Origin of the sequence: Bradyrhizobium sp. MOS002, assembly GCF_003020115.1 — a bacterium.
Taxonomy (GTDB): Bacteria; Pseudomonadota; Alphaproteobacteria; order Rhizobiales; family Xanthobacteraceae; genus Bradyrhizobium.
On record NZ_PYFX01000010.1, the window covers coordinates 1 to 195,832 of the forward strand.

185 protein-coding genes and 1 tRNA gene are annotated in these 195,832 nt (G+C 64.7%); 87 read left to right on the forward strand and 99 right to left on the reverse strand.

What is annotated here, in order from left to right; genetic code table 11:
- Positions 1–162: 162 nt before the first annotated feature.
- The 4 genes from C7G41_RS25230 to C7G41_RS37020 all read left to right on the forward strand — a co-directional run bounded on the left by C7G41_RS25230 (position 163) and on the right by C7G41_RS37020 (position 3,235).
- On the forward strand, positions 163–795 hold the full coding sequence (locus C7G41_RS25230) for a response regulator transcription factor (protein WP_106945058.1): 633 nt from the start codon (positions 163–165) through the stop codon (positions 793–795).
- A gap of 332 nt (positions 796–1,127) precedes the next feature.
- Complete coding sequence (locus tag C7G41_RS25235) at positions 1,128–1,358, forward strand: hypothetical protein (protein WP_106945059.1); 231 nt, start codon at positions 1,128–1,130, stop codon at positions 1,356–1,358.
- A gap of 266 nt (positions 1,359–1,624) precedes the next feature.
- Complete coding sequence (locus C7G41_RS25240; RefSeq protein ID WP_106945060.1) at positions 1,625–1,993, forward strand: response regulator transcription factor; 369 nt, start codon at positions 1,625–1,627, stop codon at positions 1,991–1,993.
- A 1,044-nt stretch (positions 1,994–3,037) separates the two neighbouring features.
- Complete coding sequence (locus C7G41_RS37020; RefSeq protein ID WP_146159799.1) at positions 3,038–3,235, forward strand: hypothetical protein; 198 nt, start codon at positions 3,038–3,040, stop codon at positions 3,233–3,235.
- A 788-nt stretch (positions 3,236–4,023) separates the two neighbouring features.
- Here the strand turns inward: C7G41_RS37020 and C7G41_RS25255 are convergent.
- Entirely contained in the window at positions 4,024–4,983 is a 960-nt protein-coding gene (locus tag C7G41_RS25255; protein WP_106945061.1) for an N-carbamoyl-D-amino-acid hydrolase, read from the reverse strand.
- Positions 4,984–5,169: 186 nt separating this feature from the next.
- Complete coding sequence (locus C7G41_RS25260; protein WP_106945062.1) at positions 5,170–5,625, reverse strand: hypothetical protein; 456 nt, start codon at positions 5,623–5,625, stop codon at positions 5,170–5,172.
- A gap of 266 nt (positions 5,626–5,891) precedes the next feature.
- Here C7G41_RS25260 and C7G41_RS25265 point away from each other — a divergent pair, with 266 nt between their 5' ends.
- From C7G41_RS25265 to C7G41_RS25275, 3 genes are all read left to right on the forward strand, one after another.
- Positions 5,892–6,071, forward strand: coding sequence for a hypothetical protein (locus tag C7G41_RS25265; protein WP_373681153.1), 180 nt, complete (start codon positions 5,892–5,894; stop codon positions 6,069–6,071).
- Positions 6,072–6,229: 158 nt separating this feature from the next.
- A complete protein-coding gene (locus C7G41_RS25270) occupies positions 6,230–6,454 on the forward strand; it encodes a hypothetical protein (protein ID WP_027568652.1) in 225 nt (74 codons plus the stop codon).
- 221 nt (positions 6,455–6,675) lie between these two features.
- Complete coding sequence (locus tag C7G41_RS25275; RefSeq protein WP_106945064.1) at positions 6,676–7,002, forward strand: hypothetical protein; 327 nt, start codon at positions 6,676–6,678, stop codon at positions 7,000–7,002.
- Between the two features lie 33 nt (positions 7,003–7,035).
- Here C7G41_RS25275 and C7G41_RS25280 read toward each other — a convergent pair whose 3' ends face one another.
- Both C7G41_RS25280 and C7G41_RS25285 read right to left on the reverse strand, forming a co-directional pair.
- Positions 7,036–8,010: a tripartite tricarboxylate transporter substrate binding protein gene (locus C7G41_RS25280; RefSeq protein WP_106945065.1), complete on the reverse strand. Its 975-nt coding sequence runs from the start codon at positions 8,008–8,010 to the stop codon at positions 7,036–7,038.
- A 417-nt stretch (positions 8,011–8,427) separates the two neighbouring features.
- A tRNA-Pro gene (locus C7G41_RS25285) sits at positions 8,428–8,504 on the reverse strand.
- Positions 8,505–8,572: 68 nt separating this feature from the next.
- Here C7G41_RS25285 and C7G41_RS25290 point away from each other — a divergent pair.
- The 6 genes from C7G41_RS25290 to C7G41_RS25315 all read left to right on the forward strand — a co-directional run bounded on the left by C7G41_RS25290 (position 8,573) and on the right by C7G41_RS25315 (position 14,516).
- On the forward strand, positions 8,573–9,562 hold the full coding sequence (locus C7G41_RS25290; RefSeq protein ID WP_158268030.1) for an L-threonylcarbamoyladenylate synthase: 990 nt from the start codon (positions 8,573–8,575) through the stop codon (positions 9,560–9,562).
- An 80-nt stretch (positions 9,563–9,642) separates the two neighbouring features.
- Complete coding sequence (locus tag C7G41_RS25295) at positions 9,643–11,070, forward strand: FAD-binding oxidoreductase (protein WP_106945067.1); 1,428 nt, start codon at positions 9,643–9,645, stop codon at positions 11,068–11,070.
- A complete protein-coding gene (locus C7G41_RS25300; protein WP_106945068.1) occupies positions 11,067–11,510 on the forward strand; it encodes a GNAT family acetyltransferase in 444 nt (147 codons plus the stop codon). The genes C7G41_RS25295 and C7G41_RS25300 overlap by 4 nt, the downstream gene beginning before the upstream one ends.
- Positions 11,511–11,519: 9 nt before the next feature.
- Entirely contained in the window at positions 11,520–12,101 is a 582-nt protein-coding gene (locus C7G41_RS25305; protein WP_106945069.1) for a GDP-mannose pyrophosphatase, read from the forward strand.
- Positions 12,102–12,358: 257 nt separating this feature from the next.
- The gene (locus tag C7G41_RS25310; protein WP_106945070.1) at positions 12,359–13,288 is read left to right on the forward strand and encodes a glycine/sarcosine/betaine reductase selenoprotein B family protein; all 930 of its coding nucleotides are present in this window, start codon (positions 12,359–12,361) and stop codon (positions 13,286–13,288) included.
- 34 nt (positions 13,289–13,322) lie between these two features.
- On the forward strand, positions 13,323–14,516 hold the full coding sequence (locus C7G41_RS25315; protein WP_106945071.1) for a CaiB/BaiF CoA-transferase family protein: 1,194 nt from the start codon (positions 13,323–13,325) through the stop codon (positions 14,514–14,516).
- A 170-nt stretch (positions 14,517–14,686) separates the two neighbouring features.
- Here C7G41_RS25315 and C7G41_RS25320 read toward each other — a convergent pair whose 3' ends face one another.
- On the reverse strand, positions 14,687–15,442 hold the full coding sequence (locus C7G41_RS25320; protein WP_106945072.1) for an SOS response-associated peptidase: 756 nt from the start codon (positions 15,440–15,442) through the stop codon (positions 14,687–14,689).
- A gap of 63 nt (positions 15,443–15,505) precedes the next feature.
- On the opposite strand from C7G41_RS25320, the gene C7G41_RS25325 reads away from it, so the two are divergent.
- The 4 genes from C7G41_RS25325 to C7G41_RS25340 all read left to right on the forward strand — a co-directional run bounded on the left by C7G41_RS25325 (position 15,506) and on the right by C7G41_RS25340 (position 17,440).
- Positions 15,506–16,006, forward strand: coding sequence for a hypothetical protein (locus tag C7G41_RS25325; RefSeq protein ID WP_106945073.1), 501 nt, complete (start codon positions 15,506–15,508; stop codon positions 16,004–16,006).
- Between the two features lie 18 nt (positions 16,007–16,024).
- Complete coding sequence (locus tag C7G41_RS25330) at positions 16,025–16,459, forward strand: NUDIX hydrolase (protein WP_106945074.1); 435 nt, start codon at positions 16,025–16,027, stop codon at positions 16,457–16,459.
- Between the two features lie 49 nt (positions 16,460–16,508).
- Positions 16,509–16,886 (forward strand): TIGR02301 family protein, encoded by a 378-nt coding sequence (locus C7G41_RS25335; RefSeq protein ID WP_106945075.1) that lies wholly within the window; start codon positions 16,509–16,511, stop codon positions 16,884–16,886.
- 287 nt (positions 16,887–17,173) lie between these two features.
- Entirely contained in the window at positions 17,174–17,440 is a 267-nt protein-coding gene (locus C7G41_RS25340; protein ID WP_007594892.1) for a hypothetical protein, read from the forward strand.
- 238 nt (positions 17,441–17,678) lie between these two features.
- On the opposite strand, the gene C7G41_RS25345 is transcribed toward C7G41_RS25340, so the two are convergent.
- The 5 genes from C7G41_RS25345 to C7G41_RS25365 form a co-directional block, all read right to left on the reverse strand.
- Positions 17,679–17,996, reverse strand: coding sequence for a cupredoxin domain-containing protein (locus C7G41_RS25345; RefSeq protein WP_106945222.1), 318 nt, complete (start codon positions 17,994–17,996; stop codon positions 17,679–17,681).
- A gap of 10 nt (positions 17,997–18,006) precedes the next feature.
- Entirely contained in the window at positions 18,007–18,540 is a 534-nt protein-coding gene (locus C7G41_RS25350; protein WP_106945076.1) for a DUF4142 domain-containing protein, read from the reverse strand.
- A gap of 91 nt (positions 18,541–18,631) precedes the next feature.
- Complete coding sequence (locus C7G41_RS25355; protein WP_106945077.1) at positions 18,632–19,336, reverse strand: RNA polymerase sigma factor; 705 nt, start codon at positions 19,334–19,336, stop codon at positions 18,632–18,634.
- A 67-nt stretch (positions 19,337–19,403) separates the two neighbouring features.
- Positions 19,404–20,267, reverse strand: a complete 864-nt coding sequence (locus C7G41_RS25360; RefSeq protein WP_106945078.1) for a sulfurtransferase — start codon at positions 20,265–20,267, stop codon at positions 19,404–19,406.
- A gap of 203 nt (positions 20,268–20,470) precedes the next feature.
- The gene (locus C7G41_RS25365; RefSeq protein WP_106945079.1) at positions 20,471–21,805 is read right to left on the reverse strand and encodes a dihydroorotase; all 1,335 of its coding nucleotides are present in this window, start codon (positions 21,803–21,805) and stop codon (positions 20,471–20,473) included.
- A 101-nt stretch (positions 21,806–21,906) separates the two neighbouring features.
- Here C7G41_RS25365 and C7G41_RS25370 point away from each other — a divergent pair, with 101 nt between their 5' ends.
- The 6 genes from C7G41_RS25370 (at position 21,907) to C7G41_RS25400 (ending at position 28,602) form a co-directional block, all read left to right on the forward strand.
- Entirely contained in the window at positions 21,907–22,788 is an 882-nt protein-coding gene (locus C7G41_RS25370) for a folate-binding protein YgfZ (RefSeq protein WP_106945080.1), read from the forward strand.
- A complete protein-coding gene (locus tag C7G41_RS25375; protein ID WP_106945081.1) occupies positions 22,785–23,411 on the forward strand; it encodes a DNA-3-methyladenine glycosylase I in 627 nt (208 codons plus the stop codon). The genes C7G41_RS25370 and C7G41_RS25375 overlap by 4 nt, the downstream gene beginning before the upstream one ends.
- Positions 23,408–24,022, forward strand: coding sequence for a YfbR-like 5'-deoxynucleotidase (locus tag C7G41_RS25380; protein ID WP_106945082.1), 615 nt, complete (start codon positions 23,408–23,410; stop codon positions 24,020–24,022). The genes C7G41_RS25375 and C7G41_RS25380 overlap by 4 nt, the downstream gene beginning before the upstream one ends.
- 138 nt (positions 24,023–24,160) lie before the next feature.
- The gene (locus tag C7G41_RS25385) at positions 24,161–24,667 is read left to right on the forward strand and encodes a tyrosine phosphatase family protein (RefSeq protein WP_106945083.1); all 507 of its coding nucleotides are present in this window, start codon (positions 24,161–24,163) and stop codon (positions 24,665–24,667) included.
- 220 nt (positions 24,668–24,887) lie between these two features.
- Positions 24,888–25,856: an NAD regulator gene (locus C7G41_RS25395; protein ID WP_106945085.1), complete on the forward strand. Its 969-nt coding sequence runs from the start codon at positions 24,888–24,890 to the stop codon at positions 25,854–25,856.
- Between the two features lie 49 nt (positions 25,857–25,905).
- Positions 25,906–28,602, forward strand: coding sequence for a DUF2339 domain-containing protein (locus C7G41_RS25400; protein WP_106945086.1), 2,697 nt, complete (start codon positions 25,906–25,908; stop codon positions 28,600–28,602).
- A 3-nt stretch (positions 28,603–28,605) separates the two neighbouring features.
- Here C7G41_RS25400 and C7G41_RS25405 read toward each other — a convergent pair whose 3' ends face one another.
- From C7G41_RS25405 to C7G41_RS25440, 8 genes are all read right to left on the reverse strand, one after another.
- Positions 28,606–30,294 carry a methyl-accepting chemotaxis protein gene (locus C7G41_RS25405; RefSeq protein ID WP_199198599.1) on the reverse strand — a complete coding sequence of 563 codons (1,689 nt, stop codon included), beginning with the start codon at positions 30,292–30,294 and terminating at the stop codon, positions 28,606–28,608.
- A 285-nt stretch (positions 30,295–30,579) separates the two neighbouring features.
- Positions 30,580–32,550 (reverse strand): methyl-accepting chemotaxis protein, encoded by a 1,971-nt coding sequence (locus C7G41_RS25410; protein WP_106945088.1) that lies wholly within the window; start codon positions 32,548–32,550, stop codon positions 30,580–30,582.
- 190 nt (positions 32,551–32,740) lie between these two features.
- Complete coding sequence (locus C7G41_RS25415; RefSeq protein WP_199198600.1) at positions 32,741–34,483, reverse strand: methyl-accepting chemotaxis protein; 1,743 nt, start codon at positions 34,481–34,483, stop codon at positions 32,741–32,743.
- A 288-nt stretch (positions 34,484–34,771) separates the two neighbouring features.
- Positions 34,772–36,505, reverse strand: a complete 1,734-nt coding sequence (locus C7G41_RS25420; protein WP_199198601.1) for a methyl-accepting chemotaxis protein — start codon at positions 36,503–36,505, stop codon at positions 34,772–34,774.
- Positions 36,506–36,712: 207 nt separating this feature from the next.
- Entirely contained in the window at positions 36,713–36,964 is a 252-nt protein-coding gene (locus C7G41_RS25425; RefSeq protein ID WP_106945091.1) for a hypothetical protein, read from the reverse strand.
- A 164-nt stretch (positions 36,965–37,128) separates the two neighbouring features.
- The gene (locus tag C7G41_RS25430) at positions 37,129–37,731 is read right to left on the reverse strand and encodes a hypothetical protein (protein WP_106945092.1); all 603 of its coding nucleotides are present in this window, start codon (positions 37,729–37,731) and stop codon (positions 37,129–37,131) included.
- 112 nt (positions 37,732–37,843) lie between these two features.
- The gene (locus C7G41_RS25435; protein ID WP_106945093.1) at positions 37,844–38,830 is read right to left on the reverse strand and encodes an MDR family oxidoreductase; all 987 of its coding nucleotides are present in this window, start codon (positions 38,828–38,830) and stop codon (positions 37,844–37,846) included.
- A 40-nt stretch (positions 38,831–38,870) separates the two neighbouring features.
- On the reverse strand, positions 38,871–40,124 hold the full coding sequence (locus tag C7G41_RS25440) for an MFS transporter (RefSeq protein WP_106945094.1): 1,254 nt from the start codon (positions 40,122–40,124) through the stop codon (positions 38,871–38,873).
- A gap of 326 nt (positions 40,125–40,450) precedes the next feature.
- Here C7G41_RS25440 and nadA point away from each other — a divergent pair, with 326 nt between their 5' ends.
- Genes nadA through nadC form a run of 3 tightly spaced genes read left to right on the forward strand, consistent with a single transcriptional unit; the run spans position 40,451 to position 44,061 of the window.
- Positions 40,451–41,557: a quinolinate synthase NadA gene (gene nadA, locus C7G41_RS25445; RefSeq protein WP_106945095.1), complete on the forward strand. Its 1,107-nt coding sequence runs from the start codon at positions 40,451–40,453 to the stop codon at positions 41,555–41,557.
- A 9-nt stretch (positions 41,558–41,566) separates the two neighbouring features.
- Positions 41,567–43,171, forward strand: a complete 1,605-nt coding sequence (locus C7G41_RS25450) for an L-aspartate oxidase (protein WP_106945096.1) — start codon at positions 41,567–41,569, stop codon at positions 43,169–43,171.
- Positions 43,172–43,182: 11 nt separating this feature from the next.
- The gene (nadC, locus tag C7G41_RS25455; RefSeq protein WP_106945097.1) at positions 43,183–44,061 is read left to right on the forward strand and encodes a carboxylating nicotinate-nucleotide diphosphorylase; all 879 of its coding nucleotides are present in this window, start codon (positions 43,183–43,185) and stop codon (positions 44,059–44,061) included.
- 161 nt (positions 44,062–44,222) lie between these two features.
- Here the strand turns inward: nadC and C7G41_RS25460 are convergent, their stop codons facing one another.
- The 3 genes from C7G41_RS25460 to C7G41_RS25470 all read right to left on the reverse strand — a co-directional run bounded on the left by C7G41_RS25460 (position 44,223) and on the right by C7G41_RS25470 (position 49,393).
- Positions 44,223–45,677 (reverse strand): cell wall hydrolase, encoded by a 1,455-nt coding sequence (locus tag C7G41_RS25460; RefSeq protein ID WP_199198602.1) that lies wholly within the window; start codon positions 45,675–45,677, stop codon positions 44,223–44,225.
- A gap of 494 nt (positions 45,678–46,171) precedes the next feature.
- A complete protein-coding gene (gene ppdK / locus C7G41_RS25465; protein ID WP_199198603.1) occupies positions 46,172–49,141 on the reverse strand; it encodes a pyruvate, phosphate dikinase in 2,970 nt (989 codons plus the stop codon).
- Positions 49,142–49,237: 96 nt separating this feature from the next.
- Positions 49,238–49,393: a DUF3096 domain-containing protein gene (locus C7G41_RS25470; protein WP_007594951.1), complete on the reverse strand. Its 156-nt coding sequence runs from the start codon at positions 49,391–49,393 to the stop codon at positions 49,238–49,240.
- Between the two features lie 222 nt (positions 49,394–49,615).
- On the opposite strand from C7G41_RS25470, the gene C7G41_RS25475 reads away from it, so the two are divergent.
- A complete protein-coding gene (locus C7G41_RS25475; RefSeq protein ID WP_106945223.1) occupies positions 49,616–49,969 on the forward strand; it encodes a DUF1236 domain-containing protein in 354 nt (117 codons plus the stop codon).
- 258 nt (positions 49,970–50,227) lie between these two features.
- On the opposite strand, the gene glyS is transcribed toward C7G41_RS25475, so the two are convergent.
- The 6 genes from glyS to C7G41_RS25505 form a co-directional block, all read right to left on the reverse strand.
- On the reverse strand, positions 50,228–52,327 hold the full coding sequence (glyS, locus tag C7G41_RS25480; protein ID WP_106945100.1) for a glycine--tRNA ligase subunit beta: 2,100 nt from the start codon (positions 52,325–52,327) through the stop codon (positions 50,228–50,230).
- A complete protein-coding gene (locus tag C7G41_RS25485) occupies positions 52,327–53,262 on the reverse strand; it encodes a glycine--tRNA ligase subunit alpha (protein WP_106945101.1) in 936 nt (311 codons plus the stop codon). The genes glyS and C7G41_RS25485 overlap by 1 nt, the downstream gene beginning before the upstream one ends.
- 211 nt (positions 53,263–53,473) lie before the next feature.
- Entirely contained in the window at positions 53,474–53,665 is a 192-nt protein-coding gene (locus tag C7G41_RS25490; protein ID WP_007607173.1) for a hypothetical protein, read from the reverse strand.
- Between the two features lie 116 nt (positions 53,666–53,781).
- Positions 53,782–54,690, reverse strand: a complete 909-nt coding sequence (locus C7G41_RS25495; RefSeq protein ID WP_106945102.1) for a S49 family peptidase — start codon at positions 54,688–54,690, stop codon at positions 53,782–53,784.
- Between the two features lie 211 nt (positions 54,691–54,901).
- A complete protein-coding gene (locus C7G41_RS25500) occupies positions 54,902–55,672 on the reverse strand; it encodes a tRNA1(Val) (adenine(37)-N6)-methyltransferase (protein WP_106945103.1) in 771 nt (256 codons plus the stop codon).
- Entirely contained in the window at positions 55,665–55,892 is a 228-nt protein-coding gene (locus tag C7G41_RS25505) for a DUF2007 domain-containing protein (protein WP_007594964.1), read from the reverse strand. Before C7G41_RS25505 ends, C7G41_RS25500 begins: the two co-directional genes overlap by 8 nt.
- A gap of 132 nt (positions 55,893–56,024) precedes the next feature.
- Between C7G41_RS25505 and C7G41_RS25510 the strand changes: the two genes are divergently transcribed.
- The 5 genes from C7G41_RS25510 (at position 56,025) to C7G41_RS25535 (ending at position 60,807) form a co-directional block, all read left to right on the forward strand.
- Positions 56,025–57,032: a polyprenyl synthetase family protein gene (locus tag C7G41_RS25510; RefSeq protein WP_007594965.1), complete on the forward strand. Its 1,008-nt coding sequence runs from the start codon at positions 56,025–56,027 to the stop codon at positions 57,030–57,032.
- Positions 57,033–57,457: 425 nt separating this feature from the next.
- The gene (locus tag C7G41_RS25520; RefSeq protein ID WP_106945105.1) at positions 57,458–57,973 is read left to right on the forward strand and encodes a helix-turn-helix domain-containing protein; all 516 of its coding nucleotides are present in this window, start codon (positions 57,458–57,460) and stop codon (positions 57,971–57,973) included.
- Between the two features lies 1 nt (position 57,974).
- Positions 57,975–59,231 carry a beta-ketoacyl-ACP synthase II gene (gene fabF / locus C7G41_RS25525; protein WP_106945106.1) on the forward strand — a complete coding sequence of 419 codons (1,257 nt, stop codon included), beginning with the start codon at positions 57,975–57,977 and terminating at the stop codon, positions 59,229–59,231.
- A gap of 60 nt (positions 59,232–59,291) precedes the next feature.
- Positions 59,292–59,924, forward strand: a complete 633-nt coding sequence (locus C7G41_RS25530; protein ID WP_106945107.1) for a LysE family translocator — start codon at positions 59,292–59,294, stop codon at positions 59,922–59,924.
- A gap of 7 nt (positions 59,925–59,931) precedes the next feature.
- A complete protein-coding gene (locus C7G41_RS25535; protein WP_106945108.1) occupies positions 59,932–60,807 on the forward strand; it encodes an alpha/beta fold hydrolase in 876 nt (291 codons plus the stop codon).
- Positions 60,808–60,908: 101 nt separating this feature from the next.
- On the opposite strand, the gene C7G41_RS25540 is transcribed toward C7G41_RS25535, so the two are convergent.
- From C7G41_RS25540 to C7G41_RS25550, 3 genes are all read right to left on the reverse strand, one after another.
- Positions 60,909–61,793, reverse strand: coding sequence for a 4-(cytidine 5'-diphospho)-2-C-methyl-D-erythritol kinase (locus C7G41_RS25540; protein WP_199198604.1), 885 nt, complete (start codon positions 61,791–61,793; stop codon positions 60,909–60,911).
- Between the two features lie 86 nt (positions 61,794–61,879).
- A complete protein-coding gene (locus C7G41_RS25545) occupies positions 61,880–63,682 on the reverse strand; it encodes a tetratricopeptide repeat protein (protein WP_106945110.1) in 1,803 nt (600 codons plus the stop codon).
- 336 nt (positions 63,683–64,018) lie between these two features.
- Complete coding sequence (locus tag C7G41_RS25550; protein WP_106945111.1) at positions 64,019–65,680, reverse strand: electron transfer flavoprotein-ubiquinone oxidoreductase; 1,662 nt, start codon at positions 65,678–65,680, stop codon at positions 64,019–64,021.
- A 136-nt stretch (positions 65,681–65,816) separates the two neighbouring features.
- On the opposite strand from C7G41_RS25550, the gene C7G41_RS25555 reads away from it, so the two are divergent.
- Positions 65,817–66,626, forward strand: a complete 810-nt coding sequence (locus C7G41_RS25555) for a uracil-DNA glycosylase family protein (protein WP_106945112.1) — start codon at positions 65,817–65,819, stop codon at positions 66,624–66,626.
- A gap of 124 nt (positions 66,627–66,750) precedes the next feature.
- On the opposite strand, the gene C7G41_RS25560 is transcribed toward C7G41_RS25555, so the two are convergent.
- From C7G41_RS25560 to C7G41_RS25575, 4 genes are all read right to left on the reverse strand, one after another.
- The gene (locus C7G41_RS25560; protein WP_106945113.1) at positions 66,751–68,259 is read right to left on the reverse strand and encodes a glycosyltransferase family 39 protein; all 1,509 of its coding nucleotides are present in this window, start codon (positions 68,257–68,259) and stop codon (positions 66,751–66,753) included.
- Positions 68,260–68,357: 98 nt separating this feature from the next.
- Positions 68,358–69,215 (reverse strand): ribonuclease HII, encoded by an 858-nt coding sequence (locus C7G41_RS25565; protein ID WP_106945224.1) that lies wholly within the window; start codon positions 69,213–69,215, stop codon positions 68,358–68,360.
- A gap of 77 nt (positions 69,216–69,292) precedes the next feature.
- Positions 69,293–69,748, reverse strand: coding sequence for a VOC family protein (locus C7G41_RS25570; RefSeq protein WP_106945114.1), 456 nt, complete (start codon positions 69,746–69,748; stop codon positions 69,293–69,295).
- 23 nt (positions 69,749–69,771) lie between these two features.
- Entirely contained in the window at positions 69,772–70,947 is a 1,176-nt protein-coding gene (locus C7G41_RS25575) for a PA0069 family radical SAM protein (RefSeq protein WP_106945115.1), read from the reverse strand.
- A gap of 210 nt (positions 70,948–71,157) precedes the next feature.
- On the opposite strand from C7G41_RS25575, the gene C7G41_RS25580 reads away from it, so the two are divergent.
- Together C7G41_RS25580 and C7G41_RS25585 are read left to right on the forward strand one after the other, a co-directional pair.
- On the forward strand, positions 71,158–73,569 hold the full coding sequence (locus C7G41_RS25580) for a phosphoketolase (RefSeq protein ID WP_199198605.1): 2,412 nt from the start codon (positions 71,158–71,160) through the stop codon (positions 73,567–73,569).
- An 8-nt stretch (positions 73,570–73,577) separates the two neighbouring features.
- Positions 73,578–74,768: an acetate/propionate family kinase gene (locus tag C7G41_RS25585; protein ID WP_106945117.1), complete on the forward strand. Its 1,191-nt coding sequence runs from the start codon at positions 73,578–73,580 to the stop codon at positions 74,766–74,768.
- Positions 74,769–74,778: 10 nt separating this feature from the next.
- On the opposite strand, the gene C7G41_RS25590 is transcribed toward C7G41_RS25585, so the two are convergent.
- Positions 74,779–75,618, reverse strand: coding sequence for an RMD1 family protein (locus C7G41_RS25590; RefSeq protein ID WP_106945118.1), 840 nt, complete (start codon positions 75,616–75,618; stop codon positions 74,779–74,781).
- A 332-nt stretch (positions 75,619–75,950) separates the two neighbouring features.
- Between C7G41_RS25590 and C7G41_RS25595 the strand changes: the two genes are divergently transcribed.
- Positions 75,951–76,526: a glycosyl transferase gene (locus C7G41_RS25595; protein WP_106945119.1), complete on the forward strand. Its 576-nt coding sequence runs from the start codon at positions 75,951–75,953 to the stop codon at positions 76,524–76,526.
- 63 nt (positions 76,527–76,589) lie between these two features.
- On the forward strand, positions 76,590–77,516 hold the full coding sequence (locus C7G41_RS25600) for a helix-turn-helix domain-containing GNAT family N-acetyltransferase (protein WP_106945120.1): 927 nt from the start codon (positions 76,590–76,592) through the stop codon (positions 77,514–77,516).
- A gap of 268 nt (positions 77,517–77,784) precedes the next feature.
- On the opposite strand, the gene moaB is transcribed toward C7G41_RS25600, so the two are convergent.
- On the reverse strand, positions 77,785–78,348 hold the full coding sequence (gene moaB, locus C7G41_RS25605; RefSeq protein ID WP_106945121.1) for a molybdenum cofactor biosynthesis protein B: 564 nt from the start codon (positions 78,346–78,348) through the stop codon (positions 77,785–77,787).
- A 138-nt stretch (positions 78,349–78,486) separates the two neighbouring features.
- Complete coding sequence (locus C7G41_RS25610) at positions 78,487–79,419, reverse strand: neutral zinc metallopeptidase (protein ID WP_106945122.1); 933 nt, start codon at positions 79,417–79,419, stop codon at positions 78,487–78,489.
- 405 nt (positions 79,420–79,824) lie between these two features.
- Between C7G41_RS25610 and C7G41_RS25615 the strand changes: the two genes are divergently transcribed.
- The 3 genes from C7G41_RS25615 (at position 79,825) to C7G41_RS25625 (ending at position 82,216) form a co-directional block, all read left to right on the forward strand.
- The gene (locus tag C7G41_RS25615) at positions 79,825–80,955 is read left to right on the forward strand and encodes a site-specific DNA-methyltransferase (RefSeq protein WP_106945123.1); all 1,131 of its coding nucleotides are present in this window, start codon (positions 79,825–79,827) and stop codon (positions 80,953–80,955) included.
- A gap of 120 nt (positions 80,956–81,075) precedes the next feature.
- Positions 81,076–81,402 carry a hypothetical protein gene (locus C7G41_RS25620; protein WP_106945124.1) on the forward strand — a complete coding sequence of 109 codons (327 nt, stop codon included), beginning with the start codon at positions 81,076–81,078 and terminating at the stop codon, positions 81,400–81,402.
- Between the two features lie 127 nt (positions 81,403–81,529).
- Positions 81,530–82,216 carry a glutathione S-transferase family protein gene (locus C7G41_RS25625; RefSeq protein WP_106945125.1) on the forward strand — a complete coding sequence of 229 codons (687 nt, stop codon included), beginning with the start codon at positions 81,530–81,532 and terminating at the stop codon, positions 82,214–82,216.
- 57 nt (positions 82,217–82,273) lie between these two features.
- On the opposite strand, the gene C7G41_RS25630 is transcribed toward C7G41_RS25625, so the two are convergent.
- The 4 genes from C7G41_RS25630 to C7G41_RS25645 all read right to left on the reverse strand — a co-directional run bounded on the left by C7G41_RS25630 (position 82,274) and on the right by C7G41_RS25645 (position 88,308).
- A complete protein-coding gene (locus C7G41_RS25630; protein WP_106945126.1) occupies positions 82,274–84,283 on the reverse strand; it encodes a methyl-accepting chemotaxis protein in 2,010 nt (669 codons plus the stop codon).
- 274 nt (positions 84,284–84,557) lie between these two features.
- On the reverse strand, positions 84,558–87,101 hold the full coding sequence (locus tag C7G41_RS25635; protein ID WP_106945127.1) for an HWE histidine kinase domain-containing protein: 2,544 nt from the start codon (positions 87,099–87,101) through the stop codon (positions 84,558–84,560).
- Entirely contained in the window at positions 87,098–87,685 is a 588-nt protein-coding gene (locus tag C7G41_RS25640) for a biliverdin-producing heme oxygenase (protein ID WP_106945128.1), read from the reverse strand. Before C7G41_RS25640 ends, C7G41_RS25635 begins: the two co-directional genes overlap by 4 nt.
- Positions 87,686–87,879: 194 nt before the next feature.
- Complete coding sequence (locus C7G41_RS25645) at positions 87,880–88,308, reverse strand: nuclear transport factor 2 family protein (protein ID WP_106945129.1); 429 nt, start codon at positions 88,306–88,308, stop codon at positions 87,880–87,882.
- Positions 88,309–88,398: 90 nt separating this feature from the next.
- On the opposite strand from C7G41_RS25645, the gene C7G41_RS25650 reads away from it, so the two are divergent.
- Positions 88,399–89,319: a LysR family transcriptional regulator gene (locus C7G41_RS25650; RefSeq protein WP_106945130.1), complete on the forward strand. Its 921-nt coding sequence runs from the start codon at positions 88,399–88,401 to the stop codon at positions 89,317–89,319.
- Positions 89,320–89,518: 199 nt separating this feature from the next.
- On the opposite strand, the gene C7G41_RS25655 is transcribed toward C7G41_RS25650, so the two are convergent.
- Entirely contained in the window at positions 89,519–90,139 is a 621-nt protein-coding gene (locus tag C7G41_RS25655; protein ID WP_106945225.1) for a glutathione S-transferase family protein, read from the reverse strand.
- Between the two features lie 140 nt (positions 90,140–90,279).
- Here C7G41_RS25655 and C7G41_RS25660 point away from each other — a divergent pair, with 140 nt between their 5' ends.
- Entirely contained in the window at positions 90,280–91,557 is a 1,278-nt protein-coding gene (locus C7G41_RS25660; protein ID WP_106945131.1) for a flavin-dependent oxidoreductase, read from the forward strand.
- Positions 91,558–91,763: 206 nt separating this feature from the next.
- On the opposite strand, the gene C7G41_RS25665 is transcribed toward C7G41_RS25660, so the two are convergent.
- Positions 91,764–92,186: a PaaI family thioesterase gene (locus C7G41_RS25665; RefSeq protein ID WP_106945132.1), complete on the reverse strand. Its 423-nt coding sequence runs from the start codon at positions 92,184–92,186 to the stop codon at positions 91,764–91,766.
- A 67-nt stretch (positions 92,187–92,253) separates the two neighbouring features.
- Positions 92,254–93,354 (reverse strand): A/G-specific adenine glycosylase, encoded by a 1,101-nt coding sequence (mutY, locus tag C7G41_RS25670; RefSeq protein WP_199198606.1) that lies wholly within the window; start codon positions 93,352–93,354, stop codon positions 92,254–92,256.
- Between the two features lie 122 nt (positions 93,355–93,476).
- Between mutY and C7G41_RS25675 the strand changes: the two genes are divergently transcribed.
- The 9 genes from C7G41_RS25675 to C7G41_RS25715 all read left to right on the forward strand — a co-directional run bounded on the left by C7G41_RS25675 (position 93,477) and on the right by C7G41_RS25715 (position 103,626).
- Positions 93,477–93,971, forward strand: a complete 495-nt coding sequence (locus C7G41_RS25675; RefSeq protein WP_106945134.1) for a DUF721 domain-containing protein — start codon at positions 93,477–93,479, stop codon at positions 93,969–93,971.
- A gap of 127 nt (positions 93,972–94,098) precedes the next feature.
- A complete protein-coding gene (locus C7G41_RS25680) occupies positions 94,099–94,773 on the forward strand; it encodes a DsbA family protein (protein ID WP_199198613.1) in 675 nt (224 codons plus the stop codon).
- Between the two features lie 217 nt (positions 94,774–94,990).
- On the forward strand, positions 94,991–98,455 hold the full coding sequence (gene smc, locus C7G41_RS25685; RefSeq protein WP_106945136.1) for a chromosome segregation protein SMC: 3,465 nt from the start codon (positions 94,991–94,993) through the stop codon (positions 98,453–98,455).
- Between the two features lie 112 nt (positions 98,456–98,567).
- Positions 98,568–99,545, forward strand: a complete 978-nt coding sequence (locus tag C7G41_RS25690) for a small ribosomal subunit Rsm22 family protein (RefSeq protein WP_199198607.1) — start codon at positions 98,568–98,570, stop codon at positions 99,543–99,545.
- Positions 99,546–99,682: 137 nt separating this feature from the next.
- Positions 99,683–100,243 (forward strand): LemA family protein, encoded by a 561-nt coding sequence (locus tag C7G41_RS25695; RefSeq protein WP_106945138.1) that lies wholly within the window; start codon positions 99,683–99,685, stop codon positions 100,241–100,243.
- Positions 100,244–100,275: 32 nt separating this feature from the next.
- Complete coding sequence (locus C7G41_RS25700) at positions 100,276–101,517, forward strand: M48 family metallopeptidase (RefSeq protein ID WP_106945139.1); 1,242 nt, start codon at positions 100,276–100,278, stop codon at positions 101,515–101,517.
- 205 nt (positions 101,518–101,722) lie between these two features.
- Complete coding sequence (locus tag C7G41_RS25705; protein ID WP_106945140.1) at positions 101,723–102,478, forward strand: hypothetical protein; 756 nt, start codon at positions 101,723–101,725, stop codon at positions 102,476–102,478.
- Between the two features lie 60 nt (positions 102,479–102,538).
- Positions 102,539–103,207 (forward strand): hypothetical protein, encoded by a 669-nt coding sequence (locus C7G41_RS25710; RefSeq protein ID WP_106945141.1) that lies wholly within the window; start codon positions 102,539–102,541, stop codon positions 103,205–103,207.
- A gap of 86 nt (positions 103,208–103,293) precedes the next feature.
- On the forward strand, positions 103,294–103,626 hold the full coding sequence (locus tag C7G41_RS25715; RefSeq protein WP_106945142.1) for a GIY-YIG nuclease family protein: 333 nt from the start codon (positions 103,294–103,296) through the stop codon (positions 103,624–103,626).
- Between the two features lie 19 nt (positions 103,627–103,645).
- Here C7G41_RS25715 and C7G41_RS25720 read toward each other — a convergent pair whose 3' ends face one another.
- From C7G41_RS25720 to petA, 6 genes are all read right to left on the reverse strand, one after another.
- Positions 103,646–104,185: an adenine phosphoribosyltransferase gene (locus C7G41_RS25720; RefSeq protein ID WP_007595035.1), complete on the reverse strand. Its 540-nt coding sequence runs from the start codon at positions 104,183–104,185 to the stop codon at positions 103,646–103,648.
- Between the two features lie 8 nt (positions 104,186–104,193).
- On the reverse strand, positions 104,194–106,359 hold the full coding sequence (locus C7G41_RS25725) for an anthranilate synthase component I (RefSeq protein WP_106945143.1): 2,166 nt from the start codon (positions 106,357–106,359) through the stop codon (positions 104,194–104,196).
- Positions 106,360–106,633: 274 nt separating this feature from the next.
- Complete coding sequence (locus C7G41_RS25730) at positions 106,634–107,098, reverse strand: GNAT family N-acetyltransferase (RefSeq protein WP_158268031.1); 465 nt, start codon at positions 107,096–107,098, stop codon at positions 106,634–106,636.
- Position 107,099: 1 nt separating this feature from the next.
- On the reverse strand, positions 107,100–107,774 hold the full coding sequence (locus tag C7G41_RS25735; protein ID WP_106945145.1) for a dienelactone hydrolase family protein: 675 nt from the start codon (positions 107,772–107,774) through the stop codon (positions 107,100–107,102).
- A gap of 138 nt (positions 107,775–107,912) precedes the next feature.
- Positions 107,913–109,985, reverse strand: a complete 2,073-nt coding sequence (gene fbcH / locus C7G41_RS25740) for a cytochrome b/c1 (protein WP_106945146.1) — start codon at positions 109,983–109,985, stop codon at positions 107,913–107,915.
- Positions 109,986–110,047: 62 nt separating this feature from the next.
- A complete protein-coding gene (gene petA / locus C7G41_RS25745) occupies positions 110,048–110,578 on the reverse strand; it encodes a ubiquinol-cytochrome c reductase iron-sulfur subunit (protein ID WP_106945147.1) in 531 nt (176 codons plus the stop codon).
- 278 nt (positions 110,579–110,856) lie between these two features.
- Between petA and C7G41_RS25750 the strand changes: the two genes are divergently transcribed.
- The 6 genes from C7G41_RS25750 (at position 110,857) to C7G41_RS25775 (ending at position 114,579) form a co-directional block, all read left to right on the forward strand.
- A complete protein-coding gene (locus C7G41_RS25750) occupies positions 110,857–111,315 on the forward strand; it encodes a tRNA (cytidine(34)-2'-O)-methyltransferase (protein WP_106945148.1) in 459 nt (152 codons plus the stop codon).
- A gap of 18 nt (positions 111,316–111,333) precedes the next feature.
- The gene (gene queE, locus C7G41_RS25755; protein WP_106945149.1) at positions 111,334–111,966 is read left to right on the forward strand and encodes a 7-carboxy-7-deazaguanine synthase; all 633 of its coding nucleotides are present in this window, start codon (positions 111,334–111,336) and stop codon (positions 111,964–111,966) included.
- A 17-nt stretch (positions 111,967–111,983) separates the two neighbouring features.
- Positions 111,984–112,349: a 6-carboxytetrahydropterin synthase gene (locus C7G41_RS25760; RefSeq protein ID WP_106945150.1), complete on the forward strand. Its 366-nt coding sequence runs from the start codon at positions 111,984–111,986 to the stop codon at positions 112,347–112,349.
- A 28-nt stretch (positions 112,350–112,377) separates the two neighbouring features.
- On the forward strand, positions 112,378–113,265 hold the full coding sequence (hemF, locus tag C7G41_RS25765; protein WP_199198614.1) for an oxygen-dependent coproporphyrinogen oxidase: 888 nt from the start codon (positions 112,378–112,380) through the stop codon (positions 113,263–113,265).
- Positions 113,262–114,008 (forward strand): HAD family hydrolase, encoded by a 747-nt coding sequence (locus C7G41_RS25770; RefSeq protein WP_106945226.1) that lies wholly within the window; start codon positions 113,262–113,264, stop codon positions 114,006–114,008. Before hemF ends, C7G41_RS25770 begins: the two co-directional genes overlap by 4 nt.
- Positions 114,009–114,378: 370 nt before the next feature.
- The gene (locus C7G41_RS25775) at positions 114,379–114,579 is read left to right on the forward strand and encodes a YodC family protein (protein ID WP_106945151.1); all 201 of its coding nucleotides are present in this window, start codon (positions 114,379–114,381) and stop codon (positions 114,577–114,579) included.
- 113 nt (positions 114,580–114,692) lie between these two features.
- Here C7G41_RS25775 and C7G41_RS25780 read toward each other — a convergent pair whose 3' ends face one another.
- Positions 114,693–115,766, reverse strand: coding sequence for a TauD/TfdA family dioxygenase (locus tag C7G41_RS25780; RefSeq protein WP_106945152.1), 1,074 nt, complete (start codon positions 115,764–115,766; stop codon positions 114,693–114,695).
- A 227-nt stretch (positions 115,767–115,993) separates the two neighbouring features.
- Positions 115,994–116,959: an ABC transporter substrate-binding protein gene (locus C7G41_RS25785; protein ID WP_106945153.1), complete on the reverse strand. Its 966-nt coding sequence runs from the start codon at positions 116,957–116,959 to the stop codon at positions 115,994–115,996.
- Between the two features lie 398 nt (positions 116,960–117,357).
- Between C7G41_RS25785 and C7G41_RS25790 the strand changes: the two genes are divergently transcribed.
- On the forward strand, positions 117,358–117,573 hold the full coding sequence (locus tag C7G41_RS25790) for a hypothetical protein (RefSeq protein WP_106945154.1): 216 nt from the start codon (positions 117,358–117,360) through the stop codon (positions 117,571–117,573).
- 101 nt (positions 117,574–117,674) lie between these two features.
- On the opposite strand, the gene C7G41_RS25795 is transcribed toward C7G41_RS25790, so the two are convergent.
- Positions 117,675–120,989 carry a LuxR C-terminal-related transcriptional regulator gene (locus tag C7G41_RS25795; RefSeq protein ID WP_106945155.1) on the reverse strand — a complete coding sequence of 1,105 codons (3,315 nt, stop codon included), beginning with the start codon at positions 120,987–120,989 and terminating at the stop codon, positions 117,675–117,677.
- A gap of 129 nt (positions 120,990–121,118) precedes the next feature.
- Between C7G41_RS25795 and C7G41_RS25800 the strand changes: the two genes are divergently transcribed.
- On the forward strand, positions 121,119–121,448 hold the full coding sequence (locus C7G41_RS25800) for a nuclear transport factor 2 family protein (protein WP_106945156.1): 330 nt from the start codon (positions 121,119–121,121) through the stop codon (positions 121,446–121,448).
- Between the two features lie 35 nt (positions 121,449–121,483).
- Here the strand turns inward: C7G41_RS25800 and C7G41_RS25805 are convergent, their stop codons facing one another.
- From C7G41_RS25805 to C7G41_RS25825, 5 genes are read right to left on the reverse strand one after another with little or no spacing between them, the layout of a single operon-like run.
- Positions 121,484–122,251, reverse strand: coding sequence for a sulfite exporter TauE/SafE family protein (locus tag C7G41_RS25805; RefSeq protein WP_106945157.1), 768 nt, complete (start codon positions 122,249–122,251; stop codon positions 121,484–121,486).
- Positions 122,248–123,504, reverse strand: a complete 1,257-nt coding sequence (locus C7G41_RS25810) for a CCA tRNA nucleotidyltransferase (protein ID WP_106945158.1) — start codon at positions 123,502–123,504, stop codon at positions 122,248–122,250. Before C7G41_RS25810 ends, C7G41_RS25805 begins: the two co-directional genes overlap by 4 nt.
- A gap of 8 nt (positions 123,505–123,512) precedes the next feature.
- A complete protein-coding gene (locus tag C7G41_RS25815; RefSeq protein WP_106945159.1) occupies positions 123,513–123,776 on the reverse strand; it encodes a DUF6111 family protein in 264 nt (87 codons plus the stop codon).
- Positions 123,773–124,444, reverse strand: coding sequence for a CoA pyrophosphatase (locus C7G41_RS25820; RefSeq protein ID WP_106945160.1), 672 nt, complete (start codon positions 124,442–124,444; stop codon positions 123,773–123,775). Before C7G41_RS25820 ends, C7G41_RS25815 begins: the two co-directional genes overlap by 4 nt.
- Positions 124,441–125,052 carry a DUF1285 domain-containing protein gene (locus C7G41_RS25825; RefSeq protein WP_106945161.1) on the reverse strand — a complete coding sequence of 204 codons (612 nt, stop codon included), beginning with the start codon at positions 125,050–125,052 and terminating at the stop codon, positions 124,441–124,443. The genes C7G41_RS25820 and C7G41_RS25825 overlap by 4 nt, the downstream gene beginning before the upstream one ends.
- Before the next feature lie 276 nt (positions 125,053–125,328).
- Here C7G41_RS25825 and C7G41_RS25830 point away from each other — a divergent pair, with 276 nt between their 5' ends.
- The 7 genes from C7G41_RS25830 to C7G41_RS25860 all read left to right on the forward strand — a co-directional run bounded on the left by C7G41_RS25830 (position 125,329) and on the right by C7G41_RS25860 (position 136,584).
- Positions 125,329–126,327 (forward strand): MoxR family ATPase, encoded by a 999-nt coding sequence (locus tag C7G41_RS25830; protein WP_027516392.1) that lies wholly within the window; start codon positions 125,329–125,331, stop codon positions 126,325–126,327.
- Positions 126,327–127,271 carry a DUF58 domain-containing protein gene (locus C7G41_RS25835; RefSeq protein ID WP_106945162.1) on the forward strand — a complete coding sequence of 315 codons (945 nt, stop codon included), beginning with the start codon at positions 126,327–126,329 and terminating at the stop codon, positions 127,269–127,271. The genes C7G41_RS25830 and C7G41_RS25835 overlap by 1 nt, the downstream gene beginning before the upstream one ends.
- Positions 127,268–130,081, forward strand: coding sequence for a DUF4159 domain-containing protein (locus tag C7G41_RS25840; protein WP_106945163.1), 2,814 nt, complete (start codon positions 127,268–127,270; stop codon positions 130,079–130,081). The genes C7G41_RS25835 and C7G41_RS25840 overlap by 4 nt, the downstream gene beginning before the upstream one ends.
- Positions 130,082–130,088: 7 nt before the next feature.
- A complete protein-coding gene (locus C7G41_RS25845; RefSeq protein WP_106945164.1) occupies positions 130,089–132,152 on the forward strand; it encodes a hypothetical protein in 2,064 nt (687 codons plus the stop codon).
- Between the two features lie 307 nt (positions 132,153–132,459).
- On the forward strand, positions 132,460–133,506 hold the full coding sequence (locus tag C7G41_RS25850; RefSeq protein ID WP_106945165.1) for an alpha/beta fold hydrolase: 1,047 nt from the start codon (positions 132,460–132,462) through the stop codon (positions 133,504–133,506).
- Between the two features lie 158 nt (positions 133,507–133,664).
- Positions 133,665–134,069 (forward strand): DUF2946 domain-containing protein, encoded by a 405-nt coding sequence (locus C7G41_RS25855; protein ID WP_106945166.1) that lies wholly within the window; start codon positions 133,665–133,667, stop codon positions 134,067–134,069.
- 148 nt (positions 134,070–134,217) lie between these two features.
- On the forward strand, positions 134,218–136,584 hold the full coding sequence (locus C7G41_RS25860; protein ID WP_106945167.1) for a TonB-dependent receptor: 2,367 nt from the start codon (positions 134,218–134,220) through the stop codon (positions 136,582–136,584).
- A gap of 225 nt (positions 136,585–136,809) precedes the next feature.
- On the opposite strand, the gene C7G41_RS25865 is transcribed toward C7G41_RS25860, so the two are convergent.
- The 5 genes from C7G41_RS25865 to C7G41_RS25885 form a co-directional block, all read right to left on the reverse strand.
- On the reverse strand, positions 136,810–137,979 hold the full coding sequence (locus C7G41_RS25865; protein WP_245446687.1) for a hypothetical protein: 1,170 nt from the start codon (positions 137,977–137,979) through the stop codon (positions 136,810–136,812).
- A 33-nt stretch (positions 137,980–138,012) separates the two neighbouring features.
- Positions 138,013–138,729: a methyltransferase domain-containing protein gene (locus tag C7G41_RS25870; protein WP_106945169.1), complete on the reverse strand. Its 717-nt coding sequence runs from the start codon at positions 138,727–138,729 to the stop codon at positions 138,013–138,015.
- Between the two features lie 37 nt (positions 138,730–138,766).
- Positions 138,767–139,282 carry a GNAT family N-acetyltransferase gene (locus tag C7G41_RS25875; RefSeq protein WP_106945170.1) on the reverse strand — a complete coding sequence of 172 codons (516 nt, stop codon included), beginning with the start codon at positions 139,280–139,282 and terminating at the stop codon, positions 138,767–138,769.
- Between the two features lie 67 nt (positions 139,283–139,349).
- The gene (locus C7G41_RS25880; RefSeq protein WP_106945171.1) at positions 139,350–140,297 is read right to left on the reverse strand and encodes a glycosyltransferase family 2 protein; all 948 of its coding nucleotides are present in this window, start codon (positions 140,295–140,297) and stop codon (positions 139,350–139,352) included.
- Between the two features lie 62 nt (positions 140,298–140,359).
- The gene (locus tag C7G41_RS25885) at positions 140,360–140,851 is read right to left on the reverse strand and encodes an NUDIX domain-containing protein (RefSeq protein ID WP_106945172.1); all 492 of its coding nucleotides are present in this window, start codon (positions 140,849–140,851) and stop codon (positions 140,360–140,362) included.
- A gap of 80 nt (positions 140,852–140,931) precedes the next feature.
- Here C7G41_RS25885 and C7G41_RS25890 point away from each other — a divergent pair, with 80 nt between their 5' ends.
- Positions 140,932–141,813, forward strand: coding sequence for a metallophosphoesterase (locus tag C7G41_RS25890; RefSeq protein WP_106945173.1), 882 nt, complete (start codon positions 140,932–140,934; stop codon positions 141,811–141,813).
- A gap of 100 nt (positions 141,814–141,913) precedes the next feature.
- On the opposite strand, the gene C7G41_RS25895 is transcribed toward C7G41_RS25890, so the two are convergent.
- The 3 genes from C7G41_RS25895 to C7G41_RS25905 form a co-directional block, all read right to left on the reverse strand.
- Positions 141,914–142,468, reverse strand: a complete 555-nt coding sequence (locus tag C7G41_RS25895) for a hypothetical protein (RefSeq protein ID WP_199198608.1) — start codon at positions 142,466–142,468, stop codon at positions 141,914–141,916.
- A gap of 198 nt (positions 142,469–142,666) precedes the next feature.
- Positions 142,667–142,873, reverse strand: coding sequence for a hypothetical protein (locus C7G41_RS25900; protein ID WP_007595122.1), 207 nt, complete (start codon positions 142,871–142,873; stop codon positions 142,667–142,669).
- 30 nt (positions 142,874–142,903) lie between these two features.
- Positions 142,904–144,535: an isocitrate lyase gene (locus tag C7G41_RS25905; protein ID WP_106945228.1), complete on the reverse strand. Its 1,632-nt coding sequence runs from the start codon at positions 144,533–144,535 to the stop codon at positions 142,904–142,906.
- A gap of 227 nt (positions 144,536–144,762) precedes the next feature.
- Between C7G41_RS25905 and C7G41_RS25910 the strand changes: the two genes are divergently transcribed.
- A complete protein-coding gene (locus C7G41_RS25910) occupies positions 144,763–146,208 on the forward strand; it encodes a short-chain fatty acyl-CoA regulator family protein (protein WP_106945175.1) in 1,446 nt (481 codons plus the stop codon).
- A 203-nt stretch (positions 146,209–146,411) separates the two neighbouring features.
- Here C7G41_RS25910 and C7G41_RS25915 read toward each other — a convergent pair whose 3' ends face one another.
- Complete coding sequence (locus C7G41_RS25915) at positions 146,412–146,705, reverse strand: antibiotic biosynthesis monooxygenase (protein WP_106945176.1); 294 nt, start codon at positions 146,703–146,705, stop codon at positions 146,412–146,414.
- Positions 146,706–146,933: 228 nt separating this feature from the next.
- On the opposite strand from C7G41_RS25915, the gene C7G41_RS25920 reads away from it, so the two are divergent.
- Together C7G41_RS25920 and C7G41_RS25925 are read left to right on the forward strand one after the other, a co-directional pair.
- Positions 146,934–147,740, forward strand: coding sequence for a hypothetical protein (locus tag C7G41_RS25920; RefSeq protein WP_106945177.1), 807 nt, complete (start codon positions 146,934–146,936; stop codon positions 147,738–147,740).
- Positions 147,741–147,904: 164 nt separating this feature from the next.
- Entirely contained in the window at positions 147,905–148,252 is a 348-nt protein-coding gene (locus C7G41_RS25925) for a hypothetical protein (protein WP_106945178.1), read from the forward strand.
- 163 nt (positions 148,253–148,415) lie between these two features.
- Here the strand turns inward: C7G41_RS25925 and C7G41_RS25930 are convergent, their stop codons facing one another.
- Both C7G41_RS25930 and htpX read right to left on the reverse strand, forming a co-directional pair.
- Positions 148,416–149,057, reverse strand: coding sequence for a tetratricopeptide repeat protein (locus tag C7G41_RS25930; RefSeq protein WP_199198609.1), 642 nt, complete (start codon positions 149,055–149,057; stop codon positions 148,416–148,418).
- Positions 149,058–149,191: 134 nt separating this feature from the next.
- Positions 149,192–150,124 (reverse strand): zinc metalloprotease HtpX, encoded by a 933-nt coding sequence (htpX, locus tag C7G41_RS25935; RefSeq protein ID WP_106945180.1) that lies wholly within the window; start codon positions 150,122–150,124, stop codon positions 149,192–149,194.
- Between the two features lie 153 nt (positions 150,125–150,277).
- On the opposite strand from htpX, the gene C7G41_RS25940 reads away from it, so the two are divergent.
- The 5 genes from C7G41_RS25940 (at position 150,278) to C7G41_RS25960 (ending at position 154,145) form a co-directional block, all read left to right on the forward strand.
- Positions 150,278–150,508: a hypothetical protein gene (locus tag C7G41_RS25940; protein ID WP_106945181.1), complete on the forward strand. Its 231-nt coding sequence runs from the start codon at positions 150,278–150,280 to the stop codon at positions 150,506–150,508.
- A 4-nt stretch (positions 150,509–150,512) separates the two neighbouring features.
- A complete protein-coding gene (locus tag C7G41_RS25945; RefSeq protein WP_106945182.1) occupies positions 150,513–150,740 on the forward strand; it encodes a hypothetical protein in 228 nt (75 codons plus the stop codon).
- 68 nt (positions 150,741–150,808) lie between these two features.
- Complete coding sequence (locus C7G41_RS25950) at positions 150,809–152,092, forward strand: lytic murein transglycosylase (RefSeq protein ID WP_106945183.1); 1,284 nt, start codon at positions 150,809–150,811, stop codon at positions 152,090–152,092.
- Positions 152,093–152,357: 265 nt separating this feature from the next.
- Positions 152,358–152,861, forward strand: coding sequence for a DUF1993 family protein (locus C7G41_RS25955; protein WP_106945184.1), 504 nt, complete (start codon positions 152,358–152,360; stop codon positions 152,859–152,861).
- Between the two features lie 183 nt (positions 152,862–153,044).
- Positions 153,045–154,145, forward strand: coding sequence for an alkene reductase (locus C7G41_RS25960; protein WP_106945185.1), 1,101 nt, complete (start codon positions 153,045–153,047; stop codon positions 154,143–154,145).
- Positions 154,146–154,346: 201 nt separating this feature from the next.
- Here C7G41_RS25960 and C7G41_RS25965 read toward each other — a convergent pair whose 3' ends face one another.
- From C7G41_RS25965 to glpD, 7 genes are all read right to left on the reverse strand, one after another.
- Positions 154,347–156,089, reverse strand: coding sequence for an ABC transporter substrate-binding protein (locus C7G41_RS25965; protein ID WP_199198615.1), 1,743 nt, complete (start codon positions 156,087–156,089; stop codon positions 154,347–154,349).
- Positions 156,090–156,216: 127 nt separating this feature from the next.
- The gene (locus C7G41_RS25970) at positions 156,217–156,546 is read right to left on the reverse strand and encodes a DUF2160 domain-containing protein (protein ID WP_106945187.1); all 330 of its coding nucleotides are present in this window, start codon (positions 156,544–156,546) and stop codon (positions 156,217–156,219) included.
- A gap of 10 nt (positions 156,547–156,556) precedes the next feature.
- Positions 156,557–157,363, reverse strand: a complete 807-nt coding sequence (locus C7G41_RS25975) for a carbohydrate ABC transporter permease (protein WP_018454979.1) — start codon at positions 157,361–157,363, stop codon at positions 156,557–156,559.
- Complete coding sequence (locus tag C7G41_RS25980; protein ID WP_106945188.1) at positions 157,363–158,265, reverse strand: carbohydrate ABC transporter permease; 903 nt, start codon at positions 158,263–158,265, stop codon at positions 157,363–157,365. Before C7G41_RS25980 ends, C7G41_RS25975 begins: the two co-directional genes overlap by 1 nt.
- Positions 158,265–159,350, reverse strand: coding sequence for an ABC transporter ATP-binding protein (locus C7G41_RS25985; RefSeq protein ID WP_106945189.1), 1,086 nt, complete (start codon positions 159,348–159,350; stop codon positions 158,265–158,267). Before C7G41_RS25985 ends, C7G41_RS25980 begins: the two co-directional genes overlap by 1 nt.
- A gap of 12 nt (positions 159,351–159,362) precedes the next feature.
- The gene (locus C7G41_RS25990; protein ID WP_106945190.1) at positions 159,363–160,502 is read right to left on the reverse strand and encodes an ABC transporter ATP-binding protein; all 1,140 of its coding nucleotides are present in this window, start codon (positions 160,500–160,502) and stop codon (positions 159,363–159,365) included.
- Positions 160,499–162,049: a glycerol-3-phosphate dehydrogenase gene (gene glpD / locus C7G41_RS25995; protein WP_106945191.1), complete on the reverse strand. Its 1,551-nt coding sequence runs from the start codon at positions 162,047–162,049 to the stop codon at positions 160,499–160,501. The genes C7G41_RS25990 and glpD overlap by 4 nt, the downstream gene beginning before the upstream one ends.
- Positions 162,050–162,277: 228 nt before the next feature.
- Between glpD and C7G41_RS26000 the strand changes: the two genes are divergently transcribed.
- A complete protein-coding gene (locus tag C7G41_RS26000) occupies positions 162,278–162,559 on the forward strand; it encodes a type II toxin-antitoxin system Phd/YefM family antitoxin (RefSeq protein ID WP_106945192.1) in 282 nt (93 codons plus the stop codon).
- Positions 162,556–162,981 (forward strand): type II toxin-antitoxin system VapC family toxin, encoded by a 426-nt coding sequence (locus C7G41_RS26005; protein ID WP_106945193.1) that lies wholly within the window; start codon positions 162,556–162,558, stop codon positions 162,979–162,981. The genes C7G41_RS26000 and C7G41_RS26005 overlap by 4 nt, the downstream gene beginning before the upstream one ends.
- 4 nt (positions 162,982–162,985) lie before the next feature.
- Here C7G41_RS26005 and C7G41_RS26010 read toward each other — a convergent pair whose 3' ends face one another.
- Complete coding sequence (locus tag C7G41_RS26010) at positions 162,986–163,831, reverse strand: DeoR/GlpR family DNA-binding transcription regulator (RefSeq protein WP_106945194.1); 846 nt, start codon at positions 163,829–163,831, stop codon at positions 162,986–162,988.
- A 91-nt stretch (positions 163,832–163,922) separates the two neighbouring features.
- Positions 163,923–164,609, reverse strand: a complete 687-nt coding sequence (locus tag C7G41_RS26015; RefSeq protein ID WP_106945195.1) for an HAD family phosphatase — start codon at positions 164,607–164,609, stop codon at positions 163,923–163,925.
- 154 nt (positions 164,610–164,763) lie between these two features.
- On the opposite strand from C7G41_RS26015, the gene C7G41_RS26020 reads away from it, so the two are divergent.
- A complete protein-coding gene (locus tag C7G41_RS26020; protein ID WP_106945229.1) occupies positions 164,764–165,231 on the forward strand; it encodes a nuclear transport factor 2 family protein in 468 nt (155 codons plus the stop codon).
- Positions 165,232–165,331: 100 nt separating this feature from the next.
- On the opposite strand, the gene C7G41_RS26025 is transcribed toward C7G41_RS26020, so the two are convergent.
- The 9 genes from C7G41_RS26025 to C7G41_RS26065 all read right to left on the reverse strand — a co-directional run bounded on the left by C7G41_RS26025 (position 165,332) and on the right by C7G41_RS26065 (position 177,875).
- Entirely contained in the window at positions 165,332–165,523 is a 192-nt protein-coding gene (locus C7G41_RS26025) for a hypothetical protein (protein WP_027516359.1), read from the reverse strand.
- A 217-nt stretch (positions 165,524–165,740) separates the two neighbouring features.
- Complete coding sequence (locus tag C7G41_RS26030) at positions 165,741–166,151, reverse strand: acyl-CoA thioesterase (protein WP_106945196.1); 411 nt, start codon at positions 166,149–166,151, stop codon at positions 165,741–165,743.
- A gap of 36 nt (positions 166,152–166,187) precedes the next feature.
- Complete coding sequence (locus C7G41_RS26035; protein ID WP_199198610.1) at positions 166,188–168,284, reverse strand: 3-hydroxyacyl-CoA dehydrogenase NAD-binding domain-containing protein; 2,097 nt, start codon at positions 168,282–168,284, stop codon at positions 166,188–166,190.
- Positions 168,285–168,286: 2 nt separating this feature from the next.
- Positions 168,287–169,570, reverse strand: coding sequence for an acetyl-CoA C-acetyltransferase (locus C7G41_RS26040; RefSeq protein WP_106945198.1), 1,284 nt, complete (start codon positions 169,568–169,570; stop codon positions 168,287–168,289).
- Entirely contained in the window at positions 169,570–171,837 is a 2,268-nt protein-coding gene (locus C7G41_RS26045; RefSeq protein ID WP_199198611.1) for an acyl-CoA dehydrogenase, read from the reverse strand. Before C7G41_RS26045 ends, C7G41_RS26040 begins: the two co-directional genes overlap by 1 nt.
- Positions 171,838–172,016: 179 nt before the next feature.
- Positions 172,017–172,640: a flavin reductase family protein gene (locus tag C7G41_RS26050; protein WP_027516354.1), complete on the reverse strand. Its 624-nt coding sequence runs from the start codon at positions 172,638–172,640 to the stop codon at positions 172,017–172,019.
- Between the two features lie 176 nt (positions 172,641–172,816).
- Positions 172,817–173,416: a TetR/AcrR family transcriptional regulator gene (locus C7G41_RS26055; protein ID WP_106945200.1), complete on the reverse strand. Its 600-nt coding sequence runs from the start codon at positions 173,414–173,416 to the stop codon at positions 172,817–172,819.
- A gap of 35 nt (positions 173,417–173,451) precedes the next feature.
- On the reverse strand, positions 173,452–176,589 hold the full coding sequence (locus C7G41_RS26060; RefSeq protein WP_106945201.1) for an efflux RND transporter permease subunit: 3,138 nt from the start codon (positions 176,587–176,589) through the stop codon (positions 173,452–173,454).
- A 179-nt stretch (positions 176,590–176,768) separates the two neighbouring features.
- Positions 176,769–177,875, reverse strand: a complete 1,107-nt coding sequence (locus C7G41_RS26065) for an efflux RND transporter periplasmic adaptor subunit (protein WP_106945202.1) — start codon at positions 177,873–177,875, stop codon at positions 176,769–176,771.
- Between the two features lie 171 nt (positions 177,876–178,046).
- On the opposite strand from C7G41_RS26065, the gene C7G41_RS26070 reads away from it, so the two are divergent.
- The gene (locus C7G41_RS26070; protein WP_106945203.1) at positions 178,047–178,277 is read left to right on the forward strand and encodes an antitoxin MazE family protein; all 231 of its coding nucleotides are present in this window, start codon (positions 178,047–178,049) and stop codon (positions 178,275–178,277) included.
- 151 nt (positions 178,278–178,428) lie between these two features.
- Complete coding sequence (locus C7G41_RS26075; RefSeq protein WP_106945230.1) at positions 178,429–178,782, forward strand: type II toxin-antitoxin system PemK/MazF family toxin; 354 nt, start codon at positions 178,429–178,431, stop codon at positions 178,780–178,782.
- A gap of 70 nt (positions 178,783–178,852) precedes the next feature.
- On the opposite strand, the gene C7G41_RS26080 is transcribed toward C7G41_RS26075, so the two are convergent.
- The 4 genes from C7G41_RS26080 to C7G41_RS26095 all read right to left on the reverse strand — a co-directional run bounded on the left by C7G41_RS26080 (position 178,853) and on the right by C7G41_RS26095 (position 182,230).
- On the reverse strand, positions 178,853–180,184 hold the full coding sequence (locus C7G41_RS26080) for an MFS transporter (protein WP_106945204.1): 1,332 nt from the start codon (positions 180,182–180,184) through the stop codon (positions 178,853–178,855).
- Positions 180,185–180,330: 146 nt separating this feature from the next.
- The gene (locus C7G41_RS26085; RefSeq protein ID WP_106945205.1) at positions 180,331–181,494 is read right to left on the reverse strand and encodes a winged helix-turn-helix domain-containing protein; all 1,164 of its coding nucleotides are present in this window, start codon (positions 181,492–181,494) and stop codon (positions 180,331–180,333) included.
- Between the two features lie 115 nt (positions 181,495–181,609).
- On the reverse strand, positions 181,610–181,864 hold the full coding sequence (locus C7G41_RS26090; protein ID WP_106945206.1) for a hypothetical protein: 255 nt from the start codon (positions 181,862–181,864) through the stop codon (positions 181,610–181,612).
- Between the two features lie 120 nt (positions 181,865–181,984).
- The gene (locus C7G41_RS26095; RefSeq protein WP_106945207.1) at positions 181,985–182,230 is read right to left on the reverse strand and encodes a hypothetical protein; all 246 of its coding nucleotides are present in this window, start codon (positions 182,228–182,230) and stop codon (positions 181,985–181,987) included.
- 506 nt (positions 182,231–182,736) lie between these two features.
- Here C7G41_RS26095 and C7G41_RS26100 point away from each other — a divergent pair.
- Entirely contained in the window at positions 182,737–183,378 is a 642-nt protein-coding gene (locus tag C7G41_RS26100) for an OmpA family protein (protein WP_106945208.1), read from the forward strand.
- Between the two features lie 57 nt (positions 183,379–183,435).
- Here the strand turns inward: C7G41_RS26100 and C7G41_RS26105 are convergent, their stop codons facing one another.
- Positions 183,436–184,866 (reverse strand): phospholipid carrier-dependent glycosyltransferase, encoded by a 1,431-nt coding sequence (locus C7G41_RS26105; protein ID WP_106945209.1) that lies wholly within the window; start codon positions 184,864–184,866, stop codon positions 183,436–183,438.
- 51 nt (positions 184,867–184,917) lie between these two features.
- On the opposite strand from C7G41_RS26105, the gene C7G41_RS26110 reads away from it, so the two are divergent.
- Together C7G41_RS26110 and C7G41_RS26115 are read left to right on the forward strand one after the other, a co-directional pair.
- On the forward strand, positions 184,918–185,619 hold the full coding sequence (locus C7G41_RS26110; RefSeq protein ID WP_106945210.1) for a FecR domain-containing protein: 702 nt from the start codon (positions 184,918–184,920) through the stop codon (positions 185,617–185,619).
- Between the two features lie 2 nt (positions 185,620–185,621).
- Entirely contained in the window at positions 185,622–186,776 is a 1,155-nt protein-coding gene (locus C7G41_RS26115) for a hypothetical protein (RefSeq protein ID WP_199198612.1), read from the forward strand.
- A gap of 142 nt (positions 186,777–186,918) precedes the next feature.
- Here the strand turns inward: C7G41_RS26115 and C7G41_RS26120 are convergent, their stop codons facing one another.
- The 3 genes from C7G41_RS26120 to C7G41_RS26130 all read right to left on the reverse strand — a co-directional run bounded on the left by C7G41_RS26120 (position 186,919) and on the right by C7G41_RS26130 (position 188,524).
- Positions 186,919–187,407: a VOC family protein gene (locus tag C7G41_RS26120; protein ID WP_106945212.1), complete on the reverse strand. Its 489-nt coding sequence runs from the start codon at positions 187,405–187,407 to the stop codon at positions 186,919–186,921.
- Positions 187,408–187,449: 42 nt separating this feature from the next.
- Positions 187,450–187,878 (reverse strand): VOC family protein, encoded by a 429-nt coding sequence (locus C7G41_RS26125; RefSeq protein WP_106945213.1) that lies wholly within the window; start codon positions 187,876–187,878, stop codon positions 187,450–187,452.
- A 133-nt stretch (positions 187,879–188,011) separates the two neighbouring features.
- Positions 188,012–188,524, reverse strand: a complete 513-nt coding sequence (locus tag C7G41_RS26130; RefSeq protein WP_007606929.1) for a cupin domain-containing protein — start codon at positions 188,522–188,524, stop codon at positions 188,012–188,014.
- A 126-nt stretch (positions 188,525–188,650) separates the two neighbouring features.
- Here C7G41_RS26130 and C7G41_RS26135 point away from each other — a divergent pair, with 126 nt between their 5' ends.
- Entirely contained in the window at positions 188,651–188,869 is a 219-nt protein-coding gene (locus C7G41_RS26135) for a CsbD family protein (protein ID WP_106945214.1), read from the forward strand.
- A 74-nt stretch (positions 188,870–188,943) separates the two neighbouring features.
- Here C7G41_RS26135 and C7G41_RS26140 read toward each other — a convergent pair whose 3' ends face one another.
- Both C7G41_RS26140 and ggt read right to left on the reverse strand, forming a co-directional pair.
- On the reverse strand, positions 188,944–189,408 hold the full coding sequence (locus C7G41_RS26140) for an FKBP-type peptidyl-prolyl cis-trans isomerase (RefSeq protein ID WP_106945215.1): 465 nt from the start codon (positions 189,406–189,408) through the stop codon (positions 188,944–188,946).
- Between the two features lie 86 nt (positions 189,409–189,494).
- Positions 189,495–191,081: a gamma-glutamyltransferase gene (gene ggt / locus C7G41_RS26145; RefSeq protein ID WP_106945216.1), complete on the reverse strand. Its 1,587-nt coding sequence runs from the start codon at positions 191,079–191,081 to the stop codon at positions 189,495–189,497.
- Between the two features lie 184 nt (positions 191,082–191,265).
- On the opposite strand from ggt, the gene C7G41_RS26150 reads away from it, so the two are divergent.
- Positions 191,266–192,033, forward strand: coding sequence for a rhodanese-related sulfurtransferase (locus tag C7G41_RS26150; RefSeq protein ID WP_106945217.1), 768 nt, complete (start codon positions 191,266–191,268; stop codon positions 192,031–192,033).
- The gene (locus C7G41_RS26155) at positions 192,034–192,240 is read left to right on the forward strand and encodes a SlyX family protein (protein WP_106945218.1); all 207 of its coding nucleotides are present in this window, start codon (positions 192,034–192,036) and stop codon (positions 192,238–192,240) included.
- 6 nt (positions 192,241–192,246) lie between these two features.
- Here the strand turns inward: C7G41_RS26155 and C7G41_RS26160 are convergent, their stop codons facing one another.
- Complete coding sequence (locus C7G41_RS26160) at positions 192,247–194,151, reverse strand: diguanylate cyclase (protein ID WP_106945219.1); 1,905 nt, start codon at positions 194,149–194,151, stop codon at positions 192,247–192,249.
- Between the two features lie 171 nt (positions 194,152–194,322).
- A complete protein-coding gene (locus C7G41_RS26165; RefSeq protein WP_106945220.1) occupies positions 194,323–194,538 on the reverse strand; it encodes a hypothetical protein in 216 nt (71 codons plus the stop codon).
- Positions 194,539–194,648: 110 nt separating this feature from the next.
- On the opposite strand from C7G41_RS26165, the gene hemE reads away from it, so the two are divergent.
- Complete coding sequence (gene hemE / locus C7G41_RS26170) at positions 194,649–195,683, forward strand: uroporphyrinogen decarboxylase (protein ID WP_106945221.1); 1,035 nt, start codon at positions 194,649–194,651, stop codon at positions 195,681–195,683.
- The last annotated feature ends 149 nt before the right edge of the window (positions 195,684–195,832 follow it).

The window sequence follows — 195,832 nt, forward strand, 5'->3', positions numbered from 1 at the left end:
GTCATCGTCACCACGACAGGCGACGGGACGCGGTAGCGCGGCAGCGGTGGCACAAACTGCATGTCGTCTTCGAACGGACAGATCAGCCATGCCCCCAAAGAGGAAAAAAAGATAATCAACTACTCTGAATTTCCCGGTACCCTCTTTCCAACGGAGGGACCGGTGCAGGGGCTCGTGCATATTGTTGACGACGATCTATCCTTTCTGACGGCGATGGAGCGTCATTTGAAGCACGCCGGTTACCAGGTCGCAGCCTATTCGTCGGCGCAGGAGCTGCTCGACCGACTACCGAGCGACGGCATTCCGGGTTGTATTCTTCTCGACGTGCAAATGCCCGATCTGGACGGCTCGGCCTTGCAAAGAAAATTGGTCGAACTCGGCTCGGCATTGCCGATCATATTTCTCTCCGGCCATACCGACATTCCTCTCACCGTGCGGGCCATAAAGGCGGGTGCTCGGGATTTCTTGAGCAAGCCGGCAAGCTCCGAAGACCTTCTTCGCGCAATCGCAGGAGCGTTGGCACACCATCAATCGACGTTAGACCTGCAAAACAAAATAAGTGCGGCCCGTGCTCGTCTCGCTACATTGACGCCGCGCGAGCGACAGGTCTTCAACTTTATCGTTCGTGGCAAAATCAACAAGCAGATCGCTCACGCGCTTGGAACAACGGAGCGCACGATCAAAGCTCACCGTCACGGTGTGATGGAAAAAATGCAGGTCCGGTCGTTAGCCGAGCTGGTGTCTCTTGCCGAGAGGATCGGAGCTCTTTCCCCAGCCACGGAACAGACCCTCTAAGCTGGAGCGATTATCACAGTTAAACGCCACGGCTCGGCACAGTCTGATAGCGCTTATGCACCCAGAGCGACCAAAGGGCGCGGCGTTCAAAGCAGGCAAGTCATTAGTGATGACGATCCCGGAATTCTGAGGGCAGAAGCGGAGCACGACGGAACCCTTCCATGAACCCCGCTCGCGAGATTGCGGCTCTGTCCGCGCGGGAGGTTGATGTAGATCAATGGGCGTCCTTGCTTTGATGGAACCTCTTGCGTCCGTAGCGATAGCACCGAACTCAACTGAACTTGGGTCTCAACGCTGTACTCTGAGTGCAATCGTCCAACTGAGCGCTGGAAATGAACTGGTTTCGTATCTTGTTCGGCATTGCAATCGCGTTGTTTGGCCAAGATGCCTTCGCCAAGCAACGTCTAACCGACCCCATCAAGATCGCACGAGAATGCAAAAGCGACATCGAGCTTTTGTGCAAAGGACTTCGCCCCGGTGGCCAGCGCATTATTAATTGCCTCAAGGAGAAGGCGACTGAATTGTCGCCCGCGTGCTGGGGGGCGTTCAGATCAACGGAATAGCTGAGAATATATTTGGACGCCGGGCCTCTGATGGCGACTGGCGGAGCTTGTCTCAGTTCCTGACCGGGCGGGTGTCTCAGGTTGCGCATCCAACAGCAAACATGCGGCCTCATCACCTCCAGCAGCTCTACAAGGGCCTTCAGTACAATGGTAAACTAGGCGCTCCGGGAGTACCCATTCGCTCCGCCGGGTCATTTTGGCCATTTGGTAGTTCTCCACTCGTAGCGACAAGCGTCCGTTGACACCTCTGGCAAACGGAAAACTTCTTGTGCAAAAAGAATGTCGTCCTTGTCGTCGATGACGACGCCGCAATGCTGAGAAGTGTAGCTCGACTCCTGCGACAGTTTGGCTACGCCAGCGTGCTGTTTCCGTCTGCGGAGGCTTTTGCAAACTGCAGCGAGTTTGACAGCGCGCTTTGCGTCGTTCTCGACATCAATCTGCGCGATGGATCAGGCATCGACTTGAGGCACCGCCTCAAGGTGGCTGGGAACAGTGTGCCAGTCATCTACATGACCGGGAACGATAGCCCTTCGGTTCGCGAGGCCGCCCTTCGATCCGGCTGTCTCGCCTATCTCACCAAGCCATTCTCGTCGCGCGAACTGATCGAGCCGCTCAAGAAAGCGTCGGGAAGGTAATGCTAAGTGCCCGAGTTCCGGGCCCTTGCACTCTGCACTTTGGGACAATGCACCACAGGACAACTTTCGCTAAGTTGATTTCTGAGTTTGGATTGTCAGGTACCAGCCCCCCAATCAATACAGGTACACAGCCCCCCGTGGCCCCAGTTTCCCCAAGGACTGGGGCCACACCCTTCACGGTCTCGGCGCTCGTTTTTGTTCAGCGGCGAGCGTGAAAAAAAGTCGTCACCGCTTCCTCCCCGTGGCGGCTTTCCTTTTGTCCGGCGCGAATAGGCAGGGGCGGCATTACAGCGTGAAACACACTTGGTACGTCACTTTTGAAGTGCCCCCGGATGGCACGCTGTCAAGACGGCGACATCCGCGCCTAACCAAGATGTTTTCAACCAAAGCGGAGGCGCAGGATTTTGCGCGAACCAAATATTACGACGGGCTGATCGTCACTGCGGGGACCATCATCCCGCACCTGCCGAGAGTGTCGATCCCATCGACCGAGATACCAGCATGGCTTGAACGATCCGGCCAAGTTGATCCAAATCAATAAGCAGGCCGCCGACGGCCCTGAGATTAGTCAGACGGGGCGGCAACCGGGAGCCTGAGAATGAGTGACCCTTCGGAGCGGAAACAGGTATGTCGTCGCAACGCACTAACCTTCCTTGGATACGCAGGGATGTTTGGGCTTGTGGCTTCGTCCTCGATTTTTGCGGCCTCAGAGGCTGTGGCACAAACCACCGCGCCAGCCGCCGCGCCTGCGACGCCGCCAGCGGACGCGCCGAAGTCAGGCACAGAACGCCGTCAGGAACGGCGTAGCGGGCGAACCGAGCGGCGGCAGGAGCGCCGCACCGGACGCGCGGATCGGCGGCAAGAGCGACGCACAGGCCGCGACGAGCGACGGGATGCGCGCGACGGCACCACAAGCACCCCAACCACCACCGAGCCGAAAAAGTAGTCCCGTTTATCGGTCCAACTTCGGCAACCGGGCCGCCTCAGCGCAGGCCCGGGAAAACCGTAGAGCGGGCCGCCAGCGCAGGGCCAAGCGGGATAACCATGTCCGAGTTGCGGCAAGCTAGATTCAAAACCACATCCGTTTGGGCCGACCAATCCATGCTGGATATCCAATTAAACAGCGGCCTACATGACGATTGGCGCATCGTGACAGTTGTTTTCCAACCTGATTTCACAGACGCGCTGGCAAACAATCATCGCGCCTCATACGTCACGATTTGGGAGCGCAAAGATGCCTAGAGCCGCGCCGAGGGGCGGCTCGCGCCAGCACGTCCATTAGGCCAGCGCCGCGATCCGACGGCCATCCAAGCGCAGCCGACCGGGTCCGCGCGGACGCAGCCCCCAAACTCTTTCTTAAGCGGCAGCATGTCAAACTAGGGCCTAATAGGGCCCGGCGGGTTTCCGCCAGCAGCGGTCGCGGACGCCGCCACCAACTAACCCCTTTCATTAAAAAGGGTTTTGTATTTTTCCTCACGGCACGAAATCGCTGGACGACGGGACCACACGGTTTTGCCGTACGCACGGCCCGCCATTCCGCCGCAGTTTTTCCAGCCCTGTCGACGGAGCCGGAAACTTACAGACGAGACGAAGCCTAGCAGCGCCGCTCGTCGGCACGAAGCCTTGGGCTCACGGAGAGCAATCCGCCCTGCCCTTGGCCTCTCGTACCCGAACGCTGCCGCGTCCACCGCAAGCCCGGCTCGCGAACGTGACGACCACAAGATCGCCCCTCAAGGATGAGCCGGGATGGAGCGACACATACGCCGTTTCCGAATTTCGGTAAAGTGGAATATTTTTGCAATGGCCGATTGACAGCCTCGCAGGTGTTTTGCCCGTCGGGCAGTGAGGCGCTCGGCATCAAGTCACGAGCTCGACCGTCGTCCCGGCGAAGGCCGGGACCCATACCGCGAGGTCCATCGATCTGATCGGTATTTATCCCAACCAGCCTTCGCCAAACCTCTCCCTGTGGTAATGGGTCCCGGCCTTCGCCGGGACGACAGCGGTGGGTGTGGCCGACAGAGAAAGAAACATCACCCCTTCTTTCGCACCGGCGTTCCGTCGGCCATGAGGGTCACGCCCTTCCGTTCGACAATCATCCCGTAGGCCTGCGGCTGACGGTGAACATCGAAATTGAACGTGGTGCGCTTGTAGGAGTTGCAGAGATCGAGATCGCAGCGGGCCAGCGCGATCTCGTCACCCTTGGTGGTGCATCGCGCGATGATCTCGCCGGAGGGCGCGATGATGCAGCTTCCGCCGATGTGGTCGACGCCCTCCTCGACACCAGCCTTGGCGACGCCGACCACGAAGGTGCCGTTCTGGTAGGCGCCGGCCTGCATCACCAGATGATTGTGGAACAGCGAGAGATCGTCATGCTCGGGCGCGGGCGGATTGTGCACCGGCGTGTTGTAGCCGATCATCACCATCTCGACGCCCTGCAGCCCCATGACCCGGTAGGTCTCGCTCCAGCGGCGATCGTTGCAGATCGCCATCCCCATCACGCCGCCAAAGGCCTCGGTCACGCCAAAACCATCGCCGGGCTCGAAATAGCGTTTTTCCAGATGCTGGAATTCGCGCCAGAGCTCGTGCTCCGCATGGCCGGGCAAATGGACCTTGCGATATCTCGCGACAATCTCGCCGCTCTTCTCGACCAGGATGGAGGTGTTGTAGCGCCTGACAATTCCGGCCTCGACCGTCAGCTCGGCATAGCCAAGGTAAAATCCGATGCCGATCTCGCGCGCGAGATCGAACAGGCCTCTCGTCTCCGGCCCCGGCATCTCGCGCTCGAAGAAGCTGTCGATCTCCGCCTGATCCTCGAAATACCAGCGCGGAAAGAATGTGGTCAGCGCGAGCTCGGGATAGACGATCAGGTCGCAGCCGTTGGCGTGCGCCTGGCGCATCAAGGCCATCAGGCGCGCCACGACCGCGGTTCTGGTCTCGGTCCGCGCCACTGGACCAAGCTGGCCGGCCGCGATCGTCACAAATCTCGCCACGAATTTTTCCCTCGTCCGCTTCCCGTCAGGTCGCGGCAGAGACTATCGCGCGAAGCGTCGCACGCACAGCCTCGCTGTCCGGCACCGTGCCCAACCGAGAGGCAGTCCGACCGTCACCTGGGAAGCCGACGATGAATTGCGATTGACCGCATCCACCTCGCGCGAAACACCCTCACAGGGCGCCACTCACCATTCTGCGGCGACGGGCTCGTTGAAGAACTGACCGCGCGCCGCCATGCGCGACGGCTGGCGGCGACGATGCCGCTCCGCGACGCGCTTGTTCGGAGCGGCCTTGGCTTGCCTGGGCTCCACGGCCTTGGACTCCGAAGCCTTGGAGTCCGAAGCCTTGAGCTCCGCGGCAGGCTGCGCCGCCATCGCATATGCCTGGCGCGTACCTTCCGGCGCGGCCGGCGCCGCCGCGTCTGACGCTGACGCCACGGTTTTGGTCAACGGAATCTGTCGCACGTTGGTGTCGAAGACGATCTTCTCCGGCCATGTCTGCGCAGAGTGAATTCGGGCGATCGAGAGGTCCGGCCCGGTTTCGGCGGCCGCGCTCACGGGGCCGGCCAGGTAGTAATCGGCAAGGCACAGGAGGGCGAGCAGAGCGCCGCCGGTGAAGAAGAAATAACGGATGAGCGGCATGGGTCCCTCGATCGCCTCGTTATCGAGGTCCCTGCTGCAACGGGAAAGAGTGGCAATCGTTCCGGCGTTATATCGCAGCAAATCGGGCAGAGGAACTCGCTGAGCCGGCGCACTGGCATTCCGCTTGCTGCACGGGAGTCAAACCCCTCAGACCCGCAGTGGGTCTGTCTCACCGTGAGGCGATCATGCACCCGACGTCCCGTTTCGAAGCGACCATGCCGACACAGCTCCACGCATTGATCTCCGATCTGCGCTGGCGGATGCAAATGATCGACGCCGACATTCTGGAGGAAGAACGGAAGGCTGGAATCTCCGATCCCCAGAACCTCGCCTACCCCATGCTCGCGCAGAACCTGCGGGCCCGGCGTGACAATATCCGGGTGAGCATCGCGATTCTCGAAAGCCGGCTTGAAAAGCGATCGACCGAGTGGCCGCGCGCGGCCTGATGCGGTGATGACGGTAGCCCCGTCCCCTCTGGTTAACGTGAAGGAACTCCCGTTGCCGATCTGCAACGGTTCCCGTCCGTCTGAAGCCGGACAAGAGAAACTCCCATTGCGGCCACGAACCCCTCTCACAACCCCGTGAGACGAGCAGGGGAACGACGATGCGTGCGCAAAGAGTCTGGGTGGTGAATGGGGCCGCCAGCGTCGAACAGTTGCAAACCAGATTGGACGATCTGAACAAGCGGCTCGGTCAACTCGAGACCCAGCACCCCGAGAGCTGGAAAGTCGAAGAGCTCAGATCGAGCGCGCTCAACCTGTCGCGCGAGATCGACGACATCCGCTGCGCCGAGGCGACAGCCGCGCTGAGCGAGCTGCTGCGGAAATAGCCGGCGTTCGCGAATCGCCCGTCGCGGATGGAACCAACGCCGTCTCCCCGCCATTGCCATGCCGAGCATGGAGCAAAATCATGACCAGGCACCTGACGCGGGCCGATCTCCTGCGCGGCGTGGCCGGCGCGGTATCCACGCTGGTCCTGTGCGCGACGATGGCATTCACCATCGCGCGCCACTTTGCGCTGTAGAGCATTTGGCGCTGTGAGGTATTTGCGATGACGTCCGACCCCGAGGAATCCGTGAGGCTGCAAGGCTACGGCGAGATGACCCTGCGTACGGCCGTCACGACGATGATGCTGCTCGCGCCGCGCGAGCGCGCGGACGCCGCCATCTTCCGCGTCCGCGACGGCGTGCGGCTTGCCTCAAGCGAGATTGCCGAACTCGCCTCCGAATGGGGCATCAAGCCGGCGCCGGAGATCAGGTCGCCGAAACTCGTCCCGGAGCAGCATTGGACACACGTCGTGCGTGGCATGGTGCGTGAGGCACCGCTGCCCGCGCTGATGATTGCGTTCATGATCGGTGTGCTGGTGGCGCGGCGGTAGTCCCGCGACAACCGCCGGCTACAGCAGGGTTGATTACTTCTGCTCGTTCGCGCGCATGTCTTCAGCATAGGGACGCAACGCCTCGGACATGTCGTCGAGGCGTTTCTGCCACTCAGCGCCAGTCAGGAAGGCGATCACCGGCTCGTCGCCGGGCGAATTCGTCAAGTACTCGGGATTGCGAAGGCCTTCGGCAATCCCCGCTTCCAGCTTCTTGACGATGTCGTCCGGAACGCCCTTCGGGACCGCGAAGCCGCGTTCTGCCGTCGTCGTGACCGGAAAGCCCACTTCCCCCGCCGTCGGAACTTCGGGCAGCGATGGAAAGCGCTTCTTCGACAGGATCGCGATGACGCGAAGTGGTCCCTTGTTGGTGCCATGCAATTCGGGAATCTCGCTGAGAGTGACCATCCCGACTTCCAGATGCCCGCCCAACAGATCGGTCCGTTGCGCGGCCGTTCCTCTGTAAGAGATTTCGTTGGGCTCGACCTTCGCGGCTGCTGCCAGCATGCGAATGGCCAAATGACCGTTCGTGCCGGCACCGTTGTGACCAAACGTCACCGAGCCCGGCTTGCTGCGAAGTGCGGCAATGACATCCGGCAGATTCTTGAATCTGCTGTCCGCGGGAACCACAATCACGTTGGGATCTTCAACGATCCGTGCGACCAGCCGGATTTCATCCGTGGTGTATTGGGTTTTGCGCGTCATCGGCAGAAAGTTGTAACCCGGCACGTTGACGACGCCGATCGAATAGGCGTCGGGCGCGGCGCGCGCGATCGAGGCAAACGCGATCTCGCCACCGGCGCCAGGCTTGTTCAGGACAACAAACTTCGCCTTGCCGCCGAGCGCGCGCTCGACGAAGGGCAGAAGTTTGCGAGCCATGACATCGGTACCGCCGCCGGGCGCAAAGCCGACGACGACTTCGATCGGCTTGTCTTCCGGCCACGCGGCCGATGCCGATCCGCAAGCAGCGAAGCCAAAAGCTGCAACGAGCGCGACGATTTTCTTGTTCATGATTTCCTGCCCTGTTTTTTGTTATTGGCCGATCGCGACGCTCGAGCGTGCGATCGACTGCAGGTTCATCTAACCGTCGGTCTGACCGGATGGCAACCGATCGTCCCGAGCGCGAGCGTTTGATGAGCTCCGGCGGTTTTCGTGGCAATTGCGGAAGCGTCAGAGGAGGCCCCGTAGCAGCCCTTGCCTGGCGGCGCCTTTGATTGGCTCGCTCGCGGCGAGACGGTAATTCTCGGACCTACCGTACAACGCCGGATCAGGGATGCCGGCGAAAAGAAAGCCATGCCGCTGCGGCACACGCCTCTGCCCGGCCAAATCGGCCGTGGACCCGCCACCAAAATCGTTGCAATAAGGCGCTTCCGAGGCCCCGGCGGCCCGTCCGCCGAGCCTCTAGGAAAACGTCGACTTTTGGAAGAATGGTCGGAGTGGCAGGATTCGAACCTGCGACCCCTGCGTCCCGAACGCAGTGCTCTACCGGGCTGAGCCACACTCCGACAAGAGGCCGGCTTATAGCGTCGGGTTTGGCGCACCGCAAGCGGCCGAGCTGAGGAATCTTATCCCTGTGAAAACGGGTCTTGAAACGCTGATTTTACCGGCCGGCGCGGCCGGCGCGGAAGCTGCCGCCCGGACATTGGCCGCCGGCGGGCTGGTCGCGTTCCCGACCGAGACGGTCTACGGGCTCGGCGCGGACGCCGGAAATGCCAGCGCGATCGCCCATCTTTACGCCGCCAAGGGGCGGCCGGCCTTCAATCCGCTGATCGCCCACGTTGCCGACCTTGCGGCCGCGCGCAGGATCGGACGATTCGACGCCTGCGCCTTGAGTCTTGCGGAGGCGTTCTGGCCGGGGCCGCTGACGCTGGTGGTGCCGAAGACGGAAAACTGCCCGGTGGCCGAGCTTGCCACCGCGGGCCTCGACACGGTCGCGATCCGCATTCCGGCCCATCCGGTGGCGCAGGCGATCCTGCGCGCCTTTGGCGGGGCGGTGGTGGCGCCGTCCGCCAACCTCTCCGGCCACGTCTCGCCGACGCTGGCGGCCCATGTCGAGAGCGACCTTGCGGGCCGGATCGACCTGATCGTCGACGGCGGGCCTGTTACGGTCGGCGTCGAATCGACGATCGTCGGCTGCTTTGCGGCGCCGATGCTGCTGCGGCCCGGCGGGCTGTCTCGCGAGCGGATCGAGGCCGTGCTCGGCGCAGCGCTGGCGCGACTGCCCGCGGAGGCCGACAGCGACGACAGCCAGCCGCTCGCCCCGGGCATGCTGGCCTCGCATTACGCACCGCGCGCCCATGTGCGGCTCAATGCGCAGGATGTCGCGCCGGGCGAAGCGCTGCTGGCGTTCGGCCCCGCGCGCCTGCCCGGCCTGGAGGCCGCCGCCGCCGTCATGAATTTGTCGCCCACCGGTGATCTCGATGAAGCCGCCGCCAATCTGTTCGGCTATCTTCGCGCCCTCGATGACAGGGGGCCTCGGGCGATCGCGGTGATGGCGATCCCCGAACAGGATCTGGGCGAAGCGATCAACGACCGGCTGCGCCGGGCGGCTGTCGCGAGATAGCGCATGATCCGGAAACGTGTGTCGCGGTTTTCCGACAAAATCATGCGCAAAGAGTAAGAAGCTTGAGAAGAGACGAGACCATGAACGTCAATCAATCCACCACCGCTCCGCTTGCACCCGAGCTGATCGAACAATTCCGCAAGATCGTCGGCGAGAAGCATGCGATCACCGATGCGGCCGACATCGAGGCCTATGTCACCGAGGAGCGCAATCTGTTCCACGGCCGCTCGGCGCTGGTGCTGCGCCCGGGCTCGACCGCGGAAGTCGCCGCGATCTGCAAGCTCGCTTCCGAGCACAGAATCGCGCTGGTGCCGCAGGGCGGCAATACCGGGCTCGTCGGCGGCCAGACGCCGCACAATGGCGAGGTGGTGGTGTCGCTGCGGCGCCTGGACAAGATTCGCGAGGTCGACACTGCCTCCAACACCATGACCTGCGAGGCCGGCGTGGTGCTGCAGATCGCGCAACAGAAGGCCGCGGACGCGGACCGGCTGTTTCCACTCTCGCTCGGCGCGGAAGGGAGCTGCACCATCGGCGGCAATCTCTCGACCAATGCCGGCGGCACCGCCGCGCTCGCCTATGGCGTCGCGCGCGAGATGGCGCTGGGGCTGGAAGTGGTGCTGGCCGACGGGCGCGTGCTCGGCGTGCTGTCGAAGCTGAAGAAGGACAACACCGGCTACAATCTGCACAACCTCTTCATCGGCGCCGAAGGCACGCTCGGCATCATCACCGCGGCGACGCTAAAACTGTTTCCGAAGCCGCGGTCGATCGAGACCGCCTTTGTCGGGCTGAAGTCGCCGGACGCCGCATTGAAACTGCTGGCGATCGCGCAAAGCGAGGCCGCCAATGCGCTGACGAGCTTCGAGCTGCTCTCGGAGATGGCGGTCGATTTCTCGATCCGCCATGGCATCGACGTGCGCGATCCGCTCGCGCAAAAGCATGCCTGGTACGTGCTGATGGAATTGTCTTCACCGGGCGACGATGCCCGCACGCCGCTGGAAACCATCCTCGGCCGCGCCATGGAGGACGCGATTGTCGACGACGCGGTGATCGCGGCCAATCTCACCCAGCGCGCCGGCTTCTGGAAGCTGCGCGACGAGATGTCGTCGGCGCAGAAGCCGGAGGGCGGCTCGATCAAGCACGATATCTCCGTGCCCGTCGCCACCGTGCCCGCCTTCATCGCCGAGGCCAACGCCGCCGTGGTGAAGCTGATCCCCGGGGCGCGGCCGGTGCCGTTCGGCCATCTCGGCGACGGCAATCTGCACTACAATGTCAGCCAGCCCATCGGCGCCAACACCGCGGATTATCTGGCTCGCTGGCACGAGATGAACGCGGTGGTGTTCGCGATCGTGCTGCGCATGGGCGGCTCGATCTCGGCCGAGCACGGCATCGGCGTGCTCAAGCGCGACGAGCTGCCCGACGTGAAGGACAAGACCGCAATCGAGCTGATGCGACAGCTCAAGGCGATGCTCGATCCGCTTGGCATCATGAACCCGGGCAAAGTGCTGTGAGCGCTCTCACGATCGAGGCGATCACCGAGGCGGATATCGAGCCCGTGGTCGCGCTGTGGCAGCGCTGCGGCCTGACCCGGCCGTGGAACGATCCGCATGCCGACATCGCCCTGGCGCGGCGGCGCGACAATTCCACCATCCTGCTCGGCCGCGACGGCGGCACCATCGTCGCAACTGTCATGGTCGGCCATGACGGCCATCGCGGCTGGGTCTATTACGTCGCCGTCGATCCTGATGGCCGCAAGCGCGGCCATGGCCGGGTGATCATGGCCGCCGCCGAGGACTGGCTGCGCCAGGCTGGTATCGCGAAGCTCCAGCTGCTCGTCCGCCGCGAGAACGCGCAGGCCAATGCGTTCTATCAGTCGCTGGGTTTCGAGGAATCGACCTCGGTGATGTTCCAGAAGTGGCTCGACGGCCGCGACACAACGCCAAGCAATTGAGATCGAGCCATGACCATTTCCGACCGCGTCCGCATCAAGGACGTCCGCGTACTCTCGAACAACTGGACCACCCTCAAGAACACCACGTTCGAGTACCGGCGCGCCAATGGCGAATGGCAAACGCAGCACCGCGAGACCTATGAGCGCGACAATGCAGCCGCCGTGCTGCCGTATCATCTGGCACGCCGTACGGTGATCCTGGTGAAACAATTCCGCCTGCCGGCCTTCATCCGCGGCTACGATGATCTCCTGATCGAGGCGGCCGCCGGCGTACTGGACGACGCCTCGCCCGAGGTGCGCATCCGCGCCGAAGCGGAGGAAGAAACCGGCTACCGCCTGCACCACGTCCACAAGGTGTTCGAGGCGTTCATGAGCCCCGGCGCCATCACCGAGAAGCTGCATTTCTTCATCGCCGAATACGAGCCGGAGATGCGAGTCAGCGACGGCGGCGGCCTCGAGCACGAAGGCGAGGACATCGAGGTGCTGGAGCTCGGCATTGACGAGGCTCTGGCAATGATCGCGGACGGCCGCATCATCGACGCCAAGGCGATCATGCTGTTGCAGCATGTGGCGCTGCATGTATTTCGATAGGCTTTCTTCTTCACCTCGCCCTGCTTGCGAGGAGAGGTCGATCGCGAAGCGATCGGGTGAGGGGGAGCTTCCGCGAGTCCAACTCTCACCATCCTCGTGGAGACTCCCCCTCTCCCCGCAAGCGGGGCGAGGGAGCGCACCTGCTACGCGGCGAGCCATCGCGGTAAGCAATTCTGACCTGCGTCGCCCTTGCCCCCGTTGAGCAACACCAAAACTATCTCTAGTCTGTCGCCAACAAGAACCAGGAGACGCGCCCCATGTCCGCTTCGCGCGACGACGAATTCGGCTTTGCGCCCGACTATGACGCCCCCATCCCCTATATGCAGCGCACGCGGGACTATTACACCGCGATCGGCTACACCACGGCGTATCGCTGGGCCCACTACACCGAGGCGCCGTTCCAGCCGCTGAAGAAGCCGCTGTCGCAATCGCGCGTCACGATCATCACGACGGCCGCGCCGTACGATCCTGATAAGGGCGACCAGGGGCCGGGCGCGGCGTATAATGGCGGCGCCAAATTCTACCAGGTCTATGACGGCGACACGACGAAGCCGCATGACCTTCGCATCTCGCATATCGGCTACGACCGCAAGCACACCACGGCCACCGACAACGGCAGCTGGTTTCCGCTGCCGCAGCTCTTGAAGGCGAGCGCCGCCGGGCGCATCGGCGAAGTGGCGCCGCGCTTCTTCGGCGCGCCAACCAATCGCAGCCATCGCGTCACCCTCGACACCGACGCGCCGGAAATCCTGGCGCGGGCCGTCGCGGACAAGGTCGATGTCGCCGTGCTGGTGCCGAACTGCCCGGTCTGCCACCAGACCACGGCGCTGGTGGCGCGTCATCTCGAGGCGAACGGCATTCCGACCGTGATCATGGGCTGCGCCAAGGACATCATCGAGCACGCCGCCGTGCCGCGATTCCTGTTCTCGGACTTCCCGCTCGGCAATTCCGCCGGCAAGCCGCATGACGTCGCGTCACAGGCGCAGACGCTGGAGCTGGCGCTCAGACTGCTGGAGACCGCGAGCGGGCCGCAGACCACGATGCAGTCTCCGCTGCGCTGGAGCGAGGACGCCTCCTGGAAGCTCGACTACAACAACGTCGCGCAGCTCTCGCCTGAAGAGCTGGCGCGCCGCCGTGCCGAATTCGACAAGCAGAAGGAGATCGCGCGCGGCAACCGCGCCGCCTGACGTCTCCGACAACCAGGACAAAAGGGAGAGCGACGTGACGCGACCGTTCGAGGGCGTGAAGATCCTGGACTTCACGCAAGTGCTGGCCGGCCCCTATGCGAGCTACCAGTTCGCGCTGCTGGGCGCCGACGTCATCAAGGTCGAGCGGCGCGAGGGCGAGGACATGCGCCGCACGCCGCTCAGCCGCGAATGGGCGGAGCGCGGGCTCGCACCGGCGTTCCAGGCCATCAACGGCAACAAGCGCAGCCTGACGCTCGACCTGCAAAAGCCCGATGCGATCGCGATCGTGAAGAAGCTCGCGAGCCAGGTCGACGTGGTCATGGAGAATTTCCGCCCCGGCGTGATGGACAAGCTCGGCATCGGCTATGAGGCGCTGTCTGCGATCAATCCAAAGCTGATCTACTGCGCGGTATCAGGCTTCGGCCAGACCGGTCCGGATCGGCTGCGCCCCGGCTATGACGGCAAGATGCAGGCGCTGTCCGGCATCATGGCGATCACGGGTCATCCGGAGACCGGCCCCACGCGCGCGGGCTTTGCGGTGTGCGACGTGCTGTCGGGCGCGACAGCTGCGTTCGGCGTGTCGAGCGCGCTGTACCAGCGCGATCGCACCGGCAAGGGCCAGCTCATCGACGTCTCCATGCTGGAGGCGACGATGGCGTTTCTGTCGGGGCAGATCGCGGATTGGTCGGTCGCCGGCCATCGCCAGCAGCTGTCGGGCAATCAGGCCGTCAGCCGCAGGACCACGGCGAATTTGTTCAAGTGCGGCGACGGCCACATCCTGCTCGCCGTCAACAACGAGAAGCAGTATCGCGCGCTGATGTCTGCGCTCGGCCGCGAGGACACGCTCAGCGACCCGCGCTTTGCCGACTGGTTCGCCCGCAACGAGAACGAGCCCGCGCTGCGCGCCATCATCGAAGAGGCGCTCGCGGCAAGGCCGGCGCGCGAATGGGAGACCATTCTGGAAGACGCCGGCGCGCCCTGCGCCAGCATCTGGAAGGTCGAGGAAGTGATCGACCATCCCCAGATCAAGGCGCGTGGTGCGATCCAGGAGCTGGATACGCCCTACGGCCGCCTGCGCTTTGCCGGCAGCGGATTCAAGCTCGCGCATGGCGGCGGCAGGCTCGACCGGATGGCGCCGGAGCTGGGGGCGGATACGGATGCGGTACTGGGCGAGCTGGGGTTTGACGCAGCGGAGATCGCAGCGTTGCGGGCGCGGGAGATCGTGTAGAGCTGCCGCCTAAAACTCCACCGTCGTCCCGGCGAACGCCGGGACCCATAACCACAAATTTGAGTTTGGCGAAGATTGCCCACCACCATCGCGCACCAAACTTCTTCCTGGGGGTATGGGTCCCGGCGTTCGCCGGGACGACAGTAGTGTGTTTTGTAGCGCCAGCTTGGCTAGAACAACGACCCCTGCCCGTCATCTGACGACGCAGCAAACTTCCGCGCCGCCTTCTTGGGCTTCGGCGCCTCCGCCTCCATCTCCTCCGCGCTGATCGGAAGGAGCAACTGGTCGTCGTCATTGACGACGCGGTTGACGCGGGTGGAGACCGGGTGCCAGGCGAATTCGCCGATGCGCGGGGCGGTCATCAGCGGCAAGACGGCATCGACGTCATCGCTGCGGCTGTCGAGCCAGCGCTCGAAATCACGCGGGCTGATGGTGACGGGCACGCGATCATGCAGCGTGGCAAGATCCTCGCTCGCGGCCGCCGTGACGATCGCGACCGTGTCGAGCTCCTCGCCGTTCGGCCCAACCCAGGTCTCGAACAATGCGGCAAAGCCGAGCGGCGCGCCGTCGGCGCGATGGATGAAGAAAGGCTGCTTGCGGCCATCCTCCGTCTTCCATTCGTAATAGCCGTCGGCCGGAATCAGGCCGCGGCGCCGGCGAATCGCGCGTTTGAAGGCCGGCTTCTCCAGCACCGTCTCGGAACGCGCATTGATCAGGAGCGTAAACCCGCGGGGATCCTTGACCCAGCCCGGCAACAGGCCCCAGCGCATCAGGCGAAAATGGCGCGCGCCGTTCTCGGCCAGCACGACCGGAATCGGTTGTGTCGGGGCCACATTGAACCGGGGCGGGAAATTCGGCTGCTCGATGTAGCCGAACAGTTGCCGCAAAGCCGCGGGGGCCGAAGTTATGACGAAGCGTCCACACATCCTTGAGGGCCTATATAGGGTCCGTTCAGGTCCTTTTAACCCCGAACGTTAACACTGCGGCAGATGAGCTCAACGGTCTCCCAGCCGGCGCGAATGCATGGACAGACGGAGCCCGAGGCCTCGGCCTGGGCCGAGCGGTTGCGCGTGGCCAACATCAACCCGCGGACCGGGCTTGCCACCGACTATCTCAACCATTTCAATGAAGCCGTGATGCTGCTGGAAATGGTCCCGGACATGCCGGAATGCGCGGAAGATTTTCTGACCTGGTCGCCGCTGTCCTATGCCGAGCATTTCACCGCCTCGAATTTCAAGGCCCGGGATCTGGCGATCGAGGCCTATGAAAAGGCCGACCCGAACGTGCGCGCCCAGTTCGACCACCTCGCCGACACCATGACCTCGATCCTGACGGCGGTCGGCTCGGCCATGCGCGAGGTCGAGAAGGACACCACCCGCGTTCGCCTCGCCGAGCAGGCCGCCCTCTGGGTCAAGCCGCTGATCGCGGCCTGCGGCGGCATCATCAATGGCGGCGCGGAAGCCGACGTCGACACCATCATGGCGAACTGAGCCCGAGCAGGTGAAGTCATGGCTGCGATCGTTCAGCCCATCCGTCCCCAGATCGCGGTCAGTGCCGCGATTTTTCGTGACGGCAAGGTGCTTCTGACCCGTCGCGCGCGCTCGCCGGCAAAGGGGTTCTATTCGCTGCCGGGCGGCCGGGTCGAGTTCGGCGAATCGCTGCACCAGGCGCTGGCGCGCGAGATCGACGAGGAGACCGGGCTCGATATCGAAATCATCGGCCTCGCGGGCTGGCGCGAAGTGCTGCCGGCCGCGGCCGGCGCCGGCCACTATTTGATCATGTCCTTTGCCGCCCGCTGGGTGGCCCGGGAGCCGGTTCTCAACGACGAGCTCGACGACTACCGCTGGATCGCCCCGGAGGCCCTGGCGGGCCTTGGCGACCTCAAGCTGACCGGCGGGCTGGAAGAGGTCATCCAGTCCGCCCACCGGCTGATCGGCCCCTGACGGCCCCCCGCCTTGCGTCCACCGCCCCGAGGAGGCATACACCCCGCCGATGTCGACGCGATTTCTGGCCATTTTTGCTCTGATTCTCGCCTGCGCCTCGGTGCCCACGAGGGCTCAGGACGGGGCAGCGCCGTTTGACGGCGATTTGCAGCGGCTGGCGGAGATCCTCGGCGGGCTGCACTACCTGCGCGGCATCTGCGGGTCCAACGAGGGCAACAAATGGCGCAGCGAGATGCAGGCGCTGATCGATGCCGAAACCCCCGCCGGCGAACGCCGCACCCGCATGATCGCCGGCTTCAACCGCGGCTATAACGGTTTCCAGCAGACCTACCGGAGCTGCACGCCGGCCGCGACGGTGGCGATCCGCCGCTACATCGAGGAAGGCTCGAAGATCTCGCGCGATCTCACCGCGCGTTACGCGAACTGATCCACCCCCAATCACATCCAGACTTGTAAATTCCTCATCCTCAGGAGCGCGGAACGCGCGTCTCGAAGGATGAAAGGCCCGGCTGCAGCAGCGGGGCCTCTATGGTTCGAGACGCGTGCTTCGCACGCTCCTCACCATGAGGGTTGGGGCATCGGGGAACCCTGTCATCGACTTTGTACACAGCCGTTAACCGTTCCTAAAGATGTGGCCTAGCGGGCGTTAACCCGCGTGCTACACCTCTCGCACAGCGCATCGCCGTGGATCGCGCCCCAGCCCTGACGAGTTTCATGAGCCATCCAGTGTCCTACGCCCCCGCACGCGCGCCGCTGCCCGATCATGAGCAGAAACAGGCCGCACTGAGCTATCTCAACGAGGCCTGGGCCGAAGCGCGCCATGATGGCGTCGACGGCGACTGCCTGGCGCAGGCGAGCCTGTTCGCGGCCCTTGCCGAGCTCGTCGGCACCTATGGCGAGGACGCGGTGGCGAAGTTCGTCGAAGGCTTTCCCGGCCGCATCCGCAACGGCGAATTCTCGGTCGACATCTCCAGACAGTAAGTCTTTCTCCAGGCAGCAAGCCTTGCCGAAAATGACCCCGCCACGCGGGCGGGGCCAGTCTACGGATGAATGACTTGACGACGAAGTCCTGACGACGAAGTCTTGACGACGAAGTCTTGGCCAAGACGTCGCGAAGTCTGCCGTGTTTATCGCACGGAAGCGATCTCACCCGGATAAGATTAGTCTTGGGATCGCCGGGAGTTGTTCCCGCTGCCGTCGGGAATGCGCCCCCAGCCCGTTACGGCTCGATCCTGAGCGTCGCTTTCATGTTGGGATGAAAGCGGCAGTAATAATCCACCGTGCCTGCCTTCTTCAGAACCAACGTCCCCGATTTTTTCGCCGGCAGGTTCACGTCGAAATCGCCGTTCCTGGCCGTCGCGGTGTGGGCGAAAACGTCCTTGTTGATCCATTCGATGGTGTCGCCGACCTTCGCCGAAGCGTCTTTCGGCGATATTTCGAGATTCTCCATCGTGATCTCTATGGTCGCAGCGTGCGCCGGGACGGCCAACGCCACGAGCAGGACCGCTGTCGCGATCGCGGACAATCGTCCCGGCATCATCGCCTCCCTATTTCAGCTCCGCCGCGACATGCTCGGCGTGCTGCTGATGCCCCTGGAAGATTTTCAGGCCGGTCTGCAGCAGGCTCTTCAGTTCGGCATTGCTGGCGGACGGGATGAGCTGGGTCTCCAGCGCGCCGTTGACCGTTTTGTGGTAGGCGACCTCGTTTGCGACATAGGCCTTGTCGAAGGCCGCACCGCTCAGCTTGTCCAGTTCGGCGAGCTTCTCGCTCGCCTGCTCCGACAGCGCCTTGCTGGTATCATTGTCTTCAGGCGTGACGTTCAGCTTCTTGACCAGCGCGAGCGCCTGCTTGTTGACGGCCTCGTGGTCGCGCAGCATGTCCTCGGCAAACGCCTTCACGTCCTTGTTCCTGGCCTTTTTCTGCGCCTGCTTGGCTGCGTTGATGTCGATCACGCCCGCCGTGTAGGCGATGTGGGCGATCTGCGGATCGGTCGGCTTGTCGGCTGCTCTGGCACCTTGCAGCAGCGCGGGGCTCGACAACAAAATTGCAGCGGCGATCGCCGCGCTCCAACGAACGAACATGGTTTGACACTCCTGTGGTGCCGGACGTTTTGCCGGCGCGTTGCTTCACAGGCGTTGGATGGGATTCTCGCGCGAACGTTCCCGAAAAACTTCAGCCGCCGATGCCGAGCCGCTTCAGCACTGACACGGTCAGCCGCTCGCAGCGCCATCCGGCGAACGGGAATGCATCCATCACCACCGGACCGATCTCCTTCTCGACGTTCTCGCGCAGCATGGCACGCGCACGGTGCAGTCGCGTCTTCACGGTCTCGGGCTTGACGCCGAGCAGCTCGGCGGTCTCCTCGATGTTCATGCCCTCCATGACGCGTGCGACGAAGACCATCCGGAAGACATCCGGCAATTCATCGATGGCGCGCTCGACGACGCGCTGGATTTCACGTTGAGCCATGGTCCTTTCCGGATCGCCTGCGGGAGAAGCGGGAAATTTGATGATCTGCGCCTCGAGCATCGCTTCGGGCACCGAGTCCAGCTCGACATGCGGCCTGGCGCTTCGCGCCCGGCCGAGCGCCTCGTTGATGGCGATGCGCGACAGCCAGGTCGACAGTCCGGACTCGCCGCGGAAGCCGTCGAGATGGGTGAAGGCGCGGACATAGGTTTCCTGAACGACATCTTCGGCTTCGCTGTCGCTGCGCAGAATTCCGCGCGCCAGACGATAGAGCCTGCGGTTGTTGGCCTGCATGATCTCGCGCAGCGCGGCCTCATCACGGCCCCGCGCCCGATCGACCAGTTCGGCCTCCAATGTCCGTATTTCCGAGGTTTTGGCGCCGGCGGATAGGCCGGCTGCGGTCCGTGGCATGGCGGTCACCTGCTCGATTGGCTTCTTTCCCGGACATTGGATGCAGAGCGGCGATAAAGGTTCCGGACTAATCCGTCTCGATCGGGAGCGCCTGATCTCTCGCCCACTCGCCCATCGAGGCGTCATAGAGCGTCAGCTTGTCGTAACCGAGCTGCGTCAGCAGCAGCAGGTCGATCGTCGCCGAGATGCCGCCGCCGCAATAGCAGATCACGTTCTTGTCGCGGGTGACGCCTGCCGCGTCGAATTTGGCTTCGGCATCGGCGAGCGTCGTCAGCGTCTTGTCGGCATTGACGAGCGTTGCCGCTGATACGTTGACGCTGCCGGGAACGCGGCCGGGCCGCCCGTAGCGGCTCGGCTCGAGGCCGCGATGAAATTGTGAACCGAGCGCGTTGACGATAACAGTCGTGGGATCGCCGAGCCGTGCCTTCACCGCATTCTTGTCGACGAAGAAGCCTGCGCGCGGTGTGGCCTTGAAGGTCGTAGCTGGATAGCCCTTCGGTCCTCCTGATACGATCGGCCGTCCCTCTTCCTTCCATTTGTCGAGCCCGCCGTCGAGCACCTGCGCGTCGACGCCGAGCGAGCGCAGCATCCACCAGAACCGCGTCGACCACATCATGGTGCCGATGCTGTAGAGCACGACGGACCTGGATGCATCGAGGCCGTGGCGGCCGAACGCAGCCTCCAGCTGGGCCACATCAGGCATCATGAAGAATTGCTGCGCGGAGGCGTCGGAGAACTCGCCTTGCAGGTCGAGAAAATCGGCGCCCGGGATGTGGCCCGCCTCGAACGTCTTGTCGCCGGGCACGGCACGATAGGGCACGTCGCTGCCTGGCGGCACCGGCTCGTTGTAGGTCGTGCAGTCGTAGAGGCGCAGGTTGGGATCGCCGAGGAGGCTTGCGAGTTGCTCGGTGGTGATGAGGGGTCGGGTCATTGGCGCGCCTCACATGCTTCCTCAATGTCGTCCCGGCGAAGGCCGGGACCCATACCGCGTGATCTATCGGTGAACGTAGGTATCCGTACCGAGAGAAGGACTAACAACCACCAGTCTTCGCCAAACTTCTGCCTGTGGGTATGGGTCCCGGCCTTCGCCGGGACGACACCGCAGATGTGGCGCCCTTGTGCCCCTTCCAGGCCCTACTGCTTCAACGTCTCCAGAAACCGCACCGGCTCGCCTTGCGAGGCCGTTACGAGTTCGCCCTGCCACATCACGCGGCGGCCGCGGATGAAGGTACCGACGGGCCAGCCGGTGACGCGGACGCCGTCATAGGGGGTCCAGCCGGCCTTGGACGCGACCCATTTGTTGGTGATGGTCTCGCTACGCTTGAGATCGACGACGGTGAAGTCGGCGTCGTAACCAGCCGCGATGCGGCCCTTGCAGGCCATGTTGTAGAGGCGCGCGGGGCCGGCGCTGGTGAGGTCGACGAACCTTGCCAGCGACAGGCGGCCGGCATTGACGTGATCGAGCATCAGCGGCACCAGCGTCTGCACCCCGGTCATGCCGGAGGGCGAGGCCGGATAGGTCTTCTGCTTCTCTTCCAGCGTATGCGGGGCATGATCGGAGCCGAGCACGTCGATGATGCCCTGCTCGATGCCGCGCCAGATCCCGGCGCGGTGACCCGCCCCGCGCACCGGCGGGTTCATCTGCGCCAGCGTGCCGAGCCGTTCGTAGCATTCGGGCGCGACCAGCGTGAGATGATGCGGCGTCGCCTCGCAGGACGCGACGTCCTTGTGGTCGCGCAGGAATTCGATCTCTTCCTTGGTCGAGATATGCAGCACGTGGATGCGCTTGCCGGTCTCGTGCGCGAGCTTGACCAGACGCTGCGTCGCCATCAGCGCCGCGGTCTCGTCGCGCCACACCGGATGCGAGCGCGTGTCGCCCTCGATGCGTAGCGATTTGCGGTCGTTGAGGCGGTATTCGTCCTCGGCATGGAACGCGGCGCGGCGGCGGATCACCTGGAAGATGCGGCGCAGGCTTTCGTCATCCTCCACCAAGAGCGCGCCGGTCGAGGAGCCGATAAACACTTTGACGCCGGCGCAACCGGGCGCACGCTCCAGCACCGGCAGGTCCTGCACGTTCTCGCGGGTGCCGCCGATGAAGAAGGCGAAGTCGCAATGCATGCGGTGATGAGCGCGCTTCACCTTGTCGGTGAAGGTGGCCTCGGTCACGGTCAATGGCGAGGTGTTCGGCATCTCGAACACGGCGGTGACGCCGCCCATTACGGCGCTGCGCGAGCCGGTCTCGAGATCTTCCTTCTGCTCCAGCCCGGGCTCGCGGAAATGCACCTGCGTATCCATCACGCCGGGCAGGATGTGCAGGCCTTTGCAGTCGATCACCTCCGCGGCGGAAGCCTGCGACAGCGCGCCGATCTCGGCAATGCGGCCGTTGACGACGCCGATATCGCGGGCCCCCTCGCCGTCCTGGTTGACGACAGTGCCGCCCTTGAGGATCACGTCGAAACGCTGGGTCATGGCTGAAGGCCTCTCTCGTCCCCAAGCGCAGGGCTTGAGGTCTTGTCGTTTTTGCCTTGCGGGCTTACGTTCCGGAGCAACATGTCGCAAGAGATTTTCGCATGAAATCAGCGTTTCTTCCGGACCGGGGCGTGATCAAGGTCGCGGGCGAGGATGCGCGCAACTTCCTCAATGGCCTCGTCACGACCGACGTCGACAAGCTGAAGCCGGGCCTGGGCCGATTCGGCGCGCTGCTGACGCCGCAGGGCAAGATCATCGTGGATTTCCTGATCACGGAAGCATCCGCCGGCCATGGTGGCGGGTTCCTGATCGATTGCCCGAAGCCGCTTGCCGACGGCCTCGCCACCAAGCTGAAATTCTACAAGCTGCGCGCCAAGGTCACGGTGGAAAACCTGTCCGACGATCACGGCGTGCTCGCGGCCTGGGACGGCGAGCCTGCGGCCCAGCCCGACCTCGCCTTCGCCGATCCGCGCCATGAGGACCTCGGCTACCGCATCCTGATCCCCGAAGATCTCAAACAGAAGCTGTCCGCTCTGATCGGCGCCGAACTGGTCGACGCCGCCGCCTACGAGGCCCACCGCATCGCGCTCGGCGTCCCGCGCGGCGGGCTCGATTTCATGTACAGCGATGCGTTCCCGCACGAGACCAACATGGACCGCCTTTCCGGCGTCGATTTCGACAAGGGCTGCTATGTCGGCCAGGAGGTCGTCTCGCGCATGCAGCATCGCGGCACCGCGCGCACCCGCAGCGTCAAGGTGCTGCTCGAGGATCTCTCGCCTGAGCTAGGTGTCAGCATTCTTGCCGGCGACAAGCCGGTCGGCACGATGGGCTCGTCGGCGCAGGGCAAGGGTATCGCGCTGGTGCGCATCGACCGCGTCGCCGATGCGCTCGATGCGGGACAGGCTCTGACTGCCGGTGGCCTCGCTGTGAGACTAGCGGAACCGGACGTTGTCCGCATTCCAGCCAAGCAGCCCATCGCATGAGCCGTGCCCCTCGCCTGCATCCCGACGGAAAGACGCGTTGCCCCTGGCCCGGCGAAGATCCGCTCTACGTCGCCTATCACGACACGGAATGGGGCGTGCCGGAATATGACGACCGCGCGCTCTACGAGAAGCTGATCCTCGACGGTTTTCAGGCCGGCCTGTCCTGGATCACGATCCTGCGCAAGCGCGACAATTTTCGCAAAGCCTTCGACGATTTCCAGCCGGAAAAGATCGCGCGCTACAACGAGAAGAAAGTTCACGCGCTGATGAACGATGCCGGCATCGTGCGCAACAAGGCCAAGATCGACGGCGCGATAGCAAGCGCAAAATCCTATCTCGACATCATGGAGAAAGGCCCCGGCTTCTCGAAATTGCTGTGGGACTTCATGGACGGAAGGCCCAAGGTCAATCAGTTCAAGACCACCGCGAGCGTGCCGGCCTCGACGCCGCTCTCCATGCAGATCTCCAAGGAGCTGGCCTCGCGCGGCTTCAAGTTCGTCGGCCCGACCATCGTCTATGCCTTCATGGAGGCGACCGGTATGGTCAACGATCATCTCGTCGACTGCCATTGTCACGCGAGCTGCGGCAAGTCGCAGCGCAAGCCGCGCCTCACGTCCAAATGACGGCCAGGAAGTCGTCACGCGACGTGGCCTCCCGCGCCTGGCAGCGCATGCTGTCGGGCCGGCGGCTCGATCTGCTCGATCCCTCCCCGCTTGACATCGAGATCGCCGACGTCGCGCACGGGCTGGCGCGTGTCGCCCGCTGGAACGGCCAGACCATCGGCGCACACATCTTCTCGGTCGCGCAGCATACGCTGCTGGTCGAAACCGTGATGCGGCACGAGAACCCGCGCGTGGATCAGCGCATGCGGCTTGCCGCGCTGCTGCATGACGCGCCCGAATATGTGATCGGCGACATGATTTCACCGTTCAAGGCGGTGCTCGACGGTCATTACAAGGCGGTCGAGAAACGCCTGCTCGGCGCCATCCACATCCGCTTTGGCCTGCCGCCGGTGCTGCCGGAGGAGATCACGCTGGCGATCAAGGCGGCCGATCGCGGCGCGGCCTATCTGGAGGCGACCGTGCTTGCCGGCTTCAGCGAAAGCGAGGCCAGGCGCCTGTTCGGCCGCGATCCAGGCCTGTCCGACAGCGTCCGGCGCGACTATCTCACCCCCTGGACAGCGGCCCGGGCCGAGAAGCAGTTTCTGGAGCGGTTTGGCGCCGTGTTTGCGTGAACATCGTGATGGGTCGGGGCGCGGCCAATCCCACCGTCGTCCCGGCCTAGTGCGCAATTGCGCACGGGGGGCCGGGACGACAATGTGGATGCTTTGCCCACTCGACGGTCGCGGTTATAATCAACAAAAAGGTCCGCCATGATCCACGTCTGCTCCCTCGCCGCCCTTCCCGAAACCGTCCGCCTCACCAGGGCCAGCCACGTGCTGACCGTGATGGCCAATGTCGAACAGGTTGCGCGGCCGGTGTCGGTGCTGCCGGCCAACCATCTCAAGGTGTCGATGGACGACATCACCGAGGAGATGGACGGCTTCGTCGCACCGTCGGAAACGCATATCGAGCAGGTGCTGAACTTCGTGCGCGGTTGGGACCGCGGCGCGCCGCTGGTGGTGCATTGCTATGCCGGCATCAGCCGCTCCACGGCGAGCGCCTTTGCCGCCGTGTGCGCACTCAACCCGGATCGCGACGAGACCGAGATCGCAAGGAAGATCCGGGCGGCTTCCCCGATCGCCTCGCCGAACCGCCGCATCGTCGGCCTTGCCGACCGTGCGCTGGGGCGCAACGGCCGCATGCTGCGCGCACTCGACGAGATGGGCCCGGGCGCAATGATGGTCGAAGGCCGCCCCTTCGTGATCGAGCTCGAATGATCGTTGCGCACCAGATTGCAGGTGTGCTCCCTCTCCCGCTTGCGGGAGAGGGGTGGAGAGAGGGTATCTCCGCATCGGGACAGTCCCCTAGAGGAGAAAACCCTCACCCGGCGCTGCGCGCCGACCTCTCCCGCAAGCGGGAGAGGTTACAGCGAGCCCGCGGCGAGACCGGCTCAATCAATTGGCATACCTATCTCATCACTCACGCGATCGCCGTCGCATGAGCGACAAGCTGCTGACGCCGATCGAAATCGGCCTGACTGCCGCGATCGTCGCGATCGAGAATCATGAGCCGCTGATCCTCACCGCGCGCGACAGTGACGGACTGGCCGGCCTGCCGTTCGGCCCGTTCGATGCGCCGAGCCATCGCACTTTCGAGATCGGCCTGCGGGCCTGGGTCGAGGAACAGACGGGCCTGCGGCTCGGCTATGTCGAACAGCTCTACACGTTCGGCGATCGCGGCCGGCATGCCGAGGCCGGCGATACCGGCGCGCACATGGTGTCGATCGGCTATCTCGCACTGACGCGCGCCATCGGCGGCGAACTGGCAGTCACGAGTGCGAGCTTCGCGCCGTGGTACCGCTTCCTGCCCTGGGAAGACTGGCGTGAGGGGCCGCCCGCGATCATCGCGCGCGACATCATCCCGGCATTGACCGAGTGGGCCGAAGAGGAGACGCCGGAGACGACGCGCGCATTGCCGCGCAAGGATCGCGTGCGGTTCTATTTCGGTCTGGACGGCGCGTCCTGGGATGAGGAGCGCGTGCTCGACCGCTACGAGCTCCTGTACGAGGCCGGGCTGGTCGAGGAAGCGCGGCGCGACGGCCGTCCTGCGGCATTAGCGCGCAAGGCGCTGTCGGCGCTCGGCACATCCATGCGCTTCGACCACCGCCGGATTCTTGCGACAGCGATCGCGCGACTGCGTGCAAAATTGAAGTATCGTCCTGTGGTCTTTGAACTTTTGCCCGCCGAGTTCACACTTACCGAATTGCAGTATACGGTGGAGGCGATCTCCGGCCGACACCTGCACAAACAAAATTTCCGCCGCCTGGTCGAAATGGAAGCCCTGGTCGAACCGACCGGGGTGATGTCGACACAGACGGGCGGACGTCCGGCGGCGCTCTACCGCTTCCGTCGCGACGTGCTCCAGGAGCGGCCCGCGCCGGGCTTGCGCGTACGCTCCCGGCGCTAACCCGAGATATGCGTGATCGGCCCCTGCACGCCGATTGCCTGGAGGCTTTATGTTCGACGGCCCGTTTGACTTCTTCGCGCTGATCATTGCGATCATCGCTTTCATCATCGCGATCAAGGCCTCCAGCCAGGCGGCTGAGCTGCGACGACGGCTGAGCTCGCTCGAAGAGACGTTCCACGCGCAACGGCCCGTGCAGCCGCCGCTGATTCCCGCAGATGTTTGGGCTGACGCGCCCGCGACAACTTCCGCAGCGCCGCCGCCGCTTGTGCCCGAAGCCGAGGCGTCGCCCCCGCTCGTCACCCAAGACGTTTCACCGCCCCCGCTCGCGGCGAGCACCGAGGCCGACGCGCCGCCGCCGCTGCCCGCACCCGCGCCCGGCTTCGAGGAACGGCTCGGCACGCGCTGGGTGGTGTGGATCGGCGGCCTTACGCTCGCGCTCGGCGGCTTCTTCATGGTGCGCTATTCGATCGAGGCCGGCCTCGTCGGCCCCGGCGTGCGCGTGTTCCTTGGCGGCGTGTTCGCGCTGGCGCTGCTTGGCGCCGGCGAATGGTCACGGCGCAAGGAGAGCATCTCCAACATCGCCGCGCTGCCGATCGCCAACATTCCCGCGATCCTCACCGCGGCCGGCACGGCGGTGGCGTTTGCGACCATCTACGCGGCTTACGCGCTCTATGGCTTCCTCGTTCCCGCGACCGCCTTCGTGCTGCTCGGCCTCGTCGCGCTCGGCACGCTGGCCGCGGCGCTCCTGCACGGGCCCGCGCTCGCGGGCCTCGGCGTGGTCGGCGCCTTCGTGACGCCGATCCTCGTCTCCAGCGACAAGCCGGATTATTGGGCGCTCTACATCTATCTCGCCATCGTCACCGCCGCGAGCTTCGGCCTTGCCCGCATCCGGCTGTGGCGCTGGCTTGCGGTCACCACGATCGCCTTCGCCGTGCTCTGGATCTTTCCGGGCCTCGATGCCGGCGACTTGCAGGTCGCGCCGCACGCCTTCCATGTGATCGCAGGCTTCGTTCTTGCCGCTCTTCTCGTCGTCTGCGGCTTCATGTTCGGCCCGACGATCGAGGACGGCGAGATCGAGCCGGTCTCGTCTGGCTCGCTCGGCGCCTATCTGTTCGGCGCCATGCTGATCGTGCTGTCGAGCGCACATGCGGACCTGGCGCTGATCCCCTTCACGCTGCTGGTCGGCGCGACGCTGCTTGTCGCCTGGCGCGCGCCGGCGGCCACCGGCGCGCTCGGCGCGGCCGCCGCCACCGTCTTCGTCGTGTTCGCCGAATGGGCGGTGCGCGCCAATCCCGACATGCTGGTGCTGCCGGGCGGCCCCATCGCCGGCATCGCACCGACGGCGATCGACAGCGCGGTGACGCTGCATCTGGTGATGGCGGCGATGTTCGCCGCCGGCTTCGGCATCGCGGGCTTCCTCGCGCAGGGCCGTTCGAACTCGGCGATCATTCCGGTAGTGTGGTCGGTCGCGGGTGTCGCGACGCCGATCGCGATCCTGGTCGCGCTCTATGCACGCATCGCGCATCTCGACCGCTCGATTCCGTTCGCCATTCTCGCGGTGCTGCTCGCCACCGCCTTTGGCGCTGCCACCGAAGCCCTTGCGCGCCGCGAGACCCGGCCGGGCGCCATGATCTCCACGGCCTTGTTCGCGACCGGTACGCTCGGTGCGCTGGCGCTGGCGCTGACCTTTGCGCTGGAGAAGGGCTGGCTCACGATCGCACTGGCGCTGATGTCGCTCGGCACCGCCTGGATCTCGATGCAGCGGCCGATCCCATTCCTGCGCTGGCTGGCCGCGATCTTCGCAGGCCTCGTCACCGCACGTATCGGCTATGATCCGCGCATCGTCGGCGACGCCGTCGGCACCACGCCGATCTTCAACTGGCTGTTGTGGGGCTACGGCCTGCCGGCGGCATCGTTCTGGGCGGCGAGCCTGTTCCTGCGCCGCCGCGCCGACGACGCCCCGCTGCGCATGGTCGAGAGCGCCGCGATCCTGTTCACCGCGCTGCTCGCCTTCATGGAGATCCGCCATTTTGCGACCGGCGGCAACATGACGGACGCACCGTCTCTGCTCGAATGCGCGCTGCAAGTCTGCGTCACGCTCGCCCTGGCGATCGGCCTGGAGCGCCTGCGGCTGCGCAGCCGCAGCGTCGTGCACAATGTCGGCGCGGTCGTGCTCACGGTGATCGGCGGGCTTGTCAGCGTGTTCGGCCTCTTGATCCTGGAGAACCCGCTGCTGTGGCGCACCGATGTCGGCGGCGCCGTGTTCAACCTGCTGCTGCTCGGCTACGCGCTGCCGGCCGTGCTGATGCTGCTGCTGTCCTATGCCGTGGCCGGCGAACGCAGCAAAGCCTACGCCAACACGATCGCGGGCGGCGCGCTCTTGTTCGCGCTGACCTATGTCACGCTGGAGATCCGCCGCTTCTATCACGGTCCGATCCTCTCCAGCGGGGCGACGACGGGCGCCGAGCAATACACCTATTCGATCGGTTGGCTCGGCTTCGGCGTGGTGCTGCTCGGCGTCGGCATTCTCGTCAATTCCGAGCGGGCGCGGCTGGCGTCGGCCGCCGTGATCGCGTTGACGATCCTGAAGGCCTTCGTCATCGACATGTCGACGCTGACGGGCGTCTACCGCGCGCTGTCCTTCATGTGCCTCGGCATCGTGCTGGTCGCGATCGGCTGGCTCTACCAGCGTATCCTGTTCCGGCGGCAGGTCGCACCGCCGCCGGCTCCGCAGACGAGCATTTGAGGCTCAGGCCGCGCGAACCGATTCCAGGAATTGCGCGACCTCGACCTTGAGACGTGTGCTGTCGGTCGCAAGCGATTTCGCCGCCGACAGCACCTCGGTCGAAGCCTCGCCGGTCTCGATCGCACCGCGCTGCACGTCGGTGATGTTCGACGAGACCTCCTGCGTGCCGACCGAGGCCTGCTGCACGTTACGCGAGATTTCCTGCGTGGCCGCGCCCTGCTCCTCGACGGCGGCGGCGATGGCCGCAGCCACCTCGGACAGCCGCTCGATGGTGCCACCGATTTCCTGGATGGCACTGACCGATTCCTGCGTCGCCGCCTGGATGCCCGCGACCTGCGCCCCGATCTCACCGGTCGCTTTCGCAGTCTGTTCGGCCAGGGCCTTGACCTCGGAGGCGACGACCGCGAAGCCGCGGCCCGCTTCGCCGGCACGCGCGGCTTCGATGGTCGCGTTCAGCGCCAGCAGATTGGTCTGGCCCGCGATGGTGTTGATGAGCTCGACGACGTCGCCGATGCGGGACGCCGCCTGCGACAGCGCATTGACGCGGTCGTTGGTCCGCGTCGCCTGCTCGACGGCCTCCGCGGCCATTCGCGCCGAGTCCTGCACGCGGCGGCTGATCTCGGTGATGGAGGACGACAGCTCCTCCGAAGCGGATGCCACCGCCTGGACGTTGGTCGAGGCTTCCTCGGAGGCGGCTGCGACGACGGTCGCGAGTTCCTGTCCGCGCTGCGCGGTGTTGGTCAGCGTCGAGGCGGAGGCCTCGAGCTCGGTCGAGGCCGAGGACACGGTCCCGACGACCTCGCCGATCATGGCTTCGAATTTGCGGGTGATGGCATCGACGCGGCGGCCGCGTTCGATCTTGGCTTCGGCGTCGCGCGCAGCCTCCTCGTCGGCGGCCTTCTTGGCGATCAGCGCCTCCTTGAAGATCTGCAGCGCATCTGCCATCGAGCCGATCTCGGTTTTCTCGCCGCGATGCGGCACCTCAGCCGAAAGGTCGCCCTCGCCGAGCGACTGCATCGGGCGGATGATTGAGGCAATGCCACGGGAAACGTCGCGCACGAGATAATAGGCGGCGCCGATCGCGATCACGACCGAGAGCACGATGATGCCGACCAGCACGCGGAAGATCATGGCGTAGCTGTCGGCGGCCTGCTTCGTCTCAAGCTCGGCGCCCCGATTGTTGAGCTCGATGCCCCTCTGGAGCAGGGGATCGGCGGCCTGGGCCATTTTCGCGACCTTGGTCTGCAGCAGCTCGTTGGCATCGGCCGGGAAACGTCCGACGCCCTTGCGCGACAACGCCATCACGTCCTGCACGCCATTCAGATACTCGGCCCACGCCGTGCTCCATTGCGCGTAGAGCGAGCGCTCCTCGGCGCTGGTGATCAGCGGCTCATAGACCTTGCGCGTCTGGTCGATACGCGCCCGCAGCGAGGCGAGGCGCTTCTCGGCGGCGTCCTTGCCCTCGACGGTATCCTGCATCAGATGCAGGCGCAGCGCGACGCGGAGCTCGTTGATGTCGGCGCGAAGCGAGCCGAGCGCGCGCACGCTGGGCAGCCAGCTCTCCGCGATCTCGACCGTATGGGAATTGATGTTCTGCATGGTGCCGATCGCCGTCACGCCGACACCGGCAAGCGAAAGAACGAGGACCGACAGCACGGCCAGAAGCTTGAAGACGATGGACAATTTCGACATCACGACAAATCCCGATGTTACCTGGCAACGCGCAAATCACCTGCGCCGCAAATCGCCATGACGATGGCGAGACGGAGGTCAATTCAACAATGCTGGCTGGTTCTTATCCCGTGAGATTGCGCCCATAGTTGCAAACAGGCGTTAACGCCAACCTACGTAAAACTACGGGACAACCCCGGCCGTCCTTATTTTCTCTGCAACCGTCTGTTGCAACTGCCCAGCCACCTCATGCTGCGACGCGAACGTGCCCGCTTGCGCTGCAACATGCGAGCGAGGCGGCGGCTGTCACGCCGCCCGCACCGACTCCAGGAAGCGCGCGACCTCGCTCTTCAGCCTGTTGCTCTCCTGCGAAAGCGATTGCGCTGCCGAATGCACCTGCGCCGAGGCAGCCCCGGTTTCGCCTGCGCCGCGCTGGACGTCGCCGATATTCGCGGAGACTTCGGATGTGCCTTGCGCAGCGTGCTGGATGTTGCGGGAGATCTCCTGCGTGGCGGCGCCCTGCTCCTCGACCGCGGCGGCAATGGCGGACGATATCTCCGACATCCGCGCGATGGTGTCGCCGATCTCCTTGATCGCACCGACTGAGTCTTGCGTCGCGGTCTGGATCGCACCGATGTGCTGGCTGATCTCGCCGGTGGCTTTCGCGGTCTGCTCGGCAAGCGCCTTCACTTCCGTCGCGACCACGGCAAAGCCCTTGCCGGCCTCGCCCGCCCGTGCCGCCTCGATCGTCGCGTTGAGCGCCAGCAGATTGGTCTGGCTCGCGATGGTGTTGATCAGCTCGACCACGTCGCCAATGCGGGAAGCGGCCTTGGTCAGCTCGGCGACGCGCCCATTGGTGCGCTCGGCCTGCTGGACTGCGACATCGGCGACGCGCGCCGATTCCTGCACCTGACGACTGATCTCCGAGATCGAGGAGGTCATTTCCTCGCTCGCCGAAGACACCGACTGCACGTTCGCGGAGGCCTCTTCGGACGCGGCCGCCACGACGGTGGCAAGCCCGTTGCCGCGCTCGGCGGCCTGCGTCAGCGTGTTCGAAGATGCCTCGAGCTCGGTTGCCGCCGACGACACAGTCTCGATGATCTCGCCGACCGCGCCTTCGAAATTATCGGCGAGCCGGTGCATGTCGACCTTGCGCTGCTGGCGCCCGCGCGCCTCAGCTTCGATCTGCTCGGTGCGCAGCCGCTCGGCCTCCGCCATGTTGGTCCTGAACACCTCGACGGCACCGGCCATCTCGCCGATCTCGTCCCTGCGCCCGATGCCGGGAACGGAAATCGAAAGCTCGCCGCGCGCAAGCCGCGTCATCGCACCGACCATGCCGGCAAGCGCCTTTGAGATCGAACGCCCCAGAAGGAAGCCGACCGCGGCGAGCACGACGACGGCAATGGCGAAGGCGACCATCATCCACATGCGAACGGCATCGCGGGTAGCAGCTTCCGCAACGTCGGCCTGCTTGTACAGGCCTTCGACTGTATTGCGCACCTCGACCATACCCGGCTCGAGTTCGCGGAAGGTCTTCATCATGCTGGCGTCAAGGGCTGCACTCTGCTGTGCAGTCTCGGCCCACGCTGCGAACTCGGACTGGTATTTCTGCAGCTTGGCCGTGATGTCGTTCATCACCGCTGCAGGGACTGCGACGACCTCTATCGCCTTGGAGAATTCGCCTGCGGCCTTCTTCATCTCGGCAATGTATTTTGGGTCGCGCCGCAGCATGAAGTCCTTCTCGTGCCGGCGCATCATCAGCATCCAGCTCGTGGTCCTGGGATCGTCGATCTCCTTAAGCTTGGCTTCGATGTCGTGCACCGCTGCGCGGAGTGAGCCGGACAGGCCCAGCGCCTCGTTCAGGCCGAGCCGGGTCTCCGCGGCCACCAATTTGCCGAAGTCCGACGCGTATCGCTTGAAGCCCTCCTGGGCCTGCTTCATCCGATCGGACAGCGCGCCCATGCCGCCGGCCGCCATCAGCCGCTCGACTTCGTCGAAATCGCGATTGATTGGGCCGATCAGCTCGGCATGCGCCTTGGCGTAGCTTTCGTTGCGGCGCTGCTGAAAGTTCTTCTCGTTGCGGCGGGCCTCCAGCATCTCGATCGAGAGCTGCTTGTCGAGGTCGGCGATCGCACGAGCGCGGTTGGCGACAGCGCGGGAGGCGTCCTGAGAGAGGCTGCCGATCTGGTAGATCGCGCCGAATGCGACGAGACCGACGAGACCGAAAAGCCCGATCGCCATGACCTTGTGAGTGAGACGGATGGAAAGGCCGCTCATGAGTGTGCTCCAATACGTCGATACGCAATACGGGAGGGCGACTCAGCGCCCGGAATATTGCGGGGATCATGACTGCATCGGTTTTCCGGAAGGTTAACCCTGCGCGGTCTTCGTCGCGGCGCCGCAATATGCGCGCGCGCAAACGCCGCGCTTCTACGCGCAGCGGTTGCAGTTCTCTCAAGAAATGCCGTCAGGCGGCGCGCACGGTGACGAGGAACTTGCCGACCTCGAGCTTGAGGCGGTTGCTGTCGCCGGACAGCGACTGCGCGGCCGCTAGCACCTGCGACGATGCTGAGCCGGTTTCGCCCGCGCCGCGCTGCACGTCGGTGATGTTGGCCGAGACCTGATGGGTGCCTTCGGCCGCTTGCTGCACGTTGCGGGAAATCTCCTGCGTCGCCGCGCCCTGCTCCTCCACGGCCGCCGCGATCGTGGACGATATCTCGGACAGCTTTTCAATGGTGTTGCTGATGGCGCTGATGGCAGTGACCGAGTCCTGCGTCGCCGCCTGGATGCCGGAAATCTGCTGGCCGATTTCGCCGGTCGCCTTCGCGGTCTGCTCGGCCAGCGCCTTGACCTCGGAAGCCACGACGGCAAAGCCGCGCCCGGCCTCGCCGGCGCGCGCTGCCTCGATGGTGGCGTTGAGCGCCAGCAGATTGGTCTGGCCGGCGATGGTGTTGATCAACTCGACCACATCGCCAATGCGAGCCGCCGCCTTGGACAATTCGCCGACACGGTCGGTCGTGGTGCGGGCCTGGGTTACCGCCTCGCTTGCCACACGCGCGGATTCCTGCACCTGCCGGCTAATCTCGGTGATCGAGGACGACAGCTCTTCGGTCGCGGAGGCCACCGACTGCACGTTGGTCGAGGCTTCCTCCGAGGCTGCTGCAACCACGGTCGTGAGCCGTTGCGTGCGCTCGGCGGTCGAGGTCAGCGTCGTGGCCGACGCTTCGAGCTCGGTCGAGGCCGACGACACCGTGCCGACGATCTCGCCGACGGCGCCTTCGAAACTGTCGGCAAGCATGCGCATATCGGCCTTGCGCTGCTCGGCCGCCACCTGGTCCTGCCGCATCTTGGCTTCCGCCTCCTCGCGCGCCTTCTGCTCCGACACGACCTTGAACTTCTCGACAGCACCGGCAACACCGCCGACCTCGTCCTTGCGGCCGAGGCCCGGCAGCACCACGGTGAAGTCGCCGCCGGCGAGCTTCTCCATCGCGGCAGTCAGGGCGCGCATCGGACGGGCAATGCTGAAGATCGAGAAGACGCAGGCGCCGATCAGGACGAGCGCGACCAGCACGCCTGCGATCAATGACGTCCGCGCAACGGACGCAGCCTCCGCTTCCGCCGCCGTCCGCGCCTCCGCACTCCTATGCTTGGCGAAGTTCGTGATTTCGTCGGCGAGCTCCGATATTTCCGCGTTAATCGGCGCCAGCGTCTCCTTGCGGATGCGGTCGATCTCAGCGGTCAGCTTTGCCAATTGCGTCGCCGCTTCGCCGTCCTTCTTCGCCTCGAGCGCGAGCTCCTGTTTGCGGATCGCCTCGATCTGCTGCTCGCCCTTCTGGAAATTGCCGATCAACACGGTCAGGCGGTCGATCCGCTTGCGGTTCTCAGGCGATTGCGAGAGCCTTGCCATTTCACCGGAGAACTTCAGGGCCGACGTCTGCCGGTCATTGAAAAAGCTAGCGGCCTTCTGCATCTCGGTCGGTGAGCTCGACGTCAGGATGTCGCGAATGCCGATTTGCATCCCTCGCACCGACGACTTCGCTTCCGCGGCGTTTAATGCAATCGCCTGCTGTCCCGATGCGCCATCGCCGAGCTTCTGGACTTCGGCGCCTCCGCTGATCTGGAGGAAGATCATCAGCGCGACGAGCGCGAGGGTCAGCGCCGAGGTGACGGCGAGCTTGGTGCCAATTCGCAGGTTCTGAATGAACATCATCGAAAATATCCCCGGGATACGCATTGTCGCGACGAAGCGCGTGAACAGCGTCGGAGACTAATCTGCGAGCTTTCCATTAACGTTAAGTACGAGGCGACGCCCCTTAGTAGAAATACTGGATATGTCGTGCAAATCGCCCGGTTATCGCAACCATGCCGCGCAATCGGAACACGCCTCGCGAATTTGCGGAGTCACGTGCGCCAACGTCGATCCCCTTGCGCGGGCGCTTCATCGCTTCGCAGACCAAACCGATCTCGGGTTCGGTTGCGACGACGCGCAAGGCCGCGGTCAGGCCGCGCGCACGGTGTCGAGGAACTTGCCGACCTCGAGCTTGAGGCGGTTGCTGTCGCCGGACAGCGACTGCGCCGCCGCGAGCACCTGCGAGGAGGCCGAGCCGGTCTCGCCCGCGCCGCGCTGCACGTCGGTGATGTTGGACGAGACCTGATGGGTGCCTTCGGCCGCCTGCTGCACGTTGCGCGAGATCTCCTGCGTCGCAGCGCCCTGCTCCTCCACGGCCGCAGCGATCGTGGACGATATCTCGGACAGCTTTTCAATGGTGTTGCTGATGGCGCTGATGGCGGTGACCGAGTCCTGCGTCGCCGCCTGGATGCCGGAAATCTGCTGGCCGATTTCGCCGGTCGCTTTCGCGGTCTGCTCGGCCAGCGCCTTGACCTCGGAAGCCACGACGGCAAAGCCGCGCCCGGCCTCGCCGGCGCGCGCTGCCTCGATGGTGGCGTTGAGCGCCAGCAGGTTGGTCTGGCCGGCGATGGTATTGATCAACTCGACCACGTCGCCAATGCGAGCCGCCGCCTTGGACAATTCGCCGACACGGTCGGTCGTGGTGCGGGCCTGGGTTACCGCCTCGCTTGCCACACGCGCGGATTCCTGCACCTGCCGGCTGATCTCGGTGATCGAGGACGACAGCTCTTCGGTCGCGGAGGCCACCGACTGCACGTTGGTCGAGGCCTCCTCCGAGGCCGCGGCAACCACTATCGTCAGTTCCTGTGCCCGCTCCGCGGTCGAGGTCAGCGTCGAGGCCGAAGCCTCGAGCTCTGTCGCGGCCGAGGAGACGGTATCGACGATCTCGCCGACGGCGGCTTCGAAGCCGTTTGCGAGCTTGTGCATCTCCGCCTTGCGTTGCGCGGCTGCGGCCTGGTCCTGCCTGATCTTGGCTTCCGCTTCCTCGCGCGCCTTCTGCTCCGACACGATCTTGAATTTCTCGACGGCCGCGGCGACGCCGCCAACCTCGTCCTTGCGGCCGAGCCCGGGTAGCACCACGGAGAAATCGCCGCCGGCAAGCTTGTCCATGGCCATGGTGAGCGCGCGGATAGGCCGCGCGATCGTCAGAAAGGACATCAGCCACGAACCGATGAGGACGAGCACTGCGCACACGCCGACCATCATGCCGAGACGCTCGCTCGCGGCCATCTCCTGGGTCGCGGCGGCGATTTCTTCCTCGCCTTTGTGCTTGGCGACATCGGCAATCTCGCTGGTCAAATTGTCCAGCTGCGTAGCGAGCGGCAGCGTCACCTCACGGACATGGCGCGCGCCTTCCTCGGACATCTTGGCGGCGCGGACGGGATCTGTGGCCGCCACCGCAATGGCCTCGCCGCGAACGGAGGCGTTCTGCTGCGCGCCCTTCAGGTAATCCGCGGACGTAGACTTGAGCTTCTCCATCCGCGCGCGATTTTCCGGCGAGTGCGTCAATCTGAGCATAGCATCGACGACGCCGTCCAAGGCTTTCGACCGCTCAAGCAGGATCTCGCTCGCCTTTTGCAAGTCACCCTGATTGTTGGCGAGACGCATGTCCCGTACCGCGAGCTGCATGCCGCGTATCCCAAGCTTCGCTTCGGTGGCCTCGCGCGCCAATTCCTGCTGCGCAAGCGCGGCTTGGTTGGAATGACGCACGTTGTTGTTGCCGATGACCTGACTCCCGATCATGGCGCCGACGAGAACAACGCCGAACACCGAAGCGAGCGCCAGCTTGGTACCGATTTGCAGATTCTGGATGAGTCTCGACATGAGGGCGTTTCCCGGACTGCGCGGCCGAGTCATTGTCGGCCGCCCTCGGCGTTGATCGCCCTTGCCTAAAAACTGAGCTTCAGGTGTGGTGATCCGGTTAACGACCGCCCCCGGATAAATACCGGACTCGCCGGAAAACCCCTTGAAAGACGGCACGTGCCGCGCGCTTAACGGGTTAACCACACGCGGCGGTAGGATGCCCGATTTCTAGCCAGTGCGATCACGGGGCTGCTGAGTCTCGCCGACGAGGCTGATCCGAAACACCGGCTCCTTGTTCTCGTCGAGCAGCTCCATGCGCCATTCGGCGTTCGGCTTCAGGCTGCGCGAGATGCCGCCGAGCAAATTGGCGCACACCTCGGTCATCTCGGTCCAGGCCGCAGCGCGATCCTCAAACTCATATGGCTGGTCGGCAGCACCGGAATAGCGGCCCGTGCTGATACGGAAGAAGTACAGCGACATCGTTGAACCCTTTTTACGGGCCGCGCCCCCCAGCCGTACGCAAACTGGGGCGCGGCCAACTACCAACGGATGAAAGCCGCCGCCCGTATGACTACGGCGCGGCGGCTTCGTGTTTGAAGGCAGTTCTCAACGACAAAGTGCGCGGACTGTCCTGCGCGGCCAACTCACTGGGTCGAGCGGCGCAGCTCCAGCGGTGCGTCGTCCCTGGCGGGCTCCGATTTGGCTTCCGGCTTCATCACCGGCTCGAGCCGGCTGCTCTCGACGCGCGGGGTCTCGACGCGCGCGGCGACTTCGGTGTTGGCTGCGCCGACCGAACCCGTGTGTTCCGAGGTGCGCTGCGTGCGCGGCCGCGCGACGGCCCGCGCCATCAGCATCTGGTTGCCGCCCTGGTGATGGAAGTCGCAATAGGCGAAGCCCATCCCCGACACCGAGCCGCGGAAACTGCGATCGTCGGTCTTTTCAAGGTTGAAACAGGGCTCGAACGGAATGCCCTTGATCGAGGCGCAGACGTTCTGGCCGCGGATCTGAAGCGTGTTGCCGGGCAGGCGGAGATGTTTCACTGGACCTGCGCCCGAGAACTGCACGGCGCCGGCGGCGCCGAGGTCGTCCATAATGCGGCCGGCGCCCCGGGTGCCGTCAAAACAGGTGAAAGCAAACACCTTCCCGGCGACGAAGCGGCGCGCCTCGTCGGCGTTCATGCTTCCAGCAATGGCCGGTGCAAACGTCGCTACCGCCGTGACCGCCCCCAACACAATACGCGCAAGCATGCTCTACTCCGAACCAACCCCGCAGCGGGCTATGCCTTATCTCTTTACCCGCTGCTTACCATACTAACCAAGGCGACATTGAAGCAGCATGGTTGGTAAAGTCTGAACGCCGTTAGACAATTTTTACCACCGTGCGACCGCGGACCTGGCCGGCCAGGATTTTCGCGCTCCACTCCGGAACTTCGGAAAGCGGAATTTCGTGAGTGATTTCAGCTAGTTTTGTCCGATCCAGATCGGTCGCCAGGCGTTGCCAGGCGGCTTTCCGAGGCTCGATCGGGCACATCACCGAATCGATGCCGAGAAGGCACACCCCGCGCAAAATAAAGGGTGCGACGGAAGACGGCAGGTCCATGCCGGCAGCCAACCCGCAGGCCGCGATCGCCCCGCCATACTTCGTCATCGACAGCAGATTTGCGAGCGTGGTCGAGCCGACGCTGTCGACGCCACCTGCCCAGCGCTCCCTGGCAATGGGCTTGGCGGCGCCCGACAATTCGTTGCGGTCGATCACCTCGGTCGCGCCGATCTCTTTCAGATAGTCCGCTTCGGACGCACGGCCGGTGGACGCGATGACGTGATAGCCGAGCTTCGAGAGCACGGCGGTCGCAACCGAGCCGACGCCGCCCGCCGCGCCCGTCACCACGACCGGACCGCCCTTCGGCGACACTCCGTGCTTCTCCAGCGCCAGGACGGACAGCATCGCGGTGAAGCCGGCGGTGCCGATCGCCATGGCGTCGCGCGCCGACAGGCCTTGCGGAAGAGCGACCAGCCAGTCGCCTTTCACCCGCGCCTTCTCGGCATAGGCGCCGAGATGGGTTTCGCCCATGCCCCAGCCGGTGCAGGCGACCTTGTCGCCCGCCTTCCATTGCGGATGCGAGGACTGCTCGACCGTGCCAGCGAAATCGATGCCGGCAATCATCGGGAAGCGGCGCACCACCGGGGCCTTGCCGGTAAGCGCGAGGCCGTCCTTATAGTTTAACGTCGACCATTCCACGCGGACGGTGACGTCGCCTTCCATCAGCTCGGCTTCGTCGAACTGCGTGAGCTGCGCGGTGGTGCCCTTGTCCGCCTTGTCGATCCGGATCGCCTTGAACGTGGCCACAGCAAAACTCCCTGACTTGTTTCAGGGGATGTTTAGCCGATCAGGCAGGCTGCGCAACCGCCCGCTGGACCGGTTTCTCCACGATCGGAAGATTGATCAGCGCGGAGAGAACGCCGAACAGGATCGAGAGCCACCAGATCGGCGTGTAGGAACCGAACCGCTCGAACACGATGCCGCCGAGCCAGACGCCGAGGAAGCCGCCGACCTGATGGCTGACGAAGGCGAAGCCATAGAGGGTGGCAAACCAGCGCGTGCCGAACATGATCGCGACCAGCGCCGAGGTCGGCGGCACGGTCGACAGCCAGGTCAGGCCGGAGACCGCGCCGAACGCAATCGCGGAGACCGGCGTGATCGGGAACGAGATGAAGGCAAGCGTCGCAAGCGCGCGGGTGAAATAGATGGTCGAGAGGATATAGCGCTTGGGCAGGCTGTTCTGGAGATAGCCGACGCTCAGCGATCCCATGATGTTGAACAGGCCGATCGACGCAATCACCCAGCCACCGATTTGCGTGGAGATGCCGTTATCGACCAGGAAGGCCGGCAGATGCACTGTGATGAAGGCGAGCTGGAAGCCGCAGGTGAAGAAGCCGAGAACAAGCAGCACGTAGGAGCGATGGCCGAAGGCTTCCGCGAGCGCTTTGGTGAAGGTCTGCTGGTCCGCGGGCGCCGCGTTCGCCGTGCTTGCGACCGGCGGCGTCGAGAGCGCCAGCGCCAGCGGGATGATCAGCAGCATCAGGAAACCGAACACGGTGAGCGCCTGCTGCCAGCCGAAATTGTCGATCAGGGCCACACCGATTGGTGCGAACAGGAACTGCCCGAACGATCCCGCCGCAGTGCCGGCGCCGAGTGCAAGGCCGCGCTTCTCTGCAGGCAAGAGCTTGGTGAAGGCCGACAGCACCAGATTGAACGAGCAGCCGGCGAGACCGAAGCCGACCATGACGCCAGCGCCGATGTTCAGCGACAACGGCGTCGAGGAATAGCGCATCAGGAGCAGGCCGCCGGCATAGAGCAGAGCGCCGACGCACATCACCCGGAACAGGCCGAAGCGATCCGCGACCGCGCCGGCGACGGGCTGGCCCAGTCCCCACAGCAAATTCTGAAAGGCGATCGCGAGGCCGAACACGTCGCGGCCCCAGGCATATTCATGGCTCATCGGCTGCACGAAGAAGCCCAGCGCCGAGCGTGGGCCGAACCCGAGCATCCCGATCGCGCAGCCGCAGAGAATGATGATCGCCGGCGTGCGCCAGGAGGAGGAACGGGAGACCGAACCGAGCTCGCCCATCTGTGTCGACATGCTGTTCCTCGTGCGTCGTCGCGGATTCGCAAATGGCAGCCGCGAGCCCGCTCGTTTAATGCATCTGCATGAAAACCCCAAGTCAAAAACGATTGCATTCCGCGAAGAGCTGGCGCGGGAGCATTGCATTTCCTCGCGGCCTCAGCCGACGCGCCGAGGGCCGGACTTGACGGAAATGTGTGGGGCGAGATCTAGCGGCCCGACGCGTAGCGTGTTATGTTTGATTTACCCAAGTTGAGCATATTTGATGCTCCACCGGCCCTTGGCCGGATTTCTCAGGCCACAGATATACTCAATTTGAGTATATCACACGCGCGGAGGCTTCGATGCCGCTAACGGGAATTTACGGCCCCGACGACTTTGGCAACCGGCCCCAAGGCCAGCTCATCACCCCGGTCCGGGCCGAGCAGGCGCGAACCGGACCTCCGCTGCCGATGCCTTCGCTGGAATGGACGCCGGAGGTCGAGCGAGCCACCGCACCGCTTTACGAACGCGTGAAACATGTGATCCCGCCGATCGAATGGCCGCTGATGGCCCCGACGATCAAGGCGATCAACGACCTGAAGCAGGTGCGGGGCGCGGTGATCCTCGCGCACAATTACCAGGCGCCGGAGATCTTCCACTGCGTCGCCGACATCGGCGGCGATTCGCTCCAGCTCGCCGTCGAAGCCACCAAGGTGAAGGCCGACATCATCGTCCAGTGCGGCGTGCACTTCATGGCGGAGACGTCAAAACTGCTCAATCCGGACAAGACGGTTCTGATCCCGGACTCGCGCGCCGGCTGCTCGCTTGCCGCCAGCATCACCGGCGCCGACGTCCGCTTGCTCCGCGACAGATTTCCCGGCGTGCCTGTCGTTGCCTATGTCAACACTTCCGCGGAGGTGAAGGCCGAGGTCGACATCTGCTGCACCTCGTCGAACGCGGTGCAAGTGGTCGAAAGCCTCGGCGCGCCAAGCGTGATCTTCCTGCCCGACCGCTATCTCGCCACTTACGTGGCCTCGAAGACCGACGTGAAGATCATCGCCTGGAAGGGCGCCTGCGAGGTGCACGAGCGCTTCACCGGCGCCGAGCTGCGCAGCTACCGCGAGGCCGATCCCTCCGTGCAGATCATCGCCCATCCCGAATGCCCACCGGACGTGCTGGCCGAGGCCGACTTCACAGGCTCAACCGCGCACATGATCAACTGGGTGCGCGAGCGGCGGCCGCGACGGCTGGTGATGATCACGGAATGCTCGATGGCCGACAATGTTCGCGCCGAGCTGCCCGATGTGGAGATGCTGCGCCCCTGCAACATCTGCCCGCACATGAAGCGCATCACGCTCGCCAACATTCTGGAGAGCCTGCTGACGCTTCGTGAAGAGGTGACGATCGATCCCGCACTTGCGGAACGCGCAAGGCGCTCGGTCGAGCGGATGATCAATTTGAAGAATTGAGAGCGGAACATGCAAGATAACATCCACAACCTCACCCGCAGCGCCGACGATGTCGTCATCGTCGGCGGCGGCCTTGCCGGACTCTTTTGCGCGCTGAAGCTTGCACCGCGGCCGGTGACGCTGATCTCGGCTGCGCCGCTCGGACAGGGCGCGTCGTCCGCATGGGCGCAAGGCGGCATCGCCGCGGCAATGGCTGAAGGCGATACGCCGGAAGCGCACGCCGCGGATACGGTTGCCGTTGGCGGTGGCATCGTCGACCAAGCTGTCGCATTGGGAATCGCGCGCGAGGCCGCGCCGCGGATTCACGATCTGCTCACCTATGGCGTGCCGTTCGACCGCGACCTCGAAGGCAGGCTCGCAGTCGGGCGCGAAGCCGCACACTCGGCACGGCGCATCGTGCATGTGCGCGGCGATGGCGCGGGCGCCGCCATCATCGCGGCGCTGGGCGACGCCGTGCGGCGCACGCCGTCGATCCGACTGATCGAAGGTTTCGTCGCCGAAGCGCTGCTGACCGAGGACGGCGCCGTCAGTGGTCTTCAATTGCGCGAAGCCGGGAATTTCGCCGCACGGCCGGTCCTGCTCGCCGCGCGGACGGTGGTGCTGGCCACGGGCGGCATCGGCCATCTCTACGCCCTCACCACCAATCCGCGCGAGGCGGGCGGATCCGGCCTTGCGATCGCAGCACGCGCGGGCGCGGTGATCGCGGATCCCGAGTTCGTGCAATTTCACCCGACCGCCATCATGGTCGGCCGCGATCCGGCGCCGCTCGCCACGGAAGCCTTGCGCGGCGAAGGCGCCACGCTGATCAACGGCCGTGGCGAGCGTTTCATGGCGGCGCGCCATCCGCTCGCCGAGCTCGCACCGCGCGACATCGTGGCCCGCGGCGTGTTCGCAGAGATCGCGGCCGGGCGCGGCGCCTTCCTCGACGCGCGGCAGGCGCTGGGTGCGCGGTTCGCCGACAGATTCCCGACCGTTCACGCAAGCTGCATCGCCGCCGGCATCGACCCCGCCACGCAGGCCATCCCGATCGCACCGGCGGCGCACTATCACATGGGCGGCATCGCGGTGGACGATCGCGGCCGCAGTTCGATCGACGGGCTCTGGGCCGGCGGCGAAGTGTCGTCCACCGGCGCGCATGGCGCGAACCGACTTGCGTCGAATTCGCTGCTGGAGGCCGTGGTCTACGCCGCGCGCATCGCCGACGACATCGCCGGCCGCGCGATTCCCCCGCCCGCCCGCCTTTCGGACGTGGTGACGCCGCGCAGCGGCACGCCGGATGCTGCGGCCGTGAAGCGGCTGCGGACGGTGATGAGCGCGCAGGTCGGTGTGATCCGCGATGGTGACGAGCTTGCGGAAGCGGTCCGCAGCTTCGCCGCGATCGAGCGCGAGGCCACGAGCATCGCGGTCCGCAACATGGCAACGGCAGCCCTGCTCGTGGCGGCCTCGGCCTGGAACCGGCGCGAGAGCCGCGGCGCGCATTTCCGCTCCGACCATCCCGCGGACGTTCCCGCCCTCGCGCAACGCACGATGACGACGTTCGCAGCAGTGCGCGAGATCGCAGACGGCCTGACCAAACGCCCGACACCGCGCACCGCGCAACCCATGATCGCCTGACGGAGTCTGCCATGATCGCCCCGATCTCTCTGCTCTATCCCGACGCCTTCCTCTCCCCCCTCGCGATCGAGGAGGCCGTGCTGCGCGCGCTCGATGAGGATCTCGGCCGCGCCGGGGACGTCACCTCGCTTGCGACGATCCCCGAGGCAACGAAGGCGCAAGCGATCCTGGTCGCACGGCAATCCGGCGTGATCGCCGGCTTGCCGCTGGCGCTCGCCACCTTGCAAAGGCTTTCGCCCGACATCGAGGTACGCCCACATGTTCGCGACGCCGCGCGTGTCGCCCGCGGGCAGCAGGTGCTGACGATTGCGGGGCCGGCACGCGCCATTCTCACGGCGGAGCGGACCGCGCTGAATTTCGTCGGCCGCCTGTCGGGCGTCGCGACGCTCACGGCGGACTATGTTGCGCGCACCGAAGGCACCAGGATGCGGATCTGCTGCACGCGAAAAACCACGCCAGGGCTGCGCGCGTTGGAGAAATACGCGGTACGCTGCGGCGGCGGCTTCAATCACCGCTTCGGACTCGACGACGCGATCCTGATCAAGGACAACCACATCGCGGTCGCCGGCGGCATCCGCCCCGTGCTGGAGCGCGCCCGCGCCCATGCGGGCCATCTCGTCAAGATCGAGATCGAGGTCGACACGCCGGCGCAGTTGCGCGAGGTGCTCGACACCGGCCTTGCCGACGCCGTGCTGCTCGACAACATGGACATTGCGACGCTGCGCGAAGCCGTTGGGCTCAACGAGGGACGCCTCGAACTGGAAGCATCTGGCGGTGTCACCCTGGACTCGATCGCAGCCATCGCGGCGACCGGCGTCGACTACGCCTCAGCCGGCGCGCTGACCCATTCGGCGCCGAATTTCGACTGCGCGCTGGATATCGAGGCGTGAGGTGGGCTTCTCCCTCGCCCCGCTTGCGGGGAGAGGGTTGGGGTGAGGGGGAGCCTCCACAGGAAAGGTGAGAGTTGGACTCGTGGAGAGTCCTCCTCACCCAGATTGCATCTTCGATGCAATCTGACCTCTCCCCGCAAGCGGGGCGAGGTGAAGGACGCCTACCGCCGCTCGCTTACACCCATCTCGGCGGAACTCTTGGCTTCCTGGGTGAGCTCGGCGGAGAGCGCGGCGGTCTGCGCTGGCGTCCCCCAGCTCGGCTCCTCGCTGCCGTCGCCCCAGGCGCGTGGGCGATAGAAGGTGTGGACGCCGGTCTTGTACATCTTCTTCATCTCGGCGACCCAGGACGGGCGAACCCAGTAGGCGTGGTAGTGCGTGGACTTGCCGACCTCGGGTAGCCAGATCTGGCCGTCGAGCATGGCCTTCGAAATCTTTTTCGCACGCTCCCACATCTCGGGCTCGCGGATCACGTCGGCATTGTTGTCGCAGGCGAAGGTGAACTGGCAGGCGAGATGGCGGTGCTTGTTCTGATAGACGGCGCCGCACACCGTGTCCGGATATTTGCCGGAGAACACCCGGTTCATTACCACCTGCGCCACTGCCATCTGGCCGCGCACGGCCTCGCCGCGGGACTCGAAATAGACGGCCTCCGCGAGGCATTTTTCGGACTTCACGCGCGACTTGTCGTCGAGTGCGAGCCGCTCCGCCGGCGATCTGGCGCGCTGGTTGTCGACGTTGACCTCACCCTTCGGCGCGACGCTCTCGCCGCTCTCGATATCCTTCGCAATATCCTCCGACGGCGGCGACAGCGAGGCCGTCACCTTCATGTCGGGGTCGGGCATCACGATCAGCGGCTCCGCACCGGGTTGCCAGCTCTCGATGCTTTCGACGTTGCCGCCGAGCGAGGAACTGCCGAAGAACAGGTTCGAGGTCTTGACGCGGAACGAATCGCGCGGCGGCGCAGCCGGAATGGTGGCCTGCTTCAGCGCTTCAAGCGGCTGGAGCGCGAGCGAGCGCGCAGCGTCGCTGGCTTGTGGCGCATGGGTGTATTGCGGCAGCGGCGGCGCGCGTAGCGCCTCCGCGAGCTCAGGATCGAGCGCGGCGGCGGACTCCGGCGACATCGCCGGTGGCAGCGCGACGGTCTTGGCGCCGAACACCGAGCTGTTCGACGTTGCGGGATCTTCCTGCGTCGGCGCTGCCGTCGGCGCGCCCGCTTCGGGAGCCTGCGTCGGTGTGACCGTTGCGAGCCGATCACCCTTCATGGAGCGATCGACCTTGGGAAAATCGGCGGCCTGGTAGCGCGGCGGCGCCTGAAGCGCCGGATTGCGGCTGATCGCGCCGGTGACGTCGCGTCCGTCGAGGCTCGCGAGGCGGACCATCGCGCTCTGCGGAGCCGAAGTGCCGATCGGCCGGGAGAAACTGTAGGTGGCGAGCTGTATGGAGGACGCAGCAGAGAACACCTGCTTCTGCCAACGCTCCGCGACGCCGGGTTGGCGCGCCAGCAGCGAGGCAATGTCCTGATAGCCGGTCTCTCTCGGCATCAATGCGAAGATGCAGAGACCGATGCCGAAGGACGCGAACCGCGCGCCCTTCGGATGGGTACGCAACAAAAACATCGATACGCTCACGCTACGCTTACGCTAGAAAGATCGAGCCGCAGTACATCCGTGCAATTCGATCTTTATCGTGAGTATCTAATTTAGGTTGCCGGGGCGTTAATCGGCGTTGCGCATCCGGCACACGCAAGCGATCGCAGGTGTTTTCACGGGGTGATGATGCGCATTGGTAAATGCGCCCTCACGCGACGGGGTAAACAATTGGTCAACGCGAATGGTGAAGGAACTCTTGCGCGCAAGTGCCATTACGGGACGCGCGGTTCCGTTGCTTACGCGGAGTGAGAGTCAACACCACCGGTGTCATGCCCCGCGCAGGCGGGGCATCCAGTACGCCGCGGCATCTCGATTCATCACCAAAGCCTCGGCGTACTGGATCGCCCGCCTTCGCGGGCGATGACAGCCAGATTGTGGTGAACGATCGCGACAACATCGTAACGCAAAAAAAAGAGGCGGGGTTTGGCCCCGCCTCTCCGCATTCAGCATTTCAAATCGGCTTACGCCTGGCTCGCGACCGCCTTGCCGAGCGCGGCCTGGGCCGCAGCCAGGCGCGCGATCGGCACACGATAGGGCGAGCACGACACGTAATCGAGCCCGATCGCGTGGCAGAAGGCGACGGAGGCGGGATCGCCGCCGTGCTCGCCGCAGATGCCGACCTTAAGCGAGGGGCGCGTCTTGCGGCCGCGTGCGACGCCGATCTTGACGAGCTCGCCGACGCCTTCCTGGTCGAGCGCGACGAAGGGATCGATCGGCAGGATGCCCTTGGACACGTAGGTGCCGAGGAAGCTCGCGGCATCGTCACGGCTGATTCCGTACGTCGTCTGCGTGAGGTCGTTGGTACCGAACGAGAAGAACTCGGCGCTCTCCGCGATCTCGGCCGCGAGCAGGCAGGCGCGCGGCAGCTCGATCATGGTGCCGACCTGATAGGTCAGCTTGGTGTTGGTGTCGCGCATCACCGCCTTCGCGGTGGAATCGATGCGCGCCTTGACGAGGTCGAGCTCCATCTTGGTGGCGATCAGCGGCACCATCACTTCGAGGCCGACGGCCTTGCCGGTGCGCTTCTCGGCCTCGACCGCCGCCTCGAAGATCGCACGCGCCTGCATCTCGGCGATCTCCGGATAGGCGATCGCGATACGGCAGCCGCGGAAGCCGAGCATCGGATTGAACTCCGACAGCTCGCGCGCGCGGTCGGCCAGGCGCCGCGGGTCGGTGTTCATGGCGCGCGCCACTTCCTCGACCTCGGCATGGGTGTGCGGCAGGAACTCGTGCAGCGGCGGATCAAGCAAACGGATCGTGACGGGCAGGCCCTTCATGATCTCGAACAGCTCGACGAAGTCGGCGCGCTGCATCGGCAGCAGTTTTGCCAGCGCGGCGCGGCGCGACTGCTCGTCCTCGGAGAGGATCATCTCGCGCACCGTGCGGATGCGCGTCTCCTCGAAGAACATGTGCTCGGTACGGCAGAGGCCGATGCCTTCCGCGCCGAACTTGATCGCGGTGTGCGCGTCCTCCGGCGTGTCCGCGTTAACGCGCACGCCGATCTTGCGGACCTGGTCGGCCCACTTCATCAGCGTGCCGAACTCGCCGGACAGCTCGGGCTCGATCATCGGCATGCGGCCGGCGAGCACCTGGCCGAGCGAGCCATCGATGGTGATGACGTCGCCGGTCTTGAAGGTGCGCGAGCCGATGCTCATGGTGCCGCGGCCGTAATCGACGCGGATGGTGCCGCAGCCGGAGACACAAGGCTTGCCCATGCCGCGCGCGACCACCGCAGCATGCGAGGTCATGCCGCCACGGGTGGTCAAGATGCCTTCGGCGGCATGCATGCCGTGGATGTCTTCGGGGCTGGTCTCGATCCGGACCAGAATCACCTTGCGACCGTCGGCCTGAAGCTTGGCCGCTTCGTCCGAGGAGAACACGATCTCGCCGGAGGCCGCACCCGGCGAAGCCGGCAGGCCGGTCGCGATCACGTCGCGCTTGGCGTTGGGATCGATGGTCGGATGCAACAGCTGGTCGAGCGAAGCGGGATCGATCCGCGTCACCGCTTCCTTCTTGGTGATCAGGCCTTCATTGGCGAGCTCGACCGCGATGCGCAGCGCCGCTTTCGCGGTACGCTTGCCGCCGCGGGTCTGGAGCATCCAGAGCTTGCCCTGCTCGACCGTGAATTCCATGTCCTGCATGTCGCGGTAGTGCTTCTCGAGCAGCGTGTAGATCCGCGTCAGCTCCTTGAAGGCTTCCGGCATCGCCGATTCCATCGACGCCTTGTCGGAGCCCGAGTCCTTCCGCGCTTCCTCGGTGATGTCCTGCGGCGTGCGGATGCCCGCCACCACGTCCTCGCCTTGCGCGTTGATCAGGAACTCGCCGTAGAGCTTGCTCTCGCCGGTCGAGGGGTTGCGCGTGAAGGCAACGCCGGTCGCCGAGGTCTCGCCCATGTTGCCGAACACCATGGCCTGCACGTTGACCGCGGTGCCCCAGGATTCCGGAATGTCGTGCAGCCTGCGGTAGGTCACCGCGCGGGCATTCATCCAGGATGAAAACACCGCTCCAATCGCGCCCCAGAGCTGGTCGTGCGGGTCCTGCGGAAAATCCTTACCGGTTTCGCGCGCGACCGCGTCCTTGTACTTGCCGACCAGATCGACCCAGTCGTCGGCAGTGAGATCGGTGTCGAGCGTGTAGCCCTGGCTGTCCTTGAAGCTGTCGAGGATTTCCTCGAAATGATGATGTTCGAATCCGAGCACCACGTCCGAATACATGGTGATGAAGCGGCGATAGCTGTCATAGGCGAAGCGACGATCGCCCGACAGTTCCGACAGCGCTTCCACGGTCTCGTCGTTGAGGCCGAGATTGAGCACGGTGTCCATCATGCCCGGCATCGAGGCGCGGCCGCCGGAACGCACTGAGACGAGCAGCGGGTTCCTGGAATCGCCGAAGATCTTGCCGGTCAACTTGCCGACATGGTCGAGCGCCTTCTCAACCTGCGACTTCAATTCCTTCGGGTAGGACTTGTCGTGCGCGTAGAAATAGGTGCAGACCGAGGTCGGGATGGTGAAGCCCGGAGGCACCGGCAGGCCGAGATTGGCCATCTCGGCGAGGTTGGCGCCCTTGCCGCCGAGCAGATCGCGCATCTCCGCTTTGCCCTCGGCCTTGCCGTCCCCGAACGTGAACACCCACTTGCCGGCCTTGGCCGCAACAGACGCAGCCTTGGTGGAGGCAGCCTTGGCTGGCGCAGCCTTGCTCGGTACCGGCTTCGCGACAACCTTGGCGGCGACCTTCGGCGCAACCGGCTTCGTCGGTGCCTTTGCAACAGCCTTGGCAACAGCCTTGGCAACCGGCTTCACAACGCCCTTGGCCACCGGCTTCGGGGCGCGCTTGGCAAGTGCCTTGCGGGCCGCCGGCGCGGCTTTCGCCTTGGCGGAGGACTTTGATTTCGCTGGCATTTTCGCTGGAGTTTTCGAGGCGGCTTTGGCCATAGCTTGCACACAACCTGCGAGAGGAATGGGTAATTGCGCGCCTTACACCACTTTGGGCAGGTCCGCGCAAGTCGAAGAGTTCCGTAGAATGAAGGCCTAGAGATGGAGCCACTTCAACAATCCGAGCCCGATCGCACCATTTATGATGAGAAAAATCGCGACGATCAGGTTCAGGAGGCGCGGCATGATCAGGATGAGCACACCCGCAAGCAGAGACAGGATCGGCGAGATATGGGCGACGGTGATGTGCATGAATTTTCTTTCCGTGGGGTGGGGGCGAATCGCGGCCGGATCATAGCGGACTGGGTTCCGCGGGTAGAGACGCACTGAGGACGCGCGAGTTCCCGGCTTCGCGAAAACTGCCCGAAAATGCCGCGAATGCGGCAGGCGTTTTCCGGAACATCGCGAAGACGCATGCATTGGCAACCGGTCGCGCCATTGGCGCTTCCCGAAACCTTCTCGAAGGAGTTGCCCATGCGGAACAGGATTCTTGCTCTTGCAGCCCTCGCGGTCGCGATCGGCTCGCCCCTTGCGGCGCAGGCGCAAAGCGGCGTCACAGTGGGACGCGCGCCCGTCGTCGTCGACAGCGGTCCGACCATTGCGGTCGAGCAGCGGCCGGCTTTCCGCGACTATGTCGTCGAACAACGTGTGCCGGCTTTCCGCATCCCGGATCGCGTGGTGGTCGGTGCTACCTTACCTGAAAGCGGCGTCACCTATTATGACGTGCCGCAGCGTTTCGGCGCCACCACCTATCGCTACACCGTCGTGAACGGCGAAACCGTGCTGGTCGAGCCGCGCTCGCGGCGCATCGTCGAGGTGATGGACTAGCGCTTTCACGGGATCAACTAGGTGTCCGGCGCGTCACATCAATCAGGCTGACGCGAGCAGTAGAGTCGGACATCAGGCCCCGCCCGGTCCTCCCCCCGCCGGGCGGGGCATTTTTGTGCTTCGTGTATGGGTGCTCTCGTGTCCCGGGCAAGCGAAGCGCAGACCCGAGACCCAGAAGCCGCGAGCACGCGGCAGCATGGGCCCCGGCTCTGCAGCGCACCGCCAAGAAGCGCTGCGCTGCGTCCGGGGCACGAGAGTCTAGTCCTGGATCTTCGAGAAATCCGCCACCGCACGCGTGGCGCTGCGGATCTCGTTGAGCAGCTTCAGGCGGTTCTCGCGCACCTTCGCATCGTCGTCGTTGACGCGCACCTTCTCGAAGAACGCATCGACTGGCGGGCGCAGCTTTGCCATCGCGCTCATCGCAGCCGCAAAGTCTTCCTTGGCGACGGCGGCGCTTGCTTCCGCCTGCACTTCGCCGATCGCCTTGGCCAGCGCCTTCTCCTCGGCGAGGCCATAGAGCGCAGCATCCGGCGCGCCGTCGAAGCTGCGCTTGTCCTTCTTCTCCTCGATGCCGAGGATGTTGCTCGCGCGCTTGATGCCGGCGAGCAAATTCTTGCCGTCGTCGGTCTCGAGGAATTTGCCGAGCGCCTCGACGCGGCGAACAATCATCAGCAGATCGTCCTGGCCGCCGAGCGCGAACACGGCGTCGACGAGATCATGCCGCGCGCCCTGCTCGCGGAGTTGAACCTTCAGGCGATCAGCGAAGAAAGCAAGCAGGTCGCTCGGAAGCTTCTCGGCATCGGCAGGCTTCAAGGACAAGCCGGCGAGCGCGGACGCCGCCACCTTCATGAGCGACAGACGCAGGGCGTTCTCGGCAATCAGCCTGATCACACCCAGCGCCGCGCGGCGCAGCGCATATGGGTCCTTGCTTCCGGTCGGCTTCTCGTCGATGGCCCAGAAGCCGACGAGCGTATCGAGCTTGTCCGCGAGCGCGACCGCGACGCTGACCGGATCGGTCGGCACGCGATCAGCAGGCCCCTGCGGCTTGTAATGCTCCTCGCAAGCCGCCGCGACGGAAGCGTCCTCGCCCTGCGCCAGCGCGTAATATTTGCCCATCAGGCCCTGCACCTCGGGGAATTCGCCGACGACTTCGGTCAGCAAATCAGCCTTCGCAAGATGCGCGGCGCGCGTCGCCTTGGCGACATCGGCACCGACCAGCGGCGCGATCTCGGCGGCGAGGCGCTCGATGCGCTTGATGCGCGCGGCCTGGGTGCCGAGCTTCTCGTGGAACACGATCTGCTCGAACTTCGGCAGACGATCCTCCAGCTTCGTCTTCAGGTCCGTCTCGTAAAAGAACTTAGCATCCGACAGGCGCGGACGGATCACGCGCTCGTTGCCGGCGACGATGGTCTTGCCGCCGTCCGGTGCCTCAATGTTGGCGGTGAGCACGAACTTGTTGGTCAGCTTGCCGGTCTTGGAATCCCTGACGACGAAGCACTTCTGGTTGTTGCGGATGGTGGCGCGGATCACCTCTTCCGGGATCGCGAGATACGCTTCCTCGAACGATCCCATCATGACGACCGGCCATTCGACCAGACCGGACACCTCGTCCAGCAGCGCCTGGTCCTCGACCAGTTCGAACCCTTGCGCGAACGTCAGCTCCTTGGCGTCGGCGAAGATGATGTCCTTGCGCGCCTGCGGATCGAGAATGACCTTGGCGGCCTTCAGCTTGGCCTCGTAGTCCTCGAAGCGGCGCACGGAAATCGCAGCTGGTGCCATGAAGCGGTGGCCGTAGGTCGTCTGGCCGGTCTCGATGCCGTCCACCGAGAATTTCACGATATCGGGCTCTTCGGTCTCGGGCCCGAACGTCGCGGTGATCGCGTGCAGCGGACGCACCCAGCTCAGCGATCCCGGTTTTCCGGAGCGCGCACCCCAGCGCATCGATTTCGGCCAGGGGAAAGTCCGGATGATCACGGGAAGAATTTCCGCGAGCACGTCGATCGCATCGCGGCCGGGCTTCTCGATCAGCGCGATGTAGAAGTCGCCCTTCGGGTCGCGCTGGATCTTGGCCTCGTCGAGCGAAGCCAGACCTGTCGCTTTCAGGAACCCCTGCACGGCCGCATCGGGCGCGCCCATTTTCGGGCCGCGGCGTTCGGTCTTCAGGTCAGGCTGGCGCGCCGGGATGCCGTGCACGGTCAGCGCAAGGCGGCGCGGCGTCGCGAACGCCTTGGCACCTTCGTAGACGAGACCTTCGGCGACGAGCTTGTCGGTGACCATGCGGCGCAGGTCCTCCGCCGCCTTGGCCTGCATCCGCGCGGGGATTTCTTCGGAGAACAATTCCAGCAAAAGATCGGGCATCAGGCCGCTCCGCCCGCTTCAGTATGGATCCAGGCCTCGCCGCAAGCTTTTGCCAGTTCGCGCACACGAAGAATGTAGCTCTGCCGCTCCGTCACCGAGATCACGCCGCGCGCGTCGAGCAGGTTGAACACGTGGCTCGCCTTGATGCACTGGTCATAGGCCGGCAGTGACATCAGATGCGCCTCGCGCTTGCCATCTTTCCAGCCTGCCTCGAGGTATTTCCGGCACGCGGCTTCCGCCATCTTGAATTGCTCGAACAGCATCGCGGTGTCGGCAACTTCGAAATTGTGCTTCGAATATTCCCGCTCGGCCTGCAGGAAGACGTCGCCATAGGTGACCTTGGCGTCACCGTCGCGGCCGTTGAAGTTGAGGTCGTAGACGCGATCGACGCCCTGCACGTACATCGCGAGCCGCTCGAGCCCGTAGGTAAGCTCGCCCGCGACCGGCGCGCATTCGACACCCGCGACCTGCTGGAAATAGGTGAACTGGCTGACTTCCATGCCGTCGCACCAGCACTCCCAGCCGAGGCCCCAGGCGCCCAGAGTCGGGCTCTCCCAATCGTCTTCGACGAAGCGAATGTCGTGCACGGCGGAATCGATGCCGATCGCGGCCAGCGACTTCAGGTACAGCTCCTGAAGGTTCGACGGCGACGGCTTCATGATCACCTGGAACTGGTAGTAGTGCTGCATCCGGTTCGGATTCTCGCCGTAGCGGCCATCCTTGGGCCGCCGCGAGGGCTGCACATAGGCCGCGTTCCAGGGCTTTGGCCCGAGCGCGCGCAGCGTGGTCGCCGGATGGAAGGTGCCCGCACCCATCTCCATGTCGTAGGGCTGCAGGATCACGCAGCCCTGCTCGGCCCAGAACCGCTGGAGCGCGAGGATAAAGCCCTGGAACGAGCGTTCAGGGCGCATATGGGCGGGCAAGGAGGCGTCCATCGTCAGATCGGGCTCTCGCGGGGGGTTGAATCGCGCGGGACCGTATCGACGGCAGGGGTGGGAATCAAGGTGAAGGGGGTGGAAGGGCCGTCATTCCGGGGCGATGCGCAGCATCGAACCCGGAATCTCGAGATTCTCAGGTGCGCAACTGCGCACCCTGGTTCGCCCTTCGGGCGCCCCGGAATGACGGCGTGTTGAAGAAGGGCAGCAGCTAACCCGGCCGATAGGCCCCGGTCACGGGATCCTGTTTCAGCGTCTGGACGGCCCCCCTATGGGCGGCCTCGGCGACGCGCGAGAGGCGCATCTCCTCCAGCTCCTGGTTGATCCTGACAGCGGTCTTGTAGGCCCAGCGGACCACGGCAAGCCCGCCCAGGACGCCCGCGAATGCGACGAACGGCGGCATCGGTCGATCCTTGTCTAGTGCTCAGCCCCCACGCGCATTCTTGCGCAGACCGGGCCGCGCCGCAATTGGCTCGGCTTCAAGTCTGCTTGGGACCAAATAGCGCGGCAGGGCTCGACCTAGAACCCGAATTTCGCCCAGATCGCCCGCGTCTCGACTGCCGAGATCAGATCGTCCGGCAGGCCGGCCATTGATTCCATGGCCGAAAGCTGCCCCGCGCCGGGCGATTTCCGGCCCAAAAGGCTGGAGAGCAGACCGGTCGGCTGAGCAATCACGGGGGTGAGAACCTTCTCGCCAAAGCGGGCACGAAGAGTTGAGCGGAGATCGCCGATGCTGTCGGCGAGCCCGAGCGCGATCGAACTCTCGCCGGCCCAGTATTCGCCCGTGAACAGGGTGTCGTCGGAGCCCTTCAACCGCGCGCCGCGGCTCTCCTTCACCAGCGCGATGAAGATCTGGTGGATCTCGCGCTGAAGCGCCTTCAGCTTGGCGACGTCCTCGGGGTTTTCAGGGAGAAACGGGTCGAGCATCGCCTTGTGCGCGCCGGCGGTGTAGAGGCGCCGCTCGATGCCGAGCCGCTTGATCGCCTCCTGGAAACCAAAGCTGCCGCCGACCACGCCGATCGAGCCGAGGATCGAGGACGGATCGCAAATGATCTCGTCGCCGGCACAGGCGATCATGTAGCCGCCGGAGGCCGCGACGTCCTCGACGAACACCAGCACCGGCAGCTTCTTCTCCGCCGCGAGTTGCTTGATGCGCAGGTAGATCTGGCGTGACTGCACCGGCGAGCCGCCGGGCGAGTTGATCACCAGCGCCACCGCCTTGGCGTTGCGCATCGAAAACGCCCGCTCCAGCACCCGCGAAACGGTCGCGAGCGTCATCCCCGGGCGCAGCGGCGTCACCGCGCCGATCACACCGGATAGCCGCACCACCGGCACCACGGCCGTGCCGGGACGGAAGCGCGCCGGCAGATATTGCATGAGCTTGTCGGCCAGGCCGGAACTCTCACGATCGTTCAATTGTTCGGCCATGCCGTTACCTCTGATTAACCATTTCTTATCACGCGACTGTCATTGGAAGGACCCGGAACGTGTTTTGCAGAAACCCCGTTGAGAGGCTGCAATGGGCCAGCGGAGAACACCATGAAAATCTATCTGCTGATGCTGCTGATCGGTGCGCTGTTCATGGCGATCCGCCTGACGACTCCGCAAGAGCAGCAGTCGGAATCGCTTCCGCAATAGCTCAGCACGGTTCCACCAGCGGCAACACCGCCCTTCCCTCCAGAATATCCCTCACATCGTTGTTCGGCACGCCTGGGCCATCGTTGAGCATGAGGCCCGGCATCAGCCGCGTCGGAGCCCGGCCGCTTTTGACCGCGCGCACCAACACGCGGATCGCGGGCCGCCCCGCTTCGCCGTGAACCGGCAGGATCGCAAGACTCCCGAAGCCGCGTGACACCGCTGCCAAAACTTCGGCTATCCCATCTGCGCGCCAGATCAGGGTCAGCGCGCCATCTGATCGGAGGATGCGCCGCGCCGCATGCGCCCACGCATTCAGCGTCTCCTCGGTCGCCACATGCGCGATCTGGCGCGCCTGATCGGGCGAGCCGCGATGGCGAGCGGGATCGTTGAAGGGCGGGTTCATCAGCACCACGTCGACGCTGTCCGGCGCGAGCCCGCTGGCCGCGAAGGCCTGTGCGTCCGCGGTGACGTCGAGCACGATCGTCTCGGCAGCAATCGCATTCGCTGCCGCATTGGCGCGCGCAAGCTCCGCCAGCTCGGGATCGATCTCGACCAGGCCAAGCCTGATCCCGGCAACGCGCCGAGCCAACGCAAGCCCGGCCGTGCCGATGCCGGCGCCGAGGTCGACGACGCGGTCGCCCGCCCTCGCCTCCGTAGCCGCCGCGAGCAGAATGGCGTCGTGCCCGGCGCGATGGCCGGACCGCTTCTGCTTCAGCCGCAATTGCCCGCCGAGAAAGGCGTCCTCGGTGAGGTCTGCCAGGGCTTCACTCATCGCCGCGCAGTTCGTGGCTGAGGCCGGCCTCGGTCAGGAGCTGCCGGGCCTCGAGGGCGTCATCCTCATGGACCAGGATCCGCCGCGGCAAAATGCCGAGCGAGCCCTCAATGATGCTCATATTCTGGTCCAGCACCAGATGATGGATGTTGGCGCCGTCGAGCAGCGCGCCGATCGCCGACACCAGCACCATATCGTTGGTCCGAACCAGTTCTCGCAAAACACAGGCCTCCTGCCTGACGGGGATTAAGCGCCAAATGTCAATGGTTCCACGGCCCTTGCCGCATCCCCGTCCAGTTTCTATTGTCTTTCCATCAGAATAGCCCTTCCGGGGCAAATATTGGAGACCGGCGTGGCCGTCATCGTACCTTTCGAAACTCCCGGCGCGTCGATCGAAGAGCTGGTTGCCCTTGTCGCCGGTGACATGGAGCGCGTCAACGCCACGATCCTGTCGCGGACCGGTTCGGACGTGACCATGATCCCGGAAGTCGCCAACCATTTGATTTCCTCCGGGGGCAAGCGCCTGCGGCCGATGCTGACGCTGGCCATGGCCAACCTCGCCGGCTACACCGGCGACGGCCATATCAAGCTCGCGGCAAGCGTCGAGTTCATGCATACCGCCACCCTGCTCCATGACGACGTCGTCGACGAGAGCGAGATGCGCCGCGGCAAGCTGTCGGCGCGCATGCTCTGGGGCAATGAGGCGAGCGTGCTGGTCGGCGACTTCCTGCTCGGCCAGGCCTTCCGCATGATGGTCGAGGTCGGCTCGCTCCGTGCGCTCGACATTCTCTCCGCGGCCGCCGCCACCATCGCCGAGGGCGAGGTGATGCAGCTTGCCGCCGCCAAGAACACCGCGACCACCGAGGACGAATATCTCGCCGTGATCCGCGGCAAGACGGCCGAGCTGTTCGCGGCCGCATGCGAGGTCGGGCCCGTGATCGCCAACCGCCCGAAGGCTGAGCAGACCGCCTGCCGCTCGGTCGGCATGAATCTCGGCATCGCCTTCCAGCTCGTCGACGACGTGCTGGATTACGGCGGCAAGAGCGCCAAGCTCGGCAAGAACACCGGCGACGATTTCCGCGAGGGCAAGATCACCCTGCCCGTCGTGCTCGCCTTCCGCCGCGGCAACGACACCGAGCGCGCCTTCTGGATCCGCGCGCTCGAGCGCGGCGAGATCGGCGACACGGACCTCGACCATGCCATCGGGTTGATGAACAAGCATCGTGCGCTCGAAGACACGCGCAGCCGCGCCCAGCACTACGGCGCCATGGCGGTGGATGCGCTGGCGCTGTTCCCGTCCTCGCCGATGAAGAGCGCGCTGGAGCAGGTCGTGGCGTTCTGCCTGGCACGGTCGCATTAGGTCTCGCGCTACGGCACCCTGGTCTCGGTGTCGTCCCGGCGCAGGCCGGGACCCATACCGCGTGATCTGTCGGTCTTCGCGCGGTGTTCATACCGCGCAGCATCTTCACCACCAGTGTTCGCCAAACTACTCCCTGTGGTTATGGGTCCCGGCCTGCGCCGGGACGACGGTGGGGAAGCAGTATGCGCACCGCATCAACGTCGTCATTGCGAGCGCAGCGAAGCAATCCAGAATCCCTCCGCGGTGACAGTCTGGATTGCTTCGCTGCGCTCGCAATGACGGAGCAAGATGCGCGAGTGCGGTCCTCCAACGCACATTTAGGCGTAGTCACGATTCTCGCCATCGTGTGGCACGGCGCTGCCCACCTCGTGAAGTCGCTCGCCACGTCACTTGCATTTTGCAAGCCACTCTCCTAGCTTCCCCTGATGCAGCCCAAATCCCCCTCCATCCTGGAATGTCCGGTCGGCCGCGCCGTGGAGACGGTCGGCGAATGGTGGAGCATCTTGATCCTGCGGGATGCGTTCCAGGGCGCAACGAAGTTCGACGAATTTTCGCAAAGCCTCGGGATCGCGCCGAACATCCTGTCGCGGCGGTTGGCCCATCTCACCGAAAGCGGCATGTTCGTTCGCCGCCGCTATCACGAACGCCCACCACGCTACGAATATGTACTGACGGACAAGGCCCGGGACTTTTTCCCCGTGGTCGCGACCCTGCTCGCCTGGGGCAACAAGCATCTCGCACCGAAGGGCGAAGCCATCCTGCTCGCGAACCGGCACGATCGTCGTCCGTTCAATCCGGTCGTGGTCGATGCCGCCGACATGCAACCGATCACGCTCACCAATGCGGTCATCATCGCCGGTCCCCGCGCCAGCCGTGTCATGCGCAAACGGCTGACCTCGCTCAAAGCCATGAACCCGGCCGTCGCGCCGGCTGGAGACTGACATGCGTCGTATCGTCGTGACGGGAATGGGCGCGGTGTCGCCGCTTGGCTGTGGTGTCGAACTGTCGTGGCGCCGGCTTCTGGCCGGTCAAAGCGGGCTGCGCCCGCTGCCGGAATGGTCGCAGGCGCTGCCCGCGCGCATTGCCGGCCTCGTGCCCGACAAGGTCGATGACGCGGACGGCGGCTTCGATCCTGCGCAAGCCGCTGCGCCGAAAGACCAGCGCAAGATGGACCGCTTCATCCTGTTCGCGCTGCTCGCCACCGCAGAAGCGGTTGCGCAGGCGGGCTGGACGCCGCAGGACGCGGCGGCTTTGGAGAGGACTGCGACGATCATCGCCTCCGGCGTCGGCGGCTTTCCGGCGATGGCGGAGGCGGTGCGCATCACCGAGCAGCGCGGCCCGCGCCGGCTGTCGCCGTTCACGATCCCCTCCTTCCTCGCCAATCTCGCCGCCGGCCACGTCTCGATCAAATACGGCTACAAGGGAGCGCTGGGCACACCGGTCACGGCGTGCGCCGCCGGCGTTCAGGCAATCGGCGATGCCGCGCGCATGATCCGCGCGGGCGAGGCTGATGTCGCGATCTGCGGCGGTACCGAAGCCTGCATCGACATCGTCAGCCTCGGCGGCTTTGCTGCGGCCCGCGCACTGTCGAGCGGGTTCAATGACGCGCGCGCCTCGCGCCCGTTCGATCGCGACCGCGACGGTTTTGTCATGGGCGAAGGCGCCGGCATCCTGGTGATCGAGGAGCTGGAGCATGCATTGGCGCGCGGCGCGACGCCGATCGCGGAGATCGTCGGATACGGCACGACCGCGGACGCCTATCATATGACATCGGGCCCGCCTGACGGCGACGGCGCCCGGCGCGCGATGGAGATCGCGCTCCGGCAGGCGCAGCTTGCACCCGCGGATTTACAGCACCTGAACGCGCATGCGACGTCGACGCCGGCGGGCGACGAGAGCGAGCTTGGCGCGATTGCCGCGCTGTTCGGCCGTCACCGCGGCATCGCCGTGAGCGCGACCAAATCGGCCACCGGCCATCTGCTCGGCGCCGCCGGTGGCCTGGAAGCGGTCTTCACCGTGCTCGCCCTGCGCGACCAAGTTGCGCCACCGACGCTCAATCTCGAGAACCCTGATCCGGGCGCGGAGGGCATCGACATCGTCGCCGGCGCTGCCCGGCCGATGTCGATGCTCAACGCCATCTCCAACGGGTTCGGGTTCGGCGGCGTAAATGCCAGCGTGATCTTCCGCCGGATGGGCTAAGCGACGGGCCATGCAAACGACGGGCCTTGCAAACGCGGCAAGCATCGCTACCAAAGCAGGATGATCAACACGGATTTCTGGCTGTTCCTGGCCGCCGCTTGTCTCATCGCCGCCGTTCCAGGCCCCGGCATTTTCTACGTCGCGGCACGGACCTTGTCGGAAGGGCGCGCCAGCGGTTTTGCATCGACCGCGGGCACCGCGCTCGGCGGGCTGGTTCATGTGGTCGCGGGCAGCCTCGGCATCTCCGCGATCCTCCTCGCCAGCGCCGAGCTGTTTGCCGCCGTGAAATTCGTCGGCGCACTCTATCTGGTCTGGCTCGGCATCAGCACGTTTCGCAGCGCCAGCCGCGCGCCGTCATTCGACAGCGAGCCCGTCGGCGACAAGCGCGCCTTTCGCGACGGCGTGCTGGTCGAGGCGCTGAACCCGAAGACTGCCGCTTTCTTCCTCGCCTTCATTCCGCAGTTCCTTGACCCGGCCGGATCGAACCCGACGCTGCAGTTCATCATGCTGGGTGCGATCTCGGTGACGCTGAACACGCTGGCCGATATCGTGGTCGTGCTGATGGCCTCCGCGACACGCACGCAGTTGATCGGAAGGCCGCAGCTGATGCGACGTCTCACCCAGGGCTCCGGCGTCTTCATCGCAGGACTCGGCCTGTCGCTCGCGCTGGCGCGGCGGCCCGTGAATGGATAGCTCCACCATGCTCGCCCCGCAAAGCCGCACTTACGAGTCTCACGGCCTGCGGCTGCACTATGCCGACTGGGGCAACGACGGCGCGCCCGTCGCAATCCTGGTCCATGGCGGGCGCGATCATTGCCGAAGCTGGGACGTCATCGCCCGGTCGTTGCAGCCGCATTTTCACGTGCTCGCACCCGACCTGCGCGGTCACGGTGATTCCGACTGGACCAAAGGCGGCAGCTACGCGCTGACGGAGTATGTGTACGATCTCGCCCAGCTCGTCCGTGCCATCGCGGCGCCTCAGGTGACTCTCATCGGCCATTCCATGGGCGGCATGGTCAGCCTGATCTTTACAGGGTCATTTCCCGAACAGGTCTCAAAGCTGGTCGTGCTCGACGGCGTGACGATGTTGCCGGATGCACCAAAACCGCCGGTGCATGAGCGGATCGGCAAATGGGTCGGCCAGCTGGACAAGCTGCACGACCGCGCGCCGCGCCGCTATTCGACCCTCGAAGACGCGGCGGCGCAGATGGTCCTTCACAACAAGCGGCTGTCCCGCGACCTCGCGCTGCATCTCGCCACCCACGGCGCGCGGCAGAACGAGGACGGCACCTATAGCTGGAAGTTCGATCCCTACCAGCGCGCCTCTGCGCCGCACCGGCTCTGGCCGGACGATCACATCGCGCTGTGGTCGCGCATAACCTGTCCGACGCTGCTCTTGAATGCCGGCGAAAGCTTTCTGGCTGGCGCGAGAGCCGCGGGCCTGGAGCGCTACTTTCCGCAGGCGCGCGTCGAGACCATCGCCGGGGCCGGACACTGGCTGCAGCATGACAAGCCGCAGGAGGTGTTGGGTGAGATCCGGAAGTTTCTCGGGCTGGCGGAGGAAAGCGGCGGCTAGCTCCGCAATATCCGCGTCATTGCGAGCGCAGCGAAGCAATCCAGACTGTCACCGTGGAGAGATACTGGATTGCTTCGCTGCGCTCGCAATGACGAACAGATCTAGCTCAACGTCCCCGCGTGCACCCACCAGCCGGAATGATCCCTGCGGACCTTCTCGGCGGCGGCATGCGCCTCGGCAGACGCGCCATAGATCGCAAAACACGTCGCACCCGAGCCGGACATGCGGGCGAGCTTGACCCCGGCGGAGCCACGCAAGGCGTCCAACACGTCGCCAATCACCGGCTCGATGCGCATCGCGGGGGCTTCGAGATCGTTGGCGACGGTCTCGAGAGTATTGACCCAATCGGCAATGGAGGCGCCCTCGTCCGGCCAGGCCGGGGCGTTGAGGACGGAGGTGGCGCCGACCAGGAGTTCGCCGTTGCGCAGGCCCAGCGCCTGGAACACATCCTTGGTCGCGACCGGCACGCGCGGATTGACCATCACGCAGGGCATGCTCGGCAGCATCAAGGGCAGCAGCTGCTCGCCGACACCGGTCATGTCGCAGGCGCGCGAGAACAGACACACCGGCACGTCGGCGCCGGTCGCAAGCGCAACCTTCTGCAGCCGCGGGTCGTCGAGCGACAGATCGTTGAGACGGACCAGCAACCGCAGCGCCGCCGCGGCGTCGGCCGAGCCGCCGCCAATGCCGGCCGCGACCGGGAGCACCTTGTCGAGCGCGAAGGCGCCCAGCTTCAGGTTGGGCACGGCTTCGGCCAGGAGCTTGGCCGCCTTGACCACGAGATTGTCGGCCATATCGCCGCAGGCCGCCGCAAGCGGCCCCGTCGTGGTGAGCTTCAGCTCATCGCCGGGCTCGAGCGTGAGCCGGTCGGCGCAATCGGCAAAGGCGACCACGCTTTCGAGATCATGATAGCCGTCGGCACGACGGCCGACCACGCGAAGGCTCAGATTGACCTTCGCGCGCCCTTCTTCAATCAACGCCGGCATTGACGACACGCCCCCAGAACTTAGTTCTTCATACGCATGATCTTGCCGGAAAACCGCTACACACTTTTCCGGATCATGCGCTCAACTCAGCCGCCCTTGCCGTCGTCCTTCTTCTTCTCCTTCTCCGCCTGCGCAGCCGAGGAGTTCGAATTGTCGTCGGTCATTCCGTTTGCGATCTTGGCTTCGATCTTCGGAAGCTCATCCGGCTCGGGCTTGAGATCGCGGGCGTGGGCCCACTGGAACTTGGCTTCCAACGTGCGGCCGACACGCCAATAGGCGTCGCCAAGGTGATCGTTGATGGTGGGATCCTCGGGCTTGAGGTCGATGGCGCGCTCGAGGTTCTTCACCGCGTCCTCGTAATTGCCGATGCGGTAATAGGCCCAGCCGAGGGAGTCGACGATATAGCCGTCGTCCGGGCGCTGCTCGACCGCCCGCTTGATCATCTTCATGCCTTCGTCGAGATTGATGCCCTGGTCGATCCAGGAATAGCCGAGATAGTTGAGGACGTGCGGCTGGTCGGGCTGCAGCTCGAGCGCCTTCTTCATGTCGGCTTCGGCCTTGCTCCACTGCTTGGAGCGCTCCTCGCAGATGCCGCGATAATAATACCAGACGCTGTTGGCCTTGTCGTTGCCGGCCGGCAGCACGTCGACGCCTTGCGAGTAGGTCGCGCCGCATTCGCCGAACTTCTTGCGGCCGCGCTCGATGTTACCGAGCGCCATGATGGCTTCGAGATCCTTGGAATCCTCAGTGGTGACGCCCTTGAGGATCTTGATCGCCTCGTCGGTGCGGTCTGCGGAATCCAGATCGATGGCGAGCTGGATCTGCGCGTTGCGCTTGAGGGGCGACGACGCCGGCACCCGCTCATAGACCTTGATCGCCATCTGCGGCCGCTTCACCGATTCATAGAGATCGGCGAGCGAGAGCAGCGCCAGGGGATGGGTGGGCTGGAGGTAGAGCGAGAGCTGGAGATAGACCAGCGCCAGATCCTCGCCGCCGCGGCGGGTCAGCGTGGCGCCGATGCCGTAGAGCGCTTCGGCGGCGCCGGCTTGCGCGCTATCGACCAGCGGCAGCATCTTCTTGCCGGCCTTGGTGTCGCGCAGCCCTTCCGCGATCAGCGGATGGCGGGCGAGCTTCTTGTCGAAAGCCTGGTAGACCGTGGTCGCGGCGGCCGAGTCCTTGTTGCGCGACAGCCAGCGCGCATAGGCCTCGGTGACCCGCAGCATGGAATCGTCGAGCTTGTAGGCGCGCTCGAAGCGGGTGCCCGCGTCCTTCTCCTTGCCGGCGAGCTCGAGGATCATGCCGGCGTGGAGATCCTTGAACAGCGGATACCATTCCGGACCGGCCAGCTTGTCGATGGTGGCGACGCCGCCCTTGGCATCGCCCGCGCCATAGGCGGCCCAGCCCGACAGCAGCGTGGCGACGAGATCGGTGATCGGACCGCGGATCGACTGGTTGATGTTGGTCTGCGCAGTCGCGTACTTCTTGAACTTGAGATCGTGCACGCCGACGACGAGGCGCGCAACGCGGTTGGTCTTGTCAATGGTCAGGATGCGCTCGGCGAGCTTGACGGCTTCGTCGATGTCACCGTCGGCAACCGAGGAGATGAAGGCGCGGTCGAGCAGCTCGTTGTTCTTGGGGTCGGTGCGCAGGGCCGAGCGATAGAACGCTGCGGCGGAGGCAGCGTCGCGCTCGACGCTGGCGTGGCGGGCGGCGAGATAGCTGCCGGAGGTGGTCAGCGCCTTCAGATCGTTTCGGGTCGGAAACTGGGCCGCCGTGTCGGACGGATGGTCCGGGGTCTGCGCCAGGACCGCGCCGGGGACCGTCGCCATCGCTGTGCCCATGAGGGCAATGGCGGCAACAGTCCAACGGTTGAAACGATTTGAAAGCATCGGGGCTCGCCTTGAGTTGGTAGTGCCTGGGTTTGCAGAAGGCCGTATCGCATGCGAACGCGGCCGGTGGCATGGGGACCCGGAACCGTCGGGCCGACAATGCCGCTTTTGGCGCTTCACCGCAAGGATTCGGGCCGGGCGATCCCCTCCGCACGGCCCAAATCGGCCAAGTGACCGGTCAAGAGCGCCCCAAGACGCCGCTAGTATGGCCTTATCGTGACCATGGGCCGCGACCGCGGCCGGGTTCTCACGCGAACGTGCGTCACACGGCCAAGGTCACGCAATATTGGTCGCATGGGGTCTTGGCCACGTGAATCGTGGCTTGCTGACGCCCGCCTACATCGCCTCGTAGTTTGGACCGCCGCCGCCCTCAGGGGGAACCCAGGTAATGTTGCCGTTGGGGTCCTTCACGTCGCAGGTTTTGCAGTGGACGCAGTTCTGGGCGTTGATCTGGAAGCGCGGGCCCGAACCTTCCTCGATCCACTCATAGACGCCGGCCGGGCAATAACGATTCGAGGGACCGGCAAACACGTCGTGCTCGGAGGTCTTCTGGAGGTTCATGTCCGTGACCTTGAGATGGACCGGCTGGTCCTCCTCATGATTGGTATTGGACAGGAACACCGACGAGAGCTTGTCGAAGGAAATCTTGCCGTCCGGCTTCGGGTAGGTCCTCGGCGCGTGGGTCTTGGCCGGATCGAGCGTCGCGCGATCGGGCTTCGCGTGCGACTGGGTGCCAAACAGCGAACCGCCGAACAGCGTGTTGCACCACATGTCGAAGCCGCCGAGCGCAACGCCGAGCACGGTGCCGAACTTCGACCACAGCGGCTTGACGTTGCGGACCAGGAACAAATCCTTGCCGACCGAGGAGGAGCGCCAGGCATTCTCGTAGTCGACGATCTCGTCATTGGCGCGATCGGCGGCAATGGCGGACGCGACGTGCTCGGCGGCGAGCATGCCCGTGCCCATCGCATTGTGCACGCCCTTGATGCGGGGAACGTTGACGAAGCCGGCCGCGCAGCCGATCAGCGCGCCGCCGGGGAAGCTGAGTTTCGGCACCGACTGATAACCGCCCTCGGTGATGGCGCGCGCGCCATAAGCGAGCCGCTTGGCACCTTCGAAGGTGGAGCGGATCGACGGGTGGGTCTTGAAACGCTGGAACTCGTCGAACGGCGACAGATACGGATCGTCGTAGTTGAGATGCACGACGAAGCCTACGGCAACGAGGTTGTCGTCGTAGTGATAGAGGAACGAGCCACCCCCGGTCTTCAGATCGAGCGGCCAGCCGAACGAATGCTGGATCATGCCCTTCTGGTGCTTGGCGGGATCGATCTGCCAGACTTCCTTGAGCCCGATGCCGAACTTCGCCGGCTCGCTGTTGGTATCCAGCGCGAATTTCGCGATGAGCTGCTTGGTCAGGCTGCCGCGCGCGCCTTCCGCGAACAGCGTGTACTTGCCGAGCAATTCCATGCCCCGGGTAAAGGAGTCCTTCGGCTTGCCGTCGCGGCCGACGCCCATGTCGCCGGTGGCGATGCCCTTCACCGCGCCCTGCTCGTCATAGAGCACCTCGGCGGCGGCAAAGCCCGGATAGATTTCGACGCCGAGCGCCTCAGCCTTGCGCGCCAGCCAACGGCACACATTGCCGAGCGAGCCGATATAGCAGTGATGGTTGTCCATCAGCGGCGGCATCATGAAGTTCGGCAGCTTGATCGCGCCGCCCGCCGTCATCCAGTAGAAGCGGTCGTCCTTCACCTGCGTCTTCAGCGGGCAGTCGGAATCCTCGCGCCAGTCGGGAACGAGCTTGTCGAGCCCGGCCGGGTCGATCACGGCGCCGGAGAGAATATGCGCACCGACCTCGGAGCCCTTCTCCACCACGACGACATTGAGATCGGCATTGATCTGCTTCAGCCGGATCGCCGCAGCCAGGCCCGAGGGGCCGGCGCCGACGATGACGACGTCGAATTCCATGGATTCGCGCGGGGGAAGTTCTTCGGTGCTCATCTGATCTCAGCCCTTGAGACGGTCCTTGGTCGATTGCGCCCTCTTGTTTCCGATTTTTCCGGGTAGGACAACCTCGGAAATGCGTTTCGCCTGGGTGCAAGGCGCCCCAAACTGATATAAAAGTCTGACTTTCCAAATGATCCCCGAACCCGCACCCACCGTCCGAGAGCTTCTCGCCTTCTATCTGGAGGCTGGAGTCGATTGCGCGCTCGCGGAGGAACCGGTCGACCGCCTGGCGGAATTGGATGCTCCACCTGCGGCCCCGCGCGCCCCACCTCCTGTCGAGGCGCCACGGCCGGCCGCCGCACCGGCGGTGTTGCGCGGCGAGGCCGCACCCGCGCCCGACATCGCGATCGCCTCGGCGCGCGAGGCCGCACGCACCGCGCCGACCTTGGAGGCGCTGCGTGAGTTGATGCAGAGCTTTGACGGCTGCGCGCTGAAGCACACGGCGACACGGTTGGTCTTCGCCGACGGTAATCCGCAGGCGCGCATCATGTTCGTCGGCGAGGCACCGGGCCGCGACGAGGACATCGAGGGGCTGCCCTTCGTCGGGCGCAGCGGCAAGCTGCTCGACTTGATGATAGGAGCCATAGGCCTCAACCGCACCACCGCCTACATCGCCAACGTGATTCCCTGGCGGCCGCCCGGCAACCGCACGCCGACGCCGCAGGAGACGCAAATCTGCCTGCCGTTCATCCAGCGCCAGATCGAGCTGGTGAACCCGGATGTGCTGGTGACGCTCGGCAATCCTTCGACGCAGACGCTGCTGTCGACCCGCGAAGGCATCATGCGCACCCGCGGCCGCTGGTTCGACTACGAGACGGGCGCGCGCACCATCCACGCGCTGCCGACCTTCCATCCCGCCTATCTGTTGCGCTCGCCGTCCTACAAGCGGCTGGCCTGGCAGGATCTGCGCGCGATCGCGAAGGTGCTGGCGGGCGCGTGAAGGGCCGTATGACCTCTCCCCGTCATTGCGAGCGCAGCGAAGCAATCCAGAATCTTTCCGCGGAGAGATTCTGGATTGCTTCGTCGCAAGGGCTCCTCGCAATGACGACGGAAAGAGCGAGCGACTAGGTCCCCTTCGGCCGCACGACGGCCCAGCCGATCCGCAGGAGTTGCTGGCGTCCGGTCACCAGCCATTCGAAGGCGCGCGGGACTTCCGGGACGATGCCGGGAAAGCGCGCGAGGATGTCCGGCGGCGGGGTGCCGGCGGTATCGGAGGCGCGCCAGACCACGACGCCGCCGGTTTCGCTGAATTTGGCTTGATTGATCCAAGGCGTCCGCGCGGGCTCGGCATCGATGAAGAGATGCGGCCGGCCGGAATGCAGCGTGATCAAGCTCGCAAGCTGGGTCTCGCCGGCGACCGCGCGCAGGCGATGATTGGTGCGGCGGGAAAAGCTCTCGTCGAAGAAGTCCGAAATCGCGCGCGCCGGCATCGAGGTCGCGATCTCGTTGGCACCGGTCCACGGCAGGAGCAGGACAGCGAGCACGACGCCGATTGCGGGCGCGATCACGGCGGCCGCCCAGACCATCCGCAGCATCCTCGCGCGGCGCATCGCGATGAGATCGCCGGCCCCCACGACCACGGCAAGCCCGGACAAGACCAGGACGACGCCGGCGCCGCCGACGACGGCGGCGAGGCCCAGCAGGCCGGAGATCAGCACCGCGCCGAGCGCCGGCGCCAGCGCGAAGAAATAGACGAAATTGCGCGCGAGCGGCTCGACCGGCGGGCGGTAGATGATCGGCGCCTCTTCGCTCTTGGGAACGAACAGGCCGGTGTTGAGGACCGTCAGCGCCGGGATCGCCGCCGCACCGAGCAGGAGCCCCCCGAGCAGCCAGGCCGCGTGCAGCGCGCGGGCATTGAGCTCGGCGACCTGCGGCAAGGCCGGCAGGACGAGCGCCTCGGCGCGCATCAGCCAGACGGCATAGGGCAATGCCAGCACGGCAACGACCACCAGCGCAAACAGCGGGTCGAGTGCGCGCAACGTGCGGCGGCCGCCCGCGGTTGCGAGCGCGAAGACGACGATCAGCAGCAGCAGGAAGATCGCGGCCGGCGTCGTCAGCAACAAGAGGCCCGCTTCGATCGACCAGGCGAACCAGGCATTGCCGCGGCGCTGTCCGATGATCTGCCAGGAATGCAGCAGCAGCAGCGCCCAGAGCGGCCGCGCCAGCACCAGGGGGCCGAAGTCGAGTGCGGGCGAGGAGAAGGCCAGCAGCGTCATGGTCAGCAGCACGGCCAGCACCGCCTGCTGAGGGCCGACCACCGCGCGGGACAGATGATAGAGCGTGATGAAGGTCGCGATCCCGCAGAGCTCGGCCAGGACGTAGACGCCGAAGACGTGGCCCCCGGCGGCGCGATAGGCGATGTCGGCGAGCCAGACCGGCAAGGGCGGGCCCAAATCGGTGCCGACCTGGTATTCGCGGCCGAAGGCCAGCAGGGTCGCGAGGCTGCCGGGCGGGCTGCGATAAAACACCAGCGCCACGAACAGCCACATCGCGGCCTGGAGCAGCACGACGATCCAGACGATCAGCCGCGGCCGCGCGCGAATGAGCTCGATGACCAGAGAGGTAAACCGCATGCAACGTCCGAAAGATGCAGCCAACCCGTCAAGCCGGCCCTATTCGCTGACGAGTGTTTTGATAGAGGGCGTGACGCGTCGTGGCAACCGAGTCTCGTCTACAGATTTGCCGGCGCGTCGACTTCCAGGCTCGTGTCCACCTGCAGCCCGATCTCGGTCACCGCAAACAGATCCTGCGCCGGCTCGACCGTCCAGGGCATGTGCTTGGCGCGCGCGGCGGCGACGGGGGCAAAGAAGCTGCGGTGGTGGACGGTGGGGCCGAGGCGGTTGAGCGCATGGAGGTGCTCGGGAACGGCGTAGCCCTTGTGCTGCTCGAAACCGTAGCCCGGACAGTCCTGAGCGAGCGCGCACATCAGGCGGTCCCGCGTCACCTTGGCGATGATCGAGGCCGCTGCGATCGACAGGACGATGCCGTCGCCGCCGATCACGGCCTCGCAATCGCATGCCGTGTCGAGCCGGTCGCGGCCGTCGACGAAGACGTGCCGGGGCTGCTCGGGCAGCGCCACCACGGCGCGCTTCAGCGCCCACAGCGAGGCGCGCAGGATGTTGTCGCGGTCGATGCGGGCGCGCGAGGCGACGGCCACCGAGACCTGGGCGGTCGCGCAGATCTTGTCGAACAGCCTTTCGCGCTCCTCGGCCGTCAGGCGCTTGGAATCGTCGATGCCGCGCGGGATGCGGTCGGGATCGAGAATCACCGCCGCCGCCACCACCGGACCGGCCAGCGGCCCGCGGCCGGCCTCGTCGCAGCCCGCCACCGGCCAGACGCCGCGCTTGATCAGCGCGCGCTCGCGGCGAAAGCTTGGTGCGACGATGATGGCGCCCTTGGCGCCAGCCAGCGCCTTGGCGATTTTTTTGGGCGCAGCCTTCTCGTTCTTAGGCGCAGCCTTCTTGTTCTCAGGCACAGCCTTCTTGGGCGCGCCTTTGGCCGGCTTCTTGGCGGATTGATCCCGAATCATGGCCGGGATCGTGCGCAAGCGGCATGGTCTGCGCAACCGGGAACCTCGGACAATTCCCGTTATTCAAGTCAGCCGCCCTATTCCGCCAGATGCACCCGTCGGTCCTCGCCAACTTCGATGCCGGGCGCGACCACGACTTCCCAGGGATGGCCGTCAGGATCGGCGAAATAGCCGGAATAGCCGCCGTAGTCGGTCTCATGCGCGGCTTTCAGCAGCGCGGCTCCCTTGCCGACGGCGAACGCCAGCACCGCATCCACCTCCTCACGCGCGCGGCAGTTCCATGCGAGCGTCATGCCGCGGAACGTCGATGGCCTCGGATGATCGGGCAATTTGGCGTCGACCGCCAGCTGATCCCAGGGGAACAGCGCGAGCACCGGACCGCCGGTGTCATAGAACGCAACGGCCTCGCCGGTCCCCTTGAGCCGGCGCGAGAAACCGAGCGCGTCGTAAAAGGCAATGCTGGCGCGGATGTCGTTCACGCCCAGCGTGATAACGGTGAGCCGCGGTATTGGAGCTGGCAGTTCCTGACTCATACGACGCCTCTCCCACTTCGTCCTCAGAACAGGCTGAGCTGATCACCGTTCCGCTTCGGCTTGGCAAAATGATCCGTCGTCAGTTTGGAGCGCCGCTTGTTCAGCCCGAGCCTGTCGCAGGCGATCTCGAAGCGGCGGCCGATGGTCCAGGCCATCGGGCCGGTGCCCTTCATGCGCTCGCCCCATTTCGCGTCGTAGTCTCGTCCGCCGCGCATATCGCGGATCAGCGTGAAGACGTGGCGATAGCGGTCCGGATAGTTCGCCATCAGCCATTCGCGAAAGAGATCGCGCACCTCGAGCGGCAATCGCAGCAGCACGTAGGAGGCTTCCTTGACGCCGGCATGGGCGGCGGCATCCAGGATACGCTCGATCTCGGAATCGTTCAGCGCGGGGATGACGGGCGCGACCATGACGGTGGTCGGAATGCCGGCCTCGGAAAGCTGCTTCAGCGCCTCCAGCCGCTTCGGCGGCGTGGACGCCCGCGGCTCCATGGTGCGCGCCAGCTTCGGATCGAGCGAGGTCACGGAGATCCCGACCTTGGCGAGGTTGCGCTTGGCCATGCGCGCGAGAATGTCGATGTCGCGGGTCACCAGCGCCGATTTGGTGACGATCCCGACGGGATGGCCGGCGCGCTCCAGCACCTCCAGAATGCCGCGCATGATTTTGCGCTCGCGCTCGATCGGCTGATAGGGATCGGTGTTGGTGCCGATCGCGATCATCCGCGGCTCGTAGCCGGGCGCAGCAAGCTCCTTCTCGAGCAGCGCCGGCGCCTCGGGCTTCACGAACAGCTTGGACTCGAAGTCGAGCCCCGGCGACAGGCCGAGATAGGCATGCGTCGGCCGCGCGAAGCAATAGACGCAGCCGTGCTCGCAGCCGCGGTAGGGATTGATCGAGCGATCGAAGCCGATGTCGGGAGATTCGTTGCGGGTGATCACCTTGCGCGAGGTGTCGATCCCGACCGTGGTCTTGAACGGAGGCAGTTCTTCGAGGCTCTGCCAGCCATCATCGAATGCGACGCGCGCCTCGGCCTCGAAACGGCCGCTGGCGTTGGTTTGCGCCCCCCGCCCCCGCCTGCGCGCGCGGTCGATGGCGACGCCCAGCTCGGGAAAGTCGACGGGGAAATCAGAAGGCGCACCCGCCGGCTCGGAGGGCGCCGTGACCGGCGGGTGCTTGAGGGCACGAGAGGATGCTCGACTCATGAAGCCAAGATAGCAGGCAAACGGAACAAATCAAGAACAAGAAACAAAAACTGAAAAACAAACCCATGCACAGGAGCTGCCCAAACTTCGGGCGAGCGCCTTTGACCTCGCGCAACACGTCCGTCGCAGCGATTTCGTTTGATGCCGGCCAGGGATCAATCGTCCCAGCACGATGTTGGTGACGATCGCTGTGTGAAGGTCGGCAAGAACATGACAAATCAAAGACAGTCGCCTGCGGCGAGCAGCGACCTCGGCCTCGTTGATCGCTATTGGCGCGCTGCGAACTATCTCTCCGTCGGGCAGATCTACCTGCTCGACAACCCGCTGCTGCGCGAGCCCTTAAGGCCCAAGCACATCAAGCCGCGTTTGCTCGGCCATTGGGGCACGACGCCCGGCTTGAATTTCATTTATGCCCATCTCAACCGCGTCATCCGCGCGCTGGACCTGAGCGTGATCTATGTCTGCGGTCCCGGCCACGGCGGCCCCGGCATGGTCGCCAACACCTATCTCGAAGGCAGCTACAGCGAGATCTATCCCGATATCGCCCGCAATACCGACGGGTTGCGCAAGCTGTTCAGGCAGTTCTCCTTCCCCGGCGGCATCCCGAGTCACGCGGCACCTGAAACGCCGGGCTCTATCCATGAAGGCGGCGAACTCGGTTACGCGCTGGTGCATGCCTATGGCGCGGCATTCGACAATCCCGACCTGATCGTCGCCTGTGTCGTCGGCGACGGCGAGGCCGAGACCGGCCCGCTCGCGGCGTCCTGGCACTCCAACAAGTTCCTCAATCCCGCGCATGACGGCGCGGTGCTGCCGATCCTGCATCTCAACGGTTACAAGATTGCCAATCCGACCGTGCTGGGGCGGATGCGCGACGACGAGATACGCGATCTCTTCCGCGGGCTCGGGCACGAGCCGCTGTTCGTCGAGGGCAACGATCCCAAATTGATGCACCAAGCCATGGCGGACGCGCTCGACATCGCGCTCGCCAGCATCCGGTCGATCCAGCAGCACGCCCGCGACGGCCGCAAGAGCGTCGAACGCCCGCGCTGGCCGATGATCGTGCTGCGCAGCCCGAAGGGCTGGACCGGCCCCAAGGAAGTCGACGGCAAGAAGGTCGAGGGTTTTTGGCGGGCGCATCAGGTGCCCGTCGCGAACTGCCGCGAGAATCCGGCGCATCTGAAGATTCTCGAAGACTGGATGCGTAGCTACGAGCCGGAAAAGCTGTTCGACGCGAACGGCGCGCTCATTGCCGAGCTCCAGGCGCTCGCGCCCGAAGGCAATCGCCGCATGGGCGCCAATCCGCACACCAATGGCGGCCTTCTGAAGAAGGAGCTGAACCTGCCGGACTTCCGCAGTTTTGCAATCGAGGTGCCGCAGCCCGGCGCCGTGACGGGAGAAGCAACCCGCGAGCTCGGAAAATTCCTGCGCGACGCCATCCGCCTCAACGCCGAGGCGCGCAATTTCCGCATCATGGGCCCGGACGAGACCGCGTCAAACAGGCTCGATGCGGTGTTCGAGGCCACTGAACGCGTCTGGATGGAGCCGATCGAATCCTACGACGTGCATCTCGCCCAGGACGGACGCGTGATGGAAGTCCTGAGCGAGCATCTCTGCCAGGGCTGGTTAGAGGGCTACCTGCTCACGGGACGCCATGGCTTCTTTTCCTGCTACGAGGCGTTCATCCACATCGTGGATTCCATGTTCAACCAGCACGCCAAATGGCTGAAGGTGACGCGGCATCTGCCGTGGCGGCGCCCCATCGCCTCGCTCAACTATCTGCTGACCTCGCATGTCTGGCGTCAGGACCACAACGGCTTCAGCCATCAGGATCCCGGTTTCGTCGATCTCGTCGCCAACAAGAAGGCCGACATCGTCCGCATCTACTTCCCGCCGGACGCCAACACGCTGCTGTGGATCGCCGATCATTGCCTGCGCACCTATAACCGCATCAACGTCATCGTCGCCGGCAAGCAGCCGGCGCCGCAATGGCTGTCGATGCAGGAGGCGGCCACGCACTGCGATGCCGGCATCGGCATCTGGAGCTGGGCCGGCACGGAAGACGCGAATGGCGAGCCCGATGTCGTGATGGCCTGCGCCGGCGACGTGCCGACACTGGAAACGCTCGCCGCCGTCGACCTGCTGCGCAAGGCGTTGCCCGAGCTGAAGATCCGCGTCGTCAACGTCGTCGACCTCATGACGCTGCAGCCCAGGGAGCAGCACCCGCACGGCTTGTCCGATCGCGACTTCGACGGCCTGTTCACGCGCGACAAGCCGGTGATCTTCGCCTATCACGGCTATCCCCATCTGATCCACAGGCTGACCTATAACCGCACCAACCACGCCGGCATGCATGTGCGCGGCTTTGCCGAGGAAGGCACCACGACGACACCGTTCGACATGGTCGTGCTCAACGAGCTCGACCGCTATCACCTCGCGATCGAGGTGATCGAGCGCGTGCCGGGGCTCGCGACCAAGGCGGCGCAGGTGAAGCAGCAATTCCGCGACAAGCTGATCGAGCATTCGCGCTACATACGCGAGCATGGCGAGGACATGCCGGAAATCCAGGAATGGGTCTGGCAGAACAGCGCCGGCGGCAACACGGCAGAGGCAGGCGATTGACGGCAGCCATGTCGAACACGGTACTCGTTCTGAACTCGGGATCGTCGAGCATCAAATTCGGCCTGTTCGATATCTCGGCAGCCGAGCCCACCCTGCTCTGCAAGGGCCTGCTCGACGAGCACGATGCGAAGCCACGACTCGTCGTGAAGAGCCCCGCGGGCGAAGACCTGTTCGAGAAACGGAGAGAAGCATCGGATACGGACAGCGATCATCTGTTCGCTGACGTGCTCGGCTTCATCGAGGATCGTTTCGGCGGCCATCGCTTGCGCGCTGTCGGCCATCGCGTCGTCCATGGCGGTCCGGACTATTCCGCTCCGGTCGAGCTGACGGACGATGTCATCGCAAAGCTGGAGGCGTTGACGCCGCTGGCACCGCTGCACCAGCCGCGGTGCCTGGCGCCGGTCCGCGCCATCAGAGCGATCAGGCCCGACCTGACGCAGATCGCCTGCTTCGACACCGCCTTTCACCACGGCATTGCGCCGCCCGCCAGCCGCTTCGCCATTCCGAGACGCTATGAAGAGCGCGGCGTCCGGCGCTACGGATTTCACGGCCTCTCGTTCGAATATGTCGCGGAACGGCTCGCCCGAATCGCGCCGCAGCTCGTCGCGAAGCGCACCGTGATCGCGCATCTCGGCAACGGCGCGAGCCTGTGCGGCTTGCGCGACGGCCGCAGCATGGACACCACGATGGGACTGACGCCGCTCGACGGGCTGGTGATGGGCACGCGCTGCGGCAGGATCGACCCGGGCGTGCTGCTCTATTTGCAACAGCACGAGAAGATGTCGGTCGAAGATGTCCAGCACCTGCTCTATCACGAGTCAGGCCTCCTGGGCGTCTCCTCCATTTCTTCGGACATGCGCACGCTGCTTGCGAGCAGCGAAGCTGCGGCACGGGAGGCGGTCGAGCTCTTCACCTTCCGCGCCGCGCAGGAGGTGGCGGCGATGGCGACAACGCTTGCCGGGCTGGATTGCCTGGTCTTCACCGGCGGCATCGGCGAGCATGCCAAGGAAATCCGCAGCGCGATCGGTGAGCGTCTCGAATGGCTCGGTGTGCGCATCGATGCCGCTGCGAATGATGCGGCGCGCGAGCGCATCAACGGTGGCGATAGCGCAGTCGATGTCTTCGTCATTCCAACGAATGAGGAACTGATGATCGCACAGCATTGTGCGGCGGTGCTGCGACCAGGCAATCGCATTTGAACGAGCACAATCAGTGCGTCCCCGACCAAATCTGGAAACAGCCGATCGCGACCTCGATCACGATCAGCACCACGACCGCGATTTCGAGGCGGAGCGAGCGCTGGGTATCGATGATGTCGGTGAGCGCGTTGGCGGTCGCGGACACGGCGGTGAGCTTGCGCTCGAGCGTGTCGAGGCGCTCCTTCAGTTCGTACTCATCTTCAAGGCGGGCATAGAGCCGGTCGAGCTCGGGTTTTTCCCAGAGCACGTCGGGTTTCTCGGCCACCGCAACACGGCCGGCGACGCGCTGCTGGACGAGAAGCGCATTGCCGATCAATTGCAAGATGCCCTTGCGCCGGGGCGGCGTGCGGCCCTGCTCGGCGAGCTTGCGCGCGAACGGCTCGATCACGTCGAAGACCGCGGCGACGCGGCGCTCGTCACGCGCGAGCGAAGTGCTCTTGGCAAGCGCGTCCGCGATCAGCAGCAGCCGGTCGTCGGAGAATTTGGCGAGGCAGATCGGGCCACCCGGCAGGATCGCCTCGGCGCTTTCGTCCTTGCAGAGCTGCGCATGGGCGATCTCCTCCTCGTAGGGGCTGAATTCGCCGATCACACGGGGCTTCAGGCTGTCGATCAGCACTTTCTCCTCCGAAGGGAGGAGACCGATCAGCACCACAACGCCGTAGCGGAAGATGACCGCAAGGCCGGCATGGACGCGGAAGGCGGCCGGCGTCGAGGAGACGGTCGTCCCCATCTCGATGCCGGAGGGATTGATGCGTTCACCCAGCATCACGGCGCGGATCCGCAAGGTCGGCGCGCCGTCAGGCCTGGGAGATGTTGTCGGCGAGTTAACAGCAAGTTGATCGGCGTTCATGCGAAGCCCTCGTCAGCAGCGTGATTGGAAGTTTTTCCCGTCCCCGCGCTCGTCCGCTATCGCATCCTCTTCTTGCAGGATTGCGAACGGCCGGCGCGTCGCGCAATATCGCGGCTGGACCTCCGGATTAATACGGTCAGAACAGGCTGGCGCCGACACATTCGGCAATATCGCCACCCCGCACGGGACATATTTGGATGCGACGGCTGCAGCGGTTTACCATCGTACACCGAAGCGCGGCCGGAAAGTTGCACTCGGCAGCGCCACATGTTTTATGACGCCGTCATAATGAGCTACGCTTCTCCCGAAGTGTGGACACTGAAGCTTCAATCATGCTGAGCGTCATCATTCCAACCGAAGGCGTCGAGCAGACCGCGGTCGCAACTCTGGCCGCGCTGGTACCCGGTGCCGCCGCAGGCATCATCCGGGAAGTGCTCCTGGTCGATGGCATCCGCAATGGCGTCATCGAGCGGGTTGCCGACGTCGCGGGCTGCCGTTTCATCGGTTTCGAAGGATCCACGCAAGGCGCCGCGCTTGCCGCCGGCGCACTCCAGGCCCGTTCGTCCTGGCTGATGTTCCTCCCTGCGGGCGCCGTGCTGGAGACCGGCTGGATCGAGGAAACCACCCAGTTCATCCAGTCCGTCTCGACCAGCGGCCGGGATCGTGCGGCCGTCTTCCGCTATGCGCGCTCGCCCTACACCGATGCCGGCTTCCGCGATATTCTCTGGGCCCTGATGCGCAAGCTCGTCGGTCCCTTCGGCGATCAGGGACTTTTGATCGCGCGTGATCACTACGACCGCATCGGCGGCTACCCGCCCCAAGCCCGCCGCTCGGAGGCTCGGCTGCTCCGGCGGCTCGGCCGCTCGTCCCGGATCATGCTGCGCAGCCGGATCGTCATGGTCGGCTGAGGCACCTCAATACTTGCCAAAGTCAAATAATTATTTGACAATGGCAAGCATCGAGGTGACCCCATGTCGTTCAACTGTACCGACGACCACATCGCAGCAGTTCGCGCCTTCAACCGCTTCTACACCCGCAAGCTTGGCGTGCTCGACCAGCACCTGGGAAAGAGCCCGTTCTCGCTCAGCGAGGCCCGCGTGCTCTATGAGCTCGCACAACGGGACGACCTTGCCGCAAAGGAGATCGGCAACGAGCTTGGCCTCGACCCCGGCTATCTCAGCCGAATCGTGCAAAGCTTCGACGAAAAGGGCCTGATCGCTCGCAGGCCCCTGCCCGCGGATCGCAGGCAATACCAGCTCAGCCTCACCGCCAAGGGACGCCAAGCTTTTGCCAAGCTGAACCTGGGTTCGCAAAATGAGATCGCCGCAATGCTGGCTCAGCTTTCGACGAGCGATGCAACGCGGCTCACGCAGGCTATGGCGACAATCGAGGCCGTGCTGGAGCGTCGAAGCCAGCCCGCGGCTTTCATGCTGCGCAGCCATCGCGTCGGCGACATGGGCTGGGTCATCTCCCGACAGGCCGCCGCCTATGCGGCCGACTACAACTGGGATATCAGCTACGAGGCCCTGGTCGCCGAGATCTGCGCACAGTTCATCAAGGACTATGACGCCGCGCGCGAGCACTGCTGGATTGCGGAAGTGGATGGCGAGCCGGTCGGCTCGATCTTTCTGGTCAAGGCCACGGAAGAGATTGCCAAGCTGCGCCTTTTGCAGGTGGAGAAGAAAGCACGGGGCCTAGGTGTCGGCCGCGCGCTGGTCGAGCAATGCATCCAGGGCGCACGCGAGAGAGGCTACAGCAGGATGACGCTGTGGACGCAAAGCGTCCTGGTCGCCGCGCGTGGCATCTACCAAAGTGCAGGCTTCAAGCTGGTGAAGGAAGAGAAGCACCACAGCTTCGGGCAAAGTTTGGTTGGCGAGACCTGGGAGCGAGATCTGTAAGACTCTCGCAACGAGCGAGATGCGCATGAATGCGCCCTCGCCCCTTGTGGGAGGGGGCAGCGAGGCTGGTAAAGGCGACCTGATTTGGGTGAGAGGTATGTCTCCGCGAGCGTTCGTGCCTGCGGCGAAAACCCCTCATCCGGCGCTATAGCCGAAGCTTTGCTTCGGCGTTCTTTAAGAACGGCGGCCGAAGGCCGCCTATCCCACCTTCCCCCGCATCCGCCTTCGCTAAAGCTTCGGCGGACATGAGGGGAGAAGGAATGTCCAACTAAACCGTCGCGCCCTGCGCCTTCGGCCGGCGCAGGTGCTCGTCCAGGCGCGGCATGATCTCGACGAAATTGCAGGGACGCGTGCGGTAGTCGAGCTGGGCTTTGAGGATGCCATCCCAGCCGTCGCGGCAAGCCCCGGGCGAACCCGGGAGGCAGAAAATGTAGGTTGCGCCCGCGACGCCGGCCGTGGCGCGGCTCTGGATCGTCGACGTACCGATCTTGGCGTGGCTCAGCATGTGGAATGCGATCGAGAAACCGTCCATGCGCTTCTCGAACAGGGGCTCGACCGCCTCCGGCGTGATGTCGCGCCCGGTGAAGCCGGTGCCGCCGGTGGTGATGACGACGTCCACGCCTGCGTCCGCAATCCAGCGGCGGATGACGGCGCGGATGGCCTCGACGTCGTCGGTGACGATCTCCCGCGCGGCGAGATGATGGCCAGCAGCGGTGAGACGGTCGGCCAGGGTCTGGCCAGACTTATCATCCGCGAGCGCGCGCGTGTCGGACACGGTGAGCACCGCGATGTTGAGCGGGACGAACTGTTTGGTTTCGTCGATGGAGGTCATTGCAACGCACCTTCTTTCCCCGCCCACTGACGTCATCCTGAGGTGCGCGCTCTTGCGCGCCTCGAGGGATGGGCCACGGGCTCGCCATCCTTCGAGGCTCGCCAATTGGCGAGCACCTCAGGATGACGGATAGAGCCCCTACTGTCCGCCGCCAAACGTGTTGCAGGCCTGGACGGTGCCCTGCTGGTAGCCGGTCATAAACCACTGTTTGCGTTGCGCCGCCGAGCCGTGGGTGAAGGAATCGGGCACGACGCGGCCCGTGGACTGGCGCTGCAGCGTGTCGTCGCCGATCGCGCTCGCCGTGGTGAGTGCGGCGTCGATGTCGCCCGGCTCCAGGAAGTTCGGCCGCTTCTTCGCCTCGCGATTGACCCAGACACCGGACAGGCAGTCGGCCTGCAATTCGACCTTCACCTGGAGCGCGTTCGACTCAGCCTTGCTGCCGGCCTGCTGCTGCAGGCGCGTCACGCGCGGAATGATGCCCAGCAGGTTCTGGATGTGATGGCCGGCCTCATGGGCGATGATGTAGGCGGTGGTGAAGTTACAGGCGGACTTGCCGGAGCAGCCGCGAAAACGCGTCTCGACCTCGCGGAAGAAACCGGTGTCGAGGAAGATGGTCCTGTCGGGCGGACAATAGAACGGTCCCATCGCCGACTCCGCCCGGCCGCAACGCCCGCCATTGGTGACGTTGCGGAACAGCACGACCTTCGGACCGGTAAAGGACTGGCCCGAGGCCTGGAAGATCTCGCTCCAGCGATCGTCGATCTCGCCGAGGATGCCGGAGATCATGCTGCCCATCTCGTCGGTCGGCGCGCCGCGCTTGGTGTTCGACGACTGGCGATCGGTCTGGTAGGACGGCGCCTGGCCGCCACCGGTGAGGATCTCGGCGCCGCCGATCAGGATGCGCGGATCGATGCCGAAGGCGTAGCCGACCAGGCCGAGCACGATGATGGTGCCGATGCCGAGCCCGCCGCCGCCCATGGGAAGGCCGAACCCGCCTCCTCCACCGCCGCCGCCACCATCGTCGCGACGATCCTCGATGTCGTCGCTGCGGCGGAAATCATCGTAGCGCATGGCGGCTTCCCTCGGTCCTGGCTCAATTCGGCGCAAAAGCGCGAAAGCTCAACGCGCCACATACGTAAAATTTCCGTCGCGTTAATCAATATCCCGCTCGGCAATTATTGCCTAGTGCGACGGCATGGCAATGCCAGCAATTTTTTCCGGGCATCGAGCAATTTTTTCCGAGAGGAATTTTGAGTCTTTTTGCGCTCCGATCACAGCCGCAACGCGAAGAAACGCGAAATACACTGCAAAACATGGAGAATGCGCGGAGCGAACCGCGTGCAAGGCGCGACGTGAGGGCTGTTCACGAAAGCGGCGGGTTAAGTCGATTTTTACTTTGCCGCTTCAATGTAACGGTCAGTCGGTTGTTTGGTCCCGCGTCGCCGACAGCGTCGCCTGAGTCAGAGTTCTTGAGTCATGGTAGAGTCGCGTCGCGGGGCGTCTGCAAGGGCGCCCCGCACAAATTTTGAGTCTTCGTCGCATCGCATCATTCTCGGTGATTGCGTCGCCGAGATGTCGAAGCTTCAGGCTGGTTCGGTCGACCTGGTGTTCGCCGATCCACCCTACAATCTCCAGCTCAAGGGCGATCTCAAACGCCCCGACGAATCCCATGTCGATGCGGTCGACGACGACTGGGACAAGTTCGATTCGTTCTCCGCCTATGACGATTTCACCCGCGCCTGGCTGCTCGCCGCTCGCCGCGCGATGAAACCGTCGGCGACGATCTGGGTGATCGGCTCCTATCACAACATTTTCCGCGTCGGCGCGATCATGCAGGACCTCGGCTTCTGGCTCCTGAACGACATCGTCTGGCGCAAGACGAATCCGATGCCGAATTTCCGCGGCCGCCGCTTCACCAACGCGCACGAAACCATGATCTGGGCCGCGCGCGACGAGAAGGCCAAGGGCTACACATTCAACTACGAGGCGCTGAAGGCCGCCAACGAGGACGTGCAGGCACGGTCCGACTGGCTGATCCCGCTCTGCACCGGCGAGGAGCGCCTCAAGGGCGCCGACGGCAAGAAAGTGCACCCGACGCAGAAGCCGGAAGGCCTGCTCGCGCGCGTGTTGCTGTCGTCCTCCAAACCCGGCGATCTCGTGATCGATCCCTTCAACGGCACCGGCACCACCGGCGCGGTCGCAAAGCGCCTCGGCCGCTCCTATATCGGCTTTGAGCGCGACAAGACCTATGCGAAAGCGGCACAAGCGCGCATCGCCGCGGTCGAGCCGCTGCCGGAGGCAAGCCTCGCCCCGTTCATGACGGCGCGTGAAGCGCCGCGGGTTGCGTTCTCGGAATTGATCGAGCGTGGCATGATCATGCCCGGCACCAAGCTGTTCGACGCCAAGAAGAAGCTCGGCGCGCTGGTCCGCGCCGACGGCGCCATCATGTTCGGCGACAAGGTCGGCTCCATCCACCGCATGGGCGCGGTGGCGCAAGGCGCGCAGGCCTGCAACGGATGGACCTTCTGGCACATCGAGACCAAGAAGGGTCTCAAGCTGATCGACGAGCTCCGCGCCGAGATCCGCGCCGGCATGGCGGCGGGGTAGTCTCCTTTCGTCATCCCGGAGCGCGCCTCCCGGCGCAGCCCCGGAATGACGAGACTGGTTGAACACGGCGGCCGACGGGACTAGATTGAGCGCCTACGCCCCGTCTTGACCGGTCGAGCCATGCGACGACAGTCCGAGACATTGCTGCTGGTGCCGCTGCTGCCGATCTTCCTGCTCGGCATGTTTCCGATGTTCCTGATTGCGCTGCTCGGATTTTTCGGCCTCGCCTTGTTCGGCGTGCTCGTGGTTTGCGTCGGGCTCGCCAGCAGCAACGAGGCCCATGACAGCTTCAATCACGACGTCATCGTTCACGGCTACGCGCGCGGATCGGAGCGAGCAGCGCGGGCCTCCGACATGCATATCGCTACCCGGCTCGGGCTGCGCCTGGAGGCCGTGGGCGCGTGCATGGTCATTACGGCGGCGATCGGCCTTTGTTACGCCGGCTGATCTGCGTGACGCGCAGATACCGCCCGGCAAACTCGCCGGTTGCCCTCCCCGACAAGGTTCAGGCAAGACAAGGCCGCTTGCGGACATGTTGCTGCCTCTCAGCCAACAAACACAGGGAAGATGACCGATGCTCAAATTCTATTTCAACGGGTCGCCGAACCCGACCAAGGTCGCGCTATATCTCGAAGAGGCCGGCCTGCCCTTCGAGCCGGTCAAGATCGACACCCGCAAGGGCGAGCAGTTCACGCCGGACTATCTGAAGATCAATCCGAACGGCAAGGTGCCGGCGATCGACGACAACGGCACGATCGTGTTCGATTCCAACGCAATCCTGCTCTATCTGGCCGAGAAAACCGGCAAATTCCTGCCCGCCGCCAATGTTCGCGGCGAGATGCTGTCATGGCTGATGTTCATCGCCACCGGCGTTGGGCCCTATTCAGGTCAGGCCGTGCACTTCAAGCATTTTGCGCCGAAAGACCAGAACCACGACTACGCGCATAACCGCTACCAGTTCGAGACCGATCGTCACTACAAGATTCTCGACGGTCACCTCAAAGGCCGCAGCTACATGGTCGGCGACAGTTATTCGATCGTCGACATGGCGCTGTGGGGTTGGGCACGGATGGTGCCGTTCAAGCTCGGCGACGATGCCTTCGCGCGATACCCGAACGTGAAGCGGCTGGTGGACGAGGTCACGGCGCGGCCCGCGGCGGCGCGCGCGATCGCGCTGAAGGACAAGTTTACCTTCAAGGCGGAGATGGACGACGAGGCCCGCAGCAACATGTTCAAGCACATGACGACGAAAGTGGCCTGATAGCGGCACGTCGCAATGCGAGGCCACGCGCATGCGCGTGGCCTTTTGCTTTGAGGCTCAGGCGGCGTGGACCGAGTTCAGGAAGTTGGCGACTTCCTGCTTCAAGCGGTTGCTGTCGGCCGACAGCGAGCGGGCCGCCGAGAGCACCTGCGAAGAGGCCGAGCCGGTCTCGGAAGCGCCGCGTTGCACGTCACCGATGTTGGACGACACGAGCTGCGTGCCATGGGCGGCCTGCTGCACGTTGCGGGAGATCTCCTGCGTCGCCGCACCCTGCTCCTCCACGGCGGCGGCGACCGTCGACGAGATCTCCGACAGCCGCTCGATGGTGCCGCTGATCTCCCTGATCGAGCCGACCGACTCCTCCGTCGCGGCCTGGATGCCCGAGACCTGCTGGGCGATCTCACCGGTGGCCCTCGCGGTCTGCTCGGCGAGCGCCTTGACCTCCGAGGCGACCACGGCAAAGCCGCGGCCGGCTTCTCCCGCGCGCGCCGCCTCGATGGTAGCGTTCAGCGCCAGCAGGTTGGTCTGGCCGGCGATGGTGCTGATCAGTTCGACCACGTCGCCGATGCGGGCCGCAGCCTTGGAGAGTTCGCTGACGCGCGCGTTGGTCTTGCTCACCTGACCGACGGCTTCGCCCGCGATGCGCGCTGATTCCTGCACCTGGCGCGCGATCTCCGTCACCGAGGAGGACAACTCCTCGGTCGCGGAGGCGACCGCCTGCACATTGGCCGAGGCTTCCTGGGAGGCGGATTGCACTTCGGTGGAGAGATCCTGGGCGCGCCTCGCGGTCGCGGTCAGGGTGCCGGCCGAGCCCTCGAGCTCGTGCGATGCCGAGGATACGGTATCGACGATCTCGCCCACCGCCTGCTCGAACTGGCTGGCGAGCCGGGCCATGTCGGCCTTGCGGCTCTCGGCCTGCCGGGCTTCGGTTGCGGTCTGCTCATGGCGCAGCTTTTCGGTCTCGATCATGTTGGTCTTGAAGACGTCGATCGCCTTGGCCATGTCGCCGATCTCGTCGGCCTTGCCGCGCGAGGGGATCTCCACGGCGAGATTACCCCCGGCAAGCAGCCCCATTGCCCGCGTCATCGAGGTCAGCGGCCCCACGATGCTGCGGGCGGTCAGGAAAGCGACGATCAGTCCGAACAGGACGGCGAGGCCGCCCGCGATCCCCTGCAGCGAGGTCGTGCCGTCGATCACAGCATCGGCCGCGGTGCGCGAATCCTTGTAATCCGTCTTCAAGGCGGTTTCCGTGACCTTGAGCTTGGCGATGCTAGCGGAGATGAGCGGTGCGAGATCCTTGTGGTAGATCTCGTCGGACCGCAGCATCGCGGCAGAGGTCGTTTCGAACGCGGATTTGTAGATACCGAGGGCGGTCTTCACAGGCGTCAGAGACGAGCGAAGGTCCGCCGCCTGCGGGCTCCTTTCGACGGCTGCCAGCCGCTGCACCGCTCTGTCGACATTGGTTCTGAAGGCGGTGGGGCCGTTGGTGTCGCGCAGAGCGAGGAAGCGCCAGTTCGCGATTCGAACCAGCAGGACCCGGGACTCGAGGTCCGCGACGAGCGACACTGTGTCGTCGTCCGCGGCGGCGCGGGCCACATCGACCAGCTTGGCCATCTTGACGGTCAGCTCTTCGCCGCTCGGCAACAGCGTCGCCTTGCCGGTCCGCGCCTCGTTGACGGCGTCGCCGAGACTGTCGCGCAGGCTTTTCATTTTGGCGATGTCGGCGATCAGATCGTTGTAGAGCTTCCGCCGCTCCTCCGAGAGGGTGCCTTTTGCTCCGAGCTGCAACAGCCCGGTCGCCGCGGTCTCTCGCTCGGCGGCCTCCCGCATCGCAGGCTCGTTGGCGTCGTAAATGTAGCGCAGATTGGCCCGCTGGATGGCGTGAAGATGGGTTGATATCTCCAGAACGCGCGCCGTGCTGTCCGACAACGTGGAGAGTTTTGCGACCTGATCCTGGACGGACCGCAAATTCCAGATGGCAACCACCGCCATCACAAGACCAACCGCCACCAAGGCCATGAAGCCTGCGTACAGGCGCCCCCTGATCCGCAAACGAAAACTCGGCATTCCCACTGTCCACCCAGATGCATGTCAATTCGAGCGGCCGGCCTAATCCGGCGATCGTCACCGGCCACCCTGGCAGCCGCGCGTCGCGTCATTCGCGACCCACGCTGCACCGCGACACAATGGGGGACACTCGTTAATTGAACCTTCAAATTTTTCGCGCATGTCTGCGCAGGCCCGCACAAAATCTGCTGATTTTGTCGGCAGGTGAGCAAGATTTTGGCGCGAAGCCCGCAGCGCCGTGCAGGCCCCTGCAGCTTATCCGGAAGACGATCTATCAGCTGTCGGCTTGCGGTAATTTGCCGAGCGCGTTCTCGACAACTTCCAGCGTATAGGGCTTCTGGATCACCGGCGCGGCGGCCAGCTCCGCCGGAATCGGCGCCCGCTCGCCATAGCCGGTCGCGAACATGAAGGGCACGCCGATCTCCTTCAGCTTCTGCGCCACCCTGATGCTGCTCTCGTTGCCGAGGTTGAGATCGAGCAAGGCGAAGCCCGGGCGGGTGCGCTCGATCGCCCGCAGCGCCTGCTCGACGCTTGCGGCGGTATCGACATGGCGGGCCCCGAGATCAAGCAGGATGACCTCGGCGGCCATGGCGATGATCAAATTGTCCTCCACGATCAGCGCCGTGTCGGAAATCCTGGGACGAGTGGATTGCTGTTCTTCTGTTCGCATGGCGGCTCCCGCGATGGATGGGACGAGTTCGACGAAATTGGGGGGAATGATGAACGTCGCTTGCACCCCCAGCAGGTCGAAGCGGATTTCGGCTTCGCCCTTGAGGTCGAACGGCACGGAGCGCTCGATGATGGTGGTCCCGAAGCCGCGCCGCGACGGCGGCTGCACCGGCGGACCGCCGGTCTCCTTCCAGTCGATCACGAGGCTCGACGAAGGATCGAGCCGCCACGCCACCTCGACGCTGCCGGTGGAATCGGCCAGCGCGCCGTATTTGGCGGAATTGGTCATCATCTCGTGCACGACGAGGGCCAGCGTGGCGAACGCCTTGGGATCGAGCGCCACATCAGGGCCGCCCATCTTGACCCGGTCTGCGCGCGCGCCGAGATAGGCGCCTGCCTCGGATTCGAGAAGCGAGCGCAATGCGACCGGCGCCCAGTTCAGGTTGGTGATCTGGTCATGGGCGCGCGCCAGGGCCTGGATGCGGCCACCGAGCACGCCGGCGAATTCCTCGACGGTGGTCGCGGTATCCTTGCTCTGCGCCACCAGCGCCCGGACGAGGCTCAGGATGTTGCGGACGCGGTGATTGAGCTCGGCGATCATCAGCTCCTGCCGCTCCTGCGCGCCGCGCCGCTCGCGCGCGGCAAGATCGGACAGTTGCAGGATCACCTCGAGCAGGGTCACCCGCAGGCTCTCGGCGATACGGATGTCGGCCGCCGACCACGGCTTCGACTGGCCCGCCACCGTCTCCTGCCAAAGCTCGAAACTCCTGCGTGGCGTGAGGCGCGGCCCGTTCGGACCCTCGTCGTAGACCTTGTTGGGATCGCCGGCCCAATTGACCGAGCGCGTGACCTCTCGCCGGAAGAAGATCAGGCAATCGCGCGGGGCGCGCGAGATCGGGATGGCGAGAAAGCCCGCCGCGCGGTCGCGGAAGGACTGGCCCGCGGCATAGACCTTGGCGATCTCGGCGCTGGCGAAAATCCGTCCCGGCGACGTCCGGTTGATGAAGCCGACGAGCTCCTTCACCTCGTCCTCGGTCGGCGTCTCGCCCTGGAGCACGATCCTGTTGTCGGACCACACCGCCACGCCGTCGCAATCGATCATGTTGCGGTAGTCGCCGAGGTAATCGACGATCGCGCGCCGGCTGTGCTCGTGGGAGGCCGCGGTCTCGATCAGCCGCTCCTGCACCTGGTGGGCGCGCGCCTCGTAGGCGACGTCGCCCTCGCGCTCGCGTCCCTCCACGATCCAGGAGAACATCTGCCCGAACAACTCGGATGCCGTGCGCTTCTCGAACGAGATGTAGCGCGGCGAATAATGATGGCAGGCGAACAGGCCCCACAGCTTGCCGTCGCGCAGGATCGACACCGACATCGAGGCGCCGACGCCCATGTTGCGCAAGTACTCGATGTGGATCGGCGACACCGAGCGCAGCACGCTCATCGACAGGTCGAGCAGCCCCGCATTGTGCGTGGCCGTCGATACCAGCGCGGCGGGCTGCGCATCGATGTCCGCAATGATGCGCAGCCAGTTGCGCTGATAGAGAATGCGGGCCTGCCTCGGGATGTCCGACGCCGGATAGTGCAGGCCGAGAAACCGTTCGAGTCCCGCTTCCGCGGCCTCCGCGATCACCTCGCCCGATCCGTCCGGGTGAAACTGGTAGACCATGACGCGGTCGAAGCCGGTCAGCACCTTGAGCTGCCGCGCGGCCTCGCGAGCGAGCTCGGTCATGCCGCGCGTCTTGCGGATACGCTCCAGCATCAGACGGACGAGCTCGCCGGAATTGACGCCTGGCTCGTTGACGCTGGGCTCCGCCTCGAGGACGAGATAGGCGCCGGAGAAGTGGATCGAGAGATCGTAAGACGGCTTGCCGGCCTGAAGCTCGACACCGAACAGGCGCTCGGTCGCGTCCGGCCCGCTGAGATGATCGACGCGGCTGCGAATGGCCTCGACGGCGGCTTCCGAGATGACGCGCGACAGCGGCTGCTGGAGCAGGTCGGAGACGTCAGCCCCGAGAAAGCTCCCGACATTGTCCGAGGCCATGCAGATCGTGAAATCCGACAACAGCGTGAGCAGGAAGCCGAACGGTTGCACGCTGCCGGGAATGTGGATCGGCTCGCGATCGCAATTGGTGAGATTGACGGCCTCGTTCATGCCCGGTCCGCCGCCTGCTCGAACGCGGCGAACCCGATGCGCGCCGCATCGATCACCTCGTCCTCGTTGCAGGTCTCTTCGCTTGCGAGCTTCGCCAGAAAACTCTGCCAGAGCCGCTTCCCTGCGCCATGATTGAGATAGGCGGTGGCTCCGCTGATGCGCGAATCGCCTGCGTCCGCGACCGTCTTCAACAGAAACTTCGCACCGAGCCGGGAGCCCTCCAGCACGTACATCGTGCCCAGCACGCGGCTGCGCGTCAGCGGCGGCGGCACGGTCACTGTGGACTGCGCGGCACCGCCGAGCCGGCCGAGATCGTCCGCGATCGCAGAGCTGCGCGCCCGCTCCGGCCAGTCCGGAAACATTTCGGCGACACCCGCGTCTATCAGCGCGGCTTCGAGCGGCAGCAGCGCGCCGGCGCTGGCTTGCAGGAAACGGCGGTAGCCGGAAAAGTCGCTGAGATCGAACGACGAAAGCTGCGCATCGAGCTCCCGGTGCGCAGCCGCCGTCGCATCTCTCAGTCGTTCGCGGAGTCCGGGAAAACTGCGGCCAACCGGTGTCGAAACGTCCAAAACCCCAGCCAGCATGCAATTCCCAAACGCGCGCAATGCCTGGGCGCGATTGCCCCGGCACCGAAGGAACGCAGGGGGATTCCAAAGGTTCCGCCGTTCCGGAGAAACCGGGTACGAGCGGCGGCGCGCTCCCGCTCGTCCACTATGTCTCCAGTAGGGGCTTTCGCAGCTCGTACCCCGATCTCCGACCCGCGCTCAGCTCGCGGCCTTCACGCCGCTTGCGGAAACGGACCGAGGGCCTTCTCGGTCAGCACCGAGTCGCAATATTCCCGGATCTCCTTGATCTTGCCCTCCTCGAGGCGAAACACGAGACAATAGTCGTTGTCGTAGCGCACGCCTTCTGGCGTGACGTTGTCGCCCTTCGCTTCGACGACGACGAGATCGCCGTCGGCAATGAAGCGGTGGGCGACGGTCCGCATCCGATCGACAAGGCGGGTCCGCACATAGGCGTGCAGGTCGTTGAGGATCGCCTGTTTGCCCGAAAAGGTGCGCGACCAGGAGTACTGGCCGGTCACGATCCATTTGGCGTCGTCGGCAAGACTTTCGGTGAACAAGGCGCGGTCGCGCGCAGCCGGATCGGGGCTGGCGGCGGCTGCAAAGATATCCTGCATCAGTTTCTTGTTGGCGCTCGCGCTCATGGCGACATCTCCCTTGGTGAGAACACGGAAATGATCACCGCCGGTGCTAAATTCTTCAAATCGATAGTGTATATGATATCTATTCGCTCCATGAATTTGAATTCGCTCGATCTCAATCTACTGACCGCGCTCGACGCGTTGCTGCGCGAGGCCAATGTCAGCCGCGCCGCTCTGCGGATCGGCCTGTCGCAACCGGCCGCAAGCCATGCGCTGCAGCGCCTGCGCGACATCTTCGGCGATCCGCTGCTGGTGCGCACCGGCGCGCGGATGGAGCTGACGCCGCGGGCACAGGCGCTACGCGCGCCGCTGGCGCAGGCCCTGGACCAGGTGCGCGGGCTATTCGTGCCCGAGGAATTCGATGCCGCGCGCAGCGAGCGCGCGTTCCGCCTGATGATGCCGGATCTCGCGGTCGAACTGCTCATGCCGCCGCTGATGGAGAAGGTGACGCGCCTTGCGCCCAATGTCCGCATCGACGTCGTGCCGTGGCGAGGACCGGCGATCTTCCACGCCGAATTCGCCCGCACCATCGATCTCGTGATCTCGATCGGCAACGCCTTCAAGGGATTTCACCGCCAGCTGCTCTATACCGACAGCGACGCGCTGGCGGTGCGGCGCGGCCACCCTATGGCTGCGAAGCTGAAGCGGCGCGAGACGTTCCTGGCCGCACGCCATGTCGGCGTCATCATCCGCGGCCAGCCGGAGGACTTAATCGACACTTGGCTGCGCACCAAGGGCATCGACCGACACATTTCGCTGGTAGTGCCCAGCTATCTTGAGGCGCTGCACATCGCCGCCCGCACCGACCTCGTCGCCTTCGTGCCGCGCCGGCTGATCGCGGCGCTGTCCAGGCAGCTCGGCCTCGTCACGGTGACGCCGCCGCTCGACCCCGGCATCGACGAGCAGTTCATGTTCTATCCGACCCGCGCACAGATGGATCCCGGCTCGATCTGGTTGCGACGGCTGATGCTGGAGACGGGACGGGAATTGGAGAAGAAAGGGCGTGCTGGGTAGGACGCAACTTCAAAGCAAATGGTGTCGTCCCGGACAAGCGCAGCGAAGCGGAGCGCCGATCCGGGACCCATAACCACAGGACGTGGTTTGGCGAAGACTCGTGATTTATCAGCCTGCGTCACAACTTCTCCCTGTGGTTATGGGTCCCGGGTCTGCGCTGACGCTTGCCCGGGACGACAGGGAGATATGTGGCCGCGCTCTAAGCCTTCTGCGCGTCCATCACCTTGCGCACGGCGGGGCGGTCGGACATGCGCTTGAAATGATCGGCGATCTTCGGCGTCGCGTTGATGTCGACGCTGTCGCCTTCGAGCCAGGTCGACAGGGTGTAAAGATAGGGATCGCAGATCGTGAACTGATCGCCCATCACCCAGGGTCCCTTGTACATCTTCTGCTCGATCAGGGCGAAGCAGGCGCCCATGGTCTTCGGGATCATCGCCTTCATGTCGGCGAACGAGCTCTCTTCGCTCGCCCAGCGCGCGCCGCGCATCTTGTGGGCATGGTTGATGTGCACGGTCGAGCAGAGATAGGAGTTGAACGACTGCACCTGGGCGAAGTCGAAGGGATCGTCGAGCGGAGCAAGCTTCGCCTTGGGGAAGGTCTGGGCGAGATAGGCCAGCATCGCCGGGGTCTCGGTCAGGACGCCACGATCGGTCACCAGCGCGGGCACGCGGCCTTTCGGGTTGATCGCGAGGTACTCCGCGCTGTTCTGCTGGTTGGTCTTGAAGCTCAGCCGCTCAGCCGCGTAGTCGGCGCCGGCTTCTTCCAGGGTGATGTAGGTGGCGAGCGCGCAGGTGCCGGTGGCGTAGTAGAGCTTGAGCATGTCGGACCTCATGGGAAAGCCGGAAGGTAACGGCTGCGGGCCCCGAGGTCCATAGCACGGCGTTCTCAGTGCTCTTCCTCTTCGCAGTTGCCCACCGGCGCCCGGCTGTGCCAAGACGCCCCCAGTGGAGGGGCTTTCCCATGACCGTACTCATCGCCGGTGGCGGCATCGGCGGGCTGACGCTTGCGCTCAGCCTGCACGGAATCGGCATTCCCGTAAAAGTGTTCGAGAGCGTCGCCGAATTGCGGCCGCTCGGTGTCGGCATCAACGTGCTGCCGCACGCGGTGCGCGAGCTGATCGAACTCGGGCTGATGGAGAAACTCGATGCCAGCGGCGTGCGGACCCGCGAGCTTGCCTATTTCTCCAAGCACGGCAAACCGATCTGGAGCGAGCCGCGCGGGCTGGAGGCCGGCTACAAATGGCCGCAGTTTTCGATCCATCGCGGCACGCTCCAGCAACTGCTGCTCGACACCGCGATCGAGCGCCTCGGCCGCGACAATATCCTCACCAGCCATCATCTGGCCGGCTGGAGCGAAACCGCTGACGGCGTGCGCGCCGATTTCGTCGACAAGGCCACCGGCAAGGCCGCGGGGGCTTACGAGGGCACGATCCTGATCGCCGCCGACGGCATCCATTCCGCCGCGCGAGAAAAACTCTATCCCGACGAAGGCCCGCCGATCTGGAACGGCCGCATCCTCTGGCGCGGCGTCACGCCTGCAAAAGCCTTCCTCAGCGGCCGCACCATGATCATGGCGGGCCACGAGATCCTCAAATTCGTCTGCTATCCGATCTCGAAGGAACCGGACGCCGCGGGCAACCATCTGATCAACTGGGTTGCCGAGCGCCACATGCCGCCGACCTATCAATGGCGACGCGAGGACTATAACCGCACCGCGCGGCTGGAAGAGTTTTTGCCCTGGTTCGAGAGCTGGCAGTTCGACTGGCTCGACGTGCCCGGCCTGATCAAGAACTGCCCGCACGCCTATGAATATCCGCTGGTCGACCGCGATCCGGTGTCGCAATGGACTTTCGGCCGCGTCACGCTGATGGGCGATGCCGCACATCCGATGTACCCGATCGGCTCCAACGGCGCCTCTCAGGCGATCCTCGATGCCCGCACCATCACCCGCGAGATCCTGGCGCACGGCCCGACGCAAGCGGCCCTGCTCGCCTATGAGGCCGAGCGGCGGCCTGCAACCACCAGTCTCGTCCTGCTCAACCGCAAGAACGGCCCCGAGCAGGTGATGCAGCTCGTCGAGGAGCGCGCACCCGACGGCTATAAGGTCGTCACTGACGTGCTGTCGCAACAGGAGCTGGAGGATGTTGCCGCCAACTACAAGCGCGTCGCCGGCTTCCAGGTGGAAGCGCTGAATGCCAAGCCGCCGATCGTGAGCGCAGACGCGCGCGCGACGAAATGAGTGTTCGCGCCAAGCGAGACGCACGTTGGTGCGCCCTCGCCCCTTGCGGGAGAGGGCAGCGCCGCCGGTAGATGCGGACTCACTCGGGTGAGGGGTCTGTCTCCGCGAAGCCAACTCGCATTTGAACTCGCCGAGACAGACCCCTCATCCGGCGCTACGCGCCACCTTCTCCCGCAAGGGGAGAAGGAAGAAAGAGTGCGCGGCCGCTATTTGCCCACCACCCTCGCCGCCTCGAGCAGCCGCTCGCTCGCGGTCGCCGTCGCCAGGAGCGTGCCGTCTTCTGCCGTCAGCCTGGCCTCGACGAACGCGATCGTCCTACCGAGCTGCGTCACCTTGGCCTCGCCGATGATTGGCCCTGGCTTTGCGGGCGCCAGGAAGTTCAGGGTCATGCTGATGGTGGTGGTGTAGAGCCGGCCCTCGCTCATCACCAGCACGGCGGGGCCCATGGTATCATCGAGCATGGCCGAGAGCATGCCGCCCTGGATGAAGCCGGCCGGATTGCAGAACTCCGGCTTGCCGTCGAAGGCGAGCTTGATCCAGCCCTCCTCCGGACGGGCATCGAGCAGGCGCCACCCGAGCAGCTCGGCACAGGGCGGCCTTGGAAAATTGTCGAGCGCGGTCTTGATCATGCGACCTCCGTTGCCAGCCACAGCTAACGCAGGCCTGTTGCCAGCATGTTGTCAGCAGGATCGGCTCCTAGGTGTCCAATCCATGCGCGATCACCTTACGCATGACGTTGGGCAATGCTTCGTCGGCGAGAGTGGCGATCGGCACCCAGCGCATGCCCGCGGGTGCCCGCGTGCGCGCACCCACCCTCGCCGTGTAGACCACCAGTTCCAGGGGAAAATGCGTGAAGACGTGGGTGACGACACCCACCTTGCGCTGCCAGCGCGACAGCCCCTTCAGCTCGGGCGCCTGCTGCTTTGCCTTGGCATCGTCCTGTCCGGCCAGCCAGTCCGAGCCCGGCACCTCGGTCATGCCGCCGAGCAGACCCTTTTCGGGGCGGCTGCGGACGAGAAGCTCGTCGCCGCGCGTGACAACGAAGGCGGCGCCGCGCCGTAGCGCGCCGCTCTTCTTCGGCGCCTTGCGCGGAAACGTGTCCTGCGTTCCCAGCGCGCGCGCCGTGCAGTCCTCGTTCAGCGGGCAAAGCGAGCAGGCCGGCTTTTTCGGCGTGCAAATCGAGGCGCCCAGATCCATCAGCGCCTGCGCGCTATCGCCGGCGCGAGAGTCGGCGAGCAGCGTCGCAGCCAACTCCTGAATCAGCGGCTTCGCCTGCGGCAATTCCTGCTCGACCGCGAACAGGCGCGAGACGACGCGCTCGATATTGCCGTCGACCGGCATGGTGCGGCGGTCGAACGCGATCGCCGCGATCGCTGCCGCCGTATAGGGCCCGACGCCCGGCAGCGCGCGCAGGCCCTCTTCGGTGTCGGGAAAGGTGCCGCCATGCTCACGCGTCACCGCGACCGCGCAGGCATACAGGTTTCGCGCGCGAGAATAATAGCCGAGCCCGGCCCACATCCTCAGCACGTCGTCTTGCGAGGCTCGCCCCAGCGCGGTGACATCAGGCCAGCGCGCGACGAATTTTTCGAAATAGGGCCCGACCGCCTTCACCGTGGTCTGCTGCAGCATGATCTCGGACAGCCAGACGCGGTAAGGGTCGGATGCCTCGCCGGGCGCAGCGCGCCAGGGCAGTCGGCGACGGTGGCGGTCGTACCAGTCGAGCAGCGCGAGCGGGCGCGACGAGGTCTCCGGCTGAACGGGTTCCGATTTCGCCTTGAGGGCGGATTTGGGGCTCATGTCCGCACTGTAGCGGCAATGAACCGATCTCTCCACGGCATGCCCACGCTCGTCGCGGGCGTCCACGTCTTTCTTCGCGGCGAAGAGCCTGCGGCCGACGCCCCGGAGTGCTATAACGTCCCATGTCCAAGCTTCGCCCCATGAAACCCGGTCCCATCAGCGCCAAGCCGCTGTCGCTCCTGCTCAACGACGTCTTCGCCGAGGCCTATGCCAAGCAGGGCTTTGCGGCGCGCGAGCTGGTGACGCGGTGGGCGCAGATTGCCGGACCGGAGATCGCGGCCCATGCCGAGCCGCTCAAGATGCAATGGCCGCGGCCGGTCGAGGGCCAGCCACAGGAGCCCGCGACGCTGGTGCTGCGGGTCGAAGGGCCGATGGCGCTGGAGATCCAGCACTCCGCCGACGTGATCCTGCAGCGGGTCAACCGCTTCTTCGGCTGGAGCGCCGTCGGCAAGCTGGCCTTCCGCCAGGCTCCGCTGTCGCGCGCCCGCAGGCCAACCCGGCCCGGCCCGCCGGACGCCAAATCGGTGGCCGAGGTGGCTGAGCGCCTGGGCGACATCGAAGATGAACAATTGAAGTCGGCGCTGGCGCGCCTCGGGGCCGCCATCAAGCGAAATTGAGCCTTATTCTGCGGCCAAACTGCACCTGTCCCGGCCGCTCGCCATTGCCTCAAACGACGTTTCAAGCTAGCGACAGGCCGTCTGAATGGGAATTTCGGGCGAGACCACGCCAATCCGGGAGCCGACCTTGATCATCACCCGCCGCGCCTTCACCTCGATGCTGTCGCTGACCGGGCTTGCAGCGCTCGCCGGGCTCTCGCCGCTGCGGTTCATCTCCGATGCCATGATCCCTGAAGCAATGGCGCAGGCGGCGCCCGGCGACGTGGCCAAGCCGGTGTCCCTGCCCGACATGGCGCTGGGCCCGAAGGACGCTGCCGTCACCATCACCGAATACGCCTCAATGACCTGCCCGCATTGCGCGGCCTTCAATGAGCAGGTGTTTCCCAAGATCAAGTCGGAATACATCGACACCGGCAAGGTGCGTTACATCTTCCGCGAGTTCCCGCTCGACATCAAAGCCGCCGCCGGCTCGATGCTGTCGCGCTGCATCGCCAATGGCGACGCGCCGAAATACTTTGCCGTCACCGACATGCTGTTCCGCCAGCAGAACGACTGGGTGGTGAAGAACACCACGGAGACCCTGACGCGGATCGGCAAGCAGGCCGGTCTCACCCAGCAGCAGGTCGAGGCCTGCCTGAAGGACCAGGCGCTGCTCGACAAGATCGCCGCCGACCAGAAATATGCCAGCGACGTTCTGAAGGTCGATTCGACGCCGACGTTCTTCATCAACGGCGAGAAGATCAAGGGCGAGACCTCGTTCGAGGAATTCGCCAAGAAGATCAATCCGCTGCTGAAGAGCTGATTCGCTCGTCAAGATCCTGATTCGCATCTCGATAGCCGTATCTTTCCCGGCATAAATCCCTTGGGAAAAGCGGCTTTCGCCGGTTGCCCTCGCGGCGCACCGCGGCCATTGTCCAGCCGCATGAGGCGCCTCGCGCGACTCGCCCGGATAGCGACATTGCCTTCCATGGTATTGTCCCGGCAGGGGGATTCGCACCTGCCAACAGAGATGCGTGCTTATGAAAATTACCCGCCTGCGCCTTCACGGCTTCAAGTCCTTCGTTGAGGCCACCGACTTCGTCATCGAGCCCGGCTTGACCGGCGTGGTCGGCCCCAACGGCTGCGGCAAGTCGAATCTCGTCGAGGCGCTGCGCTGGGCGATGGGTGAGACCTCCTACAAGTCGCTGCGCGCAGCCGACATGGACGCGGTGATCTTCGCCGGCTCCGGCAATCGCCCCGCGCGCAACCACGCCGAAGTGACGATGACGATCGACAATTCCGATCGCACCGCGCCGGCGGCGATGAACGACAGCCAGCTGCTGGAAATTTCCCGCCGCATCGAGCGCGAGGCCGGTTCGGTCTACCGCATCAACGGCCGCGACGTGCGCGCCCGCGACGTGCAGATTCTGTTCGCCGACGCCGCCACCGGCGCGCGCTCGCCGGCCCTCGTCCACCAGGGCAAGATCGGCGAGATCATTCAGGCTAAACCCGAGCAGCGCCGCCGCGTGCTGGAAGACGCCGCCGGCGTCGCCGGCCTGCACGCCCGCCGCCATGAGGCCGAGCTGCGGCTGAAGGCGGCCGAAACCAACCTCACCCGCGTCGAGGACGTGATCGGCCAGCTCGCAGGGCAAATGGAAGGCCTGAAGAAGCAGGCCCGCCAGGCCGTGCGCTATCGCGAAGTTGCGGCCAAGGTCCGCAAGGCCGAGGCAACCCTGTTCCATCTGCGCTGGATCGGCGCCCATGCCGACGTCAACGAATCCGGCCACACCCACGATCTCGCGGTCCGCGAGATGGCCGAGCGTACCCAGCATCAGGCCGAAGCCGCCCGCATCCAGGCGATCCGCGCCGCCGAAATGCCGGCGCTGCGCGATGCCGAAGCCCGCGCCGCGGCGGGACTGCAGCGCCTGACCAACGCCCGCGAGTTGCTCGATCGCGAGGAAGAGCGCGCCAAGGAGCGCGTCGCGGAGCTTGAGCGGCGCCTCGCGCAGTTCGAAGGCGACATCTCGCGGGCCCAGCAGCAGACCATGGACGCCGATGTCGCGCTGCAGCGCCTCGACGCCGAAGATGCCGAGCTGAAGGAAGAGATCAAGTCGCGGGTCGAGAAGCGCTCCGGCGTCGATGAGCGTGTCGCCGAAGCCGAGGCGGTGCTGACAGAAACCGAGCAGCAGTTCGACGAGCTCACCACCGCGCTCGCCGACCTCACCGCCAAGCGCAATCAACTCGAAGCCAACGTTCGCACCCACCGCGACAAGCTCGCCCGGCTCGACCAGGAGATTTCGAACGTCGCGGCCGAAGAGCAGAAGCTCACCGAGGCGACCGGCGGCTTCGGTGACCTCGACGAGCTGACCGCGACGGTCGAGAACGCCGAGCAGACGCTGGCGGCCTCGGAAGCCGCCGCCCAGGCCAGCGAAGCCGCGCACGTCGCCGCGCGGCAGACGCTGGAATCCTCGCGCTCGCCGCTCGTCGAAGCCGACAAGCGCGTGCAGCGGCTCGAAACCGAGGCGCGCACGATCTCCAAGATCGTCAACGGCGAGACCAAGAATTTGTGGCCGCCGATCATCGACGGCATCACCGTCGACAAGGGGTTCGAAAAGGCGATCGGCGCAGCGCTTGGCGACGATCTCGACGCCCCGGTCGATCCGTCCGCGCCGATGCGCTGGACCAATGCCGGCGTCACCGAGGGCGATCCGGCGCTGCCCGAAGGCGTCGTGCCGCTCGCCGACCACGTTCAGGCCCCGGCCGAGCTGGCGCGCCGCCTGGCGCAGATCGGCGTGGTGCCGCGCGAGCGCGGCGCCGAGCTGGTCTCGCAGCTCAAGACCGGCCAGCGGCTGGTCTCGCCCGAAGGCGACGTCTGGCGCTGGGACGGTTTTGTCGCAGCCGCCCACGCGCCGACCGGGGCAGCACGGCGGCTTGCCGAGCGCGCCCGCCTCGTCGACATCGAGAACGAGCTGGAGCAGGCCCGCATCGACGCGCAGATCAAGCGTCAGGCGCTGGAGAACGCCGAGGCCGAGCTGCAGATGGCCGCCAGCACCGAAGGTGCGAGCCGCGAAGCCTGGCGCGCCGCGCAGCGCGAGCTCAACGTCGCGCGCGAGCGCCATGCCACGGTCGAGCGCGAGATCAGCCGCCACGCCGCGCGCAAGGCGACGCTGTCGGAGGCGCACAGCCGTCTGGCCGCCGACCGTGCCGAAGCCGAAGCCGCCTACGAATACGCCGAAGCCGGGATCTCCGAGCTGCCGTCGAGCGAGGACACTGAAACCCGTCTCGCCGCCGTCCGCAGCGACATCGAAGGTCATCGCCGCATGGCGGCCCAGGTCCGTGCCGAGGCACAGGCGCTGGCGCGCGAAGCCGAGCTGGCCGACCGCCGCGTGCAGGCGATCCTCGCCGAACGCACCGAGTGGCAGAACCGCAAGGAGAGCGCCGCCTCCCACATCGACACCATCCAGGCGCGCATCGCCGAAGTCTCGATCGAGCGCAGCGATCTCGAGAACGCGCCAGCCGTGTTCGCGGAGAAGCGCAGTGCGCTGATCACCGAGATCGAATACGCCGAAAACGACCGCCGCATGGCCGCCGATGCGCTCGCCAGCGCGGAAACCGCGATGGCCGAAACCGATCGCGTCGCGAAGCTGACGCTCGAGGCACTTTCCAGCTCGCGTGAGGCCACCGCCCGCGCCGAGGAGCGCATGGAAGGCGCGCGGCGCCGGCTCGAGGACATCGAGCGCGAAATCCGCGACATGTTGGAGGTCGAACCACAAGCCGTTGCCGGCCTCGCCGAGATCGAACCCGGCACGGAGCTGCCGCCACTGCACGACATCGAGGAAGACCTCGAAAAAATGCGCCGCGATCGCGAACGCCTGGGTGCGGTCAATTTGCGCGCCGAGGAAGAGCTGCGCGAGGTCGAGACCCAGCACAACGGTCTGGTCACCGAGCGCGACGACCTCGTCGAGGCCATCAAGCGGTTGCGCCAGGGCATCCAGAGCCTCAACAAGGAGGCGCGCGAGCGACTCCTCACCTCGTTCGAGGTCGTCAACAACCACTTCAAGCGCCTGTTCGTCGAGCTCTTCGGCGGCGGCGAAGCGGCGCTGCATTTGATCGAGAGCGATGATCCTCTCGAAGCCGGTCTCGAAATCATCGCCAAGCCGCCGGGCAAGAAGCCGCAGACGCTGTCGCTGCTCTCTGGCGGTGAACAGGCGCTGACGGCGATGGCGCTGATCTTCGCGGTGTTCCTCACCAACCCCTCGCCGATCTGCGTGCTGGACGAAGTCGACGCGCCGCTCGACGACCACAACGTCGAGCGCTATTGCAACCTGTTGCACGAGATGACCGCCTCGACCGACACGCGCTTCATCATCATCACGCACAACCCGATCACGATGGCGCGGATGAACCGCCTGTTCGGCGTCACCATGGCCGAACGCGGCGTCTCGCAGCTGGTGTCGGTGAACCTGCAAGAGGCGGTGGACATTCTCGACCAGAATGTGGCGTGATTTTCTGGCCGTCATTCCGGGGCGATGCGCAGCATCGAACCCGGAATCTCGCGCCACCATTTCGAGATTCCGGGTTCGCGCTACGCGCGCCCCGGAATGACGGCGAATCAAGATGATCTCGCCCACGCTTCCCGCTGAGCTAAAGGCCGCCCTCGACGGCAAGCTCCAGGGGTTCTCGCGCACCGACGCCGCGCAGCGATCGCAGAAAATCTCGACCACCTATCGCGCAGGCGGCGGCTCCGGCACGATCAAGTCGGAGGCCGATGCGCTCGCCTATGCGCTCGCGCGCATGCCGGCGACCTACGCCGCGGTGGCGGCCAGTCTGAATGCGCTGACCGAGACCGCACCGGACCTCGCTCCGGAAACGCTGCTCGACGTCGGCGCAGGTCCGGGCACCGCGAGCTGGGCCGCGGCGGAGGCGTTCTTCTCGCTGCAGGATTTCACCCTGCTCGATGCCAACGGCACGCTCAGCCGTCTCGCGCTCGAACTGGCGCGCGACAGCACGCGTCTGGCGGATTGCCGCTATCTGCCGGGCGATGCCGGCGCGAACCTCGCTGAGGTCTCGCCAGCCGATCTCGTCGTCGCGAGCTACGTCATCGGCGAGCTCAGTGAGGGCGATCAACGCAAGCTCGCGGAAACGATGTGGGCGAAAGCGCGCCACGCGCTGGTCGTGATCGAGCCCGGCACGCCCGCCGGCTACGCGCGCATCCTCGCTTTGCGCCAGCAACTGATCGCGGCGGGCGCCTATGTCGCCGCACCCTGCCCCCACGAAAAGCCGTGTCCGCTGCTGGCGCCCGACTGGTGCCATTTCTCACAGCGCCTTCCGCGCTCGCAGGCTCATCGCCAGATCAAGGGCGCCGAGGTGCCGTTCGAGGACGAGCGATTCATCTATGTGGCGCTGACCCGTACGCCGCCCGCAGCCCGCGCGGCGCGCGTGCTGGCGCCGCCGGATCTCGGCAAGGCCGAGATCACGGCAAAGCTCTGCACCGAGCAAGGCGTCGAAGTCGCCAAGGTCCCACGTCGCGACAAGGCTGCCTATGCAAGCGCCCGCCGCTGGAGCTGGGGTGATGCCGTCCTGTCCGAAAGTTAACCTCCTCCGGCGCTTTCGCCTTGAACTCGGATAGCCCCTCATCCGACCAAATCCTACCACCCCTCTGCGCCGGGCTCTCGCTCCGCGCCAATTTGGTCTAGGCTGCGCCCGCCTTCTTCCCCCTTCAGGAGTTCTCCATGTCGACCGGCTGGATCGTCCTCGGCGTTATCGTCGTCCTCGTGTTCTTTGCCTTCGCCGCCTACAACCGGCTGGTGGCGCTGGGCCAGCGCGTCGGCCAGGCCTTTGCCGACGTCGACGTGCAGCTCAAGCAGCGCCACGATCTGATCCCGAACCTGGTCGAAACGGTGAAGGGCTATGCCTCGCACGAGCGCGGCACGCTCGACGACGTCATCAAGGCGCGCAATTCGGCGATGTCGGCGCAGGGACCGGCGCAGGTGTCCGCGGCCGAGACCCAACTCTCCGGCGCGCTCGGCCGGCTGATCGCGCTGTCGGAAGCCTATCCCGACCTCAAGGCCAACGCCAATTTCCAGCAGCTCGCCAGCGAGCTGTCCGACCTCGAGAACAAGATCGCGGCCAGCCGCCGCTTCTTCAACAATGCGGTCCAGGAATACAACACCGGCATCCAGCAGATGCCGGCCGCCCTGTTCGCCGGCATGTTCGGCTTCACCAGGAAGGACTTCTTCGATCTCGGCGCCAGCCGCACCGAGGTCGAGGCCACGCCGCAGGTGAAGTTCTGAGTTGAGCCGATAGGCCGGCAGGGCATCGCGTCATGGCCGCGTATGGTCTCTACACGCACATCGCCTCGAACAAGTTTCGTTCGATGCTGCTGCTCGCCGGCCTGTTCGCGCTGGTCTATGTGCTGGTCTATGCCGGCGCGCTGATCGCCGAAGTCGTCATCAATGGCGACGAGACCGTCGTCCACTATCTGAGACGCGCCTTCTATGATTTGAAAGTCGCCGCGCCGGTTGCGACCGTGGTGGCAGCGGCCTGGATCGTGATCGCCTATTTCTTCCACCAGTCGATGATCGATGCGGTGACCGGCGGCCACGGCGTCACCCGGCAGGAGGAACCGCGGCTCTATAATCTGCTCGAAAATCTCTGCATCTCGCGCGGCATCACGATGCCGAAGCTGAAGATCATGGAAAGCCCGGCGCTAAACGCGTTCGCGACCGGCCTCAACCCGCGGCAATATTCGATCACCGTCACCACCGGTCTCCTCAATGCGCTGGACGACAAGGAGATCGAGGCGGTGCTGGGCCACGAGCTGACCCATATCAAGAACGGCGACGTGCAGCTCATGGTGGTCGCCGTCATCATCGCCGGTGTGGTCGGGTTCTTCGGCGAGCTGTTCTTCCGCCTGTTCACGAATTTCAGCTGGGGCTCCGGCGGCTCGTGGTCGTCGGGCTCCTCCTCGTCGTCAAGATCGTCCTCGTCGTCGAGCGACAGCAAGAGTTCGGGCGGCGGCGCGGTAATCGTGATCATCATCGCGGTCGTGCTGATCGTGGTGGCCTGGCTGTTGTCGCAGGTGGTGAAGCTCGCGCTGTCGCGCTCGCGCGAATATCTCGCGGACGCGGGCTCCGTCGAGCTGACGAAAAACCCGGACGCCATGATCTCGGCGCTGCGCAAGATCGAGAACCGCGGCGAGCTGCCGGGCGCAACCTCGGCGGTGATGGAGCTCTGCGTCGACAATCCGCGTGAGGGCTTCGCCGATTTGTTCGCGACCCACCCCTCGGTGCAGTCCCGGGTCGACGCACTGGTCAAGTTCGCCGGCGGCCATGATCCCGGCCCGCTGCCGCCTCCCGCCGAAGAGGCCGAGGAGCCGGACACGCAAGCCGACCGGCAGGACACCCCACCGCCGTTGCGCCAGGGTCCTAGGCAAGGTCCTTGGAACGACGCAGGCGGCGCGGCCGGTCCGCCGCCCGTGCCCGCACCCAGCTCCGCAGGGACCGGCAACGGCAACCCAATAGGCAAATCCTTGGGCAATCCCATGGGTCCTTGGGGCCGCCATTGAGCGTGATTTGACACCATGCGCGGCGGGATTCGTGGCGATTTGGAAAAACCTCGGGAATTGCCGTAACTGGGGCCTGCGGAATTGAATTCTCCCTTGTTTCTGCCATGTTCGCGCCCAACAGCAGACTCGGGACATCTTTGCGACATCGATTTGGGGCCCGGCCGATTGCGACTTCGCGATCGGGGGCGCGCGTTAGGGGACAGCAATGGCAAAGCCGGCAGTAGTTGTGGTGGGCGCGGACAAGGGCGGGGTCGGCAAGACCACCGTGTCGCGCACCTTGCTCGATTATTTTTCCGCCAACAACGTGCCGACGCGCGCCTTCGACACCGAGTCGCCGCGCGGAACCCTGAAGCGCTTCCACCCTGACATCACCGAGATCGTCGACATGACGACGACGTCGGATCAGATGAAGATCTTCGATACGCTCAACGCGACGAGCCCGTCGGTCACCGTGATCGACGTCCGCGCCGGTCTGCTCTCGCCGGCGCTCGCCTCCTTGCGCGACATCGGTTTCCTTGACGCCGCCAAGGCCGGCCAGATCACCTTTGCCGTGTTCCACATCCTGGGACCCTCGATCGCATCGCTGGACGAGATCGCCGAGACCGCGGGCTTCATGGGCGGCGCGAAATACTTCCTGGTGAAGAACTTCATCAACGATACCCAGTTCTTCCAGTGGGATCAGGCGACCTACCAATCGTATTTCAACCGCATCAAGGACGCGACCGAGCTGACCATCCCCAAGCTCAACGAAATGGCCTATGAGCAGGTCGAGGTGTCCTCCGTCCCATTCCTGAAGTTCGTCGCCAACAAGGGCGTCAACGACGAGGCGGCGAACTATTCGTTCGTGCTGCGCGGCTATGTCCGGCATTGGCTTGCGAACGTCTGGAGCGAGTTCGACCGGATCCGGCTGACCGATATCGTCGGCTCGACGAAATCCGGGGCCCGCAACAGCGAAAAATAATTGCGTAAGCCGGGCGGATACGGCTGGATTGGTCGCCAATTTCGACTGATATAGCCATCAATGCCCGCGACGCCCCTCTACATCATCTGCTCGCCCCGCCCGCAGGTCGGCAAGACCCTGCTGGCGCGGCTCTTGAGCGAATTTTTGCTGCTCAAGAACGGCAACGTCGTGGCCTTCGACGTCAACCTGAAGGAGCCGTCGCTGCTCGATTATCTGCCAAAGATCACGGAGACCGCCGACGTGATCGACACCTATGGCAAGATGCAGCTGATGGATCGCGTGATCGTCGATGACGGGCTTGCCAAGGTGATCGACCTCGGCTTCCACGCCTTTGACGAGTTCTTCAAGATGACCGAGGAGATCGGCCTGTTGAAAGAGGCTGCGCGCCGCCACGTCGCGCCGATGATCCTGTTCGTCGCCGACACCGACCGCGTCTCGGCCCGCGCCCACGAGATGCTGCGCGACCAGATCCCGCGGATCAACCTGATCACGGTGGACAACGAGCACATCGTGCGCGGCGAGCTGCCGGCCGCGATGGCCAGCGGCCGGCTGCTACGCCTGCCGGCGCTGCCCGGCTTCCTGAAGACCTATGTCGACCGGCTGAATTTCTCCTTCACGGGCTATCTGCGCCAGGAGAAGGACGCCTCCACCGAACTGCACCAGTGGACCCGGCGCAATTACCTCGCCTTCCGCGAGCTCGAGCTCAGCCTGATCCTGCAACGGTCTTGAATATTTTACCCGGATAATATTGACGTCGAGCGGCCCTTCGGTTACTGGAGTTACGCACCAGCGTTCCTCAGCAAGGCCCCTTCACCGTGACCATCGACCGGAAAGCAGCGATCGCCGCCTACAAGGACCGGAAGACCGTTGCGGGCATCTACGTCGTCCGTTGCGCGGCCTCGGGCGAGGCCTGGGTCGGTCAGGCCCCGAACCTCGAGACCATCCAGAACCGCATCTGGTTCTCGCTGCGCCAGGGCAGCCACACCTGCCGTAGCCTCCAGGCTGCGTGGAAGATGCATGGCGAGGCAGGCCTGACGCTCGGCGAATGCGAGCGGCTGAAAGACGAGGCGAGCGACTATGTCAGGAATGCGCTGCTCAAAGAGCGCATGCTGCATTGGCTGTCGGAGCTGAACGCCGAGCCGATCTGAACGTCGCCAGCGGCGCCGCTCAGTGCCCCTCGAACGTCATCAGCGTGCGCACCGGCACGTCCATTGCGCGCAGCTTGGCGGCGCCACCGAGATCCGGCAGGTCGATGATGAAGCAGGCGGCGACCACATTGGCGCCGATCTGGCGGAGCAATTTCACCGCGCCTTCCGCTGTGCCGCCGGTGGCGATGAGGTCGTCGACCAGGATCACGCGCTCGCCGGGCTGGATGGCGTCGACATGCATCTCCATCTCGTCGATACCGTATTCGAGCGAGTAAGCGATGCGCACGGTGGTGTGCGGCAGCTTGCCTTTCTTCCGGATCGGCACGAAGCCGGCCGAAACCTGGTGCGCCACCGCGCCGCCGATGATGAAGCCGCGCGCTTCCATGCCGGCGACCTTGTCGATCTTGTTGCCGGCCCAGGGATTGACGAGTTCGTCGACCGCGCGGCGGAACGCACGCGCATCCGCCAGCAACGTCGTGATGTCGCGGAATAAGATCCCGGGTTTCGGATAGTCCGGGATGGTGCGGACGCTCGCCTTCAGATCGTGGTCAAAAGTCATTGTGCCTCTCAATCAGCGCGCGCATCCAGACGGAACGCGTTCTCGACAATTCGTAAACCCACCTCGCCGCTCAGCGACATCAGCGATTCCGGATGGAATTGCACGCCGGCGACCGGCAGGGTCTTGTGCTCCAGCGCCATGGCGACGCCGTCCTCGGTGCTGGCGGTGACGGATAGCACCTCCGGCATGCTGTCGCGCTCGACATAGAGCGAGTGATAGCGGCCGATCACGATCTCGTTCGGCAGATTGCGCATCAGTCGCCCGCCGCGCACCTGCACCCGCGAGGGCCGGCCGTGGGCGGGATGCGTGAGCTGCCCGAGCTCGCCGCCGAAATACTCGCCGATCGCCTGGACGCCGAGGCAGACGCCGAACACCGGCAGCTTGTTCTCCAGTGCCGCGTCGATGGTCTTCTTGATGCCGAAATCCTCAGGCCTGCCGGGCCCGGGCGACAGCACCAGCAAATCCCACCGCTTCTGCTTGAGCATGTCGAGCGCATGCACATGGCGAACCACGGTGACATCGGCGCCGACCTGGCGGAAGTAATCGGCCAGCATATGCACAAAGCTGTCGTCATGGTCGATCAGCAGCACCCGCTTGCCGCTTCCGGTGGCATCGGGCGCGAAGGCCGACAGCGGCTTCGGCGGATCGCCACGCAGCGCCTGGAACAGGGCAGCGGCCTTGACCTGGCACTCGCGGTCCTCGGCGGCGGGATCGGAGTCGAACAAACAGGTGGCGCCGACGCGCACTTCCGCGAGGCCTTCCTTCATCCGGATGGTGCGGATGGTGAGGCCGGTGTTGATGCTGCCATCGAAATTCACCGCCCCGATCGCGCCGGCATACCAGCGGCGCGGCGAGCGCTCGTGGTCCTCGACGAACTGCATCGCCCAGAGTTTTGGCGCGCCGGTGACGGTGACGGCCCAGGCATGGGTGAGGAACGCATCGAGCGCATCGAAGCCGGGACGCAGCATGCCTTCGACATGGTCGACGGTGTGGAAGAGTTTTGAATAGGTCTCGATCTGCCGGCGCGCCAGCACCTTGATCGTGCCGGGGACGCAGACGCGCGCCTTGTCGTTGCGATCGACGTCGGTGCACATGTTGAGCTCAAACTCGTCCTTCTCGGAGTTCAGGAGCTGGCGGATCTGCTCGGCATCGCCGATCGCATCGGTACCGCGCGCGATCGTACCCGAGATCGGGCAGGTCTCGACCCGGCGTCCGTCCGAGCGCACGAACATTTCCGGAGAGGCCGAGACGAGAAATTCGCCCTCGCCGAGATTCATCAGCGCGCCGTACGGCGACGGGTTGATGACGCAGAGCCGCTGGAACACTTCCGCCGGCGAACGGTCGCAGGGCTCCGCGAAAAGCTGCCCCGGCACGGCCTCGAACAGATCACCACGCGCAAAGGCAGCACGCGCGGTCTCGACCGTGGCCTGATATTCGCCGGGCGCGTGATCGGCAAAACCCTGGCGTGGTGTCTTGAGGTACGGGCTCTCGGCAGTCTCGTGCGGAAGGCCCGCGGTGGACTTGCCCTTCCACGCGAAATCGTAAGTGAGCACGACACCGCGGCCGGTGGCGCGGTCATAGGCGAGCAGGCGGTCGGGCACGTAGAGCACGATGTCGCGCTGGTCGCTCTCGCGCGCGCGCTTTTGCACGAGGTCCTCGATCTGGAACACGAGGTCGTAGGCGAAGGCGCCGAACAAGCCGAGCACGCCGTCGTCATTGGCAGAGAAAGCGGCGACGAGATCGCGCACCAGCGACATCACGCTGGCGCGCCGCGTGCGCTGGTCTTCGTCGATCGGGGCTTCGCCGCGGATGATGTGACCGGCAAGGCGCGTGTGGGTCTTCTCGGAGATCACGACACAGGGTTCGCGCAAGACGTCGGCGAGGAAGGCGATCAGCACCTCCCCGCGCGCGTTCAGCGCTTCCAGCTTGAAATTGACGCCGGTGGTCTCGAGCTTGAGCGGCGGATCGGAGAAGCCGAGATCAAAGCTCTCGTAGCGGCCGGGCACGGTGGTACCCGAGGACAGCACCACGCCGCGGCGACGGTCGAGCAAGCTGACGAGATCGTCGAGCCTGTTGGCGCCGCCGGAAAACTGTTCCGCCACGCGCGTGATCGCAAGCCCCGCGCGGGTCACATAGTCGCTCCGAGCCGGAAGGGCAAAGACGGTCCTGTTCATGGGGTCCTCTTACGAAACTTGTCGAGGGAACGCCACACAGGACAAACGATCAGGCCGCCGCACTGCGTGGGCGACCTCAGACGATTTTGGGAGAATAAATCGCACCGGCCACCTCTCAGGAGGTGCGCCACCAAAGACGGGATGGGCGGACGGCGGTGCTCATGGGCGGATACACACCATCCGACAGAGGCCGTGTCAAGAGACGGAACCGCGCCCCTGCCCGCCCACAGCCCTCTTTTGAGGCTTGAAAGCGCGAAAACAGCCTGACGGCTGTTCAGCCCTCGCGGACATATAGCAGGTCGATGGCTCCTTCTTCCTCGTTCATCCATCGATCGCGCTCGCGAAAGCCATGCTTTTCGTAGAACGCGCGAGCGGCGAAATTCTGCTCGAACACATCGAGCGTGATCCGGCCAAGAGCACTCGCATGAGCACTCGCGATCGCCCGCTCCAGCAGCGCCGAACCCGCGCCGCGCCGGTGACGCGATGGATCGACGAAGAGCTGATCGACATGCCGGCCCTTCAGCGCAATGAAACCCGCCATGGCGTCCGCCTCGAATGCTGCAAGAGTCCAGCTCCATTCGACGAATTTAGGTGAGTACCAAGCCTCGACCTCCTGCAGCGAATACGACCAGTTCATGAATTGATAGGCGATCAGGCAGGCGCGGTAGTGCACGAGACTGATCGCCTTGAGATCGTCCATTTCGAGCGGCCGGAAGCTGAGGTTCGGGCTGCCCGTCATGCTACCCCAAATACTTCCGGAAAAACTCCGTCGCCCTGCCCCAGGCCAGCTCGGCGGCTTCGCGGTCGTGGACGGCCTGGCGCTGCTCGTTGACGAAGGCGTGCTCGGCGTCATAGCGGAACAGCTCCAGCGACTTGCCGGCGGCCTTCATGGCCTTTTCGAAGCCGTTGACCAGCTCTGGCGTGCACCAATCGTCCTTGTTGGCGAAATGGGCCTGGAGCGGAATCTTGACGTCGGCGGGCTTGGCCGCCTGCTCCGGCGGAATGCCGTAGAACACGACGCCGGCGGCGAGCTCCGGCACGTGCACCGCGCCGATGATGGTGACGGCGCCGCCGAGGCAGAAGCCGGTCAGGCCGACCTTGGCGCCGTTGCGTGACAGATATTGCGTGGCGCCGCGCACCGTCTGCGTGGTGGCGTCCATGAAGTCGAGCGAGTTCATCTCTTTGCCGGCCGCGTCCATGTCGTGATACGGCACCACCTTGCCCTTGTAGAGATCGGGCGCCAGCGCATCGAAACCGGCCAGTGCGAAGCGGTCGCAGAGGCCCTTGATCTGGTCCGACAGGCCCCACCATTCCTGGATCACCACCACGCCCGGCGCGTTGCCGCGCGCGGCGTTGGCGAGATAGCCCGAGGCGTCCTTGCCGTCAGGGCGCTTGAAGGTGATGGCGGTTCCCATGGTGTCCTCCGATGAGTTTTTGAGTTCGCGGCATTTTGGCGTTTGAGCGGGCGATAGGCAATCGCGCCCGACAACACACTCTCGTGCCCAACAAAAAAGCCCCCTTGCGGGGGCCTCTTCATTCTCGCCTCGGGCCGCTCAGTGCGAGTCGGCCCAGACCTTCTTCTTGGTGAAGTACATCAGGCCGGCAAAGATGATCAGGAAGATGAACACCTGGAAACCGAGGCGCTTGCGCGCTTCCATGTGCGGTTCGGCGGTCCACATCAGGAACGTGGTGACGTCCTTGGAATATTGCGCGATCGTGGTCGGCGAGCCGTCGTCATAGGTCACCTGGCCGTCGCTGAGCGGCTTCGGCATCTTGATGGCGTGGCCCGGGAAGTACTTGTTGTAGTAGGACCCCTCGGGGATGGTCACGCCTTCGGGCGCCTTGTCCTCAAAGCCCTGGAGCAACGCCGAGACGTAGTCCGGGCCCTGCTCCTGATACTGGGTGAAGAAGTCGACGATGAACATCGGGAAGCCGCGACCATAGGAACGCGCCTTGGTGATCAGGGACAGATCCGGCGGCGCCGCGCCACCGTTCGCCGCACGCGCCGCCTGCTCGTTCGGGAATGGCGAGGGGAAATAATCCGCCGGCCGGCCCGCGCGTTCGAACATGTCGCCCGCGTCGTTCGGACCATCCTTGACCTTGTAGTCGGAGGCGAAGGCTGCAGCCTGCGCGACCGAATAGCCGGGACCGCCGGCTTCAGCGAGGTTGCGGAAGGCGACGTAGGACAGGCCGTGGCAGTTGGCGCAGACTTCCTTGTAGACCTTCAGGCCGCGCTGCAATGCGCCGCGGTCATACTTGCCGAACGGACCGGCGAACGACCATTTGTTGCCCGGCGGCTTGTCGCTGCCTTCGTTGGCGCGAGCGCTGTCGGCGGAGCCCGCAAACAACGCGCCCGCCAGCGCAAGCACGATCGCGCTCGACACCATCGGCGTGGACCTGCTCCCGGTCTTGGCCAGGACGGCATCCGAGATCGAGTTCGGCACCGGCCGCGGCTTCTCGATGCGCGAGAGCAGCGGCAGTACGATCAGGAAGTAGGCGAAGTAGCAGAATGTCAGGACCCGGCCGGCGATCACATAGATGCCTTCCGGCGGCTGCGCGCCGAGATAGCCGAGCAGGATGCAGACCGCGACGAAGATCCAGAAGAACTGCTTGGCCAGCGGACGATACTTCGACGACTTCGTCCTGGCGGCGTCGAGCCAGGGCAGGAAGCACAGGATGATGATTGCCGAGAACATCCCGATCACGCCCGCGAGCTTGTTCGGGATCGAGCGCAGGATCGCGTAGAACGGCAGGTAATACCATTCCGGCACGATGTGCGGCGGCGTCACGCCAGGGTTCGCCGGAATGTAATTGTCGGCGTCGCCGAGATAGTTCGGCATGTAGAAGATGAACCAGGCATAGAGCAGCATGAAGCAGGCGACGCCGAACCCGTCCTTGATGGTCGCGTGCGGCGTGAACGGAACCGTGTCCTTTTCCGTCTTCGGCTCGACACCGTCAGGATTGTTCTGGCCGGCGACGTGCAGCGCCCAGACGTGGAGCACGACGACGCCCGCGATCAGGAACGGCAGCAGATAGTGCAGCGAGAAGAAGCGGTTCAGCGTCGGGTTGCCGACCGAATAGCCGCCCCACAGCAGCGTCACGATGCTCTCGCCGACATAGGGAATGGCGGAGAACAAATTGGTGATGACGGTGGCGCCCCAGAAGCTCATCTGGCCCCACGGCAGCACGTAGCCCATGAAGCCGGTCGCCATCATCAGGAGGTAAATGATGACGCCGAGGATCCACAGCACTTCGCGCGGCTCCTTGTAGGAGCCGTAATAGAGGCCGCGAAGCATGTGGACGTAGACGGCGAAGAAGAACATCGACGCGCCGCAGGCGTGCATGTTGCGCAGCAGCCAGCCGTAATTGACGTCACGGACGAGCAGCTCGACCGACTTGAAGGCGAGGTCGGCATGCGGCGTATAGTGCATCGCCAGGATCACGCCGGTCAGGATCTGCATCCCCAGCATGAAGGAGAGGATGGCGCCGAAGGTCCACCAATAGTTCAGGTTACGCGGGGTGGGATAGACCACGAAGGAGGAGTGCATGAGGCCGAGGATCGGCAGACGTCGCTCGATCCATTGCAGGGCCGGATTGCTCGGCTGGTAGTCGGATGGTCCGCTCATGATGCGATCCTGAGGAAATAATACGACGAGACGGCGCGAAGCTTCGGACGAGGGCCCGAAGCTCAGCCGATCTGGATTTTGGTGTCGGAAACGAACTGGTACGGCGGCACCGGCAGGTTCGCGGGCGCGGGCCCCTGGCGGATACGGCCGGACGAATCGTACTGCGAACCATGGCAGGGGCAGAAGAACCCGTCGTAATTGCCTTCATGGGCGATCGGGATGCAGCCGAGATGGGTGCAGATGCCGATCACGACCAGCCACTGCTCATGGCCGGACTTGACCCGGGCCTCGTCGGACTGCGGATCGGGCAGGCTCGCCACGTTGACGGCGCGCGCCTCGTCGATCTGCTTCTTGGTGCGGTGGCTGATATAGATCGGCTTGCCGCGCCAGAACACCTTGATGTCCTGCCCCTCGGCGACCGGGCTGAGATCGACCTCGATCGGCGCACCGGCGGCGATGGTCGACGCATCAGGATTCATTTGGGAAATGAAGGGCCAGAGCGCGGCTGCGCCCCCTACTGCTACAGCTGCCCCCGTTGCAACGAATAAGAAATCACGGCGTGTCGGATGGTCCGCCGAAGACGCTGTCGTCACGATTCCAACCCTTTCTTCTTATGCAGCCGGCGGAACCGCTCCAGGAGCCCCCAAGGTCCCTAGAACAGCCTGCCGGCGCCCGCGGCCCCCCGCGGCGGCAGAACTTCACGTGCCCCCACCAAAACAAGGCGAAAACAGCAGTCCAGAATCGTTCTATTGGCACCCTTGCCGGGCGAGCGCAAGCCCGCTATCGGCGCGGGAGCGTGCAATGCACGAATTCCGCGGCCAGCGATGTTTTATTGAGACATTTCCAGTCCGCACCGAACCCGGCACAGCCCATGCAGATAGCGCTTTTTCAACCCGACATCCCCCAGAACACCGGCACGATTCTCAGGCTCTGCGCCTGCCTGGGCGTGGCCGCCCATATCATCGAACCGGCGGGCTTCCCCGTGTCCGACCGGCATTTCCGCCGGGCGGGAATGGATTACCTCGATCAGGTCAGCATCGTCAGGCACGACTCCTGGTCGAAATTCGAGCAATGGCGCGCGGCGCAAGGCGGCCGCCTGCTGCTGTTCACCACCAAAGGGGCGACCGACTACCGCGATTTCCGTTACCAGACGGCGGACATCCTGCTATTCGGGCGCGAGAGCGCCGGCGTCACCGAGGCCGTGGTCGAGGCGGCGGACGCGCGGCTGGTGATCCCGATCGCTCCGGGGCTGCGGTCGCTCAATGTCGCCATGACCGCGGCGATGGCCGCAGGCGAAGCGCTGCGGCAGCTCCGGAACCCGCAAGTTTGAGATGTTGAGGAGAGACGGTTGAGTTACGCGGTCAAGGAAATCTTCCTGACACTGCAAGGCGAAGGCGCCCATGCCGGGCGCGCGTCCGTATTTTGCCGTTTTGCCGGCTGCAATCTCTGGAGCGGGCGCGAGGCCGACCGCAGCGCGGCCACCTGCAAATTCTGCGACACCGATTTCGTCGGCACCGACGGCACGCTCGGCGGCCGCTATGCCTCTGCCGCGGAACTCGCCGGCATCATCGCGGCGCAATGGACGGCATCCACCGACAATCGTTACGTGGTGCTCACCGGCGGCGAGCCGCTGCTCCAGGTCGATGCCGCGCTGGTCGACGCGCTCCATGCACGCGGCTTCGAGATCGGGGTCGAGACCAACGGCACCATCGCCCCGCCCGAGGGGCTCGACTGGATCTGCGTCAGCCCGAAGGGCTGCAGCGATCTGGTGATCCGGCGCGGCCACGAGCTGAAGCTGGTCTATCCGCAGCCGCTCGCCATGCCGGAGGCCTTCGCGGATCTCGCCTTCGAGCGCTTCTCACTGCAGCCGATGGACGGGCCGGAGGTCGCCCTAAACACTGCGGGCGCAATCGACTATTGCCTGAATCATCCGCAATGGCGGCTCAGCGTGCAGACGCATAAGTCGCTCGGTATCAGATAGGATTGGTTTTCGAACAGATGTGGGAATTGACGAAATCGTTTCGCTTCGAGGCGGCGCACTCATTGTCGGGAACGACGTTCGGCGCTGATAGCGAAGAGATCCACGGCCACTCCTTCCGCGCCGAGGTGACGGTGCGCGGCACGCCCGATCCCAAAACCGGCATGGTGGTCGATCTCGGTCTGGTCCAGCGCGCCATCGAGGACGTGCGCATGACGCTTGACCACAAGTACCTCAACAAGATCGAGGCGCTGGGCACACCGACGCTGGAAAATCTCTCGCGCTTTGTCTGGGAGCGGCTGGCCCCTATCGGCAAGCTCACTCGCGTCAGCATCCACCGCGACAGTTGCAACGAGAGCTGCACCTATTATGGCCCGCAGGGCTGACGACAAGGCTGACGGAATGGCATCCACAATGGACCCGAGCTTGATCGAAGACCGCAAGACCCGCGCTCGCGCCTGGTTCGAAGCCTTGCGCGACGACATCTGCGCGAGCTTCGAACGGCTGGAGGACGAAGCCCCCGTGAGCCTTTATCCGGGCGAGCCGGGCCGCTTCAAACGCACACCCTGGCAGCGCACCGATCATACCGGCGCGGCCGGCGGCGGCGGCGTGATGTCGATGATGTCAGGCCGCCTGTTCGAGAAGGTCGGCGTGCACTGCTCTACCGTGCACGGCGAATTCGCGCCCGAGTTTCGCGCGCAGATTCCCGGTGCGGCGGACGACCCGAAGTTCTGGGCCTCCGGCATCTCGCTGATCGCGCATCTGCGCAATCCGCACGTGCCGGCGGTGCACATGAACACGCGCTTCGTCGTCACCACGAAAGCATGGTTCGGCGGCGGCGCCGATCTGACGCCGGTGCTCGACCGCCGCCGCACGCAGGACGATGCCGACAGCATCGCCTTCCACGCCGCGATGAAACAGGCCTGCGCGCAGCCGGACGGCATCGCCGATTACGACAAGTACAAGAAGTGGTGCGACGAGTATTTCCACCTGCCGCACCGCAAAGAGGCGCGCGGCATCGGCGGCATCTTCTACGACTGGCACGACAGCGGCGACTGGGACGCCGACCTTGCCTTCACTGGGGACGTCGGCCGCGCTTTTCTGAAGATCTATCCCGACATCGTGCGGCGTAATTTCGCGACGAGCTGGACCGCGGAGGATCGCGAGGAGCAATTGATCCGGCGCGGCCGCTATGTCGAGTTCAACCTGCTCTACGACCGCGGCACCATCTTCGGTCTCAAGACCGGCGGCAATGTGGATTCGATCCTGTCGTCGCTGCCGCCGGAGGTGAAGTGGCCATGACGACGATGAAGCCCGCAATGAGGCCGCTGCCGCGCGCCATGCTGATCGACATGGACGACACCATCCTGTCGGCCTATGGCCGGCCCGAGATCGCCTGGAACACGATCACGGCGGAGTTCGCCGAGGAGCTCGCGCCGCTGCCGCCGCAACTGGTCGCAAGCACCGTGCTGGCCTTCGCGAAAAATTTCTGGGCCAATGCGGACGCTTCGTGGCGGCTCAAGCTCGCCGAGGCCCGCCATCTCACCGTCAAGGGCGGCTTCGCCGCGCTCGCGGCTGCCGGTCACCGCGCACTATCAGACGACCTCGCCGTTCGCCTCGCCGACCGCTTCACCACCTATCGCGAGGAGGAGATGTTCGTCTTCCCGGGCGCGCATGACGCCATCGACAGGCTCAAGGCGCTCGGCATCAAGCTCGCGCTGGTGACCAACGGCGCCGCCGACACCCAGCGCGCCAAGGTCGAGCGCTTCGAGCTGGCGCACCGCTTTCACCACATCCAGATCGAGGGCGAGCACGGTTTCGGCAAGCCCGAGGAGCGCGCCTATCTGCACGCGATGGACGCGCTCGGCGTTACCGCTGAGGACACCTGGATGATCGGCGACAATCTGGAATGGGAAGTCGTGACGCCGCAGCGCCTTGGCATCTATTCGATCTGGATCGACGTACATGGCGACGGCCTGCCCGAAGGCTCGATCGTCAAGCCCGACCGCATCATCCGCTCGCTGACAGAACTGGTGCCGGGCTGACTGCAATCAGGGTGCGCAAACAAAAACCTCGAAAACAACCCCATGCACAGTAGACGGCCGCAGTAAAATCAAGGACTTGCGGCAAACGCAAACTGCCGATCTGACGAAATCGTTTGCTCCGTCGGGCAAAACAGGCGCATGGTGTCATGGTCGCGACGCACGGGACGGAAGAGCCCTTGCGCCATCCATCGACAGGCGCCATTGCCTCTCGTGATGGGATCGCTCCGGCCTAAAACTCTCTGATCGACGTTTCAGCAGTCCGGCCGGCGGATGCGCGCTACCGCAACACATCCACTGACCGAGTAGCCCGTGATCGGCATGTCATGCCGGTTTGCTAGCTTCACCGTCAATCAACCCGAAAGGACCATCCATGGAACTAAAAGCCGGCGATATCGTCATGCTGAAATCCGGCGGGCAGCCGCTCACCGTCGCGGACGTGAAAGGCGACGACGTGACCTGTCTCTGGATGGGCGCGGAAGGCGATCTGTTTCGCGAGACGCTGCCGCTCGCGGTGCTCGAGCACCTGGAAGAGCTCGACGACGAAGACGAGGATGACGAAGACGAGGAGTAGGCGCGGTTAATGCCGCGTCCTCGTTAGGTCGGAGCGCTCGGCTCCGTCCAACCTGATGTCCGCTCCTCTGCCCATATCGGCACACGAGCGGACATCGCTGGATGCTTCGAACGTCAATCCAACGGAACGTTCAAACTGGTACCTTTGGTAATAATGCCGCCCCGATTGCCAATCTCAATCGAACCATAGCGCTGTTTGAAACAATCGGGCAGCGGCCGGTCGCCTTCCATGCTGAGCCAAAGGCGCAACAGATGACGCTTCTGGCCTGCATCGGGCCAATCGCGGAATCCGGTCCGGTCATGCAGCAGGGCATGATTGTAAACGAACTGCATGTCACCCGGCTGAAGCCGCATGCCGAAATGCAGCGTGGGATCATTTGCGAGCGCGTCGAAGAGATCGAGCGCCTCGACGTGAGCCGGTGTCAGTCTCGGCGCATCGGGAAAGCGCTGCGCACTATCGATATACTGGCGCTGATAGAACCCGGTCAGGAACCCCGCATGCCAATTCAGCACCGGGATTTCAAGATATGGCTTCTCGTTCTCCGGCACCTCGCCTCGCCGGTCTGTCGCGATCGGATCAAACAAGAGAGCGGCAAGGTCGGGACGCCTGCCGAACATCTCGTTGTAGATTGTCGTCGTACTGACAAGGAGAGAATCTCCTCCCTCCATCGCCTCGCGAATGCATAACAATCCGACCACGTCGGACGAATCCGTGTGGAATGTCTGCCGTTCCGAAGTTTGATAAATTCGGGTGTTCGGATCCTTCGCATCGGCGCCGGTGTCACGGACGTGACCGAGAATGTGACCCGCTGCATTCTGAGACCGCGCCGACCCAAGATGCGCGCCCACTCCGCAAAATATCGTAGCGGCAAACTCCTGGCTGTATTTTGCCACCGGGAGGCCGCGTATGACTTCGAAGCCAAGGCCAGCCAGAAGCGTTGTCTTGAGCTCTTCCAGATGCGTGCCGAAGCGGGGAAGCGGAAAGGTTTCCTTCGTGATCTCGGCGATTTTCTTGTTTCTGCCAAGATAAGTTTCAGCCGCGCCCTCGAGTTCGGCGATCTCGCCGGCAGCAAGCGATATCAACCATCGATCAGGATTGGCTTTCATCTCAGCGCCCTGCCAGGCGGACGGGATATCGACCTTCCCTGGAGGGCGATGGATCCCGCCGGGCACTGAGACCACATTCATCGTGTTGGCTCCTGGGGAGATCGGCGTCAGACATGGGGGGGCGGACGATCGACGATATTGTGCCGACCGCTTGTTTGCAACTTTGGCCGAAGCGCAACCGTGAGCCGAGTGCACTGCCGTCGTGATCTCCTGGTGTCCGCTTCTCTGCCAACAACGGCGCAATCGCGAACATCGCTGGATGCAGCGGAAGGGCCAGCCCGGACTTCATCCAACGCAACAGGCCCGTTTCATTCGATCACCTGATCGGCGCGAGCGATCAGGGTCGGCGGAACATTGATGCCGAGCTGCATGGCCACCTTGAGATTTATGACCAGATCGAACTTGGTGGGCTGCACGACCGGCAAGTCAGCGGGCTTTGCGCCTTTGAGGATGCGAGTGACGTAGATACCCGCCTGTCGCCACGTGTCCCGCAGGTCGGGGCCGTAGCTGAAGAGGCACCCGTCAGGGACATCGACGTTTGCCACGCAAATTGGCGGTATCCCGGCCTTAAGCCCTTTGATGTACAGATTCCCGCCACTGAATCCGAACAGAGGATCAGTGCTGGCCAGGAATGCTCCTACTTTCAACTGGCGCATCTGCGCGAAGGCTTCATCGAATTCGCTCTCGCTGGAGGCATTCACAACATGCAGCGTCAAGCCTAAGGACTGTGCTGCGGCTCTTGCTTCCTTGATCTGCGCATCGGCGAGCGTGCCTTTGGGATTCACCAGCAAGGCGACATCTGAAACCTCTGGCATCATTTCCCGCAAAATGCCCATCCGCTTCGATACGAGCTCGGTGCCGATGAAAGTTGCGCCAGTGACATTGCCTCCAGGACGGCTGTAGCTCACAACAAGGCCGTCGCCCACGGGGTCGCCGCCATAGGCAAAGACAATCGGAATAGTCGTCGTGACGGCTTTTGCCGCTCGCGCGGGCACCGGCGAGCCGGTTGCAAAGATAACAGACACCGGGCTCTCTGCGAGCTCGGCCGCGAGAGCTGGCAAACGATCAAACTGCTTCTCCGCCGAACGATAGATAATCGTCAGGTTTTTGCCTTCAATGTAGCCCCCCTCCTTGAGACCGGCCCGAAAAGGCGTGTTGGCCCAATCGGCCAATTCGCTGAAGCTGAGCATTCCCAAGGTCGGCTGCTCCGTCTGCGCTGCGGCTGGCCATGCTATCGACAAAGCCATCAACACGATGAAGTCCCGGCGCCGCATTCATCACTCCCGAGCGAATGGTACCGATTCATTGTAGTCTGAGCTGAGCGGAGAGGCCAATGCGAGCTGGGTCATGTTCGCCCCTCCCGATGACCCCTTGGACCGAAGTTCGTCTGCAGCGGGTCCGTTCGCTTGGCGAGCTCCATTCCCGGTCGCCGCCTGTCATGCGTCAGGCGAGCCGCTTCCGCCAAAATGATCGGCTAACAGCATGGCCTCGGACGACCGATCGAAGACCGGGAAAAAATGGCAATCAGCCGGAACGTTCGCGGAGCAAGCTGAGTTGAAGGTGATGCGCTCGCGCTCCGGTCAAGGCCGTACCGCGCGGCCCTGGTAAGGATCAGCAAGAGGCGAAAGCTAATCTGCGGCGTGCTTCGCAGCACGGCCGCGCGAGGATCGCGATGTACACGACGGCGATATACGATGAGCTGAGCCAGATCGAACGCGACGTCGTCGAAGGAGAACGGCGGCTCGCCGAGCAGGAGGCGCTGATCATTGAAATGAAGCGCCAGAACCAGGACACAGCAAAAGCTGAAGGCGAACTCGAGCGGATGCGGATGGAGCAGCGGCGTCGCGATCAGGATCGGCAACGTCTGCTCTCACGGCTGCAACCCTGAAGAAATTCCGCCCAATGAGGCTGATCCGCCGAAGGCGTCGCGTTTCTGCGACGTGGACTACGGTGACAGTTGCCATTTTCGGTCAATGACAATGCGGCGGTTCAAATCAGCAAATCATGATGCGCAGGCACAATGGCTTCATGCGGCCCGTGATTGCCGTGGTCGTCCGCGTGTCCGTTCAGTGCATGAGGGACGCTCTTGACGTTGAACCCGAGGCCTTCTTCGTGACCGGGCGGAACGTGCGCATCGAGCGGATGATTGAACTCTTTCAGCTCGACTATCGTGACGAGAGTAGCAGGAGTTGCGTCGCTATCGAACCGGAACACCGGTTCTTGGCCTGCGCCGCCGGTTTCGAACGCAGCTTTGGCCGGGTGTGCGTCTTCTGATGAAATTGCAGCAGGTTGCGCAGCGTGCTGGGAGTTGCCGCGTCCGGCGACGCTCGGCTCCCCGGTGTCGGCTGCTTGCGATGTGTTGGCAGAGGTCGAATGTGAATCCTTCTCCGAGTTGCCGTGATCCACGGTGGCGGGTTCTGCCGTCTTCACTGCTCCCGCAGCATCAGAAGCCGAAGCGTGATGTTCGGCGCCATTGCCGACGCCGTGGCCCGGATTGACCCCCGCTTCAGTCGATTCCGTGCTTGCCGCCTTCGCAGACTCTGGCTTCGAAGCGTGCTGCGCGTTGCCGTGGCCTGCGTTGGCAGCCGTTGCTCCCGTATCGATCTCTGCACCGTCCTGCGGGCTTGCAGCGGCTGAGTGCCCGGATTTGCCGTGTTCCGCGCCCCCTGGGTCTGCCGCCTTCGCTGGTCCTTGCGCAGCGTCAGAAGCTGAAACGTGATGCTCCCCGCCATTGCCGACGCCGTGGCCCGGTTTGGAGCCAGCTTCAGTTGAGTCCGTGGATGCCGCCTTTGCAGACTCTGGCTTCGACGCGTGCTGCGCGTTGCCGTGGCCTGCGCTGGCGGCCGCGGCGGCGCCCGGATCGATCTCGGCTGCGTCGGGTCCGTTTGCAGCGGGCAAGTGCCCGGATTTGCCGTGTTCCGCGCCCCCCGGGTCGGCCTTCTTCGCTGGCTCTCCCGGACCCTCCGAGGCCTTATCGTGATGCTCGCCACCATTGCCGGCGCCGTTGCCCGGTTTGGAGCCAGCTTCAATCGATGGCTCCGAGGCGTGCTGCGAGTTGCCGTGGCCGGCGTTGTCTGCCGTTACGACGCTGGGTTGGCCGATCTCGTTAGGTGCAGTCGATGAAAAGCCAGCGCCCGTATTGGCCGGACCACTGTTCGATGTGACATTTGCGGCTGCCGGGGCTGTCGCGCTATGAGCAGGCTCGATTGATGATGCGTGAGCCGACACGGCAGACGCACTATCGCCCTCTTCCGTTGCGTCCGCCGACAAGTCGGTGGAGCTTCCGAACCTCGTCGGCGTTCCCAGGCCGGTCCGGGTGTGCCCGAACTGGAAACCCGAGCCGCCGTTGGCCAGAATTGCCCAGGCTCCAGCCGACCCGAGCGAGCTCTCGCTCGCCTCGATACTGGTTTGGACCTTGTCCTTGCTCGAAACAGTCTCATCAGTTGCGGTGGCCGGTGTCAGCGCAGCTTCGAGCTGCTCCAGGGTGGTCGCAACAGCCGCGCCATCTGGTTCGGAGACGCCATCCGCCTCCGCAACGGATACAATCCCCTCCAGATGGATTTCCAGCAGGCCGCGATCGCCGATATCAAGGATATGATCGGTCGCATTCACATAGACGATCGTTTCGTTGCTTGCGGAGTCGTAGACCCAGGCGAGTGTATGTGGCGGTATGGACTTGGTTGCGGCCGTCATATGCAGCCAAGCAAGCGCTCCGAAAGCCGCAAGATTGATCCTGCCCGACCCAGCTGCGAAATCGAACACAGTGTCGGAAGAGGTCGATTGTGAGTCGATCGGCGACCGATAAACAATTTTTTCAACGTTGCCGCCTACAACGATACTGGCATCGTGACCAATGTCCGCGCCAACAGGTTTATGGAGATTGTCACCCGCATCCCCCGGGCCCTTTTGAACCAGAGCGCCTTCTTGAGCGGCGTTGTCGTGTCCAGCGGTCACTTCGGCGGAAGACAGGTGGACATCGTGCGAAAGGAAACTTGGGGCTGAATGGTCGTCATGATTGGCGGCAGCATGGGTGATCGCGGCCAGTTTTGTGGTCGCACTCTCTTCGGTGACGGCCAGGACGCTGTCGATCGAGGCGTCACGGAGGTCATGCGCATGCGCGGCGAGATGAGGGTCCTGCAGTGCGTAGATCAACGCACCGGTGAGAACCGCAAAGTTGCCATACCCTCCGTGCATCGACATCGCATTGGAAAGAAGCCGCGGGAATTGATGTTCCGGGGCTGGGTCGTCACCGATCTGGATGTCGACTGCCTCTCGCAGTAAACGCGCTGGAAGATCGGGCGCGCCCGATCCAGCAGGAGCGTGGTGTGTCCACGGCTTCGCGCCTCCGGACTGCTCGGCCGCGCGCAGCGCGTCCATCGCCCCCGCCGGGTTCGTGATTTGGACGGCCTTGGCGAACAAATCTCTCTGGGCTTGCGTGGGCGTCTCGCCGGATTCCCAGACGATGAGGTGCCGGAGAATCCCTTTTTTCCAAGGCTCGTACGCGGCGTGCTCGTACCCGGCGTGCTCGTCCGCGTGGCCGTTGCCGTTCTCATCCGGAAGGAAGTCGTTCGCTTCCGACGCCTTGAGTTCGTCCGCAATTGCGAACGCCAGAAAGGCCAGGGAGAGCGCGGCCAGGCCGGAGGGGCGTTGCAGCAATGCGATGGTCGCGAGCACAGTTCTGTTGGTGATCTCGAGCTTCTGGAAAATATTGTAGAGGTGGACTTTGACCGTCCCGTCGGACACGTTGAGCTGACGCGCGATCTCCTTGTTCGACAGTCCTTCCGCCACGAGTCGTGCAATTTGACGCTCCCGTTGCGTCAGCAGCTCCAGCATCTTTTCGACTTTGCCGTCGCCGTCCGCTTCCTTGCCGGTTGCCGAGAGATCGGACTTCTCCAGTGCCACACCGCTCTTCGTCATCAGGCGCAGCGATCGCAGCATCGTGGCGGGAGAGGCATATTTCGAAATTGCGCTGCAGGCGCCGGCTGCGATGGCGGAAGTCAGATCGTGGTCGGTGTCGGACTCGGTGAAGAACACCAGGCGCGTAGAGAGCTTCTCGGCTTTCACAATCGCGAGAATCTCGGAGACCGTGAGATCCGGGACCTTGTCGGCAAGAAGCGCGACGTCAGGTGTCAGCTTCCGAATTGCTTCGAGGCAGCTTGTCCGATCGCTGGACGATGCGACAACGTCGAAGTCCGGCTGCGTCCCGAGAACCGACCTCAATCCCTGCAAAACGATCGGCTGTGGATCGACGAGCAAAAGCCTGATGGGCTTGAGTATCCCCTGCCTGGCGGACGCGTCCAACATCGATCTTGCCCTCGGCCCGGTCCTCTATGTCCTTCGGCATATGGCCGTGGCCGGGTGGAATATTAAAATCATAGGAGGCGCGGCGGTTCCCGAGCCCGAACCAGATTTGGACGCATGTGAGTGAAAAATATGTCCTTTGATCCCATGGCCGTTGCGGTCGACTGGCTTGATGCTTATCGCGCGGGTGATATCGACGCGATTTTGGAACTTTATGCCGACGACGCCGTGGTCCATTGCGGCTGCGCCGGCGGCCAAACCATCACCGGCCGCGAGGCACTTCGTGCCTATTGGGTCGATCGCCTCCGAAAATATCCTGCAGGCACATTGGATGATCTCAATCCCTGGCAGAACGACGGCACCGTTATCTCGTACATCACCAGTGCTGGCGTCATGAGTGCACTTCTGGCGTTTGACGCCACCGGCAGGATCAAGGAACTGGACTGCAGTCCCTCACACTAAACCAGCGGCGTAGTCCAACCGGGACACTGCCGGCGTTAGACGAGTTGCCTCGCCGCTGCCGAAATCATCACGAGGCCGCCGGTGATCACTGCGACATCAAGTATCGCGGTGTGGATGTGCACCGGCATCCGCTCGACAAAGGCCTTGGCGAGGAACGCGCCGGGAATGGCGATCGCGCCGATCAGAAGCGCAAAGGCGAGCACCTGCGCGGTCACGGCGCCGGCGAGGCCGAACACCGAGATCTTGATGAGGCCGGTGCCGAGCGAGATCATTGCGTCGGTCGCGATGACGGCGGCGCCCTCGAGCCCCGCGGCCATCAATAGCGACAGCAGGATCACGCCGGAGCCGGAGGTGCCGCCGACCAGCACGCCATAGCCGACCGAGCCGGCCGCGAGACCGGTGTCGCCGATCCTGACCTGGCGGCGGCGGAGCACACGGCGCAGCGGCACGCTCAGCATCAGCATGGAGCCGATCACCAGCGCCGCGCCGGCATTGGTGAGGCGGGTATAGCCATAGGCACCGAGCGCGGTCGTCAGCGCGGCGCAGGCCAGCACGATCAGCGCGCGGCGGCGATCGGCATAGCGCAGATAGGCGATCGCGCGGCTGGAATTGGTGAAGATCGCGGAGATCGCGATGATCGGCACCACGGGCTCGGCGCCAACGAGGGGGACCAGCACCAGCGGCATCAGGGCGCCGGTGCCGTAGCCGGCGAGACCACCGATGATCGAAGCAAACAACGCCATCAACGCGACCAGCAGCAGCTGAAAGATCGAGATGTCGGCGAAGCCTGAAACGATGGTCACGTTCTCTCATCGCGGCTGATGCGTGCCGCTGCTTGATCGGCGATGGACGCGAGTGCGGCTTCCTCTAGGGGAAAATCCGCCGCAAGCCAAGCGTCCTCCGCGAGCGTCAACACGTGTCCGAGCGAAGGTCCTTCCGCCACGCCGCGCGCGATGAAGGCGGCGGCGCGAAGCGGAAATTTCGGCGCAATCCAGTGCTGCGGCAGCTCGGCGAGCGCACGCCATCGCGACGAGCCGACGTCGCCACCGGCTCTCGCCCAGCCCAGCAACACGCGATCGTGATAGCGATCGGCACCGAGCCGGTAGAGCAGCCGCCGCGCATCGGCATCGCCCTTGGTGGCCAGGCGCCACCAGCGGTGCCCCATCGAATCCAGCGCCTTGGTTTCCGCATTGGAGAGCCTCAGGCGCGTCGCGACGCGCTTGGCGTCCTCGGTCACCGCGACCGTCAGCGCGGCGAGCCGCCGCGTGCTGCTCGCGGTGAGGCCGAGCTCGCGCTCGATCGCGATCATCGCCGAGAGCGGCACGGTGTAGACCACGCCGCCGGTCAGCGCTTGCAGCAATCCGCCATCCGCCATGGCGAGCGCGGCGGCAGAGGCGCCCTGAGCGACGAGCAGCTTCAGCATCTCCATGCGCAGCCGCTCGGCTGACAGGCTCGCCAGGCCCGCGCGTCCCCGGATGCAGGCGAGATAGCCGTCGCGGTCGGGATCGCCGGCGCCAAACGCGGCGTGGATGCGGAAGAAGCGCAGGATGCGCAGGAAATCCTCGGCGATGCGCTGGTCGGGATCGCCGATGAAGCGCACGCGCCGCGCGGCCACATCCGCGATGCCTCCGACGTAATCGTGGACGACGCCGTCAGCATCGACCGAAAGCCCGTTCATGGTGAAGTCGCGGCGTTCGGCGTCCTTCACCCAGTCGCGGCCGAACGCGACCCTGGCCTTGCGGCCGAAGGTCTCGGTATCCTCGCGCAGCGTCGTGACTTCGTAAGGCTGGCTGTCGTTGACGAGCGTGACGGTGCCGTGGTCGATGCCGGTCGGCACGGCCTTGATGCCGGCGCTCTTGGCGCGCCGCATCACTTCGTGCGGGAGCGCCGTGGTCGCGATGTCGATGTCACCGGGCACGAGGCCGAGCAGCGCGTTGCGCACGGCGCCGCCGACGACCCGTGCCTCCTCACCCTCCGCGTTGAGCAGCTTCAGGACGCGCGCGGTCCCGCCTGAGGTCAGCCAGGGCGCATCGGCGAGCATGGGCACCGCGCTCATGGGCCAGCCTATCTTTCCACGCCCGGCACGAGCTTGCCGTTCTCGACATGGGCGGGAACGTAGGTCGAATCCGGCGCGGCGCCGGAGTAATGCGCAAACCCGATCAGCCCCGCGATCACCAGCACGAGCGCCGCCAGCATGAGGCGCGCGACGATGGTGATCGGCCAGGACGATTGCACGAACAGGCCGGAACGCGTGGCGGCCAGGAACAGCGCATAGACGGCAAAGGGAACGAGGAAGATTCCGATCTCGGTCAGGATCGGCCGGATCATGATGAATAGATCCGCTCATAGAGCACACGGAGCATGCCGGCCGTCGCGCCCCAGATGTAGCGTTCGGCAAACGGCATCGCGTAGTAGGACCGCTCCATGCCGCGGAATTCCTTGCTGTGCACCTGGTGGTTGGCCGGGTTCATCAGGAAGGATAGCGGCACTTCGAACGCATCATCAACCTCGGAATGGTTGATCGTCAGCTCGAATCCCGGGCGCACCCTGGCAACCGTCGGCAGGATGCGGAAGCCGAAGCCGGTGCCGTAGAGATCGAGATAGCCGATCGGCTCGACGAAGTCGCGCGACAGCCCGACCTCCTCCTCGGCCTCGCGCAGCGCCGCATCGAGCGGCGAGGAATCGGTCGCGTCGATCTTGCCGCCGGGAAAGGCGATCTGGCCGGCATGGTCGTTCAGATGCGCCGAGCGCTGCGTCAGGAGGATGGTCGGCTCGGGATGATCGACCACCGCGATCAGGACCGCCGCCGGCCGCACCGGCTGCTCGCGCGCGATGATCTCGAGCATCTTGTCGGTGCCGGGATCGCCCGAGGCCGGAATGATGTTGGGATCGTAGAGACCGGGCGGAACGTCGAAGCCGAGCCGAGCCGTGGAGCGGGCGAAGAAATCCGCCGCACCGATCACGGCGGGATCGTTCCTGGAGATAGGCTTGTTCAAAGCGCGGCCCTCACCTGCTCCGCATCGGCCATGGCGAAGAATTCGCCGGCCGATTCGACACCGAACATCGGCTGGCCATCGACCATCCGCTCCTCACCCATGTCAACCAGATCGTAATAGAGCGCGCGGGTGACCTTGGCCCAGAGCTCGGCGCGGACATGCAGATAGGGCGTCAGCCCGCCGTCCTTGGCCTGCTCGAAGCGCAGCCGGTGCGCCGCATCGCAGGTGACCCAGTCGTCGACATTGGTGCGGAAGCGGAGCACGCGCCGGTTGTCCTCGCCGTCCTTCTGCATCTCGACCGCCATGAACGGCGCGTCGTCGACGCGAATGCCGACTTTCTCCACGGGCGTGACGAGGAAATGCTTGTCGCCTTCACGCTTGAGGATGGTCGAGAACAGACGAACCAAGGCATGACGGCCGATTGGCGTCCCCAAGTAGAACCAAGTACCATCGGAGGCGATTCGAATGTCGAGATCGCCGCAAAACGGCGGATTCCACAAATGCACCGGAGGCAGGCCCTTTTTGGCGCCTTCGGCATCGGCAGCAGTTTTGGCCGCGGCAGTCAGTCCTTCAAGACCGCGATCGACGCTCTGCCCTTGGTTCGCCATGGTTTGCCCTGACTTTGTCATTTGGCACGATCGGTGCAAGCCTGAATTGTAAGTCTACGTTGTATGCCGGTGCACGGTTCCACCCCGGATTCCTCCGGTGTGGAGGTCGCCACTTCGTGATGCCCTACATATCCCTAAGCCGATAAGGTGGGGATAGGTTAATTCAACGAATACATGGCCTTCCTGCAAGTCTAGCATAGGGCCCACGTCTTGAGTTGAGGACGTGATGACATGACGACGCAAGCGAGCCGCATGGCAGGCTGAAGGAGCTAACGGATGGCGGAGAGTGTCGAGAAGCTCGAAGACGGAGTAGTCCGTTCGGCGGAGCAGGTGTCGAGCCAGATTCGCGCGGCAAAGGATGCGATCGCGTCCGTCATCTTCGGCCAGGACCGCGTGATCGAGAACACGCTGGTCACCATCCTCTCCGGCGGCCATGCGTTGTTGATCGGCGTCCCCGGCCTCGCCAAGACCAAGCTGGTCGAGACGCTCGGCATCACGCTCGGCCTCGATGCCAAGCGCATCCAGTTCACCCCCGACCTGATGCCGTCGGACATTCTCGGCGCCGAGGTGCTCGACGAGAGCACTAGCGGCAAGCGTGCCTTCCGCTTCATCTCCGGCCCCGTGTTCGCGCAACTGCTGATGGCCGACGAGATCAACCGCGCCAGCCCGCGCACGCAGTCGGCGCTGCTGCAGGCGATGCAGGAGCAGCACATCACCGTTGCCGGCGCGCGTCACGATCTGCCGAAGCCGTTCCACGTGCTCGCCACGCAAAACCCGCTGGAGCAGGAAGGCACCTATCCGCTGCCGGAAGCCCAGCTCGACCGTTTCCTGATGGAGATCGACGTCGACTATCCCGACCGCGACGCCGAGCGCCGCATCCTGTTCGAGACCACCGGCGCCGACGAGACGCTGGCAAAGGGCGCGATGACACCTGACGCACTCATCACCGCGCAGCGACTGATCCGGCGGCTGCCGGTCGGCGATTCCGTGGTCGAGGCGATCCTGTCGCTGGTGCGCTCGGCCCGTCCGGGTCCGGACGGCGGCGACACCAGCAAGTTCATCGCCTGGGGACCGGGTCCGCGCGCCAGCCAATCGCTGATGCTCGCGGTGCGCGCACGCGCGCTGATCGACGGCCGCCTCGCGCCCTCGATCGACGACGTGCTCGACCTCGCCGAGCCCGTGCTGAAGCACCGCATGGCGCTGACATTCCAGGCGCGCGCCGAAGGCCGCACGATTCCGGACGTGATCCGGCAATTGAAGACACGGATCGGTTGATGGCCGCGGAGAACGGGCAGGCAGCAAAGGAGATCATCGCGATCCGACGTGCCGATGGCGAAAGCCGTACGCTCGCCGCTTCGCTGCCGCGCCTGGTGCTCGAGGCCCGCCGTATCGCCGCCAACGTCATCCACGGCCTGCACGGCCGCCGTCGCGCCGGCTCCGGCGAAAATTTCTGGCAATACCGCCGCTTCGTCTCCGGCGAGCCGTCGCAGAACGTCGACTGGCGGCGCTCGGCACGCGACGATCTTCTCTATGTCCGCGAGCTCGAATGGGAAGCCTCGCACACGGTCTGGATCTGGCCCGACCGCTCGCCGTCGATGGCGTTCGCGTCAAAGCAGGCGCGCGAATCCAAGCTCGAGCGGACGCTGATCGTCGCCTTCGCGCTGGCCGAGCTGCTCGTCTCCGGCGGCGAACGCGTCGGCATTCCCGGGCTGATGCCACCGACCGCGAGCCGCAGCGTCATCGACAAGATGGCGCAGGCGATGCTGCATGACGATGCCGACCGCTTGAGCCTGCCGCCGTCCTTCGTGCCCGCGGCGCTGGCCGAGACGATCGTGCTGTCGGACTTCTGGTCGCCGATCTCCGAGATCAGGACCACGCTCGCCGGCCTGTCCGGCTCCGGTGCGCATGGCACGCTGGTGCAAATCGTCGATCCCGCCGAGGAATCATTCCCCTATTCCGGCCGCGTCGAGTTCGTCGAGCCCGAAGGGTTCGGCGTGATCACCGCCGGCCGCGCCGAGAGCTGGGCGCAGGATTACACCGCGCGGCTCGCGCTGCACCGCGACCAGATCCGCGCCGAGACCAACAAGCTCGACTGGCTGTTCACGACGCACTCCACCGACCGCTCGGCCGCAGAGTTGCTGTTGTTCCTGCATGCCGGCATGCAGGTGAGCAAGTCGGGCGCCCGCACGACGACCATCAAGGCGGGGCCGGCAGCATGATGGGACTGCCGCTCGCCTTCACCGAACCGCTGCTCCTGATCGGCCTCGTCAGCCTGCCGGTGCTGTGGTGGCTGTTGCGGGTGATGCCGCCGCGACCGCGCCGCGTCGAGTTTCCGCCGACGCGCCTGTTGTTCGACATCGCACCACGCGAAGAGACGCCGTCGCGGACGCCGTGGTGGCTGACCGCATTGCGGCTGCTGGCTGCGGCGCTGGTCATTTTCGCCGCCGCCGGCCCGATCTGGAATCCGCAAACAGGCGCGGCCGCCAGCAAGGCGCCGCTGATGATCATGTTCGACGACGGCTGGAGCGCGGCATCGAACTGGGACATCCGGATCAGGGCCGCCGACGAGTTGATCGCCAGTGCCGAGAACGACCGCCGCGCGATTGCGCTGGTGCCGTTGTCCGAGCCGAACCGCGATATCACATTGATGCCGGCGGGTGCCGCGCGCGTCGCGCTGCGGCAGCTGACGCCAAAGCCGTATTCGATCGAGCGCGTCGAGACCCTGACCGCGATCGATCGCTTCCTGAAAGCAACCGGCGACTGCGAGATCGCATGGCTCTCCGACAGCATCGACACCGGTCGCGGCGAGGAATTCGTGGCTGGCCTCGGCAAGACCATCGGCGATCGCAGCCTGACCGTGTTCGAAGGCGGCACCTCCTCAGCCCTAGCCCTGGTCGCGGCCGAGAACGCCGCAGCCAGGATGACGGTGAAGGTGCTGCGCACCGACAGCGGCATCGCCATCGGCACCGTGCGCGCGCTGGACCAGAAGGCCTCGCCGATCGGCGAGGCGCGTTATTCGTTCGGCCCGCAGGACAAGGAAGCCGAAGCGTCGTTCGATCTGCCGGTCGAACTGCGCAACGACATCACCCGGCTGGAAATTGCCGGTGAACGCTCCGCCGGCGCAGTGCAGCTGCTCGACAAGCGCTGGCGCCGCCGCGCCATCGGCATCGTCTCGGGCTCCAGCAGCGAGACCGCGCAGCCGCTGCTGGCGCCGACCTTCTATCTCACCCGCGCGCTGGCGCCGTTCGCCGACGTGCGGCTTGCCGACAAGGGCTCGCCGCAGCAGGGCATCACGCAGTTCCTCGACCAGAAGCTGCCGATGATCATCCTTGCCGATGTCGGCACCATCGCCCCTGAAATCCGCGAGCGTCTCAATGCCTGGATCGACCAGGGCGGCGTGCTGGTGCGGTTCGCCGGTCCGCGGCTGGCGCAGGCCGAGGACGATCTCGTTCCGGTCAAGCTGCGCAAGGGCGGCCGCACGCTCGGCGGCAGCCTGACCTGGGAAAAGCCGCAACATCTGGCCTCCTTTGCCGCCGACGGTCCGTTTGCCGGCGTCGTGGTCCCCAAGGACGTCACCATCAGCCGCCAGGTGCTGGCCGAGCCCGATGCCGTGCTCGCCACCAAGAGCTGGGCGTCGCTGGAAGACGGCACGCCGCTGGTAACAGGCGAGCATCGCGGCAAGGGCGTGGTCAGCCTGTTCCACGTCAGCGCCGACATGCGCTGGTCGGATCTGCCGATGTCGGGCACCTTCGTCGAAATCCTGCGGCGCGTCGTCGACATGTCCGGCTATACCGCCAAGCCGGGCGCAGGCGTTGCCACTGAAGCGACCGCCGAGACGGTGGCGCCGCTGCATATCCTCGACGGCTTCGGCGCCTTCGGTCCGCCGCCGGCTGCCGCAAAGCCGCTGCCCGCGGATTATCGCGACCGCGCCACACCCGATCATCCGCCGGGCTTCTATGGCCCGGCAGAAGGACCGCTCGCCGTGAACACGCTTGCCAGCGCCGACCGTATCGCAGCCCTGAACACCGCGAGCCTTCGCGCCCGGCGCGCCACCTACACCAATGCCGAGCCGCAGGACTTGCGCGGCTGGCTGCTGTCGACGGCGCTCGCGCTGTTCCTGATCGACGCCATCATCGTCGCGGTGCTCGGCGGCGGTCTTGCCGCGCTGCTGCGCCGCCGCGCCGCGCCCGCGATGATCGTCGTCGGACTGGTTCTCGCAGGCCTCGCTGCGCTCGCGCCGACGCCGTCGCACGCGGACAGCGCGTCCGACGAGTTCGCGATGAAGGCGGTGTCGCAGACCCGCCTCGCCTATGTCGTGACCGGCAATGCCGACGTCGATTCCATCGTCAGGGCCGGGCTATCAGGACTGACGCTGTTCCTGGCGCAGCGCACCGCGCTCGAGGCCGGCGATCCCGTCGGCATCGATCCGGCGCGCGACGAACTCGCCTTCTTCCCGCTGATCTACTGGCCGATCGTGCCGGGCGCGCCCAAGCCGTCGCGGGACGCCATCAACAAGATCGACGCCTACATGAAACAGGGCGGCACCGTGCTGTTCGACACCCGCGACGCGGTCGAAGCGCCGCCCGGCGCGAACGGCGCCGCGCAGACCCCCGCCATGCAGACGCTCCGCGAGATCCTGTCCTCGCTGGACGTGCCCGAGCTGGAGCCGGTGCCGCGCGAGCACGTGCTGACCAAGACCTTCTATCTCCTGCGCGACTTCCCCGGCCGCTTCAGCACCGGCCAGACCTGGGTCGAGACCTTGCCGCGCGAAGACGACGAGGACAGCGCGCAGCGGCCGGCACGCGGCGGTGACGGCGTCTCGCCGATCATCATCACCTCGAACGACCTTGCCGGCGCCTGGGCCGTGCGGCCCGACGGCCAGGCCATGCTGCCGGTGACCGGCGGCGACCCCCGCCAGCGCGAATTCGCCTACCGCGCCGGCGCCAACATCGTGATGTACACGCTGACCGGCAACTACAAGGCCGACCAGGTGCACGCACCGGCCCTGATCGAACGGCTGGGGCAATAGGATCGATATGAATTACGGCATTGCATTCACGCCGCTGGTTCCCACGATCGTCCTGTGGCTCGCGCTGGCCGCGATCGTCGTCATCGCGCTCGTGCTGCTGCTGGCGCGGGCGCGCGGCGCTGCCGTGCGCGTGGCCGCGCTGGCGCTGTTCCTGCTGGCGCTCGCCAATCCCTCCTTCACCCGCGAGGACCGCGATCCCCTCACCTCGGTCGCCGCCATCGTGGTCGACAAGAGCCCGAGCCAGAATTTCGGCAACCGCAATCGCGAGGCCGCTCAGGCGCAGGAAGCGCTGGTCGACAGCCTGAAGAAGATCAAGGGGCTCGAGGTTCGTGTCGTCGATGCCGGACAGGCCGACGGCGAGACCGACGGCACCAAGCTGTTCGGCGCGTTGGCCTCGGCCTTGTCCGACGTGCCGGTCGACCGCGTCGCCGGTGCGTTCCTGATCACCGACGGCCGCGTCCACGACATTCCGGCCAACGCCGCCGGGCTCGGCTTCCAGGCGCCGGTGCACGCGCTGATCACGGGGCAGAAGGACGAGCGCGACCGCCGTATCGCGGTCATCGCCGCGCCGCGCTTCGGCATCGTCGGACAGCCCCAGACCATCACCTACCGCCTCGACGACCAGGGCGTCAGCGGCGAGCGCGCCAAGGTCACGGTCCGCAGAGACGGCGAGGTCATCAACGAGCGCACGCTTTCGAGCGGCCAGAGCGCAAGCGTCGACGTCGACATCAAGCATTCCGGGCCGAACATCGTCGAGATCGAGGCCTCGCCGCTCGAGCGAGAATTGACGCCGGTGAACAACCGCGCCGTCGTCGCCATCGACGGTGTGCGCGACAAGCTGCGCGTGCTGCTGGTCTCCGGCGAGCCGCATTCCGGCGAGCGCACCTGGCGCAACCTGCTCAAGTCCGATGCCAGCGTCGATCTGGTCCACTTCACCATTCTGCGGCCGCCGGAGAAGCAGGACGGCACGCCGATCAACGAATTGTCGCTGATCGCGTTTCCGACCCGCGAGCTGTTCCAGCAGAAGATCAACGAATTCCAGCTGATCATCTTCGACCGCTATGCCCGCCAGGGCGTGCTGCCGATCGCTTATTTCGACAACATCGCCCGCTACGTGCGTTCCGGCGGCGCGGTGCTGGTCTCGGCCGGCCCCGACTACGCTTCCAACACCAGCATCTGGCGCACGCCGCTGGATTCGGTGCTGCCGGCCGAACCGGTCGGGGTGACGGAAAAGCCGTTCTACGCGCATCTGTCCGACGTCGGCAAACGCCATCCCGTCACGCGCGGCCTCGAGGGCTCGGCCTCCGAGCCGCCGCGCTGGAGCCGGTTCTTCCGCACCGTCGACACCCGCAATGCAGTCAACCCGCCCGTCATGACGGGCGTCGACGGCAAGCCGCTGCTGTTCCTGTCGCGTTTCGGCGAGGGCCGCGTCGCGCTGCTGCTCTCCGACCACATCTGGCTGTGGGCACGCGGCTATGAAGGCGGCGGCCCGCATCTCGACCTGTTGCGGCGGATGTCGCACTGGCTGATGAAGCAGCCTGATCTGGACGAGGAAGCGTTGCGCCTGCAGGTGCAGGGCAAGAATCTCGTAGTGGTGCGCCAGACCATGGCGGACAGCGTTCAGCCGGTGAGCGTGACCTCGCCGTCGGGCGTGTCGCGTGACCTGACACTTGCAGCCGGCGATCCCGGCGAATGGCGCGCCAGCCTGCCGGCGAGCGAGCTCGGCCTGTGGCAGGCCACCGACGGCACGCTGAAGGCGCTGATCAATGTCGGCCCGACCAATCCGAAGGAGTTTTCGGAAGTCACCTCCACCACCGACACGTTGAAGCCGCTGACCCAGGCGACCGGCGGTGACGCCGTGCGCGTGGTCGACGGCGCCAGCGTCGAGCTGCCGCGCATCCTGCCGGTCCGCTCGGCGAGCGTCTTCCATGGTGACGGCTGGATGGGCGTGCGGATGCGCGACGCCAGCGTGGTGAAGGGCGTCGGCGTGCTGCCGATCTTTGCCGGCCTGATCGGGCTCCTGCTCCTGCTCGGCGCGTTTGCCGCGACGTGGGTCCGTGAAGGGCGCTAGGCGGCTTACGCGCCAGCATGACCGAGCTTACGCGCCTCCCTTCGCTTCCGTGAGTCGGATAAGTCCCATCGTCACTTCTTCGCCGGAAGCTCCATAGCGCCTTCCCCCCGAACTTGGTCGAATGTAGCGCGTTGGGAATCTGGAGGCGGTTCTTTCTCGGCCGCTGGCAGAGGTCTCCCTGTCCAGGCATCGCACCCCGCGGACAAGAGCAGTTCTGGACGCAGCCTTCGCAGCACCCAAACGGCGCGAGCGCTCAGTGAGCGCATCGCGTTCAAGAACCAGCCGATTCAAGCGGAGTTCCTCGACCATGACAGACCCACTTCATCCGATCAGTTCTGGAGCCGAACTAACGCTCGATCAGCGCACGTTCAGCTCGCCTCGTCAGACGACGCGCTACATCGAGTGCGGGCCGGCCGACGGACCGTTGATGATCTTCGTCCATGGCTGGCCGAGCATCAGTTTGATGTGGCGCGCGCAGATGGAAGCGTTTGCCGCCGACGGTTGGCACTGCGTCGCTCCCGATCTGCGCGGCTACGGCGACTCTTCCACGCCTGCAGCCAACGACGCCTATACCATCGAGGAAATCGTGACGGACATGGCCGAACTCCATGATCACCTCGGTGGCAAGCCTGCGATCTGGGTCGGCCACGACTGGGGTTGTGTTGTGGTCGGTGAGTTGGTCGCGCATCAGCCAAAGCGCAGCCGCGGAGTCGTGCTGACCTCGCTGGCGTATCAACCCGACGGGCACGCCTTGCGCACAGTCGTCCCGCTGGTCGACCGAACGATTTATCCGGTTGACCAATATCCGGATGGCCAATGGGATTACTACCGTTACTACACCACGCACTTCGAGGCGGCAGTCGCCGACCTCGATGCAGACCTGGCAGCATCGCTGGCGTCGATCTTTCGGCCAGGCAACCCCGCCGGCATCGACAAGGTTTCGCCGAATGCGATGGTCACGCGCAATGGAGGGCGCTTTGGCGCCGCGCACCGCGCCCCGCCGACTGAGCCTGATCCGGCTCTCTGGCCGCCGGCAGACTTCGACATGCTGGTGCAGACGTTTAGGGCTCACGGCTTCCGCCCATCCTGCGCATGGTACCTGAACGACGACGCCAACATCGCCTATGCGCGCAAGGCACCCAGTGGCGGCCGCCTGTCGCAGCCGGTGCTGTTCGTTAACGGCAACTTTGATCAGATCTGCAGCATCATCGGAAATCGCCAAGGTGACCCGATGCGCGCGGCCTGCCCGGACTTGACGGTGACAAGCATGCCCGCCGGCCATTGGCTGCCGCTGGAACGCAAGGCGGAACACATCGAAGCCATCCGCACCTGGCTCCAGAGCAAAAAGCTCTGAAGCCGTAGGCTTTCAGTTGCCCGCACAACACATCGAGGAGCCGGCTCGCGCGGGTCGGCTCGACAGCGGTTGACATCCAGTAACCGATCGGGCGATGTTACATTATAACGTCGCGGGATCAGGGGATGATGCCTCGCGATGTGGGGTGGCGTTTTCAGATGAAGTGGTTCCGGTCGAATATCAGGCACGGCGCCCGGCTCGCGATCTTCGCGATGCTGGTGCAGTTCGCGCTGACGTTCGGCCACAGCCATTGGTTCGCCCAAGCCGCTCCCCTCGCGCAGGCCTCGCTTCAGCAGACCGACAGCAGCAACGGCGTTGCGTCGATCGACCGTGCCGCGGTCGAGAGGCAATCGCCGTTGGCCCCCGACCGGGAGCAGCCGGGCGAGGACAATTGCGCGATCTGCGCATTGGTCGCGATGGCCGGCACCGTCATGTTCGCGGCGCCGCCTGTGTTGTTGCTGCCGCAGGCAATCGACCTGCTCTACCGCACCACCGACGCCGAATTCGTCCATCTGAAATCGGCCGGCACGGCGTTCCAGCCGCGCGCCCCTCCCGCGTCCTGACTTCCAACAACGCTTGATCACGCCTGGGCTCGCTGCATGTCGGCGCACGCCCGGGAGACGTTGAAGTCGAATTCCGTCGCGCAGCGACGGCAGGCCGCCTCCGATCATCCGACAATCATGCGGACGGCGCCTGACTGGAATCAGGACCATGTCATTTGAATTGCGGCGCGCGCAGCGCCTTGGCGGAGCAAGCCTGCTCCTGCTCGGCGCAGCCGCCATCCCGGCGTTGGCTCAGGACAAGCCGGCGTCCACCGAGATCCCCGCCGTCACCGTGACGGCTCCGAGCCCCATCGTGCGCAGGGCGGTGGTGCCGACCCGCAACCCGGGCCGCCCCACGCGAACGGCGCGGGCACGCAGCCACGAACGCACCACGGACACCACGCCGGCAGCCTCGACGCCGGCCGCACCTCAGCAGGGCGTGCTGCCTGTTGTGACCAACCAGTTCGCGACCGTCACGGTGGTGCCGAACGAGGAGATCCGCCGCGAGGGCGGCGGCCAGCTCGGCGATCTCCTGTTCTCGAAACCCGGCATCACCGGCTCGAGCTTCGCACCCGGCGCTTCCAGCCGGCCGATCATCCGGGGGCTCGACGTCAACCGCGTCGGCATCGTCGAGAACGGTACCAATTCCGGCGGCGCCTCCGACCTCGGCGAGGATCACTTCGTCCCGATCGATCCGCTCGCGACCAACCAGGTCGAGGTGGTGCGCGGGCCGGCTGCGCTGCGCTACGGCTCGACCTCGATCGGCGGCGTCGTCAGCGCCACCAACAACCGGATTCCCGACGCGCTGCCGAACTGCGGTGCCCAGCCGTTCCAGAGTTTCGGCTTGCCGGTCAAGGCGCCGCTCGCGGGCGCCGCAACATCGCCTTGCGTCACCGCCGAGACGCGCAGCGCGTTCAGCTCGGTCGACCGCGGCGTCGAAAGCGGCGTGCTGCTCGACACCGGCGGCGGCAATTTCGCCTTCCATGCCGACGTCTACGGGCGCAACACCACCGACTACAGCATCCCGAGCTACCCGTACCTCACGGACCAGACCCGGCCCGTCGCCAACGGACGCCAGCCCAACTCGGCGACGCGCTCGGACGGCGCCTCGATCGGCGGCTCCTACTTCTTCCAGGGCGGCTATATCGGTGCCGCAATCACGCAGAACGACGCGCTCTACCACATCCCCGGCATCGACGGCGCCGACCACAACACGCGGATCGACGGCCACCAGACTAAGATCAACGTCAAGGGCGAGTACCATCCCGATGCTGCGGCGATCGAAATCGTTCGCTTCTGGGCCGGTGCGACCGACTACCGGCACAACGAGATCGGGCTTGCCGATCCCGCCGATCCCAACACCGACGGCGTTCGGCAGACTTTCACCAACAAGGAGCAGGAGATCCGCACCGAGGTGCAGCTGATGCCGTTCAACGCGCGCTTCGCCGAGGTGACGACGGCGCTGGGCTTCCAGGTCGGTCATCAGGAATTGAGCGCGCCGAGCCCGGACAATCCGGGCACGCTGTTCAACGGCCTGTGGGACCCCAACAACAGCACGCGCGTTGCCGGTTACGCCTTCAACGAGTTCAAGTTCACGGACGCGACGCGGGCGCAGATCGCCGGCCGCATCGAGCATGTCGAGCTGCACGGCACGACGCCGGATTTTCCCGCGGACTTCCTGCCCGACGGCACGCCGCAGGCGGGTATCGGCCGCAATCCGTCCTTCACGCCGAAGAGCGGCAGCATCGGCCTGTTGCAGGATCTGCCGGGCGGCATGGTCGGCAGCATCACCGCGCAATATGTCGAGCGCGCGCCGAAGGCGGCGGAGCTGTTCTCGCGCGGCGCGCATGATGCGACCGCGACCTTCGACATCGGCAACCCCAACCTCGGCATCGAGACGGCAAAATCCGTCGAGGTCGGCCTGCGCAAGGCGACGGGGCCGTTCCGGTTCGAGGCGACGGTCTACTACAGGCACTTCAACAACTTCATCTATCGCCGTCTCACCGGCGTGATGTGCGACGACGACTTTGCCTCGTGCGGCGCCCCCGGCGCCGAGGTGAACCAGGCGGTCTATTCACAGCGGGACGCGAACTTCCGCGGCGGCGAATTCCAGTCGCAGCTCGACGTCGGTGCGTTCCAGGGCGGCATCTGGGGCATCGAGAACCAGTTCGACGTGGTCCGCGCCACCTTCACCGACGGCACCAACGTGCCGCGCATTCCGCCGGTGAGATTGGGCGGCGGCGTGTTCTGGCGCGACGACAACTGGCTTGCCCGCATCAACCTGTTGCACGCCTTCGCGCAGAACAACGTCGCCGTGATCGCGGAGACGCCAACGGCGGGCTACAATTTGCTGAAGGCCGAGGTCAGCTACAAGACCAAGCTCAACCCGAATGCATTCGGCGCGCGCGAGATGCTGCTCGGCCTCGTCGGCAACAATCTGTTGAACGAAAACATCCGCAATTCGGTGTCCTACACCAAGGACGAGGTGTTGATGCCCGGCATCGGCGTGCGGGCGTTTGCCAACTTCAAGTTCTAGGCTTGCTCCGGTCGGGGCCCTCAGGGCCCCGACAGATACCGTCATTGCGAGCGCAGCGAAGCAACCCAGGCTGCCTCTGCGGAAAGATTCTGGATTGCTTCGCTGCGCTCGCAATGACGGAGTAGCCGCGGCGCTTCAACGACGCCGTAGATGGGGTAACGGGCCGGCCGGATGGAGCGAAAGTTAACACCGGGACGATGCTCTGCGACGCCGAAGGCGCGATAGCTAGCCGGACTTCATCGCGCGTTGGCTGAAAGCGGCTGCTTCAGGGGCGTCCTCTGCCGCCTCCTGAAACAGCGCGGCGAACAGCAGGGTCCACAATGTCAGGAGAGAGATGGGGATCGTGTAATATGGCGTCGCGATCGGATAGGTGAAGAAGAAGGCGAGGTTGAGCGCCAGATTGGCCATCGTGAGCAGCGCGACGCGGCGAATGCCGTTCGCCTGCCGCAACAGCCAGATCGAGCCTGCAATTCCGATGACGATCAGCAAGGTCTGGAGCGGATCGGCCAGATAGTCCCGGACCACCGCGAACGAAAAATCCAGCGGCCTGACATCGGGGTTGTTGCCGTAGGTCGATGCGAACGGACTGCCGGCGTTGACGGCATAAGAGATGATGGTCGGGATCACGCCGGCCAGCAACGCGACGCCGAACACGACCCCCTGCAAGAACCGGGACATCGTCCGTTCCGCAAGGAACGCGACGAGGAGAAAGAGACCATAGCCGGACGCCAGGAAGAGGTTGGCCAACCGGAAATCGACGGTCAATCCGAGCAGGAAACCGATGGGCGCCAGCAGCCAGATCCCCGGTTGAGATCGCGGGCCTGTCAGCCATCGCGCCGTAAGACATCCTGCGAGCGCGCACACGACGACCGTCGGGGCCATCGAATAGCTCGCCTTGACCGGATTGACCATCAGGTAGATCGCAAGACAGCCGAACGTCCCGGCCATCAGGACCGACCTCATGCTGCGCGCGAGAGAAAGGGCGAACAGCGCAAAGCCGAGGACGACAATGGTCGCCAGCATGTACATGGACACGACCTGGTGGCCTGCCGGAAACAACGCCAGCACGAGGCCGACACCCGGCGGGTATTGAATGACGACCTTCCCCGTGGCCGGCATCAGATTGTGACAGGGCGCAGCGGTCGTATCGTCCCAGTCCGGGTAGCCGATCTCCTTCAGCTTTGCTTTCTGATAGCCATCGTCGTCGCGGGTGAGGCTGGTGTCGAAGCCCTCCACCAGACCGAACCTTTGGAACAGATGCGCCTGCCGCAGGTAGCAGATGTCGTCATAGACGCCGCGCGCCTCGTTCCATCGCATCATGGTCCAGAAATGGCCGACCAGCACCGCAAGAAACAACACGGCGAAGACGGCTTTGCTGGTACGGATCTTGTTCATCGGGATCATGATGCGACGGGAGGCAGCGCGGCTTTAGCGGAATGCGAGATAGAGATTGGACGATAGCGGGCCGAGCGACAAACCGGTGTAGCCCACGGCCGCGGACTTAGAGTTGGACGACTTGGCAATCGCAGACTTGGCACTCGCAGACTTGGCTACCAGCGCGGCGAGCCCCAGCAGCCGTTGTCGCGTCATCAGGATCAAGTTCTGCTCGTCGGTCCATTCCGACTTGCCGGTGATCATGCAGGCGATCCTGAAGGTGCCGTCCAGATAGTGCGCCAGCGGGATGGCCGTGTGGTGCTCGACCGGAAAGAACCTGTTGGGCACCGTGATGAACACCCGCCGCGCGACGCGGCAAAGCTCCTCGACCAGAAGCACCTGATTTTCATGGCTGCCGGCATGTTCGAGCACGGCATTGGACGTCGCGACATCGAACGCATTGTCGTCAAACGGCAGCCGTGTATTCGGTTCGATCTGCACGTAACGGCAAAGCGGAAAAGCCGCCTTGAATCCTATTCCTTCGCCGAGCCCGCAGGCCGTGATCTTGTGCTGATGCGGGTAGCTTCGCTCCAGCACGTTGGCGCCGTCGTTGATCACGTCGGACACGCCGACATCCAGGATCTCGTCCGAGGCAGACGGCTGCATCCGGGCGATGAAATCCTGGTAGATGCGGTCGCGCGCCGCGATCAGCAGCTTTTCCGCCGTGCTCCCGGACGCCACTTCCCGGTAATATTGCTGATCGACCGGCACTGCCCTACCTTCATATGAGCTTCGAAGCGATGGCGCGTCAGATGCGCGCCTTGCTCCAGTCGGGAACGACCGGCCCCGATACGCCTTCGAACGCGCCCTCGACCAGCTCGGTGACGAGGAGCCGGCTGTAATCGACCGGGCCCGGCATGGTGACGCGCCCCTTGGCGACCTGCTTGAAGCCGACGCGGCTGTAATAGGGCTCGTCGCCGACCAGCAGCACCAGGCGATGGCCCTGCGCCTTCGCATCCTTCAGCGCGCGCTCGAGCAGCAGCCGGCCGACGCCGCGGCTGCGGAACGGAGGCTCGACCGTCAGGGGCCCGAGCAGCAGTGCCGGCGTGTCGCCGACGCAGATCGGCAATTGCCGGACGGATCCGACCAGCAACGTACCGACGCGGGCGGTGAAGGACAGATCGAGCAGATGATCCACGTGCTCGCGGATGCGGTACGCGCTGAGCACGAAGCGGCCGGGCCCGAAGGTGCGTTCGTGCAGCCGCTCGATCGCGTGAGCATCGCCGGCGGATTCCGACAGGATGGTGAGTGAGAGATCGTTCATCGCGTCGGCGGGATATCACCTTGGAGGGCAGCGGTCCATACGATTGCGCCCGGCTCCGGAGGCAATTTCAGGTCCGCCCGAGCGGCGGCTGGGACAGGTAGGCGAGCATCTTCATTTCCCGCCGCCCGCGCGTCACGGTGTCGAGCACGAGCCCCGACGAAGCCGAAAGCAGCGCCATGATCATCAGCCCCATGGAGAGCACGGCGGTCGGCAGGCGCGGGACGAGGCCGGTTTCGAGGAAGGTGATCACCACGGGTAATCCGAAAGCGATCGATAGCAGCGCGAGGACGATGCCGATCGCCGAAAAGAATCGCAGCGGCCGCTCCGACCGGTTGAGCTTCAGCATCGTGTTGAAGATGCGCAGCCCATCCTGCCAGGTGTTGAGCTTGGAGAAGGAGCCTTCCGGGCGCGCGTAATAGGGCGTCTCGACCTCGGCGACCGGCAGCGACAATTCCAGCGCATAGACCGCAAACTCGGTCTCGATCTCGAAACCGCCGGACAGGACCGGGAAGGATTTGACGAAGCGGCGCGAGAACACGCGGTAACCGGACAGGATGTCCTTGAAGGCGTGGCCGAAGGTCGATGCCAGGAAACCAGTGAACAGCCGGTTGCCGATGCGATGACCGCGCCGGTAGGCCGCTTGCGATTGATCGACACGCAGACCCACGACCATGTCCAGATGCTCATCGAGGAGCTGGTCGATCATGCGCGACGCGCTCGGCGCGTCGTAGGTCGCATCACCGTCGACAAGCACGTAGATGTCGGCCTCGATGTCCGCGAACATGCGGCGCACGACGTGGCCCTTGCCCTGGCGCCGTTCGCTGCGCACGATCGCTCCCGCCTCGCGCGCGATTGCCGCGGTACGGTCGGTCGAATTGTTGTCGTACACGTAGACCTCGGCCGCGGGCAGTGCCTTGCGGAAATCGGCGACGACCGCCGCGACGGCGGCTTCCTCATTGTAGCAGGGCACCAGCACGGCGACCCGAAATGGCCATGACCTCGTCGATTCAGACAATCTTCATCCCTCGTCCATGCGCCGACACCGCAGGCGCGGCGATTTACTAGCACAGGCAGCCATCATCGCCACGTCGCAATCCGCGGCCTGTCGTGCAGGACTTCCGCGATCCGCAACCGCGTGCCGGGCGTGGTCCCCTCGGGCAGCGCGGTGACCGCGAAGAATCCGCATTCGGCGATCTCGCGGTTGGGCGCGGGCAGGCGATCCTGCTTGAACTGCCTGACGACGTAGACCGCGACATGGTCGCGGCGGGAGACGTGACTGTTGAGGAAGATGCCGTGCAGCACGGCGTCGCCGGTGAGATCGATATCCCCCTCCTCCTTGAGCTCGCGCCACAGCGCCTGCTCCATGGTCTCGCCGAGATCGACGCCGCCGCCGGGCAGATACCAGCCCGTGACGTAGCTGTGCCTGACCAGGAACACCCTGCCCTCAGTATCCAGCACCACGGCGCGGACGCCGAGCGTCATGCCGCGGACCAGCAGGAAATAGGCGTGGAAGATTCGCCGCAGCAGCGGCTCGACTCTCCGTCGGACGCTGTTCAGACGTTCTCCCATCGGGCTCCCTCGATGCCCCGCTTGCACCTGGCCTGCGACCTTGCCATTACAGCGGGCGAATAGCGAGGCAATCGCCCCCCATGGCCCCCTTCACGCTCGCCCATCTGTCCGACCCGCATCTGCCGCCGCTGCCGAAGCCGCGGTTGATCGAGCTCGCCGGCAAGCGTGCGCTCGGCTACGTCAACTGGACGCGCAACCGTCACAAGTACCAGCGCCGCGAGGTGCTCGACGCACTCGTCGCCGACGTGAAGGCGCAAGGTCCCGACCACATCGCGGTCACCGGCGATCTCGTCAATCTGGCGCTGGAGGCGGAGTTCGCGCCCGCGCGCGCCTGGCTCGACGGCGTCGGCCCGCCCGACCGCGTCACCACGATTCCCGGCAATCACGACGCTTATGTCCGCGCCACCTTTCATCGCTTCGGCGAAACCTTCGCGCCCTATCTTGCGGGCGACGACGGCCGTATCGGCTTTCCGAGCCTGCGCCGGCGCGGGCCGCTCGCGCTGATCAGCCTGTCCACGGCGGTGCCGACCTTGCCGTTGATGGCGACAGGTACGCTCGGACCCGATCAGCTCGCGTCGCTCGAAGAGGTGCTCGAGCGGCTCGCGGCCGAGGACGTCTTTCGCGTACTGCTGGTGCATCATCCGCTGAAGTCCCACGCGCGCCACAAGCGGATGACCGACTCTGCCGGGCTGCTGACGCTTTTGAAGCGCCACGGCGTCGAGCTGATCCTGCACGGGCACGACCACATTCATTCGACGATGTGGTTCGAAGGCCCCAACGGAAACATTCCCGCAATCGGCGTGCCCTCGGCCTCCGCGCTCGCGCACGGGCACACCCCGGCTGCGGCCTACAATCTGTTCACGATCGAGAAGGACAACACCGGCTGGCGTTGCGAGCAGACGGTGCGGAGCCTGGGGGCTGGATTTCAGATCGGGCAGATCAAGCATGTAAGGTTGGTCTAGTCCCACGCCGTCATTGCGAGCGCAGCGAAGCAATCCAGAGTCCCTCCGCGGAGGCAGCCTGGATTGCTTCGTCGCTTCGCTCCTCGCAATGACGGCGTCGTCACCAGCTCCGCAGGGCCGCGAGCACGGCAACCCCGAACAACGCGGCGGCGCCGAGCACAAATCCGAACACGAACGGCCAGAGGCGCGAGCGGCGCCGCGGCGGCACGGCCTCGGGCTTTGGCTCGGGCGGGACCACCATCGCATGCTCGCGCTCGATCATGCGGCGCGCGACGTAGTCCGTGACGGCCTCGACGATGACAGACGTGTCGTGCGATTCGGCGAGCACGATGCGGCCGAAGCGGGTGTCCTGCACGAAGCGGTACATCCGCTTGTCGCGCCCCATCAAGACATGCGCGACGACGTCGATCCAGAGCCTGGGCGTATCGCCCTGGCTGATGCCGCGGTCGAACAGGTCGATCTGCTCGGGGACCTGCGCGAACAGGGGATCGAGCGAATCGTTGAGGATCTCGAGCCGCGCCACCTCGGCATCGCGCAAATCGACGACGACGCCGGTCCGGTCGGCGGCCTCGATCCGCGCCCGCAACAGCGCATCGCGCAGCCGCACCGGGCGCGGCTGACTGGGATGGATCCCGCTGGTCTCGGGCTCTGACATTGGCGGCCTCGTCCTCACTTGGCCGGATTAACCTATCAGCAACCAAAGTGTCCGCAAAGGCCCCACAATTCCAGTCACTTACGGCGCCCACAATCTTTCACCTGTGCCAAAAACAGACGGTCCCACCCGGCTTGCGCCGGATGGGACCCCCGTCCTTGGACGTCTTCTTAGCTCAGATTGTCATGTTAGTTCAGATCGTCAGGCCGAGACCCGCGACGGCTCTTCCACGATCGAGAAGCGGACCCCCGCCTTGTGGCGGTTCTCTTCCGAGACCGAGCGCCAGGCGTCCTCGGCCTCCTTGCGGGTCTTGAACGGACCCTGCACCTGGGCCGAGCCTTCCACGAGCTTGTGGAAGTTCATCGAACCGAACTCGCCGCCGATCACCCAGAAATTGCTGTTGGTCATTGTCAGTCTCCTGTCGATTAGCGTGATGCGTTAGCCGAACTGGTTCATCGTGTTGTGAGCGCCGCCCGCCTTCAGGGCAGCCTCGCCGGCGAAGTATTCCTTGTGGTCGTCGCCGATGTCGGAGCCGGCCATGTTCTGATGCTTGGCGCAGGCAATACCCTGACGGATCTCGGCGCGCTGGACGTTCTTGACATAGCCGAGCATGCCCTGGTCGCCGAAATATTCCTTCGCCAGATTGTCGGTCGAGAGCGCCGCCGTGTGGTAGGTCGGCAACGTGATCAGGTGGTGGAAGATGCCGGCACGCTTGGCCGAATCCGCCTGGAAGGTACGGATGCGCTCGTCGGCTTCCTTCGCCAGCGGCGTATCGTCGTATTCCACCTTCATCAGCTCGGCACGATTGTACTTGCTGACGTCCTTGCCCGCTTCCTTCATCGCGTCGTAGACCTGCCAACGGAAGTTGAGCGTCCAGTTGAACGAGGGCGAATTGTTGTAGGCCAGCTTCGCGTTCGGAACCACCTTGCGGATCCGGTCGACCATCTTGGCGATCTGCTCGATATGCGGCTTCTCGGTCTCGATCCAGAGCAGGTCTGCACCATTCTGCAGCGAGGTGATGCTGTCGAGCACGCAGCGGTCTTCGCCGGTGCCCGGGCGGAACTGATAGAGGTTGGAGGGCAGCCGCTTCGGACGCATCATCTTGCCGTTGCGGTTGATGATGACGTCGCCGTTGCGGGCGTTCTCCGCCGTCACTTCCTCGCAATCCAGGAAGCTGTTGTACTGGTCGCCGAGGTCGCCGGGCTTGTGGCTGACCGCGATCTGCTGGGTCAGGCCGGCACCGAGCGAGTCGGTGCGGGTCACAACGACGCCGTCTTCGACGCCGAGTTCGAGGAAGGCGTGGCGACAGGCCCGGATCTTGGCCAGGAACACCTCGTGCGGCACGGTGACCTTGCCGTCCTGGTGGCCGCACTGCTTCTCGTCCGACACCTGGTTCTCGATCTGGAGCGCGCAGGCACCCGCCTCGATCATCTTCTTGGCGAGCAGATAGGTCGCCTCCGCATTGCCGAAGCCGGCGTCGATATCGGCGATGACCGGCACGACATGGGTCTGGAAGTTGTCGATCTTCTCGATCAGCTCCTTCTCCCTGGTCTTGTCGCCTTCCTTGCGGGCCTTATCGAGGTTGCGGAAGATATCGTTCAGCTCGCGCGAGTCGGCCTGACGCAGGAAGGTGTAGAGCTCTTCGATCAGCGCCGGCACCGAGGTCTTCTCGTGCATCGACTGGTCCGGCAGCGGGCCGAACTCGGAGCGCAGCGCCGCGATCATCCAGCCGGACAGGTACAGGTAAGTACGATCGGTCTTGCCAAAGTGCTTCTTGACCGAGATCAGCTTCTGCTGGGCGATGAAGCCGTGCCAGCAGCCCAGCGACTGCGTGTACTTGGTGGGGTCGCTGTCATAGGCGGCCATGTCGGCCCGCATCAGCGCCGCGGTGTAGCGGGCGACGTCGAGGCCGGTCTTGAAGCGATTCTGCAGCCGCATGCGGGCGACCGCCTCGGCCGACACCCCGTTCCAAGTCGGCTGGGTCTCCAGGAGCGACCGGGCCGCCTCGACCTCACTCTGATACGAGGCGGGGGCCTGGAGGGTGCTAATGCCGCGGGGCTGGTAGTTCATGTGCCTGATCCTTTCGCCGACGATGGCCACCAGCCACCGACATTCTTGACAATGCATTGCGAGATGCGTGTCAGAAGCTAAACGCGAGAAAGCAAAGCTCGTATAGGGGGCTTGTATTCGAATGGTGATGTCATGTAACATCGGAACATGTGTTAGATGTAATTTTGTAAATCTTGTAAAGAATATAGGTCAGCAAGCCTGCCCTTGATGCCCCTGGAGACCTGAGAATGCCCGCCGGTTCCAGCAAGAAGCTCTTCGTCGGCCCGCGCTTCCGGCGGATTCGGCAGCAATTGGGGCTGTCGCAGACCCAGATCGCCGAGGGGCTCGGGATCTCCCCGAGCTACGTCAATCTGATCGAGCGCAACCAGCGTCCGGTGACCGCGCAGATCCTGCTGCGGCTGGCCGAAACCTACGACCTCGACCTGCGCGACCTCGCGACCGCCGACGAGGACCGCTTTTTCGCCGAACTCAACGAGATCTTCTCCGACCCGCTGTTCCGCCAGATCGACGTTCCCAAGCAGGAACTACGCGATCTCGCCGAACTCTGCCCCGGCGTCACCCATGCGCTGCAACGGCTCTACGCCGCCTATACCGAGGCCCGCCAGGGCGAGACGCTGGCGGCGGCGCAAATGGCCGACCGCGACGTCGGCACCCGCTATGAGGCCAATCCGGTCGAGCGCGTCCGCGAGTTGATCGAGGCCAATCGCAACTACTTTCCGGAACTCGAGCAGGCCGCGGAGACTCTGCGCGACGAGCTGAACGTCCCGGCCGAAGAGCTTTATGCGGCGCTCGCGGCACGGCTGCGCGAAAAGCATTCGATCCAGACCCGCATCATGCCGGTGGACGTGATGCGCGAGACGCTCCGGCGGTTCGACCGCCACCGCCGCCAGCTCCTGATCTCCGAGCTGGTCGACCCGCCCGGCCGCGCGTTCCAGCTCGCCTTCCAGCTCGGCCTGGTTGAATGCGCGCAAGCCCTGGAGACCATCATCGGCCGCGCCGGCCCGCTCGACGACACACCGCGCCGCCTGTTCCGCATCACGCTCGGCAACTACTTTGCGGCCGCCGTGATGATGCCCTACCCGGCTTTCCTGGCTGCGGCGGAAGCGCTGAATTACGACATCCATCTGCTGGCGCAGCGCTTCAATTCCGGCTTCGAGCAGGTCTGTCATCGGCTCACCACCCTGCAGCGGCCGAACGCGCGCGGCATCCCGTTCTTCCTCTTGCGCGTCGACAATGCCGGCAACGTCTCGAAGCGATTTTCATCGGGCACGTTCCCGTTCTCGAAATTCGGCGGCACTTGTCCGTTGTGGAACGTGCACTCGACCTTCGACACGCCTGATCGCCTGCTGAAGCAGGTCATCGAGCTGCCGGACGGCACGCGCTATTTCTCGATCGCGCAGATGGTACGCCGCCCCGTCGCGCCGCACCCGCTGCCGCAGCCGCGCTTCGCCATCGGCCTCGGCTGCGAGATCCGTCACGCCGCGCGCCTCGTCTACGCTGCCGGCATCGATCTGGAGAAAACGGAAGGCACGCCGATCGGCGTCAACTGCCGTCTCTGCGAGCGCGAAAACTGCGCCCAGCGCGCCGAGCCGCCGATCACGCGCACGCTGATCCTGGACGAGACGACGCGGCGCGTGAGCTCGTTCGCGTTTTCGAATGCGAGGGAGCTGTAAGGGGGCGGCTGCGCGTTTGGCGGCAAACGCACGCCACTCACTTCGCTGTCGTCCTGGACAAGCGAAGCGCAGATCCAGGACCCATTACCCCAGAAGCGAGTTTGGCGAAGATTCGTAACTACGATCTCGTGCCACAACTGCTCCCTGGGGTAATGGGTCCTGGCTTTCGCCAGGACGACGTCGGGGAAGAAGCGATCCAATCCCTACGCCAGCGTATGCACGATCACCGGCCCTGCGGCAGCGCGGGCGTCGCCGGCAAGCAGCGAGCCCAGATCCTTCTCGATCCAGGCGATCGCACGCCTGTTCGCCTCCTCCGCCTGCTCGAACTTGTCGAAGATCGAAATCGCCGTGACCGTGTCGTCGCCGGCATAGACGACGTAATGGGCGCGGAAGCCGTCGACGTCGCTGATGATCGGAACGGCGCCTTCCTTGATACGGCGCGCCAGCTCTTCGGCGCTCCCGCTTTTTGCCTTGGCCTGACGGATGGCGGCATACATGGCATCCTCCTTCCGGCTATCTAGTTTGCGGGCCTGGTGCCCGGATCGCATGCTACGCCGAAGCGCGCGGGCAATCCACGCTTGGTTAACCCGGCGCTAATTCACTTCCGCGATCTGCAACCATCGATTAAGCACGCCTCAACATCGCTGCCTTAGTCTCGCCCCACTCACTTTTCGCAAACAACGACAGCTTATTCTGCCGCGCGAAGTGACATCAGGGGGTTCATCATGCGCATTGCGTTGCTGCTGACCGCGACCATTGTCGGCGCGCTCTTTGCCAATCCGTCCCATGCCGGACCGCTGGATGCGTCCGCCGGCGCAGCTCAGGCGTTACCGCCGGGCTTCCAGAACTACCGCGGCTACATGTTCGACCTGTCGGAGAATTCCGACCGCAAGGATGTCGACAAGCTCACCGACAATGTGAAGAGCCAGATCGACGTGGTCGAGGCTGCCGGCCTCTCGCCGCGCGTGCTGCGCTTTTTCCGCACCGTCCCGATCATCGCGAGCGAGCTCGCCTGCCTCGACGAGGGCGCCGCGACCGCGTGCTACGGCCGGGTCGCGCCGAACGTCGAGCGCCGCGTGCCGCGGACGCTCACTGTTTGGGACCATGCCACGCAGCGCTGGACCAATCCCAATGCCGTCGACCTCGCGGTCGATTCGGGCCTCGGCGTGATCATGCTGCGGCCGGACATGATGCGTTACGAAAAGGAAGCCGTGCTGCTGCACGAGCTCCTGCACGCCTACCACGCACGGCTGTTGCCGGACGGCTACGCCAACAAGGGCGTGATCGGCTATTACGCCTACGCCAAGTCCAAGGATCTTCTGCCCAAGGAATCCTACGCGCTGAAGAATCACATGGAATTCTTTGCGGTGACCGCCAGCATCTTCCTGGCCGGCAAGAGCGAATTCCACGACCCGAAGTCGCGCGAGGCGCTCAAGGAGAAGATGCCCGACTATTACAAATATCTGGTCGGCGTGTTCGGCTTCGACCCCGATCCGGCAGCGGCAAGCGGCCCGGTGGCGTCGCTGAAGTAAGGCAAAGAACGTCAAACCGAGCCAGAGAGCCGCGCGCGCAGCGCGGCTTTTTTGTTTGTGTCACCGGAAGCTGCGGATGACGCCTGGCCGGGAATTGCCAAGGCGGGGCTCGATCTGCATAGTCCCGCCCGCATCGATACTGTTTTGGAAGAGGATAGAACAACATGGCGGACGCCGACCTGGATGTCGTGATCCGGCAACTGGCCAGACAGCTGCATACGGGCCTGATGACCCGCGCCAAGGAGCGGCGGGACCGATTCAACGGCCTTGCGGCCAAGGCCAAAAGCAAGGAGACCGGCGACCGCTTCAAGATGATGGCCAAGGCCACCATGGAGCAGGCCATTGCCGCCGCCAAGCGCCTGCAAATGTCCGCCGACAACGTCGCCGACAGCTACGCGCGGTCGATGCGGATCGCCGCCAGCACGCCGGTCGCGGTGAAGGTGGAGAAGAAAGCCGCCAAGGAAAAGCCGGTGAAGAAGGCGAAGAAGGCCAAAGCGAAGAAAGCGAAGTAGGCGCGAATCGCGCGCTTCACCTCGCCCCGCTTGCGGGGAGAGGTCGGATCGCTCTTGCGATCCGGGTGAGGGGGTACAGATACCGCGATGGTCGCGCATGTGGATGGAGCCCCTCACCCCAACCCTCTCCCCGTGAGAACGGGGAGAGGGAGAGAAACTCCTTTCACCTCGCTGGCGCGGCGACCCGGGTCGGCTCGGCGCTCGTCAGTTCGGCGAGCTTTGCGCGCGCCGCATCGCGGGTGCGGGCATCCTTGCCGGCGGGCAGTGCCAGCGCGGCTTCGAAATCGGCGCGCGCCTCATTCGCCTGGCCGCGGGCGAGGAAGGCGAGGCCGCGGTCGAGCCGAGGCTGCGCATCGGACGGGTCGAGGCGGACCGCGGTGTTGTAGCTCAGGATCGCGCGATCGAGATCGCCGGCGGCGGCGAGCGCAAGGCCGCGCTGGTGATAGGGCGCGGCGTGCCTGGGATCATGCGCGATCGCCTCGTCGTAATCCTCGATCGCAAGTTCGAGATCGCCGTTCTGCCGGCGCGCCTGCGCCCGATCGCGATAGAGCGAGGCGCGGTTGGGATTGAGATGGATGGCTTCGTCGAAATCCGCGATCGCCCGCCGCCAGTCGCCATGGCGCAGCGCGATCCGTCCGCGCCCTTCATAGGCGAACGCGATCAGCGAGCCGCGCAGCGGCGAGAAGCCGATCACCGCCGAGCAGATGTCGGGATCGTCCTCGTCCCCGCAATTGACGACGGTGTGCGTGGACAGGCCAATCAGCACGCCCAGGACAATCAACAATGGTACCGCAGCTTTGGTCATCTTCGACGGTGGCAGGCAGAGGGCCGACCACGCATCCCCTTTCGCAGGAACTGTCACGCCAGGGTGTTAGCACCGGCCGGGACCGTCCTGTGTGCGACAGGTCACAAAGCGCGCAAATTGGGGTGGCTTCTGCGTCAGCCCCAAGGGCCGCGTGAAGACGAGCGGCCCCACGGGCTCCGCGGCGGATAGTTCTCATTGGCGCCGATCGACGCCGACGCCTGCGCGCCAAGCTCGGCTGCGAGTTGCCGAAGCGCCGCGACGCGATTCTGCGTCGAAGGATGGGTGGCGAACAGATTGTCGACGCCGTGGCCGGACAGCGGATTGATGATGAACATGTGCGCGGTGGCGGGATTTCGTTCCGCCTCGAAATTCGGGACCTGATGCGCCGCGCCCTCGATCTTCACCAGCGCCGATGCCAGCCACATCGGCTGACCGGCGATGCGCGCGCCGAGATTGTCCGCTGCGTATTCGCGGGTACGACTGATCGCCATCTGCACCAGCATGGCGCCGATCGGGGCGAGGATCATCATCAGGATCGAGCCGACGATGCCCGGGCCGTTGTTGTCGCGGTTGCCTCCGAAGAACATGCCGAACTGCGCCAGCATCGAGATCGCACCCGCGATGGTCGCGGTCACGGTCATCAGCAGCGTATCATGGTGCTTGATATGGGCGAGCTCGTGCGCGATCACGCCGGCGAGCTCTTCGCGGCTGAGCTGGCGCATCAAACCGGTGGTGACCGCAACCGCGGCATTCTCGGGATTTCGCCCGGTGGCAAACGCGTTGGGCTGCGGCTCGTCCATCAGGAACACGCGCGGCATCGGCAAGCCGGCGCGGACCGCAAGCTCGGCGACGAGCCCGACCAGCTCCGGCGCGCTGCTGCGGTCGACCTCATGGGCGCCATACATGGACAGCACCATGCGGTCGGAGTTCCAGTAGGTGAAGAGATTGGTCGCCGCGGCAATGACGAGCGCAATCATGGCGCCGCCGGCACCGCCGATCAGATAGCCGACGCCCATGAACAGGGCGGTGAGGCCTGCGAGCAGCATTGCGGTACGAAGATAGTTCATGGCCGTCTCCCGAGGCCGGCCGTGGCCGCTGGAGGCGTTGCGGGCCGGCGAGCATGAGGTAGGGATGACCCCGGCCCGCCCGCAAGGTTTCCGGGTGCGTCGCGGAGCCGCGGCTATTGACCCAGCCGGGGACCTGAGGGCACGATCAAAGCCATGCACTTCGAGATTCTCGGCGAGATTACCGAGATCGAAACCTTCGCCAGCGGCTCCGGCATCCGCGAGGTCGCCCGACTGCGACGGATCTATGGGCGAGGACGTTGGCGAAAGCGCAAGGGCATCGCCCGAGTGCGATTATCCGATGGCTCTACCCACCTCGCTGAGATACATTGGTATGAGGCTGCCGGCATCGGCCGCAAGGAATTCAAGCTCAAGAGCCTGCTCTGAAATCATGACGAAGTCGCGAAGCAAACAACTGGTGATCTGTGTGGACAACGAGGGGTATGCGGCCTCTCTCGAGAAGCGCAAGATCTATGAGGCGCTGCGCGACCCCGCGGCCGACAAGCATGGCATGCTGCGCATCATCGATGAGTCAGGCGAAGCTTATTTATATCCGAAAACGTTGTTCCGCTCCATCGCGTTGCCACTCGCGGTCAAGCGCGCCGTATTAGCGGCCTAGCGCTTATCCACCCAGCACCAGAGATATCGATGCCGATGAACTGCCTAGGTTCTCGCCTTGCGGTCGCAATGATCGCGGCCGCCGCCCTGCTCACGCTCGTCCTTCCCGCCTCCGCCCAGCTTGCGGCGCCGTCCGCAAAACCCGCAGCCCCCAGGGCCACTGCGCCCTCGCCGCGCGCGGCGTCGTGCCACAGTGGCGCGAACTTCGATCGCTTCCTGGCCGATGTGAAACAACAGGCCGTTGCAGCCGGCGTGTCGCAACGGACGATCGCGGCGGCCTCGCCTTACCTCGTCTACGACCAGGGCATCGTCAATCGTGACCGCGGCCAGCGCGTGTTCGGCCAGCTCTTCACCGAATTTGCCGGCCGCATGGCCGCGCCCTATCGCATGCAGAACGGCCAGCAGCATATCAAGCAACATGCGGCCGCATTTGCGCGCGCGGAAAAGGAATACGGCGTGCCGCCGGCGGTGATCGCCGCGTTCTGGGGACTGGAGAGCGATTTCGGCGTCAACATGGGCAATCTGCCGACACTGAAATCGCTTGTGTCGCTGGCCTATGATTGCCGCCGCTCGGAGATGTTCGTGAACGAGACCATCGCCGCGCTGAAGATCATCGACCGGGGCGATTTGCATCCCGACGAGATGGTCGGCTCCTGGGCCGGCGAACTCGGGCAGACCCAGTTCCTGCCCGTGCATTACGTCAATTATGCCGTCGACTATGACGGCGACGGACGACGCGATCTCCTCCGCAGTGAGGAGGATGTGATCGGCTCGACCGCGAACTACATCGCCAACGGCTTGAAGTGGCGGCGCGGTGAGCCGTGGCTGGAGGAGATCAAGGTACCGCAGAACCTGCCGTGGGATCAGACCGACCTCACCGTGCAACAACCGCGCTCGAAATGGGCGCAGCTGGGAGTGACCTATCCCGACGGCCGGCCGCTGCCGAACGACAATCTCGCGGCCTCCGTGCTGCTGCCGATGGGGCGCTTTGGTCCGGCCTTCATGGCGTACCCGAATTTCGCGGCCTACACCGAGTGGAATAACTCGCTGATCTATTCGACCACCGCAGGTTATCTCGCCACCCGCATCGCGGGCGCGGCTCCGATGCGAAAGCCGTCCACACCGGTCGTGCAACTGCCGTTCAACGAGCTCAAGCAATTGCAGCAGCTTCTGGTCCAGGCCGGCTTCAACGTCGGCAAGGTCGACGGCGTGCTGGGCCAGCAGAGCCGCGCCGCGGTGAAGGCGATGCAGATCAAATACGGTCTGCCCGCGGATTCCTGGCCCACCGCCGAGCTGCTCGCCCGCATGCGCGGCGGCACGGCGCAGGCGCGGCCAGCGGGGACGATCCGCTAGGCACTCGAATCGCTGTCATGCCCCGCGAAAGCGGGGCATCCAGTACGCCGCGGCCTATCGATTCAATCACAGCTGCCTCGGAGTACTGGATCGCCCGCTTTCGCGGGCGATGACAGCGAGGGTATGGCGCCGATAGCACCACAAGCCCGCTCGGTAGAATTTTCGCACTGCACAAGCCTCTCCCGCGATTGTATTTTTCCATGAGGTTCCCATGTGAGTGGCTCAGGTTTTCTCCTGAGATTTCCCACCACAGAGCGAGCATCACATGTCCTTCCACGACGCCGTCGTTCCCGCCTATTTGCAGATGCTGAACAGCCTGACCGGCCTGCTCACGAAAGCCGAGGCGCATTGTGCGGCCAAGAAGATCGACCCGAGCGTCATGCTGGGCTCCCGCCTGTTTCCGGACATGCTGCCGCTCTCTAAGCAGATCCAGCTTGTCAGCGATTTCGCAGCCAAAGGTTGCGCCCGGCTGACCCATAGCGAAGTGCCCTCCACACCGGATACCGAGACCAGCTTTGCGGAGTTGAAGCAGCGCCTGGCGAAGACCATCGACTACGTGAAATCGTTCAAGCCCGATCAGTTCGAGGGCGCCGACACCAAGGACGTCACCTTCCCGGCCGGCCCTGACAAGTCCATCACCATGAAGGGCCAGCAATTCCTGAGCGCGTTCTCGCTGCCGAACTTCTATTTCCACGCCGCGACCGCCCACGGCCTTCTGCGCCACGCCGGTGTCGAGATCGGCAAGCGCGATTTCCTCGGCGCGAACTGATACGCGATTGTTCAAGCAGCCGCGGCGGGAGATCGAATCTGCTGCCGCGGCTGAAATTGCACATGCTTTATGCTGCGGGGCTCCTTTGCGTAGCTCGCCTGCAGTTTCTGTATGGCTCCTCCCTTGCGCTGATTGCCGCGATGCACAAATGTTCCGGATCTCTCACCGCCTGGAAGCATTCTCATGAGCCGTTCGACCAAATTGTTTGAGACCTACAAACTCGGCCCGATCACGCTGGCGAACCGTTTCGTGATGGCGCCGCTGACGCGCAACCGCGCCGTTCCCGGCACCTTCGTACCGGGCGCGCTTGCCGCCGACTATTACGCCCAACGTGCTTCCGCAGGGCTTCTGATCACCGAAGCAAGCCAGGTCTCGCAGCAGGGCCAGGGCTACCAGGACACGCCCGGCATCTACTCCAAGGACCAGGTCGCCGGCTGGCGCAAGGTCACCGATCAAGTGCATCAGCGCGGCGGCAAGATCTTCATCCAGCTCTGGCATGTCGGCCGCATCTCGCACGTCGACCTTCAGGCCAATGGCGCAGCCCCGGTGGCGCCGAGCGCGATCCGCGCCAAGGGCAAGACCTTCGTCAACGGCGGCTTCGCCGACGTCTCCGAGCCCCGTGCGCTCGAGCTCTCCGAAATTCCAGGGATCATCGACGATTTCAAGCGCGCCACGAAGAATGCGCTCGAAGCCGGGTTCGACGGCGTCGAGATCCACGGCGCCAACGGCTATCTGCTCGAGCAGTTCGCCAAGGACGGCACCAACAAGCGCACCGATGCCTATGGCGGCTCGATCGAGAACCGCGCGCGGCTGATGCTGGAAGTCTCCAGGGCCGTCGCAGCGGAGGCCGGCGCCGATCGCACCGGCATCCGCATCTCGCCGGTGACGCCGGCCAACGACATCTCGGATTCGAACCCGCAAGCCCTGTACGACCATATCGTCGACGGCCTCGGCGCGTTGAAGCTCGTCTATCTCCACGTCGTCGAAGGCGCCACCGGCGGTCCGCGCGACATCGCCCCGTTCGACTATGCGGGCGTGCGCAAGCGCTTCCCCGGCGCCTACATCGCCAACAACGGCTATGATTTCGATCTCGCCACCAAGGTGCTGGACGCGAACGCGGCCGACCTCATCGCCTTCGGCAAGCCGTTCATCTCCAACCCCGATCTGGTCGATCGGCTGAAGCAGGGCGCGACGCTGAACGATTGGGACAAGAACACGTTCTACGGCGGCGGCGCGAAGGGCTACACGGATTACCCGACGCTGGCGGCCGAACCGGCGGAGTAAAGCGTCCACAGCTGTCATGCCCGCGAAGGCGGGCATCCAGTATTCCACCGGCGGCGAGATTCAACCGAGAGGCCGCGGCGTACTGGATCGTCCGCCTTCGCGGACGATGACAGTGGAGAACGACGCAACGCCGCGGGGCGAGGTGAAAACAAAAAAGGCCGGGATCGCTCCCGGCCTTTCGTCGTTATGTTGACGCGACGCTTACTTCGCTTCCGCGCGCTTCGGGGGCTGTGCCGGCCACGACTTGATCAAGGTGTCGTAGTCGACCGTCTCGCCCTTCGGCTTCTCGTTGGCGAGCTTGCGCTGCGGGGCGATGGTGCCGTCCTTCTGGGCCTTGGCGTACCAGTACTCGGCCGTCTCCTTCTTGTGAAGCTTCGGACCGCACTCCTTCTGCACGCCCGACTTCTCCAGACGCTCCATCACGGAGTCCTGCGCGGCGGCGAGCGAGTCCATCGCGGCTTGCGGCGTCTTCGCACCGGACGACGCATCGCCGATGTTCTGCCACCACAGCTGCGCCAGCTTCGGATAGTCGGGCACGTTGTTGCCGGTCGGGGTCCACTGCACGCGCGCGGGCGAACGGTAGAACTCGATCAGGCCGCCGAGTTTCGGCGCACGCTCCGTGAACGACTTGTCCCAGATGTCGGACTCACGGATGAAGGTGAGACCGACATGGCTCTTCTTCAGCGACACCGTCTTGGAGACGATGAACTGGAGATAGAGCCAGGCTGCCTTGCGGCGATCCGCCGGGGTCGACTTCAGAAGCGTCACGGAGCCGGCGTCCTGGTAGCCGAGCTTCATGCCTTCCTTCCAGTACGAACCGTGCGGCGACGGAGCCATACGCCACTTCGGCGTACCGTCCGCGTTCATCACGGCGATGCCCGGCTTCACCATGTCGGCGGTGAAGGCGGTGTACCAGAACATCTGCTGGGCGATGTTGCCCTGCGCCGGCACCGGACCCGACTCGGAGAAGGTCATGCCCTGGGCCTGCGGCGGAGCATACTTCTTCATCCACTCGAGGTATTTTGTGATCGAGTAGACCGCGGCCGGACCGTTGGTGTCGCCACCACGCTCGACCGAGGAGCCCACCGGACGGCAGCCTTCCATGCGGATGCCCCACTCGTCGACCGGCAGACCGTTCGGGATGCCCTTGTCGCCGTTACCGGCCATCGACAGCCAGGCGTCGGTGAAACGCCAGCCGAGGGACGGGTCCTTCTTGCCATAGTCCATATGGCCGTAGACCTTGACGCCGTTGATCTCCTTGATGTCGTTGGTGAAGAACTCGGCGATGTCTTCATAGGCGGACCAGTTCACGGGCACGCCGAGCTCGTAGCCATACTTGGCCTTGAACTTGGCCTTGTAGTCGGCGTTGGTGAACCAGTCGTAGCGGAACCAGTAGAGGTTCGCGAACTGCTGGTCGGGCAGCTGATAGAGCTTGCCGTCCGGCGCCGTGCCGAACGACTTGCCGATGAAGTCGTTGACGTCGAGCATGGGGTCGGTGACGTCCTTGCCCTCGCCGGTCATATAGTCCGACAGAGCGATGGTCTGGCCGTAGCGGAAATGCGTGCCGATCAGGTCGGAATCGTTGATCCAGCCGTCGTACACATTCTTGCCGGACTGCATCTGGGTCTGCAGCTTCTCGACGACGTCACCTTCCTGGATGATGTCGTGCTTGAGCTTGATGCCGGTGAGCTCGGAGAACGCCTTGGCCAGCGTCTGCGACTCGTATTCGTGGGTCGTGATGGTCTCGGAGACCACGTTGATCTCCATGCCCTTGAAGGGCTCGGCGGCCTTGGCGAACCACTCCAGCTCCTTCTTCTGGTCTTCCTTCGACAGCGTCGAGGGCTGGAATTCCGCGATCCACTTCTGGATCGCAGCGTCGTCGGCGGCGCGCACCGGCGCCGAGACGGCCAGCGACACCGCGACGATGGCGGCGACGCTGGACATCGTCAGAAAGCTGTTCTTGGTCAATGGACGTTCCCTTCTCCTAAACTGCCGCATGTTATTCCTCCGTTGCAGCGACAAACTTTTTACAGGCCCGGGTTGGTCCCGGATCTGGCCGTTCCTTCGCGGGCTAGACCGTGCGGAAAATGAGTACGGCCGTGGCCAGCGAAATTCCTGATGCGATCCAAAGGCGCGAAATTTCAAGTCCGTCCTCGCCGATCGGCAGCGTGGCGAGGGCGTCGGTGCCGGCGAAGGCGATCCAGAGCAAATGGATGACCGCCGCCGCGATCAGGGAGATGAACAGACGGTCGCCGCGCGTGGTGGGGATGCGCAGCACGCCGACACGCTCGGCTTCGGGATAAGCCACCCCGAGCCAGGTCATCACGGCCAACGTGCAGGCGAGCGCGACAAAGAAGATCGCCGTCGGCGGCGTCCAGGCCATCCATGCAATAGATTCCATTGATGCCTCCCTAGACCCGACCGAGCGCGAAACCGCTCGCGATATAATTGCGGACGAACCAGATCACGAGCGCGCCCGGGATGATCGTCAGCACGCCGGCCGCAGCCAGCAGGCCCCAATCCATGCCCGCAGCCGACACCGTGCGAGTCATGATCGCCGCGATCGGCTTGGCCGAGACCGAGGTCAGCGTGCGCGCGAGCAGCAATTCGACCCAGGAGAACATGAAGCAGAAGAAGGCGGCGACGCCGATACCGCTCGCAATCAGCGGCACCAGGATCTTGATGAAGAAGCGCGGGAAGGAATAGCCGTCGAGGAAGGCGGTCTCGTCGATCTCGCGCGGCACGCCGGAGACGAAGCCTTCCAGGATCCACACCGCCAGCGGGACGTTGAAGATGCAGTGCGCGAGCGCGACCGCCCAGGGTGTATCGAATAGGCCAATCGCCGAATAGAGGTTGAAGAACGGCAGGGCATAGACCGCAGCCGGCGCCATGCGGTTCGACAGTAGCCAGAAGAACAGATGCTTGTCGCCGAGGAAACGGTAGCGCGAGAACGCGTAGGCCGCCGGCAGCGCCACCGAGATCGAGATGATGGTGTTGAGGACGACATATTCCAGCGAGTTGATATAGCCGGAATACCAGCTCTCGTCGGTGAAGATGCGCTTGTAGTGCTGGAGCGTCGGGGCGTGCGGCCACAGCGTCATCGTCGAGACGATCTCGGCGTTGGTCTTGAAGCTCATGTTGACGAGCCAGTAGATCGGCAACAGCAGGAAGATCAAGAACAGCGCCATGATGAGGCGACGGCCGGGGATCGAATGCATCACGCGGCTCCTTCCTGCGGCTTCCGCTCGGCGCTGGCATTGGTCATGACGGTGTAGAAGATCCAGCACACGATCAGGATGATGAGGTTGTAGACCAGCGACAGCGCGGCGGCCTTGCCGAGGTCGAACTGGCCAAGCGCGATCTTGACCAGCTCGATCGACACGAAGGTCGTCGAATTGCCGGGCCCGCCACCCGTCACCACGAACGGCTCGGTGTAGATCATGAAACTGTCCATGAAGCGCAGCAGCACCGCGATCAGCAGCACGCGGTTCATCTTCGGCAGCTGGATCGCCTTGAACACCGCCCAGCGCGAGGCGCCGTCGATCTGCGCCGCCTGGTAATAGGCTTCCGGAATCGACTTCAGGCCGGCATAGCACAGCAGCGCGACCAGGCTGGTCCAGTGCCAGACGTCCATCACGATGACGGTGACCCAGGCGTCGATCTCGTTGGAGACGTAATTGTAATCGATGCCGATATGGTTGAGCACATAGCCGAGCAGGCCGATGTCGGGCCGGCCAAAGATCTGCCAGATCGTGCCGACCACGTTCCACGGGATCAGCAGCGGCAGCGCCAGGATGACGAGGCAGGCAGCAACCGTCCAGCCCTGGCGCGGCATCGACAGCGCGACGACGATGCCGAGCGGCACCTCGATCGCGAGGATCACCAGCGAGAAGAACAGATTGCGGCCGAGCGAGGCCAGGAAGCGGCCGCCGAGATCGGTCGAAGGATCGAGCAATTCCTTGAACCAGCCGACACCGTTCCAGAAGAACTGGTTGTTGCCGAAGGTGTCCTGCATCGAATAGTTTACCACCGTCATCAGCGGCAGCACCGCCGAGAAGGCGACGACCAGGAACACCGGCAGCACCAGGAACCAGGCTTTTTGGTTGACGGTCTTGTCCATCAGGCGGCTCCCTCCACCAGAAGGCTGTCGGCATAGACGTGGACGTGCGACGGGTCGAATTTCAGGCCGGCCGTCCCGTCCGGGCTGGTGAAGCCGGCCGGTGCGCGGGCGGCGAGCTTTGCGTCACCGAGGCGCGCACGCGCGAAACGGATGCGGCCGAGGTCGTCGACGCGTTCGATCTTCGCACTGAGCAGGCCGGGCGCAGGCGCGACGACTTCGACGAATTCCGGACGAACGCCGATCTCGATCTTCGCGCCATCGGGCAGCTTGTCGTAGCTGCGGTTGAGCGCGATCACGTGATCGCCGACCTTGGCCTCACGTCCCCTCACCTCGGCCGGAATGATGTTCATGCCGGGCGAGCCGATGAAATAGCCGACGAAAGTGTGCGCCGGCTTGTCGAACAACTCGGCCGGTGTGCCGCTCTGCACCACGCGGCCGTCATGCATGACCACCACGGTGTCGGCGAAGGTCAGCGCTTCGGTCTGGTCGTGGGTGACGTAGATCATCGTAAGGTCGAGCTCGCGATGCAGCGCTTTCAGCTTGGAGCGGAGCTGCCATTTCAGCTCGGGGTCGATCACGGTGAGCGGCTCGTCGAACAGCACGGCGGCGACGTCCGAGCGGACGAGGCCGCGGCCGAGCGAGATCTTCTGCTTGGCATCGGCCGTGAGCCGCGTCGCCTTGCGGTTCAGATAGGGCTCGAGGTCGAGCAGGCGGCCGATCTCGGCGACGCGCTTGTCGATCTCGGCCTTCGGCACGCCGCGGTTCTTTAGAGGGAACGCCAAATTCTGCCCTACCGTCATGGTGTCGTAGATCACCGGAAACTGGAACACCTGGGCGATGTTGCGCTTCTGGGTTGACAGCGGTGTGATGTCCTCGCCGTCGAACAGGATTTTCCCCCGCGACGGCGTGATGATGCCGGAGATGACGTTGAGCAGCGTGGTCTTGCCGCAGCCGGACGGCCCGAGCAGCGCGTAGGCGCCGCCCTGTCGCCAGGTCATGGTAACAGGCTTCAGCGCAAAGCTGTCCTGCGGCGCATCATTGCCGCCGTAGGAGTGCGCGAGATCGACGAGGTCAATGCGGGCCATGTCGCATCTCCCTCAGGCTTTTTTCTTTGACGCGTTTTCTTCACGCGAACCGCTCGGCACTTCGCTTGAAAACGCTATGGGACCGGGTGCCGCGACCAGCCGGTCGGCCGCATCGAAAACGAAGACGTCATTGGGATCGAGCACGGCATCGAGCGTCTGGCCGGGCTCGAACTCGTGCACGCCGTGCAGCACCGCCACCCAGTTCGATCCGTCGCGGGTCAGATGCACGAAACTCTCCGAACCGGTGATCTCGGTCACCGTTACCGTGGCATGGAAGGCGTGGCGGTCGGTCTCGCCATTGGCAAGCGCGAGCTGATGGGCACGAAATCCGACGCGATAGGCGCCGTCCGCGAGCGAGGAATAGAGACCGGACGCCGGCGCGGCAATGCCACCCGCATATTGCACGGAGCCGTTCTTCTTCTCGATGCCGACAAGGTTGAGCGGCGGATCGGAGAACACCTGCGCGACGCGCAAGGTCTGCGGGCGACGGTAGACCTTCGGCGTCTCCCCGATCTGGAGCGCCTCTCCCTGCCACATGCACACCGTGTTGCCGCCGAGCAGCAGCGCCTCGGTCGGCTCGGTGGTGGCATAGACGAAGATCGCGCCGGACGCCTCGAAGATACGCGGTAGCTCAGTGCGGAGCTCCTCGCGCAGCTTGTAGTCGAGATTGGCGAGCGGCTCGTCGAGCAGCACGAGGTCGGCGCCCTTCACCAGCGCGCGCGCCATCGCAGTTCGCTGCTGCTGGCCGCCGGAAAGCTGGAGCGGCGTGCGCTTCAGGAACGGCTCGAGCCTGAGCAGCCGGGCGGCTTCCGCGACGCGCGCCTCGATCTCGGCGCGCGGCTTGCCCTGCACGCGCAAGGGCGAAGCGATGTTCTCGTAGACCGACAGCGAAGGATAGTTGATGAACTGCTGGTAGACCATGGCGACCGAGCGCTGGCGCACGTCGACACCGGTGACGTCCTTGCCGTTGACCAGCAACTTGCCGGATGTCGGCTTGTCCAGGCCTGCGAGCAGCCGCATGATCGAGGTCTTGCCCGACAGCGTCGGCCCGAGCAGCACGTTGAGCGTGCCGCTCTCGAGCGTCAGCGAGACGTCGCGGATGTGTGGGATCCCGTCGACCGTCCGGGTCACATGATCGAGTGTCACGGTCATGAGCGTCCTCCCACTTCCAGCAGGGGACTTTGCTGCACTGCGTGGGTCCTGATCCAGTCGTCGAGCGCCGCGATCTCGTCGGCACTTAGTCGCAGGCCGAGCTTGGAACGGCGCCAGACGATATCTTCGGCTGTGACGGCCCATTCGTTGGCCATGAGATAGCGAACCTCGCGCTCGGTCAGCGTCGCACCGAACGCCTGGCCGAGATCGGCCGCCGATTTCGCATCCCCAAGCAGCTTGGTCGCCCTCGTGCCGTAGGCGCGCGCGAGGCGCCGCGCATGCTCGTGGCTGAGGAAGGGATAGCCGCGCTGAAGCTCGGCGATCAGGCCGTCGACATCGGACACGCCCATGTCGCCGCCGGGCAGCGGCCATTTGCCGGTCCAGCCTTCGCGCGCTTTCGCACTGCGAAGATAGGGCGCGAGCCGCTCCAGCGCCTCCTCGGCGAGACGGCGGTAGGTCGTGATCTTGCCGCCATAGATCGACAGCAGCGGCACGCCGCCGGGCGTGTCGAGTTCGAACACGTAGTCGCGCGTCGCGGCCTTGGCTTCGCTGGCGCCGTCGTCATAAAGCGGACGCACGCCGGAATAGGTCCAGACCACGTCATCGGGCGTGACAGGCTTGGCCAGATATTCGCTTGCCGCCGTGCAGAGATACTGGATCTCCTCGGTCGTCGCCTTCACCTTGGCCGGATCGCCGTCATAGTCGCGGTCGGTGGTGCCGATCAGCGTGAAATCGTCCTGATAGGGAATGACGAAGATGATGCGGCCGTCGGCGTTCTGGAACATGTAGGCGCGGTCGTGGTCGTAGAGTTTTTTCACGACGATGTGCGAGCCTTGCACCAGGCGCACCTTGGCCTTGGCATTGACGCCGGCGCCGCGGCCGAGCACGTCCTCGACCCAGGGGCCGCCGGCATTGACGAGCGCGCGAGCCTGGATCGACGAGCGCGCGCCGGTCATCGTGTCGATCATGCTTACGGTCCAGATGCCGTCGGCCTGCTTAATATCCGTCGCGCGAGCGCGGGTGCGGATCTCGGCGCCCTTGTCGGCGGCATCGCGAGCGTTGAGCACGACGAGACGGGCGTCGTCGACGAAGCAGTCGGAATATTCGAACGCGCGGCCGTAGCGGTTCGGGATCAGCGGGCGGCCGACCTCGTCACGCCCAAGGTCGACCGAGCGCGTCGCCGGCAACAGATGACGGCCACCGATGTGGTCATAGAGGAAGAGGCCGAGACGCAGCAGCCAGGCCGGCCGCAAGCCCGCATGATGCGGCAAGACGAAACGCAGGGGGCGGATGATGTGGGGCGCGATGCCCCAGAGAATCTCGCGCTCGATCAGCGCCTCGCGGACCAGCCGAAACTCGTAATATTCGAGATAGCGCAGGCCGCCATGCACCAGCTTGGTCGACCAGGACGACGTCCCGCTCGCCAGATCGTTCATTTCGCACAGGAAAACCGTGTTGCCCCGGCCCACCGCGTCGCGCGCGATGCCGCAGCCGTTAACACCGCCTCCGATAATGGCGAGGTCGAAAATCCGCTCCAACAGACGCATCCCCCGGCGACCGCCCGTTCAATCGAGCGGTTACTTTCGCTTTTGATTAGATCACACCGAAAACCGAAAGCAAGATGAAAGAGGAGAGAAAGGAAGTGAAAGCGGAACTTTTTAAGGGGCAATTCGGCGCGGAAATCGGCAGTTCAGGAGGGTTCGAGCAGCGCTACTGCTCTTGAATGGTGGTCAACGGTCATTATAGTTAGAATAGTCATATTGGTCGTTATCTGCATGACAGAGCACAGCACTGCACCAGATTCACCGGCGACTGACTCGTGGACGCTTGCCAACGCCAAGGCCCGCCTCTCCGAGGTAATCGACCGTGCCCAAGCCGGCCCGCAAATCATCACCCGACACGGCAAGCCCAATGCGGTGATCGTTTCCGCCGAGGAATGGGCGCGCAAGACGGCGCGTAAGGGCACCTTAGCCGAATTCCTGCTGGCTTCGCCGCTGCGCAGCGCCGACCTCGAGCTTGAACGCGTACACGACGCGCCGCACGACCAGACGCCGTGAATCTTCTGCTCGACACCAAAGTGTTGTCGGAGGTCCAGAGGCCCGCCCCTTCGCCGAAAGTCTTGTCATGGCTTGATACGATCGACGAGGATCGTGCGTTCATCAGCGTGGCATCGATCGCCGAGCTTCGCCGCGGCATCGCATTGCTGGAGGACGGCCGTCGGCGCGCAGCACTGGCCGCCTGGCTTGGCCACGATCTGCCGGAGCGTTTTGCCGGGCGCACCCTGTCGATCGACCACGCGGTGGCGGAACGCTGGGGCGACCTGATGGCTCAGAGCCGCAGGAGCGGCGTCGCATTGTCTGTCATGGATGGCTTCTTTGCCGCGACCGCTCTCGCAAACAACCTCATGCTCGTCACGCGTAATGTGAAGGATTTTGCGGCGTTCGGAGTCTTGCTGCTCAATCCGTGGGACGGCGTGTAAGACCCTATCTCAGCCGCACCACAGGCGCAGCGTCGGGTTGCGCATCCGGTGCCTCGGCCTGCGCATCATCAAGATCCGCCCCCTTCGGCATCGCGGCCATCACCTCGATGCCCTTGCCGTGGCAAATGGTGGCGAGGCGCTCGGGCAATTCCTGGTCGGTGACGAAGGTCTGGATCTGGCTGATATGGGCGATGCGAACCGGCGCGCTGCGCCGGAGTTTTGTGGAATCGGCGACCAGCATGACGCTGCGGGCATTGGCGATGATGGCCTGCGCGACCTGCACCTCGCGATAGTCGAAGTCGAGCAGCGCACCCTCCTCGTCGATCGCGGACGCCCCGATGATGGCGTAGTCAACCTTGAACTGGCCGATCAGCTGCGTCGCGGTCGAGCCGACCACCGCACCGTCGGCGCGCCGCACCGTGCCGCCGGCGACCACCACCTCGATGCGGGGATGGCGGTAGAGCAGCATGGCGACGTTGAGATTGTTGGTAATGACGAGCAGGTCCTCGTGCGAGGTCAGCGCGCTCGCGACCTCCTCGGTCGTGGTGCCGATATTGATGAAGAGCGAGCAGCCGTTCGGGATCAGCGATGCGGCCGCGGCGCCAATCGCCTTCTTCTCGTCGGCGGCAACGAAGCGCCGCGCCTCATAGGCGAGGTTTTCCACGCCGGAGGCGATGATGGCGCCGCCATGGATGCGGGTCAGCGAGCGGCGCTCGCAAAGATCGTTGAGATCCTTGCGGATGGTCTGCGCCGAGACCTCGAACCGGCGCGCCAGCTCCTCGACCATGACGCGGCCCGAGGCCCGCGCGATGTTGAGGATTTCGGCTTGGCGATGGGTCAGTCCGGTCACGGCGATGGCCTCAAGTCAGGAAGCTCCATGGTGCGGCGGTTCGCGCGTTCGGTCAATGCGCGCGCCGATCACGGTTAACGGACGAAGGTCCTCACCACGCCATCGCGGCGGCGAGACGCGCCAGCAGGTCCGGATCGTCGAAGGCGCTGGCGGAGGCGATAGCCCCCGCGGCGACAAGATCAGCATGGCTGAGGCTGGTCCGGATGCCGATGGTCGGAATGCCGGCCGCTGCGGCCGACTGCACGCCGGTGCGAGAGTCCTCGAACGCAACCGAGGCCATCGCGCTGGCGCCGGCAAAGCGCAACCCTTCCTGATAAGGCAGCGGATGCGGCTTGCCGTGCGGCAGCTCGGCGCCGATCACGAGCGCCTTGAAGCGGTGCGTGATGCCGAGGCCGGATAGCAGCAGCTCCGCATTGAGACGCGGGGCGTTGGTCACGGCAACCATGGGAATGCCGGCCGCATCCGCCCTGTCGAGCAGCGCCATCAGGCCCGGCAGTGGCTCGATCTGCCCGGCGACGAGCGTGCGGAAGACTTCCTCCTTCTCATCGAGGATCAAGGCACGCCGTTCCGGCGCCTCGTCGGGCAGAAAGCGCTCGCCGATCGATACATTCGCGAAGCCTTGCAGCTCCCTGGAGAAGCGCGCGTGATCGAAGACATGGCCGCGAGGGCCGAGCACCTGATTGAAGGCCTTCAAGTGCAGCGGATCGGTGTTGGCGAGCGTACCGTCGATATCGAACAGCAACGCCCTTCTCGTCTCCCTGCCGACAGCCTCGATCATGTCCGTACTTTCCCGAATATATGACGCATCAATACGAAAGCCGTATCAATACAGCGCCAATCGCGCAATGACGCACGTGCATGACCAATACGCGACACTCGACAAAGTCCCGCGCGGCTGCAACACTCCATGCAAGATAAAAAAGGAGGAAACGATGACGATCAACCGACGCGATCTGGCTCTCTCGACTCTTGTCGTGCCAGCTCTTGCCGCCTCAGCTCTTGCGCTCACAACACCGGTGCTGGCGGCCTCGGCGGACGAGGAAGCCGTGGCGAAGAAGGTCGAGGCATTCCGTCTCGCCCAGATCGCGGCCGATCCCAAGGCGCTCGGTGCACTCTGCGCCGACGAGGTGAGCTACAGCCATTCCAGCGGCAAGGTCGAGGACAAGGCGACCTTCGTCGCCAACGCCACCGACGGCAAATCCAAATTCCTGTCGATCGAGTACAAGGACCCGACCATCAAGGTCGTTGGCCCCGCCGCGATCGTGCGTTTCCACTGGGTGGCGGAACAGGAGATGGCGGCCGATGGGAAAAAAGTGCCGACCAACCTTCACATCCTGATGAACTGGCAGAAGCAGGGCGACGACTGGAAGCTGCTCTCGCGGGCGGCGACGAAGTTGTGAACATGATTCTCACCTTCTCCCCTTGTGGAGAAGGGAAGGCAGAGCACGCGGCAAAAGATTCCGGGCTCGCGCTTGCGCGCCCGGAATGACAGGCGGAAAATTATGCCGCTTCCTTCACATCACCGTTAACCAGCTTGCGCGCAGCGCGCTCGGCTTCGCGAGCGTTGCGGAAAAGCTGGCCTTCAAGACGGTTGAATTGGTGAGAGGAAGCGAAGAAGCAGTAGCCTCGGTCGCCGCGAACCACGATGCCCGCAGTCTGCGAATTAACCTCGATGATGTAGCTGTCCGGCATGGCCCGTAGATTCCTCAGTGCGGGCAAATAACCGGATCCCTGCCCGAAAGTTCCTCGGGCAAATCGGCCGGTTTCCACCTCGAATCGACACGCGATTGAGTACGCCGGGACCTCATCCGTTTTATGACTGGTTCTTGGCAAAGCCGCGGCGCCGTGACTCAGTCGCGCCCGCGTTTGGCGGCGTCGCACCTGAGCTGAGGCGCAACGCCGCGTGCGATTACGTCGCGATTGGTGGATCGTTTCTTTGGATTGTTTGCGGACGGCCGTCATCGTCGATCGAGACGTAAGTGAAATTGCCGTCGGTCACCAGGATCGGCTGGAGCTCCCTGCGTCGCAGCGCCCAGGCTTCGAGATGCACGGTCATCGAGGTGCGGCCCACGCGGACCAGATTGGCATAGACCGAAACGAGATCGCCGACATAAACGGCCTTGCGGAAATTCATCGCCTCGATGGCGACGGTCACCGTGCGCGACTTCGCGACCTTTGACGCAAAAACGCCGCCGCCGACATCCATCTGGCTGAGCAGCCAGCCGCCGAAGATGTCGCCGTTTGCGTTGGTGTCGGCAGGCATCGCCAGCGTGCGAATGCAGAGATCGCCGCTCGGCCCGGCATTGGCTTGCTCGTTCATGCCTCTCTCACCTGAAGATTGCTCACTTGAAACTGCTCACTTGAAATTGTCCCAGCCCGGATCAGGCGCAAAGCGCTCGCCGAATTTTCCGGCCAGCGCGCGCAAGGTGGATACGACATGATCCGCGCCACGCGTGCGCGCATAGTTCAACGGCCCCCCGCGGAACGGTGCATAACCGGTGCCGAAGATCATGGCACCGTCGACCATATCGGCATCATCGACGATACCCTCGCGAAGCGCCGCGACGCAGACGTTGGACATCGGCAGCACCAGGCGGTCGATCATCTGATCGGTGACGCGCGGACCAGTCTCGGGCAACGGCGCCTTCTCGGCCTTGCCGTCGCGCCAGACGTAAAAGCCCTTGCCGGTCTTGCGGCCGAGGTCGCCCTTGGCGACCTTCTCGCGCAGCCAGGCCGGCGTCGGCGGCAAGAGATCGCCGAATTTGGTGCGCAGCATGTCGCCGACATCGAGACAAATGTCGAGCCCGACCTGGTCGGCCAGTTCGATCGGCCCCATCGGCATGCCGAACTGCTCCGCGGCGGCATCGATCAGGCGCTGGTCGATCTTCTCGTCCAGCATCACCATCGCTTCCAGCATGTAGGGCGTCAGCGCGCGGTTGACGAGGAAGCCCGGCGAGCTCTTCACCGACAAAGGCAGCCGATCGATCGCGCCGACGAAGGCGAGCGCCTCCTTCAGCACCTGCGCATCGTTACCGTCATGGCTGACGACTTCGACCAGCTGCAACCGCGACACCGGGTTAAAGAAGTGGAGGCCGACCAGCCGCTCCGGGCGCGCCAGCGTCGTGCGCAAATCCTGGAGCGGAATGCTCGACGTGTTGGTCGCGAGAATCGCGCCAGGCTTCATCCGCGGCTCGAGGCCGGCATAGACCTTCTGCTTCAGCTCGAGCTTCTCCGGGACCGCCTCGATGATGAGATCGGCGTTGCGGACGCCCTCCCCGTTCATGTCGGGGATCAGGCGATCGAGCGCGTCGCGCACCTCGGTCGGCTTGCGGATGATCTTGCCGTAGAGCTCGGCGGCGCGCTTGACCGCGCCAGCGATCGGCTGCGCCTTCATGTCGGCGAGCGAGACGCGCATCCCCTGCCCTGCGCACCAGGCCGCGATGTCGCCGCCCATGGCGCCGGCGCCGATGACGTGGACATGCTTGATCGTGTTGCCGGAGCCTGCCGCCTTCTTCATCTGCTCGCGCAGGAAGAACACGCGGATCAAATTCTGCGCGGTCGGCGTCACCATCAACTTGGCGAATGAGGCCTGCTCTGCCATGAGCATCGCGGCCTTGCTGCCGCCATGGGTCTCCCAGAGATCGATCAAGGCATAAGGCGCCGGATAGTGCTCGCGGGACGCGGCCTTCGCCGCCTCCGATCGCATGCGCCGGGCCAGCAGCCCGCGCACGGGTCCGAAATTGGCTGCGCGCGTGAGCAACCCCGGCCGTACCCGCTTGAGGCGGCCGAACAGCGCATCCTTGACCGCATTGCGAACGTGGCGCTCCTGGGTCACGGTGTCGACGAGGCCGAGCGATTTGGCGCGGCGGGCATCGATGGTGCGGCCGGTCAGCATCAGAGCCATGGACTGGGTCGGATTGACCAGCGCGGTGAAACGCGCGGTGCCGCCGAGCCCGGGATGCAGGCCCAGCATCACCTCAGGGAAGCCGAAGCGCGCGCCGTCAATGGCGATGCGCGATTGGCAGGCGAGCGCGACTTCGAGCCCGCCGCCGAGGCAGAAGCCATGGATCACCGCGACCGTCGGCAGCTTCAGAGCTTCCAGATGGTCGACCACCGCATGGGCGGCGCGGATCCGCGTCTCCACCATCCCGGCATCATCGGCGCCGCGAAATTCGTTGACATCGGCGCCCGCGATGAAGCCGGACGGTTTTGCGGAGCGGATCACGAGGCCGGCAGGACGCTCGGTCTCGATCGCCGCCAGCACGGCGTCGAACTCCTCCATCACGTCCGAGGATAGCGTATTGGCGCTGGCGTCAGCGCGATCGAACAGCAGCCAGGCAACGCCGTCGGCGTCGCGCGCCAGCTTGAAATGCTTGTAGGGACCATCGGCAGCGGGCTTGGGCCCGAGCTCCAGCACGCGATCGCCGAGCGCGGTCATGATCTTGGAATCCATGGTCACACTGCCTCGATCAGCATGGCGCCGCCGAGCCCGCCGCCGATGCATTCGGTGGCAACACCGCGCCGCGTGCCGAGCCGCTTCATCGTGTTGACGAGATGCAGCACGATACGATTGCCGGAGGTGCCGACGGGATGTCCGAGCGAGATTGCGCCGCCATCGACATTGAGTTTTTCGCGGTCGATCTCGCCGGCCGCGCCCTCGAGCCCCAAAATCTCGCGGCAGAACTTGTCGTCATTCCAGGCGGCGAGGCAGCCGAGCACCTGGGTGGCGAACGCTTCGTTGAGCTCCCAGGTCTGGACGTCCTGGATGGTGAGATCGTTGCGCTTCAGCAGCGGCGTCGCGGACATCACGGGACCGAGGCCCATGATAGCAGGATCAAGTGCGGCCCAGTTGCTGTCGACGATGACCGCCTTCGGCGTCAACTTGTGCCTGGCGACCGCGTCGTCGGACGCCAGGATCACCCAAGACGCGCCGTCGGTGATCTGCGAGGAATTGCCGGCCGTGACCTGGCCCCAGGGACGCTCGAACACCGGCCTCAGTTTGGCGAGCGTCTCGGCCGTCGAGTCCGGACGCACGCCATCGTCATGCTCGAAGAATTTTCCGTCGCGCGAGAACGCTGTCTCGACCTCACCCTTCAGATAGCCTTCCGTCTGCGCATGCGCGAGCCGGCGATGGCTCTCGGCGGCATAAGCATCGGACTGCGCGCGGGTGATGCCGAAGAGATGGCCGACGACTTCAGCCGTCTGGCCCATGTTCAGGTCGGTGATGGGATCGGTCAGTCCGCGCTCGAGGCCGATGATCGGCTTGAGATAGCGCGGCCGCAGCCTGAAGGCAGCGGCAAGCTTCGCGGCCACGCCCTTGGCGGTAGCAAGGCCTGCGAACCAGCGCACGCCGGAATTCGGCCAGACCAGCGGCGCGTGGCTCAAGGCCTCGGTGCCGCCGGCGAGGATCATGTCGGCATGGCCCTCGCGGATGTAGCGATAGGCGCTGTCGATCGACTGCATGCCCGAGCCGCAATTGATCTGCACGGTGAAGGCGACCATGTCCTCGCCCATGCCGAGCCGGAGCGCGGCGACGCGGGCCGGGTTCATCTCGTCCGCGATCACGTTGACGCAGCCGAGGATGACTTGGTCGAAGGTATCAGGCGAAAACGGCTGGCGCGCCAGCAGCGGCCGGCCGCATTGCACGGCGAGATCGACCGGCGTGAACGGCCCCGGTCCCGAGCGCGCCTTCAGAAACGGCGTCCGGCTGCCGTCGACGATGAAAACCGGTCGTGCCATCAGCTCGCCGCCCTCTGTTCACCGAGTTCCTGGAAGAACTGATGCACGTCGCCGGATTTCTTGTAAATCGGCGACAGCGCCTCCGGCGCAAAATCGTCGACCTCTATCACTTTTGTGACGGCTTCGCGGGCCGCAGCCAGCTGCTCGCCCTCGGCCTGCGTGATCACGCCCTTGACCACCGCATCCTTCCAGTCGCTCATATGTGCTGCGCGCATGCGCCTGGCGATTGCGTCCGTGCCTGAGACCAGGTTGAACGCGCGCTCCAGCCGGGCGAAGCCGCCATCGTCGTCGACATAAGCGAGGTCGGGTGTGAGGCGGTCGCGCGCGGCAGACGGCTCCAGCACGATGCTTGCGCATTGATGCACGACCCGGTCGGAGGGACCCAGCACGCGGGCGCCGAAGGGCTGGATCACGAACTTGAGGATGCCTGCGACGAAGCGGTTCGGCAGATTGGCGAGAATCTCCGCAAGCCGGTTCTCGATGGTCCGAATGCCCGTCGCCATGCACCATTCGAGCGCGGCAAAATCCTCCTTCTGCTGGCCCTCGTCCTGCCAGCGCTTGAGCGCGGCCGAGAGCAGATACAGCTCGGACAGGATGTCGCCGAAACGTGCCGACAGCATCTCCTTGCGCTTGAGCGCGCCGCCGAGAGTCAGCAGCGCCATATCGGCGCAGAGGGCAAACGCCGCGGAGTAACGCGAGAGCTGGCGATAGAATGGCATCGCTTTGCCCGCATTCGGTGCCGGCGCAAAGGCGCCAAAGCTCCAGCTGCGGCCGAAGGCGCGCAAGAGTGTCTCGAAGCTGTGGCCGACATGCTTCCAGAACGCCTTGTCGAAGGCGGTGAGCCCGCGCTCGCGATCGGCATCCGCGAGCGCATTCATCTCGTCGAGCAGATAGGGATGGGCGCGGATGGCGCCCTGCCCGAACACGATGAGATTGCGGGTGAGGATATTGGCGCCCTCGACGGTGATGCCGACAGGGACGGCACGGTGGAGATTGCCGAGATAGTTTTGCGGACCATCGATCACGGCCTTGCCGCCATGGATGTCCATCGCGTCGTCGACCGCGGTGCGCATCCGCTCGGTCGCGTGCAGCTTCATGATGCCCGAGATGACGGCGGGATGGATGCCGGCGTTCAGCGCGGCGCAGGTCAGCCGCCGCGCCGCATCGAGCTGATAGGCGGTCGCGACGATGCGCGCGAGCGGCTCCTCGACGCCCTCGAATTTGGAGATGGAGATGCCGAACTGCTCGCGGATGCGGGCATAGGCGCCGGTGGTGCGTGCGGCATAGGCGGCGCCGGCGGCAGAGAGCGACGGCAACGAGATGCCGCGGCCGGCGGCGAGCGCCGTCATCAGCATCTTCCAGCCCTGCCCCAACCGCGCCTGGCCGCCGATGACGTAGTCGAGCGGAATGAAGACGTCCCGGCCCCAATTCGGGCCGTTCTGGAAGACCTGCATCGACGGCAGATGGCGCTTGCCGATTTCGACGCCGGGAAGGTTGGTCGGGATCAGCGCCACGCTGATGCCGAGCTCTTCCTGGCTGCCCACGAGATGATCGGGGTCATAGGCCTTGAAGGCGAGGCCAAGCAGCGTCGCGACGGGACCGAGCGTGATGTAGCGCTTGTGCCAATTGAGCTTCAGGCCCAGCACCTCCTGGCCCTCGAAGGTGCCCTTGCAGATGATGCCGTTGTCGACCATCGAGGCGGCGTCGGAGCCGGCCTCGGGGCTGGTGAGGCCGAAGCAGGGAATGTCGCGGCCGTCGGCAAGACGCGGCAGCCAGCGCTGCTGCTGCTCCTTGGTGCCGAAGTGCATCAGGAGCTCGCCGGGGCCCAACGAGTTCGGCACCATCACCGTCACCGCGGCGGCGATCGAGCGAGTCGAGATCTTGCGCACCACTTCCGAATGCGCGTAGGGCGAGAAGCCGAGGCCGCCGAACTCCTTCGGAATGATCATGCCGAAGAATTTTTCGCGCTTGATGAAGTGCCAGACATCGGGCGGCAGGTCGCGCCATTCCCAAAAGATCTTCCATTCGTCGAGCATGGCGCAGAGCTCGTCGACGGGGCCGTTGAGGAAGGCCTGCTCCTCGTCGGTCAGCTTGGCCTGCGGGACCTTCAGCAGCTTCGACCAGTCAGGGTTGCCGGTGAAGAGATCGGCGTCCCACCAGACGTCGCCGGCCTCCAGCGCCTCGCGCTCGGTATCCGACATCGCCGGCAGCACGCCGCGCGCCCAGGAGAAGATCGGCTTTGTCAGGGTGTCGCGGCGGAAGCTCATGGCGGACCTCATGCATCGGCGCGGTGATCGGGCATTTTAGCGGAAAGTGGCCGGCGGAGGTGAACACTTCGCCTGCGAAAAGACGCGAATTGACGCGGCCGGGCAGCCGCCCAGGGGCCATAACGGCCAAGGCGTGGTGGCAGTTCCGGGAGGAGGTCTAGGCTACGAGGCCGGCCGGGCTAATCCGGCCGCACCATCTCGAACATGTTTTCCGGCTTGATCTCGAAATAATCCCCGCTGCGGCCGGCGCGGACGATCGGGCGGGCGGCGGCGGTCTGGTAGACGCCGTCCTTGATCATGGCCTTGTCGATATGAACGGCAACGACCTCGCCAAGCGTCAGCCAGGCATTGGCTTCCTTGCCGTCGGCGCCCTTGAGCCGGACGATGTCGGAGACCTTGCATTCGAAGGCGACCGGGCTTTCGCCCACGCGCGGCACGTTGACGAGCCTGCCGGGCACGGCGGTGAGCCCGGCAACCTCGAACTCGTCGACCTCAGGGCCAACGTGCGCCGCAGTCGCGTTCATGTGCCTCGCCAGGTCCATGGTGGCGAGATTCCAGACGAACTCACCGGTCTGCTGGATGTTCTCGACCGTATCCTTCCAGTTGGTGGAGGAGAAGCCGATGATCGGGGGGACATAGCAGAACGCGTTGAAGAAACTGTAGGGCGCGAGGTTGACGTGGCCCTTGGTGTCGCGCGACGAAATCCAGCCGATCGGCCGCGGCGCGACGATGGCGTTGAAGGGATCGTGCTTGAGGCCGTGGCCCTTGGCGGGCTCGTAGAAGTGCAGGTCTTTGTCGGTCACGCTGGCTTTTCCTTGATCGTCATTGCGAGCGCAGCGAAGCAATCCAGAATCCCTCCACGGAGACAGTCTGGATTGCTTCGCTGCGCTCGCAACGACGGAGTGTGTTGATCCGTCCTGGGCCGTCCCGGCCGGTCGGTCGGGGGGAGCCTGCTTATAGGAGGAAATCCGTCGCCGCGTCAGTGCCGCGGGGACAATCCCGCGATGACGAAATCGATCATCTGGTCGATGGTCGGGCCCGGCTTGGTGGCGCACTGGGCGATCATCTGGGGGTGGAAAAAGCGCATCATCGCGGTGCAGGCGCACAGCGCGGCCAGTTGCAGGTCCGGCGCCTCGAACTCGCCGGAGGCCGCGCCTTGCGCGATCATCTGGCCGATGACCCCGGCAATGCACTCCATGTGGTTGACGCAGACGTCCCAGTCCTCCTGCATCGCGATCTCGACCATCTCGTGCAGCTTGTTGTCGCCGACATAGCGCTCGGTGTTCATGCGGTTGATGGTGGTGAGCAGTTCGCGGAAGCGCGGCAGTACCGGACCGGGCCTCGCCACGATCCGCTGCGCTTCCAGCTCGACCTCGCCCATCAGCGAGCGGGCCACCGCCTGATGAATCGCCTTCTTCGATTCGAAGAAGCGATAGACGTTGGCGGGGCTCATCTTGAGCTCCTTGGCGATGTCCCCGACCGTGGTCTTGAGATAACCGATCTGGCGGAACAGCCGCTCTGCCACCTCGAGAATACGATCCCGGGTGTCGCCTTCGATATGTTCCGAAACCAGTGTCATCTGTCAGGACTCGTCAATCAGCAGTTCATCTTCACTTATTCAGCCGCCTCAGCAAGCGGAATTGCGTGCTGGTCATCGCTCCCATGCTGCGGCGCGGCAGGCTGCTCGGGGGTGCCCGCCTCGTCCAGGCTCTTGCGGAACCAGAGGGCGTAAAGGCCCGGCAGGTACAGCAGCGTCAGGAAGGTGGCAACGAACAATCCGCCCATGATGGTGATCGCCATCGGCCCCCAGAACGCCGAGCGCGACAGCGGGATCATGGCGAGGATGGCGGCAAGCGCCGTCAGCACCACCGGACGGGCGCGGCGGACGGTGGCCTCCACGATCGCCTCGCGGCGCGTCAGGCCGTGAGAAACGTCGGTCTCGATCTGGTCGACCAGGATGACCGCGTTGCGCATGATCATGCCGGCGAGCGCGATCAGGCCGAGCAGCGCCACGAAGCCGAACGGGGCGTTGGCGATGTTGAGCCCGAAGGAGGCGCCGACGATGCCGAGCGGCGCGGTCAGGAACACCAGGATCAGTCGCGAGAAGCTCTGCAGCTGGAACATCAGCAGCGTCAGCATCACCATGACCATCAGCGGGAAGAGAATGAAGATCGAGGCGTTGCCCTTGGCCGATTCCTCGAACGCGCCGCCCGCCTCGATGCGGTAGGCCGGCTCGAGGTTGTCCTTGATCGCCTTCAGCTTCGGCGCGATCTGGCCGGTGACGTCGGGGGCCTGCACGCCATCGACGACGTCGGAGCGCACGGTGATCGCCATGTCGCGGTTACGCCGCCACATGATCGGCTCCTCGTGGGCATACTCGATCTTGGCGATCTGCTGCAGCGGCACGGCCACGCCGTTGCGCGAGGTGATGGTGAGATCGCCGACGGCGCCGAGGTCGAGCCGTTCGGACGAGACGGCGCGCGCGACCACGCCGACCTTCTCGATGCCGTCGCGCACGGTCGTCACCTGTGAGCCCGAGATCAGCATCGACAGCGCCTGCGACACGTCCTGAGGGGTCAGGCCCATGGCGCGGGCGCGATCCTGGTCGACGACGAGCTTGAGGTAAGGCGACTGCTCGTTCCAGTCGAGCTGGACGTCCTTGACGCTCTTGTTCTGCCGCATGACGTCGCGGACCTGGTAGGCGATCTCGCGCACCTTGTTGGCATCGGGGCCGATGACGCGAAACTGCACGGGGAAACCAACGGGGGGACCGAAATTGAAGCGGTCGACTCGCACGCGGGCCTCGTTGAGCGCGCCGTCGGCAACGGCGTTTTCAAGCTTGGCCTTGATGCGCTCGCGCGCCTCGACGCCCTTTGCGACGATGACGATTTCGGCAAACGCCTCGTTCGGAAGCTGCGGATTGAGGCCGAGCCAGAAGCGCGGCGAGCCCTGTCCGACATAAGCCGTATAGGTCTCGATGTCCTTGTCGTCCTTGAGCATCGTCTCGGCCTTCTTCACCGCCTTTTCCGTGACGTTGAAGGCGGTGCCCTCGGGCAGGCGAAGCTGGAGGAACAGCTCGGGACGCTCGGACAGCGGGAAGAACTGCTGCTGGACGTGGCCGAAGCCGACGATCGAGGCGATGAAGACGCCGACGGTCGCGGCCACCACGGTGATGCGGTGGTTGACGCACCACTGCACGATGCCGCGCAGGCCCCGATACATGCGGGTCTCGTAGACCGCGTGCGGATCGTGATTGTGGTGCACCTTGATGTTGGGCAGCAGCATGACGCCGATATAGGGCGTGAAGATAACCGCCACGAACCAGGACGCGACCAGTGCGATCGCCACGATCCAGAAGATGCTGCCGGCATATTCGCCGACCGCGGAATTGGCAAAGCCGATGGGGAGGAAGCCAGCGGCCGTGACCAGCGTTCCCGTGAGCATCGGAAACGCAGTGGATTCCCAGGCAAAGGACGCCGCACGCATGCGGTCCCAGCCCTGCTCCATCTTCACCACCATCATCTCGACCGCGATGATGGCGTCATCCACCAGGAGGCCGAGCGCGATGATCAGCGCACCCAGCGTGATGCGGTGCAGGTCGAGCGACATCGTGTTCATGACGACGAAGACGATGCCGAGCACCAGGGGCACCGACAGCGCGACCACGATGCCGGTACGCCAGCCGAGCGCCAGGAACGACACGAACAGCACGATGACGAGGGCTTCCATGAAGGAGTGCACGAATTCGCTGACGGCGTGCTCGACCACCTTGGGCTGGTCGGCGATCAGCTTGATGTCGACGCCCTGCGGCACCGCCTTCATGAATTCGGCCGTCGCCTTCTCGACCTCCTTGCCGAGATCGAGGATGTTGGCGCCCTTGGCGGTGACGACGCCGATGCCGATCGCGGCCTTGCCTTCCTGACGCACGATGAAGCTCGGCGGGTCGACGTATCCATGGGTGACGGTGGCGATGTCTCCGAGGCGGAACACGCGGCCGTTGCTCTCGACCGGGGTTTCGGCGACGGCCTTGGCGCCGTCGAGCGCACCGGTGACGCGCAGCGGCACGCGCTGCGACGAGGTCTCGACCGTGCCGGCCGGCGTCACGTTGTTCTGCTTGGCGAGCGAATCAAACAGCGCCTGCGGCGTGATGCCGAGCGTGGCGAGCTTGGCATGGCTGAACTCGACGAAGATGCGCTCATCCTGGTTGCCGTAGACGTCGACCTTGGTCACGCCCGGCACCTTCAGAAGGCGCTGACGGAAACCCTCCGAGACCTTCTTCAGCTGGGCGTAGTCGGCGCCGTCGCCGGTCATCATGTAGAGGATGGAATCGACGTCGGAGAACTCGTCGTTGACGACGGGTCCCAAAATCCCCGAGGGCAGCTGGCCCTGCACGTCGACCAGCTTCTTGCGCAGCAGATAGAAGAGATACGGCACGTCCTTCGGCGGCGTGGAATCGCGGAAGGTGACCTGGAGCGCGGTGAAGCCGGGCTTGGAATAGGTCTGCACCTTCTCGAAGTAAGGCAGCTCCTGGATCTTCTTCTCGATGGGATCGGCGACCTGCGCCTGCATCTCCTGGGCGGTCGCGCCCGGCCAGAGCACGGAGACGTTGACCACCTTCACCGTGAAGAACGGATCCTCGGCGCGGCCGAGCTTCTGATAGGAGAAGAACCCGGCGACGCCGAGAATGAGCATCAGGAACAGGATCAGCGTCGGATGGCTGACGGCCCAGGCCGAAAGATTGAAGCGCTTCATCGCACTCTCCAAAGATGATCCGGTTGCAAAAAACGAAAGCCACTCTGCTCAACGCGTCGTCGCGAGGCAGCGAAGCAATCCAGGGGGCTGGGCAGGTTCTGGATCGCTTCGCCGCTTCAGTCCCAGCATTTGCGCTTGGGCCGAAACTCACCTCACACGACGTAACTCGTAAACGAGACTTAAAAGGACAGTGACGACACGATCCGCACCCTCTGGCCCGGATCGAGCTTCTGCACACCGAGGGCGACGATCTTGGCGCCCTCTTCGACACCGCCGGTGATGACGACGTCATTGCTCTCGTAGGACTTCACCACGACCGGCTTCAGCGTGATCCCGCCGTTGTCGTCGACGACGTAGAAGGACGGCTTGCCGCCTTCGTTGAACAGCGCCGACAGCGGCAGCCGCGCGACGCGCTCGGTCGCAGCGTCCGACAGCGTCAGCGTCGCCGTCATGCCGAGCGAAACCTTGTCGTCGGCCTCGGGCAGCGAGAACTTGGCGAGATAGGTGCGCGTGGCGGGATCTGCGGTGGGTGCGATTTCGCGCAGCCTGGCCGTATATTTCTTGCCCGGCTCCGACCAAAGAGTGACGCTGGCGGCGCCCGATTTGGCACGTCCGACCAGCGTCTCAGGGATCGCGACGACCGCTTCCTTTTCGGCAAAGCGGGCGACACGGATCGAGGTCTGGCCTGCGGAAACCACCTGGCCGGGCTCGATCAGCGTTGCGGTGACGACGCCACGGGCGTCGGCGTTGAGCGTCGCGTAGGAAAGGGAATTCTTGGTCAATTCGACCGAGCGCTCGGCCCGGTTCAGGCGCGCACGCGCCTCGTCGGCGGCGGCGCGGCTCGAATCCATCGCCGCATCCGTGGTCCAGCCCTTGGCCTTCAAATCCTTGGCGCGCTGCTCGGCGGCGGCGGCCTGAACCAGCACGCCGGTCGCAGCGGTCTGTTCGGCAACGGCTTGCTCGGCCTGGAGCTTCAGATCGACCTCATCGAGGATCGCGAGCGGCTGGCCGATCTCGACGGTCTGGCCGACTTCGACCAGGCGCTTGGCGACCTTGCCGGCAACCCGAAAGCCCAGATCGCTCTCGATCCTCGGCCTGATGGTGCCAACGAAGCTGCGCTCGGGCTTTTCGGCATCATAATGGGCGGTGGCGACGAGAACCGGCCGCGGCGGCTCGGCCTTTTCAGCGACGCTGTCATTGCACCCAGCGAGGGCCGCAGCCACTAGCGCCAGCGAAACACCGGCCAAGAGCTTCGAATAGCTGGACAAAACCGTTCGGACGAACATCGGAGGACACTCCCTCGGCTGCAATGAGAGGAATGTCGACTAATCACTGATAAAAGTCAATATTCGTCAGTCATCAGGAAAGCGTGATCGTTAAGAGGTGGTAACAATTCTCTGGAATTGGCGGAGCTCCCTTTTCCTGATAGGGTTACATGTAACCGAACGGAGCGACCTATGCCGTCCTCTTCTAAGCCAAAGTCGTCGCGAGCGAAGGTCCGCGAGCATCGAGACCGGCTGCGCGCTCAGGGGCTCCGTCCGATCCAGATCTGGGTTCCGGATGTCCGTTCAGCCTCCTTCAAGGCGGAGGCCCATCGCCAGTCACTGGCGGTCGCATCGAACCCGCACGAGGATGACGATCAGGCTTTCGTCGATGCGATCTCCGACTGGCCTGGCGAGACAGAATAGCCTGCGAACAGCGCAGGGATCTAGTCGGCAGGGCCTCAGGCCCGAAACAGTTTCGCAGCAGGCTCTGGCCCAAACTCGCTCCTCCTGAAACTCGTCGGCACGGAGGGAGGTCGAGCAACTGAGCGTGCCCAGCATGGCGGTCCACGAACCAATGAAGAGAGGCGAAGTCTGGACAGCAGCAGGCGCAAAGGACTACGCGGGGAAACCCCGTCCGGTCATCATCGTGCAGGACGACGATTTTGACGCAACGGAATCGATCACGGTTTGCCCAATAACAACATCCGAAACCGAGGCACCTCTCTTCAGGTTGCAGGTCGAACCGAACGACCGCAACGGCCTCCGAGTGGCATGCCGCCTAATGGTCGACAAGATCACCACGGTACCGAAATCCAAGATGGGCGTGCCGATCGGGCGGCTCGACAACGAGGATCTCTCGCGCCTCAATCGCGCCATGCTGGTGTTTCTCGGGCTGGCTGGTTCACAAAAAACCCGCGGCACAGCTTAGCGATCCGCGCGCCGCAGCAGCTTCGCCCTTCCAGGACGGTCCGAAGGACCATCCCGGAATAGCAGTCCCCTCACCGCCCCTGTTCGGCGAACTCGTGCTTGCTGTCGTGGCCGCCGATGAAGACCAGGATGCCGGCGATCAGCGGCAGCACCGCGAGCACGAGCAGGCCGGTCGAGGTCTGGCCGGTGGCTTCCTTGACCCAGCCGATCAGGTAGGGACCGCCGAAGCCGGCGAGGTTGCCGATCGAATTGATCAAGGCGATGCCGCCGGCCGCCGCCGTGCCGGAGAGCCAGGCGGTCGGCAGGGTCCAGAACACGCCGAAACAGCAGAACACGCCGATCGCGGCAACCGTCAGCACGATCATCGTCAAAGTGGGGTCGGTGAGATAGCTGGAGACGCCGAGCGCAGCGGCGGTGAGCAGCAACGGCGCGCCGACATGCATCACGCGCTCGCGCGTGGCATCGGAATGCCGTGCCCACAGGATCATCGCGATGGTGCCGAACAAATACGGGATCGCGGTGACGAAGCCGGTCTGGGCGTTGGTGAGGCCGAATGCCTTGACGATCTGCGGCAGCCAGAACTGCATGCCGTAGAGCGCGCCAACGAAGCCGAAATAGACCAGGCTCAGCATGATCACCTTCGGTGAGGTCAGCGCCTCGCCCAGCGACAGATGCTTCACCGCCTGCTTGGCCGCGATCTCGGAATCGAGCTTGGTCTTGAGCCACGCCTTCTGCTCGGCCGAGAGCCAATCCGCCTTCTCGGGCCTGTCGGTGAGATAGAACCAGGTGACGATGCCGAGCAGCACCGAGGGAATGCCTTCGATGATGAACAGCCACTGCCAACCCTTCAAGCCCATCGCGCCGTCGAGCCCGAGCAGCAGGCCCGAGACCGGCGCGCCGATCACGGTGGAGACCGGCACGGCGATGGCGAAGGCCGCAAGGAAGCGGGCGCGATATTCGGCCGGATACCAATAGGTGAGATAGAGGATGATGCCGGGGAAGAAGCCGGCCTCGGCGACGCCGAGCAGGAAGCGCAGCACGTAGAAGCTCGTGACGCCGCTCGTGAGCGCCATCAGCGCCGAGATGATGCCCCAGGTCACCATGATGCGGGCGATCCAGCGGCTGGCGCCGAACTTCTCCAGCGCCAGATTGCTCGGCACCTCGAAAATGAAATAGCCGATGAAGAAGATGCCGGCGCCCCAGGAGAAGATCAGCGGCGTGAATTTCAGCTCGGCGTTCATGGTCAGCGCGGCGAAGCCGAGATTGACGCGGTCGAGATAGGAGAAGAAGTAGGCCAGCACCAGGAACGGGATCAGGCGCCAGGAGATGGCGCGGATCGTCGAGGTCTCGATTTCCGACTTGGCTGCGCCGGTCGAACCGGCATAGGTCGTGGTCTGGCTCATGGCTTCCCCCGGGGTTGTTGCTTTTATGGGCTGATCGGGGGTTTTGAGCATCGCCGCAAAAGAGTCAATGGAGCAAGCAATGCAATGGGCGCAACGGGCCACCACGTTGCGCTACGACAGAGATCGGTGATCCGCGCCGCGCACAACTACTCAGCCAATTGAAACTTCTCAAAACGATCGAGCTCCTCCTCGATCTTCCGTTTGAGCTCCTTGCGCCCCGCGGTCTTCTTCCCCTCTCCGACCCAGGTCCATTTCTGCATCAGCAGCTTCTTCGCCTGCCGGTCGGTCTTCAGATCGAGCGCGGCGACGATCTCGTCGCCGACCAGCACGGGCAGCGCGAAATAGCCGAGCTTGCGTTTGGCTTTCGGCACATAGGCCTCGAACAAATGGTTGTAGCCGAAAATGAGATTGGTGCGCTTGCGCTGGATGATCAGCGGATCGAACGACGATAGGATGTGAACGAGATCAGGTGGCGCGCGCTCGCCCGGCTCGAGCGCAGCCGGCAGTGCCCAGTGCTCCTGCTTGCCGGCACCCTCGATGGCAACGGGCAGGAGCTCGCCACGGCGGACGCGCGAGGCGATCAGGCCAGCCACCGCCGTCTTGCGCGGCGCGTCGAGATGGCAGACCGAATCGAGGCTCACGACACCTTGCGATCGCAGCGCGCGATCGAGCAGATAGGCCGTAATATCCTTTGCCGACGCCGGCTTCGGCAGCTTGTCCCAGCCGAAATGGCGCGTCATCAGCTCATAGGTCTTGAGCATGCCCCGGCGCTCGCTGATGGTCACGGCCCCCGTATAGAAGGCGAGCTGCAACGCCCGCTTCGAGGGCTTTCGGCTTTGCCAGAGATGCTCCTTCTCGGTGAGCACGTCGTCCTCGATGTCGCGGATCGTCAGCGGGCCGGCGCGCACCAGCCGCATTACCTTGCGCATGTCGGCAGATTTCACCGAGGCGAACCATTTGTGCCCCTCGCGGCGGTGCTCGCGCATCGCCGGCAGGAAGAAGCGGAAGTCACCGGCCGGCACGTAAGAGAGCGCATGCGTCCAATACTCAAAGACGCTTCTATCTACGCTCTGGGCTTGGCGCAGGTCGGCGCGGCGGTAGGACGGGATCCGGCTGAACAGGATATGGTGATGGCAGCGCTCGATCACGTTGATGGTGTCGATCTGCACATAGCCGAGATGCGCGACCGCATCCGAGACGGCTTGCGCGCCGTCACCGAACGGCGCGCGCTCGTCCAGCCGCTGGGCATGAAGCCAGATTTGCCGGGCCTGTGTCGTGGTGAGTGGAATCGGTTTGGGCGCGCGGGACATTGCGGGTGGGAATGTAGCGGAATTCGCGCCGGGAGAAAGAAGCGGGCCGGACTCAGCAAAAGAAAAGCCGCGCTGCCATCTGCTGACAGCGCGGCCGCCTGGCGTGGCCGAGGCCCTATTTCATCATCATGGCTTTCTGCGCCTTCATGTAATGCATGCAGCCGCCCTTCATCTTGCCATTGCTCATATCGGTATTGGCCATGGCCATTTCCTTGTTGGCCGCGACCTTGGCCGGGGTATCGGCCGTGCCCATCATCATGGCTGTCGATTTCATCATGTTATCGCCGGTGCACGCCATCATGGCGGCGGATGCCGGTGAAAGGGAAAGGGTGAACGCGACAAAAGCGGTGGCTGTGAGCAAGATCTTCATCGAAAAGTCTCCTCCGTAAAACGAAACCGGCGTCATGCCGGCCTTCGCAATTACGTATTCTCTGGCGAAGACGTTTCGTGGAGAAGACAATTTTCTTGCTGCGCTGCGAAGGCGGAAGGCTCAGCGGCCAGCTTTCGGGGCTTTGGACCGGTCGCCCACGCTGCCTGTTGCGACATCGGGTTCGCACGAAGCCTTGCCGCGCTCCTCCGCCTGACAGCGATAGACACTGCCGGTGAGACGATCGACCAGCCACATGTTCTCGTCGGTCGGCGCTTCAAGCCCGACATAGCGGGAGGTCAGTCCCGTGATCAGCGTCGACAGCAGGATCGCCACCGCGATCATCGCCGCGCCGATGTAGATGGGCATGGAGATCAGGGACACGGACCGATCCGGCGGGCCACTGCGATAGAACTGTAATCACTTGGCCTCGGCACTGATGGAACTCGGCTCCCTTCGCTCGTGCGTGGCGGTCGGGGTCTGCTAGGCGCGCATCTGGCCGATTTCTTGTCCGCGAGCTGGCCATGCCGCGACGGCTTTGCGACGTTCGATGCCCGCCGCTTCCCGCGAGCCCGCCGGCTCACGCCGACGCCGTGGGTGGCCTGCACAGCTCGACGTGATTTGAATCACCTGGGGCCCGGCCGCCGCTCGAACCCGTGCTGCGGAGAGCGCGACCGCTGCTATTGGTCCGACCGTGCCTGTCCCCGGAGCAGGAGCGGAGGTCGCCGATCACGCGCCCCGAACACCGCAAAATGCGCTAGGATCGACCTGGAAGCGGTTATAAGCACCGTGACCGAGATCACATTAGGACCTTTGAACCTTCCCTATGCTCGCAGCATCAAATCGCCATGAGGCGTCACAGCGAGGATACGACAATGACCCGTTTCAATAAGTTTTTTGCACTGAAGGCGATTACCCTTTCGGCAGTTCTGTCGATGACGGCCGGCCTGGCTATGGCCGGCGATGGCAATATCTCTACCAATCAGATCCTGGATGCATTGAAGCCGAAGTCGGCGACCCGCGGTCTGTCCGCAGGTCCGCAGGTCGATCCGGCGGTGCAGGCCAAGGAATCGACATTCCTGAACACCGTGCGCAACCGTTCGACGCGGTCGCTCTCGACGGGCGAGCGCGAGCAGATCGCCGAGCTCGCCGCGACCAAGCCGAAGATCGATCTGGAGATCCAGTTCGACTACAATTCGGCCGACATCGCCAAGACGTCGGTGCCGTCGGTGCAGGCGCTCGGCAAGGCGCTGTCCGATCCCTCGCTGAAGGGCTCGACCTTCGTGGTCGCCGGCCACACCGATGCGGTCGGCACCGAGGGATACAATCAGGGGCTCTCCGAACGGCGGGCCGACACCATCAAGAAGTACCTGGTGCAGAACTACGGCCTCACCGGCACCGATCTCGTCACCGTCGGCTACGGCAAGACCAAGCTGAAGGACGCCGCCAACGGCGCCGACCCGATCAACCGCCGCGTCCAGGTCGTGAACATGGACACCCAGACCGCGTCGAAGTAAGTCACAGGTCATCACCCATAAAGACGCCGCCTGCCGTTCTCCCGGCGGGCGGCGTCATCATATCCAGCTTTGGAAGAGCATCAGCCGGTTGAAGAGCTGCATCGATGTGCCGACGAAGGCCGCCGAGATCGGCAGCATGGCGGCAAAGCCTGCCGCCGCGACCGCGACATAAGCCCACAACAGCCAGCGTGGCAGACCGTCCCGGCGCAGCACGTAGACCAGCGCGAGCGACGCCACGGTCGCGGCCGGCAGATAGTAATATATGAAGGCGAGCGTCCGCGGCAGCAACGCCCAGGCGAGCCACGACCCGAAATAGAAGGCCGCGATCAGGAAGGCATCCCGGCGACGCGCGACGACGAAGTCGCGCAGCACGACGGCGAGCGCGAGCAGCGCCGGCCACAGCACCAGGGGATTCCCGAGGAAGACGATCGCGGAGACATTGTCGTCCGCACCCTTGTCGAACAGGAACCACACCGGGCGCGCGAGCAGCGGCCATGACGGCCACGCGCTCATATAAGTGTGACCGGCGATGGCAGTGGTGGTGTTGTCGGCGAAGATCCGGCGCTGCGCCTCGACCAGATCCGGCAGCGACACGCCGTAGAGCGGGACGAAGGCCGCAAGATATGTCACCGCGGGCAGGACGGCGAAGCAGAGCACGACGTGATGTAATCTGAAGTCGGGCCAGAGATCGGGCCGGTACCAATCCCCCGGCTTCGCGTCGGCAAACAGGGTGTGCCAGCCCTGCATCAGGCGGATCAACGCGACGATAACGATGCAGATTCCGAGCGGAAACAGGCCGCTCCATTTGCAGGCCGCAGCGCAGCCGAACAGGCTGCCGGCAGCCGCGAACAACGCATGAGGCCGGTCCTTTCGAAAACCGTGCATGAAGGCGGCAATCGCGAGCAGGCCGAAGCCGAATGCAAAAATGTCGAGCATCGCGATGCGCGCCTGCACGTACAGCATCTGGTTGCAGCCGGCGATCAGGGCGGCGGCGATCGCAGGCCCTTGCGCGGCGAACATTGCGAGGCCGCACAGATAGATCGCGACGATCGCGAGCGCGCCGAACAACGTCGCGGGATAGCGCCAGCCCAGCGCGGTGTCGCCGAAGGCCGCGATCGATAGCGCGATCAGCTCCTTCGCCAATGGCGGATGCATCGGATTGAGCATCGGTTGCGACATCGCTGGCGCCAGCATCTGCCGCGCCGCCGGCACGTAGTGCACTTCGTCGAAGACGAACTTCTCCGGCGTCGTCAGGCCGATCAGCAGTGCGAGATGCGCGACCAGGAAAATCGCGACAGCAATCACTGCGCTCCGCGACACCTTCGGAACCGCGGGCGAGTCGAACGACGTGTGTGGGGATGTTTTGCGTGGCAAATTTGCGTCACCGCGGAGAATAATCGAGATCGCGGTTTTCATTGAACGCATTCTGCCGCAACTGTCACTAAGCATAACGCAGGTCTCGCGCTGCTTGTGATAATTCCGCCACATCGCAAGCGCGCGTGATCCGGTACGATCAGGGACACATCGATCGGTTGCGAAATGAATTTGCGTTTCTGGCTTTTCTCCACGCTGTTGTCGACCACCTTGTGCGTGGCCCCTTGCGCCCAGGCGCAGACCCGCGTCGGTGAAGCCGTCGTGATCCAGAATGAAGTCGTTCGCGTGGCCGCGGCCACGACGCCGATCAGCGTCGGCGACAGCATGCTGCGGGACGAGACAGTGCGCACCGGCGCCAGCAGCGCGGCGCGCTTCGTGATGGCCGACAGCACGAATCTGTCGCTCGGTCCGAGCGCCACGCTCAAGCTCGACCGCACCGTCTTCAACGACGAGCACAGCTATCGTGATGTCGCAATCCGCATGACGACCGGCGCATTCCGTTTCGTCACTGGGCATTCCGAGAAGACCGCCTACAAGATCACGACCCCGCTCGCGACCATCGGCGTGCGCGGCACCACACTCGATATCCTGTCCCAGCGCGGCCGCTCGGTCGTCGTGCTGCAGGACGGAGCCGCTAGTGTCTGCACGACGAGCCAACAATGCGTGCAGCTCACCCAGCCCGGCGACACCGCAATCATCACCTCGACCGGCGGCAAGGTCTCTATAAGTAAGACCAATACGCCGCCCTGGACCTTTGCCGCGACCTGCGCCGCGAGCGCCGGACTGTGCGCGGTCAACCAATATGCGGACGCGTCGCCGACCATTACGCCCGCTATCCATGATGACGGCATGCTGTGCGGACGCTGACGATGCAGGTATTCAACGTCAGGCGCGTCATCCTCGCGAGTGTGCTGACCGCCGTGGCTACGTTTGCGTTTGTCGCGGTCGATACCCTTCCGGCGGCAGCCGCCACGATTTGCGAGTCCGAGTGCGGAGAGCCGACGCCCTCCCCTTCGCCGACATATTCACCGACGCCAACCTACAGCCCTTCGCCTTCGCCCAGCCCCTACCCGTCATCGTCTCCGAGCCCTTATCCGTCATCGTCGCCGAGCCCGACGCCAACGCCAACCGGCGCGGATTCCAGCGGCGGCTCGATCGGCGGCCTCGCCAACCAGCGCTTCAACCAGATGATCACCAACCGGGTGCTCGGCACGGTGCTGCTCGGCGTCAACGAGCAGGTCAATTGCAGCAACTGCGTCAGCGCGTTCGGCTCCGCCGGCTCATTCTCGGCGGGCATCCACGGCCGCAAGGAGCTGACCAACAATCTGTCGCTGCTCGCCGGCATCGCCTACACGCAATACAGCGAGGGCGGCTACAACATCACCAGCGCGCCGATCGGCGCGTTCGCGCTGCGCTATGATTTCACCGACTGGGGCTCGTCGCGCCCGTTCTTCGACGTCGGCACGATCCTGACGCCGTGGGAGAAGGCGCGTTACACCCGCAGCTACAACACCAGCCTCGGCCCGGTGAGCGTCACTAGTTCGACCAACGCCGCGAACTACGCCGTCTACGGCCGCGCCGGCTGGATAAGCCGCGTGTCGCCCCGCGACGAGGTCGCCGCCTCGATCGAAGTCTGGCAGCTCTGGCAGCGCGTCTCGGGCTATACGGACAGCGCAGTGGCGTTCAATCCGTTCGACGCCAGCATCGCGACCGGCACCGACCGCACCAGCCTGGTCAAGATCGGCGGCCAGTGGACGCATCTCTACGGCAGCAATATCGAGGCCAACATCAATGGCGGCTGGGTGCAGTCATTCGCTGGCCATAGCGGCATCGTCGCCACCGTGACCGGCGACGGCGTGGTGGTGCCGACCATGGGCAAGCAAGGCTGGTTCGAATATGGCGGCCGGCTCGGCTTCCGCGTGCAGAAGGGCTGGATCGTGGACCTGTTCGCCAACGGCACGCTCGGCCCGCAGCCGGTGGGTAACACCATCCACGGCGGCGTGGGGCTGCGGATCAATTACTAGCGGCGGGGCCTTCGCCTCAAATTCCCGCTGTCATGCCCCGGCTCGACCGGGGCATCCAGTACACCGCGGCCTATCGATTGACCAACGACCGTCTCGGCGTACTGGATCGCCCGGTCAAGCCGGGCGATGACAGTGAGTATGTTCACGCCGCCGACTCCCCTTCGAACGCCCGCCGCAGCGCCTCCACGTCCAGCTTCACCATCTTCATCATGGCCTGCATTGCGCGTGCGGCGGCCGCCTTGTCGGGGCTCGAGAGGAATTCGAACATCACCTTCGGCACCACCTGCCAGGCCACGCCCCAACGATCCCTGAGCCAGCCGCACTGCTCTTCCTTGCCGCCATGGGCCAGGAAGGCACTCCAGACGCTGTCGACCTGGGCCTGATCGTCGCAATGGATCATCAGCGAGATCGCGTGGGTGTATTCCATCTTCATGCCGCCGTTGAGGGCGACCAGGGGCTGTCCCGCCACCGTGAACTCGACGACCAGCACGGAGCCTTCCCTGCCGGACGGGCCATCTGAAACGTTGCACTGAACATGCGTGATCGCCGAATTCGGAACGAGCGAGACGTAGAATTTCGCGGCGTCCTCGGCATCGCCGCTGAACCACATGCAGGGAACGACCTTGGACATCTTGAATGCTCCTCTTCGGTTTCTTGCTGTTGTGGGTTTGGATCAGGCGTTCGCCATCTCGGACTGCGCCGCGAAGGCTGCCATGTCCATCCAGTTCACGCCCCACATGTGGCCGTCCGGATCCTCGAAGCTGCGGCCGTACATGAAGCTGTATTCGTCCTTCGGGCTGGGATCGGCCACCCCGCCTGCGGCCGCGGCCCTGCTGACGATATCGTCGACCTCGGTTCGGCTGTCGGCGGACAGGCAGAACAGCGCCTGGTTTGAGGTCTTTGCATCCGAGATCGGCTTCGGCGTGAACTGACGGAATTTGTCGTGGGTCGTCAGCATCGCGTGGATGGTCTCGGAAAAAACCATGCAGCTCGCCGTGTCGTCGCTGAATTGCGGGTTCCTGGTCGCACCGACTGCCTCGTAAAAGGCGGTGGCGCGCTTGAGGTCGGTCACGGGCAGATTGACGAAAATCATCCTGGGCATCGGAGCTCCTTGGGCGGGGTACTGCCCAAGGACGGATGGCCAGGCGGCGATCCGACACGGCTGCCGGATCTTTTTTTGGGACCCTTGCCTGCGAGGTTCTGTCACACAGAACCCGTTGGCTTTCAGGCGCTTCTCACTTCTTCTCGTTCGGATCGCGGTGAATGGGATCGACCCACAGCACGGTCTCGGGCTTCTCGACCGGCTCGATGTCGAGATTGATCGCCACCGCCTCGCCGTCGCTGCGCACCAGCACGCATTCCAGCACCTCGTCCGGGCTGGCGTTGATCTCCTGATGCGGCACATAGGGCGGAACGAAAATGAAGTCGCCGGGGCCGGCTTCCGCAGTGAATTGCAGGCTCTCGCCCCAGCGCATCCGCGCCTTGCCCTTCACGACGTAGATCACGCTTTCAAGATGGCCGTGGTGGTGCGCGCCGGTCTTGGCGTCGGGCTTGATGCTGACCGTGCCCGCCCACAATTTCTGCGCTCCGACGCGCGCGAAATTGATCGCAGCCGCGCGGTCCATGCCCGCGGTCGACGGCACGTTGGTATCGAGCTGGTTGCCGGGAATGACGCGCACGCCGTCATGTTTCCAGCGATCGTCGTGATCGTGGTCATGGTGGGAATGCGAATGGTCATGGCCGGTCATGAGAGTTGCTTTCTGTTGTTCCGCGTGCGGCAAACTAACCCAAAGCTGCGACATCGAGCCATAACAAAAACGGAACCCTCATAGCCGTCGGACGTTGTCCTGGCGAGCAAACCGCAGGAGAGTTTCATGGGTAGCACGACCGACAAGATCAAGGGCACCGCAAACGAGGCAATGGGCAAGGCCAAGCAGGGCATCGGTGAAGCCACCGGGTCCGAGCGCCTGAAGGGTGAAGGTGTGGTCCAGGAAGTGAAGGGCAAGGGCCAGCAGGCCATGGGCGATGCCAAGGACGCCGCGAAGGAGGCGGTTGATCGCGCCGCCGCTGCGGCCAAGCGCGCGACGGAATAGTACGTCCAGCATTGAGACAAAAACGAGACTGAAAGCGAAAGACCGGCCGAGAGGCCGGTCTTTTGTTTGTGGGCTTACTTCACCCCGAGCAATTCCACGTCGAACATCAGCGTCGCGTTCGGCGGGATCACGCCGCCTGCACCGCGGGCGCCATAGCCGAGTTGCGGTGGAATGATCAGCGTACGCTTGCCGCCGACCTTCATGGAGGCAACCCCCTCGTCCCATCCGGCGATGACGCGGCCCTTGCCGATCGGGAATTCGAACGGCTCGTTGCGGTCGACCGACGAGTCGAATTTCTTGCCCTTCTGGCCGTTCTCGTAGAGCCAGCCGGTGTAGTGCATCACGCAGATCTGGCCGGGCTTGGGCGAAGCGCCGGTGCCGGCGACGCTGTCGGTGATCTGCAAACCTGAAGCTGTGGTCATGGTCTTCCCTGCGGTCTGGGCCGAGGCCGTGGTGGAAACGAAATCGGACACGCCGGCGATCACGGTGATCGCGAGTGCCGACATGATGGCGAGGAGCACGCGCTGGAAACGCTGCATTAAGACACCTTCCGTTTGAGGCGGGAGGTGTCTAGCGCAACGAGGGTGTGGTTTCCAGCCGGAACGTTGGCAATTCTCGGCCTCGATCAATAACCCAGCGCGCAACCGTCCTTGCGCGGATCGGAACCGCCGGTGAGCGTGCCCTTGTCCCAGTCGATCCAGATCGCCTGCGCGCCGCCGAGCGGACCGACGACGCTGGAGGTCTTGTGGCCGAGTTTCTTCAGGCCTTCGACGATATCGGCCGGCACGCTGTCCTCGAGCTGGTACTGGCCTTCGTAGTGCAGGCCGCGCGGCATATCGATCGCCTCCTGCACGTCGCAGCCATAATCGAGAATGTTGGTCACGACATGGGTCTGGCCAACTGGCTGATACTGTCCGCCCATTACCGCGAACGGCATCACCGAGCGGCCGCCCTTGGTGAGCAGGCTCGGCATGATCGTGTGCAGCGGGCGCTTGCCTCCGGCGATGCAATTCGGGTGGCCAGGCTGGATGCGGAAGCCGCCCGCGCGATTCTGGAGCAGGATGCCGGTCTTGTTCGAGACGATGGCGGAGCCGAAGGAATGCGCGACCGAGTTGATGAACGAGCAGACGTTGCGGTCCTTGTCCACGACGGTGATGTAGATGGTCGAGGGGTTCATCGGCGGCGCGACGTTCGGCAGGTCGAGCATGCCGTCCATGCGGATCTTGTCGATGTGCTCGTTGCAATATTCCTTGGCGAGGATCTTGGCGACCTCGATCTGCATATGCTCGGGATCTGCGACATGCAGCTCGCGGTGCATGTAGGCGATGCGCGCGGCCTCGGCTTCGAGGTGGAAGCGCTCGATGCTGAGCGGCGCGTATTTCGTCAGGTCGAACCGCGACAGGATGTTCAACATCAGCAGCATGGTGAGGCCGGGTCCGTTCGGCGGGCACTGCCAGACGTCATAGCCCTTGTACATGGTGCCGATCGGCGTCGTCGTCTCGGTGGTGTGCGCAGCGAAATCGTCGAGCGTATGCAGGCCGCCGATTCCGCGCAGGGTCTCCACCATGTCTTCCGCGATCGGGCCCTTGTAGAAGGCGTCGCGGCCGTCCTTGGCGATCGCCCGCAGCGTCCTGCCGAGCTCCGCCTGGCGAATGACGTCGCCGGCTACCGGCGGCTTGCCGTGCGGCAACAGATACCGCTCCGTGTTGGTGCCACCCTTCAGCTTCTCGAACTGGTTCTTCCAGTCGAAGGCGATGCGAGGGGCGACGACGTAGCCTTCCTCGGCCGCCTTGATCGCAGGCTGAAGCAGCCGGTCGAAGCCGAACTTGCCGTGATCGCGCAAAACGGTCGCAAAGGCGTCGATCACGCCGGGGATCGAGACTGCATGCGCCGAGGTCAGCGGCACGGAGTTGATCTTGCGCTCGAGATACCAGTCGGCGTTCGCCGCCTTCGGGGCGCGGCCGGAGCCGTTATAGGCGATGATCTTACCCTCACCGCGCGGCTGGATCAGCGCAAAGCAGTCGCCGCCGATGCCGGTCGATTGCGGCTCGATCACGCCGAGAATGGCCGAGCCCGCGACGGCCGCGTCCACCGCCGTGCCGCCCTCGCGCAGCACCTCGATCGCGGCGAGCGACGCCTGCGGATGCGAGGTCGCCACCATCGCGTTGGTGGCGTGGACCGTGGACCTGCCGGGGAAATGGAAGTTTCTCATCGAATTCTTGCTCTCGTTGGGCGTCTGGCGCGGACGGCGCGCCGGCTCGGAAAACCGGGCCTACATGACACATTCCGGACCGCCGGGGCAATGCTGGCATGCCAGGGAAATGGCTGCCATCCGTTGGGAATAGAGCTGCTCGTTGCGGGTTTTCCGGGCACGCTGCGCCTGCTAAACGGGCGCCATGATTTACAAGGTCGCCGCCTTCTACCAATTCGCCGCCCTGCCTGATTACCGCGAGCTGCGCGAGCCGCTGCGCGCGTTCTGCGCCGGCTTGGCGCTGAAGGGCAGCGTGCTGCTCGCGCAGGAGGGCATCAACGGCACGGTCGCGGGCCCGGGCGAGGCGATCGACGCGCTCGCCCATGAGCTCGCGCATAGCGATATGTTCGGCGGCAGATTGAACAATCTCGAACTGAAGTTCTCGACCGCCGAGACGATGCCGTTCGGCCGGCTCAAGGTGCGGCTGAAGAAGGAGATCGTCACGCTCGGCGACGAAGCCGCCGATCCGACGCGGCAGGTCGGTACTTATGTCGATGCGGCCGAATGGAACGCGCTGATCGAAGCGCCCGACACGCTGGTGCTCGACACCAGGAACGCCTTCGAGGTGGCGATGGGGACGTTCGACGGCGCGGTCGACCCGGGCATCAGGAGCTTTGGCCAGTTCAAGGATTTCGCGGCCGAGCAGCTCGATCCCGCCAAACACCACAAAATTGCGATGTTCTGCACCGGCGGCATCCGCTGCGAGAAGGCGAGCGCGCACCTGCTCGCGCGCGGCTTTGCCGAGGTCTATCACCTCAAGGGAGGCATTCTCAAATATCTGGAAGAGGTGCCGGAGGCTCAGAGTCGCTGGCGCGGCGAATGCTTCGTATTCGACGAGCGTGTCGCGCTCGGCCATGGTTTGCAAGAATTTGGATTGCGCGAACGGGACAAGGACGCGGCACGTGACGAATGAATCAAGACGCTCGGCGAGCGCATCGACACGTTGGAGACGCGGCTCGCCTATCAGGACGACGCGATCGAGACGCTGAACCAGACCATCACCGCGCAGTGGAAGCAGATCGACGCGCTGACGCGGAGGATCGCAGAACTCGGCGAGCGGCTGCAAGAGGCCGAGGCGAATGCGCCGGGAGCCACCAATGAGCGTCCGCCGCATTATTGAGCTTGATTACTGACCGGACGCCTTGAGCAGGAGGTTGCTCACCTCGCCCGACATCATCAGCCGGTTGCGCCCGGCATCCTTGGCGGCATAGAGCGCCTGGTCGGCGGCCTCGATCAGCGAGACCACGCCGGCCGTGCGCTCCAGCGCCGGCCGGCAGGCAGCACCGCCGAGCGAAGCGGTAACGCAGCCAGCCGCATGGTTGCTGGTGTGGACGAGGCCCGCATCGCGGATCGCCCGTCGAATCCGGTCACCGATCAGGGCGCAGCCCGCAGCATCGGTGTTCGGCAGCAGCATGGCGAACTCCTCGCCGCCGTAACGCGCCGCCAGATCGCCGGAACGATGCATTTCGGCGGCGATGATCTGCGCCACCTGCCGGAGACAGGCATCGCCCGCGGGATGGCCGTATTCGTCGTTGTAAGACTTGAAGTGGTCGACGTCGATCATCAGCAAAGAGAGGCTGGAGCGCTCGCGATAGGCACGCGCCCACTCCTCCTTCAGCCGCTCATCGAAGCGGCGGCGATTGGCAAGCCCGGTGAGGCTGTCCTCGATCGCGAGCGTTTCGAGCCGGGTCTCGAGCTTCTTCTGCTCGGTAATGTCGCGCGAAATCGCGACCACGCCGTCGACGCCGCCATTCTCCTTGCGGGTCACCCGCATGGTCGATTCGAGCCAGACTTCGCCATTCTGCCGGTGCGCGTTGCGATAGGTGACGCGTACCTCCTCCTTCTCGCCGCGCTTCATGGCATCAACGAGAGCCTGGACCTGCGGCCGGTCGTCCGCATGAACGCCGGCGAGCGCGGGCGTTCCGACCAGTTGATTGGCGCGCCAGCCGACGACGCGGATCGACGACGGCGAGACATAGCGCAGCCGCTCGTCGAGCCCGATACGCGTCACCATATCGCTGGAGCCTTCGGCTAGAAGTCGGAAATGCGCTTCCTTCTCGACCAGCGCGGCCGCCATGCTCTGGCCCCACTGCAGCTGCCGCACCAGCACAGCACCGATGATCGCGATCAGCATGACCAGCGCGAGCACGTAGAGCATGCGGGATATCGCCGCAGAGCGCCAGGGCGCCAGCAGTTCGGCCTTATCGACGGTGGCGAGCAGGACGAGCGGATAGCGGCCAGAGCGTTTGAAGAAGCTGACGCGTTCGGCGCCGTCGAGCGGCGACTTGAAATGATAGGCGCCGCCCGGCCGCTGCAGGCCAGCGTCGCGGAACAGCGGCGTATCGGCAACGCTGCGGCCGACGAACCTGTCGTTGCTCGGGTTGCGCGCGATGATCAGGCCGTCGCCGTGCGTCAACGCCACCGAGCTGTTGCGGCCGATCTCGAACTGTTCGTAGAAATGCGAGAGATATCCCGAGCTGATGGTCGCGAGCACCACGCCGCCGAAGCTGCCGTCCAGCTTGTTGAAACGGCGGGACAGGGTGACGACCCACTCGCCGTCGAGCAGGCTCTTCACGGGCCGGCCGACATGGGGCTCCCGTTTCGGCGAGAGCTGGTGATAACGGAAGAACGCGTCGTCGTTGAGCGTCGAGCCAATCGTGCCGGGCGAGGTCAACCAGTTGCCGCGGTCGTCGATGATAGCGAGGCTGTGGATGCGCTCTATCGCCTTCTTGCGCGCCTCCAGCAGAGTTCGGAGCTTGACGATCGTGGCCGGCTCGGCGCCGTCCATCTCGAGCCGGCTGACGACGCCGACGACGCCTGAATCCAGGAGATCGAGGCTGTCCTCGGCATGCTGCGTCAGCGAGCGCGCAACGTTCGCCATCTCTGCCTCGGCGCCCTTGAGCACCGCATCGCGCGCCGCCCATTCCCGCCACCCGCTGACGCCGAGGATGGCCACGCAGGTCAGCGCGACGAACGCAGCCGCCCGCAGCGGCAGGCGGCTCCATCCGGCTCTTTGGGTCACAGCACTCATGCAGCAGAATTCTCCGAAGATCGGAAACTCTGCTGCTTCTGTTATTGAACTCTGAAACGCCGGGAGAAATATGCAGTGATGACCCCGGTTTTCCGTAGTCGTACGGACGCCGGAATCAGCGCATCGCTAACAAGGCATTAGCAAACCTATCGGAATCCGGCGCACCCGCCGCTAGCTGAAGATGGCCTTAACCTTGTCCCAGAGCGAGGGATTGTCGGCATCCGCATCGGCCTTCGAGGGCGTCGGCTGGGCGGCGCTCACGGGATCGGAAGCCGGAAAGCTATCTTTCAGCCCGGCGTCGAGCTTGGCGTGGCGGTCGGCAGCGAGCGCTTCGTGCAGATCGTCGGCGTGCTTGTCATGCGGCGCGGGGTTGAATGTCTCAGCCATGGTCTCGTCCTCCGTTGGCTGGTCAACGCGGTCCAATTGCGCTTGGTTCCCCTGTTCCGCTTCCGGCCGGGGCGGTGTATCAGGAGCCCTAACCATCTTCAGGACCGTTCGTGCCCCAGTCTGCGACAAAACCCTTCATCGACGTCCTCTCCGGCCAGCGGCAGGTCATTCCGCCGGTCTGGATGATGCGGCAGGCCGGCCGTTACCTGCCGGAATATCGCGAGGTGCGCGCCAAGGCCGGCGGCTTCCTCGATCTCTGCTTCAACCCGGAACTTGCCGCCGAGGTGACGCTGCAACCGATCCGGAGGTTCGGCTTCGATGCGGCCATCATCTTCTCCGACATCCTGGTGATCCCCTATGCGCTCGGACGTTCGGTGCGCTTCGAGGTCGGCGAGGGTCCGCGGCTCGAGCCGCTGGATGATCCCGCCAAGGTCGCGACGCTGGCGAAGCAAGCCGATTTCGGCAAGCTCGCGCCGGTGTTCGAGGCGCTCAAAATCGTGCGCGGCGCGCTCGATCCCAAGATCGCGCTGATCGGCTTCTGCGGCGCCCCGTGGACGGTGGCGACGTACATGGTCGCCGGCCAGGGCACGCCCGACCAGGCGCCGGCGCGGATGATGGCCTACCGGCATCCGGAGGCGTTCGCAGCTATCATCGACGTGCTGGTCGAGAACTCGATCGAATATCTGCTGGCGCAGCTTGCGGCCGGTGCCAACGCCTTGCAGATCTTCGACACCTGGGCCGGCGTGCTGCCACCCGTCGAATTCGCGCGCTGGTCGATCGAGCCGACCCGGCGCATCGTCGAAGGGGTGCGCGCCAAGGTGCCGGACGCGAAGATCATCGGCTTTCCGCGCGGCGCCGGCGCGCAATTGCCCGGCTTCGTCGAGGCGACCGGTGTCAACGCCGTCAGCATCGACTGGACCGCGGAGCCGGCCTTCATCCGCGAGCGCGTGCAAAGCAAAGTCGCGGTGCAGGGCAATCTCGATCCGCTGGTGCTGATCACAGGCGGCGCCGCGCTCGACCGCGCGGTCGACAATACGCTGGCGAATTTCGCGCAAGGGCGGTTCATCTTCAATCTCGGCCACGGCATCCAGCCTGAGACGCCGATCGCCCATGTCGAGCAGATGCTGAAGCGGGTTCGGGGGTAGAGGTCAGCACCTCTTTTGCGGCCATCCTTCGAGACGCGCGCAAGAGCGCGCTCCTCAGAGCCTGACTCAAAAAGCGTAGACGTCTTCAAGGTCTGGCCAAGCGGCGAGTTAAGAGCCTCAGATGGGCAGCGAGTAGCCAGGCGAGCTCG

Coding starts and splice junctions, on each gene's coding strand:
- C7G41_RS25565 (WP_106945224.1), bottom strand. CDS start 69,215: ATGATTCGGGATCAATCCGCCAAGAAGCCGGCCAAAGGCGCGCCCAAG.
- C7G41_RS25770 (WP_106945226.1), top strand. CDS start 113,262: ATGACGACGATGAAGCCCGCAATGAGGCCGCTGCCGCGCGCCATGCTG.
- hemF (WP_199198614.1), top strand. CDS start 112,378: ATGGACCCGAGCTTGATCGAAGACCGCAAGACCCGCGCTCGCGCCTGG.
- C7G41_RS25930 (WP_199198609.1), bottom strand. CDS start 149,057: ATGACCAAAGCTGCGGTACCATTGTTGATTGTCCTGGGCGTGCTGATT.
- C7G41_RS25310 (WP_106945070.1), top strand. CDS start 12,359: ATGTCCGCTTCGCGCGACGACGAATTCGGCTTTGCGCCCGACTATGAC.
- C7G41_RS25585 (WP_106945117.1), top strand. CDS start 73,578: ATGTCGAACACGGTACTCGTTCTGAACTCGGGATCGTCGAGCATCAAA.
- C7G41_RS25610 (WP_106945122.1), bottom strand. CDS start 79,419: ATGCGCTACGATGATTTCCGCCGCAGCGACGACATCGAGGATCGTCGC.
- C7G41_RS25295 (WP_106945067.1), top strand. CDS start 9,643: ATGAACGTCAATCAATCCACCACCGCTCCGCTTGCACCCGAGCTGATC.
- C7G41_RS25970 (WP_106945187.1), bottom strand. CDS start 156,546: ATGGAATCTATTGCATGGATGGCCTGGACGCCGCCGACGGCGATCTTC.
- C7G41_RS25720 (WP_007595035.1), bottom strand. CDS start 104,185: ATGACTTTTGACCACGATCTGAAGGCGAGCGTCCGCACCATCCCGGAC.
- C7G41_RS25795 (WP_106945155.1), bottom strand. CDS start 120,989: ATGTTGGACGCGTCCGCCAGGCAGGGGATACTCAAGCCCATCAGGCTT.
- C7G41_RS25440 (WP_106945094.1), bottom strand. CDS start 40,124: ATGTCGACACAGATGGGCGAGCTCGGTTCGGTCTCCCGTTCCTCCTCC.
- C7G41_RS26125 (WP_106945213.1), bottom strand. CDS start 187,878: ATGCCCAGGATGATTTTCGTCAATCTGCCCGTGACCGACCTCAAGCGC.
- C7G41_RS26075 (WP_106945230.1), top strand. CDS start 178,429: ATGAAGAGAGGCGAAGTCTGGACAGCAGCAGGCGCAAAGGACTACGCG.
- C7G41_RS25485 (WP_106945101.1), bottom strand. CDS start 53,262: ATGGACGCCTCCTTGCCCGCCCATATGCGCCCTGAACGCTCGTTCCAG.
- C7G41_RS25535 (WP_106945108.1), top strand. CDS start 59,932: ATGCTCGCCCCGCAAAGCCGCACTTACGAGTCTCACGGCCTGCGGCTG.
- C7G41_RS25545 (WP_106945110.1), bottom strand. CDS start 63,682: ATGCTTTCAAATCGTTTCAACCGTTGGACTGTTGCCGCCATTGCCCTC.
- C7G41_RS25580 (WP_199198605.1), top strand. CDS start 71,158: ATGACAAATCAAAGACAGTCGCCTGCGGCGAGCAGCGACCTCGGCCTC.
- htpX (WP_106945180.1), bottom strand. CDS start 150,124: ATGAACTATCTTCGTACCGCAATGCTGCTCGCAGGCCTCACCGCCCTG.
- C7G41_RS25620 (WP_106945124.1), top strand. CDS start 81,076: ATGCGACGACAGTCCGAGACATTGCTGCTGGTGCCGCTGCTGCCGATC.
- C7G41_RS26115 (WP_199198612.1), top strand. CDS start 185,622: ATGCAGGTATTCAACGTCAGGCGCGTCATCCTCGCGAGTGTGCTGACC.
- C7G41_RS25940 (WP_106945181.1), top strand. CDS start 150,278: ATGCACTTCGAGATTCTCGGCGAGATTACCGAGATCGAAACCTTCGCC.
- C7G41_RS25865 (WP_245446687.1), bottom strand. CDS start 137,979: ATGAACAAGATCCGTACCAGCAAAGCCGTCTTCGCCGTGTTGTTTCTT.
- C7G41_RS25955 (WP_106945184.1), top strand. CDS start 152,358: ATGTCCTTCCACGACGCCGTCGTTCCCGCCTATTTGCAGATGCTGAAC.
- C7G41_RS25785 (WP_106945153.1), bottom strand. CDS start 116,959: ATGCGGCGCCGGGACTTCATCGTGTTGATGGCTTTGTCGATAGCATGG.
- C7G41_RS25950 (WP_106945183.1), top strand. CDS start 150,809: ATGATCGCGGCCGCCGCCCTGCTCACGCTCGTCCTTCCCGCCTCCGCC.
- C7G41_RS25655 (WP_106945225.1), bottom strand. CDS start 90,139: ATGCTCAAGCTCTACTACGCCACCGGCACCTGCGCGCTCGCCACCTAC.
- C7G41_RS25335 (WP_106945075.1), top strand. CDS start 16,509: ATGTCGACGCGATTTCTGGCCATTTTTGCTCTGATTCTCGCCTGCGCC.
- C7G41_RS25450 (WP_106945096.1), top strand. CDS start 41,567: ATGCAAGATAACATCCACAACCTCACCCGCAGCGCCGACGATGTCGTC.
- C7G41_RS25330 (WP_106945074.1), top strand. CDS start 16,025: ATGGCTGCGATCGTTCAGCCCATCCGTCCCCAGATCGCGGTCAGTGCC.
- C7G41_RS25690 (WP_199198607.1), top strand. CDS start 98,568: ATGATCTCGCCCACGCTTCCCGCTGAGCTAAAGGCCGCCCTCGACGGC.
- C7G41_RS26135 (WP_106945214.1), top strand. CDS start 188,651: ATGGGTAGCACGACCGACAAGATCAAGGGCACCGCAAACGAGGCAATG.
- C7G41_RS25595 (WP_106945119.1), top strand. CDS start 75,951: ATGCTGAGCGTCATCATTCCAACCGAAGGCGTCGAGCAGACCGCGGTC.
- C7G41_RS25645 (WP_106945129.1), bottom strand. CDS start 88,308: ATGAGCGCGAGCGCCAACAAGAAACTGATGCAGGATATCTTTGCAGCC.
- smc (WP_106945136.1), top strand. CDS start 94,991: ATGAAAATTACCCGCCTGCGCCTTCACGGCTTCAAGTCCTTCGTTGAG.
- nadC (WP_106945097.1), top strand. CDS start 43,183: ATGATCGCCCCGATCTCTCTGCTCTATCCCGACGCCTTCCTCTCCCCC.
- C7G41_RS26070 (WP_106945203.1), top strand. CDS start 178,047: ATGCCGTCCTCTTCTAAGCCAAAGTCGTCGCGAGCGAAGGTCCGCGAG.
- C7G41_RS25370 (WP_106945080.1), top strand. CDS start 21,907: ATGAAATCAGCGTTTCTTCCGGACCGGGGCGTGATCAAGGTCGCGGGC.
- C7G41_RS25915 (WP_106945176.1), bottom strand. CDS start 146,705: ATGTATGCCGCCATCCGTCAGGCCAAGGCAAAAAGCGGGAGCGCCGAA.
- C7G41_RS25890 (WP_106945173.1), top strand. CDS start 140,932: ATGGCCCCCTTCACGCTCGCCCATCTGTCCGACCCGCATCTGCCGCCG.
- C7G41_RS26060 (WP_106945201.1), bottom strand. CDS start 176,589: ATGAAGCGCTTCAATCTTTCGGCCTGGGCCGTCAGCCATCCGACGCTG.
- C7G41_RS25275 (WP_106945064.1), top strand. CDS start 6,676: ATGACGTCCGACCCCGAGGAATCCGTGAGGCTGCAAGGCTACGGCGAG.
- C7G41_RS25415 (WP_199198600.1), bottom strand. CDS start 34,483: ATGATGTTCATTCAGAACCTGCGAATTGGCACCAAGCTCGCCGTCACC.
- C7G41_RS26160 (WP_106945219.1), bottom strand. CDS start 194,151: ATGAGTGCTGTGACCCAAAGAGCCGGATGGAGCCGCCTGCCGCTGCGG.
- C7G41_RS26140 (WP_106945215.1), bottom strand. CDS start 189,408: ATGCAGCGTTTCCAGCGCGTGCTCCTCGCCATCATGTCGGCACTCGCG.
- C7G41_RS25735 (WP_106945145.1), bottom strand. CDS start 107,774: ATGGGAACCGCCATCACCTTCAAGCGCCCTGACGGCAAGGACGCCTCG.
- C7G41_RS25925 (WP_106945178.1), top strand. CDS start 147,905: ATGGCGGACGCCGACCTGGATGTCGTGATCCGGCAACTGGCCAGACAG.
- C7G41_RS25350 (WP_106945076.1), bottom strand. CDS start 18,540: ATGTTCGTTCGTTGGAGCGCGGCGATCGCCGCTGCAATTTTGTTGTCG.
- C7G41_RS25555 (WP_106945112.1), top strand. CDS start 65,817: ATGATCCCCGAACCCGCACCCACCGTCCGAGAGCTTCTCGCCTTCTAT.
- C7G41_RS25895 (WP_199198608.1), bottom strand. CDS start 142,468: ATGTCAGAGCCCGAGACCAGCGGGATCCATCCCAGTCAGCCGCGCCCG.
- C7G41_RS26120 (WP_106945212.1), bottom strand. CDS start 187,407: ATGTCCAAGGTCGTTCCCTGCATGTGGTTCAGCGGCGATGCCGAGGAC.
- C7G41_RS25420 (WP_199198601.1), bottom strand. CDS start 36,505: ATGTCGAGACTCATCCAGAATCTGCAAATCGGTACCAAGCTGGCGCTC.
- C7G41_RS25705 (WP_106945140.1), top strand. CDS start 101,723: ATGGCAAAGCCGGCAGTAGTTGTGGTGGGCGCGGACAAGGGCGGGGTC.
- C7G41_RS25875 (WP_106945170.1), bottom strand. CDS start 139,282: ATGAACGATCTCTCACTCACCATCCTGTCGGAATCCGCCGGCGATGCT.
- C7G41_RS26020 (WP_106945229.1), top strand. CDS start 164,764: ATGACGATCAACCGACGCGATCTGGCTCTCTCGACTCTTGTCGTGCCA.
- C7G41_RS25835 (WP_106945162.1), top strand. CDS start 126,327: ATGGCCGCGGAGAACGGGCAGGCAGCAAAGGAGATCATCGCGATCCGA.
- ggt (WP_106945216.1), bottom strand. CDS start 191,081: ATGAGAAACTTCCATTTCCCCGGCAGGTCCACGGTCCACGCCACCAAC.
- C7G41_RS25665 (WP_106945132.1), bottom strand. CDS start 92,186: ATGATCAAGACCGCGCTCGACAATTTTCCAAGGCCGCCCTGTGCCGAG.
- C7G41_RS25270 (WP_027568652.1), top strand. CDS start 6,230: ATGCGTGCGCAAAGAGTCTGGGTGGTGAATGGGGCCGCCAGCGTCGAA.
- C7G41_RS25490 (WP_007607173.1), bottom strand. CDS start 53,665: ATGCCGCCGTTCGTCGCATTCGCGGGCGTCCTGGGCGGGCTTGCCGTG.
- C7G41_RS25980 (WP_106945188.1), bottom strand. CDS start 158,265: ATGGACAAGACCGTCAACCAAAAAGCCTGGTTCCTGGTGCTGCCGGTG.
- C7G41_RS25375 (WP_106945081.1), top strand. CDS start 22,785: ATGAGCCGTGCCCCTCGCCTGCATCCCGACGGAAAGACGCGTTGCCCC.
- C7G41_RS25260 (WP_106945062.1), bottom strand. CDS start 5,625: ATGCCGCTCATCCGTTATTTCTTCTTCACCGGCGGCGCTCTGCTCGCC.
- C7G41_RS26025 (WP_027516359.1), bottom strand. CDS start 165,523: ATGCCGGACAGCTACATCATCGAGGTTAATTCGCAGACTGCGGGCATC.
- C7G41_RS25855 (WP_106945166.1), top strand. CDS start 133,665: ATGAAGTGGTTCCGGTCGAATATCAGGCACGGCGCCCGGCTCGCGATC.
- C7G41_RS25850 (WP_106945165.1), top strand. CDS start 132,460: ATGACAGACCCACTTCATCCGATCAGTTCTGGAGCCGAACTAACGCTC.
- C7G41_RS25235 (WP_106945059.1), top strand. CDS start 1,128: ATGAACTGGTTTCGTATCTTGTTCGGCATTGCAATCGCGTTGTTTGGC.
- C7G41_RS25380 (WP_106945082.1), top strand. CDS start 23,408: ATGACGGCCAGGAAGTCGTCACGCGACGTGGCCTCCCGCGCCTGGCAG.
- C7G41_RS26045 (WP_199198611.1), bottom strand. CDS start 171,837: ATGAGCTTCCGCCGCGACACCCTGACAAAGCCGATCTTCTCCTGGGCG.
- moaB (WP_106945121.1), bottom strand. CDS start 78,348: ATGACCTCCATCGACGAAACCAAACAGTTCGTCCCGCTCAACATCGCG.
- C7G41_RS26030 (WP_106945196.1), bottom strand. CDS start 166,151: ATGAACGAGCAAGCCAATGCCGGGCCGAGCGGCGATCTCTGCATTCGC.
- C7G41_RS25615 (WP_106945123.1), top strand. CDS start 79,825: ATGGTAGAGTCGCGTCGCGGGGCGTCTGCAAGGGCGCCCCGCACAAAT.
- mutY (WP_199198606.1), bottom strand. CDS start 93,354: ATGAGCCCCAAATCCGCCCTCAAGGCGAAATCGGAACCCGTTCAGCCG.
- C7G41_RS25305 (WP_106945069.1), top strand. CDS start 11,520: ATGACCATTTCCGACCGCGTCCGCATCAAGGACGTCCGCGTACTCTCG.
- C7G41_RS25810 (WP_106945158.1), bottom strand. CDS start 123,504: ATGAGCGCGGTGCCCATGCTCGCCGATGCGCCCTGGCTGACCTCAGGC.
- glpD (WP_106945191.1), bottom strand. CDS start 162,049: ATGCGTCTGTTGGAGCGGATTTTCGACCTCGCCATTATCGGAGGCGGT.
- C7G41_RS25800 (WP_106945156.1), top strand. CDS start 121,119: ATGTCCTTTGATCCCATGGCCGTTGCGGTCGACTGGCTTGATGCTTAT.
- C7G41_RS25410 (WP_106945088.1), bottom strand. CDS start 32,550: ATGAGCGGCCTTTCCATCCGTCTCACTCACAAGGTCATGGCGATCGGG.
- C7G41_RS25405 (WP_199198599.1), bottom strand. CDS start 30,294: ATGTCGAAATTGTCCATCGTCTTCAAGCTTCTGGCCGTGCTGTCGGTC.
- C7G41_RS25885 (WP_106945172.1), bottom strand. CDS start 140,851: ATGGGAGAACGTCTGAACAGCGTCCGACGGAGAGTCGAGCCGCTGCTG.
- C7G41_RS25725 (WP_106945143.1), bottom strand. CDS start 106,359: ATGAACAGGACCGTCTTTGCCCTTCCGGCTCGGAGCGACTATGTGACC.
- C7G41_RS25635 (WP_106945127.1), bottom strand. CDS start 87,101: ATGAACGAGGCCGTCAATCTCACCAATTGCGATCGCGAGCCGATCCAC.
- C7G41_RS25825 (WP_106945161.1), bottom strand. CDS start 125,052: ATGGCGAACCAAGGGCAGAGCGTCGATCGCGGTCTTGAAGGACTGACT.
- ppdK (WP_199198603.1), bottom strand. CDS start 49,141: ATGGCCAAAGCCGCCTCGAAAACTCCAGCGAAAATGCCAGCGAAATCA.
- C7G41_RS25345 (WP_106945222.1), bottom strand. CDS start 17,996: ATGCCGGGACGATTGTCCGCGATCGCGACAGCGGTCCTGCTCGTGGCG.
- C7G41_RS25340 (WP_007594892.1), top strand. CDS start 17,174: ATGAGCCATCCAGTGTCCTACGCCCCCGCACGCGCGCCGCTGCCCGAT.
- C7G41_RS25675 (WP_106945134.1), top strand. CDS start 93,477: ATGTCCAAGCTTCGCCCCATGAAACCCGGTCCCATCAGCGCCAAGCCG.
- C7G41_RS26080 (WP_106945204.1), bottom strand. CDS start 180,184: ATGAGCCAGACCACGACCTATGCCGGTTCGACCGGCGCAGCCAAGTCG.
- C7G41_RS25530 (WP_106945107.1), top strand. CDS start 59,292: ATGATCAACACGGATTTCTGGCTGTTCCTGGCCGCCGCTTGTCTCATC.
- C7G41_RS25430 (WP_106945092.1), bottom strand. CDS start 37,731: ATGCTTGCGCGTATTGTGTTGGGGGCGGTCACGGCGGTAGCGACGTTT.
- C7G41_RS25780 (WP_106945152.1), bottom strand. CDS start 115,766: ATGAATGTGGTCTCAGTGCCCGGCGGGATCCATCGCCCTCCAGGGAAG.
- C7G41_RS25425 (WP_106945091.1), bottom strand. CDS start 36,964: ATGTCGCTGTACTTCTTCCGTATCAGCACGGGCCGCTATTCCGGTGCT.
- C7G41_RS25550 (WP_106945111.1), bottom strand. CDS start 65,680: ATGAGCACCGAAGAACTTCCCCCGCGCGAATCCATGGAATTCGACGTC.
- C7G41_RS26000 (WP_106945192.1), top strand. CDS start 162,278: ATGACAGAGCACAGCACTGCACCAGATTCACCGGCGACTGACTCGTGG.
- C7G41_RS25650 (WP_106945130.1), top strand. CDS start 88,399: ATGAATTTGAATTCGCTCGATCTCAATCTACTGACCGCGCTCGACGCG.
- C7G41_RS25590 (WP_106945118.1), bottom strand. CDS start 75,618: ATGAACGCCGATCAACTTGCTGTTAACTCGCCGACAACATCTCCCAGG.
- C7G41_RS25630 (WP_106945126.1), bottom strand. CDS start 84,283: ATGCCGAGTTTTCGTTTGCGGATCAGGGGGCGCCTGTACGCAGGCTTC.
- C7G41_RS26090 (WP_106945206.1), bottom strand. CDS start 181,864: ATGAAGATCTTGCTCACAGCCACCGCTTTTGTCGCGTTCACCCTTTCC.
- C7G41_RS25600 (WP_106945120.1), top strand. CDS start 76,590: ATGTCGTTCAACTGTACCGACGACCACATCGCAGCAGTTCGCGCCTTC.
- C7G41_RS25540 (WP_199198604.1), bottom strand. CDS start 61,793: ATGCCGGCGTTGATTGAAGAAGGGCGCGCGAAGGTCAATCTGAGCCTT.
- C7G41_RS25790 (WP_106945154.1), top strand. CDS start 117,358: ATGTACACGACGGCGATATACGATGAGCTGAGCCAGATCGAACGCGAC.
- C7G41_RS25775 (WP_106945151.1), top strand. CDS start 114,379: ATGGAACTAAAAGCCGGCGATATCGTCATGCTGAAATCCGGCGGGCAG.
- C7G41_RS25710 (WP_106945141.1), top strand. CDS start 102,539: ATGCCCGCGACGCCCCTCTACATCATCTGCTCGCCCCGCCCGCAGGTC.
- fbcH (WP_106945146.1), bottom strand. CDS start 109,985: ATGAGCGGACCATCCGACTACCAGCCGAGCAATCCGGCCCTGCAATGG.
- C7G41_RS26035 (WP_199198610.1), bottom strand. CDS start 168,284: ATGGATTCCAAGATCATGACCGCGCTCGGCGATCGCGTGCTGGAGCTC.
- C7G41_RS25845 (WP_106945164.1), top strand. CDS start 130,089: ATGAATTACGGCATTGCATTCACGCCGCTGGTTCCCACGATCGTCCTG.
- C7G41_RS25355 (WP_106945077.1), bottom strand. CDS start 19,336: ATGCCACGGACCGCAGCCGGCCTATCCGCCGGCGCCAAAACCTCGGAA.
- C7G41_RS26165 (WP_106945220.1), bottom strand. CDS start 194,538: ATGGCTGAGACATTCAACCCCGCGCCGCATGACAAGCACGCCGACGAT.
- C7G41_RS25830 (WP_027516392.1), top strand. CDS start 125,329: ATGGCGGAGAGTGTCGAGAAGCTCGAAGACGGAGTAGTCCGTTCGGCG.
- C7G41_RS25570 (WP_106945114.1), bottom strand. CDS start 69,748: ATGAGTCAGGAACTGCCAGCTCCAATACCGCGGCTCACCGTTATCACG.
- C7G41_RS26130 (WP_007606929.1), bottom strand. CDS start 188,524: ATGACCGGCCATGACCATTCGCATTCCCACCATGACCACGATCACGAC.
- C7G41_RS37020 (WP_146159799.1), top strand. CDS start 3,038: ATGTCCGAGTTGCGGCAAGCTAGATTCAAAACCACATCCGTTTGGGCC.
- C7G41_RS25815 (WP_106945159.1), bottom strand. CDS start 123,776: ATGATCCGGCCGATCCTGACCGAGATCGGAATCTTCCTCGTTCCCTTT.
- C7G41_RS26095 (WP_106945207.1), bottom strand. CDS start 182,230: ATGCCCATCTACATCGGCGCGGCGATGATCGCGGTGGCGATCCTGCTG.
- C7G41_RS25265 (WP_373681153.1), top strand. CDS start 5,892: ATGATCGACGCCGACATTCTGGAGGAAGAACGGAAGGCTGGAATCTCC.
- C7G41_RS25640 (WP_106945128.1), bottom strand. CDS start 87,685: ATGCTGGCTGGGGTTTTGGACGTTTCGACACCGGTTGGCCGCAGTTTT.
- C7G41_RS26065 (WP_106945202.1), bottom strand. CDS start 177,875: ATGTTCGTCCGAACGGTTTTGTCCAGCTATTCGAAGCTCTTGGCCGGT.
- C7G41_RS25900 (WP_007595122.1), bottom strand. CDS start 142,873: ATGACCAACAGCAATTTCTGGGTGATCGGCGGCGAGTTCGGTTCGATG.
- C7G41_RS25840 (WP_106945163.1), top strand. CDS start 127,268: ATGATGGGACTGCCGCTCGCCTTCACCGAACCGCTGCTCCTGATCGGC.
- C7G41_RS25320 (WP_106945072.1), bottom strand. CDS start 15,442: ATGTGTGGACGCTTCGTCATAACTTCGGCCCCCGCGGCTTTGCGGCAA.
- C7G41_RS25460 (WP_199198602.1), bottom strand. CDS start 45,677: ATGTTTTTGTTGCGTACCCATCCGAAGGGCGCGCGGTTCGCGTCCTTC.
- C7G41_RS26040 (WP_106945198.1), bottom strand. CDS start 169,570: ATGGCACGACCGGTTTTCATCGTCGACGGCAGCCGGACGCCGTTTCTG.
- C7G41_RS26055 (WP_106945200.1), bottom strand. CDS start 173,416: ATGACACTGGTTTCGGAACATATCGAAGGCGACACCCGGGATCGTATT.
- C7G41_RS25365 (WP_106945079.1), bottom strand. CDS start 21,805: ATGACCCAGCGTTTCGACGTGATCCTCAAGGGCGGCACTGTCGTCAAC.
- C7G41_RS25920 (WP_106945177.1), top strand. CDS start 146,934: ATGCGCATTGCGTTGCTGCTGACCGCGACCATTGTCGGCGCGCTCTTT.
- C7G41_RS25575 (WP_106945115.1), bottom strand. CDS start 70,947: ATGAGTCGAGCATCCTCTCGTGCCCTCAAGCACCCGCCGGTCACGGCG.
- C7G41_RS25385 (WP_106945083.1), top strand. CDS start 24,161: ATGATCCACGTCTGCTCCCTCGCCGCCCTTCCCGAAACCGTCCGCCTC.
- C7G41_RS25860 (WP_106945167.1), top strand. CDS start 134,218: ATGTCATTTGAATTGCGGCGCGCGCAGCGCCTTGGCGGAGCAAGCCTG.
- C7G41_RS25695 (WP_106945138.1), top strand. CDS start 99,683: ATGTCGACCGGCTGGATCGTCCTCGGCGTTATCGTCGTCCTCGTGTTC.
- C7G41_RS25750 (WP_106945148.1), top strand. CDS start 110,857: ATGCAGATAGCGCTTTTTCAACCCGACATCCCCCAGAACACCGGCACG.
- C7G41_RS25325 (WP_106945073.1), top strand. CDS start 15,506: ATGAGCTCAACGGTCTCCCAGCCGGCGCGAATGCATGGACAGACGGAG.
- C7G41_RS25395 (WP_106945085.1), top strand. CDS start 24,888: ATGAGCGACAAGCTGCTGACGCCGATCGAAATCGGCCTGACTGCCGCG.
- nadA (WP_106945095.1), top strand. CDS start 40,451: ATGCCGCTAACGGGAATTTACGGCCCCGACGACTTTGGCAACCGGCCC.
- C7G41_RS25660 (WP_106945131.1), top strand. CDS start 90,280: ATGACCGTACTCATCGCCGGTGGCGGCATCGGCGGGCTGACGCTTGCG.
- C7G41_RS25520 (WP_106945105.1), top strand. CDS start 57,458: ATGCAGCCCAAATCCCCCTCCATCCTGGAATGTCCGGTCGGCCGCGCC.
- C7G41_RS25975 (WP_018454979.1), bottom strand. CDS start 157,363: ATGCATTCGATCCCCGGCCGTCGCCTCATCATGGCGCTGTTCTTGATC.
- C7G41_RS25400 (WP_106945086.1), top strand. CDS start 25,906: ATGTTCGACGGCCCGTTTGACTTCTTCGCGCTGATCATTGCGATCATC.
- C7G41_RS26015 (WP_106945195.1), bottom strand. CDS start 164,609: ATGATCGAGGCTGTCGGCAGGGAGACGAGAAGGGCGTTGCTGTTCGAT.
- C7G41_RS25730 (WP_158268031.1), bottom strand. CDS start 107,098: ATGACGGGCAGCCCGAACCTCAGCTTCCGGCCGCTCGAAATGGACGAT.
- C7G41_RS26085 (WP_106945205.1), bottom strand. CDS start 181,494: ATGTCCCGCGCGCCCAAACCGATTCCACTCACCACGACACAGGCCCGG.
- C7G41_RS26105 (WP_106945209.1), bottom strand. CDS start 184,866: ATGTGGCGGAATTATCACAAGCAGCGCGAGACCTGCGTTATGCTTAGT.
- C7G41_RS25560 (WP_106945113.1), bottom strand. CDS start 68,259: ATGCGGTTTACCTCTCTGGTCATCGAGCTCATTCGCGCGCGGCCGCGG.
- C7G41_RS26100 (WP_106945208.1), top strand. CDS start 182,737: ATGACCCGTTTCAATAAGTTTTTTGCACTGAAGGCGATTACCCTTTCG.
- C7G41_RS25625 (WP_106945125.1), top strand. CDS start 81,530: ATGCTCAAATTCTATTTCAACGGGTCGCCGAACCCGACCAAGGTCGCG.
- C7G41_RS25475 (WP_106945223.1), top strand. CDS start 49,616: ATGCGGAACAGGATTCTTGCTCTTGCAGCCCTCGCGGTCGCGATCGGC.
- C7G41_RS25945 (WP_106945182.1), top strand. CDS start 150,513: ATGACGAAGTCGCGAAGCAAACAACTGGTGATCTGTGTGGACAACGAG.
- fabF (WP_106945106.1), top strand. CDS start 57,975: ATGCGTCGTATCGTCGTGACGGGAATGGGCGCGGTGTCGCCGCTTGGC.
- C7G41_RS25360 (WP_106945078.1), bottom strand. CDS start 20,267: ATGACCCGACCCCTCATCACCACCGAGCAACTCGCAAGCCTCCTCGGC.
- C7G41_RS25760 (WP_106945150.1), top strand. CDS start 111,984: ATGTGGGAATTGACGAAATCGTTTCGCTTCGAGGCGGCGCACTCATTG.
- C7G41_RS25990 (WP_106945190.1), bottom strand. CDS start 160,502: ATGACCGTGACACTCGATCATGTGACCCGGACGGTCGACGGGATCCCA.
- C7G41_RS25495 (WP_106945102.1), bottom strand. CDS start 54,690: ATGGCCGAACAATTGAACGATCGTGAGAGTTCCGGCCTGGCCGACAAG.
- glyS (WP_106945100.1), bottom strand. CDS start 52,327: ATGCCCGATCTTTTGCTGGAATTGTTCTCCGAAGAAATCCCCGCGCGG.
- C7G41_RS25905 (WP_106945228.1), bottom strand. CDS start 144,535: ATGAACTACCAGCCCCGCGGCATTAGCACCCTCCAGGCCCCCGCCTCG.
- C7G41_RS26150 (WP_106945217.1), top strand. CDS start 191,266: ATGATTTACAAGGTCGCCGCCTTCTACCAATTCGCCGCCCTGCCTGAT.
- C7G41_RS25910 (WP_106945175.1), top strand. CDS start 144,763: ATGCCCGCCGGTTCCAGCAAGAAGCTCTTCGTCGGCCCGCGCTTCCGG.
- C7G41_RS25280 (WP_106945065.1), bottom strand. CDS start 8,010: ATGAACAAGAAAATCGTCGCGCTCGTTGCAGCTTTTGGCTTCGCTGCT.
- C7G41_RS25965 (WP_199198615.1), bottom strand. CDS start 156,089: ATGTCCAGCGTCGCCGCCATCGTCGCGGTGTCGCTGGCCGTCTCGGCG.
- C7G41_RS25470 (WP_007594951.1), bottom strand. CDS start 49,393: ATGCACATCACCGTCGCCCATATCTCGCCGATCCTGTCTCTGCTTGCG.
- C7G41_RS26110 (WP_106945210.1), top strand. CDS start 184,918: ATGAATTTGCGTTTCTGGCTTTTCTCCACGCTGTTGTCGACCACCTTG.
- C7G41_RS25700 (WP_106945139.1), top strand. CDS start 100,276: ATGGCCGCGTATGGTCTCTACACGCACATCGCCTCGAACAAGTTTCGT.
- C7G41_RS25985 (WP_106945189.1), bottom strand. CDS start 159,350: ATGGCCCGCATTGACCTCGTCGATCTCGCGCACTCCTACGGCGGCAAT.
- C7G41_RS25500 (WP_106945103.1), bottom strand. CDS start 55,672: ATGAGTGAAGCCCTGGCAGACCTCACCGAGGACGCCTTTCTCGGCGGG.
- C7G41_RS25960 (WP_106945185.1), top strand. CDS start 153,045: ATGAGCCGTTCGACCAAATTGTTTGAGACCTACAAACTCGGCCCGATC.